Below are 230,686 nucleotides of genomic sequence, written 5' to 3' on the forward strand. Positions count from 1 at the left end.
CATTGAAAACCTGATGGTACCAACCAATGATGGCAGCAAAGTTCCGCTTAAAGAAATATCCGTTATCAAAACGCTTACCGGCCCGGGATTTATTTACAGGGATAACAACATGCGCTATATAACGGTAAAATTTTCTGTAAGGGGCCGTGACCTGGGAGGTACCGTAAAAGAAGCGCAGGAAAAAGTAGCCCAGGGGTTTTCAGTTCCGGCCGGTTATGATATGACCTGGAACGGGGAATTTGAAAACCAGCAAAGAGCCAGTAAAACACTTGCAAGGGTTGTGCCTATCTGCCTCCTGGTTATCTTCCTGATACTATTTATCACATTCGGTAATGTGAAAGATGCCATCCTGACCATAATGAACGTTCCATTTGCACTCATTGGCGGAATTCTGGCACTGCACCTCACCGGGATCAACTTCAGCATCTCGGCAGGTATAGGATTTATCGCCCTGTTTGGCGTTTGTATTCAAAATGGGGTGATCCTGATCTCCGTGTTCAGGAAAAACCTGGATGCCGGAATGCACCTTGATGAAGCGGTTGAACAAGGAGTATTATCCCGCGTGAGGCCCGTAGTAATGACCGCTTTGATGGCTATGATCGGACTGATGCCGGCAGCAGTTTCAACAGGCATTGGCAGTGAAACCCAAAAACCGCTGGCCATTGTAGTAATTGGCGGGTTAATTACAGCTACCATTTTAACCCTTCTCATTTTGCCCGTTATTTATGCATTGGTATTCAAATTGATGCATGCACGCGAAAACAGGAAAATACTTCGCAAAGCCGGACTCGTCAGCAAAATGGACAAGTACAATGAATAAATTAATATCAGCATAACGATCGCATCGGCGACAAATGCTGGAATGCCCTGCATTCCACGTCACCGAACGGGCGCCGTTTTTACGGTGCCCTTTTTTTTATTCAACCTTAACCGCCGGTTAACCATTGTTAAGCAATAATAACCCTGAGTGGTCCAGCATTTAAGTAATTTTACATAATCAATTTACCATGCTTGCAGTAAATAAGGACAAACTGGTTCAGTTCTTTCGAAACATCCATTGGAAAGAATTATTGGCTGTTCTTTTCATCCTTGTCGGCATTTATTTTTTCCGCCAGGAAAGACATGAATTAAGTTCTATTATCCCATATATCGAACAAGCCAATAAAAACTGGCTGCTAGCCGGTTTTGCAATTACTTTGGTCTATATCATTTTGCAAACGGGGCTTTTTGTTTACAGTTTCAAATCAATACAATCTACCCTTCACTGGCTGCCTGCCGGCCAGCTTTTCCTGAAACGGAATTTTATAAGCACTTTCCTTCCTGGCGGTGGTATTACAGCATTTGCTTACCTGCCTTCAATGCTGCGCAAGGAAAATATCGAGCGCCATAAAGTTTTCCAGGGCGCTGGTATGCAGGGATTCATCGGCATTGCTTCTGTAATACTGGTAGGCTTACCCGTTATATTGTATACGATATTCCAGCAACAGCATATTAAAGGTGCAGTTTCAACACTTATTACCGTAATTATTCTTTTGGCTGTATTAATTTTTGCGCTGGCAACCTTTCGGAAAAAGGGCCGTTTGCACCAGGTTTTTGTTCGGTATTTCCCCCAGGCTGAAAAACACCTCGAAGACTTATTTTCATTTAACCTTGCATACAGGCCACTGGTAATCGCCATTCTGTTTTCCGTTGCCATTGAACTGGCAGGCATCCTTCACCTGTATATCGCCATGCGGGCAATAGGGGTTCAGCCTTCCTGGGAAGCGGCTTTCACGGGTTATATTATTTCTACACTGTTCCTGGTCATTTCACCCTTTTTAAAAGGTCTGGGTGCTGTTGAATTATCACTCACCTATATCCTGAAGCTGTATGGATTCACCACCATGGAGGCCCTTGAAATCACTTTACTATACCGGCTCTTCGAATTTTGGCTGCCCTTACTCGCCGGCTTCCTGGCATGGGCCTGGAAAGGCAGGCATTTGTTTTTGCGTTTACTCCCGCCTACCCTGATTTTCCTCCTGGGAATGGTCAACATTTTCTCTGTATTAACACCACCTGTAGCTTCCCGTATGCGGCTGCTGAGGGAATACCTGCCTTTGGGATCAATCCATGCTTCCAATTGGATGATCATATTAACCGGGCTTGTATTGTTGGTTACCGCGGCTTTTTTATTCCGCGGACTAAAAGGGGCCTGGTGGCTGGCTGTGCTGTTTTCTTCTTTGTCGCTTTTGGGACACCTTACGAAAGCGCTTGATTACGAAGAAGCAATCCTGGCATTTTGTATAGTCATTGTTTTGCTGCTCACAAGAAACCAATACAGGCAAAAAAGCAATTCAAAATTTATAAATATCGGGGTAGTTACAGCGTTGGCTACATTCGTAGTGGCACTTATCTTTGGCGCTATTGGATTTTATTACCTCGATAAAAGGAACTTCGGGATTGATTTCAGCTTTCAGCAATCTGTAAAATATGCCTTCAACAGTTTCCTCCTAATCGCAAACGACGACCTTGTGCCCATAACCAGGTTTGGCAATGAATTTATTGTATCCCTTAAAGTATTAGGATCCGGTGCCTGGATATTCCTGCTATACACGATCGTCCAGCCATTCATCCACCCCAAAGGAACGGGTCTGGAAGCGCGTGAAAAAGCAAAATTCCTGCTAAGCCAATACGGTAATTCACCAGTCGATTTTTTCAAGGTGGATGCTGATAAATTGCTGTTCATCTCAGACCATTATGAAGGTTTTGTAGCGTATAAAGTTGCTAATGGATTCGCTATCGTACTGGAAGAACCCGTATGTGCCGAATCTGATAAAACTTTAATACTGAATGAATTTGAAATACAATGCCGGAAAATGGGATTAAAACCCGCTTTTTACCGGATTGATGAAGAGAGCCTCTACTATTTTGATGAACTCAAAAAGAAAAAATTATTAATCGGGCAGGAAGGCATTATGTCCATAAAAGACTTCACACTGGAAGGAAAACAAAACAAGTCGCTGCGCAATGCATTAAACAGTTTAACAAAAAAAGGGTATACCCTGAAAATCCATACTGCGCCTTTGTCCGGCTCCCTGGTAAATGAACTGAAAGCCGTTTCCGATGCCTGGCTTACAGCTTACAATAAATCTGAAATCGTGTTTTCGCAGGGCATGTTTGATCCAAGGATAATCACCAACCAGGATATCATTGCCCTGCATGACAGCGATAATATGGTGGTGGCCTTCCTGAATATCATACCCGATTACACACCAGATGAATGCACGTATGACCTTATCCGTAAGACGGAAGATGCTCCCGGTGGCAGCATGGATGCCCTGTTGCTTAAATTGGCCGAATACGGAAAAGAAAAAGGCCTGAGTTACCTGAACCTCGGACTGGTTCCGATGTCTGGTATAACCCAGCCTGAGAATACCGCTGAAAGGGTGGTAAAATATGCCTATGAAAAAATCAAGCGGTTCCGTCATTACCAGGGCCTGCGGGAATTCAAGGAAAAATATGCTACCGAGTGGGTTAATAAATACCTGGTCTATGAAAATGACTTTGACCTGGTACAGCTTCCTGCCGCACTGAATAAAGTGATGCAACCTGAAAAAATGCCTGGCATATGAGGGGAACAGTCATTTCCATTTTATTGCTTGCCGGATTTACAGCATTTGCACAACCTGATTTTCCGGTTAAATACTATCCCGCTAAAGACACCCATAAACCTATTGTCTTTTACATCTCCGGGGATGGCGGATGGAATAATTTTTCCACAAAGCTGGCTTCCACCATCAATGCAAATGGCTTCAGGGTGGCCAGCCTTAACGCCAGGGATTATTTCTGGAATAAAAAAACTGCAGAGCAAACTGCACTCGACATAACCAACAACCTGCAAAAGGAATACGGTAACCTCCAAAATGAAAAAATCATTTTCATAGGTTATTCATTCGGTGCAGATGTATTGCCTTTCATTATTAATCAGCTGCAGCCAGGAATCCGTGAAAAAATAAGCGGACTGTTGCTTTTGGCGCCTTCTTCCTCTACAGATTTCGAAATACATGTATCCGATATCCTTGGATTTTCAAATTCCCGGAAACTCCAGGTGGCAGAGGCTATTAATGCCTTACAAATCCAGAAAACTGTAGCTGTATTCGGAGCAGATGATAAGAATTTCCCGTTGCAATCCATACACCTTAAGAATTTCACTGCCATTTCACTGCCTGGTGGTCATCATTTCGAGGGTAATACCGATGAATTGGCACAAATAATGTTTACAAATTTCTGACGCAGATTTTATGAAGCCGAAATATTTTCTTTTTTTTATTATCCTTCTGTCGCTTGTCCAGAATTGCCTGGCCCAGCAGGCACAGGATTCAAATTATATCCGGCCATTCACGAAATCAAACGACCTGGAATGGTATACCGGCAGGTACAATACTGTATTTAATTTCAAACCAAACAATAACGACAGTTATTTAAGTCACCATGATTTAAAAGCGAATACAAGTGCTTATATAGGAATGCATATCGATTACAAATGGTTAGCAGTGGATGTTTCTACCAGCCTGCCCAGGACCTTTGTTGACAACAATATCAAAGGGCGCAAGGCGCATAGCCTGCAATTAAGTAAAACAGGGTCAAAGCTCAGGATTGAAGGTTTATATGAAAAATACAATGCGCTTGTCATGCCCATCAGCAGGAGGCACCAGGAATACCAGGTGTTCAATAACTTTGGTTATGCTAATTATTCTGCGCAACTGACCTACATTTTTAATTCAAAACGGTTTTCATTACCCGCCGCAATAAATTATGGGGAGCAGCAGGTAAAATCAGCAGGCAGCTTCCTGTTCAATTTCAACCCAACAATACACCAGTTTGCCCAAAACAATAACCCGGGCCTCAAATTAACCCCATCCGACAGCCTGTTGAATCATGCAATTTCGAATCATTCCGGCTGGATGAATACTTTCTTCAATGGCGGCTATACGTACAACTTCGTTTGGAACAAAGGGCACTGGAGCCTTAACCCCTGGATAATGGGTGGTTTGGGTGTTCAGAAAGAACTCGCGGATGAAACAAAAAATTCAGGCAAACTGACGTACAATTTCCGTGGAATGATAAGCAGCGGCTACAATGGCACACTGTTTTATATTTACCTGAATACCCTTTATAATAAAACGGAAAGCAGGTTACCTGCGTCAAAACTAACGGTAAGGAACAGTGATACTTATTTAACGATGGGTTATCGTTTTGGGAATGCACCGCACAAAATTATGGGCCTGCTATAAAAGGTGGTTCTCCGTGTCCCTTAATTAAAATAGCCTGAAACTTTCCTATCTTCAATAAGCTTCACTATTCTAATTTCAAGTACATGAAACAAGCCATTATTCTGCTGCTGTTTTCTTGCATCATCAGCATTAGCACCTATTCACAAACCGATAGTATTGCTTTCTATAAGAAAACATCTGCCATGATCCCCATGCGGGACGGTAAAAAATTATTTACGGTTATACTTAGTCCGGTTAACCCGAAACAAAAAGTACCCATTTTGATACAGCGTACCCCATACGGCGCTGACATCCCTATTCCTGATGACACTGTTTTTCAAACACGCCTGATGGGGTCTGTTTATCCAATGGCTAAAGAAGGGTACATTTTTGTATTCCAGGATATCCGTGGCAAATACAAAAGTGAAGGCGATATGCAAATCCACCAGCCACTCACCCATGAAAAAGTGAAAGGAGCAATTGATGAAAGCACCGACACATGGGATGCTGTAGACTGGCTGGTCAAAAACCTGGCAGACAACAATGGGAAAGCTGGTATTTATGGTATTTCTTATCCAGGCTGGTTAGCCCTGGTGGGATCCGTAGATCCGCACCCCGCCTTAAAAGCCGCATCTGAACAGGCCTGCATGGGTGACCTGTTTTTAGGCGATGACTTTCACCACAACGGTGCTTTCCGTTTGAGTTATGGTATGGAATATTCTTATGAAGTGGAATTTGATAAAACGACCGACAGTAATTTTCCATTCCCCCAGTATGATCTGTACGATTGGTACCTTAAGCTGGGGCCGCTTAAAAATGTTAATGGTGTTTACTTCAGGAATAAGATCCCAACCTGGAATAGTTTTGTAGCACATCCAAACTATGATGCATACTGGTCAAAAAACTCCCCGCTGGATTATATCCGTTACCCGCAGATTCCGCAATTACATGTTGGCGGTTACTTCGACCAGGAAGACATTAATGGGCCGCAACTGATGTATAGCCACATGGAAAAGAAAGATTCCAATAACCGGAACTTCATCGTGCTTGGTCCATGGAACCACGGCCAGTGGGGCGGAAGCAAGGCCGACAGCCTGGGTAAAATTTCCTTTGGCAGCAATACCGGCGAATGGTTTCGCAACCTCCAGAAGCAATGGTTTGATTATTGGCTGAAAGGAATTGGCAACGGACAATTTGCAGAAGCCAACTGTTTCCAGACCGGCAGCAATAAATGGCAGCAGTATGCTACCTGGCCACCAAAACAAGCTGTCATTAAAAAATTGTATGCCGGCGCGGGAAATACTGCATCATTCAATAAACCGGGTTCAACAGGCTCCTTTACGAGCTATACCAGTGATCCGGCCAAACCTGTACCCTATCGTACACTGCCCATTGAAGCGACTTACGGCCCTGGAAGCCGCTGGAGACAATGGCAGGTAGAAGACCAGCGTTTTGTATATACCCGGCCGGATGTAGTGAGCTTTGTTATGGATTCCCTTAAGGAGGATCTTACAGTAACGGGTAAAATTTTGGCGCATTTATTTGCAAGCACCTCCGGAACTGACGCAGACTGGGTGGTAAAACTTATTGATGTATACCCGGATTTTGATCCTGAAAATTTAGCCATGAGCGGTTACCAGTTACCGGTAGCCATGGAAGTATTCAGGGGAAGGTTCAGGAAAAGTTTTGCAAAGCCTGCCCCGCTGACCCCGGGAAAGCCCGAAGAATTTGTGATTGACCTCCACGACATTAACCACCGGTTCAGGAAAGGCCACCGCATCATGATCCAGGTTCAAAGCAGTTGGTTCCCCATAATTGACCGCAATCCGCAAAAATATGTCCCGAATATTTTCGAAGCCAATGCCACCGACTATATCAAAGCGGAACAGCATATTTACCATTCTGCGCAATACCCGACTTATATTGAGTTGCCGGTAATGAGGGATTAACTGCGTATACCCTGATTATGGTATTGGTTGGCTGATGGTCATAAGGTGGTTAGGTGGAGGTAATGAGCAACACGTAGGAAGACGTAGGATAACGTAGGATGACGTAGGATGGCAAATTCAAAATGTTTATAAATTGTACACATGGCGCGTGTAACAAATAACCTGTTAATGACCGGTGCCCAGGGAGCCGTGGGCAAACAGATCGTATACAAAGAGATCAACGGAAAGAGCTTTGTAGCGCAATACCCTGATATGAGCCATGTGCAATATAATGATGCACAAAAAGAATACCAGAAATTATTTGGACTGGCATCGGCCTATGCCAGTGGGGTCATTAAAGATCCGGAGCGCAATGCAGCCTACGAAAAGAAGATCCGCAACGATAAAAGACTACGCGGAAAAAGCGTCTACCACACTGCACTTCAGGCCTACATGGCAAAGCACAGCTATAAACTGTCCAGCGCACAACAGCATAAAATCCTGCAATATTACCTGGATAAGTTCCTGCTGACGGTGCCACAGGCAACCGCCCTCGCCTACCTGGTTGCCCAGCAAAAATTATCCAATGCCATTTACCAGGAGATCAATAAAGTGTCAAAAGCTACGGCTACCCGCCACTTGCAGGACATGATGAGCCAGGGCATTATCAGCTTCCAGGCAAAGGGCGCCGGTGCCATCTATAGCCTGGCGCATCCCTATCCTGAAGACCCCAATACACCCGGCAAGAATAATATTGACCTGATTTAATTGGCTCAGAAATAAAAATAATTGGCTCATTCTTAATTATAATTGGCTCATTTAGGTATATAATGGGCTCACTACCGTAATTCAGCTAATATTTATTGTTTTTCAATAATTATTTATTATATTTGACTTGTTAATGCCAAAACAAGCAATTATGGAAATTAAAATCACAACCGGGCAGATCTTAAACGTATTGGCTGTGCTGTCCTGGATCATCTTCATCGGTGTCTGTATCGAGGCCGGCGGTTTCATCTCCAATACCGTTTATACTATGGTGATCAACCCGAAGGGGGCCTCCAATTTTTGGGAAGGCAACGACCTGTCTCCCCTATACAATTTCGACCGCGGCTATTTTTTAGTACAGACCTCGATCATGTGCATCGTAGCCATGATGCGGGCAACGATCTTCTACCTGATCATCAAAATGCTGCAGGACAAAAAACTAAATATGTCACAGCCTTTCAACAAGGACGTGTTGCGTGTGATCCTCAACATCGCTTACCTGGCTTTAGGCATTGGCTTATTCTCCTGGTGGGGTGTGAAACATGCAGCCTGGTTTACGCAGCAGGGTGTGAAAATGCCCGATATACAATACCTGCGTTTAGGAGGCGCTGATGTATGGCTATTTATGGGCGTTACCCTGATTGTGATTGCCCAGGTATTCAGGCGCGGCATTGAAATACAAACCGAAAACGAATTAACTGTATAACCTATGCCAATCATTGTAAATCTTGATGTAATGATGGCTAAGCGTAAAATGTCGCTGAATGAACTTTCAGACAAAGTAGGTTTGACATTATCCAACCTGTCTATACTCAAAACCGGCAAAGCAAAAGCGATCCGGTTTAGTACGCTCGAAGCAATATGCAAAGTGCTGGATTGCCAGCCTGCCGATATCCTGGAATACAAAAAGGAGGAATAGTCCGATTTTACTACCTGGCTTAAACGAAAAAAACGCAATTTCTTTCCGGAACTGCGTTTTCATTGATTTATTGCGGAGAGTAAGGGATTCGAACCCTTGATACCCTTTAGAGGTATACACACTTTCCAGGCGTGCTCCTTCAACCACTCGGACAACTCTCCAATTTCCTGTTTTTACCCGGCGGGTAAAAACGGGTCGCAAATATAGTGAAATCAGGCATTGGTCAACTCACCACGCAAAGAAGTTTCCAATAATTCACGGAGGCGGCTTCGTGAAAGTTTCTGTGCAAGCAGGAACATCAGCTTCGCCAATGCGGCTTCGAAAGTCATATCATATCCGCTTACCACACCCATTTCCTTCAGCTGTACACTGGTTTCATAGCGCCCCAGCTCAACGGCACCACCATCACATTGCGTAATGTCTACAATGACCAACCCCCTTTTGATTCCTTTACGCAAACTATCCGTAAACCAGCTTGCCGTTGTTGTATTGCCGCTACCAAAAGTTTCGAGGATTACAGCCTTAATGCCCCTGGTTTCCAATACAGCATCAACCGTTGCCTGGGTTATTCCCGGAAACACTTTCAGCACCGCCACAGCAGGATCCAGCTTCCGGTGCACTTTCAATGGCTTTTCAGGATGTTTTAAAATAAACTGCCGCTGGTATTTGATGCTGATGCCTGCTTCTGCCAGGGGCGGGTAATTCATTGAATAGAATGCTTCAAATTTCTCGGCATTGTATTTCTTGGACCGGTTTCCCCGGAAAAGCTGGTAATCAAAATATATACAGACCTCTGGCACCAGGGCCTTCCCACCCTTACGGGCTGCAGCTATTTCCAACGCGGTGATAATATTCTCCTTCGCATCTGTACGGATTTCCCCGATGGGTAACTGCGAACCGGTTAAAACCACTGGCTTCGACAGGTTTTCCAATAAAAAACTGAGGGCCGATGCTGTAAAGGCCATGGTATCTGACCCATGTAAAATCACAAACCCATCGTAGGCGGCATATTTCTTCCCGATAATCCCCGCAAGTTCCACCCAGATATCGGGATGCATATTGGATGAATCCATCGGTGGATTAAATGCATGCACTTCCACTTCGAAACCGAGTTTAACGATTTCTGGAATATTGTCCCGGATCTCCTTGAAACCAATGGGTTTCAGGGCGCCCGTAGCTGCATCCATTACCATCCCTACAGTACCGCCGGTATAAATAATCAGGATGCGGGTTTTTGCTGATTTTGGGGTGGAATTGGTCATGGAAAGGTAGATTTAAAGAGTTTCCGTGCATTGGAGGTGGTTATTTCCGCAACCTCTTCTGGTGATACCGAAAAAATTTCGGCCAGTTTGGCAACCACATAGGACAAATAACTGCTTTCATTCCTTTTGCCCCTGAAAGGTACGGGCGTCAGGTATGGTGCATCGGTCTCCAGTACAAGATGATCGAGGCCAAGTTTTTCCAATACAGCAGGTAAACCGGCATTTTTATAGGTTAGTACACCCCCGATACCCAGGTAAAAACCGGCTTTAACAACCTCTTTAGCCAATTCATAACTGCCACTAAAACAATGAAATACCCCCGAAAGCCGGCCATCCTGTGCCTCCTTAACCAACTCAATACATTCCTGGGTTGAATTCCTTGAATGGATCACAATAGGCAGTTCATATTGCCTGGCAAGGGCGATCTGTTCCCGGAATGCTATGTATTGCTGCTCCTCAAAGGTCCGGTCCCAGTAAAAATCCAGCCCGATCTCTCCCACTGCCGCAAATGGCCTTTTGGCCAGCCAATCCTTTACCAACTGCAGTTCATCAAGGTAATTTTCCTTCACGTAACAGGGATGTAATCCCATCATTGCCAGGCACTTATCTGGAAATTTAGCTTCCAGCTCCAGCATCGGCAGGTGCTCACTGCTATCGATAGCCGGCAGGTAGATACGGTCAACCCCGGCTTTGTCGGCCCGGTCAAGTACTGCAGATATATCTTCCCTGAATTCTTCCAGGTACAGGTGGGCATGGGTATCAATAAGGATCATTTAACAAAGGTCTGCAAAATTTAAACCTCTTTTAAACGTTTGTTATCCTTGTCAGTCATAGATCAGCACATCATTAAAAACCACAAATCACCACTTATGAAAATGACAGTTCCAACAGGCCGCATTGCGACCGCACTGATCATAACCTCTGGATTATTCCTGGCCTCCTGCTCGAAAAACAATGAGCAATCTACCCAAACTGCCCAGCAAAACCTGTCCCAGGCTACCCTTCAGGCAGATGCCGATGGAGAAACGGCCTTCGATGACGTTTTCAATAATGTAATGGGCGTTAATACCACCGTTGGAATTGGTGGAACCGGCGTATTTACCCCGGCCAACAGCAACCAGCCCGGTCCACTGGACCCGGTTCCCCCGCCTTGTTTCAATGTTTCTGTTGAATTCCTGGCATTGCCCGATACTTTCCCGGTTAAAGTTACCATCGACTTTGGTACTGGTTGTACCGGAAAAGATGGCCGTACCCGCAAAGGAAAGATTATAACCGTCTATTCAGGCCTCCTGATTAAGCCAGGAAGTGTTGCTGAAACAACTTTCGACAATTATTATGTGAACGATATTAAAGTAGAAGGAACACACCGTATCGAAAATAAAAGCACTTCAGACCAACTGACCTTTGAAACTAAGGTAATTGATGGAAAGATAACCCACCTTAACGGAGACTATGCCAACTGGAACCGCGTTCGCACCATTACCCAGGTTGATGGATGGGGTACACCAAGGTTGCCAGGCGATGACGTTTTCAATATTGTTGGAAACGGCAGTGGCACAGTTCACAAAGGAACCCAGGTAGCCACCTGGACCAGCACCAATATCGAACCATTGGTGAAGAACTTCGATTGTCATTGGATCGTTAAAGGTAAACAGGCGATCCAGCGAAACGATGGTCCTCAGGGCATTCTGGACTTTGGTAATGGCGACTGTGACAATAAAGCCACAATCACGGTAAATGGGGTTTCCGCAGAAATTACTTTGAAGTAATTAAAAAAATAAATTACCTTTAAATCAGTTTTCATAGGGTACGGATTAAAAACGGGCCAGGGTTTCTACCCAGGCCCAACTTTTTTTATAGGGGTCCCCAAATATCTAATGACAGATTTGCATAATTTATTACCCCTTGTTTCACCTCCAACTATTCATGCTAAGTTGTTCGAATGTGAATCCTGCGGCTGAAAAATGCGCCAGGGTCTTCGGTAAAACTTCCCGCAAACGATCCCAGGCCTTCTCACTATCATGGAATAAAACTATAGATCCGGGTTGTACATTTTTGCATACAATCTCCCAGCAATCTGATGGGGATTTTTGCCGGTCAAAATCACCACTTAAAACTGTCCACATGACTATTTCCCATCCGGCATTCGACAAAGCTTTTCCCTGGAACCTGCTTAATTTTCCATAAGGTGGCCTGAATAATTTACTGTCTATATATTCACCCGCCTGTGCTATATCATTAAAATATTCATCATCTGAAGTCTTCCATCCATTTCTGTGGTGCATGGTATGGTTGCCAATAGCATGTCCGCTGTTTAATATTTTTTCATATACAGCCGGATATTCACGAACATTTTTACCAATGCAAAAAAATGTAGCCCTGGCCTTGTATAGCGCTAATTGCTCTAACACAAAAGGGGTAATGGTGGGATGGGGTCCGTCATCAAAACTGAGATAGATTTTTTTTTCACGTGCAGGCACGTTCCAGCGCCAGGACGGATACAAAAACCGCAATACAGCATTCGCAGTAGACCAGTAAATCATAATCCAAAGCTATAACTATCTTTGCGCCTATGTCAAAGAAAGTCCGCGTTCGTTTTGCACCCTCTCCAACCGGTGGCCTCCACCTGGGCGGCGTGCGCACAGTCTTATACAACTTTTTATTTGCCCGCCATAATGGCGGTGATTTTGTATTGCGAATTGAGGACACAGACCAAAACCGCTTTGTAGCCGGTGCGGAAGAATATATTTTCGAATGCCTGGCATGGTGTGGTATGAAACCAGATGAAAGTCCCGTTGCAGGCGGCCCCTATGGCCCATATCGCCAAAGTGAAAGAAAAAGCAGTTACCGTGAGTATGCGGAGAAACTGGTGGCAGGCGGGCATGCCTATTATGCCTTTGACACAACTGCGGAACTGGAGGAAATGCGGACCATTTACAAAACAGAACAGAATCCCTCACCGCAATACGACCACCAGCTGCGAATGAAAATGCGCAACTCCCTGACACTTGGTGAAGATGAAGTAACCCGGCTGATAAGCAGTGGGGTGCCTTATGTGATCAGGATCAAAATGCCTGAGCAGGAAACCGTGCATTTTTCCGATATGATCAGGGGCGAAGTGAGTTTCAATACATCAACTGTTGATGATAAAGTGTTGCTGAAACACGATGGCATGCCTACTTATCACCTGGCTGTTGTTGTGGATGATTACGCCATGAAAATTACCCATGCATTCAGGGGGGAAGAATGGCTGCCCAGCGCACCCGTGCATATATTATTATGGAAATACCTGGGCTGGATGGATGACATGCCGCAATGGGCACATCTTCCGTTGATTTTAAAACCCGATGGAAACGGGAAACTCAGCAAGCGCGATGGTGATCGCCTCGGCTTCCCGGTATTTGCCATGAACTGGACTGATCCGCGAACAAATGATTTCACCCAGGGCTTTCGGGAAAGGGGATTTTTACCGGAAGCTTTCGTGAATATGCTGGCCATGCTCGGCTGGAATGATGGAAGCGGACAGGAAATCCTTTCCATGGATGAACTGATCCAGCGCTTTTCCATCGATCGTGTCCATAAAGGCGGGGCCAAATTTGATTTTGAAAAAGCAAAGTGGTTCAACCAGGAATGGATTAAGAAATCCACACCTGAACGACTCAAGAATGATGTAAAAGCGATCCTGGAAAAAAATGGAATTGTGGTTAGTGATGACAACTACCTGCTTTCCGTAATTGGCATGGTGAAAGAACGCTGCACTCTTTTACCTGATTTTACAGAGCAATCAAAATTCTTTTTCCAGACGCCGGAAATAATTGACACTGAAAGCATCAGGCCAAAATGGAATATGGATAAATCCGTTTTTTTTAAGGAAATACAACCTGTACTGGCAGGACTTCAGGATTACAGTGCTGCATCCATTGAAACCGCCTTTAAAGACCTGGCAACAGCCAGAAGTATTAAAATGGGTGAATTGCAATTACCCTTCCGCATCATGCTGGTTGGTGGAAAATTCGGACCTGCAGTATTTGATATCGCAGCTACAATTGGTAAAGAGGAAACCTTGCTCAGGATCAACCGTGCCCTGGAACAGTTAGCCTGACAAAATATTACTTTTCGCAAAAGCAGTTTCCATGGCGGTAACACTTGCCTGACCCGACTTGCAGAAATGAAAAGCCTGTTCAGCAGGTAGCCAAACTCCCCTATCTTTACGGCGCTATATGCATACAATAAATCGTCCAATAAGGGTACTCGTCGCCAAAGTTGGCCTTGATGGCCATGACCGGGGCGCCAAAGTCATTGCAACTGCGCTGCGGGATGCCGGAATGGAAGTTATTTATACCGGCCTGCGACAAACGCCCGAAATGGTCGTGAATGCAGCATTGCAGGAAGATGTGGATGCCATTGGCATTAGTATTTTAAGTGGCGCGCACATGACCGTATTTCCCAGGATTATAGCGCTTATGAAAGAGAAGAAAATGGATGATGTATTGCTGACCGGTGGTGGAATTATTCCTGAAGATGATATGGTAACCCTTAATAAATCGGGCGTCGGAAAACTGTTTGCACCCGGAACGCCTACACCGGAAATTGCCGCTTACATTACAGACTGGGTGAAATCGCACAGAAATTTTTAGCTATATGATCAACCCTCCGCAACGGATTTCTTTTGTAACCCTTGGGGTTAGTGACCTCACTGCATCAAAAAAATTTTACACGGAAAAATTCGGATGGCATCCCCTCGAAAACGATTCTGAAGGCATCGTTTTTTTTCAGATGAATGGTCTCATACTTTCCCTTTTTCCAGATTCAGAATTAGCTGCCGATGCCGGGATAATCAACAATGGCGCCGGCTTCAAACGATTTACACTCGCCATCAATTGCTATTCTGAACAGGAAGTAAATGATATATTCTCTTCCTTAAAAGAAAAAGGGGTGGAAATTGTTAAGCCGCCGGAAAAAGCCTTCTGGGGCGGCTACAGCGGATATGTAAAAGACAATGACAACAACCTGTGGGAATTTGCCTACAACCCTTTTATAGCACTTGACAATTCCGGCAATATAACTTCACCCGGCGGGTGAAAACTTCAAAGACCAATAACATTTCAATGTATACAACAATACTTACCAGCCTGCAGGAGCAAATCCTGACGATTACCATCAACCGCCCCGATAAACTCAACGCACTCAATAAAACGGTTATTGAAGAACTTGGGCAAATTATGGTTAGCGTTTATACAGATGATACTATTAAAGCCGCCATCATTACCGGGGCCGGGCCTAAAAGTTTTGTGGCCGGGGCCGATATCAGCGAATTCCTTGAACTTGATGGCAGCGGCGGCCAGGGACTGGCAAAAAAAGGCCAGGACCTCGTGTTCAATAAAATTGAAAACTGTCCCAAGCCCATTATTGCAGCCGTAAATGGATTTGCCCTTGGTGGTGGCTGTGAACTGGCTATGGCCTGCCACTTCAGGCTGGCATCCGAATCTGCAAAATTCGGCCAACCCGAAGTGAACCTGGGACTTGTTCCGGGATATGGAGGCACTCAAAGGCTTACCCAATTAGTGGGTAAAGGAAAAGCAATGGAATTGATGATGACCGGAGCTATAATCGATGCAACCGAAGCAAAATCACTCGGTTTAGTGAATCATGTCACTTCCCCGGATGAGTTACTGCCAAAAACAACCCAGCTGCTCAAAACAATAATCAGTAAAGCACCGCTTGCTATCGCAAAAATCATTTCCTTAACTAACCTTGCAGCAATCGGGCATCCCGACGGATTAGAACTTGAAGTGGCCGCATTCGGTGAATTGTTCGATTCAGCAGATGCCAAAGAAGGCGCCAGGGCATTCCTGGAAAAAAGACCCGCATCCTTTAAGGGGATTTAAAATTGCATACGCCAAAAAACACCAAATAAATAACTTTGAATCATGGAATACAGAATAGAAAAAGATACAATGGGGGAAGTAAAAGTACCCGCTGATGCGTTTTATGGTGCCCAAACCCAACGCAGTATTGATAATTTCAAAATTGCGCAGGATACCAATAAAATGCCGAAGGAAATCATCCGTGCATTTGCTTATCTCAAAAAAGCAGCGGCGCTCACCAACCTGGATGCCGGAGTACTCCCGAAAGAAAAGTCAGATATGATTGGCCGTGTTTGTGACGAAATCCTGGATGGCAAGCTCGATGCTTATTTCCCGCTGGTGGTATGGCAAACGGGGTCAGGCACGCAAAGCAATATGAATGTAAACGAAGTGGTGGCTTACCGCGGACATGTGCTTAATGGCGGCCAACTGGGCGACAAGGAAAAATTCCTGCATCCAAATGATGATGTCAACAAATCACAATCCTCGAATGATACTTTTCCAACAGCTATGCATATTGCAGCCTATAAAATGCTGGTGGAAGTCACCATTCCCGGCATTGAAAAACTGCGCAACACGCTGGCCGAAAAAAGCCTGCAATATATGCATGTGGTGAAAATAGGCCGCACGCACTTTATGGATGCCACCCCGCTTACCGTGGGACAGGAATTCAGCGGATATGTATCACAGTTGGACCACGGACTTAAAGCAATTAAAAATACTTTAGCCCACCTGTCAGAACTGGCCCTGGGCGGAACTGCTGTAGGAACAGGAATTAATACCCCCGAAAATTATTCGGAAAATGTAGCCCGCCATATTGCCCAACTTACCGGCCTGCCCTTCATAACCGCTGAAAATAAGTTTGAAGCCCTCGCAGCACATGATGCCATCGTTGAAGCCCACGGTGCACTCAAAACAGTTGCTGTAAGCCTTATGAAAATTGCCAATGATATCCGGATGCTTTCCAGCGGACCCCGTTCTGGTATCGGCGAATTATTCATACCCGATAACGAGCCCGGTTCATCAATAATGCCTGGTAAGGTAAACCCGACACAATGCGAGGCCATTACGATGATTGCCGCGCAGGTAATGGGAAATGACGTTTCCATCAATATCGGGGGCGCTAACGGTCATTTTGAGCTGAACGTGTTCAAACCCATGATGATCTACAATTTCCTGCACAGTGCCCGCCTGATTGGTGAAGGCTGTGTTAGCTTCAACGACAAATGCGCTGTCGGCATCGAACCTATCGAAGCCAATATTAAAAAACATGTAGACAATTCACTGATGCTGGTTACCGCCCTGAATACAAAGATCGGTTACTACAAAGCGGCTGAAATAGCCCAGAAAGCCCACAAAGAAGGAACCACTTTAAAGGAAATGGCCACCAGGTTAGGTTATCTCACCGGCGAAGAATTTGACCAGTGGGTAATTCCAGGAAAAATGGTCGGAAAAATATAAGCCAGCCAGAAAGTAAGACTGAATTCTATAATAAAGCCTCCGGAAAACCGGGGGCTTTATTCATTGGTCTAAGATTTACCCAGATTCATCTAAAATACTTGCAGCTGGCAATACATTATAGCAATTTTACGTTTAAGATCAGCTTTTTGTAAGGAAAAGCACTTAGTTAGATATCCTTTCGAAAATATTAGTACCAAGCTATGAATAAATTTTACCACCTGAAATCGGTAGGTTCTTTGCGGTACTGGCTCTGTTTCTTAATATTTTTTTATACAACAGCAGCCATTGCCCAGCCAAAGAATGGCTACTCCTACGTAAATATCACCAAACAGACAGTGGGCGGAACAGTAGAACCCGGTGATGTGCTGGAAATCAGGTACAGCGTACATTTCCCATGGGGATTTAACTCCCCGGCAAAAAAAGTATACAAGGTTCGTTATTATGATAATGTGCCGACTAATACATCCATGAATACGGCCGCAACTGACCGCCTTAAGATTATTACTAATGAAGGATTACCCTTATTCCAATATACCCTTGGCCTAGATGCAGATGCGGGCAACTACATCCCCACAGCAGTAGCGCCTGCATACCAGGTGAGGATAAATATCGGTGGCGCTATAGGTGGACTTGCCGGATCAGCACCTGATAATTCACCAACCACAACAACTGGTGGTGGCACTCTCGATTTATCCGGTTCCGGAACCGGTGACCTGCCAAGATGGTGGACCGGTAACCTTTTCTCCACCGCTTTCAGGGTAACGGTGACCGGTACTTATGGCCAGACGATCACAATGGGCGGAGGCCGGTTGTACTACTCAACTGCATCATCTGGTGGACTAACTACCTTTATGGCTGTACCTACTTATACCATCATGATTGCAAAAAATGACGCGCTTTGTGATAATAAAGTAGGGACAAACTTTGCAGCAGAATCAGGTGGCACATTCGGAAACGCGATTGGACTCAACAGGTCAACCGGCCTGGCTGTCCCTATGCCAACTTATACCTATATAAATAATGTAAGCGCATCCCAGGCGGTTAATGATGGTAGTTATGCTATAGTAAATAACACCAGTCCTGTTTCAAGCACCAATACCAATTCCCAGCATGTTCCCAATTGTACATCATCTAATCCTGCCGATTATTGCAACAACAGGATGTTTAATGGCCAATGGGATATTATTGGTGACCATACCGGCCAGACAACCGGTGCAAGTAATGCGCCCCCGAGTGCAACAACTGCGGGCGGTTACATGCTGATGGTAAACGCCGATTATGTAACCTCTGAAGCCTTCAAGCAAACCATTACCGGCCTTTGTCCGAATACTACTTATGAGTTTTCGGCCTGGGTGAAAAATATCTGTTCTACCTGCGGATCTGACAAAAACCTTACCGCAACAAATCTTCCAGGCGTATTGCCTAACCTGACATTTGTCCTGGATGGCATAGATCGCTATAGCACAGGTGAAGTTGCCTACAGCGGCAATTGGGTGAAGAAAGGATTCTCATTTACTACCGGTGCCACACAATCTTCCGTTGTGTTCTCCATCAGGAATAACGCACAGGGTGGCGGTGGCAACGACTGGGTAATGGATGATATCTCGATAGCAACCTGTCAGCCTAACCTGATCATGAAACCTTATGGAAATGCCACAGTTTGTTATGGTAATCCGGTGACCTTCTCTGCAGACGTCCAAAGCATATTCAACAATTACACCAATTGGCGTTGGGAAAAAAGTAATGACAACGGAACCACCTGGGTGAATGAAACCTCAGGTGCAGGAACCCCCGTACTGTCATCAGGCCAATACACATACACCGTTAACCACCCTTCATTTATTGGAGACAGCGCCGCGCACGGTGATATTATCAGGCTAAGGGTGGCAACAACTGCTGCCAACCTGGATGACAACAACTGCTCATTCCTGGCAAGCACACAGGTAGTAATACTGGTCAACAATTGCCAATGGGTACTGAACTCGGATATCACGCAGTTCAAAGCGCAACCTGTTAACGCGGGAGTATCACTGCGATGGGCAACCGTAAATGAAACAGCAGGCCTGAAATACCTGATCGAAAAAAGCACTGACCAGCGTAACTGGAAAAAACTAATAGAAGTAGGTGCTAAAGTTACCGGTGGAGCAAATAACTATACCGAACTGGACCCGGGTACCCTTAGGCAAACGACCTATTACCGGATCAGCATGGTGTTCCAGGACAAGAATAAGTACGCTCACCAGATCATGGTTCAACCAAATACCGGAATTCCAACGGCACTGGCAATAAATACCATCCTGAATCCGTTCTCTAGCAGTTTACCATTCGAATTGGTTTCCCCGGATAATGGCGAAGTGAATATTGCATTGTTTGACCTTTATGGCAAACCGCAGAAACAACTGGCCTGGAAAGTTCAAAGGGGAATTAACCGGATTGCATTGGGTGAAACAGGTTCCCTGTCATCTGGAAATTATATCCTGATGGTGAGGTACAATGATCAGATTGTCCAGAAAAAAGTATTGAAAATTAACCAATAAAATAAGTCTCATGTTCTGTTTTGGTCCGTTCCTTATATTGCTTTGACGACCAATATCCACCGAAAAACCAAAAAGGCTTGGTTTAAAAGGAAATGTTGTCAATTTCGAATATAGGGTTTAGCGCCCCGCCTTTCCAGGCGGGGCCATTTTTATTCAGCCATCAATAAAAAAGTTGTTGTTTACGATACCTGCACATTATCGTTTACCCGCGAATTTGTTTCAATTGACTTTGGTTCTTCATTATTTTCCTCCTTCATAAATCGCTTTTGGAAAAGCAGTAAAGCGATCACACCAACTGAAATAGATGCATCGGCAAGATTAAAAACCGGACTAAAAAATTCAAATTCATCACCGCCAACCAGGGGGAACCAACCAGGGTAAGTTGACCTGATTAGTGGGAAATAAAACATGTCCACTACTTTACCATGCAAAAATCCGGCATAGCCTTTCTGTGGAAAAATATTTGCAACGGAAGTGTAGGTGCTGTTATCGAAAATCAGGCCGTAAAACATGCTGTCAATCAGGTTGCCAAGGGCTCCCGCAAAAATCAGCCCCACACATATTATAAAACCGGGATGATGCTTTTTCCGTAAAATTTCCCGGATATACCAAACACCAAAAATAACTGCCACCATCCTGAAAAGCGTAAGTGCCATCTTCCCCATGTTTCCACCAAATTTCCAGCCCCAGGCCATCCCTTCATTCTCAACAAAATAGATCTGGCACCATTCAGATTTCTCGCCAAATGGCCTTATCCCCTTATCATACGGCGTTTCCATAATATGGGTCTGATCCCAGTGGTAACTGAGTGGCATATGGGTCTTTACCCAAATCTTAATCACCTGGTCTGCTATTAATATCAGCAGAATCAAAAAAATAACATTTCTCGCCTTTGCCATAATAATTTATAGAGGGACAAAGATAGCCGTTGCGGCGATTCTAGTCCTGGTAATAAATTCTTTTTACTCTTTGGGAAATACCTGTAAGTATCTCATAAGGTATTGTCCCTGCCCATTCTGCGACAGCCGATACTGGCAGCCCCTTCCCGAAAACAATCACTTCATCGCCTTCTTTAACCCCGTCTATTCCGGTAATATCGATCATGGTCATATCCATGCAAATACTGCCAATTACCGGCGCCAACTGTTTACCCACCAACATCTTTCCTGTTCCATTACCCAATTTACGCGGATACCCGTCTGCATAACCGATCCTGACTGTTGCTATTACAGATGGCCTGGTTATTATTCCCTTGCGGCTATAACCAACGGTTTCGCCCGGCAGCAACTTTTTAATCTGGGCAATTGTAGTCTTCAAAGTAGATACTTCTTCCAGCCTGATGCGGTCGCCATGGGCAGGGTCAATTCCGTACAATCCAATGCCTAACCTCACCATATCAAATTGCCATTGGGGAAAACGGAAAATTGCTGCAGTATTACCTATATGTCGCAGGAAACCAGTTGCCAGGATGATTTCCGCCTTACTGCAAAATGAGGTAAACCGTTCCACCTGTTGCCTGGTAAATGCATCATGTGCCGCATCTTCACTGGCAGCAAGGTGGCTGAAGATAGACTGCACCTTAAACTGCTGCAATTGTAACAGGTCCAGTAATTCAGGCATATCGTCAGCAGAAAATCCCAAACGGTTCATGCCGGTTTCAATTTCAATATGAACCGGGTATTCGGGGATTCCTTCCTGCCTGGTAAAAAAAGCAAATTTTTTATACAACTGCAGGGAATATAAAACAGGTTCAAGATTATACTCCACCAATGCATTAAAGCCATTTGGCGCTGCATTCATAACCATCACCGGCAGGTGGATGCCTGCTTTGCGTAAAGCAACCCCTTCATCAGTGTAGGCTACAGCCAGGTAATCTACCCCATGGAACTGCAATAGGTTGGCAATTTCAAAACTGCCACTCCCGTATGAAAATGCCTTAACCATGGCCATAAGCTTTGTTCCAGGCCGCAATATTTGCTGGTACTGCTTCAGGTTGGCCAGCATGGTATTCAGGTTGATCTCAAGCACGGTCTGGTGCACCTGCATTTCCAAAAGTGCAGCAAGGTTCTCAAAGGCAAATTTCCTTGCTCCCTTCACCAGTATAGTTTCCTCTGAAAAAACCAGTTCGTCAAAATGCTGTTCAAATTCTTCCGTTGAAAGGAACGACTTTACTTCAATCTGCTGGTCCGAAAAGTCACCCACATGCTGGCTGATCTCTGTTCCAATTGCCACAAGGCGGTCTACGCCATGAAGCTTCAGCATACCTGCAATATGACGGTATAATTGTCCGGCAGAAATTGCAGTCTGGGGAATATCGGAAAGGATGACGGTTTTCTTACGGTGTTGTTTTTGCTGTGATAAAAAGTCCAGTGCAATAACCAACGAACTCAGGTCAGCGGAATAGCTGTCATTAATAACCGAACAGTGATTAATACCTTCCTTTAATTCAAGCCGCATGGCAACGCTTCTCAATTGTGCTATACGGTCAACAATATGCTCAGTTTCCGTACCAATCCAAAGCAGCACAGCACAACAGGTAAGTGCATTCTCAATTGACGCTTCATCGGCAAACGGGATAACCAGGTCAAAAGAATTTTCACCGGATTGTATATTGCAAATCGTGTGCCCTTCGTGTTTATCTTTAATCAGCACAACCATTGTTGCATCATTCCCGAAACCCCAACTGAACAACTTTTGGTTGACCCGGGCATTACCGGCAATAAACTCATCAACAATTCCATTATCGCGTTTGTAAATTATAACTTCTGACTCGTCAAAGAGTTGCCATTTTTCGGCAAGCTTTTCGGCCATTGAATTAAATCCGTCACTATGGGCCAGGCCCAAATTGGTAAAAACGCCAATATTTGGCCGTATAATATTTGCAAGGGCCTTCATCTCTCCTTTCATGGAAATACCTGCCTCGAAAATACCCAGCTGGTGCCGTTGCTCCATCAGCCATACACTAAGGGGTACACCTATCTGCGAATTGTAGCTTCTCGGACTTCTCACTACAGTGAAATCAGGTTCAAGCAATTGGTTTAACCATTCTTTTACAATGGTTTTTCCATTGCTGCCGGTGATACCTATAACGGGTATGCTAAACCGCCCCCTGTGTGATGCGGCAAGTTTTTGTAATGCATCAAGGGTATTATTTACCATTAGCAGGTTTGCACCTGGCAAGCCAGAAGGATCAATAGTTTCACTGATTACAAAATGCCTTACCCCCTGCTGGTACAACCTCGGAATAAATTGATGGCCGTTTCGGTTACTGCTTTGCAATGCAAAAAAAATAGTGTCACCGGGAAATAAGAGCTTCCTGCTATCAATCAGCAAATGGGAAACGATTCCCCCTGTACCCTGCTGCAACCAGGAGGCATTTATTATTTCGGCGATATCGGCAATGGTATATTTCACTATTAATGCAAATCCCGGTCCATGTTGCCAGGTTGATCAATTCCGGTACGGCCGGCAATACTAATTGAGTATACCACAGAAGCTGATATACACAGGACAATTACCAGCAACGATACGAATACCGGTATTTTGATTTCAAAATATTCCACCAGCATCTTAAGTCCGATAAATACAAGCACTACCGCAATACCCTGCTGCAGGTAGGCAAATTTATTTACTGCCCCTTTCAACAGGAAAAACAGTGACCTTAACCCCAGAACCGCAAATATATTTGAGGTATATATGACCATCCTGTGCTGCGAAATGGCAAATACGGCAGGAATAGAATCCAGGGCAAAGACGATATCTGTTGTAGCCAGCATAATGATAACCACAAATAAAACAGTGTAATACCGTTTACCTCCATCGACAATACTATACTTTCCATTGCCATCATGCGATACCAGTGGAAGAATCCGTTGAATAAACCGGTAAACTTTATTTTCAGACAGGTTTATTTCTTCATCATTTTTTGCCGTAAACATTTTTACACCTGTGTACAGGAGCAGCGCGCCAAATATATACAGTAACCAATGGAAGCGTTCAATAAGCACTATACCAATGGAAATGAAAATGACCCTTAAAAATATAGCCATTAATATACCAATGAGCAAGACCCTGGGTACATATTCTTCTTTAACCCCAAAGAATGAAAAGATAAGGATGAAAACGAATATATTGTCTATACTCAGTGACCATTCCATCAGGTAGGCACTGAGGTATTCCAATGCTATATTCTTACCATCTTCCAGCCACATAAATACGAAAAAGGAAAGCGCCAGTAAAATCCAGAATACTGTTTGGATCAGCGCTTTTTTTAAGGTAACCTGGGCAGTTTTCTTACTCAGCAATCCAAGGTCGAAAACCAGTGCGATCACTAATACTATTCCAAAAACCAGGTATGTTATTTGTTCGGGTGTCATGATTTCTTTTGATAACGCCTTTTCCTTGACCATTGGTAGGCCAGCCCAAAAGCAAGGATGATTACAATTGGCAACACTATGTTAATCATCTGCCACTTTGTTTTTCCCTCCTCCAGTTTTTTCTTATCTAACAATCGGAGGGTATAGTCCTTGCTGCGGGTTTCCAGGATGCCTGATTCATCAACGAGGTACTCAATACAATTCTCTATGAATTCGCGGTTCGCATACTGGTATTTGGTGTAGGCATTCATCCCCATCGGAAGAGGGCCTTCCTTTTCAGTAACTGCATTCATGGCAATGTCGCCATCAGCGATCACAATCATTTTATTGGGTACAGAAACCGTATTGATGGGCTGCCCTGCATTTTCCCAGGCCTGCTTTTGTTCCGCCGATAAGCGATTGGCGTACAATGATGGAAAATTGCCTTCCAGCAAAACTGCAACAGGTATAGCACCGGCATTGAACCTTCGAAGGTCATCTTCCGACCGGATACTTTGCCAACTTACTTTTGCCGGCGTTGCAAGGATTCGTGATTCGGGAGAAGTTGCCAGCAGGACGGTTTTATGTATACCCTTTGCTTCAACAGTATCAATAGAATTGGGAAATTGTGATAAAACATAATCCAGGTTTTTGGCAATGGGGTGTCCGCTATAATTTGTCAGCAACGGGAAATAGGGCCATGGCAATACCTGGATCTGAGGCTTGCCACCCATAGATCCCACAACAGAAGGGATCTTATCTGCATTCAGGTCCTGCACAAGGTCCTGGTTTATGCGCACACCATATTTAAACAACAGGTCTTCAATTTTCAATCCCCTGTCAAATGCGATGAATTCATTCTGGACCCTTTGAAGGCTATCCATTTCAGCATACAGGTTATCAATCATCCAAATGATCTTGCCACCCTGCATTACATATTGGTCAAGTTTCAGTTTCTGCTCTTCTGAAAAGGGTGTAACAGGTTTCGCTATCACCATGGCCTTAAATACCGGTGGTATGATAGCAACACTATCTATCGGCAATATGCGAAATGCGTAGTTCTTTTTGAGGATGTGTTCAATAAGGTCAAATACCTGGTAGGATACCGGCTCGCCATTCCCTGCAAGATAGCCCAGCATTGGCAGGGTATCCACCTGCAATTGCCTGATAGCATTGGCAAACTTGTATTCCAGCAATGCCTCTGCTTTATTCAAAGATTCAAGCCCGCCTTCAGAACTCACCCCCTGAAGCAGGTCAACAGCGGTTGTGCGGCCCTTGAGGCTAATCACCGCCCCCGGGAAAACCAACCTTTCTTCCTTGCCCTCGCCCTCTTTCGTTTGTGCTTTAATGTTTGTTGGCCTTAACCCTAGCTGGCTCAGGGAATCATACAAATTATTCTTTGCCGTATCGTTCATGCCTTCCCCTGGCTTTATGAAGCGGAAGCGCAAATTGGACTTACCGACCGACTTGAATTCTTCCAGGAGGTCATTGGTGCTGGCCGACAATTTCCGGAAGCCTGCGGGCATTTCACCACTCAGCAAAACATCAATGGTAACCGGTTCCCGGAGGCCAGACAGCAATTGCCGTGTTGGTTTTGAAAGGGTATATCGCCCCTCTGCCGTAAGGTCTGCGCGCAAAGGCCAAAATCCGGCCAGCCAGTTCAACAGGACCAATCCTGCCAGTAACAATACCCAATAATACTTTGATTGCAGTAAATTCTTCATAGGCAGCCTTAGCGAACGGCAATTTTTCTGTTGGTGATGAATAAAAAGAACAGGATGATGCTGCCGAAATAAACAATGTCGCGGCTATCCACAACGCCCCTGCTGATACTTTTATAATGGAAGTCGATACCCAGCATTTCGAGTAAGTAATCAGCCCTGCCCTGCAAAACCGGAATTTTACTCACCGCATCAAAACCGGTATACAATAGAAAACACATGAATGCACTTACAAGGAATGCCACCACACTATTTGCAGAAAGGCTGCTGCACCAGGTACCAATCGCTGTAAAAACAGCCGCCAGTAAAAACAAGCCAATATATGAACCGATAGTGCCGCCAACATCAATCCCTTTATCAACAGCTAATGCCTGCACACTGATGCCATAAATTAATGTAGGCAGCAATGCTATAACTATAATAGAGAATGCACCCAGGTATTTACCTGTAACCAATTGGGCCGGGGTAACAGGACGGGTCTTCAGGATCTCAAAAGTGCCGGTCTTGAATTCATCAGACCAGCTGCGCATTGTAACTGCCGGTACAAGGAACAATAAGATCCAGGGTGCCAGCTCAAAGAATTTATCAAGGCTCGCATACCCATAATCCAGAATACTTGAGTCGGGGAAAACAAATAAAAATAATCCGTTAAGCAAAAGGAAAACCACAATAGCTACCAATCCTGTTAGGCTGCCAAAAAACTGTCGGAACTCTTTTTTACAGATTGACCACATAAATTCAAAAATAAGTTATCTCGCAATGCGTCCTGCAGAATCAATTATTTTGTTGGTCGATTATTACAAATCTTTTAGATTCGTGGCCGCTTACTAAACTTTACCACTGAAAATGTATAACGGTTTATGGCGCTTAGGGGGTCGTAACCAAAACCAACTGCATAAATAAATCCCGCCAACTGGCGGGATTTATTTATTAATAAGGAGACTACCTGGCAATTCAAATATGCCAGAACATAAATATTATACGGAAAAACTCTCCCCACAGCCGCAGGTCCTGCTGGCATTAGGGTTGCTGAAATAGAAACCTTTACCATTCAAACCATCGGAAAAATCAAGGGTAGTGTTTACGAGGTATAAAAAACTTTTCAGGTCAGTTACTACTTTCACTCCATTATCCTCAAATACCTGGTCCATCGGCTTGGATTCATTATCAAAATCCAGTTTATAACTCAATCCTGAACAACCACCACCTACAACTGATACCCTTAGGAAGTATTCATTTGCATCGCCGATATTGGCATCCTTCATCAGGTGTGATACTTTTTCCCTGGCTTTATCACTAACATAAATCATATTAAATAAAATTAGTGAACGGCTCTTTCCTCAAAAACGATTTCTTCGAGTCCGTTCTTTTTACGGTAATCGTTAATAGCTGCCTTAATTGCGTCTTCGGCCAATACTGAACAGTGGATTTTCACCGGAGGAAGATTCAATTCTTCCACAATATCCATATTGTCGATTTTCAAGGCATCATCAACAGATTTGCCTTTCAGCCACTCTGTTGCAAGACTTGATGACGCGATTGCTGACCCGCAACCGAAAGTTTTAAATTTTGCATCGGTAATTGTACCGGTAGCATCATCCACTTCAATCTGAAGGCGCATTACGTCGCCGCACTCTGGTGCACCTACAAGACCGGTACCCACTGATTTTTTAGATTTGTCCAGTGTACCCACATTCTTGGGGTTCTGGTAGTGGTCTATCACTTTTTCTGAATATGCCATAGTATGTTGTTTTATCGTGAATCGTGAATCGCAAATAGTAAATCGTGGGTAACCTTAGTGGTGTGCCCACTCAATGGAATTCATATCAATGCCTTCTTTGAACATTTCCCAAAGCGGACTCATTTCCCTGAGTTTGGTAACCGTTTCGGAAACATGTTTAATAGTATAATCAATCTGTTCTTCCGTTGTAAAACGTCCCAAACCAAACCTGAGTGAAGAATGCGCCAAATCATCCCCCAATCCAAGGGCTTTCAATACATAAGACGGCTCCAGCGAAGCAGAAGTGCAGGCAGAACCTGAAGAAACTGCAATATTCTTGTTAAAGCCCATCATCAAACCCTCACCTTCCACATATTTAAAAGAAATATTGGCAACGTGTGGCAGCCGGTGTTCTTTACTACCGTTTACATAGGCTTCTTCCAGTTTCAATAAGGCGTTTTCAAGTTTGTCGCGAAGGGCACTCAGCCGCTTTGCTTCGGTATCCATTTCCTGCATGCAAAGTTCACAGGCTTTTCCAAACCCTACAATCCCGGTTACATTCAGGGTACCGGAACGCATACCGCGCTCATGGCCACCGCCATCCATCTGGGCGGTTACTTTTACCCTTGGATTTTTCCTTCTCACATATAACGCGCCGATACCTTTTGGACCATACATTTTATGGCCGGAAAAAGTAAGGAGGTCAATACCATCTTTTTGTACATCTACGGGAATCTTGCCGGCGGCCTGTGTAGCATCAGTAAAAAACAACACCCCGTGTTTTTTAGCGATAGCGCTGATTTCACGAACAGGCATAATAACACCTGTTTCATTATTGGCGTACATGATGGCAATCAGGATAGTGGTAGGTTTGATAGCCGCTTCCAACTCTTTTAGGTCAATCAGCCCCTCAGCGTTTACCGGAAGATAGGTTACTTCACCACCCAATTTCTCAATATGCTTGCAGGTATCCAATACGGCTTTATGCTCGGTAGTGCAGGTGATGATATGATTACCCTTGCTGGCGTACATATCATAAACCCCTTTGATGGCCAGGTTATCACCTTCTGTGGCACCTGAAGTGAAAATAATTTCTTTAGGGTCAGCATTAATCAGCCTGGCTACCTGCTCACGGGCATAATCAACGGCTTCTTCTGCGGCCCAACCGAATGGGTGGTTCCTGCTGGCAGCATTCCCAAAATGCTCGGTGAAATAGGGTATCATAGCTTCAACCACCCTTGGATCGCAGGGAGTGGTTGCATTATTATCAAGGTAAATCGGAAGTTTCAACATGTTTAAATTGCTATTTGTTCTAAAACACAAAACTAGCCCAAATGGTTGAGAAATTTAAGCCGCCAGGCCTCTCCATCCGGGTTTTTCCGCAATTCGTAAACCCATGAAAGCCACCGGGAATACGCGTGATTTTACCACTAATGGAAAGCTTTAGCCGCTGGTTTTAAGGGGGGATACCCGGTCTGCCCTATCTTTGGCCTATGCTAAAAGTTGAACATATTGGGATAGCCATAAAAGAGTTAAAAGTATCAATTCCGCTTTTTGAGAAATTACTCAACAGTTCCTGCTATAAAACGGAAGAAGTGACGGGAGAAAAGGTGAGAACAGCCTTTTTTGCCACCGGTGAAACCAAAATTGAATTGCTGGAAAGTACAGATCCCGACGGCGTGATTGCGAAATTCATCGCTAAAAAAGGGGAAGGGATTCACCATATTGCCTTTGAAGTGGCTGATATTGCAGCTGAAATGAAGAGATTGGTTGCTGAAGGTTTTGAATTACTCAATCCTGTTCCCAAGCCCGGTGCAGATAATAAGCTGGTTTGTTTCCTGCATCCAAAAGGGACAAACGGGATTTTAGTGGAATTGTGCCAGGATGCAAGCCTGAAGCATAACCCATGAATCACTGATCCCCCCCTAGTCCCAGTTTCTCAACAGCAACCTGTGCTGCAACCTGGCTGGCGTCTTTTTTATTGTAGGCTTTCCCCTGGGCAATAAGTTGGCCATCTACAACGGCACCGATGGTAAACAGGCGGCGCCCCCCTTCGAACTTCTCTTCAAGGGTTTCAAATTCGAGGTTTTTGCCGTTCTTATTTGCCCAGCCGTACAACTTATTTTTATGATTGATCTCCAGGTTTTCAAGATCATCCATAAACATATACGGCAAGATGATCCTCTCCAATACCCAGGTATGGGTCTTCTTAAAACCTTTGTCTAGGTAAACGGCTCCTACCACTGCTTCCAATGTATTTCCAAATATCTGGCTCACTTTCAGTGAGTTATCAAATTTGTTGAAAATGACAATCTTTTTCAGGCCCATTTTTATGGCTACTTCATTCAGGGTTACCCTGTTCACCATTTTGCTGCGCATTTCAGTGAGGAACCCTTCTTCCCGGTAGGGATATTTCTTAAAGAGGAAATCGGCTACAATACCACTCAGGATAGCATCCCCTAAATATTCCAGGCGCTCATTATTGTCAGCTGCATGATCTTTTACAGAACGGTGGGTCAGGGCAGTTTTATACAAATCGGTATTACCTGGCGAAAAGCCAAGTACATTCTTGATTTGCTTTTTGAAGGAAGCTGTTTCGGGAGAACCTTTAAGAATTGTGTCAAATAGACCCACAGGATGATTGGTTGGTTACCTCAGTCAAGTTAAGGGATTGCCCGCAAAATATATCATCATCCTTCAAATTTCTTCACAATAACGCAGGCATTATGTCCGCCAAATCCAAAAGTATTGCTCAGTGCCGCCCTGACTATACGTTTTTGAGGTTTGTTAAAGGTGAAATTTAACCGGGAATCCAATTCAGGGTCATCGGTAAAATGATTGATGGTTGGGGGTATTATATCGTGCATCACCGCTTTAATTGAGGCAATGGCTTCAATAACCCCCGCTGCACCCAGGCAATGGCCGGTCATAGATTTAGTTGCGCTGATATTCAGGTTATAAGCATGTTCCCCGAATACATTCATGATGGCTTTCACTTCTGCCACATCGCCCAGCGGAGTGGATGTGCCATGCGTATTAATATAATCGATATCGGAAGCCTGCATTCCTGCATCCTTAAGAGCAGCCAGCATGACATTACGCGCTCCCAACCCTTCCGGATGAGGGGCTGTAATGTGATAGGCATCAGCTGATGCACCGCCACCAGCCAATTCACAATAAATCTTTGCGCCCCGGGCTTTGGCATGTTCTAATTCCTCCAGCACCAATATACCGGCTGCTTCACCCATTACAAAGCCATCACGGTCTTTGTCATATGGCCTGCTGGCTGTATGGGGATCATCATTTCGTTCGCTCATCGCTTTCATGGCATTGAAACCACCAATCCCGGCTTCGCAGATTACAGCCTCACTTCCACCACTTACGATGATATCGGCCTTCCCTAATTTAATAAGGTTAGCCGCTTCAATGATTGCATTGGTACTGCTGGCACAGGCACTTACCACTGCAAAATTTGGTCCGCGCAAATTATACCGCATGGATATCTGGCCTGCGGCAATGTCGAGGATCATTTTCGGAATGAAAAACGGATTAAACCTGGGCGTTCCATCTCCCTTGGCAAATTCCATGACCTCATGCTGGAAAGTCATGATACCGCCTATTCCGCTACCAAAAACAACACCGGCGCGATCCGGATTGATATTGTCTTTATTCAAACCGGCATCTGCCATGGCTTCATCTGAAACGACGAGTGCAAACTGGGTGAAGCGGTCAATTTTCCGGGCCTCCTTCCGATCCATGAAATTGGTAGGATCGAAATTCTTCACTTCGCAGGCGAACCTGGTCTTGAATTTTGAAGCATCAAATAATTGAATTGGCTCAGCACCTGGAACGCCATTCAGCAAACCAGTCCAATAATCCTCGAGGGTATTACCCACAGGAGTTAATGCGCCCATACCTGTTACTACAATTCTTTTCAGTTCCATGTAGCTTGCCGGATTTTAAACGTGATAAATCCGCCTTCTCAGCGATATTGCTTTCGAAAGGCGGATTAAATATGCCTGAAACGGGATACCGTTTACTTAGCGTGCTCTTCTAAATAAGCAACAGCCTGGCCAACTGTAGTGATGGTTTCAGCCTGCTCATCCGGGATAGAGATATTGAACTCTTTTTCGAATTCCATGATCAATTCTACTGTATCCAGAGAGTCAGCTCCCAGATCATTGGTAAATGAAGCTTCGTTGGTTACTTCTGCTTCGTCGACGCCTAATTTGTCAACAATGATCTTTTTAACTCTAGTTGCGATGTCTGACATTGTAATAAAGTTTAGTTACGGCTGCAAAAATATACTTTTTGAGTAAATAACAATTTTTGGAGGTTTTTTTAATTATTGAGCCTCAAATCCTTTTGCGATGATTTTATACTAACAATTGTAAGTAAATTCGGCCCGATACGATTGTTGAAGGGATGATTTTTGTAATTTAGGCATCCTTAAACACCAAAAAATAGCTGATGGCACTTAAAATTATCGACCACGGTTCACCTGAATATAAGCAGATGGTTCTCCTGAGGGATGATATCCTGCGTAAGCCGCTGGGCCTTAGTTTTAGCCAAACGGAACTGGAAAAAGAGCGCGAAGAAATCCTGATTGGCGCCTTCGAAGAAGAGAAGCTGCTGGGTTGTTGTATGCTGGTGAAGGAAGAACCCGGTGTGGTTCGCCTCAGGCAAATGGCTGTCAGCAATAATGTACAGGGAAAAGGTATCGGCCGGGCCCTTATGTGCTTTGCAGAAAATATTGCCCGTGACCGCGGATTTAAAAAATTAACCATGCACGCCCGGAAAACAGCTATCGGTTTCTATGAACGCCTGGGTTATGAAGTAACCAGTAAAGAGTTCCTGGAAGTCACTATCCCTCATTATGTGATGGAAAAAAAACTCAGGTAATAGCTTTTACCTTCCGGCATAAGCCTCCGCTGATTTCTGCACGCTTCCCCATCCGAATCCCCCACTTAGGGCTGTATTTTCTTTAGTTAAGGGGTGTTGGGAATAGTTCCTTATTATAAATTGATACACATCGACACACCAGGCCTGGTGCATCCAGGTCGATATCCAATTAATTTAAATATGCTATTAAAGTTGGGTCGGGCTGTTAAGAATTAATCGGTTGTTCAATTGCCGCTGATTCACTGTTAACGACCTGCCTGTGCATTTTCCGGAGGAATTCCAAAATAGTTTTCATATCGCGCATAGAATCAATTACCAGCAGAAAATTCTTTCCGGTTTGTTTCAGCCTGGCCTTATTGGTTCCTGTTTGCAGGTAGGCCAATATTCGCTGGAACAAGTCCGATTCGAAATAAGGTGAGTCGGGCTTGTTGATGAAAAAACACTTCAGCGTTTCGTCGCGCAACAACAATTTTTCAAACCCCAATTCTACAGCAAGCCTGCGCACCCTCACTGTATCAAATAAATCCTCCACCTGTTGCGGAACCGGGCCAAATCGGTCATTCATCTCGATGTGAAATGCCACCAAATCTTCTTCAGAAGCACAGTTATCGAGCCTGGTATACAAAGACAAACGTTCGGTTATACTTTCCACATATTCATCGGGGATTAAAATCTCCAGGTCTGTATCAATGGTACAATCCTGTACATAATCTTCCTGCCGGGCTATCTCTTCCTTAAACAATTCCCTGAATGATGTCCGCTTTAATTCCCTAATCGCTTCATCCAGAATTTTCTGGTACATTTCAAATCCAATTTCTGCCATAAAACCGCTTTGCTCACCACCGAGCATATTTCCCGCGCCCCTGATGTCAAGGTCACGCATAGCAATCTGGAACCCGCTACCCAGTTCACTGTGCTGCTCTAAAGTCTGTAAACGCTTTTTCGAATCTGATGGCAGCGTGCTCATTGGCGGGGCCAATAAATAACAGAAGGCCTTCCTGTTGCTCCGGCCTACCCTGCCCCGTAACTGGTGCAGGTCACTTAGACCAAACTGGTGCGCATTATTTACAATGATGGTATTCACATTAGCAATATCCACGCCACTCTCCACGATGTTGGTACAAACCAGCACATCATATTTTTTATCAATAAAATCCATGATGCGCTCCTCCAGGATATGCCCTTCCATTTGTCCGTGTGCATAGCCAATACTTAAATCCGGGCAATGGCTCTGGATCATCGCAGCCATTTCTGCAAGGCCATTTACCCTGTTATGGATAAAGAAAACCTGTCCGCCACGCTCTGTTTCAAAGTATATGGCATCCCTTATAAAATCTTCATTATATACCTGCACTTCGGTTTGGATGGGCTGCCTGTTTGGGGGTGGGGTATTAATGATACTCAGGTCGCGGGCCCCCATAAGGCTGAACTGCAGGGTCCTTGGGATAGGCGTTGCCGTAAGCGTAAGGCAATCTACATTGGTTCGAAGCGTTTTGATTTTTTCTTTATGTGCCACACCAAATTTCTGCTCTTCATCTATCACCAGGATACCCAGGTCCTTAAATTTCACTTCTTTGCCAAGTATAGAATGGGTTCCGATAATTATATCAACTTTCCCTTCTTCGAGCTTTTTAAGCGTTTCCTTTTTTTCCCTGCTGCTTTTAAACCTGTTGATATAATCGACGGTTACCGGGAAATCTTTCAACCGTTCTGAAAATGTTTTGTAATGCTGGAACGCCAGGATCGTAGTCGGGACCAGCACTGCGGCCTGTTTGCCATCGACTACTGATTTAAATGCAGCGCGGATGGCTATTTCCGTTTTCCCAAAACCAACATCCCCGCAAACCAGCCTGTCCATGGGAGATGGCGACTCCATATCTTTTTTAACATCACCCGTGGCTTTGCTTTGGTCGGGCGTATCCTCATATATGAAAGAAGCTTCCAGTTCAGTTTGCAAATAAGTATCTGGCGTATGCCGGAATCCCTGCTGCGCCTTTCTTTGTGCATACAACTGTATAAGGTCAAAGGCAATTTCCTTGACCTTTGTTTTAGTTTTTTCTTTAAGCTTGGACCAGGCATCACTGCCCAGTTTATTTACCTTGGGAACTGTTCCTTCCTTACCCGTATATTTTGAAATTTTGTGCAGCGAATTAATATTCACATAAAGGATATCACTGTCCTTATAAATGATGCGAACAGCCTCCTGCAATTTGCCATTTACCTCCAGTTTCTGCAATCCGCTGTATACGCCAACACCGTGGTCTATATGTGAAACAAAATCTCCCGGCTGTAACTCGCGCAGGGTGCGCAATGTTAATGCCTTGTTTTTATTATAGGCTTGTTTAACCTTGTATTTATGGTATCGCTGAAAAACCTGGTGGTCGGTATAACAAACCACTTTCAGGTCTTCATCAATAAAACCTCCGTGTATTGCCACCGGGATTGGTGTAAAATGGATTGCAGCCTTAAGGTCTTCAAAAATGCTATGCAGCCGTTCCAGTTGTTTTGGGTTTTCAGCAAAGAGGTATAAGCCGAATCCCTTCTTTTCCCATTGCTGAAAATCCCTGATCAGTAATTCAAACTGCCGGTTAAATGATGGCTGTGGCCTGGTATGAAAACTGATTTCAGTGGTGAGCCCGCCGGGGAATTCACCATGGCCTTCCATTTCAATGATATGCCTTTGCTGTAACCTTAATTCAAGTTCTGCTGCCGTTTCAAATTCTGCCTTTGCAATTACTTTACGAACCAGCTTATCTTCATCCTCTTCTTCTTTGTACACAACACCTTCATTCCTGCTGATAAACAGGTCCAGTTCCTCTTCCTGCAAAGCGATCCTTTCTTTTACAAAATTCCAGTCGTTCATCCAGACTACCGTATTTGCCGGCAGGAACTCAAAGAGCGATACGGTGGCTTCTTCCGTAAATTCAGCCTGCAGGTTGGGAATAATGCTGACCTGCAGTAATTTCCGCTCACTGAGCTGGGTTTCCGGATCAAAAAGGCGGATAGAATCAACATCGTTACCAAACAATTCGATCCGGTAGGGTTTTTCATTCCCGAATGAATAGATATCTATAATTCCGCCACGTACAGCGAATTGTCCGGGTTCATACACAAAATCGGTCCGGTTAAATCCTGCATCAGTTAATTGTTCGTATAGTTTAACCGTATCAAGAACATCATTCACTTTTACGCGGATAATATTCCCGCTAAGGGTTTCGGGCCGGACTACTTTCTCGAACAAGGCCTCCGGATATGTGACCACCAGTTTCTTGTTTCCGCCACCGGTTAGCCTTGTGAGGGTTTCGGTACGCAGCATAACGTGGCTGCTGTTCAGTTGCCGGTAGTTCTTTTTTGTACGGAATGATGATGGAAAATAAAAAAGGTCCAGTGCCCCGGTCAGGTTTTCCAGGGTGTTATGGAAATAAGCCGCTTCTTCCGCATCGTTCAGGATGACCACATGGTTAACCTGTTCGGTAACGGAGTGCTTAAAAATGGCGGTAACTAAAAATTCCGGGGAGCTGCCGGAAAGGCTTTTAAGTACGATATGCTGGGGTTGGGACAAAGTGAGCTTGTCCGCCAATTGAAAAAGGCGGCCATCATTCAGGTACTGCTCCAGTAAATGTTCCAGGTTCATTACACACTGCCCCTAATGGTTATGCAAGGCGGTGCAAAGATAAAAGAAGATTAATGATAACCTGCTTTTCACATTGATTAGGCGGTAATAAACTATTAATTTTGGTATATTGTGAGTCCCAATATGCCTATCCGTTGCTCCTTTTTAATACGCGCTGTATGAATGCAAAATTGCCCCTGTTTACCCTTACCCTGGCTTGCCTGGTATATTCGGGATTTATTTTACTGGATAGGCCATCATTTATTCCCCATAAGATTTTTTTGGGTACGGGCCAATCTGAGGAAGAACCTGAGGAGGAAAGGAACGAATTCACTGCTCAAAGGATCAGGTATGAATATGACATGATCAAAGATGGGGGAACAGGCAAAATTCCAGCCGGAATAAGGGAAAGGGAAATACAGCAGGCTTACAGGATACCGGTAAAGGAAAGCCAGGTAAATATGATGCTTTCACCATTTGCCGACAACCAATATATTGCTGCTGGTCCAAATAATATAGGTGGCCGCACAAGGGCTGTGGTTTTTGACAAGAGATTTGGAACAGGGACAAATAAAGTTATTATTGCCGGTGCAGTCAGCGGTGGTATTTTCCGGTCAACCGACGGTGGTAGCAACTGGACCCTGGTTACACCACCAGATGAAATTCACAATGTTACTGCCATCGCTCAAGACACCCGGGCGGGTTTCGAAAACAACTGGTATGCAGGAGGAGGTGAACCTTATGGCAATTCCGCCTCACCGCCGGGTGGTGGTGCATTTTACAACGGCTATGGGCTGATGAAATCCACTGATAATGGCCTGACCTGGAATAGGATTACAAGTACTTTTAATGGCACGCTGGAAAATTTTGATGACCCGTATGATATAGTACACAAGATCGTGGTAAGCCCGGTAACCGGGTATGTTTATGTTGCTGCTCACCGCCGGATTATGCGAAGCACGGATAACGGTTCAACTTTTAGTGCTGTTTTTATCGGCACAACGCCAGCTGCTGCCGATTATGGACAATTGGATATCGTTTGCACCAGTACCGGTCGTTTATACCTGGCCGTAAATGGCGGATTCCCCGACAAAGACCTTCGCGGCTTGTTTTATTCTGATTCTGGTAATACAGGTACCTGGACAAGGTTTGCAGGAGGACAGACCGTTGGTACTGATTCATTAGACGGCTGGAGGGCAAATTCCTATACCAGTACCGGTGAATTGTCGAATTCTTCAAAACGCATTGTACTTGCTTTGGCCCCTTCCAATAATAACCTGGTTTATGCCCTGTACGAAAATGGACTGTCACAGGCAGGTGCTACCGGTAAGCCCGAAGCCGATCTTTTTAAATTTGATTTTGGTGCCAGTACCTACGCGAACCTTTCTGCAAATATGCCCGATTTCAATGGCCAGAAAGATGGCATCGACCCATTAACTGTACAGGGAGGTTATGACCTGACGCTGGCTATAAAGCCCGATAACCCAAGTGTGATTTTTATAGGGGGTACCAATCTCTACCGGTCTACCAGTGGTTTCACCAATACAACCGCTACCAGCTGGATTGCTGGTTATAAATATTGGGGGGCTACCGCCACAGATTTTAAAGTTGACCAGTACGATAATACCCACCCCGATATTCACAACCTGGTCTTTGACCCTTCAAACCCCAGCAGGGCATTATGTGCAACTGATGGCGGCCTGCACCTGACCGAAAATATTATGGGAAATACCAGCGCAGTTTTACCGGTAACCTGGACCATGATCAGTAATTACCAGACAACCCAATATTATCATGTGCATGTTGAACAAAGGCAATCGGGCGTGCAAGCCAATAATTTCATAGGCGGCATGCAAGACAACAGTTCTTACCTGCGGGTTGATGGCGATAATGCCCATGTGCAGGCTGGAACCGGTGACGGTGGTGCTGCTGCCATCTCGAAATTCAATAGTTTCAGTGATTATACGCTTTTTATAACAAGCCAAACCGGAAGTATTGCCAGGCTTACACCAGGAAATGCAACCGATATAACGCCAGGCAGTAATCTTACTGCAAACCCAACTTCTGGTTACGGGGAATTCATAACTTATTTCGGGATAGATAATGACAATCCGGAAGACCTCTATTATGTAAATTATAACCGGGTTTTCCGGACAAAAAATTCAACTGCGGTAACCCCAACAACCTGGACCGAATTAACGGGCATTGGTGCAAAAATAAACCCGACAAATCCGGGAGGTGATAATATTGGTATAAGGGCAATTGAAATAAGCCGGGGGCCTTACCTTTCTTCTCATGTAATGTATATTGGTACTAACCAGGGAAGGGTATACAGGCTGAACGACCCGCGGAATGCCGCCGTATCTGCTACCCCGGTTGATATAACACCGCCTGCTATCAATACGATCATCAGCAATACTTCAGTCAATCCTACACCAACAGTAAATGTTTCTGATATTGCTGTAAACCCCAATAATGATGATGAGATAATGGTGGTTTATTCCAATTACCAGGTGAGTACAGGGTCTTCTGTGATTCAGGATTTTAATATCTGGTGGACTACCAATGGCAAGAGTTCCAATCCTACATGGAAACTGATTGAAGGCAACTTAACGTTGCCATCCATTCGCAGTTGTGCTATTGTTACCAGGAAAGATGGATTAGGTAAAGGTTTCACTGAATACTATGTAGGCACTTCCGTTGGCTTATACAGTACACTGGGAATCAGCGACACGCTAACTGCAGGCAAAACAATTACATGGAAACGGGAAGGCAGTAATGTTTTAGGTTACGCACTGGTTACTTCATTGTCTTACCGGCCCCAGGACAATACATTGCTGGTAGGCACACATGGGAACGGTATGTATTACACGGTAATTCCACAAGCGAATTATACCCCCAATATTAACACAGCCACAAATGATCCGGTGCGTAATAATAAAGACTTCATCCGGTATTCCTGGCCAGGTATAACCAATACAAACCTGCAATTCAAAACAGGTGATATGTATGAAATAAAAAAACTGGTTGTACAGGTTCATAATGAAAATGGCCAGCTGGTTTATAAAAAAGAGACCGGCTATACAGATGGTAATATTGATGTAAGCCGGCTTGCGAAAGGTGTTTATATATTATCGGTAACCAGCAGCGATTTCAAACAACAGTTTATCAGGAAGTTTATCCGGCAATAATATTAGGTGCATTACAAAGGACATTCATATTTTAATTCAAATTTCAGCCCATGTTACAGCCCTGGCAAACAGGAAAGGTAGTGCGTATCGTAGATGAAACATCCAGTACAAGGCGGTTCTGGATCCAAATGGAAGAGGATGCACCGTTTAACTTTAAGCCCGGACAATTTGTAACACTTGACCTGCCTATTCACGAGCAAAAGAATAAGCGCTGGCGCAGTTATTCAATTGCATCCTGGCCTGATGGCACCAATATTATTGAATTGGTAATTGTACTTCTGGAGGGCGGTTTAGGCACCAGCTACCTGTTCAATGATATCCAGGTTGGAAGCACCCTGACACTCAGGGGCCCGCAAGGTGTGTTTACTTTGCCTGAACCAATTGAGAATGACCTGTTTTTTGTTTGCACAGGAACAGGAATTGCACCCTTTCGGTCAATGGCACACCACATTTTAAATAATAATATTCCCCATAAAGATATTTACCTGATTTTTGGCTGCAGGAAATTTGGAGATTGTTTATATGGGCAAGAGCTGAAAGCATTAGAAAGACAGTTTCCTGCCTTTCATTATATCCCAACATTTTCAAGGGAAGAAGCAGGTGATCACCTGGTTCGTACCGGTTATGTCCATGCTGTTTATGAAGACATCTGCTCAACGCAAAAAATGGCTACAGGATCAGCCCTGCACCCTGCAACTTTTTACTTGTGTGGTTGGAAAAATATGATCGATGAAGCCAAACAGCGGATTTTAGCGCTTGGCTACGACAGGAAACAAATTCATTTAGAGTTATACGGTTAAGATCAACCTTTTGCTTTGGTCTTCAAAGATGCCTGCAATTGTTCTTTCACTTTAAGGTTAATAACCGGAACATTTTCAGATAAACCCGACTTGTCTGAATGAATCTTGTGCAATTTCAGTATTTCAGCATGGTTCTCAACCATTTCAGTTTCCAGCTCAAGAATTCGTTTTTTGGATTTGGCAATCTGTTTGGATCGAAAGGCAAAACCCAGGATTGAACCTGCTGCAAAAGCAAACATTACAAATTGTAATACTGCCAGGTTGATGTTGGCGGACATCATAGATATTGGTTTGAGTCTTATGTGGATATTCACAGGATACATCCACTAAACGAACCAATAAAAAAAATATTGCATTAAAACCTCAGGTGACTGGGTATTATTGTGTTGCCCGAATACCTTTCCCTTCTTCAGGTTTACCGGACTCTTTTTCCTTTAACGGAACGACAGGTGTAGCGATTGGTGTTGATAATTTTGCCTGCAATTCGGCCATTTTCTTTTGTAGTTGAAGGATTTCTGCATGGTCTTGCATTTTTTCTTTCTCTAACTCCAATACCTGGTTCCTCAGGCTTCTGACCTGGGCTATCCGGAATATTATGCCAACAGCGAAAGCAGAAAAAACTGCAAAAGCAAGCAATCCTAAGTGTACAGTGATATGCATTTTATTACAATAGGTTCCGGCCCATTTTGGGCAGGTAAATTAGGGTGAAGACAAATATATAATTACTGGATGGCTTTTTCAACCAATTCTTTCACATCTTTCAGTAATATTCTTTCCTGCTCCATACTATCCCGGTAACGAATGGTTACCATTCCATCTTCCTTGGTTTGATGGTCAATAGTTACGCAAAAAGGTGTACCAATAGCGTCCTGCCGTCTATAACGCTTACCAATAGCGTCTTTTTCCTCATAAAAACAACGAAAGGAGGCCCTGCATTCATCCATAAGCTGACGGGCGATTTCCGGAAGTCCGTCTTTCTTCACCAATGGCAAAATGGCCAATTTTACCGGGGCCAGCTTTGGCGGGAACTTCAGCAAAACACGGCTGTCCTGCTTTTCAGCGGTACTAAGGTCCTGTTCTTCATAAGCTTCACTCAAAACCATCATTACCGACCTGTCAAGACCAATCGAAGTTTCAATTACATATGGAATATAATTTCCATATGGCTTTCCATTTTCATCAGTTTCTGCGTCAAAATACTGCATTTTCTTTTTGCTGAATTCCTGGTGATTCCGAAGGTCGAAATCTGTCCGGCTATGGATACCCTCAACTTCCTTGAAACCTATGGGGAAATTATATTCAATATCACAGGCCGCATCGGCATAGTGAGCAAGTTTAACGTGATCGTGGAACCGGTACTGTTCGGGTGAAATACCAAGGCTAAGGTGCCATTTCATACGCTCTTCTTTCCAGTACTCGTACCATTGCTTCTGCGTACCAGGACGAATAAAGAATTGCATTTCCATCTGCTCAAACTCGCGCATCCTGAAAATAAACTGGCGGGCAACGATTTCGTTTCGGAAGGCTTTACCTACCTGGGCAATCCCAAAAGGGATCTTCATCCTACCGGTTTTCTGAACATTCAGGAAGTTGACAAAAATCCCCTGGGCAGTTTCGGGCCGCAGGTAAACCATATTTTCACCTTCATCACCGCTTACACTCCCAAATTCGGTTGAAAACATGAGGTTGAACTGACGGACATCAGTCCAGTTGCAGGTACCACTGACACTGCATTTCATCTTATTGTCCTCAATCAGCTTTTTCAGTCCGGCAAAATCTTCCTTTGCCAGTAACTGGTCCATTTGCTGTAATATAGCTTCGCCCGCTTCCTTTGGCAGGGTGTCAGCAAATGCTTCAATCAGGTGGTCGACCCTATACCGCTTTTTGCTATCCTTATTGTCGATCATGGGATCGCTGAAATTGTCGACATGCCCGCTGGCCTTCCAGGTAGTAGGGTGCATAAAAATTGCGGCGTCAATACCCACAATATTATCATGAAGCTGTGTCATCCATTTCCACCAGTAATCACGTATATTTTTCTTTAACTCACTGCCGTTTTGGCCATAATCATAAACTGCACTTAATCCATCGTAGATTTCACTGGAAGGAAATATGAACCCGTATTCTTTGCAATGCGAAATAATCGCCTGGAATTTATTCGTATCGTTTGCCATAAGGGCGTAAAGATATTAAAAATGCTGAACGGTAAAAGCCCGCCGGTAAGCTATAGGTTTCCCCCCAATTTCTCATTATCCCTGTGCCTGCTGGCATCACGGGCATTTTTTTTGTCAAAATTCTTTATGAGAGCCGCAGTCAGGTCCACCCCTGTTTGGTTGGCCAGGCAAATCAGCACCCAAAGCACATCGGCCATTTCATCTGCCAGTTCCCTTCCCCGATCACTTTCCTTGAAGGACTGTTCTCCATATTGGCGAACCATGAGCCGCGATAATTCGCCCACTTCCTCCATTAATATACCCAGATTGGTAAGTTCTTTAAAATACCGGACTCCTACCGTTTTGATCCATTGATCAACCTGCTCCTGGGCTTCCCTTAATGTTATGTCTGGCATATTGGTTATTCCTTGTTTTTCGAATCCATAATCAGGGTAACCGGACCATCATTGACCAGCGCGACCTGCATATCTGCCCCAAAAACACCAGTTCCAATAGGTTTACCGAGGTCATCCTTAAGTTGGAGGATCAGTTTTTCGTAAAGCGGAATGGCAACAGGCGGCTTACTGGCTTTTATGTAAGAAGGCCGGTTCCCTTTACGGGTACTGGCCTGCAATGTAAACTGGCTAACCAGCAAAATATCCCCTCCTATTTCCTTCACAGAACAATTCATAACTCCCTGGTCGTCATTAAAAACCCTCAACTGAACCAATTTGTTGCTTATCCATTTTATATCGTCCTCGCTATCCGCATCTTCAATACCCACTAAAACCAAAAGGCCCGGGCCAATGGCGGCCTTAACTTTCCCTTCAATGCTTACGGAAGCCGATTTCACGCGTTGTATAACCACTCTCATTTTTTGTGTAACTTACAGTTCTATTTGCCGAAAATAGCTATTCTGCCATAGATCTGCTTACCGAAATCTCCGTGAAAATGAAAAAGACGTATATCCTTTTAATGGTCGGTCTGGGCTTTTTTTCAGCCTGTCAAAAAGAAGCAAGTGTAGAATCACCACCAACAGCACACCTGGAAGTACGCATCCACCCGGAAATCAATGGAGAACCGCTGCAGTTAAACGTTCCTTATACAAATGGGTTTGGGGAATCCTTTACAGTAACAACCATTAAATTTTATACCGGGCAGTTCAGCCTTGGTGACCAGCTTTCCGGGTCGTCCGAATTATCTGCCGGCGAGCCATATTTCCTCTCCGATTTGTCTACCCCGTCAACATTAAGTTTTTCTACACCAATTAAACCCGGTACTTATAACCAGCTCAGCTTCCTCATCGGCGTTGACAGCGCACGCAATGTCAGTGGAGTGCAATCAGGTGCGCTGGATCCTGCCAATGGCATGTTCTGGACCTGGAATAGCGGCTATATCTATTTGAAAATGGAAGGGAATTCGCCAGTTTCAAATCAGCCAAACGGAAAATTTGAATACCATATAGGAGGCTTTCAAAGTCCCAACAGTTCCATCAGATTATTTATTGCCAACCTCTCTGCGCCTGACCAATGGGAGTTGGCAAAAGGAAAAACCATCAGCTTCGATATCGTTTATTCCCTGGACAATTTCTTTAATAGTTCATTTCCTTTGCGAATCAGTGAAACACCGGTTTGTACAACACCGGGAGAACTCTCTTCTGCAATTGCCAATAATATCGCAGCTGCCTTCCAGGTGACCAATTTCGAAATCAAATAATGAGGGTAAGAACAATTATAGTAAGTCTGGTTTGGGGGATTTTATCCGGTAGTTTTTTGCTTAGCTGTAAAAAAACAGATACGGTTGGAAAGTCTCCGGTCCCACTGTCATTTCCGAAACCTGCAGGATGGCCGGATACCAAATATGATTTTTCACAGAACCCGCTTACCAGGGAAGGTTTTGAACTGGGCAGGAAATTGTTTTTTGATGGAAGATTGTCGAAGGATGGCAATTTCCCGTGCGCCAGTTGCCACCAGCCATTTGCTGCATTTTCAACCTATGAACATGACCTGAGCCATGGATTTAACAACCAGTTTACTACAAGGAATGCAACAGCATTATTTAACCTTGCCTGGCAAACCGAAATGCACCATGATGGCGGAATTGCTAACCTGGACCTTCAACCGCTGGCACCAATAACTGCACCAAATGAAATGGCAGAAACAATTCCCTCGGTCCTGGAAAAACTATCCGCAGACCCGGACTATGTACAACAATTCAAAGTTGTTTTTGGAAGCCCGGAAATTACTACAGCAAGAATGACAAAAGCACTTTCCCAGTATATGCTGATGCTGGTATCCGCCTCTTCAAAATACGATCGCGTAAAAGCCGGAAAGGACGTATTTACAGAAAATGAAGCAGCCGGTTATGCAATTTTCCTTAAAAAGAATTGTAATTCCTGCCATGCAGAACCTCTCTTTACGGATCTCAGTTACCGTGATGATGGGTTACCATTAAATAGTTCACTGAATGATGTTGGGCGCATGCGCATCACCGGTAAAAAAGAAGATTCTTTAAAATTCAGGGTTCCGAGTTTGCGGAACATTCTGTTAACCAAGCCATATATGCACGATGGCAGGATGGTGAGCCTTGATGCAGTATATGACCATTATTCAAAAAAAAATCCCCTTTCGTCTGTTGAAAGAGGACTACTAACGGAATTTTTCAGGTCACTTACAGATTCTTCCCTTGTTGAAAATCCTGCACTTGCTGATCCCAACTGATTTCAGGGGTAAGAGAGTCGGATCATTAGGTTTAATGGTGTAGGTATTGTGCATCCCCGCACAAATATGACATAAAACCCAATTTAGTTTACCCGTATTTTAACGGGTAATGACCCGTTTTTTTACGGGAATTAGCCATAGTATAAAGACAAACATTACCGGCAACAGGCATTTTATTGCCTGCGGCGTTTTTTTGTAGCTTCAAGGGCCAGTCTTTGCTTTTCTATTTCAGCCTGCTGTTGCTGCAATGCAGTTGAGTTCTCGAGGATTTTCTGGTCCAATTGGAGTTTCCGGTTATTCAGATCCGTACTGTCTGACAACAGTGTTGTTTGTTTTTTCTCCAGTTTTTTGATAATATCCTCCTGGGCAGCAATTTCAAGCCCAAGATTAAAGTCTTCAAGGTAAGGTGTGAAATCATTCAGGAATTCCTTGCCATCATTAACCGAACTTTTATCAGCAGCTCCGCCAGAAGATAAAACTTCATTTGGTTTGGCCAACACAATATAGACTACAGACGACTCTTTTTCACGACGGCTTTTACGCTCTGATTTTACATATACATCGTAGGGCGTTTTTGACCTGCCTACCCCTACAGACCTGAACACCTGGTAATCTTTTGCTTTGGATGCTTTATAACCTTTTTCCGCGAAATGATTGACAATGGCATCATCCACAGTTGAGGTTGGATAAGGAAGCTCCAAAACTGCAGCGGGTACTTTCTTTCCCTGAAACTCGGCCATCCCTTCAACAGCTTTAGGCTGCGCCAAAGCTGCAATCGAAAAACCAACTACAAATAATAATCCTAAAAATCCTTTCTTCATATTCGTGTAATTTGTCCGCGAAAGATACTATTTTCAAAAAGTACCCGCGAAATCCGATTAAATTTGCCCAAATACCTCTATTTACCTTGAGCGATATAAAAAAACTGGCAGGACAGACTTTATGGTATGGCGTACCCACAATAATATCCAGGTTTTTGGGCTACCTGATGAATATGGCCCTGCCTTTTTTATTTACCCAACCTGCCAAAACTGCCGATATCACCCAGGTATATGCGATGATTCCCTTCCTGAATGTTTTGTTTACATACGGCATGGAAACTGCATATTTTAAGTTTTCGCAAGACAAGGAAAAAAAGCACCTGTATAATACCCTCAGCGTTTCACTATTCATAACCAGCCTTGTTTTTACAGGGGTGCTGTTTCTTTGCCGTAAAAGCCTTGCTTCTGCAGCGGGATTAACCGAACACCCCGAATATCTCAGCTGGATGTGTGGAATCCTGTTCTTCGACACTTTATCTACGCTCCCTTTTGCCCGGCTGAGACAGGAAAACAGGCCCCGGCGCTATGCTTTTGTCCGCGTAGCCGGCATTGTAATTAACCTTTGTATTGTTTTTTTCTTCCTGGGATTTTTACCGGGTTATGCATCAAGGCATCCCGATAGCTTCCTGAACCTGGTGTATAAAATGGATATCGGCATTGGTTATTACCTGATTGGCAACTTACTGGGTAGTATTACTACATTGTCTTTACTATTACCGGAAATCAAAAGTTTGCAATGGGAATTTGACAAAGTGCTGTGGAAGGAAGTGATGGTATATAGTTACCCGTTAATAATTGTTGGACTAGGCGGCATGACCAATGATATGCTTAGCCGGCTGATTTACCAGCATGTAGTCGACCTTCCTGTTCAGCAAGCAAAGCACGAACTGGGAATTTTTGCAAATGTGTACCGTTTGTCTGTCCTGATTACCATTATGATCCAGGCATTTCGTATGGCTGCCGAACCCTTCTTCTTTAACCAGTCAAAACTGGAAGGGGCGCAACGATCCTACGCCCGGGTTATGAAGTTTTTTGTGATCGCATGTTGTTTCATGTTCCTGCTTATTGGCCTTTACCTCGATGTTTTAAAATGGATAATAACCCTTAAATCTTCCGCATGGGGTGAGGGAATTTATATAGTACCTATATTGGCTATGGCCAATATTTTCCTTGGTATTTATTATAACCAAAGCGTCTGGTACAAGTTAACCGGCAAAAACATGTATGGCGCTTATATAACCCTGGCAGGCGCTATGGTTACCATTGGCCTGAATATCTTACTCATCCCGAAATGGCATTATTTAGGTGCTGCATTGGCAACTTTCGCCTGCTATCTTTTGATGATGACCAGCAGTTATTGGCTGGGGCAGAAATTCTACCCGGTTCCATATGCCCGGAAAAAGCTGCTTTCCTACCTGGCATTTGTAAGCTTAATAGTCGTAACGCACCGTATTTTAGTGCATTATTATAGTCCGCTTTGGTTTAGTATTTTAACAGGAACCCTTTTTTTACTGGCATTTACGGCCTTTGTTGGCCGGGTAGAAAAGAAAGACCTGCAGAAAATACCTGTTATCGGCAAATGGGTCGGCGCGCTGAGCAGATAAATAGGTAAGAAATCTGAAGTATAAAACAAATCCGGCGTGCGGTTTCATGATTCACGGTTCACCGCTCGCTGCTTACCAGAAAAGGATTATGCTTCTTTTCATAACCAATAGTAGTTGAGGCACCATGCCCGGGGTATACCCTAACGGTGTCGGGTAATGTAAACAACCGGCTGCGGATACTTTCCAGCAGTTGGGTGTGGTTCCCGCCAGGCAGGTCAGTACGGCCAATGCTATTGCGGAACAAAACATCCCCACCAATCAGGAATTCCTGTGTTTTACTGTAAAAGCAAACATGGCCAGGTGAGTGTCCGGGCGCTTCAATCACCAATAACTCATCTGCTCCCAATCTGATAATATCACCACCTTTTATAAAATGAAGGGGTCCATTGTAATTATTAAAAGGTAGATTCCATCGCTTTCCCGCTTCCGGCGCATAATCCAGTACTATTTTTTCGTTGGGATGCAGGTGCAGCTCCAGTTTCCAGGTTTGGTATATAAAACGATTGCCAAACACATGGTCCAGGTGGCAATGGGTATTCAGCAACAATCTGGGATGCAGGCCGTTGTCTGAAATAAATGCCTTCAGGTAAAGTTCTTCCCTTTCATCGTAACAACCGGGATCAATTATAATACAATCTCCTGTTTCGTTGAACAAAACATAGGTATTTTCCATAATAGGACTAAACTCAAAATGCTGGACTGTTAACATAGCTGTATTATTTAACGGTGGATTTCCGGGGTAAGCTTGAAAAACATAATTTTAGACCATAATCATTGGGTATGCAATTTCCGAAGAATCATTCGTTTTTGAGTGTTTGTTATACGCTTGCTCTGATTTTTATCCTGACCCTGTTGAACGGCCTGAACCTGGTTAATGCCCAGGTAAACACAGTTGAGTTTGGAAAAAACAGGGTCCAGTACAAAAAATTTAAATGGCAATATTACCAAACTGCTAATTTCAATACATATTATAGCCAGAAAGGCGAACCTTTAGCCCAGAAAGTCGCCCAAATCGCAGAAGCTGAACTTCCCGAACTGGAGACCTTTATGGAATATGGCTTGCAGCGAAGGGCAAATGTTATAGTTTACAACTCCTTCAACGACCTCCAGCAAACGAATATAGGACTAACCACAGACTGGCAAACAAGCGGTGGCAATACCAAGCTTGTCAACAATAAAATGGTCGTGTATTATAACAGCGATCAGCATAACATGAAGATGCAGGTGCGGCAAGGCATTGCCAAAGTATTACTGGACAATATCCTGTTTGGAGATAACCTGGGGGAGTTTGCGGCTAACCAGGCACTACTGGATCTACCCAAATGGCTGACTGATGGCTTTGTATCTTATGCAGCTGAAAACTGGAGTACCGCCCTTGATGACCAATTAAAATCGGCTATGCTTGCTGGTAAATACAAGAATTTCTACCAGTTTGCATATGATCAGCCGGGGTTAGCCGGACATTCATTTTGGCGATATATCGAGGAAACCTACAGGAAAGATAATACCAAATACTTCCTTTACCTGGCCAGGCTTTACCGTAACCTTAATGGCGCATCCAACCGGATATGCAAGAAAGATTTTAAAGCTGTACTGGCCGACTTTATGACTTATTCCGAAGACAAATATTACAAAGACATCAAGGGCAGGCGGAATAATCCGAAAGGCTCCATGTCGGTAGTGGAAGACATCACCAGGAATAAAGACTTTTACAACTTCACCCCAAACCCCCTCCCCAGAAGCCAGGCGTATGCCGTTGTAGAATATAAGAAAGGATTACAGAAGGTAGTGTATCATGAAGATTATTCCACCAGTAAAACTTTGCTGAAAAACGGCATTCGAAATATCGAAGCAAAGCAAGACCCCCACTATCCCTTGCTGGCCTGGAATGGTAAGGGTAATAAATTGCTGGTAGTGTATAATAGTGAAGGAAAGATCCGGATGTTTACCTACGATATATTTTCCAGGATAAAATCAAATAAACTGGCACTTGACCAATTTGAGCAAATCCAGGATGTCAAATTCATGCTGGATGACAACACCTTGCTGTTAAGCGCTGTAAAAAACGGTCAGTCAGATATCTTTACCTTTAAAATTGACCGGGAAAAAGAAACGCAAATTACCAATGATGTTTATGACGACCTGGATCCATCTTTTGTGACCTTCCCAAATAAATCAGGCATACTCTATTCCTCTAACAGGCCTTCTGCCAATGCAATTTCAGCAGATACCATTTTGCCATCAAGCTACAGGTATAACATTTTCCTCATTGACAATTTTAATAAAAGTGAATTCAAGCAAATTTCACAATTAAGCAAATTAAAATACGGCAATGCCAGGTACCCAACCCAATACAATACCTCGCATTTCACTTTCGTCGGTGATGAAAATGGTATCGCAAACCGTTTTGCCGGTTTTTTCTCTACGCAAAAAGCTGGCGTTGATACTATTTACCAGATCGGTGATGATATCTTAAGGAATCCTGCATATAAAGAGATTGATTCCTTGTTGAAGTTCTACGATAAATCAGAACCAGACAGCATTTTCACCTTTGCGATTACCAACGACTCATCATATGTGTTCCCTATTACCAATTACCAAAGCGGACTGATAGAAACAAAATCGAGTGATGACCGCGACCAGGTAAGTGAAGTTCGGCGGGAAGGCGACCTGAAGTTCTTATATAAATTAAAAGTTGATGAGAACGCACTGAAAAAAAGGAATATCAACCCAAGGCCAACAGATTTTCGCAAAAGAACTATTGACCAGCTCAGGGTTTCTCAAAAGGAAGCACAACAATTGCAAAAAGCTGCAGGCGTAGATTCTACAAAAAAGGACCAACCAGAGTTTGAGTCTGAATTTAATAATGAAAAGGCTGATTCTGCTATCATGGACATGATTGCAAAAGGTCGAAAAGATGAACAGAATCCATCAGTGCTGAATAAAGCCGGACGATTTGACTATAAGTTGAAATTTTCGGCAGACCAGGTAACCGGTTCACTATTTAATAATGATGTGCTTGTTACCAGGTACGAACCCTATACAGGGTCATTACCTGTAACAAATAGTTCCAATAACGGTTTCAACGGCATGTTTAAGGTGACCGTTTTTGATTTACTGGAAGATATTCGTTTCACCGGAATGGTTAGAATGCCATTGATAAATACAGCAGGACAGGGCATTCCGATAAACGTTGGCTCACCAAATATTTACATTCCCGGATCCCAATCCCTTCTCAATTCCGGGTCTGAATATATGGCCAGGTTTGATTACCTGAAAAAAAGGTTGGACTATACCGTTTTATATTACCGCCGAACTGATGTTGGTTCTACAATTTCCGATGGCCAGTATGCTCCGGCAAAACTATTCACCAACTTATTCCAGTTTGGTGTAAAATACCCTTTGGATAAAGTTCGCAGCGTGCGTGTAAATGTCGGGATCAGAACAGATAAAATGGTAACAAAAGCTACCGCATATCCCTCAAGTTCTTTAACTGCACCCGATCAGAAAAAAGACTTTAGTTTGCTTAGGGTTGAATATGTTTATGATAACGCAATTGAAAAGGCAACAAATATCTGGAATGGGCTACGCTATAAACTTTACGTAGATTATAATTCCCAAATCAGCGAGGTAAAGGCAGCATCAGGAAAAAACAGTTTCAACTTTGGATGGGATGGCCGCTACTACTACCCTATTTACCAGAATTTCATTTGGGCCGGAAGGTTTGCAGCAGACTTCTCCTGGGGTGACCAGAAAATATTGTATTACCTGGGCGGTCAGGACGGCGAGTTATTCCCAAAAGCGAATACTGAAGTAAAACCCCAGGATCCCGCCTATGCTTTCCAGGCATTGGCTTTGAATCTTCGAGGCTACCACCAGAACATTACCAACGGAAATAATAATATGGTCATTAACAGCGAATTCCGGTTCCCGGTATTTACTACTTTGATGAAAAGACCCATTAATAATGCATTTGCCCGCAACTTTCAATTGTTACAATTTGTTGATCTTGGGACAGCCTGGAACGGTACTTATAATGCTATTCAGCGCCCTACCAAAGTTTACCAGAATGGTGATGTATTTGTAAAAATCAAAGCCGGTGGGGTTGGTCCATTCGTAGGCGGTTATGGCTTTGGAGCAAGAAGTACCCTGTTGGGTTATTTCATGCGGCTTGATACAGGCTGGGAAATGAATGGCTTTTTCAAGGGATCACCGATATGGCATTTTGCCCTTGGTGTGGATTTCTAATAATTCAAACCTTCAGAAAAAAACTCCGGGTAATACTTCTGGTTACCCGGAGTTTTTTTATATCTCCTGATTTGATTCAGGCTCCATACATTACGGGGAAAACTACAATTAATAATGCAAAATATTTACCCCGGCCACAACCGATAATGTAATTCCTGCGTTGACCTACTTGTATTATTTTTGTAGTTCTATGTATTTTAGAAAAAAATGCCTGCTTCTGGCAGGTATGCTGCTTATATTCCTGATACCATTTCTCGCAAATGCCCAAGGCAAAACCATCAGAGGTTATGTTAAAGACAAACTTAGCGATGAACGGATCCCATTTGCATCCTTAAACTTCATTCAATCGCATCATGGCCGCCTGACTGATTCCGTGGGCAGCTTTGTGTTTCATTATGACCAGTGGCCGACGGATACTTTAGAAATAACCTATGTTGGCTACCAGGATGTTAAAATTGCCATTGACCCTGAAATGGCAGGCAAACTTAGCAATGATGGTGGTCGCTCGATTGACCTGGTCATTAGCATGGAAAGGGGAAAAGTAACTTCGGCAGTCATTGTTAAAAGAAAAATTGATAGGGGATACCTGATGTGGAAAAGGATCGTGAAACATAAACCCTCAAACGACAGGTACCGGTTTAATTCTTTCACTTACGAACTGTATAACAAGCTGGAGCTAGACCTGAACCGCATCAAAAAGGATAAGCTCAAGGAATTAGGCCCTATAAAACCATTTGGCTTTATTTTCGATAACATAGATACTTCAGAAGGCCAGCCATTTCTACCGGTTTATCTCACTGAAACAATTTCAAATTATTACTACCAGAAATCACCCTGGCGAACACGTGAAATAATTAAGGGCGTTAAGACCATTGGCATCAACAATGAAAGCATTAGTAAACTACTGGGGGGAACGGAACAAAATGTCAATGTTTATAACAACTTTATTCCCGTTTTTGACAAACAATATGTAAGTCCGATTAGTGATAACGGTGATGCTTATTACTATTACAAAGTACTGGACAGCCAGTTTGTTGCAGGTAAGCGACTGATCCATATGCAGTTTATTCCCAAACGTAAAGGTGAAAATACTTTTGACGGTGATTGCTGGGTTCATGATACTACCTGGGCCATACAAAAAATGACCCTTAATCTGAGCAAGGAAGCCAACATCAACTTTATAGACAAACTTAGCCTGATCCAGGAATACAAGCAGATTAATGACAGCACCTGGTTCCTTGTTAAAGACAAGTTTGTAGCTGACATAGCACCAATTGGAAAAAGCGGGTTTGGTGTAATTGGCCGAAAAACAACTACGTATAAAGACATAATAGTTAATGAACAATTTATCAGGGATTCTGTCGCAAGGAACAAAGTGCAATCTGAAATCAGGTTTGCAGACAGCGCAATGGTAAAAACAGATAGTTACTGGTCCGATTCGAGACATGAAGATTTGTCGAAAAATGAAAAAGCCATCTATGCAATGATCGACACATTGCAAAAAATGCCGCTGTTCCAACGTTATGTAACCACCATCAATTTCCTGGCTACCGGTTACCGGAATGTGGGCAATTTTGAAATAGGTCCCTGGTATAACTGGTTCACAGGGAATGTTTGGGAAGGGTTCAGGATGAGATTTGATCTAGGCACCAATACAAAATTCAATAAAGACCTTTACCTGCATGGTTATATTGCCTATGGTTTTGGCGATCAGGCATTCAAGGGCAAACTGGAAGCAAAATACCTTATCAACCGTTCACCACGTTCGTATATACATGTCAGTTTTACAAAAGACCTCGACAATGGCCAGGTGTATTATGACGACATTAGTACAGACAATATTTTTGCACTTGCAATCCGTAAACAGGGCATCCCTATCAAATTTATGCAGGTACAGGAAGCCAAATTTGAATATTTCAAGGAGTGGTCACCTGGCATATCAGCAACCTTTATGGGTATTCAGAAAAAGTATGATCCTTTATACAATCTGCCCCCAAAGGAGTTATTTGAAGATGGGGCTAAAGGCGATGCGCTTAACAATTTCGAATTAGGTGTACGGTTACGATTCGGTTATAATGAAAAATTCTATGAAACCAATTTTAACCGTTTCAGTTTGGGAAGCCCATACCCTATCGTTGAACTGCTATATGCAAGAGGGATCCCGGGCATATTTGGCAGCAGCTACCAATACAATAAAATTTACCTGAGCATATCAGATTATTTAAAAATTGCGCCACTCGGAAGCCTGTATTATAATGTTTTTGGAGGAAAGGTATCCGGGACCCTGCCATACATGTTGCTGAATGTTATTCCGGGTAATGAAATTTATTATTACAACAAATACGCATTCAACCTGATGGCCAGGTGGGAGTATATTGGTGACCGGTATGCGGGATTCAATATTGAGCACAATTTTGGAAATGGCCTGTTTAAATATATTTCTATAACAAGGAAGCTTAAATTCCGCCAGTTCTGGAGCGCGAAAGGCATAAGTACGGGAATAACAGAAGCCAATAAAACCCTCAATTTTAATAACCCCTATAACCAGTTCAAAGACCTGAACGGGAAACTATACCTTGAACTCGGAACAGGGGTGGATAATATCTTTAAAGTTTTCAGGCTTGACTTCGTTTGGCGTGTTTTACCAACCCCGTTACCCGAAGCAAAAGTGAGTCGCTTTGGTATATTCGGCAGTTTCAGGCTGGCATTCTGATAATTGAACTGTTTTTTGCTTATCTTAAAAAGCCAAAAATTGCTTGCATGTCAGAAAAATTTATTCTTGCGTTAGACCAGGGTACTACCAGTTCAAGGGCCATACTGTTTGATAAAAACGGTCAGATTTTCCAGGTGGCCCAGAAAGAATTCACACAAATTTACCCACAACCCGGTTGGGTTGAACATGATGCCGAAGAAATTTGGGCATCACAATTTTCAGTGTTGGCTGAAACACTCGCTAAAGGCGCCATTACCACCGGTGACATTGCTGCAATTGGTATCACCAACCAACGTGAAACCACCGTTGTTTGGGAACGCAGCACATCAAGACCTATTTACAACGCAATTGTCTGGCAAGACCGGCGCACAGTTGCCTATTGTGACAGGCTGAAAGAAGAAGGCTGGGGACCCACCATCCAGGAAAAAACAGGCCTGTTGGCCGATGCCTATTTTTCAGCCACTAAATTGAAATGGATCCTGGATAATGTATCCGGAGCCAGGGAAAAAGCGGTAAAAGGCGAACTGGCTTTTGGCACTATTGATTCCTGGTTGTCCTGGAAACTGACTAACGGTAAGGTTCACGTTACAGATGCATCCAATGCATCCCGTACAATGCTTATGAATATACATACAGGCGAATGGGATACAGACCTGCTGAAGTTATTTGATATCCCGGCATCAGTATTGCCTGAAATTATCCAAAGCAGCCGGGTTTACGGGGTAACTGAAACTGTTGTAAAAAATGCCAACATTCCCCTTGCAGGAATTGCAGGTGACCAGCAGGCTGCACTATTTGGCCAGCAGTGTACCCAACCGGGAATGGTTAAAAATACTTATGGCACAGGTTGCTTCATGTTGATGCATACCGGTGTGAAAGCTGTTAAAAGTTCTAATAACCTGCTCACTACTATTGCCTGGAAAATCAATAACCGTATTGAATATGCTGTTGAAGGCAGCATATTTATTGGCGGTGCGGTAGTACAGTGGCTTCGTGATGGATTGCATATGATCCGCTCCTCGGCAGATATAGAAGATATAGCTTTATCTGCAGGTGATAATAACGGGGTGTACATGGTACCTGCATTTGCGGGACTTGGTGCGCCTCACTGGAACCAGCATGCACGTGGTAGCGTATTTGGGTTAACCAGGGGTACTAAAACCGCCCATATAGCCAGGGCTTGCCTTGAAAGCATCGCCTATCAAACTATGGATGTGCTGAAAGCTATGGAATCTGACGCAGGCCTTCCTATCAAAGAGCTCAGGGTTGATGGCGGTGCAACCATTAATAACCTGCTCATGCAATTCCAGTGCGACCTGCTGCAGGTTCCTGTAATACGCCCTGTTGTTTATGAAACTACAGCACTTGGTGCGGCATACCTGGCGGGGCTGGGTGTAGGTTATTGGGATACAGTTTCAGATATCCAGCAACAATGGAAAGCCGACAAAATTTTCCAACCTCAACACAGTGCGGATGACATGAAGCCACTGATTAAAGGCTGGAACAGGGCTATTAAAGCCAGTATTGCCTGGGCAAATGATACCGAATAAAAATACACAGGTAATTTTAAATTAAAGCGCCCAACCTTTGTGCGAATTTCCTTTATCTTAACTATATGAATCGTTCTCAAATGATCACCGCCCTGCAAGCCCAAAATAATTGGGATGTATGCATTGTAGGTGGTGGTGCAACAGGTTTGGGTATTGCAATTGATGCCGCATCAAGAGGTTACTCAACCTTGCTTATCGAACAATTTGATTTTGCCAAGGGCACATCCTCGCGTTCTACAAAACTCGTTCATGGTGGCGTAAGGTACCTGCAGCAGGGCAATGTGAAACTGGTCATGGAAGCGCTGAAAGAACGCGGATTGCTGAGGAAAAATGCGCCACACCTGGTAAAGAACCAATCCTTTTTATTGCCAAATTATAAATGGTGGGAAGGCCCGTTCTATGGTATCGGGTTAAAAATTTATGACTGGATGGCCGGAAAACTTGGACTCGGCCCTTCCCTGATCCTGTCCCGTGAAGAAGCTTTAAAACATGCACCCACATTGAATCCTGAAGGATTAAAAGGTGGGGTCCTTTATCACGATGGGCAGTTTGACGATGCCCGCCTGGCAATAAACCTGGCGCAAACTGCAGCAGAACAAAAAGGCGTATTACTCAATTATCTCAAAGCCAACAGCCTTATTAAAATCGATGGAAAAGTCACCGGCATAAAAGCAACTGATCAACTAGATGGCAGGGAATATACCATCAATGCTAAAATAGTCATCAACGCAACAGGCATATTCACAGACATCCTCAGGAAAGATGACGACCCTGGCAAAGCTCCCGTACTTGCTCTTAGCCAAGGTACACACCTGGTGGTTGACCAGTCTTTCCTGCCCGGTGATACCGCTATCATGATCCCCGAAACATCAGACGGCAGGGTCTTATTCGCCGTTCCCTGGCACCAGCAACTGATCATTGGCACTACTGATGTTCCTGTAAACACACCTACTGCAGAACCGGTGCCGCAAGCAGAGGAAATCAGTTTTATACTGGAACATATCGGGCAATACCTGGCGAAACATCCAAAAAAGGAAGACATCAAATCGGTGTTCTCCGGGCTTCGGCCCCTGGTAAGAGGAAACGCTTCCAGTACAGCCGCGTTATCCCGTGACCACTATATAGAAGTTAGCGAAAGCGGTTTGATCAGCATTACTGGTGGCAAATGGACTACCTACCGCAAAATGGCGGAAGACGCCGTTAACATTGCCATCCGGCAACAAAAAATCCCTGACAGGCCCTGTATCACCGAAGGACTTCCAATACATGGCGCAATGACTGTAAAATCTTACAGTGAACCTGGTTATTATTACGGAACAGACCTTCTGAAAATAAAGCAATTGGAATTAAACCAACCTGAACTGTCCGAAAAAATACATGAGCGATTGCCCTATACAAAGGCAACAATTGTGTGGGCAGCAAGGGAAGAAATGTGTATGACCGTAGACGATGCACTATCCAGAAGAACAAGGGCCATCCTATTAGATGCCGCTGCCGCTATTGAAGCAACGCCGGTAGTCGCCCATCTTCTTGCTACCGAATATGGATATACGAAACAATGGGAAGATGAACAGGTTGCAGCTTTTCAATCGATCGCACAAAACTACCTGCCCAGCAAATAAATAAATAAACCAAACTGATATGATGAATCCTTACCTGGCAGAATTTATTGGTACTGCCATTTTGATTGCCCTTGGAAACGGTGTGGTGGCTAATGTTGTGCTGAACAGGACCAAAGGATATAGCAGCGGATGGATCGTGATCTGTTTCGGGTGGGCTATGGCTGTTTTTGTAGGTGTTTTTACCGTGGCAAAATTCAGCGGTGCACACCTGAACCCGGCAGTATCCATCGCCCTTGCCCTTACAGGTAAATTCCCATGGTCTGAGGTCCTGTTTTATTCGCTGGCCCAAATAGCAGGCGCATTTGCCGGGTCTGTACTTGTTTGGATTATGTATCATTCCCATTTTGAAAGTACCGAGGATGCTGATACAAAACTGGCTGCTTTTGGAACGGGTCCGGCTATACGGAAACCTTTCAACAACCTGCTAACCGAAACCATCGCTACTGCTATTTTCCTGATTTGCATATTATTCAAAATCGGTCCAACAAATAGCCTTGGTGCTTTGGATGCGCTGCCCGTTGCTTTGCTGGTGCTGGCAGTTGGACTTTCTTTTGGTGGACCAACAGGTTATGCCATTAACCCGGCCCGCGATTTTGGCCCCAGGCTGGCACACGCTATCTTACCGATTTCCAAAAAAGGAAGCAGCGATTGGTCCTATGCCTGGGTACCAATAGTTGGACCTGTTTTAGGAGCGCTTATTGCTGCCCTCATTTATAATTCCTTACAATAAAACCTGGTTATGAAATATATACTGTTTTTAATTTTCGGTTGCGCATCATTGGTAGCTAGCGCCCAGGATGCCGAGTCCAACCTTGTTAAACTTGGCATTAAGCTTCCGGTGCCCCAAAAGCCAGTAGCGAACTATGTAAATGTGGTACAAACAGGCAAGTTGTTATACTTGTCGGGAAAGGGACCAACCCGGGAAGATGGCACAAATATTACCGGCAAACTTGGTAAGGAACTTACTATTGAGGAAGGATATGCAGCTGCAAAATTAGTAGCCATCAACCACCTTGCTGTATTAAAAGATTACCTGGGCGACCTTAACAAAGTGAAAAGAGTGGTGAAGGTTTTAGGCATGGTTAATTGTGAAAGCAATTTCACCGACCAGCCGAAAGTTATCAATGGCTATTCAGACATGATGGTCGCGGTATTTGGGGAAAAGGGTAAACATGCCCGGTCTGCCGTTGGCATGAATGCATTGCCGAGTAATATTGCGGTTGAAGTGGAACTGATTGTTGAGATTGAATGACCTGGTCCTTCCTAACCAAGAGACTCAATAATTATTTTACAAGCCTGCCTGATTTCCTTTTTCGTAATCGTAAGGGGCGGTGCAATACGCATGCAGTTTGCAGCAAAAAGGAACCAATCAGTTAAAATCCCTTTTTTTATACATCTGTCGATGGCGTTCTTATTCGTCTCAAAACTATCAAATTCAATGGCAATGAGAAGTCCACGGGATCGTACAGATTTTATAGCAGGATGATGCAGCAATTGCCTGAAAAGGATTTCCTTTTCGGCTACTGAATCTACAAGATTATTTTTAAGCAAAACTTTCATTGCTGCCATTCCTGCAGCACAACTAACCGGGTGGCCCCCGAAAGTGGTGATATGCCCCAATACCGGATCAGCACTAAAACTATCCATGATCTTTTTGTTGGCCACAAATGCGCCCATGGGCATTCCGCCACCAAGGGCCTTTCCCAATAAAACAATATCCGGAACAATACCAAATGCATCGAAACCCCACAGGTGACCAGTTCTGCCAAAGCCTGTCTGGATTTCATCCATAATTAGCAGGGTACCGGTTTCCATACAGCGTTTGCGCAGAGCCGTTAGCCAATTTTTAGATGGGGCATGCACCCCCCTTTCTGCCTGAATTGTTTCCATTATTACACAGGCTGTGTCGGAGGTAATATGCTCCATCACAGCCGGGTCGTTATAATCGAGGTGTAAAATTCCAGGCAATAAAGGGCGATAGGCATTGCGCCAGTATTCATCGCCCATAATACTTAGTGCGCCCTGGGTTGACCCATGGTAAGATTGCTTAAACGCAATCATATTGGTCCTACCTGTATATCTTTTCGCCAGTTTCATGGCACCTTCCGTGGCTTCGGCGCCGGAATTGGTAAAGTATACGCAATTCAGTGAAGCAGGGAGATGCTCCGTTAACAGTTTGGCATACTGCACCTGCGGCGTTTCCACAAACTCGCCATAAACCAACAGGTGGAGGTACCGCTCCGACTGGTTCCTGACAGCTTTGATCACTTTTGGATGGCAATGGCCCACATTGCAAACACTAATACCGGCTATCAGGTCCATATAAGTTTTTCCCTTCCGGTCTGTGAGAAAAACGCCCTTAGCTTTAACAATTTCAAGGGCAAGGGGTGCAGGCGAGGTTTGGGCAATATGTTTTAAAAATACCTGGCGCTGATTCATAAAAACCATTGTTTCGGCAAAGATGCTGATATTTGTTGGGGCATTCATATCAATTTATACGCTGATTTATGGCTTTAATTCTCCATGTTGAAGGTACTTTCCCAAAATTTGGGACAGACTGTTTTTTAGCACCGAATGCAACAATTGTCGGAGATGTGATTGCCGGAAATGATTGCAGTTTCTGGTTCAATGCTGTCGTTCGGGGAGACGTGAACAGCATCAGGATGGGGAACAAGGTGAATGTTCAGGATGGCGCGGTAATTCATGCAACTTTCGGCAAAACAAAAACCATAATAGGCAACAACGTTTCAATTGGCCATAATGCCATTGTTCACGGCTGTACCCTACATGACGATGTATTAATTGGCATGGGGTCCATCATTATGGATAATGCCGTAGTACATAGCAATACTATCATTGCGGCAGGTGCCGTTGTATTGGAAGGTACCATTTGCGAAGCCTGCAGTATCTATGCCGGGGTACCTGCAAAAAAGGTAAAAGATATCTCTGAAGCCATGATTCACGGCGAAATCGACCGGATCGCCAATAATTATATCCGGTATTCAGGCTGGTTTAAGGACCAGATCAGTTAATCTGGCATAATATTTTCCTATTTCCAACGTTATAAATAAAATCGTGTTATGAGATTTGTCCGTACAGGTTTCACCCTTCTTTCTGTACTCGCTATTCTTGGCATGGCTTCCTGTAGTGCCATGAAACCAAAATCCGGTTGCCCCAGCAATGGTAAGAACGTTGGTGCAGAGCGGATTCTGAGTGGAGAAAAAGTGCCAAAAGCGAAGAAGTTTAAAGCCTGAACGCCCGATTCTGTTACTTAAATCCTACCCATATGTGTCCAGTACTCCATACCCATGACGGTTTCACCGAAGCTGTGATTGATGAAGATGGTGGCCTGAAAAGATTTTATGAAGTGGCCAACCTTTTAACGGATGAACTGAAAGTTCGGTTTAACAACAAACTCGATGATTTTGACTCCCTGATCTGGGATTTCAGCTACAAAGGCCATCCCCTTAGTCTGCATTATAATATTTATACAGGAATTTGCCTTTATCCAAAGCAGGTGCAAAAGGCTATTCCTCGCGATAACAAAGCTGTTGCAGAAGTTGCACAATTTCTTGAATCTAAATTATTGATCAATACCGCCAGGAAGTATATATCCTAAAATTTCCTTTCATCTATTGAATCAAGTATCGTACAATAACTGACATACCGGTCGATATGAATCTTGCCCTCATTAACGGCTTCTTTCACAGCGCAACCGGGTTCATTCATATGCAGGCAATTATTAAACTGGCAATCACTGAGCAGCTTACGCATTTCAGGATAATAATGTGATAATTCCTGTTTGCTTATACCCACCAGTCCGAGTTCCCTGATCCCGGGGGTATCAATGATACTTCCACCACCCGGCAAGTCAAACATTTCTGCAAAAGTTGTAGTGTGTAAACCCTTTCCGCTCCAACCGCTTACTTCCTGGGTCCTCAGGGCCATTTCGGGAAAAACAGCGTTAATGAAAGTTGATTTACCCACACCTGAATGACCACTGATCAGCGTCGTTTTATCTTTCAGGATTTTCTTCAAATCATCAATACCCTGCCCATTCTTTACACTTACCAGGGCAACGGTATAGCCGATTTGGGTAAACATCTCCTCCCATTCGGCATATTTCTCCAATTCCTTTTCCCGGTATAAATCGGCCTTATTAAATACGATAATTGCAGGGATATGATAAGCTTCTGCGGTTATTAGAAAGCGATCTATAAAACCGAGTGAGGTACGGGGCTCGCGAAGCGTTACAAACAACAAGGCCTGGTCAAGATTGGAGGCGATAATATGATGCTGCACCTTCCGGTGAGGTGAAACCCTGGCGATATAATTTTTACGGTCGTATATCTGTGTAATGGTAACCGTACTTTCCCCTTCATTCTCCATTTCAACTTCTACCCAGTCGCCTACAGCAATTGGATTGGTAGATGTTATATCATCAATTTTAAGAACACCTTTTATACGTCCATTATATTGCCTGCCAGCACTATCTTTCAGGATATACCAGCTTCCGGTCGATTTATAAACTCTTGCTTTTATCTTACCACCCATTGCTGCGAAATTAAGGCAATAAGCATTAAGGGAACTTTTTGAGTAGTGTAAGCCGAAGCACCCATTCCAGCGATAAGCATACTATCGCTGCCAGCACTAATGGTAAAAACCTTTCGGTGTAACGGTGCAATGCGGTTACTTCAATGACTGACTTTTCGAGTTGGTCAATTTCACCATAGATTTTCGCAAGTCCTTCATTATCCTTAGCCCTGAAATATTGTCCGCCGGTTTCACTGGCTATCTGGGTCAGTAACTTTTCATCAATATTTACTTTTTCCCGCTGCATTACTATTGAACCATCTGATGCCTGGACCGGTATAGGTGCAAAGCCTTCCGTACCAACCCCAATTGTATATACCCGGATACCTAATTTTTTGGCAATCTCCTTCGCCGTAACCGGCGGAATCTGTCCACCATTATTCTCACCATCGGTAAGCAGGATCACAACTTTACTCTTTGTTTTACTGTTCCTTAACCGGTCGGTGCTGGTTGCAAGTCCGGATCCTATTGCCGTACCGTCTTCAAGTAACCCACTTTGTATACCATATACCTGCGACTTCAGAACTGACTTATCTGTAGTTAACGGACAAAGCGTAAAGCTTTCACCGGAAAAAATTACCACTCCAATCCTGTCTGTTTTACGGGTATCTATAAATTGTGCAGCTACTTCCTTGGCAGCTTCCAGCCTGTTTGGGGTAAAGTCCTGGGCCAGCATACTGCCGCTTACGTCTATGCAGAGCACAATATCCACACCTTCCCCGCTTACCTGTTCTTCATCGAACCTGGTTTGCGGCCTTGCCAATGCCATGATGATAAAGGCCATTGCAAGCAGCCTTAAAATAAATGGGAGATGCATCAGCTTTATTTTCCAGCCTTTTGAAGCCTTTTGAAGGTTAGTAGTTGATGGCACCAATAAGGTTCCGGCGCGGCCTGAATGTTTTTTCCAATACCACCAAATAAGTGCAGGTACTAATAATAACAGCAGCATGACCCATGGCCATGCAAAGTGTACACTATTAAAATACCTTGTAATCAATTGCCGGTAATTTTATGGATTTGGCGGTTAATGTTTTCTATTGCAGTTCCGATACCGTTAATAGCCTGCTCATTCTCGGGGCCGGTTGGCTGGTACCTGGCAAACTTAACAGCATCGGCTAACCGAAGAATTTGGGCAAGCTCTATCAAATCATCATTTTCTAAAACATTTTTCGCAGCTAAAACCAGCTGGTTGTTGCTGGCATCAGGCGCAATAACTATTTTTTCTTCCTTTAAATACTGACGCAAAATTTCATTTAATTGTATGATATAAGTCTTGAACTGCCCATTTTCCGGTAGCCTGGCTTTTTTTAATGTTTCAAGGGATGCCATTGCAACTTCAAACGGCGATTTCTTTGGACCCTTGATTTTAGGCTCTTCTGCAAGCAGTTGTTTCTTCTTTCTGAGCAGTAATACCAGGGCAGTTATCGCAAGAACAGTAATAAATGCGATGATATAATTGATGTACAATGGTTCAACTGCCGGTACTTCAATGATATCTTTAAGGTCGTGGTAATCCTTAGCCGGCTCAGCAGATGAATAGCCAACTTCGATCTTTAATGAATCAGTTAAAAGTTTTTTATTATTCACTGTTACACTCATCCTGGGAATAACCCGGCTGCCGGAATCGTAGGAGGTAATTGTAAAAGTCTGCCTCAGTAAATTTCCCCCGACACTTGCCAAAGTGTCAAGTTTACCGGTATCCAGAATTTCAAAATGAGCCAGGCTGTCTAATGAAAACCAGTTAATGCTAGTACCCGTTGGATATTCCGCTTCCAATTGTAGTATTACAGGCTCACCTACCAGGATATGGTCTTTAGTAACAGATGCCTTCGCCCGTATATCCTGGGCCTGTAATAAGCCAAAGTTCATTACAAAACATAAGGCCAACACTATATTTACACCGCGCTTTGACATATCCTGGCTAACTTCTTCCGATAAAAAATTTCTGCAATACCTTTACATAATCTTCTTTTGTGGCAATGTGCAACAAGTCGCATCCGGCACGGAGAAATACCTGCTTGCACCATTCTGAATGCCTGAAAAATTCTTCCTGGTGGGCTTTCCGTACCAAATAATCTGATGTATCGAGGCACATTATATTTCCTGATTCTGAATCTTCCACTTCTATTATCCCTGCATCCGGCAATTGCATTTCCATTGGATCATATACTTTAATTCCAATAACATCATGCTTCTTGCCGGCAACCCTTAACCCGTCCGCAAAATCCGGATCCAAAAAATCACTGAGTACAAAAACAATACATCTCTGGCGGGTTGTATTATTCAAATACCGTAAGGCCTGGGTAATATTTGTTCCTTTCCGTTTTCCCTCCCTGGTGAGCAATTCCCTTACAATATATAAACCATGATCCCGGCCTTTTTTGGGTGGTATATTTTTTTCAATGCTATCTGTAAATAAAACAGCTCCGGCTTTATCATTATTACTGATGGCTGAGAAGGCAAGCACAGCACCAATTTCAGTTACCAGGTCCTTCTTGCGTGCATGCACGGTACCGAACAATGAACTGGCGCTGACATCTACCAGCAACATCATTGTAAGTTCCCTTTCTTCCTCAAAAAGCTTACTGAAAGGATGGTTAAACCTGGCTGAAACATTCCAGTCAATAAACCGTACATCATCACCAGCCTGGTATTCCCGCACTTCTTTAAAAGACATGCCCTTACCCTTAAACGCACTATGGTATTCACCTGTAAACAGGTGCCGTGTGAGCTTCTTGCTTTTTATTTCAAGCTCTTTTACTTTTTTTAATATTTCTGCCGTGGACAGCAAGGGTAATTAATAGTGAATCGTGAATAATGTATGGTCAATAATATTATCAGGGCACCTGTATGGTTTTCAAAATGTCCTCTATGATCTGTTCTACGTTAATATTTTCAGCTTCTGCTTCGTAGGTCAGTCCAAGCCTGTGGCGTAATACATCTTTTGCAATGGCCTTCACATCTTCAGGAATTACAAATGCACGTTTAGATAAGTATGCATAAGCCTTTGCCGCCAGCGCCAGGTTGATACTTGCCCTTGGCGACCCACCATAAGAAATCAGAGGTTGCAATTTTGACAGACCGTATTGATCAGGATTTCGTGTTGCAAATACGATATCCAGGATATATTGCTCAATTTTCTCATCCATATATATCTTACGTGTCAGCTCCTTTGCCTCCAGCATATCCTGGATATTTACCACTGGTTCAATCCTGGGAGGTTTCATGCCCTGCACATTCTGCCGGATGATCATCTGCTCTTCCTGCTTACTGGGATAGCCTACTATCACTTTCATGATAAACCTGTCTATCTGCGCTTCAGGGAGCGGATATGTACCTTCCTGCTCTAACGGGTTTTGGGTGGCTAAAACCAGGAAAGGTTCTTCCAGTGGATAGGTACTATCGCCGATGGTTACCTGCCGTTCCTGCATAGCCTCCAATAATGCACTCTGCACTTTGGCAGGAGCCCTGTTTATTTCATCAGCCAGTATGAAGTTGGCAAAAATGGGGCCCTTCCTGACTACAAATTCATTGCGCTGCTGTTGGTAAATCATGGTTCCAATTACGTCAGCAGGCAATAAATCGGGTGTAAATTGTATCCTGCTGAATTTGGCATGAACGGCCTGCGCAAGCGATTTAATTGTAAGTGTTTTTGCCAGGCCAGGCACCCCTTCCAGTAAAACATGGCCATTGCTAAGCAAGCCTATCAGCAGGCGGTCCAGCATATTCTGCTGGCCAACGATAACCCTTCCCACCTCATCACGCAGGCGGTCAATAAAAACACCCTGGTATTGAATTTTCTCATTCAATTGACGGATATCTTCCGAAGTTGGCAACATATATGGATTTTATTGGTGCAAAATACGTACTCTACCCATGCAATTCTTCAGCCAATTTGAATAAAACATTTGCCACACCCCTAATATTTTTTTAAGATTACAATAAAAGCCCCGATTTTCTGTTATTAATAGCAAATCCACCCTTATGAATAAAAGCATTCGGAATGCTTTATTTTGCTTACCAATTATCCTTTTTATTACTGCGTTTAATGCCTGTAGTAAGGGCGGAAATAAACCTGCAGCTACAAAAACTGAACTCCTGACACAAAAAGCCTGGAAAATAGACAAATCAGGTATAGATGCCGATAAAAACGGCACCATAGATATCGCAGACACATGGAAAAGCTGCAACTTAGACAACACATTTTTATTTATAGTGGGTGGCGCCGGAAACTTTGACGAAGGTGCTACAAAATGTACTGATACCGATCCGCAAACCGGTTATTTTGACTGGGCTTTTAAAAACCAGGAATCAATGCTTACTGGTAATATTTCTCAATTAGGATTTTCAGGCGATGCCAATATTTCTGTATTGGATACTGCAACACTTGAACTCAACAGAGATATTACCGTTCAGGGTTACCCCTCTCAGGTCCGTTACATTTTTCGTTTCAAACATTAAATTCACCCGAAGATATTCATCGTTTTTTATCTGCTGATTTCATAAACAGAGCCCCTGTATATCTATACGGGGGCTATATTTTTTCAGCTGAGGTATTTACCCACAATTGGCATCCTGCGTCCAACCCCGAATGCCTTGCAACTTACCCTGATGATCGGGCAGAATTGATTTCGCTTATATTCATTGGTATTTACCATTTTAAGAACTCGATTCACCAATGCCTCATCAATGCCCATTGCGATTATCTCAGAAGGCCCCTGCCTTCTCTCTATATACTGGTACAATACTTTATCCAGCAAATCATATTCAGGTAAACTATCGCTGTCTTTCTGGCCTGGCCTGAGCTCTGCTGAAGGTGGTTTCGTAATGATGTTCACAGGAATAATTTCCTTGTTCCGGTTGATGTACCTGGCGAGTGCAAATACCTGCATCTTATAAACATCACCCAACACACTCAATCCCCCTGCCATATCACCATACAAAGTACCATACCCGGTGGCAAGCTCACTTTTGTTGGAGGTGTTTAATAGTATATAACCAAACTTATTGGCTATGGCCATTACGAGGTTGCCTCTTGAACGGCTCTGTATATTTTCTTCTGCCACACTAAAAGGCAGGTCCCTGAAAATGGGTTTTAATGATTCGATAAACACATCATAAATGGGCTTAATCGGAATAATATCATAGGGGTTTCCAAGGTTCCTGCTCAATTGCTCTGCATCTGCAACAGAATGACCGGTAGAATATTGGGAAGGCATTAAAATAGCCCGTACATTTTCTGCACCTAATGCATCACAGGCAATTGCAAGGGTTACCGCACTGTCAATTCCGCCACTACTACCCAGTATCGCCTTCGAAAATCCCATCTTACTGAAATAATCGCGGATACCCATTATCAAGGCACTGTATATCTCTGCAATATTGTTTTCATCGGTAAGGTAGCTTATGATTTTATTGGGGTCAGAAATTCTGGACACCCGCATCTCCTTATCGAATTTCCGGATAGCCCTCTGAACCATTCCCTCACTTTTTTGGGTCGTTTCAAAATCAACGACCTGGAAATCTTCTTCAAAATATTTCAGTTCCTTAACCAATTCGCCGGCAGCATTGTATACAAGGCTACCTCCATCAAATACAATTTCGGTCTGGGAGCCCACACAATTACAATACACCATGGGAATGCCGTATTCCATAACATTGGCCCTGACAATTTCCTTACGGTCGTCATCATGATCGTAATCGAACGGTGAAGCCGAAATATTGATCATCAGGTCAGGCTGCTGCTTCATCAATTCATTCATTGGACAAACCCTGTATAACGGGTTTTCGCTCAGGGCCCAGATATCTTCACAAATAGTAAGGGCGATGCGTTTACCTTTAAATGGAATTACATTCCACTGGTAACCGGGTTCAAAATAGCGGTACTCATCAAATACATCATAAGTCGGCAAACAGGTTTTGTGTGCAACAGCATGCACTTTGCCATCATATAAAAACCAGGCTGCATTAAAAAGATCTTTACCTTCTCTTGCAGGATTTCTCTGCGGGCAGCCGACAATTACGCCGATCGTAGTGGCATGTTCCTTCACCATTTCAATGGCTGCATAACACTGGTTAATAAAATCATCGAACTCCAGGAAATCCCGCGGCGGGTATCCACAGATACTTAACTCGGAAAATACGACAAGGTCGGCGCCCTGTGATTTCGCCTGGTTGACTGCCGAAATGATCTTTTGTGTGTTGGCTGTGAAATTGCCGATATGATAATTCTGTTGCGCCAGTGCGATCTTCATGATATATTTTTTTTCCCGGACAATATTTATCGGATGGCTTGCGGTATTATTGCCCTGCGAATGTACACCAATCGGCCTTACTTATGGCTTTCAGGCTGGTACAACAATATTGATGACCTAACGTTTTTTGTCCATGAAATTCAGCAGTTATATTTTGATGGCAGTATTTTTCCTTGCTGCCTGCAAAAGCAATACCCCCAAAAGACCCGATGTTTCCGGCATCAGGGTAAACACCAAAATTGAGCGGTTCGATATTGCTTATTTTTCGCTCGATTCCAACCACCTGGAACAAGGAATGCAGTCCCTGGCAAAGCAGTATCCTTATTTTATCAATGATTTCACAGCCAATATCCTTGGTGTTGGTCCGTTAAACGATACCAATACCACATTACCAACTGCAAACCGCCATTTTTTTACCAGTTATTATGGCGTTTACCAATCCACCAGCAAAGATTTTGCAAACCTGGAAAGCACTGAAAAAGAATTAAACCAGGCGTTCAGCTACCTGAAATTTTATTTCCCCAACTATTCTGTACCCCGCTTTATTGGTTACATCGGCCCATTCGACGCCCCCGGTATTGCAATAACCCAAAATTCAATTGCCATCGGCCTGCAATTATACGCAGGGAAGGATTTTCCGTTTTATACATCAGAGCCTGGGCAACAACTTTACCCAGCCTACATTTCCCGCAGATTTGATAAGGCTTATATACCTTCTAATTGCATTAACGCCGTGGCTGAAGATTTATTCCCCGACAAAAGCCAGGGTTTGCCATTAATCGAACAAATGATCGAAAAAGGAAAATACTGGTGGCTCACAGACCTGTTATTGCCTGATGAGCCGGACAGCATCAAAACCGGCTTTACAAAGGCGCAGCTGGATTGGTGCAAATCCAATGAAGGCGTTATCTGGAACCTCCTTCTGCAGAATGACCAGCTGTATACAACAGACCCTTCCATTATTCAAAATTATATTGGTGATGCGCCAACAACACAGGGATTTCCATCTGAATCTCCCGGAAATATCGGGCAATGGATTGGACTGCGCATAGTAGCTAATTTCCTGGAGAAGCATCCCGAAACTACTGCACAACAATTGATGTTAATGCCAGCCAGGAATATCATTGATGGTGCGAAATATAAACCCAGGTAACCGGCAATGGCTTATGGCCTTTCCCCAAGCGACTTCATCATCCTGAAATGTGAAATCATGGAGGATGTCATGGTTGGATAGGTATGATATGGAAGATTAAATTCCTGGCAGGTCGACTGTACTATCTTGCTTATTGCTGGATAATGTACATGGCTTATCCTCGGGAAAAGATGGTGTTCCACCTGGTAATTGAGACCACCTACATACCAGTTAACGAATATATTCCCCGGTGCGAAATTTGCTGTAGTCCTGACCTGGTGCTCAGCCCAGGCATTTTCAATATGTGTATTCTCACCATCAATGTGTTCGAATTCAGTGTGCTCTACCACATGGGCCAACTGGAAAACCAGGGCTAGTGTTAATCCCATTACAACATGCATAACCGCAAAGCCAATGGCCCAGGGCCCCCAGCCTACTGCAAGTACCGGGATTGCAATATAGAAAATACCATACAACAATTTGCTGATCCAGAAAACAATATGGTCCTGTCTGCTCATTTTTTGCAACGGCGTTCCATTGACATTTTGCTTGAAGTATTTATTGAAATCCATTAGAAATACCCAGGCGAAAGATGAAATAGCATACACGCCAAGCACATAAATATGCTGAAACTTATGCGCAGGCACCCATTTCTGTGAGCGGCATTGGCGCATGAGCGGACTTTTCGCAATATCATCATCCATTCCATCTACATTGGTATAAGTATGGTGAAGTATATTGTGTTTGAACTTCCAGATAAAAGAATTACCACCTAAAGCATTGAGGCTTAAGCCAAGCAGGTCATTCACCCATTTCTTCGTAGAGTAACTGCCATGGCAGGCATCATGCATTACATTAAACCCTATACTGGCCAGGATTGCTCCCAGTAAGCCAGAAAGTAAAATCTGGATGCCGCCGGAAAGCGGGAATACCAATAAGGACACATAGACTAAAATAGCTCCGGGTATTAATATCAGTGACTTTGCGTAGAGATTGAAGTCTCCGGTTTTCTTAAGGCCATTCTTATTGAAATACTGATCTACATTGGTTTTCAGGGCGGTAAAGAACAGGTTGTTCTTATTGTTAAAACTTACTTTAGGCATAAATACGGCTAATCTGCAAAGCATGCAATTTACTCCAATTATGCCATACCGCGCTGTTAAATAATATCATGAGGGGTTAACAACTGTTTCAAATGCAACAATTAACGTAATCCTGCCAATGGAATCATTTTCTTAAACAACTCTCTCGCTTCCTGCAATGCAGCGATATTATCAAATGCATCTTTTGGTATAAGGAAAAAAGAACGCTTATCGAAGTAAAGGTGGAAAAAGTAAGGGGTTTCAAGGAATTTACTGAATCGTTGCCAGGGCCATAACTGTGTACCTCTTGTTGTATTCAACACTATTTCATCTGGATTAATAGACATCACGAAATCATCCTGGAATGTAGCCGCTTTTTTATAAATACTGTTGGGTAATATCCTCCAGATGGCCAGCATCAGGGCCATCCACAAAGTCGAAAACAACAAAAAAGCAAATGGTGATATTTTTTTAAAATATAATAGTACTGCGGCAACTATCGTAAAAAGGTTTATCAGAATTACCAGCAGCCTGATTTCAGGAAGTGAAAAAAAATGATAGCGCAAAGCTTGTATTACCTGTTTCCTGTCGTAAGAAAATGAAATATTCATAGCAGCTTGATTTTTCCAATTGCATTTTGTGCCTGTAAAGTAATAAAAGCTGCAAAACAAACCACCCCGGTCCTTTGGGAACCAGGGCGGAATTGTCAATTCATTTACCAATCAGTCTAGCGGACAGGTCGACAGTGCTTGTACTTGTTATTGGCTGCTTCACCAGGTGTAACAGCCCTGTTACAAGACGCGAACAAAATCCCCAGAGCAATAATGGCCATCAGTTTGCGCATAGATTAGGATTATTTAATAATTGATTACGGCTTAATTAACGCTTTACATTTATGGAAAGGTATAAACATGCAATAAAAAACTCCGTAAAATCTGAGAATAAAGGGTAAATACTACATTAAATTAAATTTTGATCGTAGAAATACCATAAAAAGGACCCGTTTTTACACGGGTCCTGGTCCTATAATAAACCGTCCAATTGACAAATTAACTGCAACCGAGGCTGTTGCCACAATTAAGACACTTATAACAAGTGCCGCTTCTGATAGTCAGGTGGCCACAAACATTACATGCAGGTGCATCACTTTGCATAGACCTGCTTGCTGCATTTAACGCATCATAATTGCCCGCAGATTCAACTTTTACTCCCGGTGTTTTATTTGCCTTTGATGCTTCGGGGGTTTTTGATTGCGCCGCAGCTACTATGCGTACATCACTTAACTCCGGAGTTTTTTTTTCATAGGCTGATGCTGCTTGCTCATCCCAATCATCTTTTCCCGTATTCAACACTTCGGGTTTGTCGAGCACATGTACCAGGTCTGAACGATCAAGGTATTCATACGCCAGCGACCTGAATATAAAATCAACAATAGAGGTTGCACTTTTAATATTAGGATGGTCTACCATGCCAGCAGGTTCAAATCGGGTGAATACGAATTTCTCCACGAATTCTTCCAGTGGAACACCATATTGTAATCCTATTGATACCGCAATCGCAAAACAGTTCAGCATACTGCGCATTGTTGCCCCTTCCTTGGCCATATCAATAAAAATCTCTCCTAATGTGCCGTCCCCATATTCCCCGGTACGGACAAACAATGCCTGGCCGTTGATTTTAGCTTTCTGCGTATACCCACGCCTTTTTGCAGGAAGGGTTCTTCTTTCCACTATTCTTGCCAACTCCCGCTTCAATTTAGTATCTGGCGAAGACTGAACACGCTTCTGTACTTCTTCAAGTAATTCATCGATAGTTAGTTTACTCATATCGATGATATTGGAAGCTGCTGTTGCAGCGGCTTGAGCGGCTTTTTCCCCGGCCGTTTCTTCTGTCTTCTTTTTCTTGTCGCTTTTAGTGCTTAATGGCTGGCTCAGTTTTGAACCGTCCCTGTACAAAGCATTCGCTTTTAATCCCAGTTGCCAGCTCAGCAGGTAACACTCTGCAATTTCTTCCACCTTCGCTTCATTCGGAAGATTGATGGTTTTGGAAATAGCGCCACTGATAAATGGTTGAACGGCACCCATCATCCTGATATGACCAGTTGCATGGATATAGCGTTGTCCCTTCTTTCCGCATTTATTGGCACAATCAAATACTGCAAGATGCTCGGGTTTAAGGTATGGCGCACCCTCTACAGTCATGGTTCCGCATACATAATCATTGGCGGCATCAATTTGCTCATCTGAAAAACCTAATGCTTCCAGTAAATTAAAATTCCAGTCACCATATTGCTCAGCCGTAAATCCCAGTCTTTCAAGACAGGCTTCACCAAGTGCAAACCTGTTGAAAACAAATCCTATTTCAAATGCACTTTTCACAGCATCATCCAGTTTCTTTATTTCTTCTGCAATAAATCCCTTCTCACTCAGGGTTTGGTGGTTTATAAATGGAGCGCCGGCAAATGAAGCAGTCCCTACTGCATATTTAATGATAGCATTCATTTCAGGCTCACTGTAACCCAGGTTTTTAAGGGCTGCAGGAACTGACTGGTTGATAATTTTAAAATAACCGCCGCCGCTTAGTTTTTTAAATTTAACCAGCGCGAAGTCCGGCTCAACCCCTGTAGTATCACAATCCATTACCAGTCCGATTGTTCCAGTAGGCGCAATTACCGTTGTTTGTGCATTGCGGTAACCATATTTGTCGCCCAACTGAACCGCTTCATCCCAGGCCCTGGTAGCTGCCTTCAGAAGGTAGTCGGGGCAGTACTTAGCCTGGATACCCATTGGCTTTATCTGAAGCCCTTCATACGCCTCATTCGCATCATAAGCGGCTGCACGATGGTTACGCATTACCCGAAGCATATGCTTTTTATTCTCTTCGTATTTTACAAACGGGCCGAGAATTCCAGCCATCTCCGCAGAGGTTTTATAAGCAACACCTGTCATGATAGCACTAATCGCTCCCGCAATGCCACGGGCTTCCTCACTGTCATAGGCAATACCGCTTACCATCAGCATGGTTCCTAAATTCGCATATCCCAATCCGAGAGTCCGGTAATCGTAAGACAATTGGGCTACTTCTTTTGACGGGAACTGAGCCATTAAAACAGAAATCTCCAGCACTACTGTCCATAAGCGGCATACATATTCATATCCTTCAACATCAAATATTTTGGTATCGGCATCAAAGAATTTCATCAGGTTCGCCGACGCCAGGTTACATGCCGTATTGTCGAGAAACATATATTCCGAGCATGGATTGGAAGCGCGGATGGCTCCACCCTCCGGACAGGTATGCCATTCATTGATTGTAGTATCGTATTGTAATCCCGGGTCTGCACAACGCCAGGCAGCATAAGCGATTTTATTCCAAAGTTCGGTAGCCGGTATTTTTTTCATCACCCGGCCATCGCTGCGCGCTTTCAATTCCCAGTCTTCATTTTTCTGCAACTTCTCAAAAAAACTATTGGGAACACGAACCGAGTTGTTTGAATTTTGTCCGCTTACGGTACGGTAAGCTTCTCCTTCATAGTCGCTCGAATAACCTGCGGCAATCAATGCAGCTACTTTTTTCTCTTCCTCAACTTTCCAGTCGATGAACTGAATAATTTCCGGGTGGTCCAGGTCCAGGCAGACCATTTTGGCCGCGCGACGGGTTGTACCCCCGCTTTTTATTGCACCTGCTGCGCGGTCGCCAATTTTCAGGAAACTCATCAAACCGGATGACGTACCGCCACCACTCAGTTTTTCCCCTTCCCCGCGGATATTGGAATAATTGGTCCCAACACCTGATCCGTATTTAAAGATCCTGGCCTCACGCACCCAAAGGTCCATAATACCGCCTTCATTCACGAGGTCGTCATCCACACTCAGGATAAAGCAGGCATGTGGCTGTGGGCGTTCATAGGCAGAAGTTGATTTTTTTAATTGGCCATCAGCCTGGTCTACGTAATAATGGCCCTGGGGCTTTCCTTTAATACCATAACATTCATACAAGCCGGTATTGAACCACTGCGGACTATTAGGCACACAAGCCTGATTCAGAATTGAATATACCAGCTCTTCATAAAAAACCTGGGCATCCTTTTCTGTAGCGAAATAACCATACCGCTCACCCCATACCCTCCAGCAATGCGCCATTCGGTGTGCCACCTGCTTTGATGAGGTTTCACGGCCAAGACTGCCATCTGCCTGCGGGATCCCTGCCTTACGGAAATATTTTTGCGCGATAATATCGGTTGCAATCTGGCTCCAGCCCTTCGGCACTTCAACATTATTCATTTCGAAAACCACTTCCCCGTTAGGATTCCTTATTACCGAAGTCCGGTAATCGTATTCAAACAAATCGAAAACAGGTACGCCTTCTTTGGTGAAGCGACGGCTGAACGATAGCCCTTTCGCGGCTGGATTAGTGGTAGCCATACAATATTATTGGTTTGATAGTAGTAAAAGGCATCGATTGCTTAGGCAATCTGATGTAAACGAAAATAATCGCACCAACCTTAAAAACCGGCCCGGAAATATCCACCAATGTGGATAAAGGATGGGGAAAAAAACCCGATGCCCGCCGGTGTTGGATTTGGATCTAAATCCATAGGGTGTAAATAAATTATTTACGCTTTAGTGCAAAATTCCGAATCTTTTTCCGAAGAAAAACAGGTTTTCGCCAGAATGTATTGCAGTTTAACGATTTGCAGGAATTTTACCAGGTGGCAATTCCTTTTACTCACACTTCTTAAAACACATTTTCATTTTATATAATATTATAATTCCTTAGTTATTTTGAGCATTTATACCAGCTGGCCATATCTTATAACAGATTTGACTAAGCGCAAAGCTGCGGATTGGCCATACCAGCATTTTTTTGCACTTTTGTATTTAGCCATAACCTATTGAATGCAAAACGGCATCTATAAACAAATACAGGAAAAGAAGCTTGCGAAGAAGAAATCCTTTGCAGTTTTGATCGATCCTGATAAGGTTCAACCCGATCAACTGGAGAGCCTTACTTTTCTTGCCAATGATGCTGGTGTTGACTATCTGCTGGTTGGCGGCAGCCTTGTTGTTTCCAACCACCTGGATGAATGCATCGCCGCTATAAAAGAACAGTCAGACATCCCCGTGATTTTATTTCCGGGTAGCCCTTCACAGATATCAAGGCATGCCGATGCCTTATTATACCTTTCCCTGATTTCTGGCCGTAATCCCGAATTATTGATTGGCCAGCATGTTATCAGCGCCCCTTTTATCAGGCAAAGCGGACTGGAAATTATGAGCACAGGTTATATGGTTATAGATGGCGGCGCACCAACTACCGTATCTTATATCAGCAATGCTTCCCCTATACCCGCAGACAAAACTGAAATTGCCCTGTGTACCGCATTAGCCGGGGAAATGCTGGGCATGAAACTCATATATATGGACGCCGGAAGCGGTGCCAGGAGGCCGGTAAGTGAAGAAATGATTGCCGCGGTAGCCAGGCAAATCAGCATCCCTATGATTGTAGGTGGCGGTATCACTGATCCTGAGAAAGCATATCGCAATTGTATGGCCGGGGCTGATATTGTTGTAGTAGGAAATGCTATTGAGAAAGATGCCGGGCTTATTAAAGAAATGAGTGCCGCAGTGCATGCCGCAGTTACACCTATTTCCACTTAATCCTTGAAGGAGTTTCCACTCCGTTCACTACAGAAGAAATTCCCTGTATGATTGCTTTGGTGAGTAAAGCCAAATTAGGCAGGTCAATCCTTTTCAGGTCATCGCAAACTTTATGATAACAGCGGTCATTATCATTGCTGCACAAAAACGAATGTGCCGGAATTCCTGCCAGGGCAAATGGAAAATTATCTGACCGTGCAAAAAGGTCATCCTGCCGCTCGGGCAAAAATTTAATCCCGGAGCCGGCCAGGTTCTTTCGCACAATACTCCCGAGACCTGACTTTTGCATACCAGTCATCATTAAACGATTTTTACCGAATTGGGGAAAGCCCAGCATCTCGAGGTTTATACCTGCAATAATTTTACTGGCATCTGTATGCTCCACAAAATAATTCGATCCTATAAGCCCAAGTTCTTCCGCATTGAATGCGCAGAACACCAGGCTTCTTTCATTATTTCCCTTCTGTGCATAATAACGGGCAATGGCCATCATTGCAGCTGTTCCTGAAGCATTGTCATTTGCCCCATTGAAAATGCTGTCCTTCCTGAACCTGCGGTCAGGCGACAAATGATCAAAATGCGCAGAGATGATAATATATTCTTCGGGTTTGGCGCGGCCAGGCAAATAACCAATTACATTAAACAAAGCCAAACTGGTATCGGAAGGATTCCTGTTAAATTGCTGTAAAAAGCCACTATCCTGGAATGGTATCAATCCTATTGCTTCAAAATAACGGGCAATAAATTTTGTTGCATGAAGGTTCTCCCTTGAATATGCCGACCGCCCTTTCATGGAATCCGCTGCCAGGTAACTTAATATGTAGGACTCCTCTTTTTGCAGATCCAATAACGAACTATCCTGGGCACGAAGCACTCCAAATGCCAGGAAACAACAAAAGAAGATAAGAATGTTTAGCCTCATTTCAAACTACTGGTATCCACACGCGAAGGTGTATCTGTACCAGCTATAATGGATTTTGCACTAATGGCAATTGCCCTGATGATCTGGGTCATATTTTGCATATCAAGGGTTTCAAATTCATCATCTGCAGTGTGGTAATATTTTTCACTGTCCATTTTGGAGGTGGATATCGTATGCGCTGGTACACCCAGCTTAGCCAGTGTGGCATTGTCTGACCTGTAAAACAACTGCTGCTCGGGGTATGGATCGGCCTTAAAACTGAAGCCTGATCCCTGCAGGTTCCTTTCCATGATCTCACCCATATTGGTTTTCTCATACCCCGTTATATAGGCAGAGTTTTTACCCCATTTGCTTTCCGTGCCAATCATTTCAATATTAAACATAGCCATCACCTTTGCCGGTTCAAACTGGCGTGAAAAATATTGCGAACCGAATCCGCCGGATTCTTCTGCTGTGAATGTGGTGAAAATTATTGTCCGCTCATTATCACCTAGTTTTTTGAAATATTTTGCCAACATGATAACGGCTGTAGAGCCTGCAGCATCATCATTTGCGCCATTGTAAATGGAATCACCATTCAGCGGCTTACCAATTCCCAGGTGATCGTAATGCCCTGAAAAAATAACATACTCGTCTTTCTTCGACTTACCCGGTATTATGCCCACCACGTTACTCAGGCTTGAACTGGTAAATGAATGCCGGGCCTTTATTGCATAGGTTGCAGGCACTGCCGTGCCTAATAAAAACACAGTATTGGCATTGTTCTCGGGCAATTGCCTTTTGAAATAAGTGAGCCGTAAAAAATTTGCGGAAAAACTGGTGTCCACCAATACAAGCCTATTCTTACCTGAAGAATAATGTTTGTATGCTTCTGAAAATAATTCCGCACCTTTTCCAATTTGCACGATTTCATATCCCGATTTTTCACCGATGGACAGATCCGGAAGCGGCGTAATTACAATAAGATTTTTAGGGTCAATTGACTCACCATTAATCGTGCCTTCCACACTAATGAGCGTTGGCTTTAACATGTGAAAAGTCTGCAGGTATCCATTGCCGTTTGATGGCTTCTGCAACCCGGTTTTTTCAAACTCACTGGCAATGAATGCAGCGGCCTTATCAATACCCGGAGTAAACACCGCGCGGCCCTTCATATCATCAGATGAAAGGGTTTTCTCTATACGGCTTACTTCCTTAATATTAATCAGCTTATCCGCTTTCTGGGCATAAGAACACAACACAAAAACTGATAGTACGTGCAACAACAATATTTTTTGCATAAAGAGGGGGATTAAAGACTGAGCATTTCCTTAAACTTAACGGTTTGCCTGCGGCTTACTTCAATCTTTTCACCGCCCTTCAATTCCAGCAATAATCCGCCATTAAAATAAGGTTCAATTTTATCAATCAGGCGGAGGTTGACAATATGTTTTCGGTTAGCCCGGAAGAATACTTTCTCATCCAGCCTTTCTTCCAATGCATTTAATGATTTTAAAATCAGGGGTTTGTTGCTGCCGAAAAATACTTTTGCGTAATTGCCTACGCTTTCAAACAACCTGATATCACTGAGCTTCACAAACCAGCAGCGCTCGCCATCTTTAACAAAAACCTGGTCATTTTCATTCAAAAGGCTCTTGTTAATACCAATGGCCGGGGACATAGCTTCCTTCTCCTCTGCAATATGTAATTTATGGATGGCATCTGCGAGTCGCTTTGAATCAACCGGCTTAAGCAGGTAATCCAGGGCATTCACTTCAAATGCTTTAAGGGCATATTCGTCGTAGGCTGTCGTGAATATGACATGCGGTGCTTTTTCAAGTTCGCTTAACATATCAAAACCTGTTTTACCTGGCATCTGGATATCCAGGAATACAAGGTCGGGCTGCAGGCTCTCAATCATTTCAATGCCTTCTGCGGCATTTGCAGCTTCCCCTACTACTTCGATTTCGGGAAAATCAATTAATAACTTTTTTAATTCATTGCGGGCAAGTCTTTCATCATCAATTAATACCGCCTTTATCATGTGTATAATTTTATGCTGGAATTACTACCGGGATTTTTACTGCTGCTTCCACCAGGTTATTATTTGATTCCCGGATACTGAAATCTGCTTTGTTACCAAACAATAGTTGAAGCCGGTTGCGGGTACTGCTAATGCCAAATCCGTCTCCATTTATATGGCCATTCAGCTGGCCGGTATTTTGTACCATCAACTGATGGTAATCATCCTTAAAATCAGAAATGATCCGCACAACACCACCCCGCATCTGCTTACCAATTCCATGTTTGATCGCATTCTCCACCAGTGTTTGCAGCATCATGGGCGGCACTGGCTGGTCTAGAGTATCTTCATCTATTTCATATTCAACCTGCAGCCGGTCTTCAAAACGGATATGTTCCAGTGCCAGGTAATCACGAACAATATTTAATTCCTTTTCAAGCGGAACAGTTTCCGATTTTTCAGACTGCATACTACTGCGCAGGATATTGCTTAATTCTGTTATCGCGTTTCGGGCCCGTTCGGGGTTCTCATCAATAAGTGCACGGATACTGTTCAGGGCGTTAAAAATAAAATGCGGATTAATATGGGCCTTTATTGTTTTCAATTCCAGTTCCTTAACCAGGGCTTCCAGTTTAAGGGTATCCACTTCCTGTTTCCTGCTTTTTGCAACGTAATGGTATATATAATAGATGAGGGTCCAGGGTATTATAAACAATCCTATATCCAGGGTTGAAGCCAGCAATTTGGTAGAAAAATCAATATTCCTGGGGTTTTCGGATTGGATACTGAATACGCTCAATAGTCCAAGGTATATAAGGCTGCAAAGGAAACTGGTCACTACCACTGCAATGGCCATCCGGGGAATTACTTTTTCAATGGGCAAAAGCATCCACCCGGTGCGATTGATGAAGGTCCTGAGTATATGTGTACTGGATAAGCCGGCCAGGAAAATAAAAAACAGGCGGAGAAAGAATTTATCATCAATCTTCGACGGGGATAAGGAATAGGCGAAGAAAAGCATGGAAAGGACAACGAAAGTCCATCCCATAATCTGGCAAATCCAATAATATTTATTTCCACGTGGCAACATAGGGCAAATCTAGCTGTTTGATATAGCACTAATATACTGATTTGTATTAATGGCTAAATTGGGGCTTTATCCCGGCGACTGGGTAGGATGGCCGGCAGTCAACCAAATTGGCTTCGCATTGTTAAAATCTTTATATTACTATTATATAACCACTTTTAAGGAAGCCTAAGGGGTTTCTTATCTTTGACGCTTTATCTGTTTTTTACATGGAAATTAAACCCGGACCACTTTTACAAAATATTGACTCTCCCGCAGACCTTAAAAAGCTGGGTAAAGAGCAGCTACACCAGGTTTGTGATGAATTAAGGCAATATATCATTGATGTGGTCAGCGTTCATGGCGGCCATTTCGCTGCCAGCCTTGGCGTGGTTGAGTTAACGACCGCACTGCATTTTGTATACAATACCCCCTACGACCAACTGGTCTGGGATGTTGGTCACCAGGCTTATGGACATAAAATCCTAACCGGCAGGAAGGATAGTTTTGCTACAAACCGGAAGTATGGAGGGCTGAGCGGATTCCCAAAACGTGCTGAGAGTCAATATGATACATTCGGGGTTGGACATTCCTCCACCTCTATTTCGGCCGCCCTGGGTATGGCGCTGGCCGCAAAATATAAAGGAGAAGACCGCAAATCTGTTGCTGTAATAGGGGATGGCTCCATGACCGCAGGTATGGCTTTCGAAGCTATGAACCATGCCGGGGTTGCAGATGCCGATGTGCTGATCATATTGAACGACAATTGTATGAGTATCGACCCAAATGTGGGCGCACTCAAAGAATACCTCACCGATATTACCACTTCCCAGACCTATAATAAACTGAAGGATGACGTCTGGAAAGCCCTGGGAAAACTACCTGTAGGTAAAAATTTCACCCGGGAAATGGCCAGCAAACTTGAACATTCCATCAAAGGGATGGTCAATAAAAGCAGCAATCTCTTCGAAGCACTTAACCTGAGGTATTTCGGGCCAATCGATGGTCATAATATTACCAAACTGGTTGATACACTGCAGGACCTCAGAAATATTCCGGGACCAAAAATCCTTCATGTTATTACCGTAAAAGGTAAGGGCTATGCGCTTGCAGAAAAAGACCAGACTAAATGGCATGCCCCCGGTTTGTTTGATAAAATTACTGGTGAGATTTATAAAAAGAATTTCGACACCATACAACCACCAAAATACCAGGACGTATTTGGAAACACACTGGTAGAACTGGCGGAAAAGAACGACAAAATATTTGGCATCACACCGGCAATGCCTTCAGGATCTTCGCTGAAGATTATGATGGATAAAATGCCCGACCGCGCTATCGATGTTGGCATCTGTGAACAACATGCCGTTACCGTAAGTGCCGGACTGGCCACCCAGGGTATTAAAGTGTTCTGCAATATTTATTCTTCTTTCATGCAAAGGGCATATGACCAGGTGGTGCATGATGTGGCTATTCAAAACCTCCCCGTGGTTTTCTGTTTAGACAGGGCAGGATTAGTTGGAGAAGACGGTCCGACACATCATGGCGCCTATGACATTCCCTACATGCGCTGCATCCCAAACATGATTGTCAGTGCGCCAATGAATGAAAGTGAATTGCGAAACCTGATGTATACTGCGCAACTCGATTCAACAAGTTCACCGTTTGTGATCAGGTATCCCAGGGGTGAAGGTGTTATGCCCGAATGGAAAACCGAATTGAAAGAAGTAAAAATCGGTACGGGCAGGAAGCTGAAAGATGGAACTGAAATCGCAGTTTTAACACTCGGCCATCCTGGCAATTTCGCTGCTTCTGCAATCAGGGAAGTAAAACAATACGGCATCAATGCAGCACACTACGACATGCGTTTTGTAAAGCCGCTTGATGAATCAATGCTGCATGAAATATTTAGCCGTTATAAGAAAATAATTACTGTTGAAGACGGCACCATTGTAGGCGGATTCGGATCTGCAGTAATTGAGTTTATGACCGCACATAACTACCACGGACAGGTGAAAATGCTGGGCATTCCCGACCGCATCGTGGAACATGGCACATTAAAAGAATTACACCGTGAATGCGGCTACGATGCCAATGCCATTGCAGATACCCTGAAAGACATGATGCAGGAGAAAGTAAGCGTTACGCTGTTACAATAAATTTAACAGGCCCCACATACTAAAAAGGCTTTTCTGACGTCTGTTAGGAAAGCCTTTTTAGTATGTGGAATAAAAAGCGGGTTTGGTATATTATCCCTGCACTGGTCCTGCTATTGACAGCCGGTGTAGCCCGCAGTACTGATAATCACGGACTTATCCCACCAGTTGAAAAAGACGAGCATTTAAGCACCCTCAAAAATGCAGCATTATCCCTAAGTAGTTTTGCCAGGAAAAACGGCCTCGATGACCAGGTTTTCTTCCTGGTAGATATGCGCCTGCCATCTGGAAAGAACCGGTTTTTTGTTTATGACCTGTGCCGTGATACAATTTTATTAAGCGGACTGGTTACCCATGGCAAAGGCAATTCACAATGGCAGCCCTATCCCCGGTTTTCAAACTGCGAAGGAAGTGGTTGTACATCTTTGGGAAAGTATAAAATAGGTGAGTCTTACAAGGGCCAGTTTGGCCTGGCCTATAAATTATTCGGGCTCGATTCAACAAATAGCAATGCCTATAACAGGTCGATAGTTTTACATGCCCATGAGAGTGTGCCTGAAAATGAGGTTTACCCCGTACCGATCAGCCAAAGCGAAGGATGTCCCACAGTTTCCCCGCAATTCCTTACCAGGCTGGACCATCTTTTAAAAGCAAGAAAGTTGCCGGTGATGCTGTATATTTTCAATTAACCGGTGCGTTTGTATCAGTATTCCAGAACGCCCATTTTACCATCCTGGTAATCGGCCATCTTTTCCTGGATCTCTTCAAAACTATTCATCACAAATGGTCCGTAACTAACCACTTTTTCGCGGATCGGTTCACCCCCAAAAAAGATAAAACGGGCGGGTTCGGTAGCTGTTACGGCTACCTGGGTACCATTCATTTCAAAATTCAATAATTGGGTTGCTTTCAACAGGTTTCCCAAAACAGATAACTGCCCTGAAATCAGGTATAATGCCGATGAATGATTTTCTGCGACTGGAATCGTTAGCACTTTACCAGGCTGTAATTCGATATCATAATAGAACATGGGGGTATGTGTACTCACAGGGGATGCTTTCCCGCCGTATTCACCTAGTAAAACCTTCACCCTGGCTAATTCTGTATTAATTTCTGGCAGGCTGTCTCCGGAAAAGTGACGGAAAGACGCAGGAAGCCCTTTTTTTGCAGCCGGAAGATTAATCCAGACCTGCATCAGTTCCAGTTCGCCGCCTTTTTCGAGGAAAGCATCGGTGGGACCTTCAGAATGTACCACCCCCTTGCCTGAAGTCATCCAATTCAGGTCACCACCCTTTGCCACCTGCTCGTTCCCCGCACTATCGCGGTGAAAGAATTCACCTGATATCAGGTAGGTTACTACTTCAAAACCAGCGTGCGGATGGGGTGGGATGCGGATTTCAGCACCCGGATTAACCCTGGTCCTAACCATATGGTCAATGAATAAAAAAGGATCCACCCGGTTCAATTGCCGTGTAGGCAAAGCACGCAATACTTTGTTTTTTCCTACAAACTCCACTGATGCATCCACTATTTGCGCAATTGTTCTTGTAGCCATAGTCATTTTTTTTAAGATGGTACCCTGGTTTAATCAGGCTTCCCCGATCATTGGTATTTCAATAGCCAGGATTTTCGAATTTGCAGCAACAGAAATACTGGTTTCCTCTGCCTCCCAAACACCAATTGCGTCCCGGTCCGATAGTTTCTGCCCGGCAATTTCAATACTGCCTTCCAGGAGGAAAAAATATACCCCATTCCCCTTGAACCTGTTGGTATAACTGATGGTTTTACCAGCCTCAACTGTGGCTAATGAAAAAAGGCTGTCCTGGTTGATCCAAACGCCGCCATCTGCAACATCCGGACTCACCACTACCTGCCATTGATTTTGGCGGCCTGATTCGTTAAAGGCTTTTTGCTCATACCGGGGCTTGATATTCTGCACCTTAGGGTAAACCCATATCTGCAGGAAATTTACCTGGTCGGTCTTGGAAGCATTGTATTCAGAATGCTGAATGCCACTACCTGCACTCATGATCTGCACATCACCGGTATTAATGACCCCATCGGTACCCGTACTATCCTTATGGGCCAGCGCGCCTTTCAGGGGGATCGAAACAATTTCCATATTATCATGGGGATGGGTACCAAACCCGGCTCCGCCCCTGACAATATCATCATTTAATACCCGAAGGGCGCCGAAATGCACTTTTTCAGGATTATACCAGTGGCCGAAACTGAAAGAATGGTGACTGTTCAGCCAGCCAAAATCTACTGCCCCGCGTTCTGCTGAAGGGTGAAATATCGTTTTCATGATCAATTGTTTTATTAGTGTTTAAACATCAATATACGTGCCATATGAAATTTACTGCCAATATGTCCTCCACCCGCCGGGTAATACCCGGCGGGTGGACAAAACATTCATCTTATTCTTGTCCGGGGAAAATAAATTCAAAATGGTCTTCCTCACGTTCATCGTTCCATTCAACGATGAAATTATTGCGGCCTTCCCCGATCATGATGCGCATATATTTTTGCTGCACCAATTCCAGCATTCCCAAAAATGAGAATATGGCATGGATACGGTTCTCACAGTGCTCAAAGAGTTTTTCGAAGGAGAGGGTCTTTTTTTCACGGCAAAGTACAAGCACGTTTTCACGGCTTTGCTCCATGGTATAGTTGTACTGCACTACAGTATGCACAGGTTTATTGTTCCTGTCGTATACCTTCTGCATCACTTTTTCAAACGACTTCATCAGCTTGAACAGAGTAATCTGCTGGATTTCAGTTCCTTCGGAAGCGTCCTCACCGATAGTACTCAACTCGCGGGTAATATTTCCCCGCTTTACCATCAGCATCCTTACAGCTTCCATTTCAGCGAGTTCGGCTGAGGCTTGCTTATATTTTTTATATTCCAGGATCTTATCGATCAGTTCCTGCCTGGGGTCAATTTCGTTGCCCTGGGCATCAATTTCCTTACGGGGCAATAGCATTTTTGCCTTGATGCGCATCAGGGTCGAAACAAAAAGGATAAACTCGCTGGACAATTCAATGTTCAACTTCTCTTCACCGTGTATATAGTCCAGGAAATCTTTGATAATCCGGGTAATTGGAATATTGTATATGTCTAACTCATCCCGTTCAATAAAAAACAACAACAGGTCGAATGGTCCCTCAAATTGGGGCAACTTGATTTGGTAAGAGATATGAGTAGCCATACAACACAAATTATTTAAGAATAGAATGTCCCGGCGGGTAATTTACTAACCTGCCGGGACATGACAAAGGTACAATTATTTAAGGCTTATAACTTAGTCATAAAACCTACGCCCAGTAAGGAGCGGACCTGCACGCGGGCAGCATCATGATTCGGACCGAACTGGCGGGTATCGTCGTCGTAAATCAGGTCAAAATTATAGGTAACGCTAAGCCATTTGTTCACTTTCATCGCAATAGTGTTGGTCCAGAAAATATCGATATTCCCTGGTTTGGCTGGTTTTTTCTCATTTGTAATAGGATCAGCTTTTGAAAGGTAGTTGGAGAAAAAGTCAACACGGGATTTATAGGTCACATTTTTGAAAACTTCCTTTAGGAAATTGGCGGATAAATAAGCGCCGGCCTCAAATGATACTTTACGGGCCGCATTCACCCCATATAAAGCTGAAAGTGGCGTTTCCTGACCCCCGTCGGGTAATGGGATCTGACCATCCGGATAATAATAGCTATAAGGATCATTGGTAACAATAACCCAGCGGGCAGAGAATGGTGAAATCATCATATTGAAATACTTTGCCGGCTTCCATTCAAAACCGGGTGAAAGCAGCAGGTAAGAAGGGGCAAATAAGCCGGATGTCCGCCGCTTAAGCCCTTTACCGAGGTAATCATATTCATAACCATCTGTAAACTGGGTACGCAGGTTTAACACGCCGGCAAAAGCCCAATGTTCATTTAACTGATGACCCATTTTACTGTAGAAATCAATTTTATCATTTGTTTTCCGGGACCCCTGGGAACTTGTTTTCTGCATGGCATAGCCTAAATCGAGGGTATTGTTCCAGAAGAAATCACCTTTCCTCTTGTTAGCAAAAAGTGTTGCAGCAGCTGAAATGGAAAAAGAGGAATGTTCTGCACCTGCTGCCCAGTTACTGCTGTTTCCCTGGGCCAGGGCCAGCGATACAAGACCACCCTTTCTCCAGCCTTTAGAATTGTACTTATAAGTAGTATCGTCGTACGTAGCTTTTTCAGATTCCTTTTTCATCCCCGCAACTACCTGGTCCTGGGCAACGAGCAAAGAAGGAATTAAAACTATGGATAATGTAAAGGATACTAACCACTTAATCTTTCTCATGAAAACAGTTTAAATTAAAAAGGCATCCTGATAACGATCAAAATGCCTTTGCAAATATATATACCATTTATTGTTTATTTCTTCAGGCTGTCGCGAATTTCCGTTAGCAACTGTTCTGATTTAGTTGGCGGCGGAACGGCATTGGGATCTTTGCGCAAAACTGCCTTAATAAATGCATAACACACCAGTGCAACAATGATAAAATCGAGGGTGGAAGTAAGGAATGCGCCATATTTAAAGGTGATGGCTTCAGAAACAATATTGTTGCTGGCGTCCAATTGGGCACCCTTCAAGGTCCAGGTCATTTTTGAAAAATCCTTGCCCCCGGTGAGGATACCTAAAATGGGGGAAACCAAACCCTCAGTAAAACTTCCCACGAGTTTTGAAAATGCGGTACCCATCAAAAAGCCTATAGCTACATCAACCAGGTTGCCTTTAGTGGCAAATGCTTTGAAATCTGCAAGAAATCCCATAAAATTTAGTTTATTGGTGAAGGATGGAAATTGCTGATCCAATACTACGAAACTTATTATAATATATTCTTCCGATCGCCGGATATCCCTTAAACAGACATTATTTCTTTCTCCTTTGTAGCCAAATGTTTATCGACTAAAGCAATAAATTTATCGGTGGTATCCTGTGTATCCTTCTCCGCATCTTTGGCAGCATCTTCGCTTAATCCGTCCTTTTGCAATTTCTTTATCTGCTCAATAGCATCCCTGCGGATATTGCGGATGGCCACTTTTGCATGTTCCCCTTCACCATTACACCGTTTAACCAACTCTTTCCTCCTTTCCTCTGTCATTGGTGGCAGGAACATCCTGATAATAACACCATCGTTCTGCGGATTAATACCAATATTGGAATTGATGATGGCACGTTCAATAGGTTGCAGCATATTTTTTTCCCACGGTTGCACTGTTATGGTGCGCGCATCAACTGCAGATACGTTAGCAACCTGGTTAAGCGGCGTAGCTGATCCGTAGTAATCGACCATGATGCCATCGAGCATCTGCGGACTGGCCTTCCCTGCACGGATTTTGAGTAATTCAGCCTCAAGGTGGGCAATTGCTTTTTTCATGGATTCATCTGTAGTATCCATGATAAATGATAGTTCTTCTGACATTGCTTTTAAATTAATCGAGGCAAAACTAAGGAAATGCCTTTATTTCCGCTGTAATACTGCGTCTTCTGTAAGGGGAACAATTTTGGAAGGATTTGAATTGCCTTTAATCTGGTTGGCAGAGGTTACGAATAAGCGCGGGCTCTTTTGCCTGAAATAATACATCGCCCCGATGAGGCTGAAGAATATGGCAAACAAAATAGCCATAATCCAATTGCAGCCGATGTTCCGCAATAAAAATACAATTCCCACCCCTATTGCGTTTAGGGTTAGGAGTAAGATGGAAATTGTACGGTGCGAAAACCCGTTATCAAGCAATAAATGGTGAATATGGTTACGGTCGGGAGAGAAAGGTGACCGGCGCTTAAACATCCTTATACCGAATACCCGCAGTGTATCCAGCAGGGGCACCATCAAAATACCAAACCCAACGGCAGGTGCTGAATTAAAATGGAAACCGGAAGCGGGGTCCGCTGCAATATTGATGAATTTAATCACGAGTACGGCATTGATCAGCCCTATTAGTAAGGATCCGGTATCACCCATGAAGATGCGCGCAGGCTGGAAATTAAAAATCAGGAAAGACAGTATTGATCCGGCCAGTGAAAAAGCCAGCACAGCATCTGCCGTATGTCCAACACTTACAAAATATATCCCAAATACACTGGTGGATAAGAGACCAAGGCTACCTGCCAATCCATCTATGCCATCTATTAGGTTAAATGAATTAATAATTACTATAACAGTGAGGTAGGTAAACACTAAACTGAAGGAATTGGGCAGGTTGTAAATTCCCAGGAACCCGTGCATATTGCTGATTTGCAGGTTGCCGTAATAAATCAGGATAAATGCAGCAAGTACCTGTCCTATAAATTTCTTAATGGGGGAAATTACGATGATATCATCTTTGAGTCCGAGGTAGAAAATAACCACAGCGGCGGCAAGGAAATACTGGAGGTCTTTCCCTTCCTGGAAATTGGCAATCAGCAAAGTGGCAAATGCGAATCCGGCAAAAATTCCTAACCCACCCAGGGCTGGAATTGGTGCCTGGTGTACTTTTCGTTCATCGGGGATGTCATACAGCTTCTTCATTGCTGCAACCCTAATTATTACAGGGATAGCCAGGAAGGAAATTGCGAAAGATAACGTTAAAGCTAATATTACATCAAACATGAAACCAGGTTTGTTGAGACGAAATTAAAGGTAATTATTATGGCAGCCCTAACGGCAGCAAGATAATTCAAAACCAGCCAAAAAATCGGCTTACTACAGTTTAGAACGAAAAAATCGGGCCAATTAGTCTTAAAGGGCATAAACAATACCGTCAAATGGGTTAGATTTGCCCCACAATTTTGTATATGGCTAGTTTACAGGAGATTGCCTCCCAAATAAGACGTGATATTGTTCGGATGGTACATGGTGTTGCCAGCGGGCACCCGGGTGGTTCATTAGGTTGTACAGATTACCTCACCGCCTTATATTTCAAAGTGATGGAACACAACCCTTCCTTTGATATGAATGCCACCAACGAAGATGTTTTTTTCCTCTCCAATGGTCACGTTTCCCCTCTTTTTTATTCTACCCTGGCACGCTCAGGCTATTTTGATATAAAGGAACTGTCAACCTTCCGCAAATTAAACAGCCGCCTTCAGGGTCATCCGGCCACTCATGAACACCTGCCCGGTGTAAGAATGGCCAGCGGGTCACTCGGTCAGGGTATGAGTAATGCCATTGGCGCCGCCCTGGCCAAGAAGCTGAATGGCGATACACACCTGGTATTTTCCCTTCATGGTGATGGCGAACTGGATGAAGGCCAGAACTGGGAAGCAGCTATGTTCGCGGCCCATCACAAGGTGGATAACCTGATTTCCACGATTGACTGGAATGGCCAGCAAATTGATGGCCCGACTGCTAAAGTCATGAACCTGGGCAACCTGGATAAAAAATTTGAATCCTTTGGATGGGAAGTGTTGATCCTGGAAAAGGGAAATGATGTGGATGCTGTGGTTGCCATGCTGGAAAAAGCGAAGACCCTAACCGGGAAGGGTAAACCCATCGTAATCCTCATGAAAACTGAAATGGGTTACGGTGTTGATTTTATGCAGGGAAGTCACGAATGGCATGGCATTGCACCTAATGATGAACAACTTGCCAGGGCATTGGCACAATTGCCTGAAACGCTGGGGGATTATTGAGGGTGAGCGGTGAACCAACCTGCTAATTCCCACTCCGAAGTTCCACAGGCTCTAAAGCGGCTTTCCGTGCAGGGAACCAGGCTGCTAAAAATGCAACGACAACAACAGTTGCAAGCACCAGCAGGAAATCGCTGATATGGAATTTAACAGGATAGTAATCAATTACAAAGCTGCCCCCTTCGAGGGTTACCAGTTTATATTTAACCTGCGCCCAGCAAATAAACAGTGCGAGCACCATTCCGGCCAGCGCACCTAAACCGGCGAGCAAAAATCCCTCACTGATAAATATCGTTTGTATCCTGCCGTTAGAAGCCCCCATGGCTTTCAAAACCTGGATATCTTTTTGCTTTTCCAGCACCAGCATGGTTAATGAACCGATCATGGTAAAGGCCGCCACCACCAGGATAAGGCAGAGTACCCCGTAAATAACCCATTTCTCCATTTGCATAATACTATACAGGCCCTGGTTTTGTTCGTACCGGGTTTGCACCCTGTATTGTTTTCCAAGCAACTGCGACAATTGCTGCTGAACCCGGTCTTCTTCATTTTTATCGGCAACCGCAATTTCAACACCGCCGTATTCATCAGGTGCCAGGTTGAGCATCCTTCGCATAAATGGCAGGTTGGTAATCACATACTTATTATCAAAATCCTGTTGTATGGCGAAAGCCCCGGAAGTGTACATATTTTCAGCGCTCAATGACTGCATGGGATCAGCTACGTTCAGGCTGGCATCCCTTTTAGGCAGGTATACTGTTAACGGGAGCAGGTTTTGTTCACTTAGTACACCAAGGGCATTTTCAATGCCTACCCCCATAACCGAAAACGGTTTGTCGGCATCACCCAGTTCAAACTTCCCGGCTTTCAATGTTTCAGGCAGCGTAGTCACTTTTCCATAGGCACTGTCCACTCCCTTCAGGTATACAATCGTTTGTGCCTCCCCGTTTTGCAATAGTGCCTTCTCCTCCATTACAAGGGAGAATGATTTTACCCCGGGAACCTGGCCGATCGCCCTGAGCTGTTCTGCAGATAAGTGCATAAGCTTGCCACTTGCAGGAACCACCTTTATATCGGTGTAAAATGTTGCATAGAGCGACTTCACAAGGTCTTCAAAGCCATTAAAAACACTAAGCACCACAATGAGCGATGCGGTGCCTACAACCACTGCCGATACACTCACCCAGGCGATGACATTAATGGCATTGGTCGATTTTTTTGACTTGAAATAGCGCCAGGCAAATAAAAAATTCAAAGCAGCTGGTTTTATTGTTCTGTTGATGGCGTTTCCCCTTTTTCATCATGTTTGATCTGCCTGAAAATTTCTTCCATCTTATATACCTGGTCGAGTGTTTCATCGAGGTAATAATGCATTATGGGAATCCTGCGAACCTGGTGTTTAATGGAACCGGCCAGTTCACGCTTGATTTCCCAGGCACGGTCCTCAATTTTTTTCATTGCGGCGGCGCGGTCCTTAACCTGGAAAAGACTCAGGTATACCCGGGCTTCCAGCAAGTCGGGGGTCATTTTTACGGAAGAAATCGACACCATGCCTCCATCAATCATTGTTAACCCCAGCCGCTGGAATATGCCGTTTAATACTTCCTGCACTTCCCCGGCCACCTGTTTCTGTCTTTTCGTCTCCTGTTGCATAGCGCTGATTTGGTGCAAAGATGCGAATCTTAACCGGCATTTAAGTACCCCCGCAGGCAAATTAGCGTAGCTTTGCAACTTCTTATTACAAAAAACAGAATGAAAAATTTCTCCAGGATCCTTAAATATCTGTCAGACAAAAAGGGTGGTATCGCCCTTTATTTCCTGTTCAACCTGTTATCCATACTCTTTTCCCTGATTTCTCTGGCAATGCTGGCTCCATTCCTGCAATTACTTTTTGGCAAGGAAAAACTGGTGGATGTTAAACCGGTTTCAGGTTTTTCTGCTTCCGGCCTGATGAGCTCACTCAAATACCAGCTTAGCCAACTGATCCAGGCGCATGGCCCCGTTTTTGCCCTTGCAGCAATTTGTATTACGATTATCATTACCATACTCCTTAAGAATATTTTCCTGTATATGGGGTTCCGGACCATGACCCCCATGCGGAACCAGGTATTAACCAAAATCAGGGCGGACCTCTATAACAAGATACTGGAACTGCCTATTGGCTTTTTTACGGAACAGCGCAAGGGTGATATCATTAGTCGCATGAGCAACGACGTGAACGAGGTGGAATGGAGTATTATTGGCGCCCTCGAAACACTTATCAAGGAACCGCTCACAATTATCATCATCCTCGTTTCGCTTATTTTACTGAGCCCCGCACTTTCGGTGTTTTTGCTGGTGCTGCTTCCCGCAACCGGTTTCATCATCGGCCGCGTAAGCCGCTCCCTGAAAGTGCAATCCACGGATGCACAGGAACAGCAAGGACTATTATTATCTGTCCTGGATGAAACCCTGGGGGGCCTGCGGGTCATCAAAGCTTTTAATGCCGAAAAAATTATAGGCATCAAATTCTTTGGCATCAACAAAAAGCTGAACCATATCCGCAATGCCATGAATTTCCGGCGTGACCTGGCTGCGCCGATGTCGGAATTCCTGGGCGTACTGGTTCTTACAGCCATCCTGTGGTTCGGGGGCAAACTGGTATTGCACAACGAAGTATTACAGGCCGATGCCTTCATCACCTATATTGTTTTCTTTACCCAGATCATCAATCCGGCCAAGTCATTCTCCAATGCATTTTACAATGTACAACGGGGAAGTGCAGCCGCTGAACGCATTGAAGCTATCATACAGGCTCCGGTTACCGTCCGGGACGCACCGGGTGCTAAGGAATTAACCTCTTTTAACCAGGCCATTGAATTCAGGAATGTCTCTTTTTCGTATGAAGACACCGTTATACTCGATAATATCAACCTGGTCATTGAAAAAGGTAAAACAGTAGCCCTGGTTGGTTCATCGGGATCTGGAAAATCTACCCTGGCCGACCTGGTACCCCGTTTTCATGATGTTACAAGCGGGGAGATTCTGATCGATGGCATCAACATAAAAAATTATACCCTGCATTCAATTCGCGAGCAATTGAGTATTGTTACGCAGGAGCCTATTTTGTTTAATGATACAATCGCCGCCAATATTGCGCTGGCCCACCCCGATTCTTCCCCGGAGGAAATTGAGCAGGCAGCCAAAGTGGCCAATGCCCACAATTTTATAATCCAGAAGGAAGAAGGTTACAATACAAATATTGGCGACCGGGGCAGCAAGCTTAGTGGCGGTGAAAGGCAGCGTTTAACCATAGCCAGGGCATTACTAAAAAACCCGCCGATCCTTATCCTGGACGAAGCCACTTCATCACTCGATACAGAAAGTGAGCGCCTCGTGCAGGAAGCCATTGACAACATGATGCAACACCGCACCAGCCTGGTGATTGCACACCGCCTTAGTACAATCCGCCATGCCGATGAAATTGTGGTGCTGCAAAACGGGAAGATTGTTGAGCGCGGCAGCCACGACAGCCTCCTGGAACAGCATGGATTTTATAAGCGGTTGGTGGATATGCAGGAAGTCAAATAGTTTTACCATATAAAACCTCAAGGATGAAGCAAGCTATTTTGTTTGCGGCAGTGATTACTACGTTTACTGTATCGCAGGCACAGCAGAAATCTATCAGTGTTGAACAGGCTTTCAGGGGTGCGCCCACTAACCTTACCCAGCCCCTTCCAACAATCGGTAATTGGACGGACAAACAACATTACCTCGAATCAAGGAAGGATGCAGATGGCAAAACAAGCCAATTCCTGGTGGATGTGAAAACGGGCAATGCAAGCCTGTTTACCGGCGCCACTCCTGCGGAAAAAGCTGTGGCCGTCCCTGCCCTCGCTATTGTTGGCGCACGTAACCAGACCGCATCGCCGGATGGTAAATTTTTTGCTTATACCAAGGCCGACAATAACCTCTATATAATGGAGATTGCCACTAAAAAAGAAAAGCAGGTTACTGCTGATGGCAATGATTCCATTTTAAACGGATATGCTTCCTGGATTTATTATGAAGAAATACTGGGCCGGCAAAGTCATTATAAAGCTTTCTGGTGGAGCGACGACAGCAAAAACCTGGCGTTTATGCGTTTCGATGAAAGCGGTGTTCCTGTGTTTCCTATTTATGTTGCTGATGGCCAGCACGGTTCACTGGAAAAAGAACGCTACCCAAAACCCGGCGATAAAAATCCTACTGTAAAAATCGGCATTGCTCATACCGGCAATGACCAGGTAAGCTGGGCTGATTTTAATGACCAGGACGACCAGTATTTTGGTACGCCTGCCTGGGCCCCAACCGGCCAGCTCTGGATACAATGGCTGAACCGCGGGCAGGATAATTTAAAGTTATATGGTGTTGATGCTTCCAGCGGACAAAAGACCCTTATTTATGAAGAGTCCCAGAAAACTTGGATCGACCTGGATGTTTATGACCGCATCACTTTCCTGTCGGATAAAAAAGGGTTTATACTGAAGAGCGATGCCAGCGGATGGAACCATTTATACCTGTATGATATCACCGGCAAGCGCCTGGCGCAACTCACTGATGGTGAATATTCCGTTGGCGGTGTGTTGCAGGTTGATGAAAAAGGGAAACGCGTTTATTTTAATGCGCGCAAGGAAAACAGCGCCCGGTGGGACCTGTACAGTGTCGGGCTGGATGGCAAAAAAATGCTGCGCCATTCCTTTGGTGAATATTCTTTCAGTGGCATGAACCTGTCGCCTGATTACAAATATTTCATTACCACTTATTCCAATATCCAGACAGTACCCACAACAGCGCTGGTTGATATAAACGGGAAACTGGTCCGTGAAATTGGTACAGCCAAAGGTCCCGAAGCCGGCAATTACAACCTGCCGAAAAAAGAATTGATAAGGGTTAAATCTGCCGACGGATTATTTGATTTACCGGTACTGATTACCTATCCCATCAATTTTGACCCGGCTAAAAAATATCCTGTCCTGGTAAGTATTTATGGCGGCCCCAATGCCGGCCAGGTTTACGACCAATACCGTGTGAGCCCTTCAGAAATCTGGTGGGCGCAGGAAGGATTGGTACAGGTGAGCTTCGACAACCGGAGCAGTGGCCACTTTGGCAAGAAAGGCATGAACTATATTTTCCGCCAGTTGGGTAAATATGAAATAGAAGATTATATGGCATGCGCCAGGTACATGAAATCACAACCATGGGTAAACGACAAAAAACTGGCTATCACCGGTGGCAGTTTTGGCGGGTACATGACCTGTATGGCCATGACTTATGGTGCAGATGTATTTGATTACGGCATTGCGAATGCCTCTGTAACAGACTGGCAATTGTATGATACTCATTATACGGAAAGATATATGGATACGCCTGCGGAAAACCCCGAAGGATATAAAAATACTTCGGTGCTGACTTACGCCGACAAATATAAAAGCGGACTGCGTATCGTTCATGGTACTACAGACGACAATGTGCACATGCAGAACAGTATCCAGTTCATCAATAAACTGGAGGACCTGGGTAAACATTTTGAGATGATGGTTTATCCCAACGAACGACACGGTATCGGGATGAATAAGGCCACCAAAAGGACCCACCTGGTGAATGAAAATGCCAATTTCTATTACCAGTACCTTTTGGGGAAACCAATGCCCGATGCCTTCTGGAAAAAAGAATCCAAAGCTTTTTAATTTACCGGTATGAAAAACTGGTTGGCATTATTGTTATTGCTATCCCTTTGCTCCACGGCAAGGCCCAGCGAACAGGGGCCGCTACAACGTGTTGATTCCCTGCTGCATGCAAGGTATACAGCCGATGCACCGGGCATTGCCATAAGCATTGTTGAAAAAGGTAAAACGACTTTCTCAAAAGGTTATGGCATTTCATCGCTGGAAGGGAAGGGGAAGATTTCACCAGCCACAACATTTAATATTGCTTCCCTGACCAAGCAATTTACCGCGATGGCCATTTTGCAACTTGCCGGCAAAAATAAATTGTCCCTGGATGAGAAGATCGGACATTTCCTTCCGGAGCTCAACAAAAAAATCGGTGGACAGGTTACTATCCGGCAACTGCTGAACCATAGCTCTGGCATAGTGGATCATTATGCGTATACCGATACTAACAACCTTCATCATGCGCACAATAGCACAGCGCTTACCGCCATTAAAAATATCGACACTACGTATTTCACCCCGGGCAGCCAGTTCCGGTACAGCAATACGGCCTATTGCCTGTTGGCCCTGGTCATTGAAAGGGCAAGCGGGCTTTCTTATGCAGCTTATATGCAACAATACATTTTCCAACCCGCAGGCATGAAACATACAGCTATATGGAATGAAAGCCGGGCAAACAATACAGATGCCGCCGGTTACGACCTCGATAGCGTTTCGAAGCGGTTTGTTGCATCCGGCGCTGCTGAACATATCTTCTTTTCCACCGAAGGCGATGGCGGCATTTATACTACTGTTGAAGACTATACGAAATGGTTCACCGCCCTGCAATCGGGAAATGTTTTCCCGAAACAACTTGCCAGCCTTGCCAGGTCACTGCAGTTTGCCATAGATGCCAGGAACAAAACGGGTTATGGTATGGGCTGGTTTGTTGATGAGCATACACAACCTGCCCTTGCTTACCATAGCGGCTCAAACGGCGGCTTTAATTCTTATAGTTTTACTATTCCCGGAGAAGGCTTTGCAGTGGTTGTTTTTTCCAACCGGTCAGATATAAACCTGGAATTACTGGTACAGCAAATTATAAATATCCTGCTGCCGGGTAGAAAACCTTTTACCAAAATCCAATCGCTCACTTCCTAAACCTTCCATATGCCTGTAAGCATTGCAAAAGCAGCGGATATTGCCGAATTGGTACAATTGGTAAACAGTGCCTACCGGGGAGAAGGTTCGAAGAAAGGCTGGACCACCGAAGCTGACCTGCTGGTGGGCGGAATACGGGTAAATGAAGATCGCATGGCAGCAATGCTGCATAACCCGGCCAACACCATCTTAAAATATACTAACGACCAAAACCAAATTATCGGTTGTGTATTACTGGCAGAAAAAACTGGCTATGTATACCTGGGCATGTTAACGGTATCACCCGAATTGCAAGGCGCAGGTATCGGAAAAGAATTGCTAAAGGCAGCCGATGAATTTGCAAAAGGTATTGGCAAACACAATATACGCATGACCGTTATAACCGCCCGCACTGAACTCATTAACTGGTATAAGCGGCACGGTTACCAGGATACCGGGGAAAGGCTGCCATTCCCTTATGAACCCGGTTTCGGTGAACCCAGCCAGCAACTGGAGTTCGCCGTCCTCGAAAGAAAATGGCCGCAGTAATGCGGCCATTTTCTTTCAATTCACCATTCACTATTCACCATTCACTTATTCATAGTATTCTTTGCTTCGATGCTCAGCGTAGCATGGGGCACAGCCTTCAGCCTGGCTTTATCGATCAGCTTACCGGTAACCCGGCAAATACCATAGGTCTTGTTTTCAATACGCATAAGGGCCTTCTCCAGGTGGTCAATAAAAGTGATCTGGCGGCTGGCCATTTGGGCAAGCTGTTCACGTTCCATACTCACACTGCCATCTTCCATGGTCATGTAACGGCTTTCACTTTCATCTCCGCCCATCTCGTCCTTACGGGTAATCAGTCCCTGGAGGTAAGCCAGTTCCTTTTTCGCGGCATCCAGCTTTTTATTGATCAGGTCTTTGAATTCAAGTAATTCAGGGTCACTATAACGCTGGGTTGGTCCCTGGGGAACAGCGGCATTCTGGTCAAGCACGCTTTTTGTAAAATCTGGATTATAGGGTTGCACAGTTTTCGTTTTTATTTCGGGCACCACCATTTTTGTGGTTCTTTTTTCCGGGGGTGGCACCGGTTTTTTAATGGGGATAGGCGTTGTTTGCTTGGAATCATCTTTTACTGCGGGTTTTGGCGGCATTGGCCTTAATCCCTGGCGGATGATTTTCTTAACTGGCGCTTTCTTGCTAGCCTTTGGAGCCGGAGCAGGTTTCTCTGCAACTGCGGGTTTCTCTGCTACCGCAGGTTTTGCCGGAGCTTCGGGCTTAGCCGTTACTGCTACTGGTTTAGCCGCTGCTACTGGTTTTACCGCTGCTACTGGCTTTGCCGGCGCAGCCGGTTTAGCTGGTGCAGCCGGTTTAGCCGGTGCTTCCTTAACAGCAGCAGGCTTCGCAGCCGCAGGTGCTTTAGATGGCGCAGCTTTAGACGGGGCAGCTTTAGATGGCGCTGTTTTCACTTCTGGTACTTTCTTCACCGGTTCTTCTTTTTTTAGGGTTGGTTTTGCTGCAGCAACGGGCTTTGCAGGAACTGCTGCTTTTGCAGGAGCAACTGGTTTAACTGTTTTTGCAGGGACAGATTTGTTTGGGGCAGCTTTCGCAACGGGTTTAGCCGCCGGCTTAGCTACTGCTTTTGCAGGGGCTGGTTTTGTCGCAGCTTTTTTAGCCGGCGCGGCAGGCTTTGCTACTGGTTTGGCAGGAGCTTTTTTCGCTGGCGCGGCTTTCTTTGCCGGAGCAACTTTTTTGGCGGCAGGTTTAGCGGCCTTTTTCTTTGTTGCCATACATTGTTCCTTTTATCCGGTGATGAATTTTCTATATGTCAAGCGCGGGAAGATTTATCAACCCAAACTTTTATTGCTTTTTCATTCACTTCAATAGGCATTCCATCTGCAAGGTGGTCTACCATTTCAAGCTCATCGGCCAGTACTTCTTCCTTGATATAGGGTCCGAACTGCCTGATGGACTCTGCCAATGACCCCGCTTCACCCAGTTTTACCTGGATCCTGTCGGTGAGATCATACCCATTGTCTTTCCTGATTTTCTGGATCCTGTTCACTAACTCCCGGGCGTTGCCTTCCTGTTCAAGCTCGGGGGTAACCGTTACATCCAGGGCCACTGTCAATGATCCTTTTGAGCTAACCATCCAGCCCGGGATGTCTTCACTGGTTATTTCAACCTCATGGATTTGTAATATTAAGGGTTCGCTATCAATTTCCAAAGAATATGAACCTTCTTTTTCGAGCCTGGAAATATCTGCCTGGCTGAAATTCCCGATCGCGGCAGACACTGCTTTCATTTTCCCGCCCAGCCTTTTGCCCAGGGCCTGGAAATTCGCCTTGATCTTCTTCTTTATAAACCCGTCAGCATCAGTCAGGTATTGTATTTCCTTTACGTTCACTTCACTTTTTACCAGGTCCTCAACTTTCAGCAGCTGCGCTTTCGTAACCGGGTCCAAAACCGGTATGAGTATGCGCTGTAATGGCTGGCGGACCTTGATATTCACTTTCTTACGCAGTCCCAGTACCAGGGAAGAGGCATCCTGTGCCAGTTGCATCCTTTCTTCCAGGGCAGGGTCTATTTTGGCCGCATCAGCGGTCGGATATAAAACATGGTGCACAGAACCTTCGGTAAACCGCTGGGTCACCCCGTTCAGGTTGCCAAAAAGCCAGTCCGCAAAAAACGGCGATACCGGCGCTATTAAACGGGAAATCGTTTCCAGGCACTCGTACAGGGTCTGGTAGGCACTGATCTTATCTGCGGAATAGTCTCCTTTCCAGAACCGGCGGCGGCAAAGCCTTACATACCAGTTGCTCAGGTGCTCATCAACAAAATCTTCCACGAGGCGACCGGCCTGTGTTGGTTCGTAGTCGTCAAAGGCCGCGGTTACCTCTTTTATTAAGGTGTTCAGGGAAGACAGGATCCAGCGGTCGATCTCGGGCCTCTGGTCCAGCGGGATGGCGGCTTCCTTAAAGGCAAATCCATCCACATTGGCATAAAGCGCAAGGAACTGGTAGGTATTATATAAGGTACCGAAGAACTTGCGTTGCACTTCGCGGATTCCTTCAAGGTCAAATTTCAGGCTATCCCAGGGGGATGCGTTGGTGATCAGGTACCAGCGGGTGGCATCTGCACCAAAGGTTTCGATGGTCTTGAAGGGATCCACCACATTACCCAGGCGCTTGCTCATTTTGTTGCCGTTCTTATCGAGCACGAGGCCATTCGACACTACGGTCTTATAGGCTACACTATCATATAATAATGCACCCAGGGCATGGAGGGTATAAAACCAGCCACGGGTCTGGTCCACCCCTTCGGCAATAAAGTCGGCGGGATAGTTCGTATCGAATGGCGCCTTGAATGGCCGCTCATCGCCGGCTTTCAGTTTTTCGTAATCCAGTCCCCATTGCGCATAAGGCATGGCCCCGCTATCAAACCAGACATCAATCAGGTCGGGTTCGCGGTACATGGGTTTCCCGGATTCGCTCACCAGCACCACATCATCCACATATGGTTTATGCAGGTCGAGGATGCCGTCGTGTAAATAATGGGTATTGATATCCCCGCCCAGCACTTCGCTGGCCCTGCGGATTTCTGTATTCAGTTCTTCAATGGAGCCGATGCATTTTTCTTCATTGCCATCGGTTGTGCGCCAGATAGGCAGGGGTGTTCCCCAATATCGGCTGCGGCTGAGGTTCCAGTCCACCATATTCTCAAGCCAGTTGCCGAAACGCCCTTCGCCGGTGGCTTTGGGCTTCCAGTTGATGGTTTTGTTCAGCTCTACCATCCGGTCTTTGATGGCCGTGGTCTTGATGAACCAGGCGTCCAGCGGATAATATAAAACCGGTTTATCTGTACGCCAGCAATGCGGGTAACTGTGTTCGTATTTCTCTACCTTGAAAGCCCGGTTTTCTTTTTTCAGTTTTACGCTGATGTCTACATTCACATCCACATAATTGGGATCGTCTTTGTAGTTCTTCACGAAACGGTTGCTGAATTCCCCCAGCCCGTCTACAAATTTTCCTTCCCGGTCAACCAGTGTTAAAATGCCGATGCCGTATTTCCGGCCTACTTTATAGTCATCTGCACCGAATGCCGGGGCAGTATGCACGATACCGGTACCGTCTTCAGTGGTTACGAATGTGTCGAGTAAAATGCGGAAGGGATCGCCACCGGATTTCTCCGCTGTGCTGGCTTCGTATGGCAGTAACTGCTCATAACGGAGACCCTCAAGTGCCTTTCCCCTGAAGCTGGTTAAGATAGTCCAGGGCAGGATTTTGGTCTCTGCAGTATACGCTGCGAAATCGCCGTTCTCACCTTCCGGTTTGAAGTATTTGCCCAACAGGTTTTGCGCCAGTACAACATTCACCGGCAGGTGGGTATATGGATTGAAGGTCTTCACCAATACATAATCGATATTGGGTCCGACAGTGAGTCCGAGGTTGGATGGCAGGGTCCAGGGTGTGGTAGTCCAGGCCAGGTAAAAAACTTCAGCGTCGAGGGTAGAACCCATTTGGGCAGCTTCAAATAAGAAGGCGCTCTGGGCAGTGCTGATTGCTTTGAACATCGCCACTACGCTGGTATCTTTCACATCCTTATAGGTACCGGGCTGGTTCAGTTCATGGGAGCTCAGGCCCGTTCCTGCAGCCGGCGAATAGGGCTGGATGCTGACACTCTTATATAGGAGACCTTTCTGGTGCAGGCGTTTAAGGCACCACCAGAGGGTTTCGATGTATTCGTTTTTGAAAGTGATATAAGGGTCATTCAGGTCGACCCAATAGCCCATTTTTCGGGTAATATCATCCCATTTGTCCTTGAAGCGCAGTACGGCTTCGCGGCATTTCTGGTTGTAGGCTTCAACGGAAATCGTTTTGCCGATATCTTCTTTGGTGATGCCCAGTTCTTTTTCCACACCCAGTTCAATCGGCAGGCCATGGGTATCCCATCCGCCCTTGCGTTTCACCTGGAAGCCCTGCATGGTTTTATAGCGGCAGACCAGGTCTTTCAGGGTACGTGAAATAACGTGGTGGATGCCCGGCATACCGTTGGCGCTGGGCGGTCCTTCATAAAACACAAATGGGGTTGCCCCTTCGCGCAGGGAAACACTTTGCTCGAAAGCCTGGTGCTCAGTCCATTTGGCCAGGATTTCGGTCTCAATGGCCGGTAAATTCAATTGCTGAAACTCGCGGTACTTCGCTGCCATATATAAACTCGCTGATTCTTAACTACTTATGAATTCTTTTCTTTGAAATAGACGCGAAGTTACTGAATTTTGATGGGTGTTGGACGGGGAGTTGTTTCGTAATATAAAAGTTTTAAAATACTCCATTCTTTAATGAAGGGTAACCGACAATGCAATTAAAGCAGCGGTGGCCGCCACAGGCAAGATTCTACTGTACAGTTGAATTTGCCTTCTCCAGTGATTTGATCCACTGTGCTATTTTCTGTGCATCTTCTTTAGGCACATGCGACATGGGTGGCATGGGCGTTGAATAACCAGGCCAGTCTTCCGGCTTTGGATTACGGATGAGTTGAATAATCTTATCAATTGAATAACGGCGTTGGGCCACATCATTAAATGCCGGGCCAACCTGGCGCTTCTCAGCATTATGGCAGGCGACACAGGTGTATTTTACCAGCAGGGGTTTTACCATTTCATAACTGGTAGCCGTAGCTGCACTTGATTTTCCATTTGTTGCTGCCGCGGTTTTTGTTGCAGCAGCCGAATTCCTGGTGCTTACTTCACCCAAGGCCAGCCCCTGCCCTTTCGGGATATTGTTGAGGGTATAATATGCGGTTGGGTGTACCAGTGAAAATGAATTTTCCTTATCCCTTATACCATCCAGCGTTATCGTATGGATATAATAAGGCCGCAGGTTGCTGACAATGATCCTGGCCCTGAGGCCATCGCCTGACACCTTCACCCCTTTCACCGTGCACTTTTCTGTATTCACAGGTGGTGAACCATATACTGCCTGGTATTTATAGATATAGCTTTCCACTTTATAAGAGGCCAGGTCTTCCGCATATTTCCTGTCAACCGGCTTGGTAAACTCAATCTCAAAACCATCCGGCATTGCCCTTACCGCGCGCATTTCGAAGGGAACTTTATTATTCCACACCAGCCTTTGCAGGCCTTCATTCGCGTCGCCGGCAGAGCCCCAGCCGCGGTTGGTTTCCCCCACAAACAGGGATCCGTCACCTGCCCAGGCCAAACGGACAATGCCCGACTGGAAACCACTCCTGAATTCAATGGCAGCGCCCTGGTACTCGCCATTGACCTTTTCCATGAACACCCGGTCGATCTTACTCTGGCCCTGGTCACCCACCAGCAACTGGCCAGTAAAAGGACCAAATACGCCTTCCGGTATTTTTACAATTTCCGAATTTGATATGCCGAGTATGCCATGCGGTAACCACACTGCCGGCAGTTGCAGTTCCGGAATGGATTTTTTCACTTCAGCCAGGGTCTGGAACTTTTCATTGACTATATTTTCCGGTTTTACCGGGTTGCCCTGCTTATCAAATTCCTTACGGGGATTCACCAGTGCGTATACCTGTTCCTGTTTTACATGCACGGGTGAATTGGGCTGGCCTGCCCAGCGTAAACCTGCAGGGTGGCCAGTAAACGCGCCTTTCTTTAATTGTATGATACTGCCCGACCCAACCCAGTCGCCCTGGTTATCGGTGTAAAATAATTCATCGCCTATCATGCTCAGTCCGCAGGGCGAGCGCATGCCTGTTGCCCAGGGTTCCATGCTTCCGTCTTCATTAATATGCAGGACCCAGCCCCGCCAGGGTACAAAGCTTTGCGGATGCCACCAGTCTGGCCCGAAGCCCAGGTTTAAGGAAACGAAAAAGGAACCATCCGGTGCCAGCTTGGGACCGAAACTGTATTCATGGTAATTGCCTGAAATAGGCCACTGGTACACTGTTTCAATCACATCGGCCTTACCGTCGTTGTCGGTATCCATTAACTTCGTCAGCTCGCCGCGCTGCACGCAATACAAGGCGCCATTCTTATAAGCAAGTCCCAATACCTCGTGCAGTCCCGAAGCGAACTTCCTGAAGTATGGTTTTTGCGTTGTAGGGTTTTCAACAATAAATATATCGCCCCTGCGGGTTGTTACACCAAGATTGCCATTGGGTAAAGTACACAGGCCACCAACTTCCAAAATCATACCCTCCGGTGCGGGCACCCGCATGATCCGGAAATAATCATCTTCTTTGGCTGATTCTGCCTGGCCATAACTGTGATAGCCAAACGCTGCCATAACCACACAGGCCAGCACCTGTTTTACAACATGCTGCAAATAGCTAGTCAATTCATTCTTCCTCATAAAAATTTCTATGTTTAAAACAGGATTGTATAAATAATTTTTGCCCCGGCCGGTAACAGCAACTCCTGCTGGCCGCCAGATTCCCTGATGATTGGTTTCACCCCTGCCGCATCATCAACCTGTATGTAATACCTTCTGTCATCAATTGCATATATGCCTCCGGGTAACATTTCGATGTTCCTGCCACTGGCCAGTAACGCATAGATATCTTGTGTTGGTCCCTGCATGGTTATTTCCCGCCGTATGCCTTTGCCATTCGCTGTTACATAAATGGCATCCGTTATATTGTTACCATAAATCAGGTACCGGAAAGCCGGGCGGTTTGCTTCATCCAGGCGGTATCCTTTAGGCCGGTATACTGTACCTGCAGAGTCGGTTGGCCAGGGCTGCTGCAGGGAGGAAAGTTTTTGCAACAGGAAGTTTGATTTACCCAATGCCAATATGGTTCCAACAGGCCGTGATGAACCATCTCCCCTTTCATGCCACATGGGAGTGGCATCTAAAAACCCGCCGCGCCAAAGCTGCACCACACTGCCTTTTTCCATATCATAAGTATAGTGCAGGTTCAAGGGACTGCCGACATTTACAGCATGCACAATCCGCTGACCGGGTATATCCATAAAAGAATGTAACAGTGTATTAGAACCGGCATTCACCAATATAGGATCGACCATTTCCCCGGAACTGGTATTGGCATCGCTGATGGTGAATTCACGGATACCCGGCCCCGTTATGGATAGTCCCAGTCCGGGGTTAGCCCAGTCGTTGTACTTGGAATAAATGAGTTCAAAGGGTAAATTACCGGCAAGCAGTGTAGCCTTGTACTGCCCTTCCTGGCCGCTTTCCGGGGCAAGAGGCTGGTTATTGATTTTTAGAAAACCATCACCGCCGGGCGTATTTAAACTGAAGTGGTATTCACCGGATTCCTTTACCTGCAGGGTTCCGGTATAGCGCAACAGGAATTCATTTTTAACCGGCGTGATATTGGAGCTGAGGATTACAGCTGCGCCTTCAGCCTTAGGCTTTAGCTTATTGTAATCCGGCAGGGTCTCAAACTTTCCTTCATAAACCCTGTAGTGTAAATTGGCCAGTTCAGGACGAGGCTTATCATACTTTGTGATCCGGATATTCCTGAACGCTACCGTGCCATGATCACCCTGCAGCATTAATGGCCCGCTGGGCACTTCGATATTACTTGCAGAAGACCTCGTGGGGCCAGATAATGATATTCCTTCCTGGACCAGCACTCCATTCAATTCCACGCGAAGCATACTGGCATTTTCAATTTTGTGGCCGCTTGCATCAAAGCGCGGTGCCTGGAAAACTATTTTCATATGCTGCCACAAGCCCGGTGCGCGACTTACATTCTGCCTGGGTGCAGTCCCTTCATAGCCTTGCTGGCCTTCGGGCCTAGCGTCATCCCAGCGCTCATAAATACCGCCGTTGTCGGACGACTTTGCGCTGGCAACGCCCCAGCTATCGAACAACTGCACTTCATAACGGCCCTGCAGGTAAATGCCCGAATTAGCACCTTTAGCCATCATGTAATCGAGCTCCAGGTCAAGGTCGCCATGCTCCATATTGGTAAACAGGTCCTGGCCACGCCGGTTTTCATCCGAGAGGTTGACCAGGACACCGCTGCCTTTTTTCAGGTTGAAACTGTTATCCTTATTAAGGTCAGCCGAAAGGTCGCCGGCAAGCTGCCAGCTGTTGCCCGGCGACTTAAAAAAAGAAAGATCGGTAAGCGGCACAACAGTTTGTGCCTGCACTGAAGCTGAAGTTAGCAGGAGGAAAACAGTCCCGCGCCTAAGCCCCTTCCAGACCAGGGAAGCAAAAGTTATTTTTTTCATGGTAAAAAACCGGCAGGAGCCGGTTACAGTTATGGCGATTAAATAAATGATGTTGAATTTAGCGGCATTCCGGGAAAAGCACCACTCCTAAATTACTGTAAACTGCTTCTATTTTATTGCCGGGTGGCCTGCACTACCTGCAAAACACAGTATTTTTATAAAAAATAGTCGGTACCGACCCTTGTCCCGACCACTAATTAATATCGACAACTTTAATTATGAAATCCTTAATTGTAAAGTTTATCGCATTGACTCTTTTTATTCCATTCCTGAGTTGTAAAAAAGTACAAGCAGGTGATCCAAAACCAAAACTGGTATGGTCAGATGAGTTTAACACCAATGGAAGGCCAGATCCCGCCAAGTGGATATTCGAAACAGGGACAGGGTCAAATGGCTGGGGAAATAATGAGCTGGAGTACTATACCGACCGCGTTGAAAATGCAGTTGTGCAGGATGGGGTATTAAGGATCACAGCAATAAAGGAGAACTATAAGGGGAGCCAGTATACATCAGCAAGGATGATCACAAAAGGCAAATTCGAGTTCAAATACGGCAAGGTAGAAGTAAGGGCGAAGCTACCAGCCGGAGTGGGCACCTGGCCGGCGATCTGGATGCTGGGAGGTGATATAGGCACGGCAGGCTGGCCAGCCTGCGGTGAAATAGATATAATGGAACATCGCGGCAGTGAACCAAACAAGATATTCGGGACCCTGCATTATCCTGGTCGTTCCGGCGGAAATGCCGATGGCAATACCAGGGTCATTGACAATGCCACTACCGGGTTCCATATTTACTCGGTGGATTGGTCTGCAAAGGCCATTAAGATTTATGTAGACGGCCAGTTGATCCATACCGTAACCAATTCAGCCGGCATTCCCTTTAACAAGAATTTTTTCTGCATCCTGAATGTGGCCATGGGTGGTGGTTTTGCAGGAGCGGTTGACCCGGCTTTCACCAGTGCAGCGATGGAGGTGGATTATATCAGGGTATACCATTAAGTAGTTTACAACGCAGTGGCGGTGGCGGATTTCAAAAAATAAAGTGTCAATTTGTATAAGCTTTGCTTAAGGTGATCATTAAGGTTTGCATAGCCGTTACATAGCCGCTACATAGCCATTGCATAGCCGTTGCAGTCTAATCTATGTCTCATCTAAGTCTAATCTAAGTCTAATCTAATAGTCATCCTATAGCCGTTAAATTTTCCGGTAATTGCGGAATTGTAGCATGAACTATAATGAATTGGGTGCGTTCCAATTCACCTTACGCAACACTCCTTAGGCATTAACCAGGCACCAAAAATCAAACCATAACCGCTATTTTTCTTCAATTATGTGACGGGCTATACTCATTCCTGTGACGGGCTGTACTCATTCCTGTGATGAATGTCCATTTTACCTCGAAAACACCTCTTTGGGGAAAAGCGGTGGAACAGGGAATAAATGCGGCGGCTGCATTTTGAAACCCATATTCATCTGCAACTGCCTTCGGCTTCCGCCATTCGCTATGATGACGTTCGCGTGTAGCCTGTGGATACATTTCCGTTTACCATCCATTACACCGTACCAGAATCGCAGATAATAATCCTGAGAGTCTTCAATACATTTCAAAATATAGTGGATTAATTATTAATGATCCTTTCAGAGAAACATCCTTTTGTCGTTAATTCTTATATCCCCGACCAATTTGATGATACAAATATCCATTTCTCCTGATCACAGGAATATTCAAATATAACCTTTGCTCCGCCTCCATTTGCGAAATTGTAATTTTTATTCTTATAAGTTATATAATAGTCGATTATGGTAACGACGAGTTTATTTTTAATCAACACAGGAAAAACTTTCCACGCTCTAATTCCCTTCTTAATCAGCCTTCTATTTTCTTTGGAAAAGATAGCAATTGATTTAAAATTCTGCTGATCTTTATCTAATATTAAAATGTAAGGATTATTATTTTCATCTACTAAATGAATGACTCTTTCTCCAGGAGTTGATGAATGCAATGAATTTTGTATAATAATTGCAGAATCAATCATTTTTTTATACTCATCAATTTTGCCTTGGCTAAAAGAAGCGTAACTAACAAAAAATGACCATATCAATAAGATATTTTTCATGGATACAAACTATTTGGGTTTGACAAAATATTTCTGAGGAATAGTCGCAACAACACCAGTATTATTATACATGTATACAGTACCATTCCCTCTGGAAAAAACATAGTTTATCTTGCTACCACTATTTTTAATATCAATATCTTTTGACGGTGCATTCTGGAAAGAGCCTGAGCTTGTTGTCCCGCCAATTGTATTGGCCCCAGGGCCCTCTGATCTTGTTCCACTAGGATGAGAATGAAATTCCGATCGCAAGCCATTATTTGTTATACTAATACTAGCATTCTTATCGACTAATGGATTGGACACTGGACCTGGAGCATCCTGCACCACCGTGCCATCAAGTTTAATTGTTCCCCCATACTCTCTGTTATTAGCATCATCAGTACCACCTTTCCCATTGTCTTGATTAACAATATCTACCATACCTTGCCGGGTATCCGATCTGCCAGCTATTTCAACGCTATTCTTATATGCAATATCATTGCCCTCAAACGCAGCAGTATTCCCATCATTATCTTTAATAAATTTCTCAGTTTCTTTCCTGTCATCCTTCGATATTCCTGCGGAAGGAGCCTCACTATCAAACTTTTTCTGCGTGGTTTTAATGACATAAACTTTACCATCATTCTTTCCATCACTACCGACTTTTTCACCATTCTCGTTTAAAAAATCACCCGGAACCATACCATCTGGATCTATAAACCTAATCGGATTATTAAACGCATAATTATATGGAGAATGCCGACGCATCTGATCAGCCTTAGGATCTATCACATGCCATCTTCCAATTTGTGGATCGTAATTCCTTGCACCGTAATCATACAATTCAAGGCCTGATCCATCACTAAACTCTTTCTCCTGCTTTTCCTTGCCGTTGTATTCATACTTGTTATCGAGTTTCCCAGCCGCTTTGGAAGATATTCCTGCCATTGTTAGCCCGAACGGATAATAATCATCGTCCATTCTTGGCTAGGCTGTCCATTTCACTGGAAAAAACTTCTCAGCCATCTCAAAGAACTGCTTACAACACCCAAAATAGACATTTCCTTTGCATTTAATATTTTTCAGTTCTAGTTTAATTTGACTATAATCAAATTCTAGAGTTAGATTTCACCTAAAATTTATAGCATTAACACTTTACTGTTTTAACTATTTATTACTTCTTCATCTAAGCGGCCTGCTATAATAGCTTTTTCAAGATCACCGACGGTTAATGCGTTTAGTTTTCTATTAGCCAAAAAAACCGATGGCTCATCATGAAAGTATTTTACAAAAATAAAGTTGCTTATGTCTACATTAAACTTTTTGCTATAGCTCAAAATCATATCTGCTGCATCGTCACCAGTTACACCCAAATTTTCCTCTATTAAAGTATCTCTGTTAATTGGCTTTTTAAACTCTCTAATTTCATCACGAATAAATGAAACCAGATTTTCAAATACACTTCTACCATCCATGTTCATCAGTTTAACGCATTTGCAAAAATTGAGTTCCTGACATCATTTGCGTATTGACAAAATCCCATTGTCTATCATTTGACCAGGTCTTGAATTGCTCATTGTAAAATTTATAAACACCTCTACCAACATCATAATAAAAAAGTACACCCGATGCCGTTCCAAAAAACTTAGAACCCCACCTACTCAAAAATCTTCCCCACGTACTTGCATATCGAGCAGATCCATTGAGAGTATGAGTATACAACCTAGTTTTCCCCAATATATTAATGGGTGCTTTTATTTTTCCGACAGTTAAAGAAAACAAAGTAGTAGCTTTTGAAGTGTTTGGCAAAACAGGGCCTATCCAACGTTTAGGAAAAGGTATGCTTAAGGCGCCGCCACCAAATATTGACCCTTGTAGCCACCAAGAATTAAGAGGATTATTGGATTTGTTAGCTGGTGTTACTGTTACTGGCGTAAGAGGCTTATAAACCGGGATTGTATCCAATCCAAACGGATCTATAAAATTGATTGGATTATTACCCACGTAAGCATAAGGGCTTTCATTGTAATGTACTGCGGAGTTTTCACCAGTGACTACATTTTGTGGTGTACCTAATAGATTAAATGAAGCCTCAAACAATTTCTCTTCTTGTCCTAACTCACCATTCTCCTTTTCATCTCCCTCATTTTTATACTCATCTTCCTGTAATGGATCTTGAACATGCCATCTTCCTATTTGTGTATCATACATCCTTGCTCCATAATCTAACCATTCCAATCCACTACCATCCGCGAACTCCTGTCTTTGATCTTCCTTACCGTTGTATTTAAACTTATTAGCTGGTGCACCGCTTAAGGCTTTGGCGGATATCCCCGCCATTGTTAGCCCGAACGGATAGTAATCATCATCCATTTTTGGCTAGGCTTTCCATTTCACTGGTAACTACTTCTCAGCCGTATCAAAGAACTACTTACAACATCCAAAATAGACCTTTCTTTTTTTCAATTGAAAAGTAAAATCTTGCTTCAGTTAAATGATGTATGGGATTTATCGGCCTTCACAGCGTTAGGTAAAAATTACTTGTAAGTGTTAATTAGTCCAAACGGGAAAATAAAACTTACCACCAGCACCGAACTAAGCAACACCTGATACAAAATACGCTTGGCCATCACCTCCCAAGGAAAAAAAATCCGGGGAGCTCGCGTCATCACCTATGTACGCATCACAGGCAATACTGCTTACTTGCTCTCGATTTACGATAAAAGCGAACTGGAATATATCGCAGATATTACTATAAAAGAAAAATTGAAGAAATTGTGGTGAGAAAGTAAAATTTATCTCGACCAATTTTTCAATTAATTGCTACTATTTATCGATGAGATCATGCAGATATTCTTCGCCAGTATCATTTAATAATATATTAATATCGCCTCTTTGATAAAAAAGCTTCAATTCTCCTTTATTCTCATTCTCAATTGCAGTTACGCCATCCAGTACACATAGAAAGCCAAAAATTGATAAATCAATTGACTCTTTAACTATTTGAAAAACCATTTTTTTATCGTCTTCACTTAACTCATTGTACCATTTTGACATAGTGAGTAATTTTTCAGACGGCTTACGACCCGGTGGCTTTTCAAGGTTAGAACGCATGCCATTTATGGTGTTATCTCCAACTACCACTTTTATTACATTTACAAACTCCTTACTATTCATGTTCTATCATTTTTTAAACGCTTCCGGAAATAATTTTTTATTAATATCTATCAATTGATTAAGGGCAGAATTGGGAGCATTTGTAAAATTTCTTAAATCTCTAATATCTTTAGCTAACTGGTCGCGAGCATTTCCGGCTGTAATCGTTCCCTTTAACGTTGGAATATTCTTGTGCTCTGAACGAGGCAATGCAATCGCTGGTGCGGTCTCCTTATTATATCCTGGAATAACTTGACCGGCTGGTTTACTTTGTGATACATGGTGAACATCTAATCCATCGCCCACTACCGATCTTTTGGCCAAATCACCTGCTACACCAACTTCATACTTTTCAACTGCATTAGCTACAACAGCCTTTTCAATTGTTTTCATAACAGCGCCTTCAACCTTTCCCCCTACAACTGCAAGGCCAATCCCAACTACAGCCTCACTTCTCGATATACTTTCTCCTGTTATAAAATCTTGCCCTACAACAGTGTGATAAATGTCAACCAATGGGTTTAAATTTCGATTGACCCAATCAACCCCGTTGTAAACAGCACCTTTACCAGAAGCAAAATCCGATAACCCGCCTTGAATCAAACTTAAAATTGAAGTGTCGCCCAAATAATCTTTATTTAAAATAGGGTTATTTCCCATTGCAGCATAAGGACTCTCTGCATCATTTGGTTTAGGGTCAACCTGCCACCACCTACCAACTTGCGGATCCATAGTCCGGAAAAAAGCATCATACTGATTGAGGTCTAAATCTGTTGTATGCTCAATGCCATTGAACTGTTTTTTATTCTCCTGTTTCCCAGCAGCTTTGGAGGAAATCCCCGCCATTGTTAGCCCGAACGGATAATAATAATTGGGATTATTTAACTGGGTTTAATAATAATGGTGGTATTCCATTTTAAACCATTCAAAGAACTTTTTTATCAAGTCAATATAATTCATTACTTTTTTATAATTCGTCTTTACTGGAAAATTCCGACCATTATCACATATTTGGGGATTATTTTACTCTTAAATGCCTTAAAACTACTTGGGCCTAGATATTATACAAGCCGCGACCAACAAGCTGCGTTTTTTAATCTTGCTTGTACGATGCACAAACATGCCAGCAAACATGACATCCACTACCAAGCATTCGCCAACTCCCGGTAAGGCAAACTCACCAACACACCGAAATAGTTTGTTATTCCTAAAATGGATTAAATTTCCCGATGGTATTAAACAGTACCAACCCAAATAAAATCATTAAAAGAATAAGAAATATCTGTAGAAGCTTAATTCTGCATATTAAACATCCAATTACGCAAGCAACAATTTGAACAATAATCAATGCTTGGCCATATTCTGCAATAAATAGTTTATGATGGTCAATAAATCCGCTATACCGAGGTAATAACCATAAGACAAGATAAACTATGGGTGCAATTAAATTTATACTAACGGCTTTCCACATATCAAATATTATTTATTCCAGTTTAAAAAATTAAATTTTTTGTATTGATTATTATAATAGCCGCCTATAAAATTAGAGGTAGTCCCTGTTTGAGGCGATGTCCAGGTATTTGAGGTCACGTCATATATGCCTGCTTGAACAGGAACTCCTAAATATCTCATTGAAGCAGGATTGCTTGATCCAAATAATCTACCAAGTGAATTAAAATTTCCTTGTGCAGCAATATACCCGGTTACACCCAGATAGTTCCTGTCTAACACGGATTTTCCATCATTAAATACAGTTGTGATTGCCTGGATATGGTTGGGTCTGGATTTTCCTTCAGATGTAAGCACATTTAAGCTGCCAGGTTGAATACCTGCCAAATTTGTTTGTGTAGTGTTTTGATCATTTGCAAAATCGGATGCTCCTGAATGCGTTTTTACATCTAAAAGAAAATCATTTACATTGCTATACTTAGTATCTGACTCATCAAAAGTGCCCGCTTCTGTAACCCATTGAAATGGAAGATTATTTTTTCTTGCAAAGTCAATAATTGTTTGAAGAGCTAAATCATCACATGTAAATGTGGCGTCATAATTACCGGGAACAAGGTCTACCTGCTTTCTATCTAGGAAAAAAGCGCGATTGAAAACATTTCAGATATCGCAATTAAAGAAAGATGAAAAAAATTGAAGTGAGTAAATAGGTTACATAATTTCTTTAAATGGAGGTGAGCCCTCTTTTCTGACCTTTTCTACCGCTTCTAACCAATATTGCCAAAAAGCACTGTCGGCAGGCGTGTCTTCTTCAAGCCAGTATTCACCACCACTTAAAATATCAGTTAAATCATTAGATCCAGTTGCCTTCCAATAGGCCTTGAGCATATAAAGCATAGCTTCATAACCTTCTTTTTCGGTAATAGTTTTTTCACTCTTTATTTTCATATCAATTATTTCTTTCCATATTTTGCAACAATGTCAACTGCAGTTTGATTAATTCCTGCACCCTTGATAACACCATTTTGGGTGTATGTATAAATCTGAGTCCCGTCAGGCATTGTTCGCGCGAACCAACTTTTGCCATACTCATCAATACATAATGCCTTACCGTTTGAGATTTCCGAAATTAGCGCTCTATTTGCAGGTGTATCAGATAATTTCCCAACTCCTTTAAATAAATGATTGGCAAATTTTCCTTCAGGAATTATATTCGCAGCAACCTCAGCAATACTTCTAGTTTCAATTTGACTTACATGACTTGAAATTAAATACTCTTCTGCGGCACCAAAAGACATAAATACTAGAACCCATTCACCTATAAAATTCAAAGTATGAATTGCAGCTTCCCCATATTCGCCTTCACTAAATTTTTCATACATCTTCCCAGAATGATACCAACCGGGTGCAAGAACATCAGCAGTAGAATTAGCTGCCGCAGCTACTAGAGACTGTTTTTTATTATTATCAGAAGATTTTTTCGGATCATTTTTTCCATTTTTATCTCCATTATTGAAATTTGTTTCTGCCTGCTTAAAATCCTCATTTGATCCATACTCATCCATGAAATCATTCATGAAGGATTTCAAATTTCTTTGGCCATCCTCAGAACTAACACCATTTGTACCTATACTTCCCATTCCATCCGGATCAATGAATCTAATTGGATTATTTACTGCATAATTATACGGATTATGCCTTCGATATAAATCAGCCAATGGATCTATCACATGCCATCTTCCAATTTGAGGATCATAATTACGTGCACCGAAGTCATACATTTCAAGGCCAGTAGCATCGCTAAACTCTTTCTCTAGCTTTTCTTTGCCACCAAACTCATACCTATTATCCAGTTTATTTATAGCTTTGGAACTTATCCCCGCCATTGTTAGCCCGAACGGATAGTAATCAACATCCTTTTTTTGATATGACACCACTTTAGCAGGAACTCCGGGTTGAGCTATCTCAAAGAACTTATCTACCTATCCAAGTTAATCGATTTTATTTTTTCAACTGAGCTTTTCAATTGAAAATTCAATCGAAATAAAAGTCAATTGCTGTAGCAGGCTGCAAGGGATACAACGGCGCCTCGAAGAATTCAGGAATGCTTTCTTTTGGTCTGAATATTTACTGTTATTGATCTTGATATCCCTAATATCCATGGACCAAAATTGGGGGCCTATAAAGCTCTGGATAATTCAGGAGGTAATGGTATTCTAATACTCTAATTTATTGATTTCAGCTATAGTATATTTATATTTTTTCTTAAGGACGCTTTTGTCAACATTAAGAATTACGGCAATAGGTGTTGAGTTAGAAATATTTGTTGTATCAATATTTAAATCACGCTCAAATTTATAATCTTCGTCTAAATATTTATAAGCTGGCTTGCATAAGTCTAAGACAAGAATTGTATCATTAGTGAGCGTAGTTTTGCACAAGAAAGCGTTCCCATATAAAATACTGTCAGCTGGGTTACACTTCCTATTTATCAAAAATGATTTTAATAATATTATACTTGTATGCCGATCTTTAAATTTATACTTTTCAAATTCAGCTAAATGCATTGTTGTTAATTGGCTTACACATGCAATACTTAAAATTACAATACATAAATAAATTACTTTCATATCATACTATTTAATCAATATCAACTGGCCGATTTCCTATTCTTTTGTTTAAATCACCATTCATATATAATCTATAGATTCTTTCAACTTGAGCCTTAGTTGGGCCAGTCGGAGTTGTTACAGTTCCCTGCCTCATAAAGTTTGTCGATGGAGAATTAGAGGTTTCACCAGGCGTTTTAAATAAACCCCATAAGTAGCTATTAAAATCTTGTTGAGGATGCCTTAGTCCAGCAGTATGACCAATCTCATGAGGAATAGTTTTGCCATTTTTATCGGATAAAATATCATTTACATAACTTTCATTCACAGATATATCTTTACCTGTTTTAGCCGCAGCAACTACAGCATAGCCTGGCATACTAGAGTTAAAGTCGTTATCAGAGGCATCTTTTATTTCAAATAATGATTGATTATTCGCTAAATCATTTTTACTGCCGATGCCAGTTATTACAGCCCTAGTTTCAATTGCGTACTTTAGTGAACCGTCACTATTTTTTTCAATTATTTGAGAAAACATATTCTCAATCTGACCTTGCAATTTCTGAGCAAACTTATTTACGTCTATGCTTGAATTACTACTAGAATTTAAAACAGCAGCCGTAAATAGAAATGTATAAACAACATTCCCCTTTTTATCCTGATTTCGAGTTATAGTCCAATCCTTACCATTAGGATCAAAAAGTAATATCGGGTTATTTACAACAAAACAATATGGTGAGGCAGGTAAAAATTTATCAGAAATCGCATCTTGTGTATGCCACCTCCCAATCTGCGGATCATAATAACGAGCTCCGTAATCGTATGCTTCAAGACCTGTTCCGTCGGAGAACTCTTTTTCTTGTTTTTCCTTGCCGTTGTATTCAAACTTGTTGTCGAGTTTCCCTGCGGATTTGGAACTGATCCCCGACATTGTTAGCCCGAACGGATAATAATGATTTCCAGCACAACTAACAGGGGGATTGCCTTTCAAAGAACTTCACTAGCTCTAAAAATAGCATATTTAGTCAATATCAGTATGAGTTTGAGCCGGGGTATTTATCCAAATAACTTATCCTGTGCCTGGGATATTTATCGATTGAATAGTCTTGTGAAAGCACCAAATATTTTTGCTGGAAAGTTTTTTGCCGAGGGCACTGATGATGCGCGAAATTTCCGGTTTGGGTTTAATATTTTGGTTTTATAAGTTCATTTTCCGCAATTACACTTTATTTCATCCTGTTTGAAATATTTTATCGGCCTATTAATTCCCGGAAATATTTTTATATAAACTACGCAGATGCTATCGCCAACCCTTGTTAAGTCTTCTTCCAAAGAATTGCCTTTGTACTTCCTGTTTTGAATGTAAAACTCATAAAATAAAGTTGACTTCTGAGATCTAATTCGATTTTTTTCATTTGTCAAAATAGCCATTTTGCATTCCCCCTTACTTTTTAAAAGTATATCCACAATAATAGAACACAATAAAAAAAAGACACCAGCAGATATTATTACCCAAAATATTATTAATCTTATTTTTTTTGTTATCATTAAATATTTGTTTTGTCTTTAATTTCAGTAACTGAAGGATTAGCTACTTCTTTTATAAAAGAAAGACTCAAAAAATTGGAGTGAGTGTGGCCAGTGTAATCGCAAATATCTAGGAATATCTATTTTACCCCAAAGAAAATTCTTTTGAACCACCGCTTAGAGAAGCCTATTGCCATACCTTAATATTACCAGAATGCACATTTTCACCTCTTATAATAAGAATGATTGTATCGGTAATTTCAGGATGTTTTAAATAACCCCAGGAAGCATTTGCACTATCAAATTTTATTAACTCATCTTCCCTTATGAGAATCGTAATTTCATTTGATGGCCTATAATTAAACCGCAATTGATATGGATAATTACTATTCTTCAATGGAATTGTTTCTTTTGATGAATGAAGACCGAACTTAAAGCCTTTCTCTATATAAGGTTTAAAATTTTCTAACGTGCCGGAAAAACTATCAATTTGAAAGTGTAATTCTTTAACGAACACTCCTCTTTTTTTTGATTCTTCGATATCTGATGTTGATACCCTGTATCGCCATTTTTTATAACCATACCAACCAACAAATGAAGAAATATAGCCTAATGCAAAATACCCTAAAACGAAAAATACAATCACAGCAAACAACAACTTGAACACTTTTTTCATAACTCGTTAATGATTTCTAATTTTCTTTAGGAGTAACATCCTCTAATGGATGCACAATTGTCTACGACCTGATACTCCTTACCCGCAATACCAGTGACTTTGCCAGCATCCTATAACTCAACACCCCTAACCCCTGGGAAAAATAAAAACTGTAAGGTTTATTCAGGAGTGACTGGCTGAGTGCTCATGGCTTAATTATGTGATAATTGCCCTGCTTATTGCCGCTTTCCCCTTTTTTACCCGCTGCCTGTTCTTATATGAGCACAATCAATGTTAAAGGATAACAAACTCGCCATTACCTTTTAAATAATCCTGGATTTCTACTAATGGAGTAACACTTGTTATCTCATTATTTACAACTAAAATGTCGTATTCTTCAGGGATAGCATTTTTTTTACAAAATGGACAGGTTGATGATTCAATAATTCCATAAACTTTGACCTGACCAAGATTAGGGCTGCCGGTATCATTACCACCCCATGTAATTATATCTCCTACTCTGTACTTCAATTGCCAAGTATTACCAAACTTAAATTGGATTCGTACTTGAGATTTGTTCCCACAAGATGGGCATGCTATTTCCGCGATTAAGATATTAAATGAACTCATAATTTTTAAAAGTTACGATTGGGAAAACCTATAGCATTCATGAAATTGGCAAATTTCCTATCTGCAGTAATTATTGCAGCCCCATTATTTTTAGCGCCGGCTAAAATCATGGCATCTTTATTTCCAAGTGATCTACCCATGCCTGATGCAGTTTTCTGCAGTGCTGCCGCTTGACTCGCAGATCCGCCATTTTTACTTATTGTGGCACCAACCTCCGTCATGAATCCCTTCAATTCTGCTTTGTTTCCAAACGCTAGAAATTCTTTGGCTGCAGTAATTGAAACAATCGGCTTATCTGCTCCAATTGATGCTTTGACTAAATCCTTTTTCCCTTCCTTGACAGCTGCGCTCAAGGCATTATTATCAAGACTAACGAATCTCCTTTCGATTTGCCCTACGGCAAGATTTTTGGCTTCATTTACTATTATCTCTTCGGCTTTAGCACTTGGTACTGCAAAAGTGGCCAATTGCACTCCGGATTCTACCCTAGATTTATCCTCAGTAAATCCACTATTTAAACTTTTGCCAGTTACTAACTCCGCAAGTGGCGTTAAAGGATTCACGTTATTATTTATCCAAGCAACAGGAGAACTGTTACCAACTTGTTCAATTTTATTACCAACCCAACTAGCGGCATCTGAAAGAACTTTACAACAATCCTCTCCAGCTTTTCCGCTTGGATCATTATAACGAATCGGATTATTGTATGAGAAGTGATACGGGCTTATACTTTCCTGACCACCTTCTTCTGTCATTGGATCTATCTGGAAAAATCTACCAATTTGTTGATCGTATGTCCTGGCATTGAAGTCATACATCTCCAAGCCGGAACCATCGCTGAACTCTCTATTTTGCAGTTCATTTCCGTTATACTCTTTTTTATTATCTAATGAACCGGCTGCCTTAGAAGATATCCCTGCCATTGTTAGCCCGAACGGATAATAATCATCGTCCATTCTTGGCTAGGCTTTCCATTTCACTGGCAAAAACTTCTCAGCCATCTCAAAGAACTGCTTACAACACCCAAAATAGACATTTCCTTTGCATTTAATATTTTTCAGTTCTAGTTTAATTTGACTATAATCAAATTCTAGAGTTAGATTTCACCTAAAATTTATAGCATTAACACTTTACTGTTTTAACTATTTATTACTTCTTCATCTAAGCGGCCTGCTATAATAGCTTTTTCAAGATCACCGACGGTTAATGCGTTTAGTTTTCTATTAGCCAAAAAAACCGATGGCTCATCATGAAAGTATTTTACAAAAATAAAGTTGCTTATGTCTACATTAAACTTTTTGCTATAGCTCAAAATCATATCTGCTGCATCGTCACCAGTTACACCTAAATTTTCCTCTATTAAAGTATCTCTGTTAATTGGCTTTTTAAACTCTCTAATTTCATCACGGATAAATGAAACCAGATTTTCAAATACACTTCTACCATCCATGTTCATCAGTTTAACGCATTTGCAAAAATTGAGTTCCTGACATCATTTGCGTATTGACAAAATCCCATTGTCTATCATTTGACCAGGTCTTGAATTGCTCATTGTAAAATTTATAAACACCTCTACCAACATCATAATAAAAAAGTACACCCGATGCCGTTCCAAAAAACTTAGAACCCCACCTACTCAAAAATCTTCCCCACGTACCTGCATATCGAGCAGATCCATTGAGAGTATGAGTATACAACCTAGTTTTCCCCAATATATTAATGGGTGCTTTTATTTTTCCGACAGTTAAAGAAAACAAAGTAGTAGCTTTTGAAGTGTTTGGCAAAACAGGGCCTATCCAACGTTTAGGAAAAGGTATGCTTAAGGCGCCGCCACCAAATATTGACCCTTGTAGCCACCAAGAATTAAGAGGATTATTGGATTTGTTAGCTGGTGTTACTGTTACTGGCGTAAGAGGCTTATAAACCGGGATTGTATCCAATCCAAACGGATCTATAAAATTGATTGGATTATTACCCACGTAAGCATAAGGGCTTTCATTGTAATGTACTGCGGAGTTTTCACCAGTGACTACATTTTGTGGTGTACCTAATAGATTAAATGAAGCCTCAAACAATTTCTCTTCTTGTCCTAACTCACCATTCTCCTTTTCATCTCCCTCATTTTTATACTCATCTTCCTGTAATGGATCTTGAACATGCCATCTTCCTATTTGTGCATCATACATCCTTGCTCCATAATCTAACCATTCCAATCCACTACCATCCGCGAACTCCTGTCTTTGATCTTCCTTACCGTTGTATTTAAACTTATTAGCTGGTGCACCGCTTAAGGCTTTGGCGGATATCCCCGCCATTGTTAGCCCGAACGGATAATAATTCGTTTCTTCAAGCAGTGGGCCCGGCGTATGGGTTACATTAAGGTTGTCAAAGAACACCCCTAAGTTACTTTCATTACTTACAAAAACATACAAAAATCCATTTTTTGTGACATTTACCGGACTATTAATAAATGTTATGTGTTGGGTATAGACACCGCCACCCGCTGAGGTTCCTGCGTTCACCGGATCAGCACCTGCCGAAACATATTTTAACTGGTCATCAAACAAGATCCAGTTGACATAAGCTTTTGCGGTATATGAAGCAGGCGTGCGGGTTATAAATGTATTGATGTCGGTGGCATTAGTGGCTATACCCTGAACATCAGCTGCTGAAATTCCGGGCTTAAGGGCAGAAACAGCCCCGCTGCCCGCAAAGGCGGTTAACAGGTCAGCCAGCACCATATTAAGCGGACTACCTGTACTACCGCCCGATGGCAAAGTATAATAGGATTCCGCTGTGATTTTCACTTTGTCGCCTGCCATTACTTTCAGGGTAATGCCAAGTCCGGTTTTTTGCCCGGCTATACCGCCATTAGTCTGGTAAAGCTTATTTTCAAAGCTGGCTTGTGTCGCCCCTGTGGTTGTTTTCAGCACCCGGCGTGCATCCTGGATGTCATAGTACTTCTGTTCGTTTACATAGCGTGTATCTTCAACCGTAGCTGGAATATAACAGATGTCTTCCTTCTGGTCGGTGAGTACTGTTCTAACATTTCCCAGGTGGTCCTTCAAAAAATAATCATAAACCAACCGGTCCACCTGTGCTACACAGGTACTGGTAGTTGCTTTCTCAAAGCGGATACGGCCTTCCTCATGGCTGATGAACTGTAAAGTATCATTTTTGTACACGAGCCCGCCCAGGTAAAGGGTTGTTGTAGTAACAGCCGGAACCACCGAATTATCCACAACCACTTTCTTTAATTTGTTTCCTGCTGCATCGTAAGTGTAGGTTATAGTTCCTTTATTACTGCTTGCATCTTTTTTAATGGTAATGGTTTGCGGAAGGTTCAGGTGGTTATATACAATTCCATTGCCGCCACCGAAAGGAATAATGTCTTTATTCAGATCCGTCACCAGGTTGCCATTTACATCATACGTATAATCTGTAATGGCGGAAATATTGGCCAGGGTTTTGGTGGCATATTGCGGATGCAGTGAGGAAGTCCTGAAATCACCCAATTTTGTTAAGGGATCGTTTTGCTGATCAACTACTGTCTTCAGCCGGTTACTATTGGTGTAATAATCATAGGTTAACTGGTCGACCATGGTTGCACCGGTGCCACCAATTTTAAACCCATATTGCGTCATGGCTTTTATATTGCCATTGGCATCATAGGCTGTTGCAGGATTGGCACCATCACCCATTTGCATCGTGTAGTTCATAGTACTGCTACCCCAGGTAGTACCTGCATCATTTTGCTCAAATGCGCCCTTTAACAACCGGTTGGCTGCATCATAAGTAAAATCGTATTTTCTGCGTATGCCATCGCCACTGCCTTTCCAAACCATGCCATTAATATTGCCGTTGAATTGGGCAGCTAAAAAATTCCTGTTGGCAGAATCGGTTAGCTTATCGTACCCCAATTCAAATGCGAAGTAATTTGACGAAGAACCATTTGCCGCTAAATCACTTCTATTCACTCCTAATAACCAACCCCGAATATTGTAAGCATAATTTTGTGCCTGTAACCCTGCTCCGCTATTATACCCCGGTGCAATCTTTTTTGCTTTCTGTTGCCCCAGTGCATCATATTCAATTTTATTAATAGTTGTAAAACTTGCCGGCATAGCATTGGCATTGACTCCAGTGTACTGTACTTTTTTATCGGTTTGCACCAACCTGCCCAAATCATCATAGGTCAGGCTTGTAACTATTACTGAAGTTTGCGCAGGCGCATTTGCTTTTTCCTGTTTTTGCACTACCACCAATGGCTGACCCGACCAGTTATATTGAGTAGTAACAATATCGACCGCTGTAGTAGCTGAAATATTCTGACTTTGAACTTGTATAACTCTCCCTTTCTCGTCATAAAAATTAACGGAAAACAAATAGTTACTGGTTCCCAACACTTTTACCCTTGTTCCGGTGACCAAGCCCTTTAATTGTGCCGATTGTGTGTTGGCTTGCGCATAGGGCCATGCTGTATTACTTGCCGTCAGAAAATAGGTATTATAGCTTGTATTATAGGAGGCTGTTAAGGGATTTGACCAATTTGCTCTCCAGTCATAATTATCATAAAATGTATTTGTTAAGGGATCATAATAAGTGGCGGAAGGCAGATTGCTGCTTGAAAATGGGTAAGCGCTACTTCTTTTTGCTGTATCAAGGTGCTGAACAAAAGTTTTATTGTTCCATGTATTCAATAATAAGCCTGTTTGAATGGGGCGGTTCAATGTGTCATAAATGGTTACCATCCATTTATTGTTTCCAGAAAGTCTCAGGTTTCCATCCTGGGTCATTACCAGCCTATCTCGTCCGTCATACACCATAAAAACAGACGAATCGGCCCCAGGGACCTTTTTAATAATCATCCGGTTCCGTTCATCATACTCATACCGAAAACATTGCTGACTTAGAATAACAGCATCCGTTAATAACCAGTTGCCCGAAATTAATTCAACACCCTTGGGCTGAATGACACATCGCAAATTATTCAGGTCATCATATAAATAGTATGTGCATAGCCAACCTGTATGGCCAGAACCTGTACCATCATCATTAGATGCCGTTAGTTGAACTTTCTTTAAAATGACCTTCCCCTCATTATCTTTGAACTCTATGACCTGCTTACCCTTTTCATCGACGGTAATATTCTTAGTTAATTGCCCTGCTGCGTAAGAAGCAGTACTTGAATATGTACTCAAATTACCTAATGATCCGATGGATACATTCCAAATTCGAACACTGTCTGAAGCCTTGTTAACATAGTATTTCATTTTTATTGACATCCTTGTAGATTCGGTAGATCCTCCCATCGTTCCGGTCCAGTTGTCTCCTGGAGCAGCTGATTCCGAAATCCGGTTCAATGGAGATGCCTCATAATTAGTTTGCCCATAAAATATATGCTCGTTTTGGTTAAACAAAGGTGAGGTGCTGGATAAGGCATCATAAAAAGTGGCCTGTTGGGCAAATGGGTTTAATTTAAAATTGCCATCATTTTTGGTTGCGTCCGTTGCTGTTGAAGGTGTTGGGAGATATTTATATGGTTCCCTACTGAAGGCATCATATTCTACCATTGAAACCATATCAACAGGTGCGCCATTGGTAATTAAGGAGCCCTGTTCAGCCACTGTTTGTAAAGGCCTGCCCAGGCCGTCAAAAAATTGAGTAACCTGCTTGGTATCCTTTAAAACCCGGGTCACAAAAGTATTGGGCACTTGTTCAGGGGCAGTTGCTGACCAGGAGCGAACAAAATTCGGTTTAACAGATGATGGGTAAGTCGCAGGAATGGCACGAGGAAGTGGTTGGCCTACTGTTTCAAAGCCTAAAAGCAATAAGAAGCCTAACCAAGTCAATTTATTTTTATAAGGAATGCAAAATAGCATGTTATATAATTATCTTAAATAAAATAGATATATATTAATAATATCATTGCTTAATATCTTGCTGCTTTAAAAGGGCATCAATTAAATCTAATTGCGCGCCCTTCTCTAAAACCGCATACAATATTCCCGATTCACTTATAAAATATAATTGGTCATCAGTATTTACATCAGAATTAAAATGAGTATTATCTGTATCATTGGTCAGCCATTTCATTAATTGATACTGATTAATGCCTTTATCCTTTTTCACATAACCACCATTTGTAATAATAAAATGGTATATCCCAACTCTTTTAATACTATCCACTAAATCTGAAGTACTATTGGAAGCTTCGAAATCGGAAGCTGGTATTGCAATAATGTATACATCTGGATGAGACAATTGCAAGGAATCAAGAAAATTCAATTGACCATTTTTTAGGTTGGATGGACTTATAGAAGCAACAAGAATTTTCTTTCCCTTAAAACTGGAAATATTAATACTGTTACCATTGGTTCCCTGTATAGTAATATCATACACTTTTGTTTGGCTAATTGCCTGGCCTGAATAAAATAGAAGAAGTACGAGTATATATTTCATATAGTGCGTTTAAAAATATTAATACATGTAGGCGGATGAAGTATTATTGATAACCACATTGGTAAATGTTGTTTGGGTAGATCCGCTATAGGTCAGACCATTAATGACAAATGTTGCTGTTACAGGAGATGACTGCGGATAAAACTGGACCGAATAGGTTCCTGGCGGCACAACTCCTTTATAAGTAAGTTGAGTTGTATTTGCTGTTAATACAAACGTGAAATATTCGCTAGTGGAATTATTTGTGAATTTCACATTATAATTATACCCTTTTGCGTTGTAACCATTAATAGTAATGCCAGCAGTGCATGTACCCTTTCTATTGGCATAGTCCTGACCATTCGCGTTTACAAAATCCATTGCCAACTGATCGGCAGCAACCTGGTTGACTGCACTAAACGTATTTGCTGGCACAACATAAGAAAACGATGTGCCAAAATAGCCAGTATTACAGGATGTTGTAAAAACAGCAGCCTTTTGTTGATTGTAAACTATATTTGGATTTTCCTGTTGGCCTGCATAATTATAATTGGCCTGTTTAATTATATTCCTATCCTGGTCACGGACGAGAATTAACCTGTTAAAAGCATCATATTCAAAGTACTTCGTTTGGTTATTGGCATCACATTGTGCTGTTAATCCTATAAGAGGATCATAGGCAAAAGTGGACATTTGAGCACCAAATGGATATAAGCGAAGTTCATCAATCACTGCGCCGTTCCCTGAAACTGTGATTGTCCCACCGGACGGGTTCGTGACTTTATGTTCATAATAAGTCCAACCATTCACCGACCTGCCGGGGTTTCCCGTAGTAGTATTAACGGTTACTGTACCACTCTTTTTCCAGTATGAGACTATATAAGTTTTTGTGGTATACAACCCTGATTTTGTCAAATTAGAACTTATTGTTAAATAGTTTCGACCTGATGGGGTGCTTGGGTCAATATCCGGAACACCCGTATAAGTCCAATTGCCCTTATCATCACCTTCAAAGGAAGTATAAGCGATTTCTGATTGTCGTGCACCTTCGACCTTAGCAATAGGATAAGTTTTAAGGTAATCCCAAATGAATGAAGAGGCTATACTGTCATGAGCAGTATATTGAAGTATGTTCCCCTGGGCATCATAACTATCAAAACTTATTTCTGTAACTGCCGGGTTTGTCTTTAGTTTTGTAGAAATGAAAGCAGGGTAAAAATGATTGGTGACTGTTTCATTATAATCGGTGTGCTGCTTTTTTATACTACTAGCATTTAAAAACACTTCTTCGTCTAATACTGCATTTTTTATATTAGCAGCGCTCATTCTGGAATATACTGTTCTTGAAAGTGAATCATCCGGGTATCTGAATACAGTTTCGACTATTTCATTTTTACTATTAGTAGTGCTTTTCTTAGTGACTTGCTGGTGAACGAAATTTCCATACGAATAATCTGTTTTTGTTACTAGATATTTCATTATATCAGCCTGATCAAAAAGTGTATCAACACTTGCTGTCAGCCTATTATCACCAGTTAGAATTGAATACGCATTATAAAAATATGGTTGTATTTGTAATGGATAAAAACATAAACTGTTATTTTCCTTTTGTTGGTATATAAATACATTCTTTTCAAAAACTTGCAAATTTTTCGTATCAACATAAAGATCCTGGAAAGCACCATAGGAGTTTCCGACACTTCGTACCCGTTGATAATTCCCAGGAGTTGTTTGTTTGAAATCAGTTTTCCCTAATAATTGGCCTCTCTTAAAAAACAAGCTTTGTACAACTGGCTTATTAAAATAATATAAGGAAGTAAATGCATCTTGCTGGAAAGTATACCTATAAACGCTTTTTCCTGAATTTGATGTAAAAGTTCCATTGTATTCAGTCACTTCAGTATAACCTACACTATTACCATCAAAAGGTTCTAGTCCAATATTAGGGTTCGAACAAAAATTTCTTACCCTTCTGGATGGAACTTGTATATCAAATTTATAGTACGTCATTTGTTCTGTTGAAAAAAATCCATAACTAATCGGTATGACAATTTCTCCATATCCCGATTCATTTACCCCATATTTATAGGTTTTGTAATTAGCAACACCAGTTATGGGGTCAACACTCTTGATTTGCTTTATTCTCAATCCACCACCAAACTTAACCTGGCTAGTATTAATATCATAGTATTGGTTGGTTTCATACGTAAACTCCGAATACCCTCCGGTAGGGAAGTTTATTTTATTTAAGATACCCACTTGATTATATGAAGTATCCGGCTCCCTTCCATTTAAAACACTTGACCCAATCGTAGTATTATAATTAGTCGAACCGCCATTGGGCCCCAAAATATTCACGACCATTTGAGGAATTAGGGAAGAATTAAGTTTGTTATTAAAGTACCCCCAATAGTCTCTCGATCTTGAAGATTTTAAAGGCATTGTGATTGATTGGTTATACGAAAACGAATAAGTCTGTGCAGTGATATCGGTTTTGTCCCGAAACTGTAAGGAATCCAATTTCAGCCTTCTCTCCGTGCCATTCACGAAATAACTATAGAAAAACTTAATGTACTTTATGAGAATATAGGCCTTAGAAACCGGATCCATACGAAATACTCGAACGGCTTTCAGATTTTTGTTTGCGATGTCAAGCCTGTTCGTCGTCTCCATTTCAAAAACTACTTTTCCTCCCGGAAACCTGATTTCACCAGGAACTAAACTTCCTATTTGCGAAGATTGACCACCACCGGTAGTTGTCGTTATCTGGCCTTGACAATTGCAATTTGCGCTTGCACCACAAGCATTCGGAGCTGCATCTGTAACATTATCAAAAATTGTGATCAAGTCATAGTAATCACCACCTGTACTTGAATAATCGTTTGAAATATAATTAAAAGCTATAGTATCGGTTTTATCATTTGATATCATCTTAGATAATTTCCAGCCTGATGCAAATGAGCTTGGTGTATTACCCGGGGTGGTCATTTCACGGTCATTACCTATAATATATTCTATACCACTTTCATCTGTCAAGTCAAAATTGAAATTGTAATTGGATATTGACGCAACCAATTTTACTGGATTATACGGAATGAAAACAGCGCTGTCTTTTTTTCTATTTTTAAAAAAAAACTTATTAGAAACCGTGGGCAAATTGCAGGAATAAATATCGGGTTCAACATCAAGATAGCCCCTGGCTATTCTATTTACATAATTAAGGTCATCCACATAATTTAAAACATCAAGACTAGATGAAGTTCTAATTGAATCCGTACTAACTAAATAGCCATTTATTGCTTGCTCATCAGGACCGGATCGCATTGCCCTTGTTATTCCACCTCCAGCAGACAAGTTCCAGCCTAAACCAACATATGCAGCATCGTCCGTAACCTTTATACCTGATGCATGGTAACTCAACGTAATTGGCACTTTTAATTTGCCAGTATTAATCTCAAAAATCGGGATACTAATATCAGGAAGACCGTTTGCCATATTGACCTGGTAATTTCCAAACCTTTGCACCATTGTAGCTTCTGGGGAAATAGGAATAATGTTGGGCAGATAATTCCTTCGGTCGGAAGGAGATTGAGCAAGTAAATCAAACGAAATAGCTACTAATGCTATTAAAATATTAACCCTAACAATTAATTTTATTATACTCCTATATGCCATAAAAATGAATATGTAAATATTTTTTTATACCTATTAATTTCACACTAAAAAGAATACCCAATCCTAAATAAAATTGGTTGCGCTTTGGGCACCTGGTAACTACTTAAAAAATCCCACAACACCTGCACTTTTGTATTTTTAAACAGTTTTGAGGCCATAGGAAGCTTTTTGCTTAACCCTAATAATCCACTTTGCTGCCATGCGTGCATAGCATTCAATTGCTCAATAGAGCTAAACATGCTCAGGTAATTCATTTCAAAACCACCACTAAGCCATACTGTTTTTTTCAGCTTGTAATCCAGAAATGAACGAAGACCAGCACCCTGGTGACTAATTCTAACATGCTGTATATCCTGTCCCCATCCCATTTTATAGCTGGCGCCAATGCCCAACACCCCCTTATCATTGATCTTGTAACCTGTCGATAATCCAATTTCACTTATTACTGGACCTGCTACGTTCGGCCGTTGTGTTTGAATGTTAGTTCCATATTCAAGGCGTTTGAGGAATGATTTTTTCTTTTGATTGTTTGGCTTGAAATTGGGCATAATTCCATCATTTGCCCCTGCGCCAAACTCATTGACCTTATTTTTTAGTTGCTGGAGCATATCCTGCGCATGCTGCCCATTAGCTTGTAATTGTTTCATTGCATCTGGGCCACCCGCACCTATTTGCGATTGAATGATCTGGTTAACCTGCGACCTGGTCTGCAGCCCGGAGAAACCTTCCAGATTAGGCATATCCTCCTGACCATCTGATGGCATCCTGAAAAGACTGGCCAACATGCTATTCTTATGCATGAAATCCTGGAATAGTTTGGTTTGGCTCAGAATGTTAATTGCCTTTCGCTCGATCTTCTTAGGATCTTTCAATGATTCTTTGTAATCATTTATCTGTTGGCTATAATAATAAGCTTCTTTATTCAGATGTTTTAATTGCCTGGCAAAGCCGAAGTTTTGTAGTTGCTGGGTCAATACTAATTGTTGCTCACGCATATATTGCTTAACCAGTTCTGCTTTCTGAAACTGCTGTTCCAGATTAGTTACCTTATCCATTGTTCCACCCAGTAATTCTGTACCCAAGCCGTCCTGCCCTTTAGGAGCATTGAACAAGACCTTTTGCTTATCCAAAAATTTCAGGGAAGTTTTTAAGGTATCCAGGTATGGGATGTAATGGGTAAGTTTATCCGGACTATTTAATGCATTGGTGAGGTCCTTGTAACGCTGCTCAGTATTATCAAATATTTTTCTTGCAGCCTCTGGATTCACTTTCGCTAATTTCTTCCTGATTTTTTCCTGCTGCTTTTGGAACTGCGGTAATACCTTTTCGGTGGAAGCATCAATCTTACCTTCTAGCTGACTGGTTCTTTGAATAATTTCCGATAAATAACCGGCAGGCAATTGGGCAATAGATTGCTTATCCAGACTGTCTTTCATCACAAGCGCTTGCCGGATGGCTATTTTGGAGTCAGTTTCACCGGGTGTTGCAGCTTTTGGCATGGATTGAGGGGATACATTCGAATTTGGCCCAGTCAACTGTTTCAGGTGATTATGTTCCAACCGTAATAAATATTGATTGTATTTCGCTGTCTGCCTTATGTTCACTTTGCTACTTTCTTCTATACCTGTATCCGCTAAGGCATTACTGATCGAAGAATATCCGAGTACCTGGCGTACTGAACTATCCGCAATTTGTGCATGCAATCCAAAGGGCCATGCCATAGTACATAGCATTAATCGGACAAGCCTAAGCGTTATTTTCATGGAAAAGCTTATTGGTGACTGGTGGGTAAATATATTGGGAAAGATGATATGAACTACCCCGTATTTTTCCCGGTATAGAAATTATATTTTGTGGATAACTTTAAAACAATAACGAATAACCGAAATTTGTTAGTCCAGAGAAAATAATTATTTTATAGCAAGCTATAGGAAGAAGGAGAAATTGCACGTCCATCAAATTTCTCCTTAATGGAAAAGAAAATAGTTTTTATAACAGCATTTGAATCCTTTATTACAGAATCTATCAATGGCAAAAGACGGACCAGTTCCGGAAAACGGATTGGCTCTGAAACAATTAAACAATACCAGGTATTGCATAAGTATTTGCTTCAATTCGAACAAATAAATCAATTGTCTTTGAGAATTGTAATTAGTAACGGTCTTTCGCGGAAAATTTACATAAGAGAGCGAAGTTATTGGCAAAAGATCAGGCGGAAAATGGAGCGATTTCTGCGTTGTGACTTCAATTGTTTTGACGTTTATATAGCTGCAGTCTTTAAAATGCTACGGACCTTTTTCAATTACCTTAGAGGTGAAAAAGGATTGCCCGTTCCGCTTTTCAATAAGGTTTTTAACTGCCCGAATTATATTTATCCCCCGGTAATACTTGATAATAATCAATTGAGGTTGTTAGTAGAGAATACTGAACTAAGGCGACGCTTAATGCTGCCCTTCAGAAAAAGCCTGGATATTTTTATCCTTGGTTGTATCGCAGGTTTGCGGTACAATGACCTGATCAATTTAAGAAAAACGGATATCCTGCGTTTCAACAAGTCCTTCTTTTTAGAAGTTGGCACCCAAAAAACAGGAACATATGTGACTATTCCTCTCCCTGAATTTGCAATGACCATAATTGAGAGGCAGAAAAAACTAAAGAATAATTTTTTATTCGAGAAGATTTCAAATGCACACTTCAACATTCACCTGAAAAAAATAATGGAGTTGGCCGGTTTTACAGAATTAAGGCCAAAATACAGGCACCAGAATGGAAAATTGGTAGAAATAAAAACAAAAACTGGGACAAGCTACAGATTATGTGATCATATAACTTCTCACAGTATGCGCAGAATTGCCATAACGAGCTTACTTACAGCAGGAGTCCCAGAGCAAGTAGTCCGGAAATTATCTGGTCATGCAGCAGGTAGCAAGGAATTTTACCGTTACGTCACATTAGCCCAGGGCTATTCCAATCGTGAGATATCCCAGGCACAGGGGAAAATATTTGGCTAGTTCCAAAGGCTTAAATACATGCCAAAATTGAATAAATATGCTATTTTTAAAGAACTTGAAGTTCTTTGAAAGGCAAGCTGCATGCTATCCATGCAGGAAATCATTATTATCCGTTCGGGTTAACAATGGCGGGGATAAGTTCCAGGGCTATAAATAAACTGGACAACAAATACGAATACAATGGCAAAGAGAAACAAGAGAAAGAGTTCAGCGATGGAACTGGATTGGAGATGTATGACTATGGTCCGCGTAATTATGATCCCCAGATTGGGAGATGGCATACTATTGATCCGCTTGCTGATATAAGTAGAAGGTGGACTCCTTACAACTATGCTTATAATAATCCCATAAGATTTATAGATCCGGATGGCATGTGGTCGATAGATGCCAATGGAATTGCTAGTACAAGTGATCCTAATGAAATCAAGGATTTTTTAAAACAAGCAAATGGTAATCAAGAAGTCAATAAGAATAATAAGGAAATAGATACGGAACCTGATGATAAAAAGTATTCTTCAGGTAAAAACGCAACACAAGATAAAGAGGGAAATAATACTGAAATAGTATATAGGGACGAAGCTTCCACAAATGCACCATATTCACAAGATCCCTTACCCGTTAGAAATCCCAAACAGGATAAATTATTAACTCCAGGTGAGATTGAAAAACTTAAAAAAAATGGATGGGATCATAGCGATAAAGGAAAGCGTGGCGGTCAAACAGATCTTTATAAAGACAAAGAAGGAAATGTATATCAAAAACCTAAAGGAGGAAAGGGTTCGGGAGAGCCAATTGGTATAAATATTAATGATCTTAACAATATTCAAGCTGTTGATGGCACATCACCTTTGTTAAAAGTTTTAGATCGTATAATTAATAGTGTATTGCGATTACCTCCCATTTTATTTCCTCCGGAATTACAAGGCTCTTTATCCAAACCACAAATACTTTAAACTTTATTATACCGCCATTGTAGGAGGCGTTTAATTTATTTAACTGTTTTCAAATTTCTTATTCTGTCTGTGAAGTGATACGCATCTTAAAACAGATGAATACTTTAATTATTACCTTAGAAAATATATTAGCGTTATTATGAAAAATGAAATTAATTTAAGCTTTTGTATATGGGATTTTGATGATATAACCCATAGTGAAATTACACGATTGGTTGGTTTGCAGCCTTCAAAGATTTATATTAAAGGCGAAAATAAAAACACCATCGGCTCGGCATTGGTAAAAGAAAATGGTTGGATAATAAATGCTTCATTAGTTAAATATTCTTCATTTGAAGATCAAATGAATTATTTATTAGACATAATCGAACCAAAAATTGATGTTTTCAAATCCCTTTGTGAAAAATACTATTGTGAATTTTCCTGTGCAGTATTTATACGCTATGGCAATGGAGAGAGCACCCCTTGGGTGCATCTAAATTCAAGATATAATAAGCTAATTAAAGAGCTCAACATTGAATTTGATATTGATCTATATTGCCTCCCAAATGAAGAATAAAACAACAAATCCCTCCATTGAGGGCTTTGTCAAAATAAGAAAGCGAGGTTAAGTGACGTTGAAAGTGCCCTTCAAGGCCCTCATGCCCGCTGTTTAAAGAGGAGAGTAGCCATAATTTCTATCAAGACGTAAATGCTATTACAAGCATTGTATTTTGTTCTTATAATTGCCTTGATTTTAACACCGTTTCCATATATGAATACATGTGTAAGCCCACAATATTTGGACACAAGAATTAATGCTTTCAAAATTTATAATAGTAAATAGCCTTGCCAAATAACCGAATACCTACCGGCTTTCAGGCGCAGTTACATCCCTTGAAGCATGCACCTGACTAGGATTATTTCTCTTGTTGAATTGAAAAAATAAATCGATTAACTTTCAGCCGCTAGATAAGTTCTTTGAATGATGCTCTGGTTAGTTCCAGTGTTTTATCCGGAAATCCCAAACAGGTTCGTTAATTACTATCCGTTCGGGCTAACAATGGCAGGGATATCCTCAAAAGCAATGGGGAAACTGGAAAACCGCCTTAAGTTTAATAATGGGACGGAGTTGGCAAATAAAGAATTTGGCGATGGGACAGGCATTGAATTATATGAAACTTCATATAGAAGCTTTGACCCGCAAATAGGCAGATTCAATCAAGAAGATCCCATGGCTGATGAATTTGATGATTTATCTCCTTACAGTTTCTCTTATAATAATCCCATTATTTATAGTGATCCAACTGGATTGTCACCTGACTCAATTCCGGTTTTGCGAACAGTTTTTGTGACAGCAAAAATTCCAAAAAATCTTGATGTTGCAAATGGTCAAGTCATGCAGCCAATAGGTTTTTGGGAGTCTATTTTTGGTGGCGGGTATCGCATGTGGAATGGCTATACAGTTAATAATAATGGATATTTGATGTTACAGTTTCCAAAAGGCATGATTATGCTTTATGGAACAGTTGATGTTGATAAGAGTTCCATTGCAAAAGCTGGCGCTAAGGCTGTAGATAAATGGTTAATTTATCGTGCATTTAAAAGAATAAAAAGCGGTGAATTAAAACTATACATCGGGAAGGCGAAAAATGTATTATCAAAAAGATACTCTCAAAAAGTAGTCGAAGAAATAATGGCAACTGTTATTAAGGATTTAGATAAATTACCAGATAATGCTACGGCATTAGGGGTTGAACAGGCCGTACTTGAGTTAAATGGAGGCCTAGAAAGAACTGCCAATGTTAATAATGCGGCAATAAATAAAATATATGTTGAAGCTGGTTTAAAGTGGCTGAATGAAAATATTCCAAATTGGAAAGAAATATTTAAGTTTCAATAGGTTAAAATATTATGGCAAAGAATGATTTTTTAAGCGGAAGTGTTTTTGAATTTAAAGTGCCCAAGGATTTAGGATTTGCATATTGCAAAATATTGGACTTTAGATATATTCGAGAGTTTGATGGCCTGTTGGCAAAGGTATTTGACTACATCGTAAAAGAACCACTAAGCGACATTCGCATACTAGCTTCAAATGATTGGTTGTTTGGTGCTAGAAGATTAGCATGCCTTCCAAATACAAGAGGAAAGGGAGCTTGGAAATTTAAAGGTGTAGTAGTTTCGGAGGATGATAATATAATACCTGATTTTAAGTATTCAAATAAATTGTCACCTTTAATTGAGGACGAGTCGGTAATAAATGAATGGTATGCAATAAAAAACATTAGAGAATCCAATAACATTCCATGCACTTACATGCAGGTAAGACATCTTGAAGACACTTCGGTTGGGTCTCAATATGGAATAGAAATACGGACTGCAATGGAATTTTATAGGCAACAAGGTCTCAATATCAAGGAAAATTTTGATCTTAACGATACGGCAAATTATAATATTTACCGAGCTATGGTTAATGTGCCAATTTATAATACCATATCAAAAAAAATTCGCGGAATGGCTCTTTGCTAAGGCTATTATTTTTACGTGAAATCTTATTCTAGAGCTTGATTATAGTCAAGTTAAGCCAGAACTGAAAACTTTAAATGAAAAAGAAATGTCAATTTTGGATGTTGAAAGCAGTTCTTTGAGATGGCTGAGAAGGGGTTGACAACGAAAACGGAAACCTGGCCAAGAATGGACGATGATTACTATCCGTTCGGGCTAACAATGGCAGGGATATCGTCGAAAGCAGCAGGGAAACTAGACAATAAATACGAATACAACGGCAAGGAGAAACAAGAGAAAGAGTTCTCGGATGGATCAGGATTAGACGAATACGATTATGGAGCTCGTTTTTATGATCCTCAAATAGGCAGGTGGAATGTGATTGATCCATTGTGTGAAAAAGGAAGAAGGTGGTCGCCCTATACGTATACTTTTAATAATCCAATTAGATTTATAGACCCTGATGGGATGTGGGGAGATATTTATAATCAAAATGGAACCCATATTGGCAACGATGGTAAAAATGATAATCGAGTTTACGTATCAAATACCACATCAGATCAACAACTCACGCAAAAACAATCTCAGACATCAGTAGAGGTACACGATTTTGTAGCTACATGGGGTAATAAAGACGGGGGCGCTGGACTAACAGAACTAAAGGTGGGACATTCCACTTTCTTGAAACTAGCCGCTGTTGCTTATGCCGAATCAAGTGAAACGGCTAATTCCAGTGAAGAGAAATTTGGAATTGCCTCGGCCTCTGTAAATAATAATAATGCTCGAGGAGCTAATGCTTCATTGGATAATACTCTAAGCGATATTTCAAATGCAACATTTGATGGAAATGTACGATATGGAAATTTTCAAGGTGCCACATCCGAGCAGAGAAATGCTAATAGTGAAATGAAATCCTCTGCTGCTGCGGCAATCAATGCTTTAACAGGTGGAACGGACTATTCTAATGGTGCTACTGGGTGGGATGGTAGAGACTTGAGCAAAAACTCACATCGGTTTGGTTTAAATGTAACCGACCCAAGCCATACAACTGTTCCGGATAATCCGTTAACGAAAAAGGAAAATGGTACTACTTATCGCAGACAAACAACAGCGAGACAAGGAGAAACCGTATTTATGAGAATCTACCCTGCTTTTGTTCGCGGGGGAGGCAGACCCTATTAAAGTTGAGTTTATGAAATACTTTTTTTTTATAGTGTTAGAGCTATTGGTTTGTTCAATCGCATTTGGTCAATATGATACTGTTATTAGGTCACTTATAGATATTCCTTCTAACTCTCCCAAAAAACTCAATGGTATTTTCAAGAAAAGAACGGAAGTTCATTCAGGTGAAAGAATAGAATATTACAAGTTTTCGAAATCTAAAATCGATTTTTGCTATTACCCAAAACAAGCCAATGTCAGCTGCGGTTATTTTAAATTGTTTGGAAAGGTGTTTGTCACAAATGATAGACCTGGATTTAATCCAAGTTGTGATTTGGATTATGGTTCTTTTGAACTATTTGGTTTCATTTTAAACAATAAAAACTATTTAATCCTTAATGCAATTAGATATGGAAGTGGGACTACTACAAGTTTTGTTTATTGCAATCTTTTTGACATAACGAACAAAGACGATATCAACTATTGTTTGTTGTCTTCAATCTACGGATCTGGCTTAAGTTTTGGCGATTACAACAACGATAATAAAATTGATTTTCTTGAAATCGTGCGAGAAAAAGACTCGAAATCAGCAGACAGTTTTACATTACTTATGAAAACTTATGATGATACGAGAAAGAATTTTTATTTAATTGAAAACAAGTATATAAATTTTGTCAGGCACTTTAAAAGTGATGATAGTTTTGAAATACTTAGATCAGATAGTAGGTGGTAACATTTAGATAATGATGTATTATCAGTATATTATATGGCTGACTTCTGAAATGTATTGAACACTCTTAGGATGACGATCTGCGATTCTGTTACGGTGTAATGAATGGTAAATGGAAAAGTATCAATCGGCATCACGCGGACTTCATCATAGCGGATAGCGGAAGCTGAGGGCAGTTGCTGAATTTTAGACAAGTACCGGTCGATGGTATCAGTGAACTCAAAGCCCGCCTATCGGATAGGCCATTGTAGAAGTCAACAGCCTGATCAACATCATTAGCAGCATCGACAGACGAGTTCAAAAGTGGTCATCAGGGCCGCTTGTATTTTTGTTTAATTACTTCCCAGGACTGCAGTTGCTCCGGATGTTCTTGCACCTGACGCAGGGTCTGGCGTACCGCTTCCTTTTGCCACTCTGGTATATCGGTATCATTTTCACCTACCGGCTCCAGGGCTTGCGCACGAATCAAATCTTCAATCAGTTCGGCACCGTATTCTTTTTTTATGCGCAGGTGTACGATCTCTTCCATGGTAGTTTTTTTAGTGGGTGTAGGCTTTGCGGGCTTTGGCATCGCGGATATAGTTATCGATCAGATCGAAGAGTGTTTTTTTCTTATCCTCTTCGAGGTGCTCGTGTTCCTGCGAAGGCTTGAGTGTTTTTTTATCAAACCCATTGAGTACGCCTTCACCGACGAAGTAATCCAGTGAGACCTCGAGGGCATCGGCGATTTTTTTGGCGGCATCGATGGAGGGCACCGCTTCGTCGTGCTCGTATTTACCGATCATGACCCGGGAGACCTTGCTTTTGACGGCGAGATCTGTTTGTGACCAGCCCTTTTTATCCCTGAGTGCTGCGATGATTTTACCAGTTTCCAAATCTGAAAGGTTGTTTTTGTCAGCTATTATTAGCTGATTTGCACAAATTTAGGCAATTAAATAATCGGCAGAGACATTATGGACAGGAAATTCCGCTCAATGTGACCACTAAATTCCTTTGAAAGCTGACCACTGTTTTCCGTATTAAATTGACCAATTGCAATAATGCTCTAAAATACTCAGATCGGTTAATTTTTCAATGTGTAAGAAAGGCTATCTCGCCTTTTCATACACACTGGAAATGCCAAATAACCTGTAGGCTCACCGATTATTCGGTCACAGGAATAAGAGCTTTCTAGATCAACAGGCTTAAAAAGCTGGCCAAATAACCACATATCTGACTCCTTCCAAGTACCGTTGCATCTCTTAAATCCTAATGCATGAGGAAGTAATCACAGTTCTATTGAAAAAGAAATGTCTATTTTGGATGCTGTAAGTAGTTCTTTGATACGACTAAAAAGTGGTTGCCAGTGAAATGGAAAGCCTAGCTAAAAATGGACGATCATTACTATCCGTTCGGGCTAACAATGGCGGGCATATCCTCTAAAGCTTCTGGCAAACTGGAGAATCGGTATAAGTTCAATGGTGGAAATGAATTTCAATCCAAAGAGTTCAGTGATGGTACGGGCCTGGAAATGTATGATGCTACAAATAGGATGTATGATCCGCAGCTTGGAAGGTTCGGGCAGGTAGATGAATTGGCTGAAGTAGCGTTAGGTTATTCGCCGTATAGTTTTTCGTATAATAATCCAATTCGATTTAATGATCCTCTTGGGTTGGAAGGTGAAGATTTTACTGGTAGAAAAAGAAAGAAAGAAAAGAGAACAGAGGGTACAGGCGCTGGAAACGAGCAGGAGGTATTGGATAATGTCACAGTAACTGCACGGCACAGCACACAGAATTTAAAAAATACATACTGGAGTTTACGCGGACAGGGTGTTTCATTTGAGAGTGTAAAAGATAGAGGCCTTAGGAATTGGTTGACAAACTACGATAGAAGCGAGCGCTGGCTGCATGAATTACACTTGCAGCAGCGAAAAGAAGAGTTAACGGCATTGGAGTATGCAAGCTGGCTTGCACCAGCTGGTGAGTTTATGTTATCTGCAAGGTTAGGGAAAATAGCTTTAAGGTTATTTGCATTAAAGCGTGGATCAATGGTATTATTTTCTGGAGGCGCTGATTTAACTGCACAATTAATAACTCAAAATGGGAATTTAAAGAATATTAACCCTGTTAGTACTATATCTAGCGCTTTACTAGCCAACCCATTAATAGGAAGCATACCTGGTGCAATGATTAATCTTTCACCTACTTCTATAAATAATAACACAATATTTAGCAGTATTTATGACCCTAATGTTTTTAAATCAATTCTACTATCTACGGTTGGGAATTTGGGGGCGGATAAATTTGGGAGTGGGTTAAAAATGGAATTTGGATTCAAGAGTACCACCTATGCTGCTGAAACGGTTTTTGGCACAGCATCGGGAACCATAGATCAAATTACTACAACCGATAAAAAATAAGGAAAGTATTTTATGACAAGTAGTATGAAGAATATAATTGCAATTGTTGTTGTTATAGGCTTTGCTAGTATATGGATAATTTGGGGATTTTGGGGTAAATCTAAATTAAATGAAAACCATAGTTCACAAACAGGAATAATAACCAAATGTACATATGGAGGTAAGGGCAATGGTGGCCATATTTTAGTAGAGTACAATTATGAATTAAATGGGAAAAAGTATATTGGAACTTATTCAATCTTGTCAAGCAAAATAACACAAGGTGATTGTGAAAAGGCATTTGTTGGGAAATATTTTCCTTTAATTTACAATCCAGATAATCCAGCAAATTCACGAATGCTTATTCTTCCAATTGATTTTGATAGAATAAGTTTACAATTCCCCGACAGTTTAATGTGGGTTTTGCAATATGTCAAAGAATGAATAAGGCTGTTACTATCCGTTCGGGCTAACAATGGCAGGGATAAGTTCCAGGGCTATAAATAAACTGGACAACAAATACGAATACAATGGCAAAGAGAAACAAGAGAAAGAGTTCAGCGATGGAACTGGATTGGAGATGTATGACTATGGCGCCAGGATGTATGATCCACAAATTGGAAGGTGGCACAGAATTGATCCGCTTAGCGAGAAGTATTATCCACTAAGTCCTTACAATTACACAGCTAACAACCCAATTAAATACATTGATATTGATGGTGAAGAAATTGGAAATCCAAATGATCCCAGAGTGAAAAAATTGCAAAATGCGTTATTAAAATCTGAAACTGGTACAAGAGTTTGGAATGCAATGGAAAAATCAAAAAGAACAATTTTTATTGAATTTCATAATTCCAAAGATAAAAATGACAATGTTGGCAAGAGATTAAACAAAGGGCATGCTGGTGGTGAAACTATGACAACGGCTGATTATTTAACTGCCACTGAGGGTGGAAGTTCAGATAGCTTTGATAAGAACTGGTCATTTAATGCTGGTTCAGGTGAGTATGACAAAACTAGTGAATGGGATATGACAACAATTGTATTAGATGAATATTCACTTGCACTAGAAGCGGAAATGGTTGCTGCAGTAATGGGCCTAACTCCAGAAGATGCTATGGATGTAGTACTGAATAAAATTGGCGCCCATGAAGGAGCTCATTCTTTACAGAATTTTGCGGATTTTTTTCAAAAGAAAATAGATTCTAAAACACGGAGGTATCAGGAGAACAGGTCTAATCCGGTTTTTGATACAAATAAGCGTCGCCATGAAAAGGAGGCGCACGCAACTGGAGACAAAGCTGCTGCGGAGACAACAGAAAAGAAGAAAAAAAAGAGTAAAGATGCCAAGTAAACATTTATTATTTCTCCTTTCAATTTCTCTATGCTTAATTAACACTAGTGTAGGACAGGATAGTGTAATACTGATTAAGAACTGTCCTGTGAAGTCAGGAATTATAAAAGTTGCGCATGAAAATTTAAGCGGCTATCATGATTTTGCTGAATACGTAAATATTATTGCAGAAGAAGATACGGCTTTTGCGATGTATGCTTCTAAGGTAGTAGATACTTTTTCTCTTGATAGTTCATTATACATAATAATGGCTATTTCAAATAGACGAAAAATTATTTACGGTAATTTGGTATCGATAAATGTAAAAAAGGGCGATAATATTAAAGTAGGCCAGGTGGTTGGCATAATCAAAATGGAAAGTGATAAAAAGTATGAGCTGCTAGTTAAATTAATGGATGGTATTAATCAACTTAGTTATGAGGAGCACCTGTCTCTATTTAGGAAAAGAAAACAGCTATAGCAAATTAATCGTAAAACAACACTTAAGGATTTTTATATTATAGATGCAAGAGAATTCAGATATCCTTCGTATTTTCTAAGGGACCAAAAGTCAAATTGTTTTGGAGTTAGACTTGAGGTTGATAGGATATTTGTCAAAGAAGAATGGCTTATAAAAGAGAATGGGAAAATGTTAATTCCAATAGGTTTAAACGGAGTCAATTCAAATTATATTTTAACTAAAGAGTAAGTAGGGATTTTTGCAGGTATGAACCCTATTTATTTGGATTGATTAACCAAAAGAAGAAAGGTTAACTACCAATCTTTTGAAACGTATTGAGTTTAAACCTTCTACCAACCCCGCCAAAAAAGTTTATATTAGGCTATACGAATTTCGCATTGCCATGTATATCATCAGTAACTACACGATTGCCGTACTGTTTTGCTTTATCACTATGCTCTGCTGGGGCTCCTGGGCCAATACCCAGAAACTGTCGGGCAAAAAATGGCCCTTCCAGTTGTTTTACTGGGATTACTCGCTGGGCATTTTAGTTATTACCCTGTTCCTGGCTTTCACCCTGGGCTCCCATGGCGATCAGGGCCGGGGTTTCCTGGATGATTTCCACCAGGCCGAGCCACAATACATCCATTCCGCTTTACTGGGAGGTATCATTTTTAACCTGGCTAACCTGTTGCTGGTTACGGCTATCGATATTGCCGGAATGGCCGTTGCTTTCCCCATCGGCATAGGACTGGCATTGGTGCTGGGCGTTATTACGAATTACAGGGACAACCCCCAGGGCAACGCGACCATTCTATTCAGTGGCGTTTTCCTGGTGGCCATTGCAATCCTCCTCGATGCCATCGCCTATAAAAACATCCTCAAAAAAGGCCAGCAGACGCCGCTTAAAGGCATTGTCATCTCCCTCCTTGCCGGCGTGGCCATGGGCTTCTTCTACAAGTATGTAGCCCAATCCATGTCCGCCAGCTTTGTAACCCCCGAAGCAGGAAAGCTAACCCCCTATACCGCCCTGGTTGTTTTTGCAGCCGGCCTGATGGTATCCAACTTTTTATTCAACACCATCAATATGTACAGTCCCATTGCAGGCACCAGGGTAAGCTTCAGGGATTATTTCTCACTGGGTTCGCCTAAACTGCATTTCATTGGCATGCTGGGCGGTATTATCTGGGGAATCGGGATGTCTTTCAGCATCATCGCATCCGAACAAGCCGGACCGGCAATTGCCTATGGCCTCGGACAGGGCGCTACCATGGTAGCAGCATTCTGGGGAGTGTTTATCTGGAAAGAACTCAAAGACCTGCCACCATCCAAAAACTGGCTGATCACCTTAATGTTTGTTTGCTTCCTGCTGGGACTGGCACTTATCATCTATTCAAAACTCGCCTAGCCGTTAATGGTTTCAATAAATAAATTAATGATTGCAGTATGGAACTGGTAGTAATTGGTAGTTCAAATGTAGACCTGGTAATAACCTTGCCCAAAATCCCCGCCATTGGCGAAACCGTCCTGGGCGGCAAATCGGCCATGATATTCGGCGGGAAAGGCGCCAACCAGGCCGTTACAGCAATCAGGTCAGGCGGCGATGTTGCATTCATCACCAAACTGGGCATTGATATTTTTGGCGAGAACACCAAAGCACATTTTCTCAGGGAAGGATTCCCGGAAAAATATATCCTTAAAGACCAACACGAAGCTACCGGCATTGCACAAATATTTGTTTCGGCAAAAGGGGAAAACTCCATAGCCGTTGCACCGGGTGCCAACATGCATTTATTACCTGCAGATATCCAGCCCTTCGAAGCAGAAATTAAAAAAGCAAAACTGGTATTGGCACAATTGGAAATACCCATTGAAACAGTTGAATACATTGCCGCGTTTGCAGCACGTAACCAGGTGAAATTTATTTTAAATCCAGCCCCGGCGCAAACCTTAAGTGATGCGTTATTAAAAAACACCTGGCTGCTTACCCCCAATGAAACGGAAGCAGAAATATTAACCGGGATAAAAATTACCGGCACTGACACAGCAGAAAAAGCAGCTGAACTATTGCTGCAAAAAGGGGTACAGCATGTTATCATTACCATGGGTGAAAACGGCTGCTTATTGCACGACCGGTCCGGCACAGTGCATTATAAGGCATACCGAGAAAAAGCGGTAGATACTACTGCAGCAGGTGATGTATTCAATGGCGTCCTGGCTGTTGCCATCACAAAAGGATTCAGTTTTGCCAATGCGATAGAAACCGCGAGTGCAGCAGCAGCCATATCCGTAACCCGGCATGGCGCGCAAAGCTCTATCCCCTACCAGGATGAAATAGAAGAATATTTAGCATCCGCAAAAAACACCTGAACACCGGGTTAACCGCGTATATACATCGTAGATAGTACTAATATTTACCCTGTTCAAACCGGTAAGCTTACGATAGTATTTTGCCCTGTTTACGTGAAAAATTACTGTCCCTTTTTGGGTCTTTACGAGGCCGGGGCAAATCCACGATGAAATCTGTTAAAAATCTCATTTTCAGCTGTTAAGAAAGCCCGACTTTTCCACATTTTTCGGATTTGGCACAATTTCTGGAACTATTTATTACAAGAAAGCGACAGCAAAAAGGTGATCAATTCACCATCAAAATATACCATCCGGCAAGGCCGGAAAAAATGGGAAAGTTTTCTACGGTTTAGGGTTTAGGGGTTAAAATAGGGGGTTGTCTAGCCCCCTTCCTCTTTTTGGTGAATGGTGAATAGTGAATGGTGAATAGATGTACCATTCACTATTTTTACAATGCCATGACAATACAGGTGCTGAACTGATTAAAATCATAACATACAAGAGCAGCCGTCATATACACAGGCTTCAACGGGTTCTTTCTTTGCTTATCATTAAGAAGTAAGCATTTGTTATGATCACTGCATCTTTATTAAAAAAATACAACCAGCCCATTCCGCGATATACCAGTTATCCAACTGTTCCCAACTGGAAGGAAAAAATCAGCACAGAAGACTGGGCAGCATGTTTTTCAAAACAATTCACGGTAAACAATTCAAAGGAAGGCATCAGCCTGTATATCCACCTGCCTTTCTGTGAATCTTTGTGCACCTATTGCGGCTGTAATAAAAAAATTACCACCAACCATAGCGTTGAAGAAAACTACATGGATGCGCTGGTTAAGGAATGGGAACTTTACCTGCAGCTGATGCCTGAGAAACCGGTGATCCGTGAATTGCATCTCGGCGGTGGCACACCGACTTTTTTTTCACCGGAGAACCTGCAAAAATTATTGGAGACGATCCTGGGGCAGGCTGTTATCCATCCGGACCACCAGTTTAGTTTTGAAGCCCATCCTAACAATACCACCCATGCGCACCTGCTCACTTTATATAACCTTGGATTTCGCAGGCTGAGCCTGGGCGTGCAGGACAATGACCCGGTTGTGCAGTTCACCATCAACCGGATCCAACCATTTAAAAACGTAGTGGAAGTAACCGAATGGGCCAGGGAAATCGGCTATACATCCGTCAATTTTGACCTGATTTACGGGTTGCCCAAACAGACCCCGGAAAGCATGGAACGCACCCTGACACAATGCATTGAACTGAAACCCGACCGGGTTGCGTTTTACAGTTACGCCCATGTACCCTGGACAAGCCGCGGGCAAAGGCTTTTCGATGAAAATGACCTGCCCCCTGCAGAAATGAAAATGCAATTGTACCGGCTGGGTAAATTCATTTTTTCAGCAAATGGTTATAATGATATTGGTATGGACCATTTTGCCCTTCGTAATGACGAACTTTTCAAAGCACGGCAGGAAGGAAGGCTGCACCGCAATTTCATGGGCTATACCACACAGGCAACAGCTTTACTTTTAGGATTGGGTGTGTCAAGTATCAGTGATGCCGGCAATGGCTATGCGCAGAATAATAAAACGATCGGTGAATATTACCAATCCATCAATGCGGGTAAACTGGATATTACCAAAGGCTATTTTTTAAGTGATGAAGACCTTTCCTTCAAAAGATACATACTTGATATCAGTTGCAAGGGAGCCACAAGGTTCAATGCAAAAGACCTCGACAGCCTAAGGCTATTTTCTTTTCCGCAACTGGAAGGCCTTGCAGAAGATGGATTGATAAGCTGGGATGAAAGCGCGCTAACGGTTACACCACTTGGCCATCATTTCATCAGGAATATCTGCGCCGCATTTGATTTGTACCTGTTAAAAAATAAAACCGCTATTCAATTGCCTACCTACAGTAAGGCTATTTAGCGGGGGCAGGCTGGTATTTACATTTAAATCAACCCCGGGGATGACCAAAATCATACCCTTCCCGTTATAAAATATTTTATTTAGCGTTTTGCATTTACTGAAAAACAATACGATATGAAACTTTATCGCATAATCCTTCCGGTTTGTTTATTAGCTTCCCTGCCTTCCCTTGCGCAGGTGTTTACCAACAAGGAAGTAGGTAAGAAAAATGTTGAGGCCATAGACAGTATTAAGCAGTCCGAATATCCTTACTCCCTGCCCATCTGGGGTAAGCAGGCAACCAAGGCCGGATATAGTTTGCCTTACTCTGCCGGCTTAAACGTACAATACTTCTGGCAGAGGTCAGACCTGATTATCAGCAACCTGCAAGTAGGATTTAATAATGGGCCCATGTATAACCTGGATGGATTGGTACGTTTTGATAAAGCCGTGGCCACTGCCAGTGCAATAACGGTAAGACCGGATATCTGGCTATTCCCATTCCTGAACGTCTATGGAATTTTGGGTAAGTCGAAGGCATCAACCGATGTGGGGTTTGGGGTTTGGATAAAAGATTCCACCAATACTGAAAAGGAAATTTTTTCTGCCGGATCGCTGGTTAAATTCGATGCCACCACTTTTGGCTTCGGGATGACACCTACAATTGGCGTAGGCGGTGGGTTCCTGGCCCTGGATATGAACGTGGCCTGGACAGATGTACCGCAACTGACTAAGCCCGCATTCACCTTTGTTTTTGGTCCGCGCCTGGGAAAAAATTTCAAAATAAACAAAAGGAAACCTGAGCAAACCCTTGCAGTCTGGGCCGGGGGATTCAGGGTACACCTCAATTCAAGCACCGCCGGCTCTATAAACCTGAAAGATGTTTTACCAATTGATGAAATGGGTGGTAAGATTGAATCTGCTAACGCCAAAGTAGACAACGCACAACAACAGGTGGATGCATGGTGGTCAGGACTTTCACAGGCAGAGCAGAATAACCCTGTAAACGAAGCTAAATACAATGCAGCCAATGCAACCCTCGCAAGGGCCGGTGAGATATTAAACGCGGCTGGCCAGGTGCTTACTAATGCGGAAACTGCCACAGTGCAGTATTCAATGGATAAAAAGCCAAAGGACATGTGGAACTTTATTGTCGGCACGCAATTCCAGATAAATAAGCATTTCATGATCCGCGCTGAAGGCGGCTTCCTAAGTTCAAGGGTACAGTTTACAACTGGTCTCCAGTATCGTTTCGGATTATAAAAAAACTGCATTGAAAAAAATTATCGCATTTTTTATCCTGTCATTTTATTGCTATACCGGGCAGGCCCAGGTACTCATTTCCCTGGTCTTCGGTGACAAACTGAATTCTGATAAGATTGAATTTGGACTGGATGGCGGACTGGATGTTTCAACCATCAATGGGAAGAACGGGGCACATAGCATGAACGGTTTTAATCTCGGTTTCTATTTTGATTTTAAACTGAAAAACCCGGCATGGATGATAAACACCGGTGTTATCGTAAAATCGCCCATGGGTGCAAAAGGGATGCCGGTATATTCACTGAACGACCCAATTCTTGACACTGCCTTCAAAGGCGGTTCTGTAAGAACGAATCTCGGCTATTTCAATGTTCCTATCATGATGAAATACCAGTTCAAAAACCATATCTATGTAAAAGCAGGTGCACAACTTGGGTTGATGAACAAAGCCTATGATGAGTTTACAAAAAATGTTGAAAGTGGTGATGACCTTGAATTAAAAAAGAAAACAAAAGAACAGTACCATCCGATTGATGCAGGCCTTGCCGTGGGTGCGGGTTACCGGCTGATGGGTGGTAACGGAATGAATATCGGCATCCAGTATTACCTGGGGCTTTTAGATATCCTTGTAGATGATTCGGGCCCGAACCAAACGAACCGGGCGTTTTACCTAAACGTGGGCATTCCAATCGGCAAGGGTGCGGCGGCGAAGAAAAGGAAGGAAAAGGAGAGTAAGAATTCAATTCAATAAAATTTCGCTAATGCAAAGGGGCCATCTTTCATTAATACTGCTAACGGTATATACAATTTTAAGTTTTAGCTGCAACCAAAAACAGGCAGCAAATGAAACGACCGACACAGCCCCTGCGGGCAGCGCACCGGTGAACACTACGCCACAAAATCCTGTCGAAAAAAATAAGGTTGTTGGTGACTGGATCAGGACAGATGCGCCTTATCAGTTAAAGATTACCGAATTGTCGGAAGGTGGTCTCCTGAAGGCGGGATATTTTAATCCTAACCCAATTAATGTAGGCAAGGCAAACTGGCAGGTTACTAACGGAGCCCTTCAGCTTTATATTGAATTAAGGGATGAGAATTATCCGGGTTCCAATTATACGTTAACCTATTTACCAGAAAAAAACTTACTGGTCGGCAGTTATTTCCAGGCAGTTCAGGGCGTTAGCTATGATATTGCATTTATGAGGGCAAAATAATCACCACGAAAACATTACTGTCCGCCTTTTTCCCTGATATTCTTGTATATTTTAATGGCAGCAAATAAGGCAACAATCAGTAAAACAATCCCACCCAAACCATACACCAGGCTCATACTTTCCTTTACCACCACCAGCATTACGATAGCAAATAAAAATACGGTAGCCCCTTCATTCCAAAGCCGCAATTGATTGGAGCTGTATTTATAAATCCCGTTCATCTCCTGGCGAAAAATATGGTGCAGGGTGAAATGGTACACATAGAGGAATACCACAAAAATTAATTTCAGTAATAACCATTGTCCCGCGGTATCAAACAGCAGCCTGTCCCACTTGCCATTGACCATCACCCATGTACCCAGTATCAGGGTCAGTATTGCGGAAGGCCAGGTGATGCCATACCACAGCCTCCGCATCATAATAGCAAACTGCCCGCGCAAAATATCGCGCTCATTGCCGGGCCTATCCCCTGCTTCAGTGGCATAAATAAATAGCCTGGGCATGTAAAACATCCCGGCGAACCAGGTTACTACGAAGATGATGTGCAGTGCTTTTAGGTAGGTGTACAAGTGTTTGGAGTTTAACTTACGCTTTTGTTTTGGTGAATGGTGAATGGTGAATAGTGAATGGTAAATGGTGAATGGGTGGGAGGCTTTTCTATTCACCATTCACTATTCACCATTCACTACTTCCGTCCACTTCTTCAGCGTCTCAACCCATTTCGGGTGCACATTCATGCAGGGGATCAGTGTAAATTCTTCGCCGCCCGCATGCAGGAAAACTTCTTTCCCTTCTACTGCCATTTCTTCCAGGGTCTCGAGACAATCGCTTACGAAAGCAGGGCAAACTACCAATAATTTTTTAATCCCTTCATTGGGCATTTCTTCAAGGCGCTTTACGGTATATGGCTTCAGCCACTCGTCACGGCCTAACCTCGATTGAAATGAAAAACTATATTTTGATTCCGGGATATTCAGTCGCCCTGCAATTTTTTTCATGGTCACCAAACACTGGTGCTTATAGCAAGTAGCATGTGCAGCGGAATCCACCGAACAGCAATTCTCCACTTTCAGGCAATGCGAACCCGTGATATCAGTCTTCTGGACATGCCTTTCAGGAATCCCATGGTAACTAAACACAATATGATCATAGTCCTGCTGCAGGTAAGGCGCCATACTTTCGGCCAGGGCATCCAGGTAATCGGGTTGCTGGTAAAAAGGCGGGACCATCTCCAGCTTAAACGGATACTTACCCTTTGCATGAACCTCATTAGCATATTCAACTGCAGTCTCATAGCTGCTCATCGCATAATGCGGGTACATCGGCACAGCAATTACTTCTTCGATTTCGGGGTCGCGACGCATCAATTCATCAAAAGCCTCTTTAGGAGATGGCGAACCATAGCGCATGGCAATCACCACCGGCGCGGAAACCTGCGCCTGCAGGGCTTCCTGGAGATGGCGGGTAATCACGATCAACGGAGACCCTTCTTTGGTCCAGATTGATTTATAGGCCTTCGCTGATTTCGGCGCACGGAATGGAACAATAATACCCCTCACGAGCAGGAGCCTTGCGATGTATGACATATCAATTACGCGCTCATCCATCAGGAATTCTGCCAGGTACTTCCGCACATCCTTTACAGATGTAGAATCTGGTGACCCGAGATTCATCAATACAATGCCACGCTTCATATAATTCCTTCTATTAAAGTGATTGGCAAAACTAGGCCCTCGCGGCCGATTCATCATAATAATTCATTTGTCAGCTACAAAATGACAGAACCCTGACATTCACCCCTAGCCGATACGGGATATGGGGGCTATTTTTGTTCTGGAATTGCACAATTGTTTATGGGAGATTATCCAAAAGATTTACAACACTTTTTCGTAGCTGGTATCAGCTATAAAAAATCCGACTCTGGTACCCGGAGCCGGTTTGCGATCAGCAATGAGCAGTATGCCTGGATCCTGGCTGCTGCCAAACAAAGAGGCATCGCTGAGTTGTTTATCCTGTCTACCTGTAACCGCACTGAAATTTATGGAATCGCCCGCGATATTGAGCAATTGGTAGTCCTGCTTTGCGAAGCAACCGGTGAATCCACCCAACTGTTTCATTCCATTGCTTACCTGCACCGCGGTAAGGAGGCAGTACAGCATTTGTTTGAAGTAGCCACCGGGCTCGATTCACAGATCCTGGGCGATTATGAAATTGTAGGACAGATCAAACTGGCTATAAAATTTTCCAAGGAAAACCAGGGCATCGGTCCGTTTATCGAAAGACTATACAACCAGTCGCTGCAAACCTCCAAACTCGTTAAGAACAACACAGCCCTAAGCAGTGGTACGGTATCCGTTTCCTTCGCAGCAATACAATACCTGAAAGAACAGGTAAGGGATGTAGCTGCAAAAAATGTATTACTGATCGGTACCGGTAAGATCGGGCGCAACACCTGCAAGAACCTGGTCGACTACCTCGGGTGCAGGAATATAACCCTGGTAAACCGCACTTACGAAAAAGCCCGTGAGCTTGCGCAGGAATTAAATATCAGGGCCTTACCCGCTGAGCAATTAAATGAGGGCATTGCCGACGCCGATATTATTGTTGTGGCCGCAAATGCTGATGAGCCGATCATCAGGGCCGCGCAATTAACAGCACCAAAACAACAATGGATTATTGATTTATCCATTCCCAATAATGTGCATCCCGAAGTAGCTGACCTGCCATTAAAAAACCTGCTGAACGTAGACCAGCTATCCCGCATGAAAGATGAGACACTCCAGATGCGGATGAATGAAGTGCCAAAAGCACGGACAATTATCAGCACCCAGATGGCCGAGTTCCTCGACTGGTGCAAAATGCGCAAACAATTGGCTGTCCTGGGCCAGGTAAAAATCAAACTCGAAGAAATCCATACCTGCACTACCTTCACATCATCAGATGATACTGCCGAAAGGATCCAGAAAGTGCTCAACACGATGGCTGCAAAAATGCGCGTAAGAAATGAACGCGGTTGCCATTACCTCGAGGCGATCAATGATTTCATCGCCATTGGTATTAACTAAGATGACAAAACAATTAATCAGAATCGGAACAAGAGACAGCCAGCTGGCTGTTTGGCAGGCAACCCATGTGCAAAATTTGTTGCAGGAAAAAGGCTTCGCCAGTGAACTGGTGATGATCAAAAGCGATGGTGATATTGACCTGGTAACACCGTTGTACGAAATGGGGGTTACCGGCGTTTTCACTAAGACACTGGATGCAGCGCTGCTCAGTAACCGCATAGACATTGCTGTCCATTCCATGAAAGATGTCCCTACCCAAATGGCCAAAGGAATTATTCCAGCTGCCATTTTGGAAAGAGCAAACTATACTGACCTGCTGGTGCCAAAAACAACCACCAGTTTCCTCGATAATCCGGATGATGTTGCCATGATCGCAACAAGCAGCATCCGCAGAAAAGCGCAGTGGCTTAACCGTTATCCCAATCACACCATTACCAACCTCAGGGGCAATGTCAATACCAGGCTTCGGAAATTATCTGAAGAAGATTGGGATGCTGCCATTTTCGCGGCAGCCGGACTGGAAAGAATTGGCCTTCGCCCGCCGCATGCCATCGAACTGCACTGGATGTTACCGGCCCCGGCACAAGGCGCCATATTAATTGTTTGCAGGGAAGTTGATAATTATTCGCATGAAGTATGCAGCCAGCTGAACCATGCTCCCACAGCGATCTGTACAAGAATGGAACGCGATTTCCTGCGCACTTTGAGTGGTGGCTGCGCAACGCCTATCAGCGCCCTCGCTACAATGGAAAATGATAAGGTGATTTTTAACGGGAATATATTTTCGCCAGATGGTAAAGACCATTTTTCCGTGGAACTGGAAGAACCATTTGACCCGGATTCTGTTTCTTTAGGTGTTATAGGTGCAGAACAATTATTACGCGAAGGCGCACAATCGATCATTGACGAAATCAGGAACAGTGGGTGATACCATCAACATATTAAGTACGCGTCCATTAGACGATGAGATCCTGCAGGAGGCTTCAAGGCAGGGGATTGACATCCGTGTCTTATCATTTATCGACACGGCACCCGTGCAAACCATTGAAGTTGCAGAAGAGGTAGAGCAGGCGGCACTCATGGAAACTGTTGTTGTATTTACCAGCATGAATGCAGTTGATGCCGTTACAGATATCTTATTCGGACATGTACCCGACTGGCAGATCTATTGCATTGGTAACACCACGCGAAAACTGGTTGCCGATTATTTCGGGGAAGAAAGTATTGCCGGAACCGCAGACAGTGCAGGCAACCTGGCAGACGCCATAATTGATGGCAGCTATGCTGATGAAGTATTTTTCTTCTGCGGGGACCAGCGCCGGGATGAATTGCCCGACAAATTAAAAAAAGCCGGGATCCTGGTGAATGAAATTGTAGTGTATGAAACAGTCGCCACACCACACAAATTAACCGAACCCTTCGCCGGGGTTTTGTTTTATAGTCCAAGTGCGGTAGACAGTTTTTTCATCCATAACCGTTTACCCGACCATGCATTGGCATTTGCCATTGGAAACACAACGGCCAATGCAATCCGGAAATATGCAGGCAATAAAATAATTATAGCCGACGAACCAGGCAAGGAACAACTGGTAGCCAAAGCCATTGAAATTTTAGGAAACAAAAAATAAAGCAGCAACTATAATGTCGAGTTTACAAAATGACCTGATCCTGCGTACGCTAAGAGGAGAAAAAACAGAAAGGGTACCCGTTTGGATGATGCGCCAGGCCGGAAGGTATTTACCGCAATACATGGTATTAAGGGAGAAATACGGCTTCTTCGAAAGATGCCAGACCCCTGCATTGGCCTGTGAAATTACAATCCAGCCTGTAGATATTGTTGGCGTTGATGCTGCCATATTATTCTCAGATATATTGGTCGTGCCCCAGGCCATGGGATTAGAAGTACAATTGATAGAAAGCAAAGGCCCGTTTTTGCCAGACCCTATAAAACAATTGAAAGACCTGGACCGTGTAGTCGTACCCGATGTGCAGGACAGGTTGCATTATGTGTTTGATGCCATCCGCCTGATCAAACAGGAATTAAATGGCCGTGTGCCTTTGATTGGTTTTGCCGGCGCACCATGGACCCTGTTATGCTATATGGTGCAGGGCAAGGGTTCCAAAACTTTTGATGAAGCCAAGGCATTTTGTTATACGCAGCCTGAAACAGCGCACCGGCTGTTGCAGATGATCACTGATACCACCATCGCCTATTTAAAAGGCCAGGTAAAAGCAGGTGCAGATATTGTGCAGATCTTTGACAGCTGGGGCGGGTTATTGAGTCCGGCTGATTTTGAAACATTTTCCCTGCAATATATCCGCCAGATCGTGGCTGCGCTGAAAGAGGAAGTGCCCACAATAATCTTTGCAAAAGGAGCCTGGTTCGCACTTGAGGAAATGGCAGCGACCGGTGCGCATGGATTAGGCATAGACTGGTGCATCAGGCCAGAGATGGCAAGGCAGTTTGCCGGTAATGAAGTAACCCTACAGGGGAATTTTGATCCCGCCAGGTTACTGTCACCCATACCCGAAATCAAAAAACAGGTACATACCATGTTGTCTGCATTTGGCGGCCACCGTCATATCGCCAACCTTGGACATGGCATCTTACCCAATGTACCGGTGGACCATGCGCGGGCTTTTGTAGACGCGGTAAAAGAGTATAGTGAATAGTGAATGGTGAATGGTGAATAGTGAATGGTGAATAGTGAATGGTGAATAGTAAATAGTTATTGAATGAGCAGCCCTAAAGAGACCTGGATCGAATACATACACGACCTTCAAAACCGCATCTGCGCTGCTGTTGAAGCCAGCGACGGGAAAGCGGTTTTCCAGGAAGATGTGTGGACCAGGCCTGAAGGAGGCGGCGGTATAACAAGAGTTATAGCCAATGGTAATGTGTTTGAAAAAGGCGGTGTGAATACTTCGGTAGTGTATGGCGAAGTAACAGATGCCATGCGCAGCCAGTTGAAGATAAATGGCCATAGCTGGTTTGCCTGCGGACTGAGCCTTGTGCTACACCCGATGAATCCATTTGTACCGACGGTGCATTGCAATTACCGGATGTTTGAATTATACAATGAAAATGGTGATTGCGTGGATCGCTGGTTTGGTGGTGGAACCGACCTCACTCCCTACTACCTGTATGAAGAAGATGCGCGGCATTTCCACCGGGTCTATAAAAATGCCTGCGATAAATTTGATCCTGAATTCTTCCCCCGCTTTAAGAAAACCTGTGATGATTATTTTGTCAACTGGCACCGCAACAAGGAACGCCGAGGCATAGGCGGAATTTTTTACGACTACCAGCGACCCGATGAACACAGGGATGTAAACTGGTGGATGGATTTCGGCAAAGCCTGCGGCGATAGTTTTATGGAAGCCTATATACCCATTGTTGAAAAAAGAAAAAACCAACCCTATACCGAAGCCAATAAACATTGGCAGGAAATCAGGCGCGGCCGTTATACAGAATTTAACCTGGTACACGACAGGGGCACTTTATTCGGGCTAAAAACAAATGGCCGGATCGAAAGTATTTTGATGAGCCTGCCGCCAACTGTACGATTTGAATACAATTACCAGCCCGCGCCAGGCAGTGAAGAAGACAAGCTGCTGCAGGCCTGCCTGCACCCGGTGGACTGGGTCTGAAAAAAATAAATTACATTCCTGTAACAATTCCGATTATGTACCTGCAAAGAAGAAACAGAATATTGCGCCAGTCGCCGGCCATCAGGTCGATGGTAGCTGAAACCAGTTTAAGCGCCAGTGATTTCATTGTACCCCTATTTATAGATGAAGGGCAGGGCATAAAAACAGAAATCGCTTCAATGCCCGGCTACTACAGGAACAGCCTGGATATCACGGTAAAAGAAGTGAAGGAACTCTGGAAAATGGGACTGAAATCTGTATTACTTTTCATCAAATGCAAAGATGAACTGAAAGACAATACCGGCAAGGAAGCCTGGAATGCAGATGGGTTGATGCAGCGGAGTATTAAAGCGATCAAGGCCTCAGTTCCTGATATGCTGGTGATGACTGATGTAGCCCTTGACCCCTTCTCCTCCTATGGGCATGATGGCATAGTAGAAAACGGGGAAATCGTAAATGACCCTACGGTAGAAGCATTGGTGAAGATGAGCATCAGCCACGCACAGGCCGGTGCAGACTTTGTAGCACCCAGTGATATGATGGATGGCAGGATCGGGGCAATCCGGAAAGGCCTGGAAGAAAACGGTTTCACCAATACCGGCATCATGAGTTACAGTGCGAAGTATGCATCCTGCTTTTATGGACCCTTCAGGGATGCGCTGGATAGTGCGCCGGGGTTCGGCGATAAGAAAACCTACCAGATGGATTATGCCAACCGCACTGAAGCAATAAAGGAAACATTGATGGATGTGGAAGAAGGAGCAGATATTGTAATGGTAAAACCCGCCCTGGCCTACCTGGACATTATCAGGGATGTAAAAAACAGTGTGTCCGTTCCTGTTAGTGCCTATAATATCAGCGGGGAATATGCCATGATAAAAGCAGCCGCAAAGATGGGCTGGATCAATGAAGATAAGGCAATACTGGAAACACTGACGGCCATTAAGCGCGCCGGGGCAGATATGATTGCAACGTATTTTGCAAAAGATGCAGTAAAGCTGATCGGTTAATAATTAAAATAACGGGAATATGTTTATCATCGAATTAACCTACAAGGTACCCCCTGCTGAAATTGATGCAGCGATGGTGCCACATGTAAAATATCTCGACAAATATTACCACAAAGGGATTTTCCTTGCCTCAGGAAGGCAAGAACCCCGTGAAGGCGGGATCATATTAGCAAAAGCTTCCAACAGGCAGGAAGTCGAGGCAATTGTTGCAGAAGATCCCTTTAAAATAAACGACCTGGCCGATTACCGCATCATTGAATTCAAGGCCACCAAGAAGATCAAGGCATACGATGATTTTGCGGGAGATGAATAAAAAAACAACCGATGAAAAATATTAAGTCCAGCGAAGCGCTATTTGCGCGGGCACAGGAATCCATTCCCGGTGGTGTAAACTCGCCGGTACGCGCATTTAAAAGTGTAGGCGGCACGCCGTTATTCATCCAGAAAGCGAAAGGGGCCTATTTGCATGATGTTGATGGCAACCAGTATATAGATTATATCGCCTCCTGGGGGCCAATGATCCTTGGCCATGCCTATGAGCCGGTAGTAAAAGCCATACAGGAATATGCAGCCTATTCAACATCTTATGGCGCGCCTACGGAACTGGAAGTGAAGATGGCCGAGCTCATTAAAAGCATGGCGCCAAATGTTGACCTGATCAGGATGGTAAGCAGCGGAACCGAAGCCTGTATGAGCGCTATCAGGGTAGCCCGTGGTTTTACCGGCAGAAATAAGATCCTGAAATTTGAGGGATGTTACCACGGCCATGCAGATTCATTCCTGGTGAAAGCCGGCAGCGGACTGGCCACTTTAAATATCCAGACAGTACCTGGCGTTACCGCCGGTGTAGCCAATGATACGCTAACCTGCGCTTATAATGACCTGGCTGCTGTAAAGCAATTAGCGCGTACGCATAAAGGTGAAATTGCCGCGATTATAGTTGAACCCGTAGCAGGAAATATGGGTTGCATATTACCTGAACCAGGATTCCTGGAAGGCATCCGGCAGTTGTGCGATGAAGATGGTATTGTATTCATCTTTGATGAGGTGATGACCGGGTTCAGGCTGGCCCCGGGTGGTGCGCAGGAAAAGCTGGGCATTAATGCAGACCTCGTTACTTATGGAAAAGTAATCGGTGCAGGAATGCCTGTTGGTGCATTTGGTGGTAAAAGGGAAATCATGGATGTGGTAGCACCACTTGGAAAAGTATACCAGGCCGGAACCCTAAGTGGCAACCCTATTGCCATGATTGCCGGTTATACCCTCTTAACCGAATTGCAAAAAAATCCGGGTTTATACAATGAGCTGGATGCAAAAACAACTTACCTGAAGAATGGCCTGGAAGAAGTGCTGTCTGCCTCGGGACAGCCCTATATAATCAACCATATGGGATCAATGATCAGTGTACATTTCAGTGACCATGCGGTAACGGATTTTGCCACCGCAGCATCAGCCAATAACGCAAGGTTTTCAAAATATTTCCATGCAATGTTAGATCGTGGAATTTACTTACCACCATCAGCATTTGAAAGCTGGTTCCTGAATAATGCGTTAACCAAAGAAGACCTTGACAAGACGATAGCAGCAACAAAGGAAAGCCTGGCTAGCCTGTAAGCGACTGTTTATTCCTTTTTCTTGTTCTTGTCCTGTTGAGCCACATGATTACCCCCGTAATTGGAAAGCTTGTACCCAAAAGGCAAACGACCAGCCCGATGACTTTGGAAGGCCAGCCAAAGATGGAGGCGGTATGCACCGGCTTAAAAGTAGCCCGTACTCTTTGTCCGAGGTTTCGTTCCTCCCATTTAATAACACCTGCAAGGGTAGCAGAATAACGGTCAACAAAATAATTGTCAGTGGCTGATTCATGAAGGGCATCCCTGCGCAATACACTTACTGCAAAAGGAGCAGTGGAATCTTTTGGTGCATTGATCGCATAAAATACAGCAGTAGGGTCAACGGCCTGAACAGTGGCCAGCACCGCATCAAATTGGATTAATTCCTTGCCGGACCGGAAGGCAATTACAGGAAGTTTGGCACCCTGCATGGATGAATTGGTAACCTTATAAATCCCTTTATTGAACCATTCGAAAGACCAGGCCAGCCCGGTAAAGGCAAATACGAATAAAAATATGGCCGAATAAAATCCAAGCACCAGGTGCAGGTCGTGGTTAACCCTTTTCCAGCCCGCGTCCCATTTGAGGGATAGTCTTTGGCGCAGGATATTTTTTGTTTTCGGCCACCATAAGATGATACCGGTGACCAGGATAAATAAAAATACCAGGGTGGATATACCAACGACCAGTTTTCCAACCGGGCCTTTCAGTAACCAGCGGTGCAGGGACATCATGTCGTAGAAAAAACTATCCCCATAATTATACAAGGCGATAACCTCTCCGGTAAAAGGATTCATGAAGGCCGTCTTTTTATCACCATTCCTTTTAGGTCCAGGAAAAGAGTAATTGATTTCTATGGTACGGTCCGGCGCCCTGAACAATTTAATGCCGGTTATTTTCGCGGCAGGTAATTTTTCCTTAAAAGACTGTTCCAGTTCTGCAAGGGATTTGCGCTGGCTACCCAGCTCCACTACATATCGTTCCCTATTGAAGAGCATTTGCAATTCGGGTTCGAAAACAAGCACGGCACCTGTAAAGCAGGTCACCATAATAATTAAGCCTGCAGCCAGTCCAAGGTAGAGGTGAATCCTGCGGAAGAAAATTTTCATGTAGGTTAGTGGTAAAACTTAATTAGAATTTATACATCACAGTCGCTGCAAACTGCCGGGGCGCAATCGGGTTCACACTGTTATCATCATGGACATTATAACTCAGCTTATTGAGGATGTTGGTCAGCTTAAGCCGGAGGGAAAAATGTTTTATGCCTTCATACCCAACAGAGAAATCAAATAAAGTGTAATCAGGAAGTGTAATCAGTTTATAATTAGGGTTAGCAGTAGAAGGGTTCCTTCCTGCAAGGCGGTCGCCTACATAATAAGCATTGAACCCGGTATTGAAATTTTTCAGGACAGACTGTCCGGGAAAAACGTAAAAAACACTTGCGTTTGCCGTATGCGCCGGATTATAACGGAGACGATCACCTGTTGTGAAATTCCTTCCGTTGCCACCAGTATACCTGGTATCATTAAAACTGTACCCGGCCATGAAAGTAAAACCATAAACAGGTTTAGTGGCAATATCCAGTTCTACGCCCTTACTCGTCACTTCACCGGCGAGTTCCCTGATACTATTGTCAATATTTGCAGATCCGTCGGCCAATGTTAAAGCGGTTTGTGCCAGGTTATTATTAACAATCTGGTATAGGGTAATATTAACGGAAAGCAGGCTATTGAACAGGTCGGTCTTGGCGCCCAGTTCAACCTGGTCGATAATGGAAGGCGGTAAAGCAGCGCCATATATATCCCTTCCCGTATTAACCGTGAATGAATTAGTATAGCTGGTAAACAAGGAAACCTTTTTAGAAGGCTGGTAAACCAGTCCCACGCGCGGACTAAAAGCATCATTGGTATAGGCAGCAATAGAACCGGTAGAACCTTTAGCCATACTATCTACGGTAGCTTTGCGGTTGTTTTGGTAACTATAGCGGACACCAGCCAATAATTTAAACTTATTGGAAAGGCAAACCAGGTCCTGGACATAGAGGCCAAAGCGCAGTATGGGACTAGTGGTAATCCGGTCGATATCAAGTAACGGGATATCATTTCGTTTACCGAAACTGGCAGGATCATAGATATTGACCGTATCGTAAATATTTAATTTGCGGATGGCTTCATCTGCACCGTTGGCGTTATATTGGTTAGTGATATAAGTATTGGCCTTTGTCTGGTACTGGTCAGCATCAGCGCCCACTAAAACAGTATGCCCTATTTTTCCTGTCTTGAATTTTCCTGTAAGGTCAACCTGTGAAAGAAGATAGGCTTCAGCTGTTTTAGATTTTTGCAAGCCCCTGATCCAGGTGCCACCAGGTTTTATATTAGCAGGGCGGGCTGCACCAAATAATTCAGCAGCATAATTTTGGTACGACACCATGCCCCTAATTTGCCAGTCCTTTTTCAGCTGGCGGGTAAGCGTAGCCGAAAGATTTTTTTGTTCCGCTGAGTTATAGCCCCAGGGCACTCCCAGGAACCTGCTGCGGGGAACGTCAGCAATAGTATAGTTGATGGCACCCACACCAAAGTCGGCCGTGCGATTGTCTTTCAGGTAATCGCCTTCGACCAGCAAAGTGGTTTTTGCATTTACATTAAAAAACAGGGAAGGATTAATATAAAACCTTTCGCCATTCACATAATCGCGGAAGCTGCCGCTTTTCTGGTAAGTGGAATTGATCCTGTAAGCAACAGTTTCTTTCCTATCCAGGGCACCATAAAAATCAATGGATGGTTTATAGAAGTCATAACTGCCTGTCCGGAAGGAAATCTCCCCGCCCGGGGTAAATTTTGGTTTTTTAGTGACGATATTCAGCACGCCGCCGGCGGCCACGTTACCAAACAGTATTGCGTTCCCGCCCTTCAGGAATTCAACTTTTTCAACACCGCTCATTTCAGGCATTGCCCCGTTATTATACCGGGCCCCGTTTTTGAAAGTATTATTACTGGTAAAAGCATATCCCCTTCCTGCAATTTCTTCCTGGTAACCACCTGTAGTACCCATCAGGTAAATACCGGTAACATTCTGCAGTACATCACTCAATTGTAAAACCTGCTGGCGTTCAAGGATATCTTTATTAATAACTGCAATACTCTGTGGAAGGTCCATGGGCCTGATGGCGACTTTTCCTGCGGTCACCACTTTTTCGTTCATCCCTTTACCGTAGCTAACCACTACTTCCTGCAATTCCGCATTATTCTGGGGAAAAGAGAAATTCAATTCCACTGTTTCGCCGGCCTTTACCGATACCGGTTTTACCAGGTTCCGGAGGCCGACATAAGAGGCAATTAAGGTGTATTCGCCTTCCGGCAACTGCTTCAATTGAAAAGCACCGTCTTTATCACTTAGGGTTGCTTTTTTAATTTCTTTCAGTTGTATGCTGACTGATGCAGCCGGCATATTGTCGCTGGTTGTGACAATGCCTTTAATTAATCCGGTTTGCGCATAACCCAGCAATGCAACACCAGTAAACAAATATGAAAACACAATTTTCCTGAACCAATTCAACGAAGCAGCCATGTCAATAAATTATGGGTGCAAATTTGGCGGGCAGCAGGCAAAAGGATGTTACGCAATGAGGAATAGCATTTACGCAAAGAGGAAAGAGTTGGGGGGATGAATGGTGAATGGTGAATGGTGAATAGTGAATCGAAAGAAAGCGAAGTCTAAAACCAATCTCCCATTTACCATTCACCATTCACCATTTACTGTCAATGCAGCAAAAGTTCACAAGGCTTCAGCCCTGTATGTTTCTTGAAGGCGGTGGAAAAATGTGAAATGGAGGAGTAGCCGAGCATCATGGAAACTTCAGTAACACTAAGTCCCTTTTCATATAAAAGGTAACGGGCGTGTTCCATGCGCTGGCTCTGGTAAAAATCAAATACCGTGGTGCCATACATTTCCTTGAAACCTTTTTTAAGGTAACATTCGTTGATGGCCACTTTGCGGCTCAATTCCTTAATGGTGATAGGTTCACCGATATGTTGCAATAAAATGGCGCGCGCTTTTTCAATTTTTTCGCGGTCGGCTTCATTAGCGAGGAACTTGCAGGAAAAGGCAGACTCTTCCTTATCGCCGATCATACATTCCAGGCTATACAGCAGGAGCATCTGCATCTGGGCATTGATGAAGATATTCTCCATGGCGCCAGAATAATTATTATTCAGCAGGGCTTCCAGCACCGACCTGGTGCGGCTGCACAGGGAAAGTGTTTTCGAAAATGAGCTCTGGTGTTTAAACTGGACGATGTCATCAGGCAATGTTTTCAGTTTGCCCGAATTAATGAACTGCGATAAATGGGTTGGGGAAAAAACAAAGCTCAATACGTCAATGCTTGCGGCTTTTTGTTCACAACTACCGGAATAATTGAATTTACAATTGTCGCACTCGGTATCTTTCTTGCGGCAATACATATTACCGGAAATACAAAAACGTAACTCAATGTAATTTTCATTGCTTTTTGGGCCAGCCTGGTGGTAAACCAGCATACCCAGGTCATCCACTTCCCATTGAGCGCTTTTACGGTAGCGGTGGATGGAATATTGCACAGAACCCGGAATCACCTGCTCTTTTTCCTGCAGTAATTCAAGTTCGTTGTACATCACCGGCGCCTTTCGGGCCAGTGCCAATATATCGGCAGACTGGTGCATGAACTGGCGAAATTACGATATAAAAGGCAATAAAAGGAACCGCCCCTCATTCCGGGGATTTCGGGTGGAGATTTTTATCTGGTTTTTGGCATTTACACCCGTTTAAAACCGGGTTCTCCCCCTGCTTTTTCGTACATTTGCCCATAGTCAAATTTTTATTCACCAACCGCGATTTCAGATTCACAATATGAGCATAGAAACAACCGAAAAGCCCGTAATAACATCGAGTGGTTATGAGGCAGATAGTATCCAGGTGCTGGAAGGCCTTGAAGCAGTCCGTAAACGGCCTGCCATGTATATCGGGGATATTGGGGTGAAGGGTTTACACCACCTGGTCTATGAAGTTGTCGACAACTCAATTGACGAGGCCCTTGCCGGGTACTGCAAGAATATTTTAGTCAACATACACGAAGACAATTCCATTTCAGTTGCAGATGATGGCCGGGGTATTCCCACAGCCATGCATACCAAGGAAAAAAAGAGTGCGCTGGAGGTTGTAATGACTGTCCTGCATGCTGGTGGAAAGTTTGATAAGAACAGCTATAAAGTGTCTGGTGGATTGCATGGTGTAGGGGTAAGCTGCGTAAACGCCCTGAGCTCTAAACTTTTGGTAACTGTTCAGCGGGAAGGAAAGGTTTTTGAGCAGGAATACAGTATCGGTATCCCCAAATACGCGGTACGTGAAATAGGCGTATCCGATAAAACCGGCACCAAGGTGCATTTCTGGCCCGACCAGACGATTTTCAGCAATATTGTCTATAACCGCGAAATCCTGGAAGGCCGCCTCCGTGAACTGGCTTTCCTGAACCGCCGGATCAATATCATCCTGAATGACCTGCGCGAAGTAGATGAAAACGGCCAGCACTATACCATTACCTTCTATAGCGAAGGTGGTATAGTAGAATTTGTGGAAATGCTCGATACAGCTGCCAACAGGACGCCCCTGATCCCCAAAACCCTTTATGTAGACGGTTATGATGAAGGATCACATGTTACGGTGGAGGTAGCGCTGACCTATAACAACGATTTCAAGGAACATATTTTCAGTTACGTTAACAATATCAATACCATTGAAGGCGGAACACATGTAACCGGTTTCAGGAGAGCGCTAACCCGTGTCTTCAAAAATTACGGGGATAAGGAAGGATTATTCGAGCGTGCTAAGGTAGAAGTGGAAGGGGATGACTTCAGGGAAGGCCTTAGTGCCATTATTTCGGTAAAAGTGCCGGAACCACAGTTTGAAGGCCAGACCAAGACCAAACTGGGTAACAGTGAGGTAAGCGGAGTGGTTGAAACAACTGTTGCAGCCGCCTTGCAGGCCTACCTGGAAGAAAACCCAAGGGAAGCCAAAAACGTAATTTCCAAGGTAATCCTCGCCGCCCAGGCAAGGGTCGCTGCCAAGAAAGCCCGTGAAATGGTGCAAAGGAAGACCGTTCTTAGCGGTGGTGGCTTACCCGGTAAGCTGGCCGACTGTTCTGAAAGGGATCCTGAGCGCTGCGAATTATACCTGGTGGAAGGGGATTCTGCGGGTGGAACTGCAAAACAGGGCCGGGACAGGAATTTCCAGGCAATCCTGCCACTTCGCGGAAAGATCTTGAACGTGGAAAAAGCCATGGAGCATAAGATCTATGAAAACGAGGAAATCAGGAATATGTATACGGCATTGGGTGTTACCGTAGGTACCCCCGATGACCCTAAAGCATTGAACCTGGTCAAATTACGCTACCACAAGCTCATCATTATGACCGATGCCGATGTGGATGGTTCCCATATTGCCACACTAATCCTCACTTTCATTTACCGGTATATGAAGGAATTGGTTGACCAGGGTTATGTATATATCGCCCAGCCACCGCTGTACCTCGTTAAAAAGGGAAAGGACCAGTCCTACGCATGGGGTGAAGAAGACCGGAAATTGTGGGTGGAAAAACTGGGTGGAGGAAAGGACGACAGTGTTAACGTACAACGGTACAAAGGCCTTGGGGAAATGAATGCGACCCAACTTTGGGAAACAACCATGAATCCTGCCACCCGGACCTTAAAACGGGTTACCCTTGACAGTGCTGCCGAAGCAGACCGCGTTTTCAGTATGCTGATGGGCGATGAAGTAGCCCCCCGACGGGAGTTCATTGAATCGCATGCCAAATATGCAAAAATTGATATATAAAATTATTTTTAGTTAAATCAAGCGGCTGAATCACGGGCTTTTGAGTTTTTTTGGCTAGCTTGTATTCCTTATTCTATTAATATTTATTCACTAACCATAAAAAACAATTTACTATGGCTGATATTAAACTGACCGCATACAATGTAAAGACAAAAGAAAAAGGCGTTGAGATTAAAGATGCGGTGATTACAAAAACGGCCCGCGGTGGTTATATGGCGCAGGGTAATGATGGCAAAGGCAACAAGCTGACCACCATGCTGAGCGAAGCGAATGCATTGGCTGCAATCAAAGCCGGAATTGCCAAGCAAGGTTGGTAATTAATTAATTAGTTTTTAATAAAAAAACATCATCCCTTTTAGCAGGAATGGTGTTTTTTTATGTCCTGCATAACTTTAAACAGATAAATTTAAACGATGAAAAATGCCATCCTCACACTTGCGGTTGTTATAGCCATGACAACCTTAGCAAATGCCCAGCAAAAGGGCGATCCCAAAGAAACTGAACTATGGACACCAGTGCCGGTAAAAGTTGACCCGGGCAATGCACAAAAAGCTCCTTCAGATGCTATTGTACTTTTTGATGGTACTAACCTGGATAAATGGATCAGTCCTAAAACAGGTGGTGCAGCCCCCTGGGTGGTTGAAAATGGAGCTTTTACCGTTAAACCAGGAACAGGTGATATCCGTACAAAAGAAAAATTCGCCGACTGCCAGTTACATATTGAATGGCGCACACCAGCCGGTATTAAAGGCGAAGGCCAGGACAGGGGCAATAGCGGTATTTTCTTTATGGAGCAATACGAACTGCAGGTACTGGATAATTACACCAATAAAACTTATGTAAACGGCCAGGCAGGCAGTATTTATAAGCAGGCAATCCCATTGGTAAACGCCTGCCGCCCGGAAGGTGAATGGCAGACTTACGATGTCATCTTTACCGCCCCAAGGTTTAATGCAGATGGTTCGCTCGCATCACCAGCGAGGATTACTGTTTTGCAGAACAATGTATTGGTGCAGAACAATTTTACCCTGAAGGGCAAGACAGAATACATTGGCCAGCCTACTTATACAGCACATGGACCACTGGGTATCCAATTACAGGACCATGGCCACAAAGTAAGCTACCGGAATATCTGGATCAGGAACCTATAAAAAATTCATCATCGGATAAGAAGACCCCAGTATCTCAGATGCTGGGGTTTTTAGCCATTTGCCCAAAATGGTGGCATACACCTGCCTGAAATCAACCTGGTGCACCAGGTCTCCTTCCTGAAGATTTGCCAGGTCGGGCAGTGCATTCAACATACCTTTTTGTTGCAGTCCCCCACTGATAAAAAACATATTGTTGGCCGTTCCATGGTCAGTACCCCCACTGGCATTCTGCGCTACCCTCCTGCCGAATTCTGAAAAACTCACCAGCAACACATCCTTAAAACGATTGTTTTTTTTCAGGTCGGCAACAAAAGCCTGCACCGCTTCATTGATTTCTTCGAATAGTTTTTTCTGGCGCTGATCCTGGGCAACATGGGTATCAAAACTACCAACCGATACATAATATACCTGCGTGTTTATTTCAGAATAAATCAGAGAAGCGACCGTCTTCAGGTTTTTTCCCAACTCAGTTGCGGGATAACTATAGTTCGTTGCATTTTGCTTACTGTTCTTAAAAATATAATCAGCGCTACTCAGCGTACTTGCCAGTGTTTTATACAAATAATCAGCAGTATGCGAGGCATGTTCCTGCTCATGCCCTTTCAGCAAATCACTGTACAGGTCATTGCGACTGGCCTGGTATAAACGCGCCGGGTCTTTTACTGCAATGCCATTCCTTTCGGCCCCTTTCATAGAAAGGCTTAACACATCGTCTAACTCCAGCACCTGGGTGGGATGGTCGCATGTTTTACATTGCGCGTCGAGCCACCTTCCCAACCAACCTGTGTGGAGGTATTCATCCGACTTGCTGGCGCTTTGCCAGATATCCATGCTCCTGAAATGAGAGCGGTCCGGATTGGGATATCCCACGCTATTCAAAATGGCCAGGTTGCCTTCATCATACAAAGTTTTAAAAAAAGGTAAGGCCAGGTGAATACCTGCTTCATCGGTCAACCGAAGGCTTTGGTCGCGTGTAATGCCCAGCCTTGGCCTTGCCGCATAATACAAATCATTCCGGTAAGGAATAATAGTATTTAGTCCGTCATTACCGCCGCTTAGTTGTAATACAACCAACACCTTATTACCGGCTATGCCGGAACCCGGTGATTCCATGGCTTTTAAAAACCGCGGCAACAATAATGAAGCGCTGGCCAGTGTTCCCGTTTGCAGGAAAGTCCTTCTTTTAATAAGCATACAAAGATTTTTTTTGGATCAGCACAATTGGTATTCCACGCTGCTCATCAGGTTAATGGTAAGGGAAGGGATAAACACCTGCCTGGAGGCTGTATTGGTATGCCGAAGCAAAATAGCCGCATCAGGCAGTGTTGATGTCTGCAATAAAAACCGGGACAGGACCGGCAAAAGGTCTTCCCTTTTAGTAGCTGCGAATTTTTGGGAATAGCCCTCCCAGTCAATGCCGGCACCAAAATCACGACCATGGGTAACCGCGTTGCCCATTTGCAGGTCGTCGTCTTGTTTGGGTTGTACATTAATGCCTTCATTACTAGCCAATAATTGCGGGAGCCGCATCCGGAACAATAATGAAGAAGAGTCAATCCAGCTTTTACCACCAGGCCATCCGGCAACATTCGGCGGGTAAAATAAGATCTGTCCCAATAGTTTCTGGAACATCAGTTGAACGGCTTCATCATTTAAGGAAAAAGGCAATTGCCGCCTGATACCAACCCATAATTCAATTGGTGATTTTATCCGGTTCCCGGTATTGTTTTCATTAAAGAACCAATCACTGGTAAAGATATCCTGCAACAAATTTTTAATTTCATAGCCCGATGCATAAAAACGTTTTGCCAGCCATTCCACGCGTTGTTCATCAGGCTGGTCATTAACATAAAACCGGTACATCTTCCGGGTGATGAGTACGGCTGTAGCAGGTTGTTCCAGCAAAATATCCAGGATATCGTCGCCGGTAAAATTCCCGGTCTTGCCCAGGAAAGTCTTTTGCCCGTTATCATGCTGCCCGCGGCGAAAAACAAATTCCCCATTCAGGTTAGCGCCCCAACCGGTAAAGGCCCTGGCTGCTTCTTTTATATCTGTTTCAGAATAATTGCCACGTCCCATGGTAAACAATTCCATGACCTCACGTGCAAAATTTTCATTGGGATGATCCTTCCTGTTCTGGTTATTGTTCAGGAAATTCAGCATCGCTGCAGACTTGCTCACCTCTTTTAATAAGTCACCAAAATTGCCCAGGGCATTGGTCCTGATGGTATGCAGTAACAATTGCTGGAAATAAATATTCAGGTTACGGCAGGCGAAATGGCCATGCCAGAAAAAGGCCATTTTTTCGCGAAGCTGCGCACCGGTTCCAGTCATTTCATCAAGCCAATGGAGGTTCAGGTTTTTGATATCTTCCCGGCTCTGCTGCCGTAGTTTTTTCTTTTCATCGGCACTAAGCTCGCGCCGGTTCACCTGGTCGGCTTCGCCAATGCCCATGACAAGGCCTTTGAAAGCATTATCAACAACATCGAGGTAAGCGGGTTTTTTATCAGAAGCCTTTAATAGTGCTGCATACAAGGAAGCCGGACCCAATTCATTCAGTTGCTCCAGGTTATAGATTGAAGGGCCAAAACCTGCCCGCCAAAACAAATGCTGATTTTTCCACTGGTTCGTATTCACCCTTTACGTTTTTAATAAGACCCCCGGAATTGCCCCAGGTTTAATGCCCCGTAAAAACGAATACTTATTACCGACCAGCTTAAATCTTTTCAGCGCCGAAATAACTGTGCAATATTTTAGGTAACCGGATACCCCCTTCGACCTGGTTGTTTTCCAGCAAGGCGGCAAGAATCCTTGGCAAGGCCATGGAACTGCCATTCAGTGAATGGACCAATTGCGGTTTTCCATTACCATCTTTAAAGCGGATCTTCATCCGGTTCGTCTGGTAGGCTTCAAAATTGCTGACAGAACTCACTTCCAGCCATTTTTCCTGCGCAGCACTATACACTTCAAAATCGTAGGTAATAGCAGAAGTAAAGCCCATATCGCCGCCGCATAACCGAAGAATCCGGTAGGGCAATTCAAGTGAACGGATCAGCTTTTCCACATGGGCCACCATAGAGTCCAGCATATCATAACTGGTATCGGGATGGACCAATTGAACGATTTCAACTTTATCGAACTGGTGCAGGCGGTTTAGCCCGCGGACATCTTTACCATAACTACCGGCCTCACGGCGGAAGCAGGGCGTATAGGCAGTCATCTTTACAGGCAAATCAGATTCCTTTATAATTTCATCCCGGTAAATATTGGTAACCGGCACTTCTGAAGTAGGGATCAGGTAAAAATTATCAATGGTAGCATGGTACATCTGGCCTTCCTTGTCGGGCAACTGGCCGGTGCCATAGGCAGAGGCTTCATTCACCATCAATGGTGGTTGTATTTCCATATAGCCAGCGGCCGTATTAAAATCCAGGAAATACTGGATCAACGCCCGCTGCAGTTTCGCGCCCTTATTCTTATACACAGGGAATCCGCTGCCGGTAATTTTATTCCCCAGTTCAAAATCGATCAGTCCGTATTGCTGCACCAGGTCCCAATGCGGCTTAGCGCCCGCAGGTAATACCGGCATGTTCCCGCCTGTCCTGACCACCACATTATCTTCCGGAGTCCTTCCAACCGGGACCTGGGTAGAAGGTAAATTTGGAATCTGGACAAGGATATTATGAATAGCAGATTCTACATTATTAAGTTCTGAAACATCCTCCATACTTGCCTTAAGCGTGCCAACTTCGGCTTTTAAAAGTTCTGCCGCCTCTTTTTTGCCCTCCCGCATTAAACCACCAATTTCCTTTGACGCAGCATTTACTTTAGCCTGAATCTCGTCTTTCTCGAACTGCAGTTTCCGCCTGCGTTCATCCAGAAGCAGCAATTCATCAACAAGGCTGATCTGGGAAAAATGTTTAACAGCCAGTCTTTCCTTCACGAAATCAACATTTTGCCGGATAAAATTCACCTGGAGCATCTTTTCATAATTTGGCGCAAAGATAAGCGGCCGGGGCGTTTATCTTTGCGTTTATGAATTTACAAGATGACCTGCAGGTCCGCTGGTGGAACCTGGAAGCGAAAATGACGGAGCGGTTCGGGAAAAAACCAGATTTGGAAACCATCCTTTTCCTGATCGGTATCCAGGAATTTGGCGATATAAAGGAGAAGTTCACTAAAGAACAGAAACAAGACCTGATGCATATTGCAGTTTGTTCACTGCTGGCCCAGAGCGGCTATTATGAAATGGACAGGGTGGATGAAGATGGCTGGCCCCATTTTGCGCAACTAAAGGCGCTGCCGGAACTGAATCCCAAAGAGCAGGAAGATTTTATCAAAGACCACGTGTTGTTGTATTTTGATAAAGTAGGTTTTTAGGGCGACCTGTCAATTTACTGTTCGGATAGCCATCCATGTTGTCAATAGCCAATCCCCGGATTTTCCTGCGTTTATAGCTGCTAAAGCAGGCGAAATAAATAACGCATAATAAAATTTTCTAATCCGAAAAAAGCTTAAATTAATGGTCAAAACAGACAACATGAAACACCTTTTAAAACTATCATTATTTGCTGTTGCCAGTATGATAATCATATCCTGTGGCCCCAGTAAAAAACTAAAAGCTGCCAATGCGCAGATCAGTGACCTGAACAACCAGGTTAGTGCATTAAATGCTAAAGTGGCTGAAGATGAGAAACAAATTGCCCAGTTGAAACAGGAAAATGTTCAATACAGCAAGGAAGCCCAGGATTGCAGGGAAGCAAAAGAAGCTATGGCCAGAAAAATGGACAACCTGGAGAAAAATCTCAAAGAGCAAGGATCATCTATTCATGATATACTGGAGAAAGCAAGGATTGCCAACGAAAAACTGGTTAATGCCGGTGCAGAAGTTTTATATAAAGACGGGCTGGTGTGGATTTCAATGCCCGACAAGTTTCTTTTCAAATCCGGAAGTTCAAAAGTTGGTGATAAAGGCAAAGAAGGATTAAAAGTTATAGCAGAAGTGCTTAATGATAATCCAAAAGTAAAGGCAATCATTATTGGTAATACAGACACTGTAAAAGTGAAAGGAACTGCTGATAACTGGTCATTAAGTACTGAACGGGCAAATGCCGTTGTAAGGATCTTAAGGGACACTTTCGCTATTGACCCGGCACGCATGACTTCAGCAGGTAAGGGAAAATACAATCCCGTTGCAGACAATTCAACACCTGAAGGAAGGGAGAAAAACAGGCGGATTGAAATTGTACTCAACCCTGATCTTTCCAAATTATGGGAAATGCTTGAAGAAGAACACTAAATCGTAAAGGATAACAACATTAACAGCGATTACCGGGTTGGTGATCGCTGTTTTTTTTGCTTGCCCACCCTGTTTTCCCCGTTGGTTATAGTCCGCCCGCGAGAGACAAATTTTCCAATTCAAAAAATCAATCGTTATTTGCACTACAAAATTTCAGCGAATGAATATCCCAGCAACTTTACGTTACACCAAAGACCACGAATGGATCAAATTGGATGGAAATATTGCCACTATTGGCATCACCGACTTCGCCCAGGGAGAATTGGGTGATATCGTGTATGTTGAAATTGAAACAGTGGGTAAAACTTTGGCTGCTGAAACTGTTTTCGGCACAGTTGAAGCTGTAAAGACCGTATCTGACCTGTTTTTACCGGTTGCCGGGACGATTAACGAAGTGAATCCTGCGCTGACTGCCAATCCCGAGTTGGTGAATTCAGACCCCTATGGTGAAGGATGGATGATCAAAATGACTGTTACGAATCCTGCAGAGGTAGACGGCCTGCTGGATGCAGCTGGTTACGAGAACCTGGTGGGATAAAAATATTTTACAGCGAGTTTACTTGAATGCCTGGATGCCCAAAATAGCCAGGAATGCCGCTATTGGTATAAACTGTTCAAGAGCCTGCCAGTGCAGCCGAATAAGGGCTGGGAAAAGCATAAACCAAATGATCCAAAAAATTTTCCGGAATAAATACCTTCCGATCGCCTGGCTGGTTCTTGTACATATTTTGCTACTGATGCCCTTAGAGGGTTCACACGAAAGAAAACTGGAGTTAATAGCCAATTTCGATAAACTGATTCATTTTGGGCTTTACGGCGTTTTAACCACAGCATGGGTCGTGTATTTCCTGCGTGCAAAATCATTCAGTAAAACACAAAAAATTATATTTTCTGTCGCCCTACTGCTAATCGCTATTGGCGACGGCATAGCCATTGAGTTTTTACAAAAGACGCCATTAATACACCGTGATTTTGACTGGAATGATGCCCTGGCCGACGGTTTGGGCGCTGTAGCAGGAATATTTTTTGGCAATTACCTGCATCGTAAGTTTTATGCAAAAGAAAAGCCCCTGTTGAAACAGGGGCCGTAACCAAAACTAACTGCTTATGAGAAAATTGACTGCTTATGTGAGCGTCAAAAAATTAAAATCAAACGCTTTGTATATATAACGAGAAAGAGCTTAAGAAGGTTGCTTTTGGAATCGTTAAAGAACTTTAAAATTTACCTTTCTCTTACCCCTTCATTCATGCTCCAAACTCACAATACAAAGTAACGATGATATTGGATAACCTAAAAGAAAATGGGAGGTTTTTTATAAATAATTAACAGCCTAGCCCGCTTCCCTATTGAATTCTTAACCAATTAGGGTATAATATTACCACTTAAGGGTATTATTAATTGGAAAAAAAATCGTATACTATTTAAAGGAATTTTCCCTTTCCGGTTATTAACTATAAACCTGTAAAATTTACCATTCCCTGATTTATTGCTGGTTGGTCATTTTTTCGGCATTTTCAGCGAATTGCAACTGGTCAATAAAATCCTGGATTTCCCCATTTAACACTGCATCAAGGTTATAAGACGTGAAATTAATCCGGTGGTCGGTAACCCTGCCCTGCGGAAAATTGTAGGTGCGGATTTTAGCGCTTCTGTCACCACTGCTAACCAGGCTCTTCCTATGCCTGGATATTTCCTCTTCCTGCTTGCGCACTTCTTCCTCATATAATTTTGTCCTGAGCATTTGCATGGCTTTTTCACGGTTAGCCAGCTGCGTCCTTTCTGTCTGGCAGATAACAACGGTACCCGTGGGGATATGGGTCAGCATAACTTTAGTTTCCACCTTGTTTACGTTCTGTCCACCCGCACCACCGCTTCGTGAAGTTTCCATCTTAACATCAGCATCCCTTAATTCAAAATCCACTTCTTCAGCTTCCGGCATAACCGCCACTGTAGCCGCACTGGTATGCACCCGTCCGCTGGCTTCAGTAGCCGGAACACGTTGAACACGGTGAACCCCGCTTTCAAACTTCAGGGTACCGTAAACATCCTCGCCAATCACTTCCACGTTCACTTCCTTGTAACCACCAACGGTTCCCTCGCTTTCGCTGAGGATGGCTGTTTTCCAGCCTTTGCTATTACAATAACGGAGATACATATTTAACAGGTTACCAGCGAAGAGGGAAGCCTCATCCCCGCCAGTACCGGCCCTGATTTCCAGGATGGCATTTTTCTCATCCTGGGGATCTTTGGGGATCAGCATCTGGCGGACACTGGCAGCCAGTGATTTTTCTTTTTCCTCCAGCTGGGGCAATTCTTCCTTGGCCAGTTCCCTGAGTTCTGCGTCATCCCCATTAAGGGCTTCCCGGTAGGTGTCGAGGTCAGACAAAACGTTTTTATAGGCGTGGTAAGACTGAACGATTTTTTCGAGGCTCCGGTATTCCTTGCTGAGTGCGCTGAACTTTTTATTATCGCTCACAATCTCAGGATTGGTTAAGGCCACGCCCAGGTCATGAAATCTTGCTTCTATCGCTTCCAGTTTGTCTAACATAGTTCCTGTATTTTTAGGGTCTTTCCGGGAAATCCCGAATCATTACCAGCCGTTTTACCCGGCTGCCGGAAAAGGTTGGCAAAATTAACTCAATTAAACGCATGGGCTTTCGAAAATTCAGGGCAGATCAAGTTTTTACCGGCCATCAGTTCGCACCGAAGGATTCAATACTGATAACCGATGAAAAAGGCCGGGTTGAAGACATTATACCCGAAACCGAAGCCGGGGAAGACATTGAAACGGTGAGAGGCATACTGAGTCCGGGTTTTATCAACTGCCACTGCCATCTTGAGCTAAGCCATATGAAAGGCATGGTACCACCTGGTACAGGCATGGTAAATTTCCTGCTGGCTGTTATGCAGCAAAGGCACAGGAACCGGGAGCAACTGCTGGAATCCATTGAAAATGCTGAAAATGAGATGCTCGAAGCCGGGATTGTAGCTGCAGGGGATATTTGCAATACTGCTGATACGGTCTTGCAAAAACAAAAAGGCAGGCTCATCTACTCCAATTTTATAGAATGCACCGGTTTTGTACCGGCTTCGGCCGGGATGCGCTTTTCTGAAGCCAGTGCTGTCCGCGACCAATTGGCCGAAACCGGGGAAACCAGTTTTGTACCACATGCACCCTATTCTGTTTCACCGGAACTATTCCGGCTGATTGACCAGTCATCCGAAGGCAGAACGACCACCATGCATAACCAGGAAAGCCAGGCGGAAAATGATTTTTTTCTTACCGGGGAAAGTGATTTCAGGAAATTATATGCTGCACTTGGATTGGATATCCATTTTTACCAGCCTCCGCAAAAAACAAGTTTGCAGGCAGTATGGCCATATTTACAATCTGCAGAAAAATTGATCCTGGTCCATAACGTTTATACAAGCCAGCAAGACATCGACGCCTTGAAGTACCACGGGGCAAATGCCAAAGGGCAGCAGACGGAAATCATCTTCTGCTTATGCCCGAATGCCAACCTTTATATTAACAATAACCTGCCCCCGGTGCAGTTATTTTTAAAGAACGGCTATAACCCTGTATTAGGAACAGACAGCCTTTCCTCCAACTACCAGTTAAGCATAATCGAAGAAATAAAAACACTGCAGCAACATTTCCCCGAATTACAATTACAACAACTCCTCCAGTGGGCCACGAGCAATGGCGCTGCTGCATTGGGAATTTCGAAACAGTATGGCAGTTTTGAAAAAGGAAAGAAACCCGGAGTCGTCCAAATACAGGATTGGTCTGCCCGGCGGATTTTGTAATTATCCGGCAAGTGGCAGACGTATAAAAAACACGGTCCCTTCACCAGGCTTACTTTTTACACCTATACTGCCCTGTTGTGCTTCAATAAATTCCTTGCTGATGGCCAGGCCTAACCCTGTACCCGATTTCTCTTCACCCGGCACTTTAAAATAACGGTCAAATATTTTATCCTGGTACTTTTCTTCAATCCCTTTACCGCGGTCTGTTACAGCAATCTGAAGGTAACCACCTAATGTTTCTTCGCTAATATCAACTGTACTATTCTCAGGGGCAAACCTGATAGCATTGCTCAATAAATTAATCAGCACCCAGGCAGATTTTTCGGTATCAGCCATTACCTGTAAATGCATAGGTTGAATAATCCGGATTGATACATTTTTCTGTGTAGAAATACCCTGAACAGCATTGATGGCCGTCTCAATCATTTGGGTACTATCTGTTGGTTGCAATTTCAGTTGGATCTGCCCGGTTTCGACCTGTGCCATATTCAACAATTCACTGGTTATTTTTAATAACCGCTCTGCATCGCCGGTAATACTCTGCACCAGTTCCTGCTGCTCTTCATTAAGAGGGCCAACCCGTTTGTCATTAAGCAAGCTTGTACTCATTTTAATTGCTGAAATGGGTGTTTTCAATTCATGGGAAACCGTTGCTATAAAATTTGTTTTGGCTTCATTCAACTCATGGAAAGGAGTGATGTTCCTTAAAACAATAACATGACCGACAATATCATTGCCATCAATAATTTCAAGCATTTCTTTGCTGAAATAACTTTCCCTTCCTTCTGCATAAATCTTCAACTCCCTCGTTTCTGCAGAATTTAAAAGTGTGCGCATCAGGTCATTCTGCAATGCGATATCCGCTGCGTACTTTCCGATAATCGATGATTCTTTAAGGCCAAGCATCTTTTCGGCAATAGCATTCAGGAACAGGATATTCCGGTTAGCATCCAGGCCAATTATACCATCCCGCATCTGGTTGATAATAGTTTCGATGCGTTTCTTTTCCAGCTTGATTCTTGCGAGGTTACTATTTTCATACTCATCCAGCTTTTCAGCCATGATATTGAAAGTATTGGCAAGGTCCCCGAATTCATCTTTTTGCTCCAGGTGAATCCTCTTGCTATAATTTTTCCTGGAAATCTCTCCAATTGCTTCCGACAAAACGCGTATTGGCCTTGATATTACGGAGGGGAAATTAGCCACAAAGGTTAATGCGATCAGCGCCAGGGTAGTGAATATTAACGCGAGCCAAAGTTTGGCATCTTCGGCAGTATTAAAAGCAACCTGGTTTTTGCGCAGGATGGCTTGCTGGTTCACTGCCTCTATTTCATAAATTGATTTCCTTATAGTCAGAACGTCTTCCTGTTTAATAGTATTGTTTTTATAATTTTCAAAAGCTTTCCTCAAGGCGTACGTTGCTTCCCTTTCTCCTGCTTCTGTAATATTTTTTTCCTGGAGTGCCAGGTTGTATTCGAAATTGTGCAAAGCATCATTTGAACGAGTCATATCTTCACTCGCTTTCAGCATATTGTTACAATACACCAGGGATTCATGGTTATTTTTCAAAATAACATTTGCATCATGGCTTAGTTTATTTATATAGAATAAACTAAGTATGCCAAATAACAGGATCAGGACAAATAAAAATATTAGTCCCAGTCTCAACTTTGTTTTAATGTTCATTGTCATTTCAGGATAGTATTACCAGGTCAATATCGGCCTCAGAAAGTTTATTAAGCAACTGGTTAAATACAGCTGTATTCAATATTATACCGGCCAGGGACAAATGCGGTTTCCCCAAACAAATTGTAGTAACTGCCCGCTGCTCGGCTATTTCAATAATTCCCTTAGCTATATTAGTATGACTCGATTTAATCACTTCTGCACCCAGTTCCGTAGCCAACTTAAAATTATTGATCAGGTGCCTTTGCGCCGCCAGCCCGATTTTATTGCCACTCTCTTTTGGTGTTTGCACATAAAGTACAGCCCATTTTGAATTATAATAGGTAGCCAGTCGTGCTGTTTTCCGGATTACTTTTTTAGCCACTTCATGATTACTGCTGATACAGGCCAGGAACTTTTCACTCCGAAGCTGCTGGTTCCGCGGCAATTCGGTTTCAATTTTTCTTTCCACCTGTGTGGCCACTTCCTTTAAAGCCAGTTCCCGTAATTGCAGGATTTTCTCAGACTGGAAAAAATTACGCATTGCTGTTTCCACTTTATCAGCAGTATATATCTTTCCTTCCTTTAAACGGGTAACCAGTTCATCGGCCGTTAAATCTATATTAACTACTTCATCGGCTGCTTTCAATACACTATCCGGGATTCTTTCGGCAACATCAACACCGGTAATAGCCTTCACTTCATCATTCAGGCTTTCAATATGCTGGATATTTACGGCACTGATAACATTAATCCCCGCATCCAGGATTTCCATAACATCCTGCCAGCGTTTTTCATTTTTACTGCCTTCAATATTTGTGTGTGCCAGTTCATCTATGATAACTAATTCCGGATGCAGGTTGATGACCGCCTGCATATCAAACTCTTCCAGTTCTTTTCCCTTGTAGAATAATTTCCTCCGGGGAATAACCGGCAGCCCTTCCAGCAATTCATGGGTTTCCTTCCGGTTATGGGTTTCTATATAGCCGATCTTTACATCCACCCCATTCCTCAAAAGGGTTTGCGCTTCCTGCAGCATGCGGTAAGTCTTACCCACACCGGCACTCATGCCAATATATATTTTAAACTTACCCTTCCGGGATTTCCGGATAAGTTCTAAAAAATGCTGTACTCCTGGGTCTTTTTCGGGCATGGTTCTCAGGTTCGTTAAAATGAAACGGCTATGGAGGCTGTAACAGCAGTATTACCTGCTTTTAACTGGCCGTCCTTTACAAATATATCGTCCTTGCTATTTAAAGATCTTGCTTCAATCCTTACAACAGCATTACTCACAGGCAAATAATCAAGATTCAAAGAAAATCCGGTGGTCTTAAATCCATTGGGTGTACCGGTTGCAATAATCACCCCATGTTCATCCTGGTAATATTCCATCCTTGCAGCCATGGCCCACTTACCTGACAGGCTATACTTCAAAATAAGGATCGGTGAGTACCATGTATTGAGATCAGAAGAGCCTTTGGATACCTGCTCCTGGCCAATGTCAAATCCGGCAATTACACCCAGTTTTCCCAGGCTGAATATGCCATACACATCATGAAAATAGCGCATCAGCCTGGCACTATCCGGTTTATCTGTCCCAATAAAAGTACTATAGTTCAGGGTGATGATGCTATTGGGTTTATACTGCAACTGGGTACCAAAACTCATCAAGGAATTTCCACTAACCCTGATGATGCGCTGCCAACCATTCAATGCTAAACCGCTCAAAAGCCATTTATTATTATCACTGGTATAAGTAATCTTCGCACCCGCTTCATAATAAGGTGAGTTCTCGGCCAGCAGGCTCCTGGTTAAAGTATAACAGTCTTTGCTGACTGCACTTTCAAAACCAATATGCGAAGGCATAATACCAGCATCTATCCAAAGATTTTTCTTCTTTGAAATTTTAATTCCCGCGTCGGCTTCATAAATATTTTTTAATACACCCGGTTCCGCCGCATAATTTGCATTCATATAAGTGCCTGCAGCCAGGGCAAGATTGGCCCTTACCCGTTCACTATTATAGGCACCTTTTAAATAGCCAAGGTTCAGGTTAAATTCATTATGCCGGTTATGGCTATAGATAAAACCAGGCCTGTTGTTGTCAGCGGGTTTATTAAAATCATACCCATAATAGGCTTCAACATAACCACTTATTGTAAATGGATTTGGCTTTTCTGCATTCTTTACATCCTGTGCAAAATTTTGAAGGCTGCATAGCATTAAACCACCTGCCAATAATCTTTTCATCGTATTGGTTCTAATATTTTATTTTGCCTGTTCTAGGGCAACATTTAATTTAAGTACGTTAACTTTTTCAGGACCGAATAAACCCAGGAAAGGCTTTTGAATATGCTGTTCTACCAATTTTGCCACTTCGGATTCTGGTAAATGCCGGACAGCAGCAATCCGTTTAACCTGGATTAGGGCTCCAGCCGGACTAATATCAGGATCCAATCCACTACCGGATGCAGTTACCAGTTCTGCCGGGATATCCGATTTTTGAATACCCGGGTTATGCACCATAAAGGTGTCTATACGATCCTGAACAAGTTTCAGGTAATCGGGATTGGTTGCCCCTTTATTGGAACCGCCTGATCCTGCTGCATTATAATCCACGGCAGATGGCCTACCCCAGAAAAATTTATCGTCAGTAAATTTTTGTCCGACCAATGCATACCCAACTACTTTACCATCCAGGGTAACCGTTTCACCCTTGCCATTTCCCGGCGCCAGTTTGCCAATACCTGCAATTAGCAAAGGATAACAAAGGGCCAGTAATACGATCATCACCAGGGTTAACCGAACCGCAGGTCCAAAATATTTTTTCATCTTTTATGTTTTAATTTTTTCTTGGGTGGTATCAGAACCATTGTGCCACCACCATATCAATCAATTTTATTCCAATGAATGGAATGATCACGCCACCAATACCATAGATCAGCAGGTTCCTCCTTAACAGGGCGCTGGCTCCGATGGGTTTATAGCTGACGCCTTTAAGTGCTAATGGAATAAGCAGTGGAATAATAATTGCGTTAAAAATAACCGCAGAAAGTATGGCGCTCTCCGGACTATGAAGGTTCATAATATTCAGTCCCTGTAAAGCCGGAATGGAAGCAATGAACAAAGCCGGCACAATAGCGAAATACTTTGCCACATCATTGGCGATAGAAAAAGTCGTGAGCGTTCCCCGGGTCATCAGCAATTGTTTGCCTATTTCCACAACCTCAATCAGTTTGGTTGGATCGTTATCAAGGTCCACCATATTTCCCGCTTCTTTTGCTGCCTGGGTACCACTGTTCATGGCTACGCCTACGTCTGCCTGCGCCAATGCCGGTGCATCATTCGTGCCATCACCCATCATCGCCACCAGTTTACCGTTTTGCTGTTCCTGCTTAATATAATTCATTTTGTCTTCCGGCTTAGCCTCAGCGATAAAATCATCTACACCGGCTTTCTCTGCAATGTATTTCGCAGTAAGTGGATTGTCACCGGTTACCATAACAGTTTTAACCCCCATTTTCCGCAATCGCTCAAACCTTTCCTGGATACCCGGTTTAATGATATCCTGCAGTTCAATAACACCCAGTACCTGCCCGTTCTGGCTTACCACCAGCGGCGTTCCGCCATTGGAAGAAATCAATTTCACCCTTTCTTCAGTGGAAGATGGAAATTCATTCCCGGCTTTGATTACCAGGTTCCGGATAGCATCAAATGCACCCTTCCTGATTTTGAGTCCGGCCATATCAATTCCACTTGACCTTGTTTCAGCAGTGAATTTAATGAAGGATATTCCCTCTTTCTGTAATGAAGGTGCTTTGATGCCTTTATTGCCCGCCAGTTCAACAATAGATTTCCCTTCCGGTGTTTCATCAGCCAGTGATGCCAACACGCATGCTTCCACGAAAACTGTATCATCGATACCATCAGCGGGCCAGAAACTTGTGGCTTTGCGGTTTCCAATGGTGATCGTACCTGTTTTATCGAGCAACAAAGTATCCAGGTCGCCTGCGGTCTCTACTGCCTTTCCACTTTTAGTTATCACATTGGCACGAAGGGCGCGGTCCATGCCTGCAATACCAATAGCACTAAGCAATCCGCCAATAGTGGTAGGAATGAGGCATACAAACAGGGATACAAATGCAGCGATTGTTATGGGTGTATGGGCATAATCTGCAAAGGGTTTCAATGTTACACAAACGATCACAAAGATCAGCGTGAATGCAGCCAGCAGGATTGTCAGGGCAATTTCATTGGGTGTTTTCTGACGGCTGGCACCTTCTACCAATGCGATCATTTTATCCAGGAAACTCTCACCCGGCTCGGTAGTAACCCGCACTTTAATATGGTCACTCAACACTTTTGTACCACCGGTAACAGAAGATTTATCACCACCTGACTCGCGGATAACCGGTGCAGATTCACCGGTAATAGCCGATTCATCAATAGTGGCGATCCCTTCAATGATTTCCCCATCCATAGGAATCATATCTCCGGCTTCACAAAGGAACACATCCCCTTTTTTCAATTGCGAAGAAGGGACAATTTTGATTTCATTTACAAAAATTTCCCCTACGGTCTGGATCCATTTTGCAGGTGTTTCTTCCCGGGTTTTACGCAGGCTTTCTGCCTGTGCTTTACCCCTTGCTTCGGCTATCGCCTCTGCAAAATTGGCGAACAGCAGGGTGAGTAAAAGGATACCGAAAATGATCAGGTTGTAGGCAAGGCTGCCCTGTGATTTTTCCCCGGTGGCAATCCAGATACAAACACCCAGCATAATGATGGTACCGACTTCGACGGTAAACATTACCGGGTTACGGAAAAGTATCCTGGGATTGAGTTTCACAAAGGACTGCCTTACAGCTTCCTTCACCAGCGAAGCTTCAAATAATTTATTCGACCTTATATGTTTTGACATTGTAATTATATTTTATTGACTCAGGAATTCAGCTATCGGTCCTAATGCCAGCGCAGGGAAGTAAGACAAGGCGTTAATGATCAGGATAACGGCAAAAGTCATCAGTCCGAATGTGAGTGAATCTGTTTTCAGTGTTCCTGCAGAATCGGGAATGTGTTTTTTATTGGCCAGTAAGCCGATGATGGCAATGGGGCCAATAATTGGAATAAACCTGGCCAGGATGAGTACAATGCCCGTACTTACATTCCAGAAAATATTATTGTCGCCCAGTCCTTCGAAACCGCTTCCGTTATTAGCGTTAGATGAAGTGAATTCATACAACATTTCAGAGAACCCGTGATAAGAGGGGTTATTCAGCCAGTTCGCAGGTTGCACCGCCCAGCCAATATTGGCATGATGGGCAACAAAATACGCCGCTAATGCAGTACCACCTTTGATCAGGAAGGCCGACAAAAGGGTAACCAGGGCGGCTATCTTTACTTCCCGCGCTTCCACTTTATGGCCCATAAATTCCGGGGTCCTTCCCACCATTAATCCGGAAATAAATACAGCAATGATGATATAAATAAAGTAGTTCAGCAGCCCCACGCCACACCCACCATAAAAGGCATTGACCATCATTCCGAGTAACTGCATCATGCCCGATAGGGGCATAGCGCTGTCGTGCATGGAATTGACTGAACCAGTAGATATAATCGTAGTAACGATACTCCAATAACCGGAAGCCGCAGGCCCGAACCTTACTTCTTTCCCTTCCATTGCACCGGTTGCCTGCGTGATACCCATTTTAGCAATCTGCGGATTGCCATGGATTTCAGATATGATCGTTGGAACCAGCAATACCAGCATCCCAACAGTCATTACCCCAAAGATGACATAAGCGAATTTTTTTCTTTTAATGAAAATGCCCATTGCAAAAATCACTGCCATTGGAATCAACACCTGCGATACTACTTCAACCATATTGGTGAAATAATTGGGGTTCTCAAGAGGGTGGGCCGAATTAGCACCAAACCAGCCACCGCCATTTGTTCCCAGGTGCTTTATGGCAATCATGCCTGCTGCAGGTCCACGGGATACATGGACCGAATCACCTTGCAGGGTAACGATACTGTCTTTACCATCGAAACTGGCAGGAGTCCCGTTTAATGCAAGGATAGTTGCAATAACTATAGATAAGGGCAATAAAATCCTGGTAATAGATTTTACAAAATATGTCCAGAAATTGCCCAGGTTATTGGTGGTCTTTTCTTTAAACCCGACCAGCATTGCAATAAGGCAGGCCATACCTGTTGCAGCACTTACAAACTGTAAAAAAGTAACCACAAATAGCTGGGTCAGGTAGGTTAATCCGGATTCACCGGAATAGTGTTGCAAATCGCAGTTCACTAAAAAACTAATAGCCGTATTAAATGCCAGGTCAGGAGTTTGGTTGGGATTTCCATCCGGATTTAATGGGAGGTGGGCCTGGAAAAGCAATAAGAAAAAAGCATAAACCAGCCATACCAGATTTACAGTGAGCACGGCTTTCAGGAACTCTTTCCAGTTCATGCCCTTCTTCGGATCTATGCCGGAAAAACGGTAAATCAACCTTTCGACAGGCTGCATAAAATCAGTGATGTTCTTCTCCCCGGCAAATACCCTGGCAATATATTTCCCCAACGGGATGGCCAGGATTACTGTCAACAGGAAACTTACTACAACACCGAATAATTCTGTATGCATAAAAAGAATTTTAAGGGATTAAAACTTTTCGGGTTTTAATAGAACATAGAGGAGGTAAATAAATACGCCGATAGACAGCGCAAAAAGGATGTTCATCATAACGGTTAAATTTTTTCGAAGTAGTCAATAGATTTAAAGAAGACCCAGAAGCAAAGAAGGGCTGCTAAAAGCAAAATAATAATTAACATGGCTGATCATTTTGGGGTTATTGCCAAACAGGATGCCGGAAAAAAAACAGAAGGGAAAAAACCTGCACAACCAAGAACAGGCTGGCTTTTCAATAATTTGGAGGTACTGTTTTAAAGGTATGCTAAATAAAAAACCCTTCCAAAATGAAAGGGTCAATTATCAAAACGGAAGGATGGCATCAGGTTGTCCGGATGCCATATTCCTCAATTTTCCGGTAAAGTGTGGTGAGCCCAATATTGAGCAGGCGGGCCGTTTCAGTTTTATTCCCGCCGGTATGGTTCAACACCCTTTGTATATGCAGTTTTTCTACACTGGCCAGGTCAAAAGCAGAAAGGGTGCCCGTCTTTTGCGATTGCAGTTGCTGCAATTCATTTGGAAGATCAGTTGGCAGAATCGCCGGGCCGGCTGCCAGTATCACAGCCCGTTCAATAATGTTTTTTAATTCACGGATATTCCCTTTCCAGTTATGGGCAATGAGCAAAGGCCAGCAAGCTTCATCGATTGCATCTATTTTTTTGTTCATCTTCTCATTGAACAGGGCCAGGAAATGATTCGCCAGTAAAGGAATATCAGATATCCTATCCCTCAGGGAAGGTATTTCAATAGAAAAAACATTCAAGCGGTAAAACAGGTCTTCCCTGAATTTGCCTTCCTCAACTTCCTGCTGTAAATGCCGGTTGGTGGCCGCAATTATCCGGATATCTGCTTTGATCGATTTAGTTCCCCCAATTTTAATGAACTGTTTTGTTTCCAGTACACGCAGCAGTTTAACCTGGAGTGTTAATGGCATTTCGCCAATTTCATCCAGAAAAAGGGTTCCTGAATTCGCCTCTTCCAGCAGCCCCTTTTTATCTTTGACGGCACCGGTAAATGCACCCGCTTTATAACCGAATAATTCACTTTCAAGTAATTCATTGCTGAAGGCACTGCAATTAATGGCAACAAATTCTTCCCCGGATCTTTGGCTGGCCTGGTGAATGGATTGCGCGAAAACCTCTTTACCAGTCCCTGTTTCGCCCAGCAATAGCACATTTGCATCTGTTGCTGCCACTTTTACGGCCAATTCAACTGCATTGCGAATTGCAGCAGAATTGCCAATGATAGCATCAAAAGAATATTGCCTGCCCAGCCGGCGCTGTAAATGCGCCAGCTTTCTTTGAATGTCCACTAACTCAGCAGCACGATGCAGCAAGGGAACCACTTTTTCATTATCATCACCTTTTATAATATAGTCGAAGGCCCCATTTTTCATAGCCTGCACCCCATCTGCAATATTTCCAAAAGCTGTAAGTAATATAATGGGAATACGGGTATTTTTTTTCCTGGTCTCTGCGACAAAATCAACACCGTTACCATCCGGAAGTTTAACATCACACAACAGGATATCTATTTCATCTCTTTGCAAATAACTATTGGCCTCTTTCAGGGAACCTGCCTCTATAACAGTAAATCCTTCCAGGCTAATTATCCTCTTTAACAGAGACCTTAGCTTTTCCTCATCATCAATTAATAATACAGTTACAGCATCCATAGCCAATTATATCAACCAAAACTAGTTCAAATTAGAAACCAAACATTAAATAATCAACCCAACACTTCCTGTAATATTGCCAGTGAGCGTAAATGGCCAAATTCAGGGACATGCAGGGCATAATAGGTTTCATAATGCTGCAATAGTGCCCGCCTTGAGGAAACGGGAAGCCTTATCTGCTCCAGTTCTTCAGGTTGCATTACTTTCAGCAACTGTGCCGTGACTTCACTATTGGTGCCTTCCAGGTACATATGGTGATTTGGGGCTTGTGCTACAAACAAGCCTTCCTGCAAATCAAGGTAAGGATGCTGTTCATCATATTCATCAGAGATCCTGAAGCCAAAAAAATTCGTCAGGTGTATCGCATAAAATAAAGGAAAATTGGCCACTACCAAAGGACTTGCCCGGTCGAGGTGCATCAGCACATCTTCCACAAAATAAAACAGGTCGGTATTGGTTTCGGGTTGCTTCAGGCATTTTGTGAGCAATTCCACCATGTATGTTGCCACTGAACCTTTAAAGACATCGTAAAAAACATGCTCATATAATACCGACCACCGGTACTCCCTGATGCGCTGTAAATTCTTTTGTTCATTATGGTACACAACCATATCGAGGATAGCTGCAGGCTGGAAAAGGTTTGACTTTGCCCCGCCTTTCTTCGATGAACTGCGGACACCATTTACTATATAACTCTGTAACCCGAACAACTCGGTAAACACAGACACTATAATGCTGGTTTCACCATACTTCACGGTCCTTAACACTATGCCCTTTGTGGTGTGGTTCATGGTTATCGTTGGATAAATACAATTTTTGCAGTTACCTGTTCCTTTCGGCTATCGTCCGATGCCATTACCAGGTAAACACCTGAAGAAATAGTTTTACCATACATGTCGCGGCCATTCCAGATAAACTGTCCGCCAAGCGCCCTGCCCTGGTAAACAAGGCGCCCATTCAATTCAACGATTTTTACAAAAGCATTGTCAACTAGTCCGCGTACTGCAATCTGGCCATTGTAGCCAGGCGGAACAGGGTTCGGATATACTAATACGTTTGCATTAACTTCTCCTCCGGAAGTGGCGTCCCCCTTATAGGAACAGATACCTGAAGATGTTGAGAAAATCACCGTTCCATCAGATTGGTCTATGACAATTTTACGCACATCATTACTAAGCAGCGGACTATTGGAACTTGTAAAATGATAAATGGTTTTTTCGCCACCGGGACTGACCAGCCAAACGCCATTTTTTGTTCCCACCCATTTCCGGTTGGCACCATCAACTGCCATTGCCTGTACCGCTTCACCTTTAAAAAGGTAACCTGCGAACTGGTCTGTTTGTACTACAGGAAGCACTGCTTCACAGCCCTGGCCTGAAAACACCTGTTCTGCACATTGAATTATACCAATACCATCATCAGTTCCCACCCAAATAAACCCAAACGCGTCTTTCACCAGGCTGAGAACGGTATTACTGGGAAGATTCCCATTACCCTTTCCCGCCCTGTACATTCTCCACTGGTCATCACCGGTATTATCAATAGATGCACCATGGTTGAAACAGAAAACCCCGTTGCCCCCGGGAGACAGAATCCATTCCTGGTTCAGGTCATCAATAACTATTTGGGATACCGTATACCCCGAATAACTAAAAGGAATATTGAACGACCTGAAGTCCCCATTCGGATAACGCATAACGAGGCCATTTTTTGCACCATGGTTGCTGATCCACAGGTTCCGGTCAGCATCTTCTGCCAATCCTGTTACCCTGAAGGAGGTGGGGTCATCAACAGCACCAGAAAGCCCATCAATGCTCAGGGAAAACTGACCTGACTCGCGCTTCAATAATCCTGCACCAAAAGAACCTGCCCAAAGAATGCCTGTCCGGTCCATTAATAAAGGGCCGGGGTGCGTGAAGCCTGCCGGTAGCGTATGATCATTTGTGTTATATATTGTCCATTGCAGTTCTGCAAACTGGCTGAGTGCTTCGCCAGTGGCAGCCCACCATTCCTTATTATTAGCAATTATATCACCTGTAGCCACAGAATATGGTGAATTGGGAATTACCGGGGTAATACCCTGGCTGGTTTTTTCCAATAAACCATTGCTACTATCTGCAATCCACAATACATCTCCGGTAATAGCCGCACCCAAAGGAACCCGGATCCTGGAATCAGTGATTCTTTCATCAACGAGTCCGTCGGTAAAAAGTTTCAATATTTCAGCTTCATTATTGCGTTGCTGGCAAATGATAATCCTGCCAGATGAAAAGCTAAGGTTATTCCACTGCCAGTCATCCGAATGGATAAGCGTGAATTGTCCGTTTTTTAGCATGTATAAAGCAGTTGCCGCCTGCAAATACACAGTATCATTCACCACCAGCACCTGTTGAACAGGCCCTGCAGGCAACCCATTGGACCCCGATAATAATTCCCAGTTGCGGTAATCAGCCTGGTTAATCCCGGTAGCAGGTGCCCTTTTCAACCCCTCCTGTGTTGCTGCATAATAATAACCGGCAGATTTTGCAGCAGCGTTTACTCTCGTATATGCACCTCCGTAACCAACCACCCAGGTGTCACCTATTTCCATTTTCGACAGGTTTAAGACAACAATCCCGAATCCTGTAGAAAGCAAACACTGGTTGTCATCCCCGCTCACCTGGTAAATAGTTTTGTCGGCATTTACAGGTTTTAGCTGAAGGGAATTAATGGTACTGATCTGCTTACCGGATATGACATTGATATTACTGTTCCGGTAGGCTATTACCAGTTTTTCACCTGGAGTACAAAATATAGTTTGCACCCCGGTTTCTGCCAGGCCGTTAATCCGGCTTAAGCGGCCGATGGTTCCTCCCTGCAGTGCAATACTGAAACAGGCGAAAGGTGTTGCGGTATAAAGGTGGTTAGTACCGGCGGAAACAGCAATAGCGCTATTATAGGGCAGGTGTTCCTGCCAGGTACCTATAGGTTGGGCTAAAACAGGGTGGAACCAACCTGAAACCAGGATTAAAAAGGAGGAGAAATAACGCATATCATACCAAAGTTAACCGAAATCAGCCGGGCAATTGTCGGGGGAATAACGGTAAATTGCTTTCTTTGTCTGCAATTAATTGCTTTACTATGTGGCAACAAACGGGGTCCCTGATTCTTAGGTATAGAATTCTGCTGGTAATAATTTTGCTGGCCTCCACCGCATTTATGGGTTATCATGCCAGTAAGGTACAAATGAGCTATGAGTTTTCCAGGGCCATCCCAACCAATAACCCTAAGTATAAAGACTATATAGCTTTCAAAAAACAATTTGGCGAAGACGGGAACCTGCTGGTAATTGGTGTGCAGACCGACAAACTCTTCAGCAAGGAAATATTCAATGATTATAAAACATTACTGGCCAGCCTCAAAGGCATAAATGGTGTTGAGAGTGTTTTAAGTGTACCTGGTGCATTTAACTTGGTTAAAAATGATTCCACAGAAAAACTACAGGCCCAGAAGATTTTTGCCGACGGTGAGTTATCACAGGCAGACATAGATAGTGGTGCTGCTTTATTTAAAAGGTTGCCATTTTACCAGGGATTACTCTATAATGCCCAAACAAATGCCTACCTGATTGGATTGGGCATCAATAAAAATATCCTGGCATCCCCAAAAAGGACAAAGGTAGTTAATGATATCCTGGCCCCCTGTGAAGCATTTGCAATGAAACACCAGCTGGCCCTGCATTATAGCGGACTGCCCCTGATCAGGACCCAAATAGCAGACCGTATTGCGAAGGAGATGAAATGGCTCCTGTTCGGTTCCCTGCTATTATCAGCAATTATCCTGCTGGGTTTTTTCAGGAGTTTTGGTGCAATGTTAATTTCATTGGCTGTGGTAATTATGGGTGTGATCTGGAGTGTGGGCACCATTGTATTGCTCGGTTATAAAATTACGTTGCTCATTGCCCTGATACCGCCGCTGATCGTTGTTATCGGCATCCCGAATTGCATCTATTTCCTGAATAAATACCATATCGCCTATAATGAAACGGGGGTAAAGGATGAAGCGGTGCGGACAATGGTTTCTAAAATGGGTATAGTAACCCTGTTCTGCAATATTGCAGCGGCAATCGGCTTTGCCGTTTTCGCTTTCACCAAAAGTGCCATATTGAAAGAGTTCGGCGTGGTAGCCGGCATCAATATCATGGTCATATTTTTCATTTCACTGATTTTTATTCCTATTGTATTAAGCTACCTTCCTGCGCCAAAAACAAGGCATACCCGCTACCTCGACAACAAATGGTTGCTTGCAGTATTAGACCGGCTTGAAATATGGGCCCTTAACCACCGCAAGGTTATTTATGGGATCACCACGGTATTAATCGTTGTTGCGCTTGCAGGTATGTCCCGATTAAGGTCAGAGGGCTTTATTGTGGATGACCTTCCCAAAACAGACCGTATATATACCGACCTTAAATTTTTTGAAGAAAATTTCAAAGGTGTGATGCCGCTGGAGATTGTGGTGGATACTAAAATCAAAAACGGTTTAAAGAGAAACCAGTTACAGCTTTTCGAAAGGATGGATTCCCTTTCCCAATATATCAATACCCGGCCCGAAATGGCCCGGCCATTGTCTATTGTTGAAGGCCTGAAATTCGCCAGGCAGGCTTATTATGATGGTGATAGCAGTAATTATGGATTACCGAACAGTTTTGATATCAGTTTCCTTGCAGGTTACCTGAACCTTAAAGGTTCAGGAGGCGACAGTAACCAGTTAACCAAACTGGTAAGTTCATTCATGGATACAGACCGGCAGCAAACCCGGATAAGCGTGAGTATGCGTGATGTTGGCAGCAAACGGCTTCCTGAAATTATAAATGACATCCGGGCAAAAACCAACCAGTACTTTGATTCCACTAAATACCGGGTAGTGTTTACCGGAAGCAGCATTACCTTCCTCGAAGGCAGCACATTTATTATTAATGGCCTTAAAGAAAGTATTTTATGGGCATTTTTATTAATCGCCCTCTGTATGCTTTACCTTTTTAAATCGGCAAGGATACTATTGTGTTCGCTTATTCCCAACCTTATACCATTGGTAATTACAGCCGGAATAATGGGTTGGGCCGGCGTTGCGCTCAGGCCCTCAACAGTTTTGATCTTTAGCGTAGCATTGGGAATCGCTATTGATATTACGATCAGGTTCCTTGTTAATTATAAGCAGGAACAACAGTCTACAAAAGATGACCAGACTGTAGTAATTGAAACCATTCACTCAACGGGCATCAGCATCATATATACGTCAATGGTATTAATTGCCGGCTTTGTGATATTCTGTTTCAGCGGGTTTGGCGGCACCAAGTCTTTAGGATGGCTTACATCCCTTACCCTGGTTGTTGCAACAATTACCAACCTGGTGTTATTACCGGCATTACTGATAGACTTATCAAAAGGCAAACGAAAAAAAACATAGTAAATCCATTATTTCAGGACTTCAGTTAATTTCTGCTCAAGGTCAAAGCCCCTTAATCGCTCAGCAATGATTATACCCTCTGGATTAATGAGCACATTGTAGGGGATACCATCAAAACCATAAGTCCTGACAGATTCGCTTTCCCAGAATTTAAGGTCGCTCATCTGTGGCCAATCCAGTTTATCTGCTGCGATAGCTTTTAACCAGGAAGCCTTATCCTTGTCAAGCGATACGCCGAGGATTGCAAAATTCTTATTCCTGAATTTGTCATAAGCCCTTACAACATTGGGGTTTTCCTGCCTGCAGGGGCCGCACCAGCTGGCCCAGAAATCGACGAGGACATACTTACCCTTAAAATCTGCAACCGATATTATTTTACCATTTGGATCCGGCAAACTAAGCGCAGGAGCTGGCTTTCCAACCAGGCTGGATGCAGCTTTCTGCTTTTCCATTTCGGTCATTTGTGCCTGCTGGGTGTCATACATTTGTTTCAGCGATTTCAGCATTTTATGGTCAGGGAACTGCTTCAGCGCATTATTAAGTGCCAATTCAAAATCCTGTTTTGGCAATATGCTGGCCGACAATCCCAATGAAAACAAACTTACCGCCGGGTTCTTTGCATCCCTGATAAAGTTTTTCATGTAGGTAGTCATGGATGCGATTTTTTCATTCTTTTCATTGGTAGCAGCCAGTATGAGACTGTCTGAACCTCCGAATTGCTTCAGGCTATCGAGTCGTGAAAATATGCCATTGATCACCTGGCTGCGCTCACCATATTGCTGCACAAATTCCTGTAACTGGCTGCTGGCCGGAGAACCCTTGATGGTATAATAACGGTCATGCTTAGACATATCCAGGTCAACCTTTATATCATTGCCGTCATTAATGACAAGAAAAACAGGACCATTATCCACAGCAACCTGGTAAATGCCTTCTTCCTTTGCCTTACCCTTTAAAACGACCTGCCCTTTATTGTCTTTGATCAGCACGGAGTCAAGGGCTATCATATGGCCCTCGCCTCCAAATGGAACTTCTTCCAGTATCATTTTACGGTTATTCATCGGCATCAGCCTTTCACCGTTTATATAATTCACTGCTACAGTAAAGTCGCCACCACCTGATGTTGCCTGCTTACACTGAACCGTAAAAAACGCTGCCGCGACAGCAACGATTACCAACTTTCTAGAAATCATTCTTATACTTTATTATTATTTAATTATTGTTCGTTCAATTTCTGCTCAAGCAAGGTAGTGGTCATTTTTGGATCAGCTTTGCCTTTTGAGATTTTCTTAACTTCTCCCATAAACAAGCCAATTAACCCTTTCTTCCCTTTTTTGTATTCAGCAACTTTATCAGGCATTTTACCCAATACTTCGGCGACCCATTGTTCAATTTCACCAGAACCGGCATTTTGCAGTAGATTAAGTGTGGCTGCCAGTTCTGCCGGATCAGCATCCGGCGTTTCGAGGAACCTGGGCAATAACCGGGAAGAGGCAGAGGAAAAACTAATTTTCCCTGAAGCGACCAATTCTACCAGCCTGGCCAACTGGCTTGGCGGCAGCGGGAATTTATCAAAAGGCAAATTATTTTCATTCAGCCAGCCTTTAACCGGCCCCAATAGCCAGTTAGCAACTGACTTATATTCTTTTATTCCGGCTAATACTGCTTCAAAATAGTCGACCAGGTCTTTTTCATCGCTGAGTAATCTTGCATCATATGCAGGCAACTGGTATTGCTGCATAAACCTTTGCTGAACCGCATCGGGCAATTCAGGCATGGCAGATTTTATGCGTTCCAGGTTTTCCGGGGTAACAACAAACGGGGGCAAATCCGGGTCAGGAAAATACCGGTAATCATTCGCTTCTTCTTTTGACCGCAAGGCGAAAGTCGTTCCCTTATCGGCGTCAAAACTCCTGGTTTGCTGAATGATCGGTTCACCTTTCTCTGCCATTTCCATCATCCTTTCTGCCTCATATTCAATAGCCCTTTTGACATTCCTGATAGAGTTCAGGTTTTTAACTTCAACCCTTGTTCCCAGTTTTTTATCCCCCCTGGGCCTGATAGAAATATTGGCGTCACAACGCAGGCTTCCCTCTTCCATGTTACCATCACAAATGCCCAGGAACCTGACCAGTTTACGGATCTCGGTTACGTATGCATAGGCTTCTTCAGCACTGAACAGGTCGGGCTCAGAAACAATTTCTATCAAAGGCACACCAGCCCTGTTGTGATCAATAGCCGTTTTTAGTGGATGTGCATCATGAATGCTTTTACCTGCATCCTCCTCCAGGTGTATATGGTGCAGGGCTACTACCCTTTCCTGTCCGGCGCTAACTATTTTTACCCCGCCGCCCTGGCAGATATTATTAATATGCTGGGAGGTTTGGTAACCTTTGGGTAAATCAGGATAGAAATAATGTTTCCGTGCAAACCAATTCACCGGACTGATTGCAGAATTACAGGCCAGGCCCATCCTGATGGCAAATTCAACAGCCTGCTTATTCAGTTTGGGCAGTGTACCGGGATAAGCAAGGGTAATTGGACTGATATGCGTATTGGGATCACCGCCATAACTGGCGCTGTCGCCACAAAACAATTTGGATTTGGTAGATAGTTGCGCATGTACTTCAAGGCCGATCACCAGCTCATATTTCTGATGTAGTTCAGTCATGCCGCAAATGTACCCAATCGGGTGAATAGTGACTACAACTCAGCCGTTTTTAGTTTCCTTGGAATTTTCAATTCCGCCTGCTGTTCTTTATTATTCCTAAGGTATTTAAATGGAATGGATGATTTTTTAGCGTCCCTTGCAGCCCGGGAGATATCCAGTAACTGCCCGACACTATTTACGGGAGCACCGTCAAAGCTTGTGATGATGTCCCCTTCTTTCAATCCTGCTTTTTCAGCAGCAGATTCATCGTCCACATCCAACACTTTCACACCTTTTCCATCTTCAGTATCCTGGGCCTTAATACCCAATTTCGGCTGGCCGTCGTGTAATTCCATTTTAAAATTTTCATTGAAACCAGGAAAATTGAAGGTCATTGGCATGTCCCTTCTTCCAAGGGTAGCCGTAAACTTCTGCTCTTTACCATCCCTCAAAACTGTTACTGTGACTTTATCATCGGGCTTGTACTTACCTACAGTTTTGCTCAATTCTTCTGGTGAGCCAATTGGGGTAGCGTCGACTTTGGTAATGATATCACCTTCTTTTAATCCTGCTTTATCAGCAGCACTTTCCTCAGTTATTTCTGTGACTACAACGCCCTTAGCTGATTTTTCAGAACCTACACCCAGGAATGGTTTATTGGGATCACCCATCATGCCCTGCATAGGGTTTCCATCATTATCCCATGACCAGGTTCCTTCCCTGAATGGGGAACCCGGCGGGTGTGGCATCCTGATGTTGAAATGATCACCATCAATAACCATAATATCCTTCTTCAAAACAGCCAGTTCATCGTTGTTAAACTCCTCCAGGGGTTTTCCATTTACCAAAACTGCATCGTCTTTCAATTCAATAACAAGTTTGATGTCTTTGGAACCCTTAGGGCCCTTTTCCCCCTTTGGTCCTTTTGTATCTGCTCCAGGATCCCCTTTCCACCTGATGATGATTTGCTGGGAATCATCCAGCTTTTCAGTTTTTTTTGCTTTTTGCTGGCCAAATCCGGTAGCTGTGCCAAGCAGCAGGACCGCCAGTGCTAAGGCAGGTTGCTTAATAGTTGTTATGATATTTTTCATTTACGGCGTTTTTCGTAGATCAAATATAATAGAATTTAATAGACTACGAAACATTTCGGAAATGTTAAATTGGGTGTAATCTCATGCTTCAAGCCTGACCTTAATATTTTCAATAACTTTTTGCAGGTTACCCGCTTCCTGTCCACCAGCCGTTGCAAGGTTTTTCTGGCCGCCTCCTCCGCCCTTAATCAGCGGGGCAACGATTTCCCTGATCAATTTACCGGCGTCCAGCAAGCGGGAGGTTACCAGTTCATCGGCAATACCAATTGCCACAAAAGGTTTTCCCCCGATGTTAGCGCACAGGACTGCAATATAATTTTCGAGGTTGTTCTTAAGGTCGTAACAAAGTTTTTTCAATGCGTCGGCACTGCCCACATCAACCAGTTCCCCAATGAAATTAATGTCGCCGATAATTATTTTTTTCTGGAGTAATTCATTACGGACACCCACCAAAGCGCGGTTCTCGAGTTGTTCCAATTTTTTGCGAAGCTGTGCATTTTCTGCAAGCATATTTTCAATGGACCTTGGCAACTCCTTAGGGTGCCTGAGTAATTCTTTAATTTCCTGCAACTGGTCCAACTGGTCTTTCAGCCATTCTGCTGCGGCTGCACCACTGATCGCTTCAATACGCCTAACCCCTGCAGCTACGGCAGATTCATGTTTCAGTTTAAAATATCCAAGTTCCCCTGTGGCAGCCACATGAGTGCCACCGCAGAGTTCAATGGAATAACTTTTATCCATCATGACTACTCTTACGATGTCGCTGTATTTCTCACCAAACAAAGCCATGGCGCCTTTTTCAATAGCCGTTTCCTTAGGCATTTCCTCAATATACACAGCAATGTTTTCCCTGATTTTCTGGTTCACCAGGTTTTCAATGCTGTTAATTTCATAATCTGTCAATTTAGCAAAATGGGAAAAGTCAAAACGAAGCTGTTCGTCATTGACCAGGGACCCTTTTTGTGCAACATGGGGTCCAAGAACGGTACGAAGAGCGGCATGTAATAAGTGGGTCGCTGAATGGTGTGCTTCAGTCTTCTCCCTCCTTTCCCTGTTTACCCTTGCCAAAACTGAAGCGGTAATATTTTTTGGAAGTTTTTCTACGAAATGTATGATAAGGTCATTTTCCTTTTTGGTATCAAGCACTTTCACTTCCTCGCCATCAAAGCTGAGTGTGCCTGTATCGCCAACCTGCCCGCCACTTTCAGCATAGAAAGGTGTTGCTGCCAATACCAGTTGAAAGGATTCTTTCCCTTTTGCTTTTACCTTCCTGTATTTCATCACTTTGGTATCGATCTCGAGTGTATCATACCCAACAAATTCCATTAAAGATGAACTGTCAAGTACAATCCAGTCTTCCGTATCCACAGCTGTTGCTGCGCGGCTGCGGTCTTTTTGTTGCTGCATTTCGTTTTCGAAAGCTGCCTCATCCACTTCAAGATTATTTTCCCTGGCAATCAGCCGGGTCAGGTCAAGCGGAAATCCGTAAGTATCATACAATTCAAAAGCAGCGCTGCCGTTGACAGTAGAATTTGTGGATTTCCCGGCAGCAGAAATAATATCATCCATTTTCCGGAGTCCCTTATCCAATGTCCGGAGAAATGCATCTTCCTCTTCCTTAACCACTTTTGTTACAAAATCAAGCTGCTGGTGTAATTCGGGGAATACTTTTTCAAACTGGCCAGCCAAAACGGGCATTAGCTGAAAAAGCAAAGGTTGTTTGTAACCGAGGTAGGAATAGTAATACCTTACTGCCCTGCGCAAAATACGGCGGATCACATAACCTGCACCTGTATTCGAAGGCAATTGGCCATCTGCAATGGTAAACGCAATAGCCCTGATATGATCGGCAATTACACGGAAAGCAATATCTGCGCGAGAATCACTATAACCGTATTCCTTGCCGGTAATTGATTCGGTTGCTTCTATGGTGCCGCTGAATACATCGGTATCGTAATTGGAAGATTTGCCCTGCAGTACCCGCACCAGGCGCTCCAGTCCCATACCGGTGTCAACATGTTTGGCCGGCAAAGGCTGCAGGCTTCCATCCTTCATCCGGCTAAACTGGATGAAAACATTATTCCATATTTCAATAACCTGCGGATGGTCGTTGTTCACAAGGGTCTTTCCGTCTTTAGCCGCACGTTCTCCATCAGGCCGGCAATCAACATGAATTTCGGTGCAGGGACCGCAAGGGCCGGTATCACCCATTTCCCAGAAATTGTCTTTTTTATTACCCATCAGGATACGGTCTTCTGCGATCCATTTTTTCCATTCACTGAATGCTTCTTCATCTTTGGGAATATGCTCCTTAAGATCGCCTTCAAATACGGTTACGTATAACCGATCTTCAGGTATCCCGAAAACTTTTGTCAGTAATTCCCAGCTCCAGCCAATGGCTTCCTGCTTGAAATAATCCCCGAAACTCCAGTTTCCCAGCATTTCAAACATAGTATGGTGATAAGTATCCACCCCAACTTCTTCAAGGTCATTGTGCTTTCCACTTACCCGTAAACATTTTTGCGTATCAGCTATACGGGGATTAGGCGCCTGTTTGTTCCCCAGGAAATAATCTTTAAACTGGTTCATGCCAGCATTTGTAAACAGCAAGGTGGGATCATTTTTTACCACAATTGGTGCAGATGGTACAATAACATGGCCCTTTGAAGCGAAAAAATCCAGAAACTGTTGTCTTATTTCAGCACTTGTCATCATAAATTCGGAATGATTCTTGGTGAATTTGATACTTCGCCCGCTATATTTGTAACCAGCCGGTGAAAGTGGTGCAAAGCTAAGGAAATGGGCTGTGCAGGCATATATGAAAAAAATCAAATATTACTACAACCCAAACACCCTCCGGTACGAAAAACTGGAAACACCCCTAAGGGTTAAATTGCTGCGTGCCCTTGGGTTTATAGCCGGTTCACTGGTTACTGCGCTGATCATTGTTTCAATTGCCTTTCAATACCTCGATTCTCCAAAAGAAAAAATCCTGCGCCAGCAATATGAAAAAGCCAGTGAGAACTACGAAGTGTTATCAGGCAACGTCCACAAATTGCAGCAACAAATGACAGAGCTGGAAAAACGGGACAATGATGTTTACCGGGCAATTTTTGAGGCCAGTCCTATTCCAGACAGTGCAAGGGTGAAGGAAATGGAACAAATTAAGGAAATCCAGCTGGTACAGGCCATGGATGCCGATGACTTATACAGCGATATTATTACCACACTTAATAACCTTAATAAACGGGTGGCCTACCAGAAAAAATCATACGATGATATTGGTGGCTTTATCAAAAATAAAGAGATCCTGCTGGCCTGTACACCAGCAATTCAACCGGTTAGTAATAAGGATCTAAACCGTATAGCATCGGGATTCGGATACCGCATCGACCCGGTATATAAAACGGTGAAAATGCATGCCGGGCTGGATTTTGCCGCACCACAGGGTACTCCTATTTATGCTACCGCGAATGGAATAGTTAAGCAGGCTGGAAATACAGGTAACGGGTTTGGAAACCACGTGGTTATTAACCATGGTTATGGATATGAAACCCTTTATGGCCATATGTTTCGTGTAAAAGCAACTGCCGGCCAACATATTAAGCGGGGTGAAATCATAGGATACGTTGGAAGCACTGGAAAATCGACAGGCCCTCACCTCCATTATGAGGTCCACAAAAACGATAAAAGGCTGGATCCGGTATACTTCTTTTACAATGACCTTAGTCCGGAACAATATGACCGCCTGCTCAAGATGGCTGCTGCAAGCAACCAAAGTTTTGATTAACCGGTGACCCCGACTTTTTATCCACAGAAATTTTCCGGCCGGATTATTGCGGCAACCCAATAGTATCTTTATACGAGAGATATGAAACCTTACCAGCAGATCAGCTTGAATTTTGGCTTCGAAGAGCCCGCAGCTCCGGAAGTATCTGTTACCCCAGACAAGGAAATCCCAAGGGCTAAAGAGGTGCGGACGGCTGTTGATAAAGCACCGGTTAAAATTCCGTTAGTGGATGAATCAACTGTTCTCACTATCCGCAAAAAGCCCGGAAGAAAAGAGAAGGAAAAGGCCTGGAAATCTGCCACTTCGGGCAAAAGGGGCAGGAAATCCTTAAAAGATATTGCTGCGGAAGTTGACCTTATTGAAATTCCCGCAGATGAACAATTGTACAGCAAACAATATTACAGTATTGGCGATGTGGCTAATATGTTCCGGATGAATCCTTCATTGATTCGCACATGGAGCAACGAGTTTGCCGGCATGCTGCATCCACGGAAAAACCGTAAGGGCGACCGGCATTTTCGTCCGGATGATGTGAAATTCCTCCATTTAATATACCACCTGATCAGGGTGCGGAAATTCACTCTTGAAGGAGCTAAGGAACACCTGAAACTGCAGAAGAAAAAAACCGAAAAACAGTTTGCTGTGATCCAGGCCCTGCAGAACTTCAAATCATTTTTACTGGAATTGAAAACAAACCTTTAAGGTACTCCGGCTGATCCACCTGTTGTAATGATCCTGATATCTTTACTCTCACCGGCAAGAACTACATCAAGTTCTTCCAGGGAACGCAAAATGGACAGGTTAATCGTTTGCTTCAACTGATTGAATTCCCTGATCGGAATAATTGCCGTGTAATATTCAATATGGACCAGGAAAGCATTTGGCGTTATGTCGCTGAGGAACGCAAAATAATTTTCGACAACCGGATGGGAAAGGCAGTTTTTTATTGCACTAATAGCATTATCCAATTTATCCGATGAAGTTTGCAGCGACAATTCCAGGTTCAGGTCGGCCCTGCGCTGTGTGCGCAAGCTAATATTGTCCAGGACACTATCAACCATTTGCTTATTGGGGACTGTCACAAATGTTTTCTGTTCAGTGCGAACACGAGTACTTCTGAGCCCTATTTTCTCAACAGTACCAGTAATTGATTGCACTTTCACCAGGTCACCAGCCTGAAAAGGCTTATCAAAGAAGATGATAAAAGAGGCGATCAGGTTTTCGAGACTTTCCCTCGCGGCAAGTGCAAGTGCACCCGCAACGATACTTAGTCCGGCCAGGTATGTGGAAATCTCCTTATTGAATGAAAACCGTATAATCAATAATATTCCCAGGATGATTAATACTGCTTTAAAGAAGTCTTTAAAAAATACAATCATCTGGTTATCGGAAACTTCTGGTGTAAGGTTGGCATTTTGTTCCATCAGTAACGCCACAAAATCAATAATCCTCCGTAAGAGCCATATAAATATGATAATAAAATAACCTTTTGCAAGACCATCCACAATACGCCTGAATTTAATATGGTACAATTCAAAGTCAAGTACGGAAGGGAAGTTCAGTTTATCAAGTGCAACCATGGTTATTGAAATGATCAGGAAAATCTCCATCGGCTGGAGCAACAATTCAACAAATGATTTCTGGTCGATCTTCCAGGAACTGCGTCGTATAACCTTGAATAATAGCTTTGAAATAATCCGTGATAAAAATTTCCTGAACAAAACGATAAGCAGAATTGTCCCAAAGCAAACCAGGTAAGCCCTGATAGTGTTATCAAAAATTTCGTATGATAATAAGTCGTTCATTTCTGGTCGTGGTTAGATAATGTATACACTTGCAAAACACCATCCTTCAAACAATATAAATGATCCATTGCCAGTTGGATCTTTTTAACACCCTGCAGCAGGGATTTCATATCCTGCTCCCGAAGGTCCATTGAGTTTAAAGCATAACTAACCAGGATTTTACCTTTCCTGCCTAGTATCCGGTTGCCAATTACCTGGACATCCGTCCAGCCCAGTATGGCTACTTTATTCCTGATTGTGCCGAAATAATCAAGGGCAATCAATCCTTTTTCGGGATCATATAAATAAACGAGGCGGTTAGCATCAACAAGATAAACGGGAGAAGGTGGTGCATCAATTAAAACCCTGAAATCGGCTGTTTCGCTGATTACTGTTCCATTGTCATCAAGCCTTTTCAGCTTAGCATCTAACTCATCATATACCCAAACTCCGTTATCATATGATTGCCCGATGGCTTTTGCCTGCATAATGTTCTGCTTCCTGAAATCAATGATATTACGGTTATTAAGCATGCGGTCTAATACCACGACGGTGCCGAAATCCTTGTAAAAAAGCAATACTTTTAAAGGGTTTGATACATCAATTGAAAATAGCTTTCCAAACCTGCGAACATCATTAAAAACAGCAATTGAATCCCCTTTTGGTGAAAGCTTTTTCAATTGTCCCGATTCGCTTACCAGGAATATATTGCCCAGGTTATCGACAGCAAAATCATTGAGTTGTTCACCAATAGTAAACTCCAATCTTATACTGTCTGATTGTGCGAAAAGGACAGCATGAACAAATAATGAAAAAACCAATGCAAGTGCTTTCATGATTTGTAGTATTTCAGGTGGAGTGTTTGTCCGTCAAATTCCGCATAAGAATCATAACGCAACCAGTCGCCCAGGTTAATATACCTGCTGGAACCGGGTAATTGAAAATCAATTGGCAGGTGCCGATGCCCGAAAACAAAATAATCATAGTGCTGTTCCTGTAAGGTTTCTTTGCAATAACTAATCAGCCATTCATTTTCCTCACCAAGAAAGCGCTCATCTGTTTGGCCTGTAGCAGACCTGCTTTTACGGCTCATATAATTAGCAAGCCCAATCCCGATAGTCGGATGGATAATCCCGAACAACCATTGGCAAAAGGGATTACGGAAAATTTTTTTTATGAGCTTATAACCATGGTCGCCCGGGCCAAGTCCATCCCCATGGCCGACCAGGAATTTTTTCCCATTAAATTCAAAAGGCATTTCCCTGTGGTATACAGGGATATTGATTTCTTTTTCAAAATACCCATTCATCCACATATCGTGGTTGCCAACAAAAAAATAAACAGGGATACCATTATCGGTAATGGTGGCAAGCTTTCCGAGCAGGCGAACATAGCCTTTTGGAACGACTGATTTATATTCATACCAGAAATCAAAAAGGTCTCCAACAATAAAAATCCCCGCTGCATCTTTGGATATCTCTTCGAGGAATTGAACCAACTTTTTTTCCCTTCTGAGGCTTTGGTCATAATCCGGAGCACCCAAATGAAAATCCGAAAGGAAATATATTTTTTTGCCTGTTCCTATTTGCATGTTCGCAAATATAATGAGAAGGGAGGGTGTCTCACACTTTAAAAGTATCAGACATTTGACTTGCCCGCCATGTATTGTAATACGTCTCCTGATACTACTAAAGGTTTGCCGGTGGTATCACCATTAAACCAATATATCCAGGCAGTAGTTTCCTGCCCGTCGGGAAGGAAAACCGAAGTCTTTTCGCGGCGATATAAATCGGGTTCACTCTCTTCAGGGTTCAGGCCCTCATAATCATCTAACTGGCCAAGGGCCCAATCGAACTCATCAATTTCCCTAATCCTGTACAATTCACCAACAATGGTTGCATTTGTTTCTGAAGGAATTGCAGCAGGATATTCACCCATGTCATATAATAATCCATGGACATGGGCATCACTTAAAAAGTCGAAATAACGGCGGATATATTCGTATGCAGCATGATGGAATCCCTTTCGAAGGGACCCATATACAAAAAGCTGATATTCCGGAAGCATGTTCATGCCATGAAGATAGGAAGAACGGCAATTGTGGAAAAAGGTCTTTTCACCTTAAAATTTATCCGTTAAAAACAGGTAAACTTCCTTAGGGCCATGAACCCCGACAACCAGTGTTTTTTCAATATCTGCAGTACGGCTGGGACCTGAAGCAAAGCTGATCATAGAGGGTAAAGCAGAACCATATTTCTCTTTCATCATTTTTAACCCATCGCGAACATCATAGACCAGCTGATCTGTTGTTGCGATGCAAATGTGGATCGGGGCATACACGCTGGTGGTCCTGCCGTATTCCTGGGCTGAGCTTAATATGATGGAACCTGTCCGGGCAACGAGGTATTCGCAACTGGTAATACTGGCACCACAGGTTTTAACATCGCCATATTCTCCATAACCGCCAAGCAGGTTTTGCAGGTTTTTTTCCGGGCAATAGATGTTTTTCAATCCCATTTCCTTCACTAAAGAAGTCAACTGTAATTTCAAATCATTTCCATCAATGCAGAATGAAAATTTACCCTGAAGTTTCGAAAAGGCTCCAGCAAATAACAATTCCAGGTCATCTTCCCGGGCCTTAAAAACAGACTGGCTGCCTTCGCTTGCCGGAAAAGGAAGAGGCGTTGATTCGCTCAACGCCTTCCTGATCTTCTTTAAAATATTCTCTTTTGAAGCGGATATATTCATAATCAACTTTATGCGATAGCTGGTGTTTCTTCCACATCCAGCGTTTTCTTCTCTTCATAAGGCCTCTTGCCGATTAAAAGCTCTACATCATTCTGGAAAAGCACTTCCTTATCGAGCAATTTTTCAGCCAGCACTTCAACCTGTTGTTTTTTCTCCAGCAATAATTCTTTTGTTCGTTCGTAAGCCGAATCGATCAGTTTCCTAACTTCCTCATCAATCATCCTGGAAGTCTCTTCTGAGTATGGTTTGGTAAAAGAGTTTTCCTGCTGGGGATCGTAAAAACTAACATTTCCCACTTTTTCATTCATACCATAAACAGATACCATGGCATAGGCCATCCTGGTAATCTGCTGGAGGTCATTCTGCGCGCCGGTCGAAATCTTACCAAAGAAAAGATCTTCAGCTGCCCTGCCGCCCAGCGTCATACAAATCTGGTCCATCAACTGGTCGGTATTATAGAGGTACTGTTCTTTTGGTGTATACTGCGCATATCCCAAGGCAGCCGTTCCGCGCGGCACGATGGTAACTTTCAGCAGTGGGTAAGCATGCTCGAGGTACCATCCGCATATAGCGTGTCCTGCCTCATGGTAGGCGATGATTTTCTTCTCTTCGGGGGAAATTATCTTATTCTTTTTTTCAAGTCCGCCAATTACGCGGTCAACCGCATCCTGAAAGTCGGACATATCCACAGCTTCCTTGCCTTTACGGGCGGCAATAAGTGCTGCTTCATTACAAACGTTGGCGATATCGGCACCAGCAAAACCTGGCGTTTGTTCAGCCAGTTTATGGATATCAACTGCCTCAGAAACCTTTATTGGTTTAAGGTGGACTTTGAAAATCGCTTCCCGTCCTTTAACATCTGGCTTATCTATGGAAATCTGGCGATCGAAACGGCCCGGACGCAACAATGCGGTATCCAGAACATCAGGACGGTTAGTAGCAGCAAGAACAATAATGCCGCTTTCACCACTAAACCCATCCATCTCCACCAGCAATTGGTTTAAGGTGCTTTCACGTTCATCATTACTCATAATCGCGTTCTTTCCCCTAGCCCTGCCAATGGCGTCAATTTCATCAATGAAAATGATACATGGCGCTTTTTCACGGGCTTGTTTAAACAGGTCGCGTACCCTGCTGGCACCAACCCCTACAAACATTTCCACGAAATCACTTCCGCTAAGGCTGAAAAAAGGCACTTGCGCTTCGCCAGCGACAGCTTTTGCCAACAACGTTTTACCAGTACCCGGAGGCCCGATCAGTAAAGCACCTTTTGGTATCTTTCCTCCCAGGTTGGTATATTTTTTAGGATTCTTGAGGAAATCAACGATCTCCATCACTTCCACTTTTGCTTCATCCAGCCCGGCCACATCATTAAAAGTGATATTCACTTTTGTACCCTTATCAAAAAGCTGTGCTTTAGATTTACCGATATTAAAGATTCCGCCTGGTCCGGCTCCTCCCCCGGCACCACCGCCCATTTTCCGCATCAGCAGCACCCAGATAAGCACAATCACGAATATGGGCAGTACGAACTGGAAAATCGGAGCCAGCCAATCGCCTTCTGTATCATCAATGCGCGGAACTTCCTTTACAGCCGGGTTCTTTTGGTAAAAATCGCGGAGGTCGTCGGTAAAAATTTCAGGCTTTGCGATAGTGAACTCAAATTGAGGTCCTTTATCTGTGTCCGGATTATACCCTTTGGGTAATTTACTCTGGTAATAGTCCTTTTTTAAGCTATCCTTGCGAATATATACGCGTACAAGGTTCTTATTACTGATGAGTATTATCTTTTCAACATCCCCTTTAGCCAGCATCTGTTCATTAAATTCAGCAAAAGTGATGCGTTTTGTATCGGGTGCAAATGAACTGAACAGGTTAAACCCCAATAAGATCACTGCCAGAATACCCCAAATCCAATACAAATTGAATTTAGGTCCCTTCCGGGGATCACCATTATTTCCTTCAGGCCTGGGTCTCATCCGGTTAAATCCTCCCCTATCGTTTGGTTTCAAATCTTCCTGTGACATATATTATTTAGACTATAAAGAATTACTAATGCTTATTTGGCTGTATTGTTCAATTCAATGGATAAATTATCCTTTGTATTCTGTCATGGGAGCGTCGCTCCACATTTCTTCCAGCCGGTAAAACTTCCGGGTTTCCGGTTGCATAACATGAACCACTACGTTCACATAATCGATAAGTATCCATTGGGCAGCCTGCTGTCCTTCATGGCGATAGGGCAATTCCCCTAACTCATCCTTTACTTCTACTTCAATGGAATCGGCAATGGCCTTTACCTGGGTAGTAGAACTCGCCTGGCAGATAATAAAGAAATCTGCAACTGCTTCGTGTATTTTGCGGAGATCGAGCGATACAATGTTTTCGCCCTTCTTGTCCTGAATTGCTTTGATAATGGTTTTAAGAATCTTCGAGTTCTTGGTTAAGCGGGTCACACTATTTCGTTGACGAGAAGCTAACACTGACAATGGTTCCAATAATCTATTCTTTAAGTGATCAATAAACTGAAAATACTACTTTCGCTACGATCAAAAGTACTAATCTTTTACGCAATCCCATGCCCGTTCACCACATTGGCCAACGTATAATCCTGCTGGAGTCGGTAGACAGCTCCAACAACTATGCCATGGCCCTGGCTCACCAGCGCCAAACCCGGCACGGGGAAGTGTTTTTCACCCTGGAACAGACCGCCGGAAAGGGTCAGATGGGCCGCCAATGGCTTTCCCGGAAAGGCGAGAATATAATGCTGAGTATTGTGCTGGAAACCAGCGTGCTAAGCCCTGCAGCAATTTTTCCCCTGAGTATGGCAATATCTCTGGGTTGCTATGATTTTCTCCTTCAGCATATAGGGGAAGATGCCTCAATTAAATGGCCAAATGATTTATACTGGCGTGACAGAAAGGCAGGAGGAATTCTAATTGAGAACAACTGGTTGGGCCCGCTCTGGCAGTTTGCCATAGTGGGAATTGGTTTAAATGTGAACCAAGTGGTTTTTGATTCCGGGGCGAAAAGGCCTGTTTCCCTGAAACAGATTACCGGAAAGACGCTGGACCTGATGGAAGAGGTTCAACGATTGTGCGGGTTTCTTGAAATCCGCTGGCAGCAGTTGGTATCAGGAAATACAGAAGCAATTAAGGCAGAATATAACCAGGCATTGTACGGCCGGGGAAAAAAGGTTATGTTAAAATACCAAAAACAGGAAATAAGCACAATTATCCGGGAAGTGAATGCAATGGGCGAATTGGTTACCCAGGATACCATCGACCGCAACTTTAGGTTCGGGGAGGTAGAATGGATGTAAGAACCCTCCTGATCAGGCTGACGACCTCTGCAGCTGTTTATTACTCGGCTGGAAAACAAAATTATCGAGGCTTTCATCTGATTCTGCAGCCCTTGCCTCAATTTCAAACCGGTTGTGGAAATACCCATGCCTGAAGGATTCGATGGTATACTTCCAGAGAAATAAAAAAAAGCCCAGCTGACGGAATTGTTGCACATGGGCCAATTCGTGTCTTAGCCACCTGCGATTACTCAATAATTCCTGAAAGCTGGTATTATGCAGGTGTATGGTTTTGCCAAGCACCATAGCCATTTTTTCCGATTTAAGGCGTTTTGCAGCCATTCTGGCCCAGAATGAATTTTCCCGGATCCGGTATTTCACGCTTTTAATTTTCGTTCTCCCGCATCACCGCAGGCCGCAACAATTTCTTCGGCATGCTCCTTGCTTTTCGGCTTGGCAAATATTTTAAGTAGCTTCCCTTTTTCATCAATCACAAAGGTTGTCCGGTGCAAACCCATGTATTTACGGCCATACAACTGCTTTTCGCCCCAAACCCCATAAAGCTCAATGATTTTTCTATCAGGATCAGCAATCAGCGTAAAGGGCAACTCATGGCGGGCCTCAAATTTTTTATGGCTTTCTATTGCATCGGGACTAATACCCAAAACATCAAACCCATGTTTCCGAAGCAGGGCATAGTTATCCCTAAGGTTGCAAGCCTGAACCGTGCAGGTAGGCGTCATATCTTGTGGATAAAAATACAATACGAGCTTTTTGCCTTTAAAATCGGCCAGTTTAACGGTTTTGCCATTTTGGTCCTTGCCGCTAAAAGCCGGGGCTTTATCGCCAGGTTGAAGTGTAATCATTGTGTATGGTAAATAATAGATGTTTATCGGTCGAAATGATATAATTTTTCTGTTTGGTTACCTGCTTCATCTTTGGCTACAATTTTCAGGGTATGGGATCCTGCCGGACATTTCTCATCAAACTTATAATGAAAATACTTACCCTTGTCGTTGGTAAACCGGATCCATTTACCATCAATTTCGGTGCGGGTCACTTTCCATTCGTCGAGATTATCGGTAACTGTAAAAGATAACCGTGCAGCTTTAGATAAGTTCGAGCCCTCTGAAAATCCAATCGGGACAATAACAGGTGCTTCCTGGTCAACCAAGAGCTGGAAACTCCCAAAATCTCGAAATTTGGCCATTGCCCAGTTTTTCTGCCAGCTAACTTTCTGAACATCTTTTTTTGCGACCGAAAAACGTTGCATCACCAGGCTGTTCCGTTGCTCTTCAGACAATTCTTTTGTTGGAAGGATTCTCACCACCATTGAATCCTGGAGGGGAATATAGGTTGCACCGATAGTGTGGACGGCTGAAACAGCATCAGAACTCACCGCCGCTGATTCCTTATAGGCAAGAGATACAGAATCATAAAGCGAGCGTTCCCCAATGATGAACTCACATCCGGGAGATTCAAATACATCAACCATCATCGGAAAAAATCGTTTGCCTGGCGCCGGGGGCTGGCTGGTTTGAACCCCGGAATACTTTACTGAGGTAATAGCCCGGGAAGTATTGCCGTAGGCGTCCTTTACAACAACAGTTATTGCGTGTACTTGTCCGTCTGACAAATCAAGAACACCATCACCGGTAAACCGGGTATAAATAGAATGGATGTATCCGGGCAATTCACTCAGGTGCTGCAGGTAAACGCCACCGTTAGCTTTATTTTTGTAATCAATATGCGCGTTAAGGTAACGGGTATTGGCATATGATATCTGGTCCATGCGGAAACCCACAACTGCTTTGTCATTATCGTAAAGCACCGCTTCAAAAATACCATTTTGGTTAGTGGAACCCGAATGGGTATCAAAAGCAGACAAAGCAAGGCTGATTTTAGGGGTGGAAACAGTCTGCTGGACAGCTTCATATACGCCAATTCCTTTAGGCTTAAGCGCAATAAGCCTGGGCGATTGCTCATAAACGCTCCGGGTGCGGTCATATAATCCAAGCCTGATTAGGATTGGCGGGGTATTGTCTTCCAGTGGTAATCCAAAAAGCATCGGATTAAGGTTCACATCATCGACTGTACGACGGATTTCAAAATGAAGGTGCGGAGCCTGTGAGCCGCCCGCATTGCCGCTGTAGGCAATAAAATCGCCTTTTTTTACAGGGAAAAGGTTAGGTGGCACTTCTTCGTAAAGCGACCAGGATTCTTTGGCATATTGTAATGCCTTTACCCAATTTTCCAGTGCCGGGAAAAAATCGTTAAGATGGCAATATAAAGTTGTGTATCCATTAGGGTGGGTAATATAGATGGCTTTGCCGAATCCACCAGGCTCAATTTTTATGCGGGATACATATCCATCGGCCGCTGCCACTACAGCCAGGTTTTCCCGTTTTAATGTTTTCAGGTCAAGACCCATATGATAGTGGTTGGGACGCAACTCACCAAAATTGCCGCTCAGTTCTATGGGCACATTGAGGGGATTACGAAAAAACCCTTTGGGGTAATCTGGAAAGGAAGGATACTGGGCGTAAATGTTAAGGGAACAAAGAAGCAATGCAAACAAGAGCCTCATCAGTGATCTGTTTTATGAAGTTGCGAAGATAGTGAACCATGAACCGTTAACCGTGAATCGTGAATCGTGAATAGAAGAAAATTCTATAAGAATGAAAACTATTTAATGTTCACGACTCGTCAATTGGTTGTTTATGCAACTTGTTAAATTCCTGTAAAGGCCAACAAAATAATTTGCATTTTGTAAAATATGGAACAGCGTTTGTAATATTTAAAATGTCTTACATAAGTAGACAGGCAAAACAGGTTAGCAGCAGTATTTCGTCACAGCGTAAACAGTGGGTATGAAAAGATTTCAACAAAAAGCTATCATCATGATTGCAGTAGTGGTTGGTTCAGTTATCGGGGCTTTCAAAGGTCAGGAGGCTAAACAAAAATGGATGTTCAGGATCCTCAGTAAGCAGGATGAACGTGTAAGCCGTGCCGTGCGCAAATCGGAAGCCCGTAAGGGTAAGGTTTTGCTTGACGATATCGAAATGGCTTCCTATCATAAGAGTTAAATAAATCAGCATAAAATTTCCACAGGCCTTCACATCCCGTGAGGGCTTTTTTTTAACCATTTTGGGGGATTTGAAAAATATTCTCGGAAAATCCTTTCCCGGGCCGTACTTTTGCGCAATTTATTTTTCCGCAATCATGCCAAAAGACAACTCCATCAAATCTGTCCTGATCATCGGCTCAGGACCAATTATTATCGGACAAGCCTGTGAATTTGATTACTCTGGAACCCAGGCTGCCCGCAGCCTTCGGGAAGAAGGTATCAAAGTCATCCTGATCAATAGCAACCCGGCTACGATCATGACAGATCCGATGATGGCCGACAGGGTTTACCTGTTGCCGCTAACTGTTGAAAGTATTGAACAGATCCTGGAGGAGAATGATATTGATGCTGTATTGCCAACAATGGGTGGACAAACAGCACTTAACCTCGCAAAGGAAGCTGAAGACCTGGGAATCTGGGAAAAATACAATGTACGGCTGATTGGGGTAGACATTAAAGCGATAGACAAAGCCGAGGACCGCGAAAAGTTCAGGCAATGGATGATACAGATGGGAGTTCCCGTGGCTACCGCAAAAACAGCCAACAGTTACCTGGAAGGGAAAGAATTTGCCCAGGAGATTGGCTTTCCGCTTGTAATCAGGCCTTCCTTTACCCTTGGCGGAACCGGGGGTGGATTTGTTCATGGTAAAGAAGATCTTGATGAGGCCCTTAACAGGGGACTTCAGGCCTCCCCCATTCATGAGGTTCTGGTTGAAAAGGCCGTTTTGGGATGGAAGGAATTTGAACTTGAATTATTGCGTGATGCCAGCGATAATGTGGTAATTATTTGTACCGTTGAGAATTTTGACCCAATGGGTGTTCATACCGGCGACTCCATAACAGTTGCCCCGGCCATGACCCTCAGTGATACTGCATTCCAATTGATGCGCAATACAGCCATCAATATGATGCGCGACCTGGGCAATTTTGCCGGCGGATGTAACGTACAGTTTGCATTAAACCCTGCAACAGAAGAAATTATAGCTATTGAAATAAACCCCCGGGTTAGCCGCTCTTCAGCGCTGGCATCAAAAGCAACTGGTTATCCGATTGCCAAAATTGCTGCGAAACTGGCTATCGGCTATAACCTTGATGAACTGGAAAACCAGATCACTAAAAGCACTTCAGCCTATTTCGAGCCTGCGCTCGACTATGTTATCGTGAAAATCCCCCGTTGGAACTTTGATAAATTCAAAGGCGCAGATGATACCCTGGGGCTCCAGATGAAAAGCGTTGGCGAAGTGATGGCCATTGGCCGAAGTTTCACCGAAGCTGTTCAAAAGGCCTGCCAGAGCCTGGAAAATAATGCAGTCGGTTTAGGTTACTATGGCAAAAGCCAGATGCATGCTGAAGAACTGATCGAATATATCAAGACACCAAAATGGGATCGCATATTCCGGATTAAAGACGCCCTGATGCTTGGCGTAAGTATCAATACAATTGTTAAGGCAACCAATGGTATTGACCGTTGGTTCCTGTATGAAATCCAGAAGATCTGCCTGCTCGAAAAAGAGATCGCCAAATTTAAAATGGCCAATATTCCTATTGAGCTGATCAGGGAAGCTAAAGTACATGGATTTGGGGACGAACAAATATGCCGGATCATGCAGGATGGCCATGAAGATGACCTGTATGAAAAAAGAAAGGCTGCCGGAATTCGCCGCGTTTTCAAAATGGTGGATACCTGCAGTGCTGAATTCGAAGCAAAGACCCCTTATTTCTATTCCACTTTTGAGGAAGGCGGCGAAAACGAAAGCATCAGCACCGATAAGAAAAAAGTAGTTGTGCTTGGCTCTGGTCCAAACAGGATCGGCCAGGGTATTGAGTTTGACTATTGTTGTGTACATGGCTTACTGGCTATTAAAGAAGCCGGTTACGAAGCCATCATGGTAAACTGTAACCCGGAAACAGTGTCCACTGATTTTGATATCGCCGATAAATTGTATTTCGAGCCAGTTTACTGGGAACACCTCTGGGAAATAATTGAACATGAACAACCGGAAGGTGTGATCGTGCAGTTAGGTGGACAAACAGCCCTGAAACTGGCTGAACGCCTGCATGCTAAAGGCATCAAAATAATTGGTACTTCTTTCGATAATATGGACATTGCTGAAGACCGCGGCCGGTTCAGCGATATGCTGAAAGAATTAGAAATCCCTTACCCTGAATATGGAACAGCTTATGATGTGGATGAAGCTGTTGAAGTGGCTAACCGGGTAGGCTATCCAGTACTGGTAAGGCCATCATATGTGCTGGGCGGGCAAAGAATGCGTATCGTGATCAATGACGAAGAAGTGGAAAAAGCTGTGGTGAGCCTGCTGAAACACATTCCTGGTAATAAAATCCTGATCGACCATTTCCTCGACCGCTGCCAGGAGGCTGAAGTTGACGCAATTTTTGATGGCGAAAACTTCCACGTAATGGGCGTAATGGAACATATTGAACCTGCAGGTATCCATTCAGGTGATTCCAATGCCGTTCTGCCAGCCTTCAACCTTACTCCGCTGGAAGTAACGACCCTGGAATATTATTCCGAAAAGATAGCACGGGCGCTTAACATAAAAGGACTGATCAATATCCAGTTCGCCATTAAAAACGGAAAAGTCTTTGTAATTGAAGCGAACCCAAGAGCTTCAAGAACAACACCATTTATTGCCAAAGCCTACCAGATCCCTTACCTGAATGTGGCTACAAAAGTGATGCTGGGTGTAAATAAACTCACCGATTTCAATTTTGAGAAAAAGCTTAAAGGCTTTGCCATAAAAGAACCTGTTTTCAGTTTTAACAAGTTCCCGGGTGTAAACAAGGAGCTGGGGCCGGAAATGAAAAGCACCGGGGAAGCCATCCGTTTTGTAAAGGACCTCCGTGACCCTTATTTCCGCCAGCTGTACAAAGACCGGAGCATGTACCTGAGCAAATAATGAATTCACCCGCCGGGTAATACCCGGAGGGTGAAAATGACCTTTAGTTACAAAAAGGTCATTTTTTTATTTTTAATGATGTTTGAACATTGTACATGCAAATAATGTTATTAGAATAGAAAAACTATTGATATGAATTATTTACAAGACCTCAATTGGCGTTATGCGGTCAAACGCATGAACGGCAACAAAGTACCTACGAGCAAAATGAACAATATCCTGGAAGCCATAAGGTTAGCTCCAACATCCCTTGGGCTCCAACCATTCGACGTATTGGTTATTGAAGACCAGGAATTGCGTGAAAAAATGTCACCGGCAATTTATAACCAACCCCAGGTTATAGAAGGCGCAGCCCTGCTGGTCTTCGCGGCCTGGAAAAATGTATCCGAAGAAAAAGTGGAGCAATACATGCAAAATATTGCCAACACAAGGAATTCTGATGTAGCATCTCTGGATGGCTTTAAAAACATGATCCTTGACTCCCTAAAGGTTAAAACACCATCAGAAATCTTTCAATGGAATGCAAGACAAGCTTATATCGCATTAGGATATGCTACGGCTGCAGCCGCTTTTGAAAAAGTTGACAGCACACCTATGGAAGGTTTTTCTGTTGATGCAGTGAATCAAATCCTTAGTCTGGAAGAAAAAGGGTTATCTGCAGTTTCCATCTTAGCTATCGGTTACCGCGATGAAGAAAAAGATTTCCTGGCCAATGCGCCTAAGGTGCGCAGGCCCGCAGAAAGTTTTTTTACGCTCTATGAAAATACGGCAGAAGTAGCTTAAGGCTTTAAACACGAAGAAAGGTCCCCCCTCCGGGGACTTTTTTTACCTTTACATCATGAAGGATAAACTTCAATCGATCATTTCAGGTCTTCATACTACCATGTATGGTAAGCCATGGTTCGGCCGTAGTTTTTTTACCATTACCAGTGAAATTGATCCATCGCTTACAACTACAAGTATTGGAGTAAACAGCCATAAGCTTGTTGAACTTGTTTACCATATCCTTACCTGGTCTGAATTTACACTTCTGCATTTGCGTCAAGCCGAAATAACTGCCATTACTGCCACTGAAAAACTTGATTGGCGGGAAATAGATCCTGCAATACATAAATGGCAGGCAGGCCTGGATTTATTGCATGCATCCACCCAGGCCATTATCCAGCTGCTAAATGAAAAAACGGATGAGATTCTGGAAGAAAAAGTTGAACACCGGGATTATAATTTCGAATTCCTGTTAAACGGATTAATACAACATAATATCTATCACCTCGGCCAAATTGCCAGCCTGGCCAAAATACTGCCCCAACAATCCGTTTAAACACGCTTGACCAGGTTTTCCCTTAGCCATATTTTACCATAGCATTACCTCTATGGATTTTCAAGTGTACTTATGGTATAAGGCGCCATTTTTAAGATTATTACCACCAATTGCAGGTGGAATTTTTTGTGCCGCATCTTTTTTGCCTGGTTACCGTTTTTTGCTTTTGCTACTTTGCTTTTTACTTTTATTATTGTTAGCATTTGCAAGCCAGGTAATTCGCCTACACTTTGCCTGGAGATGGGTTACAGGCCTTCTGATTAATTGCATCTTTTTTATAACAGGACTCTTATTATACCGGCAACAACAAATTAAGCAGCACAAAAACTGGATGGGCCACCATCTTGAAAAGACAATAGTTTTGATCGGGTCACCAAAAACAATCGCATCTCCCGGCCAAAAATCAGCCCGGTTACTATTTCATGTTTCTGGTATAATCACCTCGGACCACAGGAAAAAAAATGTAATTGGCACCATAATTCTATATGTCCCCATTCAACAGGCTTCATTATTCCTGCCCGGGGACCAATGGTTAATCCCTGCAACAAATATCCAACCCATCAGGTCAGCAGGAAATCCCGGAGCCTTTGATTATGCGAGTTACTGCGAAAGGCAAAATATTTTCCACCAGTCCTATTTATTGAAAGGGCAATACATGATGGTCAAAAAGTCGGACCCCTTCAACATTTACCGTCTGTTGTGCCTGGGACAATTGTCAGCAATCCGCGCAATTAAGGCAACCATGCCGTCAAAGTCCCAGGGACTGGCTATGGCATTGCTGATCGGCTACCGGGATGAAGTGGATAAAGATGTATTACAAGCATATACCAATACCGGTGTGATTCATGTGATTGCCGTTTCAGGAATGCACCTGGGCCTGATTTTCCTGCTGCTCCAAAAACTTCTGGTCTTTCCGGAAAACCGCTACCCGGTTTTTAAATGGTTGAAAGCACTTTTGATACTCTTAATCACCTGGTGGTTCAGTGGTGTAGCCGGAGCCGCAGCTTCTATCATCCGTGCGGCATTTATGTTCAGTGTAATGCTGTTTTCGCGGCTCACCAGGAAACCTATGGATGCCATCCAATCAATAAATATCGGCGCTTTTATTTTGCTTTGCTACCAACCCAATTGGCTTTGGGATGCAGGTTTCCAGCTTTCTTTTGCAGCCTTGTTAAGTATTATCTGTTACCAACCCATTATTGAAAACCTGGTCCAGTTCAAAAACCGCATTATCAGAGGGATCTGGCAATTATCAGCGGTAACCCTTTCTGCCCAAATCCTAACCTTACCCATCAGCATCTGTCAATTTCACCAGACCCCTGTATATTTCCTTATCGCAAATCTCATTGCAGTTCCCCTCTCAAGTATTGCGCTAGTCACAGCCATTATCCAGTGGCTGACGAGTGTATTGGGCATACCCCTTACTATAGCCGGCCAATTCACCGGGTACATGATTGCTGGCATGAATTCAGGGATCTTGCGCATCAACCAATTGCCTGGTGTGGTGATTGACCAGATCGAATGGAGCTTTTTACAAACCATTACTTCCTATATAATAATTATCGCTTTAACAAACTTGATCATCCACCGGAATAAAACAGCATTTATAGTAAGCTTGCTGGCTATGGCTGGTTTCTTTGGCCTTCGGCTGCAGGATTGCCTTGCAAAAAACCAACAGTTTTTGTTGCTAAATTTCCACATTCCCGGCCAGCAAGCCATTGCGATGATACAGGGAAGGACACTTTACCTGGTTAAAACAAGTCCACAGTTTTCGCCTTCAACACTTCTCCAGGTGGAAAGGCATTTCAGGATTAAGGAAATCCGGCACATGCCTGGTAAATTATTCAGGTTTGGTAACCTTTTTCTGGCCATCCCATCGGAATATAATGATATCCCGTCCCTTTTAGTTGAAAAGCCAGGCTACCTGGTTCTACCGGAAGGCCTTCAAAAGATTGAAGGCCTTATTCCAATTGCCACAGATAAAACCATATTGGTAATTGATGGGAATGTCCCGCAATGGCGGGCAAGGCAATGGAGCAATATACTTGCCCGGCATCATATTGCCTTTTATAATACCTGGGAATCAGGTGCCCTTCAGCTTACTGTAAACAAGTTCTGAACAGCCCCTGAAATTTCCCGCTGAAACCGTAGCTTTGCGCCTTCAATGGCCGGTCTGCCCGGTTTTTCTAACTGCTTGCCAGCAATTTTTAAATTGTCAATTCCATCGTATGACCAAAAAAATTCAATCAGCATTGATTTCCGTTTTCTATAAAGACGGTTTGGAACCCCTGGTTCGATTGTTGCATGAACAGGGTGTAACTATCTATTCTACCGGAGGCACACAACAGTTTATTGAAAAACTGAACTTACCCTGCATACCAGTTGAAAGTGTTACTTCATATCCCTCTATTTTGGGCGGTCGTGTAAAAACTTTACATCCAAAAGTATTTGGCGGTATCCTCGGAAGAAGGAATAATGAACAAGATCTGCAGGAGATGAAGGATTACGAAATTCCCGAACTTGACCTTGTGATTGTAGACCTGTACCCATTTGAGGAAACGGTCGCAAATACCAGCGAAGAACAAGCGATCATTGAAAAAATTGATATCGGAGGTCCATCCATGATAAGGGGCGCAGCTAAAAACCATCGTGATGTAGTTGTAATTGCTTCGAAACAGGATTATGGTTTCCTTGAACAATTGCTACGCGATCAGCAAGGCACTACCTCCCTGGAACAACGCCGCCATTTCGCCGCGAAAGCATTTGAGGTTTGCGCCCATTATGATGTAGCTATTTCGAAATACTTCACCCCAGCAATGGATAATTATTTTCTGGCATCAGTTCCAAATCCAAAAATTATGCGGTATGGTGAAAACCCTCATCAGAAAGGTGTTTTCTATGGCGAACTGAATGATATATTCAATCAATTGAACGGAAAGGAACTTTCCTATAATAACCTGGTGGATGTTGATGCCGCTGTACAGCTTATCAGAGAATTCCAGATTACCGGTAATGAACAAACGAATTATACATTTGCCATCATTAAGCATACTAATGTTTGCGGAATTGCCGCAAGGCCATCCGTTAAAGCTGCGTGGGATAGTGCACTGGCCGGTGATCCTGAAAGCGCCTTCGGCGGAGTGCTGGTATGTAATGGCACCATCGACAGTTCAACTGCAAATGCCATTAACGAGATATTTTTTGAAGTCTTGATAGCTCCTGATTTTGAACCCACCGCGCTCGAAATCCTGCGTACAAAAAAGAACCGCATCCTGCTCCAGCAAAAAGAACAACTTGCTTCGAGTCATCAGTTCAAATCTTTGCTGAATGGTGTACTAGTTCAGGAAAATGATGAAGGCAACTTCTCAAAATGGGAAGATGTAGGTGGAAGAGTATCAACGTCCGCAGAAAAAGAAGACCTCCTGTTTGCAAACCTCATTTGCAAACATTTGAAAAGCAATGCTATTGCGATTGTTAAAAACAAACAACTGATTGGCAAAGGTTGCGGACAAACAAGCCGCATTGACTCATTGCGCCAGTCTATTGAAAAATCAAAACAGTTCAATTTTGATTTGAAAGGATCTGTATTGGCCAGTGATGCTTTCTTCCCCTTTAATGACTGTGTGCAATTGGCACATGAAGCTGGCATAGAAGCATTTGTTCAGCCGGGAGGATCGATCAGGGATAATGACTCTATAGAATATTGCAAATCAAATAACCTGGCCATGGTTATGACAGGTATGCGTCACTTTAAACATTAAAAGCACCCTGGTGCTCAAAAAATTAGCGCGGGTAAACCCACTCACAATCAGGAAAAGAGGTACAAGGGCAAAGGCCCTTGCTGCACTGGCATTAGTGTGCTTTTTATGGGGAACTACCTGGCTGGCTTCCAAGGCAGGCGTAAAACATATGCCTGCTTTTCAAATGGCAGGTATTCGGCAATTAATTGGTGGATCTGTTTACCTGGCCTACTTTTCCTTTAAAGGAAGGGCATTCCCGAAAGGCAGGGAATGGGGACCGGTACTTGTGCTCAGTTTTCTTAATATTTTCCTGAGTAATGGACTAAGCACCTGGGGTGTGCAATACATTTCAAGTGGGTTAGGGGCAATCATCGCCGCTATGGTGCCGCTTTGGCTTGTAGTGATCGCTTTGTTTGGCGGAACTTCTAACTTTAATGCCAGGTCTGTCATAGGATTCATACTTGGCTTTGCCGGTATCTGCATTATATTTTATGATCACCTTCAAGATTTCCTGAACACAGATTTCAGGTTTGGAATAATTCTCTCCATCGGTGCAAGCCTTTCCTGGGCATTCGGAACACTTTATACAAAAAAACAGGCTCTGGCATTTAATCCGTATTTCAGTATCGGATTACAAATGGTTATATCAGGAATTGCCATGACTGGGGTTGCACTATTAACAGGTAAGCATATTCCCATTTCACAAATCCCAATAATTTCCTGGCTGTCCATCGCCTACCTGGCTATATTCGGATCTGTGTTTGCTTTCATGGCATACCTGTATGCTTTGCAAAACCTGCCAACAGAGCAGGCCTCTATTTATGCTTACATTAACCCAATTGTAGCTATTTTACTGGGAAGCTTAATCTTCGATGAGAAACTAAATAGTTTTATAATTATTGGTGGCATAGTTGCTATTGCTGGCGTATACCTTGTAAATGAATCATTTAAAGGAACCACAATTCAATCAGAATCCCAATAAGCATCTTCCTTCATAAATATCTCGTACACTTCACGCCAGCCTTTGTATTGTGGGTCGGTGCCCAAAATAGTGTTGTGCCAGATGGTAATGAAACAGCCCCTAACCTTTTTTACTGCTGCATAATATTTCATCAGTTCTGTATAAGCCTGTTGCGGACTCAGCTTCTGTTCATAAAAAGAATTGGCATCCATAAAACAGAATGGATAAAGCATCAAATCTGTAGCAGCATTTTCCCTGAGGTTAAACCAGTAATATGACGATGCAACAGAAGCCCTGAATCCGTTGATACTGCCATATCCCATAGAAAATTCCTGGCGTATTCCGCACCTGTAAAGCCTTTCAAAAGTTTCTGGTAAACTGAACTTAATATAGTGCTGACGACTTTTTGAAATTGTAATATCGGCAACTGCCTCAATCCATTCCTTTTCTTCTGCCAAAATTTTATCATTTTCTGCGACACTACTTTGCCAGGATGGATGCAAACCTACCTTATAGGTTGCCGCATAATAATTGATGAGGGTCTGGAACTCTTTTACCTCGGTTGAAATATTTCGGTCATACCCCTGTTGTTCCTGCGCTACCAGAAAAAAGAACACAGGTTTTGACCTGCAATATAAATGCAGTGCATCGAGCCACTCATATGCATCATAGGGATCTTTCTCCTTTCCTCTTAATACCTTAAATCGCCTGACAGTTGAAGGCCAGTCAAATTTTACTACCGACTTCAATAAACCGCCGATACTTCTCAGCATACCTTTCGACAGATATGCATACATCATATCAATATCGTAGGTCGGCATAAACGTGAAACTTTTCCGGCGGAATAAAACCTGCGGATATTTCACCTTCAATATTTCCTGCCATTGTTGTAACCAGATATTCACCAATGGCTCATCGAGGAAACCTTCCCGGTATGCAAGTGATGATAAGTAGGAGAAACGGCCGTATGCATCTTTTCCATGAGGAAGGTATTCTTCATACCGGCTGACCAGGTAAAATATTGCAGCAAGTATATCAAATGGCAGATCACCTTCCGGGATAGAAAAAAATGCTTTGCTCGTATTCCAGTTGAAACAAACCACCTCTTGCGGTTTGATATCATCCTCAAATAATAAATTTACAGGCGGCAGGAAAAATTCCTGTTCAGAATACCTAACCGGGCTATAATTTATTTTTGCGCCCTCGTACAAGTGGAAAACATTGGGGTCTGTTGTAATATCCGCCCTTTCAAGAAGTATTTCCCGGCTGATAAAATCTACCACGTAACTGAGGCGTGAACTACGTTGTTGCGTGTATATTAACATACCTTCAGGAAAGGTTGTTTTTTTCGCGCCAGAGCTGGTTGAAACTTTTCTCCGGAAACACAAGGTCACTCCGTCTTGCTGTCCAGGCTTTAAATACTTTATTAACCATCCAGTTCTTCATTTTTGCGTTTCCCTTATTCATCCATTTCCTGTTCATAACACCTATTTTCCAACCCTTCCAGGCCATTTTTTCCGTCCAGCTTGCAAAACCCTCCTCTACCGCTTCATGCCTGTTTTCGAGCAATAATTCGTGCAGGTTAATTTTAACCGCACATACTTCCGTACAGTTGCCGCAAAGGGAGGATGCATGGCTTAAATGCTTCCAATCATCCATGCCTCTCAGGTGAGGTGTAATTACACTGCCTATGGGACCGCTATAAGTAGTCCCATAAGCATGCCCGCCAATATTTTTGTAAACGGGGCAGGCATTCAAACATGCACCGCATCGGATGCAATAGAGGCTTTCCCTTGTTTTCGGGTTGGCGAGTAGGTTAGTACGACCGTTATCGAGTAATATCACAATCATCTCTTCAGGACCATCGGTTTCGGCAGGTTGCCGGGGCCCGGAAATAATGGTATTGTAAACAGTCATCTGCTGGCCTGTTCCATAAGTGGCAAGCAGGGGCCAGAAGAGTCCAAGGTCCTGCATTGACGGAATCACTTTTTCAATACCAACTACGACTATATGTGTTTTAGGCCAGGCGCAGCTAAGCCTGGCATTACCTTCGTTTTCCGTGAGGGCAATGCCGCCAATATCGCTAATGAGAAAATTAGCGCCGGTTACCCCTATTTCGGCCTGTACATATTTTCCCCTTAAACGTTCACGGGCTTCGAGGGTTAGTTCCCCAGGACTTAGTTTAGGATCGGTACCCAGTTTTTCTGCAAATAAGCGGGCTACATCTTCCTTGCTCTTGTGCATCGCGGGAGTTACAATATGGTATGGCGTTTCACCATCCAGTTGCTGGATATATTCCCCAAGGTCGGTCTCAACGCTCTCGATATGGTGCTCTTCCATGAAATCATTCAATTTGATTTCTTCAGTGACCATACTTTTACTTTTGACCAGGATTTTACATTGTTTCTCCCTGCAGATCCTAAGTATTTCTTCCCTTGCCTGTTGTGCATCTTCAGCCCACAAAACTATTCCCCCACGTGCAGTAAAGGCCGACTCGAAATTCTCCAGTTGCTGGTCGAGTGTTTCAATTGCACGCCACTTGATATTTTTTGCCCGTTCTCTCGCCAGGTTCAGGTGTTCGAACTGTTCTTTCCCCTTAGGAACAACCGCATTGTACCTTCCAATATTGAAATTAATTTTCCGGCGGTGTTCAAGGTCCGCAGCTTTCACATTGCTTTTCGCAAGGAATACATCCTTTATTTCATTAGACATAGGCAGCTCTTACTTTGATCCATGATAATGCTGGTAATAAGCATCCAGTTGCTGGTAATAATCTTCGCCATATTTACGGATAATTGCCTCTTTAAGAAACTGGTAAACCGGAACTTTAAGTTTCTTACCCAATTTACATGCCGCATTGCACAAAGTTTCCCGGGGTTCGTAATTTACCAGGTCATATTCTTTGCCAACTTTAATCCGGATTGGGAATAGGTGACAACTAATCGGTTTTTTCCATGTGATTTTACCATCGTAATAGGCTTGTTCAAAAGCACATTTGATTACACTGTTTTCATCCCTGAAACCATATGCACACATTCCACCATCAATTGCAGGGGTTACCCAGCCATATTCGCGATCGTACTGGTACCTTCCCTGTTTTTCAATAATATTAATTCCTTCTTTGGTCAGGTAAGGTTTAACTATATTGTAAACTTCATTAATGATGTCAAGTTCCTTTGTTTCCAGCGGCGCGCCGGTATCACCGTCTTCACAACATCCACCCTTGCATTTAGACAGATCACAAACAAATTGTTCCTCAATTACTTCATCACTAACCAATGTATGTTCAATTACGATCATTCTGTCTTTTTGCCAAAGTTAACTTATCAGGAATAATAGCTACCTTTTTTAATAAAATCACCTCCAAATAATACGTGCATGCCAGCTTTTTTTTTACCGGTGATTTATTAACCTGGCGCCAAAAAGCCATACCAAAATCAATGATAAATTCAAAGTGCAGGTATATTCCTCATTGAAAGATAGAGACTGCAATAATTAATCACGCCATTTAAGGGTGTTCACCAGGTGTTTCAGGTCTTCTTTAAGAAAATTATTTACAGGCCTAAGGGAATCTTCATTTGGCGTAGCGTCGAAATACAAGGCGCCCCGCAGGAAATGTTTAACAGAATCACTTACCAGGAATTGGTTTGCAGTTGCGGTATTTCCGCCGATGCGAAAAAATATTCCATCTATTCCATTGGCCGTCCTGAAAACACTGTCTTCAATTGAACTTGCTTTATAAGAGTGTTTGTAGGATAAGGTGTAGGAGCCATTTAAAAGCTTATCAAACCTGTTAACACCTATTGAGTCCACATATTCGCCTTTCGCATTTTTTACTTTATACCTGGCTTTTCCGCCAATGCGATTGTAACTGATGTAAATTCTGCCTCCGTAATCAGGTACATCAATATTGATCCAGTATGGATTTTCAGGTTGCTCTTCAAAATAGGTACTATCCTGGGAAATTTTTGCGTAAACAGGGTATTCAAATGTGTAAGGGAAACCCGGCCTGTCAAAAACCTGGTATTGGTGTGCTGGCAGGTTGATTTTAAAATACCCGCGTGGTTTTGGTGTATAAGTACTGTTACATGCGGCAAAAATTAGTGCAATAAAAACTGGTGGTATGAAAAAATATTTTCCGGGTGATTTCATGAAACAGATTAGATTTAAAGCAGACGAATAGTCAGTTTTACTTTTTGAATGCGGTTACGGTCGAGTTCCAATATGGTGAATTGGAAATCACCCACTTCAACAACTTCATTTTCCGTAGGAATTTTTCCGGAGATTTCGAGAATGAGTCCGGCCAATGAATCACTTTCCCCCTTTACCTCATCAAAGGTATCAAGGGGAAGCCCAATGATCTTGCAAACATCATTGATCATTGTTCGGCCTTCGAATATGAAATTATTATCATCGAGTTTGCGGTTGGGACTTTCCTCTTCATCGAATTCATCACGGATATCGCCAATTATTTCTTCCATGACATCTTCAAGGGTAACAATTCCGCTTGTACCACCAAATTCATCCACAACTATCGCGAAATGTGTTCTCCTGGTACGGAAATCCTGCAGTAAGTCTTCGATCATTTTTTGCTCATGTACAAAATAGGGCTGCCTCATAATTGTATGCCAATTGAAATCATCCTTTTCATTAAGGAACGGCAGGATATCTTTAGTGTGAATAAGGCCCATTATTTCATCCAGGCTATTCCGGTATACAGGTACCCTGGAGTAATGTAGTGCTTCTAGTTGTTTCACCAGTTCGCTGAAGGAACTTTTATATTCAATGCCACTAACGTCTAGGCGCGTACGCATTATTTGCTTAACCGTAATATTCCCGAATTTCGCAATTCCCCTAAGGATATTCTTTTCTTCTTCAGAAGCACCGCTGTCTTCCTCCAGTTCTTCGAAGTGGTTCCCTGCATAATCGGCACCAAGGGATTTTTCGATACCGTCGGTCATTCCAACGAGCCAGCCACTGCTTCTTTTAAACAGGAGATGTACTATTTCAACCAGGTAAGAAGCGTCACGTGCAAACCGGAGATTATTCTGTGAAGCGTAAACCTTTGGCAGTACTTCACCGAATAAAATCAGGAAGAAAGTCACAAGTAACACTTTTATGAGGAAATCAATCAGCCAGAAATTATTCTTAATAGGAAGTAGTTGGTCAATTAAAAAATTGGAAAGAATAATTATAGCAATATTTACCAGGGCATTACCAATTCTCAGGGAACCCAGTAACAATTTAGGTTCGTCCAACAGGTTTACAATCCTTTTCCAGGATGATCCCTGTTTAGTTTTAAGCATATTGATATCACGATGTGACAAGCTGAAGAAGGCTACTTCGGCACCTGAAAGAAAATAAGAAATTATCAGAAGAATAAGGATGAGGATAACCAATAAGGTGGTTCCCTGAAGGTTAGCCGCCAGTAAAAAGGGGCTCCACAATAAATGTAAACAAACGTCAACCGAAGCGTGATCCAAAGCAATTAATTTAATTTAAGGATGCGATTCATTCAAGACAAAGGCAGGTCCCGACGGCCTGCCATTTATGCAAAAATGCAATAAATTCTGCATTCAGAAAGGGAGATCCTGGTTAGGTTCAGGAGGGGCATCTTCACTGCTCATTCCTTCCAGTCCTTCGCCAGGCAAGCCATTGAATCCATGACCATGAATATCAGTCCTTTTATCCAACATAATCAGATTATCTCCAACCACCTCGGTTGCGAATTTTTTATTCCCTTCTTTATCTTCCCAGCTGCGTGTCCTTAACCGGCCTTCAATATAGACCAGGCTTCCTTTATGCAGGTATTTCTGGGCAAGTTCAGCAAGCCCGCGCCACAACACAACAGTATGCCATTCTGTTTGAGAGATCAGTTTCCCAGCCCTGTCCTTGTATGTTTCCGTGGTTGCAAGGGAGAATTTTGCTACTGCAATATTTCCCTCAAGGTATTGTACATCTGGATCTTTCCCGAGATTTCCGATCAGCATCACCCTGTTTACTCCTCTCATATAGATTCATTTGAAGTGATAATTCCTCTGTTGTCTGGTTGTCCTCTTTAAAATTAATTTTTTTTCAGTGGATTCCCGCCAATTTTTAGCAGAATCCCACATTAATGGGACCTCCATTCACCCGCCGGGTAATACCCGGCGGGTGAATGGAGGTCAGAGCGGGTGCGCCTCCAGATAGGCATTAATAAATTTGGGAAACGCCAGTTTTTTCAGGTCTTTTTTAGCAACCAATTGTAAGCCCTTATCTGGTTGAAGGGCTTTTTTCAGGTGAACCCGGATAAAACGGCCTTTGATGGTTTGATGGGTAAGGTGTTGCAGTTCAGGTTCCGAAATGGAAACAATTCTTCCGGAGAACGAGCTCAATATTGTATTAAGCACTTCAGTCAATATAGCTTCATCAGGGGCGATTTCATCTGCACTTTCCAGTAATAGCCATTCATGCAGGTCTTTCCAGATATCTGATCCGGAACGTTTGTTAATATAAAAATGGTCCTTAAATGAAAGGACGAAATAATAAAAATAACGGGTCTTCCGTTGGATTTTTTTTGATTTTACGGGCAATTCATTAACCCAACCATGCTTTAAGGCCTCGCATTCATGCCGCAATACACATGAATCGCAAAGTGGCTGCCGTGGCTTGCAAATTACTGCACCGAAATCCATGATTGACTGGTTATATTTTCCCGGTTGAGTAAAGTCGAGGAGAGTATTTGCCAGTTGATTATACAGTTTTTTGCCATCTGTAGTATCTATTGGTGTGCTGATGCCAAAATACCTTGAAATCACCCTGAAAACATTCCCATCAAGCACTGCAAAGGGATGACCAAAAGCAAATGAAGCAATTGCTGCTGCAGTATATGTTCCAATTCCTTTAAGCTTAAGTATATCTTCATATGTATCGGGGAAAACCCCACCGAGGTCAAATGCTATAAACCTGGCGGTCACTAAAAGATTTCGGCAACGGCTGTAATAACCCAGGCCTTCCCAAAGTTTAAAAACAGTTTCATCAGCAGCCATGGCAAGGTCGGTAATGGTAGGGAAGTTATCTATAAACCGCTGGTAGTAGGCTAGGCCCTGCTCAACGCGGGTTTGTTGCAGCATTATTTCGCTCAACCATATCCTGTAAGGGTCGCGTTCTCCTTTCCAGGGCATCTGGCGGGTATTGCCAGCAATATTCCAATCCATCAGGAGCTTTGTGAAATCTGGTTGCATTTTGGGGGGCTCGGAAAAAAAATTCAATTTAATTCAAAATCAATAAATTGCATAAGTGTTGCTTGGTAAAAAAGATTCACTTATATTAACAAACAAATTCATATTTGTAGGGGAATCCGGATTGGCGGGCCAGTAAAACCGCTGCTTGCAAAAACGACTCAAAACAGGTGATATATGAGAAAGGCCGACCTCATCAACCAGATTGCAGAAAAAACGGGCATTCCAAAAGTGGATGTGCTGGTTACCCTCGAAGCAATGTTCAAAGAAGTAAAAGATGTATTGTCTCAAGGAGAAAACATCTATATCAGGGGATTCGGAAGTTTTATTACCAAGAAGCGGGCCGCCAAGATCGGGCGCAATATCAAGAAAAATGTGGCTGTAGAGATCCCCGAACACTTTATCCCGGCATTCAAACCTGCCAAAGAATTTGTTCAGGAGGTTAAAAAACTCAAAACTGTTAAAGAAGGACAGCCAAACCCCGACGAAGAAATGTAATTTCGCCACCTTAATCCCTTAAGGTGAAAAAAGAACAATTTATAGTTATTGGAGGCGGACTTCTCTTATTGCTGTTGATTTATTTTTTCGGAACAACGGTTCCGGTAAAAAAAGAGGCAGTTGCCACAGCGCCTTCGCAATCTCAATCATTTGACATCCAGGCTGTTATAAAAGCAGCTACTTCCCGCTTACCAGCAAATCAACAGACATATGTCAGCGGATTGTCGGAAGCAGTGGTGCGGGGTGATGTAAAAGAGCAGCAAATCCGCACCTATAAGCAACTTGCAAAGTTCTGGAGTGATTCGGCAAAAGCCTTTATTCCTTTCGCTTATTATACTTCCCAGGCAGCTAAGTTGGAAAATTCTGAAAAAAGTCTCACCTTTGCAGCCCAATTATTATTGGATAACCTGAGAGGGGTTGAACAGCCGGAGATAAAGTCCTGGCTGGCCGGCGAATCAAAGGAGCTGTTTGAAAAGGCAATTGTTTTGAATCCGGAAAGTGATTCGCTTAAAGTCGGACTGGGAAGCACCTATATTTTTGGAGCTCCTTCAGAAAGTCCACAGGAAGTGATGAAAGGTATACAAACAATCCTGGCGGTTAGCCGTAAAGATTCAACCAATCTTTATGCGCAGAAAATGCTTGGAATTGGGGGTGTTGTTTCTGGTCAATATGATAAAGCGGTAGAAAGGCTTGAGAAAGTAGTCCGATCGACCCCGAACGACCTTGAAGTTATGTTGATGCTGGCAGAAGGATATGAACGGAAAGGCGATAAGCCCAAAGCTATCGAATGGTACAGGCACGCTTCCGACCATGTTGAAAATCCGGAACTGAAAACAGAACTAAATAAACGCATACAGCAATTGCAGTAAAATTGAATTGTTAACACTATAATCTTTGCAAACATGCCTTGTGGTAAAAAAAGAAAGCGTCATAAGATTGCGACGCACAAGCGTAAAAAGAGACTGAGAAAGAATCGTCATAAGAAGGGTAAGAAGTAATATTCTTCCTTTTATAACTTCTTTAAGCCGGAATATGTAATTTTATTCCGGCTTTATTTCCTTTAGCTGAACCGTTTATTGCAGTCATCCTCCGATTATTGCTTATTCCCGGATGCCTGTAATGCAAGAGACTACTTCAGCTTTTTTCCTTTTGGTGAGATTGGACTGATGTTAAAAGATTACTCGCTTGAACAAGGAATTAATTATTAACTCCGCGCCACAGGGTGTAGAGATAGCTCTCCTGGAAGACAAGAAACTGGTAGAACTGCACAATGAAAAAGCAGATGCCAGTTTTGCTGTTGGGGATTTGTATTTAGGCAAGGTAAGAAAGCTCATACCTGGTTTGAACGCTGCATTTGTTGATGTAGGGTTTGAAAAGGATGCTTTTTTACACTACACTGACCTGAGTCCCTATGCGAAATCACTCCTTAAGTTTACCCAGCAATCCATTGCTGATAACACAGTTGGGGGATTTGATTTTGGTCGTTTTGAAGTTGAATCTGAAATCATTAAGACCGGAAAAATCAATGAAGTATTGGGAGGAAAGCCTAATGTATTGGTGCAGATCCTTAAAGAACCCATTGCGGCAAAAGGTCCGCGCCTGAGCTGCGAGATTTCATTACCCGGCCGTTTTGTTGTAATAACCCCATTTAATGATGTAGTAGCTGTTTCCCGGAAGATCCATTCTTCTGATGAGCGTAAAAGGCTGCAAAAAATTATTGAGGCTATCAAGCCGAAAAATTTCGGGGTCATAGTACGTACTGCAGCCGAAGGGAAAAACACAGCGGAATTGCATGAAGATTTGCTGGCATTAGTTGATACCTGGAAAACCATACAACAAAACCTGAAGGGTGCTGTTGCACCTGCAAAAATACTGAGTGAGCAAACCAAGGCGACCAGTATGCTGCGTGATTTGCTTACTGAAGATTTTAACCGGATAGTTGTAAATGACAGGAATATTTATAACGATACCAAAAGTTATATCCAAAAGATTGCCCCTGATAAAGCTGATATCGTAACCTATCACCATAATGGATCGCCCATATTTGACCAGTTTGGCATTACAAAACAGGTTAAAGCGGCTTTTGGTAAAACTGTCAACCTCCCAAGTGGCGCTTATCTTATCATTGAGCATACTGAAGCACTACATGTAATTGATGTAAACAGCGGTTATAAAAGCGTGAGCAATAACCAGGAGCAAAATGCCCTGGAAACGAACCTCGAAGCGGCAGAAGAAATTGCCCGCCAGTTACGTTTACGCGATTTGGGTGGTATTATCGTGGCTGATTTCATTGATATGAAATTGCCTGAAAATAAGAAGCGGCTCCTGGATGCCATGGAAGGTTATATGAAAACAGACAGGGCCAAACATGCGGTTTTACCTATCTCAAAATTCGGACTGATGCAGATCACGAGGCAGCGTATGAAGCCCGAGATCAATATTAACACAATGGAAGTTTGTCCGAGTTGCCACGGCACCGGCAAAATATCTTCAGCGCTTGTGCTTGAAGATGAAATTGAGAAGAACCTGAATTACCTTATTACCCATAAACACAATAACCTCACCCTCTCTGTGCATCCGATAATGCATGCCTATTTAACCAAGGGCTGGATTTTTAGCAAGCTGTGGAAATGGAAGCGGACTTTTAAGCAGAATATCAAGCTACAGGCTAACAGCAATTACCACCTTACTGAGTTTCATTTTTTCGATTCACATGAGGAAGAAATCAAATTATAAAGAAAAAAAATCCGCATCAGTTGGTGCGGATTTTTTTTGAAGTAGCGCTTAATTACTAATAGCCTGCATTCTGGGTCAGATTCTTGTTTACCTTAATTTCACGATCAGGAATCGGGAAAATCAGGTGCGGATCATTCCAGGCAATACCAAGGATAGATTTCTGCAGCCTTTTCGCATCATGCAGTTTGAAGCCTTCAAAAGACAACTCATGACTTCTTTCCAAAATGATTTTATCAAGTGTCAGTGCATTATCTGCAATTGGTGCCAAACCAGCCCTCTCTCGTATCGTATTTATATCATCTACAGCCGGCACCCCGCCGATAGGTGAAGCTGGCGCTAACCTGAAGTTAGACTCACCACGAATCAGGTACATTTCAGCTAAACGAATAATATGAACTGCCCCATAAAGCATGTCAAATTTGCCGCAATAAATTGATCCGCTTGCCTGATAAAATGCCTGTGAGGGCCGCTGATCATTTTGCTCATAATCTGAAAAATAACTTGGAACGATTTCTATATCACCGCGACCTGCCTGTGAAAAGAAAGTTGCAAAATCATTTACCCCCTGTGTTGTATTCACCTGCATGGCGAAAACATCCTCAGTTGTATTGCCTACCACTTGATTAGGATTATTTGGATTATAGGGGAATGCGGAAGCATAATCACTTGTAAGGCTATTGGAACCACTGTTTATAACGCGGTCGGCTGCGCTCGCTGCATTTGCATAATCGCCTTGTTGCAGGTAAACGCGCGCCAACATTCCCGCGGCTGCAGATTTGTTAGCAAAGAAACTATTGTCTGCAGGTAATAAACTTTCAGCTTCAGTAAGGTCTTTAATGACTTGTGTATATACTTCTGAAACTTTATTGCGGGCCACATAACTCGCTTCAGTAATGCTTCTTGTAGGAGTCAATATAATTGGTACTCCGTCATTTGAAGCAGGCGACCCGTCATTCCATGGTTTTGCATATAACCTGACAAGATCAAATAATAAAGAGCCGCGAATGAATTTCGCTCCTCCTTCAACCCTGTTTCTGTTAGCTTCAGTAACTTTATCCAATGCACTCAATACATTATTAGCAACATTTATCGTATTATAAGACGCCAGCCAGGTCCCTTCTACGAAATCGTTATTAACAGGTATGTTTTTGTTGAAAATCTGGGTCATTCCCTGGTAGGTACCACTCCAGGCTATATTTCCATCATCACCCAGTAATTCTGAATATACAAAAATGTCACCTCCGTAAACATAGCCTTTACACAACTGTGCATAGGTGCCTACTAATGCCGATTCTACATCGGAACTGGTCAAAAGCGCCTGGCTTTCGTCGATACTGGCATATGGATTTTTTGTCAACCCTTTGGTGCAGGCAGAAAATAAAGCCAGGGCAATGAACAAAATCCCAATTATTTTAAATCTATTATTAGACATAGTATTTGTTTTAGTAGTTCAAATTATAATCCGATGCTGACGCCGAAAATTATGGTCCGCAATTGAGGGACTGAATAAAAATCAACACCCTGATTGATATTTGAAGCCTGGTAATCGGCATTCACTTCAGGATCCCATCCTTTATAATTCGTGAAAGTGAATAAGTTTTGTCCTCTTACATAAACTTTGGCCCTTTCCAGTTTAATTTTTGCAAGAACATTTTTAGGCAGGTTATAGCCCAATGTCAGTTGTTTAATCCTCAAATAAGAGCCATCATATAACCACCTGCTGGAAGGATCCGTACCATTAGCCTGAAATGTCCTGGCTTCTGGAACCATTGTTTTATCTCCAGGATTTTTCCATGCATTCAACTGATCTGTTGTTTGGTTATCAAATCCATTACTTCCGGAGGCTGACATGTATTGTCCACCACCATCATAAATTTTATTTCCATGGACACCCTGGATGAACACATCCAGTTCAAGTCCTTTATAATTAAAATTGTTCCGCATACCGTAGATGAAATCAGGATTGGGGTTACCAATTACAACATCTGCAGCCTCATTGTAATCACTTGTTGGGGTGCGGTCAATTTTGCCTGAAGCGTCTTTAGTATTTTTATACCATATCGCATCCCCGGTTGCAGGATCAGCACCAGCAAATTCACGTGCCACAAATACACCTAAGGGCTGCCCTTCCCTTGCCCGGTTTACATTACCTATACCAAGCTCCTGGCCTTTCAAATCGGTAATTGTGTTTTTGTTCATCGCGAAGTTAAGATTGGTCGTCCAGCGGAAATTTTTGGTCACAATATTTTCTGAGTTGATAGAAAACTCGAAACCCTTATTATTTAATTTTCCGAGGTTCCGGATTTGTGAGCTAAAACCACTGGTCCCAGGAACTTCCACAGCAAGCAGCAGGTCTTTGGTATCCCTGAAATAGTAATCCACTTCTGCTGTCACCCTGTTTTTAATAATGCCAAACTCCACACCAAAATCAGCACTGGCAGTAGTTTCCCATTTTAAATCGGGGTTTGACAATTGGGAAGGACGCTGGCCCGGGATACTTGCATATGCGCCGTCGCCGGTCCACAAACCCTGCCAGGGATAGTTTCCGATTCCAGCATTACCTGTAAGTCCATAACTGGCTTTTACTTTAAGAAAGCTTAACCATTTTGAATCTGCAAGGAACTTTTCTTCCGACAAAATCCAGCCCGCAGATGCAGCGGGGAAAAAGCCCCAGCGGCTATTCGGTCCAAAACGGGATGATGCATCGTATCGGCCGCTTAGGGCAAGCAGGTAACGATTCTTAAACTTGTAGTTCAACCTGCTGAAATAAGAAAGGAAAGAAAATTCTGTTTCAGTTGACGTTGCATCAGTTTTCGTACCGGCACTGGTTAATTTTTTATATGCAGAAGAAGGAAAGGATTCTGCGGTAGCACCCTGGCTAAAATGATTCTGGTCCTGGTAACTCATACCCGCTACCACATCAATATCGTGATCTTCCTTGATCTTCGTGAAATACCGGAAAAAGTTATTGGTATTATAATTCAGTATCTGGTCAGCTGAGGTAAATCCGCCACCACGCGGATACTGCGTATTCCTTACAGTAATGGGTCCGTAATAGGCTTCTTCGGTCTGGTTCAGCTGGTCCATACCAAATTCTGTGCGG

The 230,686-nt window shown here is 43.2% G+C and carries 201 protein-coding genes, 1 tRNA gene and 2 pseudogenes (2 of these 204 cut by a window edge); 89 read left to right on the forward strand and 115 right to left on the reverse strand.

Going from position 1 to position 230,686, the window contains the following annotated elements:
* The 8 genes from LAQ65_RS15120 to LAQ65_RS15155 all read left to right on the forward strand — a co-directional run.
* Positions 1–820 carry the end of an efflux RND transporter permease subunit gene (locus LAQ65_RS15120; protein ID WP_224117833.1) on the forward strand. It extends 2,336 nt beyond the left edge of the window, so the window shows 820 of its 3,156 coding nt (coding positions 2,337–3,156); its start codon lies off the left edge, out of view; it ends in the stop codon at positions 818–820.
* 187 nt (positions 821–1,007) lie between these two features.
* Entirely contained in the window at positions 1,008–3,611 is a 2,604-nt protein-coding gene (locus tag LAQ65_RS15125; protein WP_224117834.1) for a phosphatidylglycerol lysyltransferase domain-containing protein, read from the forward strand.
* Positions 3,608–4,270 carry a virulence factor gene (locus tag LAQ65_RS15130; RefSeq protein ID WP_224117835.1) on the forward strand — a complete coding sequence of 221 codons (663 nt, stop codon included), beginning with the start codon at positions 3,608–3,610 and terminating at the stop codon, positions 4,268–4,270. The genes LAQ65_RS15125 and LAQ65_RS15130 overlap by 4 nt, the downstream gene beginning before the upstream one ends.
* A gap of 10 nt (positions 4,271–4,280) precedes the next feature.
* Positions 4,281–5,273 (forward strand): DUF4421 family protein, encoded by a 993-nt coding sequence (locus tag LAQ65_RS15135; RefSeq protein ID WP_224117836.1) that lies wholly within the window; start codon positions 4,281–4,283, stop codon positions 5,271–5,273.
* A gap of 83 nt (positions 5,274–5,356) precedes the next feature.
* Complete coding sequence (locus LAQ65_RS15140; RefSeq protein ID WP_224117837.1) at positions 5,357–7,201, forward strand: CocE/NonD family hydrolase; 1,845 nt, start codon at positions 5,357–5,359, stop codon at positions 7,199–7,201.
* A 141-nt stretch (positions 7,202–7,342) separates the two neighbouring features.
* On the forward strand, positions 7,343–7,948 hold the full coding sequence (locus tag LAQ65_RS15145) for a hypothetical protein (protein WP_224117838.1): 606 nt from the start codon (positions 7,343–7,345) through the stop codon (positions 7,946–7,948).
* 151 nt (positions 7,949–8,099) lie between these two features.
* Positions 8,100–8,654: a DUF2975 domain-containing protein gene (locus LAQ65_RS15150; protein WP_224117839.1), complete on the forward strand. Its 555-nt coding sequence runs from the start codon at positions 8,100–8,102 to the stop codon at positions 8,652–8,654.
* Between the two features lie 3 nt (positions 8,655–8,657).
* Positions 8,658–8,867 carry a helix-turn-helix domain-containing protein gene (locus LAQ65_RS15155; RefSeq protein WP_224117840.1) on the forward strand — a complete coding sequence of 70 codons (210 nt, stop codon included), beginning with the start codon at positions 8,658–8,660 and terminating at the stop codon, positions 8,865–8,867.
* A gap of 73 nt (positions 8,868–8,940) precedes the next feature.
* On the opposite strand, the gene LAQ65_RS15160 is transcribed toward LAQ65_RS15155, so the two are convergent.
* The 3 genes from LAQ65_RS15160 to LAQ65_RS15170 all read right to left on the reverse strand — a co-directional run bounded on the left by LAQ65_RS15160 (position 8,941) and on the right by LAQ65_RS15170 (position 10,902).
* Positions 8,941–9,028: transfer RNA gene (locus tag LAQ65_RS15160), tRNA-Ser, on the reverse strand.
* Positions 9,029–9,079: 51 nt separating this feature from the next.
* On the reverse strand, positions 9,080–10,129 hold the full coding sequence (locus LAQ65_RS15165; protein WP_224117841.1) for an asparaginase: 1,050 nt from the start codon (positions 10,127–10,129) through the stop codon (positions 9,080–9,082).
* Positions 10,126–10,902, reverse strand: a complete 777-nt coding sequence (locus LAQ65_RS15170) for a TatD family hydrolase (RefSeq protein ID WP_224117842.1) — start codon at positions 10,900–10,902, stop codon at positions 10,126–10,128. The genes LAQ65_RS15165 and LAQ65_RS15170 overlap by 4 nt, the downstream gene beginning before the upstream one ends.
* A gap of 96 nt (positions 10,903–10,998) precedes the next feature.
* Here LAQ65_RS15170 and LAQ65_RS15175 point away from each other — a divergent pair, with 96 nt between their 5' ends.
* On the forward strand, positions 10,999–11,898 hold the full coding sequence (locus tag LAQ65_RS15175; RefSeq protein WP_224117843.1) for a hypothetical protein: 900 nt from the start codon (positions 10,999–11,001) through the stop codon (positions 11,896–11,898).
* A gap of 141 nt (positions 11,899–12,039) precedes the next feature.
* Here LAQ65_RS15175 and LAQ65_RS15180 read toward each other — a convergent pair whose 3' ends face one another.
* Positions 12,040–12,672, reverse strand: coding sequence for a polysaccharide deacetylase family protein (locus LAQ65_RS15180; protein WP_224117844.1), 633 nt, complete (start codon positions 12,670–12,672; stop codon positions 12,040–12,042).
* Between the two features lie 29 nt (positions 12,673–12,701).
* Between LAQ65_RS15180 and gltX the strand changes: the two genes are divergently transcribed.
* From gltX to LAQ65_RS15210, 6 genes are all read left to right on the forward strand, one after another.
* Entirely contained in the window at positions 12,702–14,231 is a 1,530-nt protein-coding gene (gltX, locus tag LAQ65_RS15185) for a glutamate--tRNA ligase (RefSeq protein WP_224117845.1), read from the forward strand.
* Between the two features lie 118 nt (positions 14,232–14,349).
* The gene (locus LAQ65_RS15190) at positions 14,350–14,766 is read left to right on the forward strand and encodes a cobalamin B12-binding domain-containing protein (RefSeq protein ID WP_224117846.1); all 417 of its coding nucleotides are present in this window, start codon (positions 14,350–14,352) and stop codon (positions 14,764–14,766) included.
* A gap of 4 nt (positions 14,767–14,770) precedes the next feature.
* A complete protein-coding gene (locus tag LAQ65_RS15195; protein ID WP_224117847.1) occupies positions 14,771–15,211 on the forward strand; it encodes a VOC family protein in 441 nt (146 codons plus the stop codon).
* Between the two features lie 26 nt (positions 15,212–15,237).
* Positions 15,238–16,017, forward strand: coding sequence for an enoyl-CoA hydratase/isomerase family protein (locus tag LAQ65_RS15200; RefSeq protein WP_224117848.1), 780 nt, complete (start codon positions 15,238–15,240; stop codon positions 16,015–16,017).
* A gap of 42 nt (positions 16,018–16,059) precedes the next feature.
* The gene (gene fumC, locus LAQ65_RS15205; protein WP_224117849.1) at positions 16,060–17,457 is read left to right on the forward strand and encodes a class II fumarate hydratase; all 1,398 of its coding nucleotides are present in this window, start codon (positions 16,060–16,062) and stop codon (positions 17,455–17,457) included.
* Between the two features lie 200 nt (positions 17,458–17,657).
* Positions 17,658–19,994, forward strand: a complete 2,337-nt coding sequence (locus LAQ65_RS15210; protein WP_224117850.1) for a T9SS type A sorting domain-containing protein — start codon at positions 17,658–17,660, stop codon at positions 19,992–19,994.
* Between the two features lie 179 nt (positions 19,995–20,173).
* Here the strand turns inward: LAQ65_RS15210 and LAQ65_RS15215 are convergent, their stop codons facing one another.
* The 8 genes from LAQ65_RS15215 to LAQ65_RS15250 all read right to left on the reverse strand — a co-directional run bounded on the left by LAQ65_RS15215 (position 20,174) and on the right by LAQ65_RS15250 (position 29,083).
* Positions 20,174–20,893 (reverse strand): lipoprotein signal peptidase, encoded by a 720-nt coding sequence (locus LAQ65_RS15215; RefSeq protein WP_224117851.1) that lies wholly within the window; start codon positions 20,891–20,893, stop codon positions 20,174–20,176.
* Between the two features lie 40 nt (positions 20,894–20,933).
* The gene (locus LAQ65_RS15220; protein ID WP_224117852.1) at positions 20,934–23,408 is read right to left on the reverse strand and encodes a bifunctional UDP-N-acetylmuramoyl-tripeptide:D-alanyl-D-alanine ligase/alanine racemase; all 2,475 of its coding nucleotides are present in this window, start codon (positions 23,406–23,408) and stop codon (positions 20,934–20,936) included.
* A 2-nt stretch (positions 23,409–23,410) separates the two neighbouring features.
* Complete coding sequence (locus LAQ65_RS15225; protein ID WP_224117853.1) at positions 23,411–24,370, reverse strand: TerC/Alx family metal homeostasis membrane protein; 960 nt, start codon at positions 24,368–24,370, stop codon at positions 23,411–23,413.
* Positions 24,367–26,073, reverse strand: a complete 1,707-nt coding sequence (gene gldG / locus LAQ65_RS15230; protein ID WP_224117854.1) for a gliding motility-associated ABC transporter substrate-binding protein GldG — start codon at positions 26,071–26,073, stop codon at positions 24,367–24,369. The genes LAQ65_RS15225 and gldG overlap by 4 nt, the downstream gene beginning before the upstream one ends.
* 8 nt (positions 26,074–26,081) lie before the next feature.
* The gene (gene gldF, locus LAQ65_RS15235) at positions 26,082–26,804 is read right to left on the reverse strand and encodes a gliding motility-associated ABC transporter permease subunit GldF (RefSeq protein ID WP_224117855.1); all 723 of its coding nucleotides are present in this window, start codon (positions 26,802–26,804) and stop codon (positions 26,082–26,084) included.
* A gap of 243 nt (positions 26,805–27,047) precedes the next feature.
* The gene (locus LAQ65_RS15240) at positions 27,048–27,380 is read right to left on the reverse strand and encodes a HesB/IscA family protein (protein ID WP_224117856.1); all 333 of its coding nucleotides are present in this window, start codon (positions 27,378–27,380) and stop codon (positions 27,048–27,050) included.
* Between the two features lie 11 nt (positions 27,381–27,391).
* The gene (gene iscU / locus LAQ65_RS15245; protein ID WP_224117857.1) at positions 27,392–27,811 is read right to left on the reverse strand and encodes a Fe-S cluster assembly scaffold IscU; all 420 of its coding nucleotides are present in this window, start codon (positions 27,809–27,811) and stop codon (positions 27,392–27,394) included.
* A gap of 54 nt (positions 27,812–27,865) precedes the next feature.
* The gene (locus LAQ65_RS15250; RefSeq protein ID WP_317197001.1) at positions 27,866–29,083 is read right to left on the reverse strand and encodes an IscS subfamily cysteine desulfurase; all 1,218 of its coding nucleotides are present in this window, start codon (positions 29,081–29,083) and stop codon (positions 27,866–27,868) included.
* 200 nt (positions 29,084–29,283) lie between these two features.
* On the opposite strand from LAQ65_RS15250, the gene mce reads away from it, so the two are divergent.
* On the forward strand, positions 29,284–29,700 hold the full coding sequence (gene mce / locus LAQ65_RS15255; RefSeq protein ID WP_224117858.1) for a methylmalonyl-CoA epimerase: 417 nt from the start codon (positions 29,284–29,286) through the stop codon (positions 29,698–29,700).
* Between the two features lies 1 nt (position 29,701).
* Here the strand turns inward: mce and rnc are convergent, their stop codons facing one another.
* From rnc to LAQ65_RS15270, 3 genes are all read right to left on the reverse strand, one after another.
* Positions 29,702–30,424: a ribonuclease III gene (gene rnc / locus LAQ65_RS15260; RefSeq protein WP_224117859.1), complete on the reverse strand. Its 723-nt coding sequence runs from the start codon at positions 30,422–30,424 to the stop codon at positions 29,702–29,704.
* Positions 30,425–30,480: 56 nt separating this feature from the next.
* A complete protein-coding gene (gene fabF / locus LAQ65_RS15265; RefSeq protein ID WP_224117860.1) occupies positions 30,481–31,734 on the reverse strand; it encodes a beta-ketoacyl-ACP synthase II in 1,254 nt (417 codons plus the stop codon).
* Between the two features lie 92 nt (positions 31,735–31,826).
* A complete protein-coding gene (locus LAQ65_RS15270; protein ID WP_026751146.1) occupies positions 31,827–32,063 on the reverse strand; it encodes an acyl carrier protein in 237 nt (78 codons plus the stop codon).
* 197 nt (positions 32,064–32,260) lie between these two features.
* Between LAQ65_RS15270 and LAQ65_RS15275 the strand changes: the two genes are divergently transcribed.
* A complete protein-coding gene (locus LAQ65_RS15275) occupies positions 32,261–32,692 on the forward strand; it encodes a GNAT family N-acetyltransferase (RefSeq protein WP_224117861.1) in 432 nt (143 codons plus the stop codon).
* 205 nt (positions 32,693–32,897) lie between these two features.
* Here the strand turns inward: LAQ65_RS15275 and mfd are convergent, their stop codons facing one another.
* Positions 32,898–36,326: a transcription-repair coupling factor gene (mfd, locus tag LAQ65_RS15280; protein WP_224117862.1), complete on the reverse strand. Its 3,429-nt coding sequence runs from the start codon at positions 36,324–36,326 to the stop codon at positions 32,898–32,900.
* A 158-nt stretch (positions 36,327–36,484) separates the two neighbouring features.
* Here mfd and LAQ65_RS15285 point away from each other — a divergent pair, with 158 nt between their 5' ends.
* Positions 36,485–39,496, forward strand: coding sequence for a T9SS type A sorting domain-containing protein (locus tag LAQ65_RS15285; RefSeq protein WP_224117863.1), 3,012 nt, complete (start codon positions 36,485–36,487; stop codon positions 39,494–39,496).
* A 50-nt stretch (positions 39,497–39,546) separates the two neighbouring features.
* A complete protein-coding gene (locus LAQ65_RS15290; RefSeq protein ID WP_224117864.1) occupies positions 39,547–40,296 on the forward strand; it encodes a ferredoxin--NADP reductase in 750 nt (249 codons plus the stop codon).
* 2 nt (positions 40,297–40,298) lie between these two features.
* Here the strand turns inward: LAQ65_RS15290 and LAQ65_RS15295 are convergent, their stop codons facing one another.
* The 5 genes from LAQ65_RS15295 to dtd form a co-directional block, all read right to left on the reverse strand.
* A complete protein-coding gene (locus tag LAQ65_RS15295) occupies positions 40,299–40,577 on the reverse strand; it encodes a hypothetical protein (protein WP_224117865.1) in 279 nt (92 codons plus the stop codon).
* A gap of 97 nt (positions 40,578–40,674) precedes the next feature.
* Positions 40,675–40,956 (reverse strand): hypothetical protein, encoded by a 282-nt coding sequence (locus LAQ65_RS15300; protein WP_224117866.1) that lies wholly within the window; start codon positions 40,954–40,956, stop codon positions 40,675–40,677.
* Positions 40,957–41,018: 62 nt separating this feature from the next.
* Positions 41,019–42,470: a glycine--tRNA ligase gene (locus tag LAQ65_RS15305; RefSeq protein ID WP_224117867.1), complete on the reverse strand. Its 1,452-nt coding sequence runs from the start codon at positions 42,468–42,470 to the stop codon at positions 41,019–41,021.
* A gap of 50 nt (positions 42,471–42,520) precedes the next feature.
* Positions 42,521–42,865, reverse strand: coding sequence for a nucleotide pyrophosphohydrolase (locus tag LAQ65_RS15310; RefSeq protein WP_224117868.1), 345 nt, complete (start codon positions 42,863–42,865; stop codon positions 42,521–42,523).
* A 5-nt stretch (positions 42,866–42,870) separates the two neighbouring features.
* A complete protein-coding gene (gene dtd / locus LAQ65_RS15315) occupies positions 42,871–43,323 on the reverse strand; it encodes a D-aminoacyl-tRNA deacylase (protein ID WP_224117869.1) in 453 nt (150 codons plus the stop codon).
* A 77-nt stretch (positions 43,324–43,400) separates the two neighbouring features.
* On the opposite strand from dtd, the gene LAQ65_RS15320 reads away from it, so the two are divergent.
* Both LAQ65_RS15320 and LAQ65_RS15325 read left to right on the forward strand, forming a co-directional pair.
* A complete protein-coding gene (locus LAQ65_RS15320; RefSeq protein ID WP_224117870.1) occupies positions 43,401–44,165 on the forward strand; it encodes an MbnP family protein in 765 nt (254 codons plus the stop codon).
* Positions 44,165–45,169 (forward strand): cytochrome-c peroxidase, encoded by a 1,005-nt coding sequence (locus LAQ65_RS15325; protein WP_224117871.1) that lies wholly within the window; start codon positions 44,165–44,167, stop codon positions 45,167–45,169. The genes LAQ65_RS15320 and LAQ65_RS15325 overlap by 1 nt, the downstream gene beginning before the upstream one ends.
* A gap of 173 nt (positions 45,170–45,342) precedes the next feature.
* On the opposite strand, the gene LAQ65_RS15330 is transcribed toward LAQ65_RS15325, so the two are convergent.
* The gene (locus LAQ65_RS15330) at positions 45,343–45,990 is read right to left on the reverse strand and encodes a hypothetical protein (protein WP_224117872.1); all 648 of its coding nucleotides are present in this window, start codon (positions 45,988–45,990) and stop codon (positions 45,343–45,345) included.
* Positions 45,991–46,076: 86 nt separating this feature from the next.
* Between LAQ65_RS15330 and LAQ65_RS15335 the strand changes: the two genes are divergently transcribed.
* Positions 46,077–47,594 (forward strand): lipopolysaccharide biosynthesis protein, encoded by a 1,518-nt coding sequence (locus tag LAQ65_RS15335; RefSeq protein ID WP_224117873.1) that lies wholly within the window; start codon positions 46,077–46,079, stop codon positions 47,592–47,594.
* 58 nt (positions 47,595–47,652) lie between these two features.
* Here the strand turns inward: LAQ65_RS15335 and LAQ65_RS15340 are convergent, their stop codons facing one another.
* The gene (locus LAQ65_RS15340; protein WP_224117874.1) at positions 47,653–48,303 is read right to left on the reverse strand and encodes an MBL fold metallo-hydrolase; all 651 of its coding nucleotides are present in this window, start codon (positions 48,301–48,303) and stop codon (positions 47,653–47,655) included.
* A 71-nt stretch (positions 48,304–48,374) separates the two neighbouring features.
* On the opposite strand from LAQ65_RS15340, the gene LAQ65_RS15345 reads away from it, so the two are divergent.
* From LAQ65_RS15345 to LAQ65_RS15370, 6 genes are all read left to right on the forward strand, one after another.
* Entirely contained in the window at positions 48,375–51,842 is a 3,468-nt protein-coding gene (locus tag LAQ65_RS15345) for a TolB-like translocation protein (protein ID WP_224117875.1), read from the forward strand.
* Between the two features lie 190 nt (positions 51,843–52,032).
* Positions 52,033–54,555, forward strand: coding sequence for a DUF5686 family protein (locus LAQ65_RS15350; protein ID WP_224117876.1), 2,523 nt, complete (start codon positions 52,033–52,035; stop codon positions 54,553–54,555).
* A gap of 47 nt (positions 54,556–54,602) precedes the next feature.
* Entirely contained in the window at positions 54,603–56,105 is a 1,503-nt protein-coding gene (glpK, locus tag LAQ65_RS15355) for a glycerol kinase GlpK (RefSeq protein WP_224117877.1), read from the forward strand.
* A 65-nt stretch (positions 56,106–56,170) separates the two neighbouring features.
* Complete coding sequence (locus LAQ65_RS15360) at positions 56,171–57,727, forward strand: glycerol-3-phosphate dehydrogenase/oxidase (protein WP_224117878.1); 1,557 nt, start codon at positions 56,171–56,173, stop codon at positions 57,725–57,727.
* Positions 57,728–57,746: 19 nt separating this feature from the next.
* The gene (locus LAQ65_RS15365; RefSeq protein WP_317197002.1) at positions 57,747–58,457 is read left to right on the forward strand and encodes an MIP/aquaporin family protein; all 711 of its coding nucleotides are present in this window, start codon (positions 57,747–57,749) and stop codon (positions 58,455–58,457) included.
* A 9-nt stretch (positions 58,458–58,466) separates the two neighbouring features.
* Positions 58,467–58,979 carry a RidA family protein gene (locus tag LAQ65_RS15370; RefSeq protein ID WP_224117879.1) on the forward strand — a complete coding sequence of 171 codons (513 nt, stop codon included), beginning with the start codon at positions 58,467–58,469 and terminating at the stop codon, positions 58,977–58,979.
* Between the two features lie 11 nt (positions 58,980–58,990).
* On the opposite strand, the gene LAQ65_RS15375 is transcribed toward LAQ65_RS15370, so the two are convergent.
* Complete coding sequence (locus tag LAQ65_RS15375; protein ID WP_224117880.1) at positions 58,991–60,214, reverse strand: aspartate aminotransferase family protein; 1,224 nt, start codon at positions 60,212–60,214, stop codon at positions 58,991–58,993.
* Between the two features lie 20 nt (positions 60,215–60,234).
* Between LAQ65_RS15375 and LAQ65_RS15380 the strand changes: the two genes are divergently transcribed.
* Genes LAQ65_RS15380 through LAQ65_RS15390 form a run of 3 tightly spaced genes read left to right on the forward strand, consistent with a single transcriptional unit; the run spans position 60,235 to position 61,346 of the window.
* Positions 60,235–60,759, forward strand: coding sequence for a gamma carbonic anhydrase family protein (locus LAQ65_RS15380; protein WP_224117881.1), 525 nt, complete (start codon positions 60,235–60,237; stop codon positions 60,757–60,759).
* 48 nt (positions 60,760–60,807) lie between these two features.
* Positions 60,808–60,981, forward strand: coding sequence for a hypothetical protein (locus LAQ65_RS15385; protein WP_224117882.1), 174 nt, complete (start codon positions 60,808–60,810; stop codon positions 60,979–60,981).
* 32 nt (positions 60,982–61,013) lie between these two features.
* On the forward strand, positions 61,014–61,346 hold the full coding sequence (locus LAQ65_RS15390; protein WP_224117883.1) for a hypothetical protein: 333 nt from the start codon (positions 61,014–61,016) through the stop codon (positions 61,344–61,346).
* On the opposite strand, the gene rsgA is transcribed toward LAQ65_RS15390, so the two are convergent.
* From rsgA to LAQ65_RS15415, 5 genes are read right to left on the reverse strand one after another with little or no spacing between them, the layout of a single operon-like run.
* Positions 61,343–62,281 (reverse strand): ribosome small subunit-dependent GTPase A, encoded by a 939-nt coding sequence (gene rsgA / locus LAQ65_RS15395; RefSeq protein WP_224117884.1) that lies wholly within the window; start codon positions 62,279–62,281, stop codon positions 61,343–61,345. The genes LAQ65_RS15390 and rsgA overlap by 4 nt on opposite strands.
* Before the next feature lie 25 nt (positions 62,282–62,306).
* Entirely contained in the window at positions 62,307–63,317 is a 1,011-nt protein-coding gene (locus LAQ65_RS15400; protein ID WP_224117885.1) for a vWA domain-containing protein, read from the reverse strand.
* Entirely contained in the window at positions 63,314–64,234 is a 921-nt protein-coding gene (locus LAQ65_RS15405; RefSeq protein ID WP_224117886.1) for a BatD family protein, read from the reverse strand. Before LAQ65_RS15405 ends, LAQ65_RS15400 begins: the two co-directional genes overlap by 4 nt.
* A 7-nt stretch (positions 64,235–64,241) precedes the next feature.
* Positions 64,242–65,111: a DUF58 domain-containing protein gene (locus LAQ65_RS15410; RefSeq protein WP_224117887.1), complete on the reverse strand. Its 870-nt coding sequence runs from the start codon at positions 65,109–65,111 to the stop codon at positions 64,242–64,244.
* A 46-nt stretch (positions 65,112–65,157) separates the two neighbouring features.
* Positions 65,158–66,159 (reverse strand): AAA family ATPase, encoded by a 1,002-nt coding sequence (locus tag LAQ65_RS15415; RefSeq protein WP_224117888.1) that lies wholly within the window; start codon positions 66,157–66,159, stop codon positions 65,158–65,160.
* A gap of 145 nt (positions 66,160–66,304) precedes the next feature.
* Here LAQ65_RS15415 and LAQ65_RS15420 point away from each other — a divergent pair, with 145 nt between their 5' ends.
* Complete coding sequence (locus LAQ65_RS15420) at positions 66,305–66,781, forward strand: hypothetical protein (RefSeq protein ID WP_224117889.1); 477 nt, start codon at positions 66,305–66,307, stop codon at positions 66,779–66,781.
* A gap of 83 nt (positions 66,782–66,864) precedes the next feature.
* On the opposite strand, the gene LAQ65_RS15425 is transcribed toward LAQ65_RS15420, so the two are convergent.
* Positions 66,865–68,574 (reverse strand): NAD+ synthase, encoded by a 1,710-nt coding sequence (locus tag LAQ65_RS15425; RefSeq protein WP_224117890.1) that lies wholly within the window; start codon positions 68,572–68,574, stop codon positions 66,865–66,867.
* Positions 68,575–68,707: 133 nt separating this feature from the next.
* On the opposite strand from LAQ65_RS15425, the gene gldB reads away from it, so the two are divergent.
* Positions 68,708–69,727: a gliding motility lipoprotein GldB gene (gene gldB / locus LAQ65_RS15430; protein ID WP_224117891.1), complete on the forward strand. Its 1,020-nt coding sequence runs from the start codon at positions 68,708–68,710 to the stop codon at positions 69,725–69,727.
* 11 nt (positions 69,728–69,738) lie between these two features.
* On the opposite strand, the gene LAQ65_RS15435 is transcribed toward gldB, so the two are convergent.
* From LAQ65_RS15435 to LAQ65_RS15445, 3 genes are all read right to left on the reverse strand, one after another.
* Positions 69,739–70,809, reverse strand: coding sequence for a fatty acid desaturase family protein (locus LAQ65_RS15435; protein ID WP_224117892.1), 1,071 nt, complete (start codon positions 70,807–70,809; stop codon positions 69,739–69,741).
* A gap of 101 nt (positions 70,810–70,910) precedes the next feature.
* Positions 70,911–71,399 carry a YcxB family protein gene (locus LAQ65_RS15440; RefSeq protein ID WP_224117893.1) on the reverse strand — a complete coding sequence of 163 codons (489 nt, stop codon included), beginning with the start codon at positions 71,397–71,399 and terminating at the stop codon, positions 70,911–70,913.
* A gap of 438 nt (positions 71,400–71,837) precedes the next feature.
* On the reverse strand, positions 71,838–75,212 hold the full coding sequence (locus tag LAQ65_RS15445) for a vitamin B12-dependent ribonucleotide reductase (protein ID WP_224117894.1): 3,375 nt from the start codon (positions 75,210–75,212) through the stop codon (positions 71,838–71,840).
* Positions 75,213–75,686: 474 nt separating this feature from the next.
* On the opposite strand from LAQ65_RS15445, the gene LAQ65_RS15450 reads away from it, so the two are divergent.
* Entirely contained in the window at positions 75,687–76,448 is a 762-nt protein-coding gene (locus LAQ65_RS15450) for a geranylgeranylglyceryl/heptaprenylglyceryl phosphate synthase (protein WP_224117895.1), read from the forward strand.
* Here LAQ65_RS15450 and LAQ65_RS15455 read toward each other — a convergent pair.
* The 4 genes from LAQ65_RS15455 to LAQ65_RS15470 are packed head-to-tail and all read right to left on the reverse strand — an operon-like array spanning position 76,435 to position 80,462.
* The gene (locus LAQ65_RS15455) at positions 76,435–77,370 is read right to left on the reverse strand and encodes a M28 family metallopeptidase (protein WP_224117896.1); all 936 of its coding nucleotides are present in this window, start codon (positions 77,368–77,370) and stop codon (positions 76,435–76,437) included. The two genes, LAQ65_RS15450 and LAQ65_RS15455, sit on opposite strands and share 14 nt — an antisense overlap.
* Positions 77,367–78,650 (reverse strand): M28 family metallopeptidase, encoded by a 1,284-nt coding sequence (locus LAQ65_RS15460; RefSeq protein ID WP_224117897.1) that lies wholly within the window; start codon positions 78,648–78,650, stop codon positions 77,367–77,369. The genes LAQ65_RS15455 and LAQ65_RS15460 overlap by 4 nt, the downstream gene beginning before the upstream one ends.
* Before the next feature lie 11 nt (positions 78,651–78,661).
* Entirely contained in the window at positions 78,662–79,393 is a 732-nt protein-coding gene (locus tag LAQ65_RS15465; protein WP_224117898.1) for a LytR/AlgR family response regulator transcription factor, read from the reverse strand.
* A 10-nt stretch (positions 79,394–79,403) separates the two neighbouring features.
* Complete coding sequence (locus LAQ65_RS15470; RefSeq protein ID WP_224117899.1) at positions 79,404–80,462, reverse strand: sensor histidine kinase; 1,059 nt, start codon at positions 80,460–80,462, stop codon at positions 79,404–79,406.
* A 206-nt stretch (positions 80,463–80,668) separates the two neighbouring features.
* Here LAQ65_RS15470 and dxs point away from each other — a divergent pair, with 206 nt between their 5' ends.
* Complete coding sequence (dxs, locus tag LAQ65_RS15475) at positions 80,669–82,597, forward strand: 1-deoxy-D-xylulose-5-phosphate synthase (RefSeq protein ID WP_224117900.1); 1,929 nt, start codon at positions 80,669–80,671, stop codon at positions 82,595–82,597.
* 62 nt (positions 82,598–82,659) lie between these two features.
* Complete coding sequence (locus tag LAQ65_RS15480) at positions 82,660–83,283, forward strand: murein L,D-transpeptidase catalytic domain-containing protein (RefSeq protein WP_224117901.1); 624 nt, start codon at positions 82,660–82,662, stop codon at positions 83,281–83,283.
* A 14-nt stretch (positions 83,284–83,297) separates the two neighbouring features.
* Here the strand turns inward: LAQ65_RS15480 and LAQ65_RS15485 are convergent, their stop codons facing one another.
* From LAQ65_RS15485 to LAQ65_RS15515, 7 genes are all read right to left on the reverse strand, one after another.
* Entirely contained in the window at positions 83,298–84,149 is an 852-nt protein-coding gene (locus tag LAQ65_RS15485) for a pirin family protein (protein WP_224117902.1), read from the reverse strand.
* A 33-nt stretch (positions 84,150–84,182) separates the two neighbouring features.
* Positions 84,183–84,902 (reverse strand): pirin family protein, encoded by a 720-nt coding sequence (locus LAQ65_RS15490; protein ID WP_224117903.1) that lies wholly within the window; start codon positions 84,900–84,902, stop codon positions 84,183–84,185.
* 112 nt (positions 84,903–85,014) lie between these two features.
* On the reverse strand, positions 85,015–85,806 hold the full coding sequence (locus LAQ65_RS15495; protein WP_224117904.1) for a segregation and condensation protein A: 792 nt from the start codon (positions 85,804–85,806) through the stop codon (positions 85,015–85,017).
* An 86-nt stretch (positions 85,807–85,892) separates the two neighbouring features.
* Positions 85,893–86,936, reverse strand: coding sequence for a DUF3078 domain-containing protein (locus LAQ65_RS15500; RefSeq protein ID WP_224117905.1), 1,044 nt, complete (start codon positions 86,934–86,936; stop codon positions 85,893–85,895).
* Positions 86,937–87,010: 74 nt separating this feature from the next.
* Positions 87,011–87,409 (reverse strand): large conductance mechanosensitive channel protein MscL, encoded by a 399-nt coding sequence (mscL, locus tag LAQ65_RS15505; protein ID WP_224117906.1) that lies wholly within the window; start codon positions 87,407–87,409, stop codon positions 87,011–87,013.
* 89 nt (positions 87,410–87,498) lie between these two features.
* Complete coding sequence (gene frr / locus LAQ65_RS15510) at positions 87,499–88,062, reverse strand: ribosome recycling factor (RefSeq protein WP_224117907.1); 564 nt, start codon at positions 88,060–88,062, stop codon at positions 87,499–87,501.
* Positions 88,063–88,101: 39 nt separating this feature from the next.
* A complete protein-coding gene (locus tag LAQ65_RS15515; RefSeq protein ID WP_224117908.1) occupies positions 88,102–89,232 on the reverse strand; it encodes a glycosyltransferase family 4 protein in 1,131 nt (376 codons plus the stop codon).
* 185 nt (positions 89,233–89,417) lie between these two features.
* On the opposite strand from LAQ65_RS15515, the gene LAQ65_RS15520 reads away from it, so the two are divergent.
* Positions 89,418–90,254, forward strand: coding sequence for a transketolase (locus LAQ65_RS15520; RefSeq protein ID WP_224117909.1), 837 nt, complete (start codon positions 89,418–89,420; stop codon positions 90,252–90,254).
* Positions 90,255–90,276: 22 nt separating this feature from the next.
* Here the strand turns inward: LAQ65_RS15520 and LAQ65_RS15525 are convergent, their stop codons facing one another.
* Complete coding sequence (locus tag LAQ65_RS15525) at positions 90,277–91,506, reverse strand: FtsX-like permease family protein (RefSeq protein ID WP_224117910.1); 1,230 nt, start codon at positions 91,504–91,506, stop codon at positions 90,277–90,279.
* A gap of 11 nt (positions 91,507–91,517) precedes the next feature.
* Entirely contained in the window at positions 91,518–91,904 is a 387-nt protein-coding gene (locus LAQ65_RS15530; RefSeq protein ID WP_224117911.1) for a ribosome-binding factor A, read from the reverse strand.
* Between the two features lie 99 nt (positions 91,905–92,003).
* Here LAQ65_RS15530 and LAQ65_RS15535 point away from each other — a divergent pair, with 99 nt between their 5' ends.
* The 4 genes from LAQ65_RS15535 to LAQ65_RS15550 are packed head-to-tail and all read left to right on the forward strand — an operon-like array spanning position 92,004 to position 97,612.
* The gene (locus LAQ65_RS15535; protein ID WP_224117912.1) at positions 92,004–93,821 is read left to right on the forward strand and encodes an ABC transporter ATP-binding protein; all 1,818 of its coding nucleotides are present in this window, start codon (positions 92,004–92,006) and stop codon (positions 93,819–93,821) included.
* Between the two features lie 23 nt (positions 93,822–93,844).
* Positions 93,845–95,959 carry a S9 family peptidase gene (locus LAQ65_RS15540; protein ID WP_224117913.1) on the forward strand — a complete coding sequence of 705 codons (2,115 nt, stop codon included), beginning with the start codon at positions 93,845–93,847 and terminating at the stop codon, positions 95,957–95,959.
* Positions 95,960–95,968: 9 nt separating this feature from the next.
* On the forward strand, positions 95,969–97,084 hold the full coding sequence (locus LAQ65_RS15545; protein ID WP_224117914.1) for a serine hydrolase domain-containing protein: 1,116 nt from the start codon (positions 95,969–95,971) through the stop codon (positions 97,082–97,084).
* 9 nt (positions 97,085–97,093) lie between these two features.
* Entirely contained in the window at positions 97,094–97,612 is a 519-nt protein-coding gene (locus LAQ65_RS15550) for a GNAT family N-acetyltransferase (RefSeq protein ID WP_224117915.1), read from the forward strand.
* Between the two features lie 41 nt (positions 97,613–97,653).
* Here LAQ65_RS15550 and LAQ65_RS15555 read toward each other — a convergent pair whose 3' ends face one another.
* The 4 genes from LAQ65_RS15555 to LAQ65_RS15570 form a co-directional block, all read right to left on the reverse strand.
* A complete protein-coding gene (locus LAQ65_RS15555) occupies positions 97,654–98,856 on the reverse strand; it encodes a TraR/DksA C4-type zinc finger protein (RefSeq protein ID WP_224117916.1) in 1,203 nt (400 codons plus the stop codon).
* Positions 98,857–98,894: 38 nt separating this feature from the next.
* A complete protein-coding gene (gene ileS, locus LAQ65_RS15560; RefSeq protein WP_224117917.1) occupies positions 98,895–102,275 on the reverse strand; it encodes an isoleucine--tRNA ligase in 3,381 nt (1,126 codons plus the stop codon).
* A gap of 187 nt (positions 102,276–102,462) precedes the next feature.
* The gene (locus tag LAQ65_RS15565; protein ID WP_224117918.1) at positions 102,463–104,412 is read right to left on the reverse strand and encodes a c-type cytochrome; all 1,950 of its coding nucleotides are present in this window, start codon (positions 104,410–104,412) and stop codon (positions 102,463–102,465) included.
* Between the two features lie 14 nt (positions 104,413–104,426).
* Positions 104,427–106,262: a family 16 glycoside hydrolase gene (locus LAQ65_RS15570; RefSeq protein ID WP_224117919.1), complete on the reverse strand. Its 1,836-nt coding sequence runs from the start codon at positions 106,260–106,262 to the stop codon at positions 104,427–104,429.
* Between the two features lie 218 nt (positions 106,263–106,480).
* On the opposite strand from LAQ65_RS15570, the gene LAQ65_RS15575 reads away from it, so the two are divergent.
* Entirely contained in the window at positions 106,481–107,260 is a 780-nt protein-coding gene (locus LAQ65_RS15575) for a glycoside hydrolase family 16 protein (RefSeq protein ID WP_224117920.1), read from the forward strand.
* Positions 107,261–107,585: 325 nt separating this feature from the next.
* On the opposite strand, the gene LAQ65_RS15580 is transcribed toward LAQ65_RS15575, so the two are convergent.
* The 21 genes and pseudogenes from LAQ65_RS15580 to LAQ65_RS15680 form a co-directional block, all read right to left on the reverse strand.
* Positions 107,586–107,798, reverse strand: coding sequence for a hypothetical protein (locus LAQ65_RS15580; RefSeq protein WP_224117921.1), 213 nt, complete (start codon positions 107,796–107,798; stop codon positions 107,586–107,588).
* Positions 107,799–107,928: 130 nt separating this feature from the next.
* Positions 107,929–108,378, reverse strand: coding sequence for a hypothetical protein (locus LAQ65_RS15585; protein WP_224117922.1), 450 nt, complete (start codon positions 108,376–108,378; stop codon positions 107,929–107,931).
* A 9-nt stretch (positions 108,379–108,387) separates the two neighbouring features.
* Positions 108,388–109,341 (reverse strand): RHS repeat-associated core domain-containing protein, encoded by a 954-nt coding sequence (locus LAQ65_RS15590; RefSeq protein ID WP_224117923.1) that lies wholly within the window; start codon positions 109,339–109,341, stop codon positions 108,388–108,390.
* 182 nt (positions 109,342–109,523) lie between these two features.
* The gene (locus LAQ65_RS15595) at positions 109,524–109,835 is read right to left on the reverse strand and encodes a DUF1493 family protein (protein ID WP_224117924.1); all 312 of its coding nucleotides are present in this window, start codon (positions 109,833–109,835) and stop codon (positions 109,524–109,526) included.
* A 10-nt stretch (positions 109,836–109,845) separates the two neighbouring features.
* Positions 109,846–110,733, reverse strand: coding sequence for an RHS repeat-associated core domain-containing protein (locus LAQ65_RS15600; protein WP_224117925.1), 888 nt, complete (start codon positions 110,731–110,733; stop codon positions 109,846–109,848).
* A 453-nt stretch (positions 110,734–111,186) separates the two neighbouring features.
* Positions 111,187–111,537, reverse strand: coding sequence for a hypothetical protein (locus LAQ65_RS15605; RefSeq protein ID WP_224117926.1), 351 nt, complete (start codon positions 111,535–111,537; stop codon positions 111,187–111,189).
* Between the two features lie 6 nt (positions 111,538–111,543).
* Positions 111,544–112,371: pseudogene (locus LAQ65_RS15610) on the reverse strand (RHS repeat-associated core domain-containing protein); the annotation flags it as partial.
* A 624-nt stretch (positions 112,372–112,995) separates the two neighbouring features.
* Positions 112,996–113,352, reverse strand: a complete 357-nt coding sequence (locus LAQ65_RS15615; protein WP_224117928.1) for a hypothetical protein — start codon at positions 113,350–113,352, stop codon at positions 112,996–112,998.
* 324 nt (positions 113,353–113,676) lie between these two features.
* Positions 113,677–113,913, reverse strand: a complete 237-nt coding sequence (locus LAQ65_RS15620) for a hypothetical protein (protein WP_224117929.1) — start codon at positions 113,911–113,913, stop codon at positions 113,677–113,679.
* A 5-nt stretch (positions 113,914–113,918) separates the two neighbouring features.
* Positions 113,919–114,902 (reverse strand): RHS repeat domain-containing protein, encoded by a 984-nt coding sequence (locus LAQ65_RS15625; protein ID WP_317197003.1) that lies wholly within the window; start codon positions 114,900–114,902, stop codon positions 113,919–113,921.
* A 279-nt stretch (positions 114,903–115,181) separates the two neighbouring features.
* Positions 115,182–115,595, reverse strand: coding sequence for a hypothetical protein (locus tag LAQ65_RS15630; protein ID WP_224117931.1), 414 nt, complete (start codon positions 115,593–115,595; stop codon positions 115,182–115,184).
* A 10-nt stretch (positions 115,596–115,605) separates the two neighbouring features.
* Complete coding sequence (locus LAQ65_RS15635; protein ID WP_224117932.1) at positions 115,606–116,565, reverse strand: RHS repeat-associated core domain-containing protein; 960 nt, start codon at positions 116,563–116,565, stop codon at positions 115,606–115,608.
* A 215-nt stretch (positions 116,566–116,780) separates the two neighbouring features.
* Positions 116,781–117,122, reverse strand: a complete 342-nt coding sequence (locus tag LAQ65_RS15640; protein ID WP_224117933.1) for a hypothetical protein — start codon at positions 117,120–117,122, stop codon at positions 116,781–116,783.
* Between the two features lie 166 nt (positions 117,123–117,288).
* Positions 117,289–117,777 carry a hypothetical protein gene (locus LAQ65_RS15645; RefSeq protein ID WP_224117934.1) on the reverse strand — a complete coding sequence of 163 codons (489 nt, stop codon included), beginning with the start codon at positions 117,775–117,777 and terminating at the stop codon, positions 117,289–117,291.
* 273 nt (positions 117,778–118,050) lie between these two features.
* A complete protein-coding gene (locus LAQ65_RS15650; RefSeq protein ID WP_224117935.1) occupies positions 118,051–118,386 on the reverse strand; it encodes a hypothetical protein in 336 nt (111 codons plus the stop codon).
* 5 nt (positions 118,387–118,391) lie between these two features.
* Positions 118,392–119,342, reverse strand: coding sequence for an RHS repeat-associated core domain-containing protein (locus tag LAQ65_RS15655; RefSeq protein ID WP_224117936.1), 951 nt, complete (start codon positions 119,340–119,342; stop codon positions 118,392–118,394).
* 182 nt (positions 119,343–119,524) lie between these two features.
* On the reverse strand, positions 119,525–119,836 hold the full coding sequence (locus LAQ65_RS15660; RefSeq protein ID WP_224117924.1) for a DUF1493 family protein: 312 nt from the start codon (positions 119,834–119,836) through the stop codon (positions 119,525–119,527).
* A gap of 10 nt (positions 119,837–119,846) precedes the next feature.
* Entirely contained in the window at positions 119,847–124,238 is a 4,392-nt protein-coding gene (locus LAQ65_RS15665; protein WP_224117937.1) for a DUF6443 domain-containing protein, read from the reverse strand.
* Positions 124,239–124,311: 73 nt separating this feature from the next.
* Positions 124,312–124,848, reverse strand: a complete 537-nt coding sequence (locus tag LAQ65_RS15670) for a hypothetical protein (protein ID WP_224117938.1) — start codon at positions 124,846–124,848, stop codon at positions 124,312–124,314.
* Between the two features lie 18 nt (positions 124,849–124,866).
* A complete protein-coding gene (locus LAQ65_RS15675; RefSeq protein WP_224117939.1) occupies positions 124,867–128,502 on the reverse strand; it encodes a DUF5977 domain-containing protein in 3,636 nt (1,211 codons plus the stop codon).
* A 44-nt stretch (positions 128,503–128,546) separates the two neighbouring features.
* Positions 128,547–130,223 carry a hypothetical protein gene (locus LAQ65_RS15680; RefSeq protein WP_224117940.1) on the reverse strand — a complete coding sequence of 559 codons (1,677 nt, stop codon included), beginning with the start codon at positions 130,221–130,223 and terminating at the stop codon, positions 128,547–128,549.
* A 249-nt stretch (positions 130,224–130,472) separates the two neighbouring features.
* On the opposite strand from LAQ65_RS15680, the gene LAQ65_RS15685 reads away from it, so the two are divergent.
* The 7 genes from LAQ65_RS15685 (at position 130,473) to LAQ65_RS15715 (ending at position 136,844) form a co-directional block, all read left to right on the forward strand.
* Positions 130,473–131,513 (forward strand): tyrosine-type recombinase/integrase, encoded by a 1,041-nt coding sequence (locus LAQ65_RS15685; RefSeq protein ID WP_224117941.1) that lies wholly within the window; start codon positions 130,473–130,475, stop codon positions 131,511–131,513.
* Between the two features lie 65 nt (positions 131,514–131,578).
* Positions 131,579–132,466: a polymorphic toxin type 33 domain-containing protein gene (locus LAQ65_RS15690; protein ID WP_224117942.1), complete on the forward strand. Its 888-nt coding sequence runs from the start codon at positions 131,579–131,581 to the stop codon at positions 132,464–132,466.
* A gap of 139 nt (positions 132,467–132,605) precedes the next feature.
* On the forward strand, positions 132,606–133,025 hold the full coding sequence (locus LAQ65_RS15695) for a DUF4279 domain-containing protein (protein WP_224117943.1): 420 nt from the start codon (positions 132,606–132,608) through the stop codon (positions 133,023–133,025).
* A gap of 408 nt (positions 133,026–133,433) precedes the next feature.
* Positions 133,434–134,348, forward strand: a complete 915-nt coding sequence (locus LAQ65_RS15700) for an RHS repeat domain-containing protein (RefSeq protein ID WP_224118468.1) — start codon at positions 133,434–133,436, stop codon at positions 134,346–134,348.
* 11 nt (positions 134,349–134,359) lie between these two features.
* Complete coding sequence (locus LAQ65_RS15705; protein WP_224117944.1) at positions 134,360–134,974, forward strand: hypothetical protein; 615 nt, start codon at positions 134,360–134,362, stop codon at positions 134,972–134,974.
* A gap of 165 nt (positions 134,975–135,139) precedes the next feature.
* Positions 135,140–136,132 carry an RHS repeat-associated core domain-containing protein gene (locus tag LAQ65_RS15710; RefSeq protein WP_224117945.1) on the forward strand — a complete coding sequence of 331 codons (993 nt, stop codon included), beginning with the start codon at positions 135,140–135,142 and terminating at the stop codon, positions 136,130–136,132.
* Between the two features lie 10 nt (positions 136,133–136,142).
* Entirely contained in the window at positions 136,143–136,844 is a 702-nt protein-coding gene (locus LAQ65_RS15715) for a hypothetical protein (protein ID WP_224117946.1), read from the forward strand.
* A gap of 307 nt (positions 136,845–137,151) precedes the next feature.
* Here the strand turns inward: LAQ65_RS15715 and LAQ65_RS15720 are convergent, their stop codons facing one another.
* Together LAQ65_RS15720 and LAQ65_RS15725 are read right to left on the reverse strand one after the other, a co-directional pair.
* On the reverse strand, positions 137,152–137,370 hold the full coding sequence (locus tag LAQ65_RS15720) for a hypothetical protein (RefSeq protein WP_224117947.1): 219 nt from the start codon (positions 137,368–137,370) through the stop codon (positions 137,152–137,154).
* A gap of 10 nt (positions 137,371–137,380) precedes the next feature.
* Positions 137,381–137,716, reverse strand: coding sequence for a helix-turn-helix domain-containing protein (locus tag LAQ65_RS15725; protein ID WP_224117948.1), 336 nt, complete (start codon positions 137,714–137,716; stop codon positions 137,381–137,383).
* A 494-nt stretch (positions 137,717–138,210) separates the two neighbouring features.
* Between LAQ65_RS15725 and LAQ65_RS15730 the strand changes: the two genes are divergently transcribed.
* The 10 genes and pseudogenes from LAQ65_RS15730 to LAQ65_RS15775 all read left to right on the forward strand — a co-directional run bounded on the left by LAQ65_RS15730 (position 138,211) and on the right by LAQ65_RS15775 (position 147,755).
* Positions 138,211–139,242 carry an RHS repeat-associated core domain-containing protein gene (locus LAQ65_RS15730; protein ID WP_224117949.1) on the forward strand — a complete coding sequence of 344 codons (1,032 nt, stop codon included), beginning with the start codon at positions 138,211–138,213 and terminating at the stop codon, positions 139,240–139,242.
* Positions 139,243–139,266: 24 nt separating this feature from the next.
* The gene (locus LAQ65_RS15735) at positions 139,267–139,665 is read left to right on the forward strand and encodes a DUF3592 domain-containing protein (protein WP_224117950.1); all 399 of its coding nucleotides are present in this window, start codon (positions 139,267–139,269) and stop codon (positions 139,663–139,665) included.
* A 22-nt stretch (positions 139,666–139,687) separates the two neighbouring features.
* A pseudogene (locus LAQ65_RS15740) lies at positions 139,688–140,575 on the forward strand (RHS repeat-associated core domain-containing protein); the annotation flags it as partial.
* On the forward strand, positions 140,565–141,035 hold the full coding sequence (locus LAQ65_RS15745; protein WP_224117952.1) for a M23 family metallopeptidase: 471 nt from the start codon (positions 140,565–140,567) through the stop codon (positions 141,033–141,035). The pseudogene LAQ65_RS15740 and the gene LAQ65_RS15745, both read left to right, overlap by 11 nt.
* Positions 141,036–141,339: 304 nt before the next feature.
* Entirely contained in the window at positions 141,340–142,422 is a 1,083-nt protein-coding gene (locus LAQ65_RS15750; RefSeq protein ID WP_224117953.1) for a GRP family sugar transporter, read from the forward strand.
* A gap of 38 nt (positions 142,423–142,460) precedes the next feature.
* A complete protein-coding gene (rbsK, locus tag LAQ65_RS15755; protein ID WP_224117954.1) occupies positions 142,461–143,384 on the forward strand; it encodes a ribokinase in 924 nt (307 codons plus the stop codon).
* Between the two features lie 550 nt (positions 143,385–143,934).
* Positions 143,935–145,299 (forward strand): oxygen-independent coproporphyrinogen III oxidase, encoded by a 1,365-nt coding sequence (hemN, locus tag LAQ65_RS15760; RefSeq protein ID WP_224117955.1) that lies wholly within the window; start codon positions 143,935–143,937, stop codon positions 145,297–145,299.
* Between the two features lie 114 nt (positions 145,300–145,413).
* On the forward strand, positions 145,414–146,541 hold the full coding sequence (locus LAQ65_RS15765) for a hypothetical protein (protein WP_224117956.1): 1,128 nt from the start codon (positions 145,414–145,416) through the stop codon (positions 146,539–146,541).
* Positions 146,542–146,551: 10 nt separating this feature from the next.
* Positions 146,552–147,292, forward strand: coding sequence for a porin family protein (locus tag LAQ65_RS15770; RefSeq protein WP_224117957.1), 741 nt, complete (start codon positions 146,552–146,554; stop codon positions 147,290–147,292).
* A 10-nt stretch (positions 147,293–147,302) separates the two neighbouring features.
* A complete protein-coding gene (locus LAQ65_RS15775) occupies positions 147,303–147,755 on the forward strand; it encodes a hypothetical protein (RefSeq protein ID WP_224117958.1) in 453 nt (150 codons plus the stop codon).
* 14 nt (positions 147,756–147,769) lie between these two features.
* Here LAQ65_RS15775 and LAQ65_RS15780 read toward each other — a convergent pair whose 3' ends face one another.
* Positions 147,770–148,324, reverse strand: coding sequence for a CopD family protein (locus LAQ65_RS15780; protein WP_262901494.1), 555 nt, complete (start codon positions 148,322–148,324; stop codon positions 147,770–147,772).
* A 102-nt stretch (positions 148,325–148,426) separates the two neighbouring features.
* Positions 148,427–149,449 carry a ferrochelatase gene (gene hemH, locus LAQ65_RS15785; RefSeq protein ID WP_224117960.1) on the reverse strand — a complete coding sequence of 341 codons (1,023 nt, stop codon included), beginning with the start codon at positions 149,447–149,449 and terminating at the stop codon, positions 148,427–148,429.
* Between the two features lie 159 nt (positions 149,450–149,608).
* Between hemH and hemA the strand changes: the two genes are divergently transcribed.
* The 8 genes from hemA to hemL all read left to right on the forward strand — a co-directional run bounded on the left by hemA (position 149,609) and on the right by hemL (position 157,095).
* On the forward strand, positions 149,609–150,820 hold the full coding sequence (gene hemA, locus LAQ65_RS15790; RefSeq protein WP_224117961.1) for a glutamyl-tRNA reductase: 1,212 nt from the start codon (positions 149,609–149,611) through the stop codon (positions 150,818–150,820).
* A gap of 1 nt (position 150,821) precedes the next feature.
* The gene (gene hemC / locus LAQ65_RS15795) at positions 150,822–151,748 is read left to right on the forward strand and encodes a hydroxymethylbilane synthase (RefSeq protein ID WP_224117962.1); all 927 of its coding nucleotides are present in this window, start codon (positions 150,822–150,824) and stop codon (positions 151,746–151,748) included.
* Complete coding sequence (locus LAQ65_RS15800) at positions 151,741–152,448, forward strand: uroporphyrinogen-III synthase (RefSeq protein ID WP_224117963.1); 708 nt, start codon at positions 151,741–151,743, stop codon at positions 152,446–152,448. Before hemC ends, LAQ65_RS15800 begins: the two co-directional genes overlap by 8 nt.
* A gap of 13 nt (positions 152,449–152,461) precedes the next feature.
* Positions 152,462–153,493: a uroporphyrinogen decarboxylase gene (gene hemE / locus LAQ65_RS15805; protein ID WP_224117964.1), complete on the forward strand. Its 1,032-nt coding sequence runs from the start codon at positions 152,462–152,464 to the stop codon at positions 153,491–153,493.
* A 63-nt stretch (positions 153,494–153,556) separates the two neighbouring features.
* Positions 153,557–154,471 carry an oxygen-dependent coproporphyrinogen oxidase gene (hemF, locus tag LAQ65_RS15810; protein WP_224117965.1) on the forward strand — a complete coding sequence of 305 codons (915 nt, stop codon included), beginning with the start codon at positions 153,557–153,559 and terminating at the stop codon, positions 154,469–154,471.
* A 35-nt stretch (positions 154,472–154,506) separates the two neighbouring features.
* Positions 154,507–155,481 carry a porphobilinogen synthase gene (gene hemB, locus LAQ65_RS15815; RefSeq protein WP_224117966.1) on the forward strand — a complete coding sequence of 325 codons (975 nt, stop codon included), beginning with the start codon at positions 154,507–154,509 and terminating at the stop codon, positions 155,479–155,481.
* 19 nt (positions 155,482–155,500) lie between these two features.
* Positions 155,501–155,794 carry a YciI family protein gene (locus LAQ65_RS15820; RefSeq protein WP_224117967.1) on the forward strand — a complete coding sequence of 98 codons (294 nt, stop codon included), beginning with the start codon at positions 155,501–155,503 and terminating at the stop codon, positions 155,792–155,794.
* A gap of 11 nt (positions 155,795–155,805) precedes the next feature.
* Complete coding sequence (gene hemL, locus LAQ65_RS15825) at positions 155,806–157,095, forward strand: glutamate-1-semialdehyde 2,1-aminomutase (protein WP_224117968.1); 1,290 nt, start codon at positions 155,806–155,808, stop codon at positions 157,093–157,095.
* Here the strand turns inward: hemL and LAQ65_RS15830 are convergent.
* From LAQ65_RS15830 to LAQ65_RS15840, 3 genes are all read right to left on the reverse strand, one after another.
* Positions 157,085–158,203 carry a PepSY-associated TM helix domain-containing protein gene (locus LAQ65_RS15830; RefSeq protein WP_224117969.1) on the reverse strand — a complete coding sequence of 373 codons (1,119 nt, stop codon included), beginning with the start codon at positions 158,201–158,203 and terminating at the stop codon, positions 157,085–157,087. The genes hemL and LAQ65_RS15830 overlap by 11 nt on opposite strands.
* Positions 158,204–158,225: 22 nt before the next feature.
* Entirely contained in the window at positions 158,226–160,661 is a 2,436-nt protein-coding gene (locus tag LAQ65_RS15835) for a TonB-dependent receptor (protein WP_224117970.1), read from the reverse strand.
* Positions 160,662–160,852: 191 nt separating this feature from the next.
* Complete coding sequence (locus tag LAQ65_RS15840) at positions 160,853–161,791, reverse strand: helix-turn-helix domain-containing protein (RefSeq protein WP_224117971.1); 939 nt, start codon at positions 161,789–161,791, stop codon at positions 160,853–160,855.
* Between the two features lie 187 nt (positions 161,792–161,978).
* Here LAQ65_RS15840 and gyrB point away from each other — a divergent pair, with 187 nt between their 5' ends.
* The 3 genes from gyrB (at position 161,979) to LAQ65_RS15855 (ending at position 165,109) form a co-directional block, all read left to right on the forward strand.
* On the forward strand, positions 161,979–163,958 hold the full coding sequence (gene gyrB / locus LAQ65_RS15845) for a DNA topoisomerase (ATP-hydrolyzing) subunit B (RefSeq protein WP_224117972.1): 1,980 nt from the start codon (positions 161,979–161,981) through the stop codon (positions 163,956–163,958).
* A 113-nt stretch (positions 163,959–164,071) separates the two neighbouring features.
* Positions 164,072–164,275 (forward strand): hypothetical protein, encoded by a 204-nt coding sequence (locus LAQ65_RS15850; protein WP_214448796.1) that lies wholly within the window; start codon positions 164,072–164,074, stop codon positions 164,273–164,275.
* Between the two features lie 96 nt (positions 164,276–164,371).
* A complete protein-coding gene (locus tag LAQ65_RS15855; protein ID WP_224117973.1) occupies positions 164,372–165,109 on the forward strand; it encodes a 3-keto-disaccharide hydrolase in 738 nt (245 codons plus the stop codon).
* Here LAQ65_RS15855 and LAQ65_RS15860 read toward each other — a convergent pair.
* The 3 genes from LAQ65_RS15860 to serS form a co-directional block, all read right to left on the reverse strand.
* Positions 165,104–166,303: a DUF1501 domain-containing protein gene (locus tag LAQ65_RS15860; RefSeq protein ID WP_224117974.1), complete on the reverse strand. Its 1,200-nt coding sequence runs from the start codon at positions 166,301–166,303 to the stop codon at positions 165,104–165,106. The two genes, LAQ65_RS15855 and LAQ65_RS15860, sit on opposite strands and share 6 nt — an antisense overlap.
* A gap of 18 nt (positions 166,304–166,321) precedes the next feature.
* Positions 166,322–167,746 carry a DUF1800 domain-containing protein gene (locus tag LAQ65_RS15865; RefSeq protein WP_224117975.1) on the reverse strand — a complete coding sequence of 475 codons (1,425 nt, stop codon included), beginning with the start codon at positions 167,744–167,746 and terminating at the stop codon, positions 166,322–166,324.
* Between the two features lie 79 nt (positions 167,747–167,825).
* Entirely contained in the window at positions 167,826–169,091 is a 1,266-nt protein-coding gene (gene serS / locus LAQ65_RS15870) for a serine--tRNA ligase (RefSeq protein WP_224117976.1), read from the reverse strand.
* A gap of 53 nt (positions 169,092–169,144) precedes the next feature.
* On the opposite strand from serS, the gene LAQ65_RS15875 reads away from it, so the two are divergent.
* From LAQ65_RS15875 to LAQ65_RS15890, 4 genes are all read left to right on the forward strand, one after another.
* Positions 169,145–169,489: a hypothetical protein gene (locus LAQ65_RS15875; RefSeq protein ID WP_224117977.1), complete on the forward strand. Its 345-nt coding sequence runs from the start codon at positions 169,145–169,147 to the stop codon at positions 169,487–169,489.
* 160 nt (positions 169,490–169,649) lie between these two features.
* On the forward strand, positions 169,650–170,408 hold the full coding sequence (locus tag LAQ65_RS15880; protein ID WP_224117978.1) for an OmpA/MotB family protein: 759 nt from the start codon (positions 169,650–169,652) through the stop codon (positions 170,406–170,408).
* A gap of 160 nt (positions 170,409–170,568) precedes the next feature.
* Positions 170,569–170,946 (forward strand): glycine cleavage system protein GcvH, encoded by a 378-nt coding sequence (gcvH, locus tag LAQ65_RS15885; protein ID WP_224117979.1) that lies wholly within the window; start codon positions 170,569–170,571, stop codon positions 170,944–170,946.
* A 127-nt stretch (positions 170,947–171,073) separates the two neighbouring features.
* A complete protein-coding gene (locus tag LAQ65_RS15890; protein ID WP_224117980.1) occupies positions 171,074–171,499 on the forward strand; it encodes a VanZ family protein in 426 nt (141 codons plus the stop codon).
* 393 nt (positions 171,500–171,892) lie between these two features.
* Here LAQ65_RS15890 and prfA read toward each other — a convergent pair whose 3' ends face one another.
* Positions 171,893–172,957, reverse strand: a complete 1,065-nt coding sequence (prfA, locus tag LAQ65_RS15895; RefSeq protein ID WP_224117981.1) for a peptide chain release factor 1 — start codon at positions 172,955–172,957, stop codon at positions 171,893–171,895.
* 101 nt (positions 172,958–173,058) lie between these two features.
* On the opposite strand from prfA, the gene LAQ65_RS15900 reads away from it, so the two are divergent.
* Complete coding sequence (locus LAQ65_RS15900; RefSeq protein WP_224117982.1) at positions 173,059–174,219, forward strand: amidohydrolase family protein; 1,161 nt, start codon at positions 173,059–173,061, stop codon at positions 174,217–174,219.
* Here the strand turns inward: LAQ65_RS15900 and LAQ65_RS15905 are convergent, their stop codons facing one another.
* The 10 genes from LAQ65_RS15905 to porZ all read right to left on the reverse strand — a co-directional run bounded on the left by LAQ65_RS15905 (position 174,220) and on the right by porZ (position 187,278).
* Positions 174,220–175,905, reverse strand: coding sequence for a sensor histidine kinase (locus tag LAQ65_RS15905; protein WP_224117983.1), 1,686 nt, complete (start codon positions 175,903–175,905; stop codon positions 174,220–174,222).
* A gap of 7 nt (positions 175,906–175,912) precedes the next feature.
* Positions 175,913–177,037 (reverse strand): sensor protein KdpD, encoded by a 1,125-nt coding sequence (locus LAQ65_RS15910; RefSeq protein WP_224117984.1) that lies wholly within the window; start codon positions 177,035–177,037, stop codon positions 175,913–175,915.
* Between the two features lie 14 nt (positions 177,038–177,051).
* Complete coding sequence (locus LAQ65_RS15915) at positions 177,052–178,134, reverse strand: porin (RefSeq protein ID WP_224117985.1); 1,083 nt, start codon at positions 178,132–178,134, stop codon at positions 177,052–177,054.
* A gap of 18 nt (positions 178,135–178,152) precedes the next feature.
* Positions 178,153–178,716 carry a K(+)-transporting ATPase subunit C gene (locus LAQ65_RS15920; protein WP_224117986.1) on the reverse strand — a complete coding sequence of 188 codons (564 nt, stop codon included), beginning with the start codon at positions 178,714–178,716 and terminating at the stop codon, positions 178,153–178,155.
* Positions 178,717–178,747: 31 nt separating this feature from the next.
* Positions 178,748–180,802 carry a potassium-transporting ATPase subunit KdpB gene (kdpB, locus tag LAQ65_RS15925; protein WP_224117987.1) on the reverse strand — a complete coding sequence of 685 codons (2,055 nt, stop codon included), beginning with the start codon at positions 180,800–180,802 and terminating at the stop codon, positions 178,748–178,750.
* Between the two features lie 12 nt (positions 180,803–180,814).
* The gene (kdpA, locus tag LAQ65_RS15930) at positions 180,815–182,527 is read right to left on the reverse strand and encodes a potassium-transporting ATPase subunit KdpA (RefSeq protein ID WP_224117988.1); all 1,713 of its coding nucleotides are present in this window, start codon (positions 182,525–182,527) and stop codon (positions 180,815–180,817) included.
* Between the two features lie 18 nt (positions 182,528–182,545).
* Positions 182,546–182,626: a K(+)-transporting ATPase subunit F gene (gene kdpF, locus LAQ65_RS21210; protein ID WP_394369734.1), complete on the reverse strand. Its 81-nt coding sequence runs from the start codon at positions 182,624–182,626 to the stop codon at positions 182,546–182,548.
* A gap of 268 nt (positions 182,627–182,894) precedes the next feature.
* Positions 182,895–184,247: a sigma-54-dependent transcriptional regulator gene (locus tag LAQ65_RS15940; RefSeq protein WP_224117989.1), complete on the reverse strand. Its 1,353-nt coding sequence runs from the start codon at positions 184,245–184,247 to the stop codon at positions 182,895–182,897.
* 53 nt (positions 184,248–184,300) lie between these two features.
* The gene (recO, locus tag LAQ65_RS15945; protein WP_224117990.1) at positions 184,301–185,038 is read right to left on the reverse strand and encodes a DNA repair protein RecO; all 738 of its coding nucleotides are present in this window, start codon (positions 185,036–185,038) and stop codon (positions 184,301–184,303) included.
* Positions 185,039–185,040: 2 nt separating this feature from the next.
* Positions 185,041–187,278, reverse strand: a complete 2,238-nt coding sequence (gene porZ, locus LAQ65_RS15950; protein WP_224117991.1) for a type IX secretion system anionic LPS delivery protein PorZ — start codon at positions 187,276–187,278, stop codon at positions 185,041–185,043.
* An 89-nt stretch (positions 187,279–187,367) separates the two neighbouring features.
* Here porZ and LAQ65_RS15955 point away from each other — a divergent pair, with 89 nt between their 5' ends.
* A complete protein-coding gene (locus tag LAQ65_RS15955) occupies positions 187,368–189,695 on the forward strand; it encodes an efflux RND transporter permease subunit (protein ID WP_224117992.1) in 2,328 nt (775 codons plus the stop codon).
* A gap of 8 nt (positions 189,696–189,703) precedes the next feature.
* On the opposite strand, the gene LAQ65_RS15960 is transcribed toward LAQ65_RS15955, so the two are convergent.
* The 4 genes from LAQ65_RS15960 to alaS form a co-directional block, all read right to left on the reverse strand.
* Positions 189,704–190,888, reverse strand: coding sequence for a TlpA disulfide reductase family protein (locus LAQ65_RS15960; RefSeq protein ID WP_224117993.1), 1,185 nt, complete (start codon positions 190,886–190,888; stop codon positions 189,704–189,706).
* 23 nt (positions 190,889–190,911) lie between these two features.
* A complete protein-coding gene (gene gatB, locus LAQ65_RS15965) occupies positions 190,912–192,366 on the reverse strand; it encodes an Asp-tRNA(Asn)/Glu-tRNA(Gln) amidotransferase subunit GatB (protein WP_224117994.1) in 1,455 nt (484 codons plus the stop codon).
* Positions 192,367–192,398: 32 nt separating this feature from the next.
* Positions 192,399–193,436: a PDZ domain-containing protein gene (locus tag LAQ65_RS15970; RefSeq protein WP_224117995.1), complete on the reverse strand. Its 1,038-nt coding sequence runs from the start codon at positions 193,434–193,436 to the stop codon at positions 192,399–192,401.
* Positions 193,437–193,517: 81 nt separating this feature from the next.
* Positions 193,518–196,151 (reverse strand): alanine--tRNA ligase, encoded by a 2,634-nt coding sequence (alaS, locus tag LAQ65_RS15975; protein WP_224117996.1) that lies wholly within the window; start codon positions 196,149–196,151, stop codon positions 193,518–193,520.
* Between the two features lie 103 nt (positions 196,152–196,254).
* Between alaS and LAQ65_RS15980 the strand changes: the two genes are divergently transcribed.
* Complete coding sequence (locus LAQ65_RS15980; RefSeq protein ID WP_224117997.1) at positions 196,255–197,226, forward strand: peptidoglycan DD-metalloendopeptidase family protein; 972 nt, start codon at positions 196,255–196,257, stop codon at positions 197,224–197,226.
* A gap of 81 nt (positions 197,227–197,307) precedes the next feature.
* Entirely contained in the window at positions 197,308–197,928 is a 621-nt protein-coding gene (locus LAQ65_RS15985; protein WP_224117998.1) for a MerR family transcriptional regulator, read from the forward strand.
* Here the strand turns inward: LAQ65_RS15985 and LAQ65_RS15990 are convergent.
* From LAQ65_RS15990 to rsfS, 7 genes are all read right to left on the reverse strand, one after another.
* A complete protein-coding gene (locus LAQ65_RS15990; RefSeq protein WP_224117999.1) occupies positions 197,925–199,031 on the reverse strand; it encodes a mechanosensitive ion channel family protein in 1,107 nt (368 codons plus the stop codon). The genes LAQ65_RS15985 and LAQ65_RS15990 overlap by 4 nt on opposite strands.
* Positions 199,028–199,846 (reverse strand): hypothetical protein, encoded by an 819-nt coding sequence (locus LAQ65_RS15995; protein ID WP_224118000.1) that lies wholly within the window; start codon positions 199,844–199,846, stop codon positions 199,028–199,030. The genes LAQ65_RS15990 and LAQ65_RS15995 overlap by 4 nt, the downstream gene beginning before the upstream one ends.
* A complete protein-coding gene (locus LAQ65_RS16000) occupies positions 199,843–200,601 on the reverse strand; it encodes a UDP-2,3-diacylglucosamine diphosphatase (RefSeq protein ID WP_224118001.1) in 759 nt (252 codons plus the stop codon). The genes LAQ65_RS15995 and LAQ65_RS16000 overlap by 4 nt, the downstream gene beginning before the upstream one ends.
* Before the next feature lie 47 nt (positions 200,602–200,648).
* The gene (locus tag LAQ65_RS16005; protein ID WP_224118002.1) at positions 200,649–201,083 is read right to left on the reverse strand and encodes a gamma-glutamylcyclotransferase family protein; all 435 of its coding nucleotides are present in this window, start codon (positions 201,081–201,083) and stop codon (positions 200,649–200,651) included.
* Between the two features lie 48 nt (positions 201,084–201,131).
* The gene (locus tag LAQ65_RS16010; RefSeq protein ID WP_224118003.1) at positions 201,132–201,758 is read right to left on the reverse strand and encodes a LutC/YkgG family protein; all 627 of its coding nucleotides are present in this window, start codon (positions 201,756–201,758) and stop codon (positions 201,132–201,134) included.
* An 8-nt stretch (positions 201,759–201,766) separates the two neighbouring features.
* A complete protein-coding gene (gene ftsH, locus LAQ65_RS16015) occupies positions 201,767–203,785 on the reverse strand; it encodes an ATP-dependent zinc metalloprotease FtsH (protein WP_224118004.1) in 2,019 nt (672 codons plus the stop codon).
* 66 nt (positions 203,786–203,851) lie between these two features.
* Positions 203,852–204,214, reverse strand: a complete 363-nt coding sequence (gene rsfS, locus LAQ65_RS16020) for a ribosome silencing factor (RefSeq protein ID WP_224118005.1) — start codon at positions 204,212–204,214, stop codon at positions 203,852–203,854.
* A 122-nt stretch (positions 204,215–204,336) separates the two neighbouring features.
* On the opposite strand from rsfS, the gene LAQ65_RS16025 reads away from it, so the two are divergent.
* Positions 204,337–205,080, forward strand: coding sequence for a biotin--[acetyl-CoA-carboxylase] ligase (locus LAQ65_RS16025; protein WP_224118006.1), 744 nt, complete (start codon positions 204,337–204,339; stop codon positions 205,078–205,080).
* A 12-nt stretch (positions 205,081–205,092) separates the two neighbouring features.
* On the opposite strand, the gene LAQ65_RS16030 is transcribed toward LAQ65_RS16025, so the two are convergent.
* Genes LAQ65_RS16030 through LAQ65_RS16040 form a run of 3 tightly spaced genes read right to left on the reverse strand, consistent with a single transcriptional unit; the run spans position 205,093 to position 207,646 of the window.
* Positions 205,093–205,401, reverse strand: a complete 309-nt coding sequence (locus tag LAQ65_RS16030) for an eCIS core domain-containing protein (RefSeq protein ID WP_224118007.1) — start codon at positions 205,399–205,401, stop codon at positions 205,093–205,095.
* 35 nt (positions 205,402–205,436) lie between these two features.
* Positions 205,437–205,925 (reverse strand): thioredoxin-dependent thiol peroxidase, encoded by a 489-nt coding sequence (gene bcp / locus LAQ65_RS16035; RefSeq protein ID WP_224118008.1) that lies wholly within the window; start codon positions 205,923–205,925, stop codon positions 205,437–205,439.
* A 23-nt stretch (positions 205,926–205,948) separates the two neighbouring features.
* Positions 205,949–207,646, reverse strand: coding sequence for a M23 family metallopeptidase (locus LAQ65_RS16040; protein ID WP_224118009.1), 1,698 nt, complete (start codon positions 207,644–207,646; stop codon positions 205,949–205,951).
* A gap of 283 nt (positions 207,647–207,929) precedes the next feature.
* Between LAQ65_RS16040 and LAQ65_RS16045 the strand changes: the two genes are divergently transcribed.
* The 7 genes from LAQ65_RS16045 (at position 207,930) to LAQ65_RS16075 (ending at position 217,150) form a co-directional block, all read left to right on the forward strand.
* On the forward strand, positions 207,930–208,145 hold the full coding sequence (locus LAQ65_RS16045) for a hypothetical protein (RefSeq protein ID WP_224118010.1): 216 nt from the start codon (positions 207,930–207,932) through the stop codon (positions 208,143–208,145).
* Between the two features lie 136 nt (positions 208,146–208,281).
* Positions 208,282–211,107 carry a carbamoyl-phosphate synthase large subunit gene (gene carB, locus LAQ65_RS16050; RefSeq protein WP_224118011.1) on the forward strand — a complete coding sequence of 942 codons (2,826 nt, stop codon included), beginning with the start codon at positions 208,282–208,284 and terminating at the stop codon, positions 211,105–211,107.
* Positions 211,108–211,239: 132 nt separating this feature from the next.
* Entirely contained in the window at positions 211,240–211,890 is a 651-nt protein-coding gene (locus LAQ65_RS16055) for a nitroreductase family protein (protein ID WP_224118012.1), read from the forward strand.
* Between the two features lie 55 nt (positions 211,891–211,945).
* Positions 211,946–212,428 (forward strand): DinB family protein, encoded by a 483-nt coding sequence (locus LAQ65_RS16060; RefSeq protein WP_224118013.1) that lies wholly within the window; start codon positions 211,946–211,948, stop codon positions 212,426–212,428.
* A gap of 52 nt (positions 212,429–212,480) precedes the next feature.
* Complete coding sequence (locus LAQ65_RS16065; protein ID WP_224118014.1) at positions 212,481–214,547, forward strand: ComEC/Rec2 family competence protein; 2,067 nt, start codon at positions 212,481–212,483, stop codon at positions 214,545–214,547.
* Positions 214,548–214,656: 109 nt separating this feature from the next.
* Entirely contained in the window at positions 214,657–216,189 is a 1,533-nt protein-coding gene (purH, locus tag LAQ65_RS16070) for a bifunctional phosphoribosylaminoimidazolecarboxamide formyltransferase/IMP cyclohydrolase (protein WP_224118015.1), read from the forward strand.
* Positions 216,190–216,199: 10 nt separating this feature from the next.
* On the forward strand, positions 216,200–217,150 hold the full coding sequence (locus tag LAQ65_RS16075) for a DMT family transporter (RefSeq protein ID WP_224118016.1): 951 nt from the start codon (positions 216,200–216,202) through the stop codon (positions 217,148–217,150).
* Here LAQ65_RS16075 and LAQ65_RS16080 read toward each other — a convergent pair.
* The 7 genes from LAQ65_RS16080 to mutY form a co-directional block, all read right to left on the reverse strand.
* Positions 217,132–218,454 carry a DUF7033 domain-containing protein gene (locus LAQ65_RS16080; protein WP_224118017.1) on the reverse strand — a complete coding sequence of 441 codons (1,323 nt, stop codon included), beginning with the start codon at positions 218,452–218,454 and terminating at the stop codon, positions 217,132–217,134. The genes LAQ65_RS16075 and LAQ65_RS16080 overlap by 19 nt on opposite strands.
* 4 nt (positions 218,455–218,458) lie before the next feature.
* Positions 218,459–219,841, reverse strand: a complete 1,383-nt coding sequence (locus tag LAQ65_RS16085) for a lactate utilization protein B (RefSeq protein WP_224118018.1) — start codon at positions 219,839–219,841, stop codon at positions 218,459–218,461.
* 9 nt (positions 219,842–219,850) lie between these two features.
* On the reverse strand, positions 219,851–220,429 hold the full coding sequence (locus tag LAQ65_RS16090; protein ID WP_224118019.1) for a DUF3109 family protein: 579 nt from the start codon (positions 220,427–220,429) through the stop codon (positions 219,851–219,853).
* Between the two features lie 195 nt (positions 220,430–220,624).
* Complete coding sequence (gene gldD, locus LAQ65_RS16095; RefSeq protein ID WP_224118020.1) at positions 220,625–221,281, reverse strand: gliding motility lipoprotein GldD; 657 nt, start codon at positions 221,279–221,281, stop codon at positions 220,625–220,627.
* Positions 221,282–221,295: 14 nt separating this feature from the next.
* The gene (gene gldE, locus LAQ65_RS16100; protein ID WP_224118021.1) at positions 221,296–222,612 is read right to left on the reverse strand and encodes a gliding motility-associated protein GldE; all 1,317 of its coding nucleotides are present in this window, start codon (positions 222,610–222,612) and stop codon (positions 221,296–221,298) included.
* Positions 222,613–222,705: 93 nt separating this feature from the next.
* On the reverse strand, positions 222,706–223,140 hold the full coding sequence (locus LAQ65_RS16105) for a single-stranded DNA-binding protein (RefSeq protein WP_224118022.1): 435 nt from the start codon (positions 223,138–223,140) through the stop codon (positions 222,706–222,708).
* A 153-nt stretch (positions 223,141–223,293) separates the two neighbouring features.
* Positions 223,294–224,352, reverse strand: coding sequence for an A/G-specific adenine glycosylase (gene mutY / locus LAQ65_RS16110; RefSeq protein WP_224118023.1), 1,059 nt, complete (start codon positions 224,350–224,352; stop codon positions 223,294–223,296).
* Positions 224,353–224,526: 174 nt separating this feature from the next.
* Between mutY and LAQ65_RS16115 the strand changes: the two genes are divergently transcribed.
* From LAQ65_RS16115 to LAQ65_RS16130, 3 genes are all read left to right on the forward strand, one after another.
* On the forward strand, positions 224,527–224,847 hold the full coding sequence (locus LAQ65_RS16115; RefSeq protein WP_039136824.1) for an HU family DNA-binding protein: 321 nt from the start codon (positions 224,527–224,529) through the stop codon (positions 224,845–224,847).
* Positions 224,848–224,870: 23 nt separating this feature from the next.
* Positions 224,871–225,716 carry a tetratricopeptide repeat protein gene (locus tag LAQ65_RS16120; protein WP_224118024.1) on the forward strand — a complete coding sequence of 282 codons (846 nt, stop codon included), beginning with the start codon at positions 224,871–224,873 and terminating at the stop codon, positions 225,714–225,716.
* A 316-nt stretch (positions 225,717–226,032) separates the two neighbouring features.
* Positions 226,033–227,583: an Rne/Rng family ribonuclease gene (locus LAQ65_RS16130; RefSeq protein WP_224118026.1), complete on the forward strand. Its 1,551-nt coding sequence runs from the start codon at positions 226,033–226,035 to the stop codon at positions 227,581–227,583.
* Between the two features lie 55 nt (positions 227,584–227,638).
* Here the strand turns inward: LAQ65_RS16130 and LAQ65_RS16135 are convergent, their stop codons facing one another.
* Positions 227,639–229,015, reverse strand: a complete 1,377-nt coding sequence (locus LAQ65_RS16135; RefSeq protein WP_224118027.1) for a RagB/SusD family nutrient uptake outer membrane protein — start codon at positions 229,013–229,015, stop codon at positions 227,639–227,641.
* A gap of 23 nt (positions 229,016–229,038) precedes the next feature.
* Positions 229,039–230,686 carry the 3' portion of a SusC/RagA family TonB-linked outer membrane protein gene (locus LAQ65_RS16140; protein WP_224118028.1) on the reverse strand. 1,469 nt of this gene lie beyond the right edge of the window, so 1,648 of the gene's 3,117 nt are visible here — the last part of the coding sequence; the start codon falls outside the window, past its right edge — the gene reads right to left on this strand; the stop codon is at positions 229,039–229,041.

This window comes from Flavihumibacter profundi (assembly GCF_020076305.1).
In the GTDB taxonomy this organism is placed as follows: Bacteria; Bacteroidota; Bacteroidia; order Chitinophagales; family Chitinophagaceae; genus Flavihumibacter; species Flavihumibacter profundi.

Excerpts from the sequence above, each read along its gene's own strand:
- LAQ65_RS15155 (WP_224117840.1), top strand. The coding sequence starts at position 8,658 with ATGCCAATCATTGTAAATCTTGATGTAATGATGGCTAAGCGTAAAATG.
- LAQ65_RS15295 (WP_224117865.1), bottom strand. The coding sequence starts at position 40,577 with ATGATGTCCGCCAACATCAACCTGGCAGTATTACAATTTGTAATGTTT.
- LAQ65_RS15330 (WP_224117872.1), bottom strand. The coding sequence starts at position 45,990 with ATGAAGAAAGGATTTTTAGGATTATTATTTGTAGTTGGTTTTTCGATT.
- LAQ65_RS15420 (WP_224117889.1), top strand. The coding sequence starts at position 66,305 with ATGAATAAAAGCATTCGGAATGCTTTATTTTGCTTACCAATTATCCTT.
- LAQ65_RS15370 (WP_224117879.1), top strand. The coding sequence starts at position 58,467 with ATGAAATATATACTGTTTTTAATTTTCGGTTGCGCATCATTGGTAGCT.
- LAQ65_RS16080 (WP_224118017.1), bottom strand. The coding sequence starts at position 218,454 with ATGTTAATATACACGCAACAACGTAGTTCACGCCTCAGTTACGTGGTA.
- LAQ65_RS16105 (WP_224118022.1), bottom strand. The coding sequence starts at position 223,140 with ATGAGAGGAGTAAACAGGGTGATGCTGATCGGAAATCTCGGGAAAGAT.
- ftsH (WP_224118004.1), bottom strand. The coding sequence starts at position 203,785 with ATGTCACAGGAAGATTTGAAACCAAACGATAGGGGAGGATTTAACCGG.
- LAQ65_RS15985 (WP_224117998.1), top strand. The coding sequence starts at position 197,308 with ATGAAACCTTACCAGCAGATCAGCTTGAATTTTGGCTTCGAAGAGCCC.
- LAQ65_RS15150 (WP_224117839.1), top strand. The coding sequence starts at position 8,100 with ATGGAAATTAAAATCACAACCGGGCAGATCTTAAACGTATTGGCTGTG.
- LAQ65_RS15655 (WP_224117936.1), bottom strand. The coding sequence starts at position 119,342 with ATGGACGATGATTATTATCCGTTCGGGCTAACAATGGCAGGGATATCT.
- hemF (WP_224117965.1), top strand. The coding sequence starts at position 153,557 with ATGAGCAGCCCTAAAGAGACCTGGATCGAATACATACACGACCTTCAA.
- LAQ65_RS15435 (WP_224117892.1), bottom strand. The coding sequence starts at position 70,809 with ATGCCTAAAGTAAGTTTTAACAATAAGAACAACCTGTTCTTTACCGCC.
- LAQ65_RS15495 (WP_224117904.1), bottom strand. The coding sequence starts at position 85,806 with ATGGCTACTCATATCTCTTACCAAATCAAGTTGCCCCAATTTGAGGGA.
- dtd (WP_224117869.1), bottom strand. The coding sequence starts at position 43,323 with ATGAGAGTGGTTATACAACGCGTGAAATCGGCTTCCGTAAGCATTGAA.
- LAQ65_RS15905 (WP_224117983.1), bottom strand. The coding sequence starts at position 175,905 with ATGAACATTAAAACAAAGTTGAGACTGGGACTAATATTTTTATTTGTC.
- carB (WP_224118011.1), top strand. The coding sequence starts at position 208,282 with ATGCCAAAAGACAACTCCATCAAATCTGTCCTGATCATCGGCTCAGGA.
- mfd (WP_224117862.1), bottom strand. The coding sequence starts at position 36,326 with ATGAACCTGGAACATTTACTGGAGCAGTACCTGAATGATGGCCGCCTT.
- LAQ65_RS15735 (WP_224117950.1), top strand. The coding sequence starts at position 139,267 with ATGAAGAATATAATTGCAATTGTTGTTGTTATAGGCTTTGCTAGTATA.
- LAQ65_RS15300 (WP_224117866.1), bottom strand. The coding sequence starts at position 40,956 with ATGCATATCACTGTACACTTAGGATTGCTTGCTTTTGCAGTTTTTTCT.
- LAQ65_RS15820 (WP_224117967.1), top strand. The coding sequence starts at position 155,501 with ATGTTTATCATCGAATTAACCTACAAGGTACCCCCTGCTGAAATTGAT.
- LAQ65_RS15320 (WP_224117870.1), top strand. The coding sequence starts at position 43,401 with ATGAAAAAGACGTATATCCTTTTAATGGTCGGTCTGGGCTTTTTTTCA.
- purH (WP_224118015.1), top strand. The coding sequence starts at position 214,657 with ATGACCAAAAAAATTCAATCAGCATTGATTTCCGTTTTCTATAAAGAC.
- LAQ65_RS15270 (WP_026751146.1), bottom strand. The coding sequence starts at position 32,063 with ATGTCAGACATCGCAACTAGAGTTAAAAAGATCATTGTTGACAAATTA.
- LAQ65_RS15180 (WP_224117844.1), bottom strand. The coding sequence starts at position 12,672 with ATGATTTACTGGTCTACTGCGAATGCTGTATTGCGGTTTTTGTATCCG.
- LAQ65_RS16040 (WP_224118009.1), bottom strand. The coding sequence starts at position 207,646 with ATGAGGCTCTTGTTTGCATTGCTTCTTTGTTCCCTTAACATTTACGCC.
- LAQ65_RS15250 (WP_317197001.1), bottom strand. The coding sequence starts at position 29,083 with ATGTTGAAACTTCCGATTTACCTTGATAATAATGCAACCACTCCCTGC.
- LAQ65_RS15545 (WP_224117914.1), top strand. The coding sequence starts at position 95,969 with ATGAAAAACTGGTTGGCATTATTGTTATTGCTATCCCTTTGCTCCACG.
- LAQ65_RS15350 (WP_224117876.1), top strand. The coding sequence starts at position 52,033 with ATGTATTTTAGAAAAAAATGCCTGCTTCTGGCAGGTATGCTGCTTATA.
- LAQ65_RS16060 (WP_224118013.1), top strand. The coding sequence starts at position 211,946 with ATGAAGGATAAACTTCAATCGATCATTTCAGGTCTTCATACTACCATG.
- LAQ65_RS15455 (WP_224117896.1), bottom strand. The coding sequence starts at position 77,370 with ATGAGGCTAAACATTCTTATCTTCTTTTGTTGTTTCCTGGCATTTGGA.
- LAQ65_RS15375 (WP_224117880.1), bottom strand. The coding sequence starts at position 60,214 with ATGAATGCCCCAACAAATATCAGCATCTTTGCCGAAACAATGGTTTTT.
- LAQ65_RS15490 (WP_224117903.1), bottom strand. The coding sequence starts at position 84,902 with ATGAAAACGATATTTCACCCTTCAGCAGAACGCGGGGCAGTAGATTTT.
- LAQ65_RS15500 (WP_224117905.1), bottom strand. The coding sequence starts at position 86,936 with ATGAGAAAGATTAAGTGGTTAGTATCCTTTACATTATCCATAGTTTTA.
- LAQ65_RS15565 (WP_224117918.1), bottom strand. The coding sequence starts at position 104,412 with ATGAGGAAGAATGAATTGACTAGCTATTTGCAGCATGTTGTAAAACAG.
- kdpA (WP_224117988.1), bottom strand. The coding sequence starts at position 182,527 with ATGCATACAGAATTATTCGGTGTTGTAGTAAGTTTCCTGTTGACAGTA.
- LAQ65_RS15590 (WP_224117923.1), bottom strand. The coding sequence starts at position 109,341 with ATGGACGATGATTATTATCCGTTCGGGCTAACAATGGCAGGAATATCT.
- prfA (WP_224117981.1), bottom strand. The coding sequence starts at position 172,957 with ATGTTAGACAAACTGGAAGCGATAGAAGCAAGATTTCATGACCTGGGC.
- LAQ65_RS15645 (WP_224117934.1), bottom strand. The coding sequence starts at position 117,777 with ATGAAAAAAGTGTTCAAGTTGTTGTTTGCTGTGATTGTATTTTTCGTT.
- LAQ65_RS15165 (WP_224117841.1), bottom strand. The coding sequence starts at position 10,129 with ATGACCAATTCCACCCCAAAATCAGCAAAAACCCGCATCCTGATTATT.
- gltX (WP_224117845.1), top strand. The coding sequence starts at position 12,702 with ATGTCAAAGAAAGTCCGCGTTCGTTTTGCACCCTCTCCAACCGGTGGC.
- LAQ65_RS15775 (WP_224117958.1), top strand. The coding sequence starts at position 147,303 with ATGCAAAGGGGCCATCTTTCATTAATACTGCTAACGGTATATACAATT.
- mce (WP_224117858.1), top strand. The coding sequence starts at position 29,284 with ATGCTAAAAGTTGAACATATTGGGATAGCCATAAAAGAGTTAAAAGTA.
- LAQ65_RS15170 (WP_224117842.1), bottom strand. The coding sequence starts at position 10,902 with ATGATCCTTATTGATACCCATGCCCACCTGTACCTGGAAGAATTCAGG.
- hemB (WP_224117966.1), top strand. The coding sequence starts at position 154,507 with ATGTACCTGCAAAGAAGAAACAGAATATTGCGCCAGTCGCCGGCCATC.
- alaS (WP_224117996.1), bottom strand. The coding sequence starts at position 196,151 with ATGATGACAAGTGCTGAAATAAGACAACAGTTTCTGGATTTTTTCGCT.
- LAQ65_RS15210 (WP_224117850.1), top strand. The coding sequence starts at position 17,658 with ATGAATAAATTTTACCACCTGAAATCGGTAGGTTCTTTGCGGTACTGG.
- gldG (WP_224117854.1), bottom strand. The coding sequence starts at position 26,073 with ATGAAGAATTTACTGCAATCAAAGTATTATTGGGTATTGTTACTGGCA.
- gatB (WP_224117994.1), bottom strand. The coding sequence starts at position 192,366 with ATGACTGAACTACATCAGAAATATGAGCTGGTGATCGGCCTTGAAGTA.
- LAQ65_RS15585 (WP_224117922.1), bottom strand. The coding sequence starts at position 108,378 with ATGAAAAATATCTTATTGATATGGTCATTTTTTGTTAGTTACGCTTCT.
- fumC (WP_224117849.1), top strand. The coding sequence starts at position 16,060 with ATGGAATACAGAATAGAAAAAGATACAATGGGGGAAGTAAAAGTACCC.
- porZ (WP_224117991.1), bottom strand. The coding sequence starts at position 187,278 with ATGCGTTATTTCTCCTCCTTTTTAATCCTGGTTTCAGGTTGGTTCCAC.
- LAQ65_RS15325 (WP_224117871.1), top strand. The coding sequence starts at position 44,165 with ATGAGGGTAAGAACAATTATAGTAAGTCTGGTTTGGGGGATTTTATCC.
- LAQ65_RS16005 (WP_224118002.1), bottom strand. The coding sequence starts at position 201,083 with ATGAACATGCTTCCGGAATATCAGCTTTTTGTATATGGGTCCCTTCGA.
- LAQ65_RS16090 (WP_224118019.1), bottom strand. The coding sequence starts at position 220,429 with ATGATCGTAATTGAACATACATTGGTTAGTGATGAAGTAATTGAGGAA.
- LAQ65_RS15285 (WP_224117863.1), top strand. The coding sequence starts at position 36,485 with ATGAATGCAAAATTGCCCCTGTTTACCCTTACCCTGGCTTGCCTGGTA.
- LAQ65_RS15920 (WP_224117986.1), bottom strand. The coding sequence starts at position 178,716 with ATGAAAAAATATTTTGGACCTGCGGTTCGGTTAACCCTGGTGATGATC.
- LAQ65_RS15700 (WP_224118468.1), top strand. The coding sequence starts at position 133,434 with ATGCTCTGGTTAGTTCCAGTGTTTTATCCGGAAATCCCAAACAGGTTC.
- LAQ65_RS15135 (WP_224117836.1), top strand. The coding sequence starts at position 4,281 with ATGAAGCCGAAATATTTTCTTTTTTTTATTATCCTTCTGTCGCTTGTC.
- recO (WP_224117990.1), bottom strand. The coding sequence starts at position 185,038 with ATGAACCACACCACAAAGGGCATAGTGTTAAGGACCGTGAAGTATGGT.
- LAQ65_RS15480 (WP_224117901.1), top strand. The coding sequence starts at position 82,660 with ATGTGGAATAAAAAGCGGGTTTGGTATATTATCCCTGCACTGGTCCTG.
- LAQ65_RS15990 (WP_224117999.1), bottom strand. The coding sequence starts at position 199,031 with ATGAACGACTTATTATCATACGAAATTTTTGATAACACTATCAGGGCT.
- LAQ65_RS15175 (WP_224117843.1), top strand. The coding sequence starts at position 10,999 with ATGAAAATGACAGTTCCAACAGGCCGCATTGCGACCGCACTGATCATA.
- LAQ65_RS15875 (WP_224117977.1), top strand. The coding sequence starts at position 169,145 with ATGAATTTACAAGATGACCTGCAGGTCCGCTGGTGGAACCTGGAAGCG.
- LAQ65_RS16135 (WP_224118027.1), bottom strand. The coding sequence starts at position 229,015 with ATGTCTAATAATAGATTTAAAATAATTGGGATTTTGTTCATTGCCCTG.
- LAQ65_RS15465 (WP_224117898.1), bottom strand. The coding sequence starts at position 79,393 with ATGATAAAGGCGGTATTAATTGATGATGAAAGACTTGCCCGCAATGAA.
- gldD (WP_224118020.1), bottom strand. The coding sequence starts at position 221,281 with ATGAAATCACCCGGAAAATATTTTTTCATACCACCAGTTTTTATTGCA.
- LAQ65_RS15360 (WP_224117878.1), top strand. The coding sequence starts at position 56,171 with ATGAATCGTTCTCAAATGATCACCGCCCTGCAAGCCCAAAATAATTGG.
- dxs (WP_224117900.1), top strand. The coding sequence starts at position 80,669 with ATGGAAATTAAACCCGGACCACTTTTACAAAATATTGACTCTCCCGCA.
- hemL (WP_224117968.1), top strand. The coding sequence starts at position 155,806 with ATGAAAAATATTAAGTCCAGCGAAGCGCTATTTGCGCGGGCACAGGAA.
- hemE (WP_224117964.1), top strand. The coding sequence starts at position 152,462 with ATGTCGAGTTTACAAAATGACCTGATCCTGCGTACGCTAAGAGGAGAA.
- LAQ65_RS15445 (WP_224117894.1), bottom strand. The coding sequence starts at position 75,212 with ATGGCTACCACTAATCCAGCCGCGAAAGGGCTATCGTTCAGCCGTCGC.
- LAQ65_RS15425 (WP_224117890.1), bottom strand. The coding sequence starts at position 68,574 with ATGAAGATCGCACTGGCGCAACAGAATTATCATATCGGCAATTTCACA.
- LAQ65_RS15145 (WP_224117838.1), top strand. The coding sequence starts at position 7,343 with ATGGCGCGTGTAACAAATAACCTGTTAATGACCGGTGCCCAGGGAGCC.
- LAQ65_RS15880 (WP_224117978.1), top strand. The coding sequence starts at position 169,650 with ATGAAACACCTTTTAAAACTATCATTATTTGCTGTTGCCAGTATGATA.
- LAQ65_RS15955 (WP_224117992.1), top strand. The coding sequence starts at position 187,368 with ATGTGGCAACAAACGGGGTCCCTGATTCTTAGGTATAGAATTCTGCTG.
- gyrB (WP_224117972.1), top strand. The coding sequence starts at position 161,979 with ATGAGCATAGAAACAACCGAAAAGCCCGTAATAACATCGAGTGGTTAT.
- LAQ65_RS16000 (WP_224118001.1), bottom strand. The coding sequence starts at position 200,601 with ATGCAAATAGGAACAGGCAAAAAAATATATTTCCTTTCGGATTTTCAT.
- gldF (WP_224117855.1), bottom strand. The coding sequence starts at position 26,804 with ATGTGGTCAATCTGTAAAAAAGAGTTCCGACAGTTTTTTGGCAGCCTA.
- serS (WP_224117976.1), bottom strand. The coding sequence starts at position 169,091 with ATGCTCCAGGTGAATTTTATCCGGCAAAATGTTGATTTCGTGAAGGAA.
- LAQ65_RS15365 (WP_317197002.1), top strand. The coding sequence starts at position 57,747 with ATGATGAATCCTTACCTGGCAGAATTTATTGGTACTGCCATTTTGATT.
- LAQ65_RS15695 (WP_224117943.1), top strand. The coding sequence starts at position 132,606 with ATGAAAAATGAAATTAATTTAAGCTTTTGTATATGGGATTTTGATGAT.
- hemH (WP_224117960.1), bottom strand. The coding sequence starts at position 149,449 with ATGAAGCGTGGCATTGTATTGATGAATCTCGGGTCACCAGATTCTACA.
- fabF (WP_224117860.1), bottom strand. The coding sequence starts at position 31,734 with ATGGAACTGAAAAGAATTGTAGTAACAGGTATGGGCGCATTAACTCCT.
- iscU (WP_224117857.1), bottom strand. The coding sequence starts at position 27,811 with ATGGCATATTCAGAAAAAGTGATAGACCACTACCAGAACCCCAAGAAT.
- LAQ65_RS15440 (WP_224117893.1), bottom strand. The coding sequence starts at position 71,399 with ATGAATATTTCATTTTCTTACGACAGGAAACAGGTAATACAAGCTTTG.
- LAQ65_RS15765 (WP_224117956.1), top strand. The coding sequence starts at position 145,414 with ATGAAACTTTATCGCATAATCCTTCCGGTTTGTTTATTAGCTTCCCTG.
- LAQ65_RS15715 (WP_224117946.1), top strand. The coding sequence starts at position 136,143 with ATGAAATACTTTTTTTTTATAGTGTTAGAGCTATTGGTTTGTTCAATC.
- LAQ65_RS15640 (WP_224117933.1), bottom strand. The coding sequence starts at position 117,122 with ATGATAACAAAAAAAATAAGATTAATAATATTTTGGGTAATAATATCT.
- LAQ65_RS15670 (WP_224117938.1), bottom strand. The coding sequence starts at position 124,848 with ATGAAATATATACTCGTACTTCTTCTATTTTATTCAGGCCAGGCAATT.
- LAQ65_RS15515 (WP_224117908.1), bottom strand. The coding sequence starts at position 89,232 with ATGTTTGATGTAATATTAGCTTTAACGTTATCTTTCGCAATTTCCTTC.
- LAQ65_RS15860 (WP_224117974.1), bottom strand. The coding sequence starts at position 166,303 with ATGCTTATTAAAAGAAGGACTTTCCTGCAAACGGGAACACTGGCCAGC.
- LAQ65_RS15290 (WP_224117864.1), top strand. The coding sequence starts at position 39,547 with ATGTTACAGCCCTGGCAAACAGGAAAGGTAGTGCGTATCGTAGATGAA.
- LAQ65_RS15310 (WP_224117868.1), bottom strand. The coding sequence starts at position 42,865 with ATGCCAGACATAACATTAAGGGAAGCCCAGGAGCAGGTTGATCAATGG.
- LAQ65_RS15405 (WP_224117886.1), bottom strand. The coding sequence starts at position 64,234 with ATGTCAAAGCGCGGTGTAAATATAGTGTTGGCCTTATGTTTTGTAATG.
- LAQ65_RS15305 (WP_224117867.1), bottom strand. The coding sequence starts at position 42,470 with ATGGCAAACGATACGAATAAATTCCAGGCGATTATTTCGCATTGCAAA.
- LAQ65_RS15520 (WP_224117909.1), top strand. The coding sequence starts at position 89,418 with ATGGCTAGTTTACAGGAGATTGCCTCCCAAATAAGACGTGATATTGTT.
- frr (WP_224117907.1), bottom strand. The coding sequence starts at position 88,062 with ATGTCAGAAGAACTATCATTTATCATGGATACTACAGATGAATCCATG.
- LAQ65_RS15995 (WP_224118000.1), bottom strand. The coding sequence starts at position 199,846 with ATGAAAGCACTTGCATTGGTTTTTTCATTATTTGTTCATGCTGTCCTT.
- LAQ65_RS15835 (WP_224117970.1), bottom strand. The coding sequence starts at position 160,661 with ATGGCTGCTTCGTTGAATTGGTTCAGGAAAATTGTGTTTTCATATTTG.
- LAQ65_RS15575 (WP_224117920.1), top strand. The coding sequence starts at position 106,481 with ATGAAATCCTTAATTGTAAAGTTTATCGCATTGACTCTTTTTATTCCA.
- LAQ65_RS15850 (WP_214448796.1), top strand. The coding sequence starts at position 164,072 with ATGGCTGATATTAAACTGACCGCATACAATGTAAAGACAAAAGAAAAA.
- LAQ65_RS15550 (WP_224117915.1), top strand. The coding sequence starts at position 97,094 with ATGCCTGTAAGCATTGCAAAAGCAGCGGATATTGCCGAATTGGTACAA.
- gcvH (WP_224117979.1), top strand. The coding sequence starts at position 170,569 with ATGAATATCCCAGCAACTTTACGTTACACCAAAGACCACGAATGGATC.
- LAQ65_RS15830 (WP_224117969.1), bottom strand. The coding sequence starts at position 158,203 with ATGAAAATTTTCTTCCGCAGGATTCACCTCTACCTTGGACTGGCTGCA.
- LAQ65_RS15570 (WP_224117919.1), bottom strand. The coding sequence starts at position 106,262 with ATGAAAAAAATAACTTTTGCTTCCCTGGTCTGGAAGGGGCTTAGGCGC.
- LAQ65_RS15900 (WP_224117982.1), top strand. The coding sequence starts at position 173,059 with ATGGGCTTTCGAAAATTCAGGGCAGATCAAGTTTTTACCGGCCATCAG.
- LAQ65_RS15630 (WP_224117931.1), bottom strand. The coding sequence starts at position 115,595 with ATGAAAGTAATTTATTTATGTATTGTAATTTTAAGTATTGCATGTGTA.
- LAQ65_RS15650 (WP_224117935.1), bottom strand. The coding sequence starts at position 118,386 with ATGAGTTCATTTAATATCTTAATCGCGGAAATAGCATGCCCATCTTGT.
- kdpF (WP_394369734.1), bottom strand. The coding sequence starts at position 182,626 with ATGATGAACATCCTTTTTGCGCTGTCTATCGGCGTATTTATTTACCTC.
- LAQ65_RS15540 (WP_224117913.1), top strand. The coding sequence starts at position 93,845 with ATGAAGCAAGCTATTTTGTTTGCGGCAGTGATTACTACGTTTACTGTA.
- LAQ65_RS15745 (WP_224117952.1), top strand. The coding sequence starts at position 140,565 with ATGCCAAGTAAACATTTATTATTTCTCCTTTCAATTTCTCTATGCTTA.
- LAQ65_RS16065 (WP_224118014.1), top strand. The coding sequence starts at position 212,481 with ATGGATTTTCAAGTGTACTTATGGTATAAGGCGCCATTTTTAAGATTA.
- LAQ65_RS15385 (WP_224117882.1), top strand. The coding sequence starts at position 60,808 with ATGAGATTTGTCCGTACAGGTTTCACCCTTCTTTCTGTACTCGCTATT.
- LAQ65_RS15460 (WP_224117897.1), bottom strand. The coding sequence starts at position 78,650 with ATGCAAAAAATATTGTTGTTGCACGTACTATCAGTTTTTGTGTTGTGT.
- ileS (WP_224117917.1), bottom strand. The coding sequence starts at position 102,275 with ATGGCAGCGAAGTACCGCGAGTTTCAGCAATTGAATTTACCGGCCATT.
- LAQ65_RS15940 (WP_224117989.1), bottom strand. The coding sequence starts at position 184,247 with ATGGATGCTGTAACTGTATTATTAATTGATGATGAGGAAAAGCTAAGG.
- LAQ65_RS15215 (WP_224117851.1), bottom strand. The coding sequence starts at position 20,893 with ATGGCAAAGGCGAGAAATGTTATTTTTTTGATTCTGCTGATATTAATA.
- mutY (WP_224118023.1), bottom strand. The coding sequence starts at position 224,352 with ATGCAACCAGATTTCACAAAGCTCCTGATGGATTGGAATATTGCTGGC.
- LAQ65_RS16025 (WP_224118006.1), top strand. The coding sequence starts at position 204,337 with ATGCCCGTTCACCACATTGGCCAACGTATAATCCTGCTGGAGTCGGTA.
- LAQ65_RS15680 (WP_224117940.1), bottom strand. The coding sequence starts at position 130,223 with ATGGCATGGCCCTTTGGATTGCATGCACAAATTGCGGATAGTTCAGTA.
- LAQ65_RS16055 (WP_224118012.1), top strand. The coding sequence starts at position 211,240 with ATGAATTATTTACAAGACCTCAATTGGCGTTATGCGGTCAAACGCATG.
- hemN (WP_224117955.1), top strand. The coding sequence starts at position 143,935 with ATGATCACTGCATCTTTATTAAAAAAATACAACCAGCCCATTCCGCGA.
- LAQ65_RS15605 (WP_224117926.1), bottom strand. The coding sequence starts at position 111,537 with ATGAATAGTAAGGAGTTTGTAAATGTAATAAAAGTGGTAGTTGGAGAT.
- gldB (WP_224117891.1), top strand. The coding sequence starts at position 68,708 with ATGAAATTCAGCAGTTATATTTTGATGGCAGTATTTTTCCTTGCTGCC.
- bcp (WP_224118008.1), bottom strand. The coding sequence starts at position 205,925 with ATGATTACACTTCAACCTGGCGATAAAGCCCCGGCTTTTAGCGGCAAG.
- LAQ65_RS16045 (WP_224118010.1), top strand. The coding sequence starts at position 207,930 with ATGAAAAGATTTCAACAAAAAGCTATCATCATGATTGCAGTAGTGGTT.
- rsgA (WP_224117884.1), bottom strand. The coding sequence starts at position 62,281 with ATGGGTGGTAAGATAAAAGCAAGAGTTTATAAATCGACCGGAAGCTGG.
- LAQ65_RS15470 (WP_224117899.1), bottom strand. The coding sequence starts at position 80,462 with ATGTTGCCACGTGGAAATAAATATTATTGGATTTGCCAGATTATGGGA.
- LAQ65_RS15600 (WP_224117925.1), bottom strand. The coding sequence starts at position 110,733 with ATGGATGATGATTACTATCCGTTCGGGCTAACAATGGCGGGGATATCC.
- LAQ65_RS15415 (WP_224117888.1), bottom strand. The coding sequence starts at position 66,159 with ATGTTGCCAACTTCGGAAGATATCCGTCAATTGAATGAGAAAATTCAA.
- LAQ65_RS15915 (WP_224117985.1), bottom strand. The coding sequence starts at position 178,134 with ATGAAAAGATTATTGGCAGGTGGTTTAATGCTATGCAGCCTTCAAAAT.
- LAQ65_RS15485 (WP_224117902.1), bottom strand. The coding sequence starts at position 84,149 with ATGGCTACAAGAACAATTGCGCAAATAGTGGATGCATCAGTGGAGTTT.
- LAQ65_RS16010 (WP_224118003.1), bottom strand. The coding sequence starts at position 201,758 with ATGAATATATCCGCTTCAAAAGAGAATATTTTAAAGAAGATCAGGAAG.
- LAQ65_RS15340 (WP_224117874.1), bottom strand. The coding sequence starts at position 48,303 with ATGTTAACAGTCCAGCATTTTGAGTTTAGTCCTATTATGGAAAATACC.
- LAQ65_RS15580 (WP_224117921.1), bottom strand. The coding sequence starts at position 107,798 with ATGTATCCACAGGCTACACGCGAACGTCATCATAGCGAATGGCGGAAG.
- LAQ65_RS15390 (WP_224117883.1), top strand. The coding sequence starts at position 61,014 with ATGTGTCCAGTACTCCATACCCATGACGGTTTCACCGAAGCTGTGATT.
- LAQ65_RS15720 (WP_224117947.1), bottom strand. The coding sequence starts at position 137,370 with ATGGAAGAGATCGTACACCTGCGCATAAAAAAAGAATACGGTGCCGAA.
- kdpB (WP_224117987.1), bottom strand. The coding sequence starts at position 180,802 with ATGTCAAAACATATAAGGTCGAATAAATTATTTGAAGCTTCGCTGGTG.
- LAQ65_RS15200 (WP_224117848.1), top strand. The coding sequence starts at position 15,238 with ATGTATACAACAATACTTACCAGCCTGCAGGAGCAAATCCTGACGATT.
- LAQ65_RS15685 (WP_224117941.1), top strand. The coding sequence starts at position 130,473 with ATGGAAAAGAAAATAGTTTTTATAACAGCATTTGAATCCTTTATTACA.
- LAQ65_RS15730 (WP_224117949.1), top strand. The coding sequence starts at position 138,211 with ATGGACGATCATTACTATCCGTTCGGGCTAACAATGGCGGGCATATCC.
- LAQ65_RS15125 (WP_224117834.1), top strand. The coding sequence starts at position 1,008 with ATGCTTGCAGTAAATAAGGACAAACTGGTTCAGTTCTTTCGAAACATC.
- mscL (WP_224117906.1), bottom strand. The coding sequence starts at position 87,409 with ATGGGATTTCTTGCAGATTTCAAAGCATTTGCCACTAAAGGCAACCTG.
- LAQ65_RS15890 (WP_224117980.1), top strand. The coding sequence starts at position 171,074 with ATGATCCAAAAAATTTTCCGGAATAAATACCTTCCGATCGCCTGGCTG.
- LAQ65_RS15190 (WP_224117846.1), top strand. The coding sequence starts at position 14,350 with ATGCATACAATAAATCGTCCAATAAGGGTACTCGTCGCCAAAGTTGGC.
- rbsK (WP_224117954.1), top strand. The coding sequence starts at position 142,461 with ATGGAACTGGTAGTAATTGGTAGTTCAAATGTAGACCTGGTAATAACC.
- LAQ65_RS15225 (WP_224117853.1), bottom strand. The coding sequence starts at position 24,370 with ATGACACCCGAACAAATAACATACCTGGTTTTTGGAATAGTATTAGTG.
- LAQ65_RS15140 (WP_224117837.1), top strand. The coding sequence starts at position 5,357 with ATGAAACAAGCCATTATTCTGCTGCTGTTTTCTTGCATCATCAGCATT.
- LAQ65_RS15960 (WP_224117993.1), bottom strand. The coding sequence starts at position 190,888 with ATGATTTCTAGAAAGTTGGTAATCGTTGCTGTCGCGGCAGCGTTTTTT.
- LAQ65_RS15240 (WP_224117856.1), bottom strand. The coding sequence starts at position 27,380 with ATGATTTATGTTAGTGATAAAGCCAGGGAAAAAGTATCACACCTGATG.
- LAQ65_RS15705 (WP_224117944.1), top strand. The coding sequence starts at position 134,360 with ATGGCAAAGAATGATTTTTTAAGCGGAAGTGTTTTTGAATTTAAAGTG.
- LAQ65_RS15555 (WP_224117916.1), bottom strand. The coding sequence starts at position 98,856 with ATGGCAACAAAGAAAAAGGCCGCTAAACCTGCCGCCAAAAAAGTTGCT.
- LAQ65_RS15980 (WP_224117997.1), top strand. The coding sequence starts at position 196,255 with ATGAAAAAAATCAAATATTACTACAACCCAAACACCCTCCGGTACGAA.
- LAQ65_RS15450 (WP_224117895.1), top strand. The coding sequence starts at position 75,687 with ATGCAAAACGGCATCTATAAACAAATACAGGAAAAGAAGCTTGCGAAG.
- LAQ65_RS15970 (WP_224117995.1), bottom strand. The coding sequence starts at position 193,436 with ATGAAAAATATCATAACAACTATTAAGCAACCTGCCTTAGCACTGGCG.
- LAQ65_RS15195 (WP_224117847.1), top strand. The coding sequence starts at position 14,771 with ATGATCAACCCTCCGCAACGGATTTCTTTTGTAACCCTTGGGGTTAGT.
- LAQ65_RS15660 (WP_224117924.1), bottom strand. The coding sequence starts at position 119,836 with ATGGATGGTAGAAGTGTATTTGAAAATCTGGTTTCATTTATCCGTGAT.
- LAQ65_RS15710 (WP_224117945.1), top strand. The coding sequence starts at position 135,140 with ATGGACGATGATTACTATCCGTTCGGGCTAACAATGGCAGGGATATCG.
- glpK (WP_224117877.1), top strand. The coding sequence starts at position 54,603 with ATGTCAGAAAAATTTATTCTTGCGTTAGACCAGGGTACTACCAGTTCA.
- LAQ65_RS16115 (WP_039136824.1), top strand. The coding sequence starts at position 224,527 with ATGAGAAAGGCCGACCTCATCAACCAGATTGCAGAAAAAACGGGCATT.
- LAQ65_RS15840 (WP_224117971.1), bottom strand. The coding sequence starts at position 161,791 with ATGCACCAGTCTGCCGATATATTGGCACTGGCCCGAAAGGCGCCGGTG.
- LAQ65_RS15910 (WP_224117984.1), bottom strand. The coding sequence starts at position 177,037 with ATGCCCGAAAAAGACCCAGGAGTACAGCATTTTTTAGAACTTATCCGG.
- LAQ65_RS15855 (WP_224117973.1), top strand. The coding sequence starts at position 164,372 with ATGAAAAATGCCATCCTCACACTTGCGGTTGTTATAGCCATGACAACC.
- LAQ65_RS15530 (WP_224117911.1), bottom strand. The coding sequence starts at position 91,904 with ATGCAACAGGAGACGAAAAGACAGAAACAGGTGGCCGGGGAAGTGCAG.
- LAQ65_RS15595 (WP_224117924.1), bottom strand. The coding sequence starts at position 109,835 with ATGGATGGTAGAAGTGTATTTGAAAATCTGGTTTCATTTATTCGTGAT.
- LAQ65_RS15130 (WP_224117835.1), top strand. The coding sequence starts at position 3,608 with ATGAGGGGAACAGTCATTTCCATTTTATTGCTTGCCGGATTTACAGCA.
- LAQ65_RS15675 (WP_224117939.1), bottom strand. The coding sequence starts at position 128,502 with ATGGCATATAGGAGTATAATAAAATTAATTGTTAGGGTTAATATTTTA.
- LAQ65_RS15620 (WP_224117929.1), bottom strand. The coding sequence starts at position 113,913 with ATGAAAATAAAGAGTGAAAAAACTATTACCGAAAAAGAAGGTTATGAA.
- hemA (WP_224117961.1), top strand. The coding sequence starts at position 149,609 with ATGGGAGATTATCCAAAAGATTTACAACACTTTTTCGTAGCTGGTATC.
- LAQ65_RS15345 (WP_224117875.1), top strand. The coding sequence starts at position 48,375 with ATGCAATTTCCGAAGAATCATTCGTTTTTGAGTGTTTGTTATACGCTT.
- hemC (WP_224117962.1), top strand. The coding sequence starts at position 150,822 with ATGACAAAACAATTAATCAGAATCGGAACAAGAGACAGCCAGCTGGCT.
- LAQ65_RS15275 (WP_224117861.1), top strand. The coding sequence starts at position 32,261 with ATGGCACTTAAAATTATCGACCACGGTTCACCTGAATATAAGCAGATG.
- LAQ65_RS15380 (WP_224117881.1), top strand. The coding sequence starts at position 60,235 with ATGGCTTTAATTCTCCATGTTGAAGGTACTTTCCCAAAATTTGGGACA.
- LAQ65_RS15535 (WP_224117912.1), top strand. The coding sequence starts at position 92,004 with ATGAAAAATTTCTCCAGGATCCTTAAATATCTGTCAGACAAAAAGGGT.
- LAQ65_RS16085 (WP_224118018.1), bottom strand. The coding sequence starts at position 219,841 with ATGTCTAATGAAATAAAGGATGTATTCCTTGCGAAAAGCAATGTGAAA.
- LAQ65_RS16030 (WP_224118007.1), bottom strand. The coding sequence starts at position 205,401 with ATGGCTGCAAAACGCCTTAAATCGGAAAAAATGGCTATGGTGCTTGGC.